Origin of the sequence: Streptomyces sp. NPDC002588 (genome assembly GCF_040295925.1) — a bacterium.
Lineage (GTDB): Bacteria > Actinomycetota > Actinomycetes > Streptomycetales > Streptomycetaceae > Streptomyces.
In genome coordinates this window covers 1-216,270 of sequence record NZ_JBEOWF010000017.1, presented here as the reverse complement: position 1 = coordinate 216,270, position 216,270 = coordinate 1, and the positions used below count along the sequence as shown (strand labels likewise).

Genomic DNA, 216,270 nt, shown 5'->3' with positions numbered 1-216,270 from the left:
AACCGGCAGCCCGAACACCCGGCGGTCCTCCGCGGCCACCGGGCACACAGTCATGTCCACACCCACCCTGACCTGGTGATATTTACGCGTCAGAGAGAGGAATCATGACCAGCACCCTGCAGCCGGCGACCACGACCGAGGCGGTGAAGCTCCCGGGCCGCTGGCTCGCGCTGTCCGTCCTCGTGCTCGCCGTGCTGCTGGTGGCCGTCGACGCGACCGTCCTCGGCCTCGCGACCCCCTACATCAGCGAGGACCTGAACCCCACCGGCACCCAGCTGCTCTGGATCGGCGACGTCTACTCCTTCGTCATCGCCGGCCTGCTGGTGTCCATGGGCAGCCTCGGCGACCGCATCGGCCGCAAGCGGATCCTGCTCGTCGGCGCCACCGCCTTCGGCCTCCTCTCCGTCCTGAACGCCTACGCGACGACACCGGAGATGATGATCGCGTCCCGCGCCCTGCTCGGCGTCGCCGGCGCGACCCTCATGCCCGCCACGCTCGCCCTGATCCGCAACATCTTCCACGATCCGCGCGAACGCAGCCTGGCCGTCGGCATCTGGGGCGCGACGGCCTCCGCGGGCACCGCGGTGGGCCCCGTCGCGGGCGGCTTCCTCCTCGAACACTTCTGGTGGGGCTCGGTCTTCCTCATCAACCTGCCCGTGATGGTGGTGCTCGTCCTGGTCGGCGCGAGGACCCTGCCGGAGTCGAAGAACCCCAGCCCCGGCCCGCTGGACCTGCCCAGCGTGCTCCTGTCGCTGGTCGGCATGATCGCCCTGGTGTACGGCGTCAAGGAGGCGGCAGGCCACGGCGTCACCCGGGAGCCGCTGACGGCGGGTCTGCTGGGCGCGGCGGCGCTGTACGGCTTCGTACGCCGTCAGCTCACCCTCCCCGCCCCGCTGCTGGACATGCGCCTGTTCCGCAGTCGCGGCTTCAGCGGCGCCGTACTGGCCGATCTGCTGACCGTCCTCGGACTGTCCGGCCTGGTCTTCTTCCTCTCCCAGTACCTGCAACTGGTGCAGGGCCGACGCCCTCTGGAGGCGGGCCTCGCCGAACTGCCCGCGGCGGTGGGCGCGGTGGCGGCCGGCCTGGTCGCGGGCCGGGTGGCCCGCCGCCACTCGGTCCGGGCCGTGGTCTGCGGCGGCCTCGCGGCGATCGGCCTGGCCCTGGCCGCGCTGACGGCGCTGGACGCGACGACCGGCTACCCGCTTCTGGGCGCGGCCCTGCTGGTGGTCGGCATCGGCGCCGGGTTCTCCTTCACGGTGACCTCCGACGTCATCCTGTCCTCGGTCCCCAAGGACCAGGCGGGAGCGGCGTCGGCGGTGTCCGAAACGGCCTACGAACTGGGCGCGGCCCTCGGCATCGCCGTACTCGGCTCGATCGTCACGGGCGTCTACCGCGGTTTCCCCGCTCCGGCGGACACACCGGCCGGGGCGCACGAGTCGCTGGGCGGCGCGGTGGAGGCGGCGGGGCGAATGCCCGCGGCCGAGGCCGACACCATGCTGTCGTCGGCCCGGGAGGCTTTCGTCGACGGCCTCGGCGCGGCATCGGCGGTCGGTGCGGCGGTCCTGCTGGCAGCGGCGGTGGCGACCTGGTACATGCTCAGGGGACAGCGCCTGGAGAACGCCGGGTAAGGGCCGTGGCCCAGGGGAGCGGGGAGCACCCGCCCCCGGCGTACAACCGCTACGCCGCCTTGGCCTTGGTCGCGTACATGTCCACGTACTCCTGACCGGACAACCGCATGACCTCGGCCATCACCGAGTCCGTCACGGCCCGCAGCACATACCGGTCCCGGTCCATCCCGTCGTACCGGGAGAACTCCATCGCCTCACCGAACCGGACGGTCACCCGCCCCGGGCGGGGCATCCCCGCGCCGCCCGGCTGCAACTTGTCCGTCCCGATCATCGCGAAGGGAACGACCGGCGCCCCGGTCATCAGCGTCAGCCGGGCGATCCCGGTACGCCCCCGGTACAGCCGGCCGTCGGGCGACCGTGTCCCCTCGGGGTAGATCCCGAAGACCTTCCCCTCCTCCAGCACCCGCCGCCCGGTCATCAGCGCGGCCACGCCCCCTCGGCCGCCGTCCCGGTCCACCGGGATCATGCCGACACCGGTGAAGAACCAGGCCATCAGCCTGCCCTTGAGGGTCTTGCCGGTGACGTACTCGTCCTTGCCGATGAAGAAGACCTGCCGGTCGCACACGAGCGGCAGGATCATCGAGTCGATGAACGTGAGGTGGTTGCCGGCCAGGATGACGGGACCGTCGCCCGGGATGTGCTCCGCGCCCTCGACCCGAGGGCGGAACATCAGGCGCATGACCGGTCCGAGCACTGCCTTGATGAGCGCGAAGCGGGACAACGTGCCCTCCGATGCCAGGGAAAAACCGTATGAGTCCGTGCAGGTGAGGACGATACTCGCGGCTGTGGGGGTGGCGCACATCGGGTCACCCAGGTCTTACGCACTGTTGACGTACGTTTACCTGTACGGCCGTACCGTTGCCCGCCCGTCATCCGGGGGGAACGATTTGAACAACGACGTGAAACCGGGGGAGCCATGGGTATCGCCGCAGCCTTCGCCGTGCCGGTGGTCGTCCTTGCCGCCGCCGTGACGGTCCTGGTGCGCAGGGACCGCCGCCGCTTCTCGGGGGGCCCGGACTCGGCCCGCGTCGAAGCGGAGGCGACCCGCGGTCTGCGCGAGGCCCGCGGCAGGGTTCGCCTGTCGAACCGCTTTGTCGCACCCGGAACGCTCGGTGCCCTGCGTGACCGTGACGACAGAAGCCGGTACTGACCGACTGCCCCCGACCGCTGCGGTCATTCCGACGTTCCGTCACATCGCCCGGCTCGCCGCGGATGCACCCGTACGGCACACGCCATTCAGTGTCACCCGCGTGTTGGGACCGAGGTCTCCCGACGGTCATGTCCACGCCCCTACGATCGGCCCGCACGAACGAGCCGACGGCCAGGAGGGCCTCATGGGATCGCAGGACGCGCGGACGAACGAGCAGGCGAGTGTGGGCGGTACCGGACGACGGGCGCTGCTCGGTGCCGCGATGCTCGGCGCCACCGGAAGCGTCCTCGGTCTGCCGGGCACGGCGCGGGCCGCCGAGGCCCGCCACCCCGGCGGCGGCGGGCTGGAGAGCCTCCCGGTCCCGACGATCATCGGCCACCGCGGCGCCAGCGGCTACCGCCCCGAGCACACCTTCGGCTCCTACCAGCTCGCCCTCGACCTGGGTGCCGACATCGTCGAGGCGGGCGACCTCGTCCCCACCAAGGACGGCCATCTGGTCTGCCGCCACGAGCCGGAGATCGGCGGGACGACGGACGTCGCCCGGCACCCCGAGTTCGCCGACCGCAGGACGACGAAGGTCGTGGACGGTGTCTCCTACACCGGCTGGTTCGCCGAGGACTTCACCCTCGCCGAGCTGAAGACCCTCCGCGCGGTCGAGCGCATCCCCGACTACCGTCCGCACAACACGCTCTACGACGGCCGCTGGGAGATCCCGACCTTCGAGGAAGTCCTCAAGTGGCAGGACGAGCAGACCCGCAGGCGTGGCAGGCAGGTCTGGATCTACCCCGAGACCAAGCACCCCACCTACTTCCGCAAGCTGGGTCTCGGCCTCGAGGAGCGGGTCGCCAAGCTGCTGCACAGGTACGGCAAGGACAGGAAGAACTCGCCGGTCGTCCTGCAGTCCTTCGAGCCGACCAGCATCCAGCGCCTGAACAAGCTGGTCGACAACCCCCTCGTCGTGCTGCTGTCCACGGCGAGCTCCCGTCCCTGGGACTTCGTCGAGACGGGCGACCCGCGCACCGTCGCCGACCTGATCACCCGGGCAGGGCTGCGCGAGATCGCCGGCTACGCCCAGGGCATCGGCCCGACCCTCGACCTGGTCATCCCGAAGGACGACAACGGCAACCTCACCACCCCGACCACCCTGGTCAAGGACGCCCACGCGGTGGGCCTGATCCTGCACCCGTACACCATGCGCAACGAGAACCCCTTCCTGCCCGCGAACTTCCGCAAGGGCACGGACGCGGACGGGTACGGCGACCCCTTCGGTGCCTTCCGGACCTACTTCGCCACCGGCATCGACGGAGTCTTCACCGACAACGCGGACACCGGCCTCCTCGCCCGCGAGGACTTCGTCAACGGCTGATTCCCCGTTGGAGTGACATACGGCCGCCCGGGCAACCAGCCGCCCGGGCGGCCGCATCGTGTGGCACATGACGCACGACCTGCTCACCGACCTGCACCCCCTCCTCACCGCCGAGGCCCGCGCCGAGGCCCACGCCACCGGAACCGAACCCGGCGACCTCGAACAGGCGGTCTGGCTCCGCCTCCTCGAGCACCTCGCCACCGACGGCCTCCCGCCCGACCCCCACAGCTGGCTGCGCCGGGCCGTGCGCGCCGAGGTCCGCCGCACCCGCCGCACGACCCGCCGCGAGCGGCCGTACGAGACCGACCCGGTCGACGACCGCGACCAGGGGCCCGAGCAGCTCGCGCTCACCACCGCCCAACGCCGCGCCCTGCGCGAGGCGGTGCACCGGCTGCCCGGCCGCTGCTCCCGGCTGCTCCTGGCCCTGCTCTCACCCGGGGACCTCACCTACCGGGAGATCGCGGGGGAGTTGGGTATCTCACAGGGCAGTCTCGGACCGGAACGTTCCAGATGTCTGGGATGTCTTCGACGTTTGCTCGCCCCGGAGGTTGCGACCGGTCGAGGGCGGGGATAGGAGTGAAGGACCAATGGCGATCAGGTGAGCGGGAGGCGTGCGCACATGGGCATGAGCGTGACCATCTCGGTGGCGACCGAGCAGGATGCCGAGCAGATCTTCAGGCTGCAGTACCTGTGCTTCCAGAGCGAAGCCGCGCTGTACGGCAACTACCGGATCGCCCCGCTCGTCCAGAGCCTCGACTCGGTCAAGGAGGAACTCGCCGCCGACTGCGTCTTCGTGGCCCGGCTGGGCGACGAGGTGGTCGGCTCGGTCCGCGGCCACATCACCGACGACGGCGCCGCCTCGATCGGCAAGCTCTGCGTCCACCCCCGCCTCCAGGGCCACGGCATCGGCGCGCGGCTGCTGCGCGCCGCCGAGTCCGCCCTGGCCGAGGAGCGCGGCGCCAAGCGGTTCCGCCTCCACACGGGCCACCGCAGCGAGGGCAGCCTCCGTCTCTACCGCCGCGTCGGCTACGAGACGGTGGGCACCTCCCAGGGCACGGACGGCGTACCGATGATCGTCCTGGAGAAGGCGGCGGGGGAGTACGCGGCTACGGCTTAGCCGTACGCGACTTCCGCAGCCAGTACAGGGCCGACAGCGGCAGCAGCACGGGGATGAACACGTACCCCATGCCGTAGTCCGACCACACCGTCGCATCCGGGAACGCGCCCCGGTCGACCAGGGTCCAGGTACCGACGATCAGCACACCCGCGAGCTCGGCGGCGCAGCACACCTGTGCCGCCCTGCGCGCCGTCTCCCCGCCGCGCACCAGCGAGTAGGTGATGAACCCGTACACGACCCCCGCCACCGCCGACAGCGAATAGGCCAGCGGCGCCCGGTCGAACTCCGTCGCGATCTGGTACGCCGAGCGCGACACCGCGCCGACCACCATCACACCGTAGAACCACACCAGCACCAGGCCCGGCCCGCTGATCAGCCGGGCCGGCCTGTCCTGAACGGCCGCCATCTCAGCCTCCCCAGATGTCGTAGAGCCGTACCTCGAGGACGGCGAGGACGACCGCGCCGGCGGCGACCGTCACCGAACCCCAGCGTGTCCGCTCGGCCAGTGACATGAACGCCGCCGCCGGGACGCACGCGAACGCGCCCAGCAGATACGCCACGAAGATCGTCGTGCCCTGCTCCGGCTTCTCGCCCCGCGCCAGCTGCACGATCCCGACCACCAGCTGGACCACGGCCAGCAGCGAGACCACGGCCATCCCGATGAAGTGCCAGTCCTTCGTCGGCTGGTCACGGTAGGCCGCCCAGCCGCACCAGGCGGCGAGCAGCAACGCGGCGACGCCGCACGCCAGCGTCAGGGCATCAAGCATGCAGTGACCTTATTACGGCGGAATCGGCCCCCCGCTGCCGCCCCCGGGCGCCGACGTAGGGTCGGGGCCATGACCACGATGCACGCCCAGGCCCTCCTCTTCGACAACGACGGCACCCTCGTCTCCACTCTCGCCTCCGTGGAGCGCTGCTGGATCAGGTGGGCCGGGGAGTATGGCATCACCGCCGAGGACTTCGCCCGGACCGAGCTGCACGGCCGCACCGCCGTGGAGATAGTCGCCGATCTGGTGCCGGCCCACCTGGTCCCGGAGGCCGTGGCGCGGGTGGAGCAGCTGGAGGTCGAGGACGTGCCGAACGGCGGTGTCGAGCTCCTCCCCGGCACCAGGGACCTCCTCGACTCGCTCCCCGCCGACCGCTGGGCCGTCGCCACCTCCGCCACCCGGCGGCTGGCCGAGGCCCGGCTCGCCGCCGTCGGGATCAGCCCGAAGGTCCTGGTCACCGCGGACGACGTCACCCGCGGCAAGCCGGACCCCGAGCCCTATCTGCTGGCCGCCCGCGAACTGGGTGTCGACCCCGCCCGCTGTGTCGTCCTCGAGGACGCGCCGGCCGGTCTGCGCGCGGCCCGCGCCGCCGGGATGGCCACCGTGGCATTGACCACAACCCACCAGGCCCACGAGCTCGACGCCGACCTGGTGGTGCGGGACCTCTCCGCCCTGTCGGCACTGGTCACCGGCGGGGGCGTGGAGATCTCCGTCCGCGGCTGAGCGCTGCCCACCGTCTGTCCGCCACTGTCCACCGCTGTCCGGCATACGGACAGCGGGTTCTCGGTCGATTCAATACGTCTGATTTACTGATCGCATGACCACGACGAGCCACCGCACCCTTGCGACCGAGGCGACCATGACGCCCGGTGCTCGTTGTCTGTGTCGAATGCGCGCCTTCTAGAGGGCCCCCGCACCACCCCGAGCCTCGCGCCCCGAAGCGAGCCGCCGTGGCACGTCCGTATGCCCTGCCCGTACGTGACCGAGTCCCCCGCGCATGACTTTTCCCCTGTACCAGGGCACACCCACGCCCGCGTACTCGACAGTGACGGAACACCCCTGTGATCACGACAACAGGCCTCACCAAGGTCTACCGCTCGCGCGGCGGCCGTGAGGTCACCGCCCTGGACGGCGTCGACCTGCACGTCCGCGAAGGCGAGGTCTACGGCGTCATCGGCCAGTCCGGCGCCGGAAAGTCCTCCCTGATCCGCTGCGTCAACCTCCTGGAGCGCCCCACCGCCGGCACGGTCAGAGTCGCCGGCCGGGACCTCACCGCCCTCGCCGGGCGCGGACCCCGGGCCGGCAAGGAGCTGCGGGAGGCGCGCAGCCGCATCGGCATGGTCTTCCAGCACTTCAACCTGCTGTCCTCGCGGACTGTGCAGGACAACGTCGAACTGCCGCTGGAGATCCTCGGCCACTCCGGGAAGGAACGTTCCCGCAAGGCCCTGGAACTGCTCGACCTGGTCGGGCTCAGCGACAAGGCGAAATCCTACCCGGCCCAGCTCTCCGGCGGCCAGAAGCAGCGCGTCGGCATCGCCCGCGCCCTGGCCGGCGACCCCAAGGTGCTCCTCTCCGACGAGGCGACCAGCGCCCTCGACCCCGAGACCACCCGCTCAATCCTCCGGCTGCTGCGCGACCTGAACCGGCAACTGGGCCTGACGGTCCTGCTCATCACCCACGAGATGGACGTGGTCAAGTCGATCTGCGACTCCGCCGCGCTCATGGAGCGGGGCCGGATCGTGGAGTCCGGCACGGTCAGCGAACTGCTCGCGACCCCGGGCTCGGAGCTGGCCGCCGCGCTGTTCCCGGTCGGCGGCGAGGCCACCGGCGACGACCGCACCGTCCTCGACGTCACCTTCCACGGTGAGGCCGCGACCCAGCCGGTCATCTCCCGGCTGTCGCGCACCTACAACATCGACATCTCCATCCTCGGCGCCGCCATCGACACCGTCGGCGGTCTCCAGGTCGGCCGGATGCGCATCGAACTCCCCGGCCGCTACGAGGACAACGTCGTACCCGTCGGCTTCCTGCGCGAACAGGGCCTGCAGATCGACGTACTGGTCGAGGAGGGGGCCGAGTGACCTGGCCGGAAATGCAGCCCCTGCTCTCGCAGGCCTGTTGGGACACCCTCTACATGGTCGGCTGGTCCACCCTCGCCGCCGTCGTCGGCGGTCTCCCGCTCGGCGTCCTGCTGGTCCTCACCGACCGGGGCGGCCTGCTGCAGAACACCGTCGCCAACAAGGTGATCGGGCAGGTCGTGAACGTGGCCCGTTCGATGCCGTTCATCATCCTGATCGTGGCGCTGATGGGCTTCACCCGGACGATCACGGGCACGACCATCGGCCGGGAGGCCGCCATCGTGCCACTGGCCGTCGGCGCGATCCCGTTCTTCGCGCGCCTCGTCGAGACGGCTGTCCGCGAAGTGGACGGCGGGCTCGTCGAGGCCGTACAGGCGATGGGCGGCAACACCTGGACCGTCGTCCGCAAGGTCCTCGTCCCCGAGGCCCTGCCCTCCCTCATCGCCGGCACCACCACCACGGTCGTCGCCCTCATCGGCTACTCCGCCATGGCCGGCACGGTCGGCGCCGGCGGCCTCGGCGACATCGCGATCCGCTACGGCTACCAGCGCTTCGAGACCGAACTGATGTGGATCACCGTCGCGATCCTGGCCGTCGTCATCTCGCTCATCCAGTTCGCCGGCGACTTCGCGGCCCGGTCCCTGCACCGCCGCGGCGGCCGCTCGGGACAGGCGCCGAAACTTCGGCTGCTCAAGGCCTCCACGGCCACCGGCAAGACCGTCTGAGCACACCCCGATCTCCCCGCACCACCCACCGCGGGGCCGCAACACCCGTAAGGAAAGGCACTTTTCGTGCGCAACACCGCCAAGATCACCACCACCGTCCTCGCCGCCGGAGCCCTCACCCTCGGACTCACCGCCTGCGGCTCGGACAAGGACTCCGGCAGCACCGACGCGAACGCCGCGCTGACGGTCGCCGCCACACCCACCCCGCAGGGCGAGATCCTCACCTACATCAAGGACAACCTCGCGGCGAAGGCCGGCCTCGAGCTCGAGGTCAAGGAGTTCACCGACTACGTGACCCCCAACACGGCGGTCCAGCAGGGCGAGGTCGGCGCCAACTACTTCCAGCACCAGCCGTACCTGGACGACTTCAACAAGAAGAACGGCACCGACATCGTCGCCGTGCCGAACGCCACGGTGCACCTGGAGCCGCTCGGCCTGTACTCGCAGAGCGTCAAGAAGCTCGACGACCTGAAGAAGGGCGCCACCCTCGCCCTGCCGAACGACACCACCAACGAGGCCCGGGCGCTGAAGCTCCTGGAGGCCAATGGTCTCATCGGCCTCAAGTCCGGGGCCGGCTACTCGGCGACCCCCAAGGACGTCACCTCCAACCCCAAGGGCCTGAAATTCAAGGAGCTGGAGGCGGCCCAGCTGCCGCGCTCCCTCTCCGACGTCGACGCCGCGGTGATCAACGGCAACTACGCCCTGGAGGCCGGCCTCAGCCCGGCGAAGGACGCCCTCGCCGCCGAGTCCGCGAAGGACAACCCGTACGCCAACTTCCTCGCCGTCAAGAAGGGCGACGAGGACGACCCGCGTGTGACGAAGCTCGCCAGGCTGCTCACCTCGCCCGAGGTGAAGAAGTTCATCGAGGACAAGTACGACGGCGCCGTCGTCGCCGCGTTCTGACCCCACCCGCGGGGTCCGCTCCCTCATCAGGGCGGACCCCGTGGTGCGGTTCGGTGCTTTCATGCTGCATGCTGGGCAGTTCAGCGGGTCCTGACGGTCCGGTAGGCACAGGCCAGGTCGGGCACCGAGGTTTCGAAGGCTATGGAGCGGCTTCATGACGAGCACCTTCCCCACCATCTCCATCAGCACGGAGCGGTTGGTGCTGCGTCCCCTCGACGAGGACGACGTGCCCGCCCTGGCCCAGATGATGGACGACGAGCAGATCGTGGCCTGGACCGCCGTGCCCCACCCGTTCACCGAGGACGCCGCCCGGCACTGGATCACCGAGTACGCCCCCTCCGAACGCACCGCCGGACGCGGCCTCGACCTCGCCGTCACCGAGTTCCTCACCCAGCGGCTGGTCGGCGTCATCCAGCTCGGCAAGACCAACTGGCACGTCCGTTCCACCGAACTGTCGTACATCGTCGCCTCCTGGGCGCGCGGCGAGGGATACGCCTCCGAGGCCGCCCTCGCCGTCGCCCAATGGCTGTTCACCGACCAGAAGTTCGAGCGCATCGAGCTGCGCACGGCCGCCGACAACACCGCCTCCCAGCAGGTCGCGCAGAAGATCGGCTGTATCAGCGAGGGCGTCCTGCGCGGCGCCTGCATGGCGCGCGCCCGCGCCGAGGACGGCACCTGGGCCGAGACGCGCACCGACTACATAGTCTGGAGCCTGCTCCCCGAGGACATCGAGGGCGCCGGCGAGCAACTCGCCGAGAGCGGCGGTTTCACGTCGTACACCGACTGGAACTGACCGGGAGCGGCCGTCGCACGGTCCCGCCGACCGGGTACCCTCACGGAGCCCGCTACCTGCGTAAACCTCCGGGAGACTGACGACGATGGCCGACCGCGTCACGGTGATCGGCTGGGACGGCTCACCGCTGACCGCCGCGGCCCGCTCCGCCCTGGGCGCCGCCACACTGGTGGCCGGTGCCGCCCACCATCTGGCGCTGCCCGAGGTGCCGCCCCCCGCCGAGCGCATCCGCCTGGGCAGCGTCGCCCTCGCCGCCCGCCGCATCGCCGGTCACCGCGGCACCGCGGTCGTCCTCGCCGACGGCGACCCGGGCTTCTTCGGCGTCGTACGCACCCTGCGCGCACCCGAGTTCGGCCTCGAGGTCGAGGTCGTCCCGGCCGTCTCCGCCGTCGCCGCCGCCTTCGCCCGCGCCGGGATGCCCTGGGACGACGCCCAGGTCGTCGTCGCCCACCGGCGCACCCTGCGCCGCGCGGTCAACGTGTGCCGCGCCCACACCAAGGTCGCCGTCCTCACCTCGCCCGGCGCCGGCCCCGCCGAGCTGGGCCTGCTCATGGAGGGCGTGCACCGCACGTTCGTCGTCTGCGAGGAACTCGGCACCGACCGCGAGCGGGTGAGCGTGCTCACCTCGGACAAGGCCGTCGACCACACCTGGCGCGACCCCAACGTCGTGATCGTCATCGGCGGATCGGTGAGCGCGCCCTCCGACGACAGCGGCTGGATCTCCGGGCGCGACCCGGGCACCGGACCGCGCGGCTGGGCACTGCCCGCCGAGGCGTACGGCGGCGGACTCGGCGAAGGGGAGTCCGAGCTGCTGCGTGCCGCCCAACTCGCCCGCCTCGGGCCGCGGGTCGGCGACCTCGTCTGGGACATCGGCTGCGGCAGCGGCGCCTTTTCCACCGAGGCCGCACGGGCGGGGGCGGCGGTCCTCGCCGTCGACCGCGACCTGGACGCCTGCGCCCGCACCGACGCCGCCGCCCGCCAACGCGGCGTCCAGCTCCAGATCGTCCGCGGCACCGCCCCGCACGTCCTGGAGAACCTGCCCGAACCGGACGTCGTCCGGGTCGGCGGCGGGGGAGTGGCCGTGGTCTCCGCGGTCGCCGACCGCCGCCCCCAGCGCATCGTCACCCACGCGGCGACCCGCGACACCGCCGAACTCGTCGGCCGCGACCTCACCGAGCACGGCTACCACGTCGAATGCGCCCTCGTGCAGTCCGTGCAACTCGACACACGGGCCTGGACGGAGACCGAACGGAGTGTCGCGTTCCTGCTCAGCGGGGTTCTTCCGGACCGTCGGCCCTGACCCGGTCCACCCGACCCGTGATCCTGTTGTCGTACCGCGCGCGGTAGGCTGGCCGATCGTCGTACCGCTTCCGTTCGCCCGGCACTTCGTCGGTCAATGTCCGGAAAACACATCCCTTTTGGGCTGCGTCGTGGTACGGCAGAACCGGAGAACGCGCAACGTGGCGCAGTCCACAGCGGAGCCGCGCGGATCAAGCTGTCGCGAGGCGGCGAGGGCCGGGACAATGCCATTGAATGGCTTTGTCGCTTTTTCGGGCGGGTGGCTCGTGCCGCTGGGCACGGACGCTCGTTCTTCACTACGGGGCGGTCGGTGCGCCGCTCCGAGTGAGCTGGTCGTAGGGAGCACTAACCGATGGGCGAGGGGTACGCATGACCGACACCGGCCAGGTCCCGGGCGAGGGGCTGCCGGAGAACGCAAGGCTGGTGGAGCAGCCGGGCGCCCCCGCGCACGGCGCGTACACCTTCCTCTCCGAGACCACCGCCGAGGACGAAGACCTCTTGCTGTTGCCGGGCGCCCAGAGCGCCTGGGGCAATGAGGTGGCGCCTCCCGCTCCCGAGCCGGTCGTCGAGACGGTCGTCGAGACGGTGCACGAGCCAGGACCGCACGAGATCTCCGGCCGCGACAGCGGCTCGGTCGACCTCACCGGCGTCCGCCTGCCCGGCCCGGCCACGCCGCCCCAGCCGGCCCCGCGCCGCCCACTCCACCTGGGCCCGCCGATCCCCGACGCCTCCGCCAGCCCCGTCCGGTCCCTCGCCGACCGGGGCCCCGCGGGCGTACCGGTACGCCACCCGGGGCCGGCCGCCTCCGGCCCCGAGTACCTCGACGTCCCGCCCGCGCGCGACATGCCCCCGCAGGGCGCGGCGCCCTGGGGAGCACCGGCCACCGCGCAGGCCGCGGCCCCGGTCGCCGCCCAGCCCGCTGCTCCGGTCCAGGGCCCGGTGGCTTCGGAGGTGGCGGCAGCGGAAACCACCGTTGCCGTTCCGGCGGCGGCGCCGACGGCCGTCGCGGACACTCCGGAGCGTGCCGAGCCGGTGAGCGCCGCCCAGGCCGTCGTGGCCCGTGTGGCGACCGAGGCGATCGCGGCGACCACGCCCCAGGCACAGGACGTGGCCGGGACGGCGTACGCCGTCCCCGGCGGCGGGGTGCCTCCGGCACCGGTGGCGCAGACTCCCGGAACGGTGACCGGCGAGGCCGTCCCGTTCCCGGCCACGTCGGGCGTCGTCGACCCGGGCCAACTGCTCGGCGCGGCGCTGATCGCCGAGGGCGAGCAGGACATCGCGGACGAGGTCCCGGGGGCCGGGACCATGGCCGAGGTGGGGGCGGGCATCGGTGCGGGTGCTCCGGTGAGCGTGACTTCCGGTGAGGAGCCGACCGCTGCCGTACCGGAGGCGGCCCCCGCTGCCGAGGTGCCGGTCGTCGAGGCGGCACCGATCGTCGAGGCGGCACCGGTCGTCGAGCCGGTTCAGGTCCCCGAGGCGGCGGTTGCCGAAACGCCGGTTGCCGAGGCCGCGCAGGAGGCGCCGACTCCGGCCCCGGACGCTGCCCCGGCCCCGATCCCGGCGCAGGCGGCTGACGTTCCCCCCGCCCCCGAGACGGTCGACCAGATCCCCGAGCCCGAGGCGACCGCGATCCCCGAGGTGACCGTGGTGCCGGGGACACCGGAACCGGCGGAACCGGCGGATCCGGCGGATCTGGCGGAAGCTGTGCAGGAGGCGCCCGCAAGCGCACCGGAGGCTGCTGCCCCCGCGCCCGAGGCTTCCGCCGAGGAACCGCAGGTGCCGGCCGCCGCCATTCCGGACGCCGCTCAGCCGCTCGAACCCGCGGCACCTCCAGCCGAGGCCGAGGTAGAGGTAGATGCCGAGGTGGAGGGGGAGGCAGGGACGGAGGCTGCCGAGACTCTCGCCGAGCCCGTCGCGGCTTCCGCCGAGGCCGTCGCCGTAGAGCCGGTCGAGCCGGTAGAGCCGGTAGAGCCGGTTGCCTCACAGGCAATGGTGGAGGTGTCGGAGGCGCCTGAGCCCGCCCCGCAGACCCCCGTCGTACCGGAGCAGACGGCCCAGCCGGTCCCGGACACGCAGCCGCAACCGGTCCCGGAGGCGGACGAACAGCCCGAACCTCAGGCCGTCGCCCCGACTGTCGCCCATCAGGCGGACTCCACTTCTCACACCCCGGACATCCCCGTCCCCGTGGCGGCGCAGCAGCCGGAGCCCCGGCCCGAGTCCCTCGCCACCGGAACCCCGGCCGAGACGGACGCGGACGTCGCGGACGTCGCGGAGGTCGTCGCCGAAGCGCCCGAGCCGTCCGCGGCCGACGACGCCGCGCTCGCGGTCGCCACCCCGCAGCCTGACCACGTCGTGGACCAGCCAGAGGACGAGTCCGTCCTTGCGCCCGTCTCCGAGTCCGTCTCCGAGCCCGTCGCCGAACACGTCGACGAAGCCCAGGGCGACCCCGTGGGTGCCCCTGCGGGCGAGTTCGTGCCGGTCGAAGGCACGGTGCCCACCACCCCGCACCTTGCCCCGACCCCACCGCACCCCCTGGTCCTCCCCACCCCGGACCGGCAGCCCACCGAGGCCCCGGCCGAGCAGCCGGCCCCGCAGGCCCCGGCCGCCGCCGTCACCGTGCCCGCCCCCCGCGCGGCCGACCCCGCTCCCGCCCCGGCCACCCCGGACCCGGAGCCGCCCGCTGTCTCCGACCCCGATCCCGAGGTCGCGCAGAGCCCGGAGGACCTGGACACCAGGGCCGCCGACCAGGAAGAGAGCACGGCCGTGGAAGAACTCCGAGAGTCCACCGGCCCGGCCGCGCCCGCGTACGACGACGCCGAGCGTGAGGCCGTCCTGAAGGTCATGCGGGAGCGTCGCGACATCCGCAACGGCTTCCGCGGCGACCCCATCCCGCACGAGGTGCTGCTGCGCGTCCTGGAGGCCGCCCACACCGCGCCCTCCGTGGGCGCGTCCCAGCCCTGGGACTTCGTCGTCATCCGTTCCGCCGAGACCCGGCGCGCGATGCACGAACTGGCGATGCGTCAGCGCGACGCGTACGCGAAGTCGCTGCCCAAGGGCCGGGCGAAGCAGTTCAAGGAACTGAAGATCGAGGCCATCCTCGAGACCCCGGTGAACATCGTGGTCACCGCCGACCCGACGCGTGGCGGCCGGCACACCCTGGGCCGGCACACCCAGCCGCAGATGGCGCCCTACTCCTCCGCGCTCGCGGTCGAGAACCTCTGGCTCGCCGCTCGCGCCGAGGGTCTCGGCGTCGGCTGGGTCAGCTTCTTCGACGAGCGTGAGATGGTCCGCGCACTGGGCCTGCCCGACCACCTCGAGGTGGTGGCCTATCTCTGCGTCGGCTACGTCGACGAGTTCCCGGACGAGCCCGAGCTGATGCAGGCCGGCTGGGCCAAGCGCCGCCCGCTGTCGTGGGTGGTGCACGAGGAGACGTACGGCCGTCGCGCGCTGCCCGGAGAGGACCCGCACGACCTGCTCGCCGAGACGGTCGCCGGGATCCGCCCGCTGGACGCCAAGGCGCTCGGCGAGGCCTGGGAGCGGCAGAAGCGCATGACGAAGCCGCCCGGCGCGCTCGGCATGCTGGAGATCATCTCCGCGCAGCTGTCCGGCCTGTCCCGGCAGTGCCCGCCGCCGATCCCGGAGCCCGCGGCCGTCGCGATCTTCGCCGGCGACCACGGCGTGTACGCGCAGGGCGTCACCCCCTGGCCGCAGGAGGTGACGGCGCAGATGGTCGCCAACTTCCTCGGCGGCGGCGCGGTCTGCAACGCCTTCGCGGCACAGGTGGGCGCCGAGGTCTGCGTGGTGGACGTGGGTGTGGCCGCCGAGCTCCCGGCGACCCCCGGCCTGCTGCCCCGCAAGATCCGGGCGGGCACCTCCGACATGACCACCGGCCCCGCGATGACCCGCGAGGAGGCCAAGCAGGCCATCGAGGTCGGTATCGAGACCGCCCGCGACCTGGTGGCAGCCGGCAACAAGGCGCTGCTGACGGGCGAGATGGGCATCGCCAACACGACCGCCTCGGCGGCTCTGATCTCGGTCTTCACGGGCGCCGACCCGTCCGAGGTCACCGGCCGTGGCACCGGCATCAACGACGAGACCCTCGCCCGCAAGACCGAGGTCGTCCGCCGCGCCCTGGAGTTCCACCAGCCGGACCCGGCCGACCCGATCGGCGTCCTGGCCGCGATCGGCGGCTTCGAACACGCGGCGATGGTCGGTCTGCTCCTGGGCGGCGCGTCCCTGCGCACGCCGGTGATCCTGGACGGTGTCAGCGCCGGCGCCGCCGCCCTGGTCGCCCGCGCCATCGCTCCCGAGGTCCTCGCGGCCTGCATCGCGGGACACCGCAGCGCGGAACCCGGACACGTCGCAGCCCTGAACAAGCTGGGCCTGCGCCCCCTGGTCGACCTCGACCTCCGCCTCGGCGAGGGCACCGGAGCCCTGCTCGCCCTCCCGCTGGTCCAGAGCACGGCCAGGGCCATGCACGAGGTGGCGACCTTCGACTCGGCGGGCGTGACCGAGAAGTAGGACCGCCCCGGGGTCGGCGGGCGTGCGCTCCTGCACGCCCCCCGACCCCGCCGTACGCTGACCCCACCTTTAAAATGCGCACGTCAGGGCCGCTCCAGAGCCGCAGCGCCCACCCTCTGCCTGTTCGAGGAGCCGCACCTCATGGCCGAACATCCGCCCTACCCCGTAGGCCTCCGCCTCACCGGCCGCAGGGTCGTCGTCCTCGGTGGCGGTCAGGTCGCCCAGCGCCGCCTTCCCTCCCTGATCGCGGCCGGCGCCGACATCCACCTCGTCTCACCGGAGGCGACCCCCTCCGTCGAGGCGATGGCGGACGCGGCCGAGATCACCTGGCACCGGCGCCCCTACGCCGAAGGCGACCTCGCGGACGCCTGGTACGCGCTGATCGCCACCAGCGACCCCGAGGCGAACACACGGGCCTCCGCCGAAGCGGAGGCGCACCGCGTCTGGTGCGTCCGCTCCGACGACGCCGACCGGGCGACCGCGTGGACCCCGGCCACCGGCACCAGCGAGGGCGTCACCGTCGCCGTACTCACCACGGACGCCAAGGGCCGCGACCCCCGCCACACCGCCGCCATCCGTGACGCGGTGGTCGAAGGCCTCCGCGACGGCACCCTGGTGGCCCCCCACCACCGCACCCGCACCCCCGGCGTCGCCCTGGTCGGCGGCGGCCCCGGTGACCCCGACCTGATCACGGTCCGCGGCCGCCGTCTCCTCGCCGAGGCGGACGTCGTCATCGCCGACCGGCTCGGCCCGCGCGACCTCCTCGCCGAACTCCCGCCGCACGTCGAGGTGATCGACGCGGCGAAGATCCCGTACGGCCGCTACATGGCCCAGGAGGCCATCAACAACGCGCTGATCGAACACGCGAAGCAGGGCAAGTCGGTGGTCCGTCTCAAGGGCGGCGACCCGTACGTCTTCGGCCGCGGCATGGAGGAGCTCAACGCCCTCGCCGAGGCGGGCATCGCCTGCACGGTCGTCCCCGGCATCTCCAGCTCCATCTCGGTCCCCGGCGCGGCCGGCATCCCGGTCACCCACCGCGGCGTCGCCCATGAGTTCACGGTGGTCAGCGGCCACGTCGCGCCCGACGACGAGCGCTCCCTCGTCGACTGGGAGTCCCTCGCGAAGCTCACCGGAACCCTGGTGATCCTGATGGGGGTCGACAAGATCGGGAAGATCGCCGAGACGCTGGTCGCGCACGGCAAGCCCGCCGGCACACCCGTCGCGCTCGTCCAGGAGGGCACGACGGCCGCTCAGCGCCGCGTCGACGCCACCCTGGCGACGGTCGCGGAGACCGTCCGCGCGCAGGAGGTCAAACCCCCGGCGGTCATCGTCATCGGTGCGGTAGTGAACGCCGGACCGAACCCCTCCGCGTAACCGCGGGTAACACAACCCGTGCCAAGCCGTTGGCACCGCACCCAGGACAAGGCAGTATCACCCTGTGGCCGATCTCATCACCGTTGAGGACCCCGACGATCCGCGCCTGCGCGACTACACCGGCCTGACCGACGTCGAGTTGCGGCGCAGGCGTGAGCCCGCCGAGGGCCTGTTCATCGCCGAGGGTGAGAAGGTCATCCGACGGGCCAAGGGCGCCGGGTACGAGATGCGTTCGATGCTGCTCTCCGCCAAGTGGATCGATGTCATGCGCGACGTCATCGACGAACTCCCCGCCCCGGTCTATGCCGTCAGCCCCGACCTCGCCGAGCGCGTCACGGGCTACCACGTGCACCGGGGGGCCCTCGCCTCGATGCAGCGCAAGCCGCTCCCGGCGGCCGCCGACCTCCTGCAGACCGCCCGCCGCGGCGTGATCATGGAATCCGTGGACGACCACACCGACATCGGCGCGGTGTCGCCTTCCGGTCCGCAAAGGGGTGCGGGGCAACGCGTTGCCATCTTCGAGGACATAGTCGATCACGCGAATCTGGGGGCTGCCTTCCGTAACGCGGCCGCTCTGGGCGTGGACGCCGTCTTCCTCACGCCACGCTGCGCCGACCCCCTCTACCGGCGGGCCGTGAAGGTGTCGATGGGCGCTGTCTTCCACGTCCCCTGGACCCGGCTGACCTCTTGGCCGAAGGACGTCGAGATCTTTCGCGAGCACGGCTTCGTGGCGGCTGCCCTGTGCCTCAACGAGAAGTCGATCACGATTGACGAACTGGCCGCCCGCCGGTACGAGAAGCTGGTGCTCATGCTCGGTACCGAAGGCGACGGGCTGTCGGTCGACGCCCTGCGCGCGGCCGATGAATGGGTCCGGATCCCGATGTCCGCAGGCGTGGACTCCCTCAACGTCGCCGCCGCCTCCGCCGTGGCCTTCTACGCGACGAGGCCGCAGTAGCCCCGTCGACGGCCGCCTCCGTCACCGGGCGTCCCGCACGACGGCATCCGCCGCGCACGGACCGACGCGAACAGGCACGGCGGAGCGGCGGGGACCGGCATGGCCCGGTGCCCTGGCGCCGCCGGTCCGCCGGCCGCGCCAGGAACCCGTCCGCTCACGGCACGGTCAGCGCCTCTGTCGGGGAGAGCCGCGATGCCTGGACCGCCGGATAGAGCCCGGCGACCGCGCCGATCAGGAGGGTGGCGCCGAGGCCGCCGGCCATCGCCCAGGCCGGGACCATGGTCGGCCAGGACTGGGCGGCGGCGTATCCAGCGGTCACTCCGATGCCGAGCAGCAGGCCGCCCAGCCCGCCCAGTGTGGACAGCAGCAGCGACTCGGTGAGGAACTGCAGCCGGATCTGGCCGCGGCTCGCGCCGAGCGAGCGGCGCAGGCCGATCTCCGGGCGGCGTTCCAGCACGGAGATGACCATGGTGTTCGCCACCCCGATGCCGCCGACGAGCAGGGCGACGGCGCCGAGCCCGAGGAGCAGGGCGCCCAGCGTCCGGTCGGTGGCACGCTGGGCGGCGAGCGCGTCCGAGGGCCGGGAGACACGCACCTCGTTGGGCGCCTCGGGGTTGGTGGTGGCGGCGAGCACGGAGCGTACGGCCTCCACGTCCGGCTCGGCGGACCGGACGTAGACGAAGGTCGGATGCCCGTCGAACCCCAGATAGCGCTGAGCGGCCGGCCAGCCGACCAGCGCCGCCGTGTCCAACTCCTTGGCCAGCGGTACGGGGTCGAGGATCCCGGCGACGCCGAACCACGTGTCACCCAGCCAGATCCGTACCCCCGGCGTGCGCACGTCCAGCCGCCGTGCGGCCTTCGCCCCGAGGACGACCGCCGGGTACCGGGCGGTCGCGCCGTTCAGCCAGGACCCGGTGGTGACCTTGCCGCCGAGGGTGCGAAGGAGGTCGGAGCGCGTCGCCAAGACCTCGATGCTGCCGGTCTGGCCACTCGGGACGTGGTCGTTGCGGTAGGCGTGCGCGTCGATCCGGCCGACCTCGGAGACGGAACGGACCGGGGCGATCCGGTCGAGCATCAGGACCGATGTCTTGGGCAGTTGGGCGTCGGTGCCGTACATGGTGTTGCCAGGGCTGACGGTGAGCAGATTGGTGCCCAGCCGGTCCAGGGCGCGGTCGAGGTCGGCACGGCTGGAGGCGGAGATGCCGACGACCGCGAGCATGGCCGCGATCCCGATCGCGATGCCGACGGCCGAGAGGAAGACCCGCAGCGGTCGGGCGCGCAGACCGGCGGCGCCGACCCGGGCGACGTCGGCGGGGCCCAGCCGGGCGTGGGAGGGGAGCGTGAGCGCTTGTCGCCATTGGGGTCTGCGAGGTGTGTTCGTCATGATTCGCCGCCTTCCGTGCCGGGTGCGAGTGCCTTCGCACTGTCCGTCAGCAGGCCGTCGCGTACATGCACCTGACGGGGCAGAGCCGCGGCGATCTCCCGGTCGTGGGTGATGATGACGACCGTCGTACCGCCCGCTCGCAGGTCTCGCAGCACCTCCATCAACCCGGCGCCGGACGTGGAGTCCAGGTTGCCGGTGGGCTCGTCGGCCAGCAGCAGGGCGGGTTCGCCGACGACCGCGCGGGCGATCGCCACCCGCTGCCGCTCGCCGCCGGACAACTGGTGCGGCAGATGACCGAGCCGGTGGCCGAGGCCCACCCTGGTCAGCGCGGCCTCGGCGGACGCGCGGCGTTCGCGCATCCTCACACCGGCGTAGAGCAGCCCGTCCGCGACGTTGTCCAGCACCGACACCCCCACCGCGAGGTGGAACTGCTGGAAGACGAAGCCGATCCGCTCGGCCCGCAACGCCGATAGCTGACGGTCCGTCAGGCGGGACACGTCGTAACCGTCGATACGCACCGTGCCGGACGAGGGCTGGTCGAGAGTACCGATGATGTGCAGCATCGTGGACTTGCCGGAACCGGACGGGCCGACGATGCCGAGCAGTTCGCCGTAACCGATGTCGAGGTCGACGCCGCGCAGCGCGGTGACCCCGCCGGGGTAGGTCTTGGACACGCCGCGCAGTTCGGCCACGTTCGCCACGGTGTCGGTCCCGGGGCTCGTCCCGGTGCTCATTCCGGCATCCCCACGGTCGCACCAGCGCTGATCCCCGGACCGCTCACCTCGACCAGGCCCTCGGCGAAGAGCCCGGTCCTGACGGGCACGATGCGGGTACGGGGTCCGGTGCCGGCCCGGGAGTTCTCGACGACCTCAAGGCCGTAGCCGCCCTCCGCGAGCGCGAGCAGTGCCACTACCGGGACGGCCAGGACGTTCTCGCGCCGTTCGGCCGTATAGCGGATGTCGACCGTTCCCGGGTCCGTCCCGCGCAGCGCCTTCTGCCTGGTGACGGCGATGGTGACCTTGACGGTGTCGTTCTGGGATCCGGACCCGCTCCCGGACCCCGACTCGCCGTCCGAGCCCTGCCCGCCCGACGTCCCGCCCGAAGACTCCCCCGAATCCCCCGATCCCCCCGTCTCCCCGGCACCCACCGCCGCCACCGTCCCCGCGACCGACGCGCCGCTCGCCAGCTTGACCTGCACCTTCGTACCCTTGACTGCCCAGCCGGCTTCGGCGGTCTGGACATCGGCCGTCACGACCTTGGTGGTGCTGGTGCAGTTGAGCACCTGGGCGTCCGCCGACGCGCCGAGGCGGACGGAGTGCTGCGCGACACGGACCCGGCCGGGCCCGTAGACCACCTGGTCCACGCCGACCGAACCGGTCCTGGGGAGTCCCAGGTTGTGCTGCCAGCGCTTCACCGCGGCGGTGGTGAACTTGGTGAACTTCTCGTCCACGGTGAAACCGGTATAGCCGAGCGCCCACAGATTGCGTTCGAACTGGAGCACGTCCGCGCCCTTGGCGCCCTTGGCGAGCGCGCGGTACATCGGCAGCGTTCCGTAGAGCAGCAGCACGGGTCTGTCGTCGGCGCGCAGCAGCGCACCCCCGCGCCCGACGAGGCTTCCGACCGGCGGCAGCCAGGTCACCGTGCCCGTCGCCCGTGAGACGACGGGGGCGGCGGCGCCGTAGTCCAGCCGACCGGACAGGCTCGTCGCGTCGGTGAGGGTGCGGCGTACGACATGGGCGGTGGCGGCGGGCATGTCGCGGGGCGGAGTGGCACCGGACTCCCCGCCGCCGAAACCGAGGGCCGCCGTCATGGCCGCCACGACGACGGCCGCCACCACCGTCCCGCCGACCAGGACTCGCGTACGAGGGTGGCGCAGTACGACCGCGGTCATCCGCCGTTCACCGACCCACGGCCGGTCCGCGGCAGGAGGTTGCGGCAGGCTTCGAGCGCCTTGTGCGCCTGACGGTCGGTCTTGATCCGCCTGGCGAGGGCATCGCTCAGCTCCGACTCGCCGGTCTGCGGGTTCGGGTCCGGGTAGGCCGACAGGCCGTGTTGGCGGACACAGGCCGCGTACCGGCCGCGCTTCTCGATGTCGTCGGGCGACAGCAGGGGCGGCGCGGAGGCGGCGGGCTGCAGCGCGCGGCACTTCTCGGTCGCCGACATGATCTTCTCGACCGAGGTCTTCTCCTTGTCGACCTCGGCCGTGCCCTCGGACGTCTCCTTCATCACCACGCCCTGGTCGCGCATGCACGCCGCGTACTTCTGGGCCTGGTCGTCGTCGCCCTGCGAGCGGCCGGCGGTGGCCGACTTCTCGGCCGTGGCCACCCCGGGCCCGTCGTCGGACCCGCTGCAGCCGACGACCCCGAAGAAGAGGACGAGCAGCGGTGTGGCGGTGAGCAGTCCAGCGTGGCGCACGCGGTTCATGCGATGTCCGGTCATATCAGATCTCCCCCCGTGTTTTCGGTACTTGGACAGAGAGGACATCCGACGGCCTGTAAATCCACTGTCAGGACTGGTGCTTATGGGCGTCTTATGTATGCTCGGCCAATATTGCCCGGGACTGAGGGGGAGGTGGGTCGCCGTGCGCGTACTCGTCGTCGAGGACGAGGAGTTGCTCGCCGAGGCGATTGCGGAAGGGCTGCGGCGCGAATCGCTGGCGGTGGACGTCGCCTACGACGGCGCCGCGGCCCTGGAGCGGCTGGGCGTCAACGACTACGACGTTCTCGTGCTGGACCGGGACCTGCCTCGGGTGCACGGCGACGAGGTCTGCCGCACGGTGGTGGAGAAGGGCTACGACACCCGGATCCTGATGCTGACCGTCGCCGGCGAGGTCGCCGACCGGATCGCCGGGCTCTCCCTCGGCGCCGACGACTACCTGCCGAAGCCGTTCGCCTTCGGCGAGTTGGTCGCCCGTGTCCGGGCACTGGGGCGGCGGGCCCGCCCCGCCACCCCGCCGGTGCTCGCGCGCGCAGGAGTCTCGCTGCACCCGGGGCCCCGGGAGGTCTACCGGGACGGGCGGTACGTGGGGCTGTCCCGCAAGGAGTTCGCCGTACTGGAGGAACTGCTGCGCGGGGAAGGCAGCGCGGTCAGCACCGAGCAGCTGCTGGAGAAGGCCTGGGACGAGAACATCGACCCCTTCACGAATGTCGTACGCGTCACCGTGATGACTCTGCGCCGCAAGCTCGGCCCGCCACAGGTCGTGCAGACCGTTCCTGGTTTTGGATACCGGATCCCGTGAGCGGCTCCGGCCGGCGCAGGCATCAGGGTGTGGCCCAGGGAGTGGTGGATCCGCCGAAGCGGACCATCCGCGTCCGGCTGACCCTGCTGTACGGCGGGCTGGTGATGCTCTCCGGCGTCACGCTGTTACTGGTCACGTACGTCATGTTGGATCGGATCATCGCCACCCAGCCGATCGACATCTCGTCCGTGTACCCGCCCCCCGGGGCATCCGCGACCGCTCCCGCCAAGGTGCCGGACGTGCCGGACGTCGCCCCGTCCTCACGTACCGGCCTGGGCTCCGCACTCGGACCCGTGCCGAGCGGCGCTCCGCCGGAGAGCGCGGGGAACGAGGACCTGACCGCGTACAAAGAGCAGGCGCGCGCGGCCGCACAGCAGCTCCGCGCCGACTTCCGGAAGCGGACGCTCAAGCCCCTCCTCGTCGGCGGCTCGGTGGCCCTCGGCCTGTTCGCGGCCGGCGGACTGTTGATCGGCTGGCTGGTCTCCGGCCGCACCCTGCGCCCGATCAGCCGGATCACGGCCACCGCCCGACGGGTCGCGGACCGCAGCCTGCACGAGCGGATCGGGCTGACCGGTCCGCACGACGAACTGCGCGAACTCGCCGACACGTTCGACGACATGCTGCGCCGGCTGGACGCCGCCTTCGAAGGGCAGCAGCGCTTCGTCGCGAACGCCTCCCACGAACTGAAGACCCCGCTGGCGATCAACCGAACGCTGCTGGAGGTGGCGATGGGCCGACCCGACGCCCCGCCGCAAGTCGCCCAGCTCGGAGAGAACCTGCTGGCGGTGAATGCCCGCCACGAGCGGCTGATCGACGGGCTGCTCACCCTGGCCCGGTCCCAGCACGCGGTGGCCGATCCCGTGCCGGTCGATCTGACCGCGGTGGTGCGCCGGGTGGCGGACCTGGCCCAGCCGGATGCCCGGCGAGCCGGGGTGACGCTGACTCTGGAGGCGGTCCCGGCGCAGGTGGAGGGGGATCCGGTACTGCTGGAGCGCCTGGCGCAGAACCTGGTGCAGAACGCCATCCGCTACAACACCGACGGCGGCTGGGTGCGTGTGGTCTGCGGCGGCCACGGCGACGACACCGTCCGCCTCACGGTGGACAACAGCGGGCCCGAGGTGGCGCCGTACGAGGTACCCGCCCTCTTCGAACCGTTCCGAAGGCTCGACGACCGGGTCGGATCAGCGCAGGGCACGGGCCTGGGACTGTCCATCGTGCGCTCGGTGGCCCGCGGGCACGGCGGCGAGGCGAACGCCGTGGCGCGTACCGGAGGAGGGCTCACGGTCCGGGTCGCGCTGCCCGCACAGCCTCTCGATGGTGACGAAAAATAGAACTGAAACAATGGATTTCGTAGATCTATTACACTTTTCTGGCGCGTCCTTTATTCCTGCCTGTAACCTGAACTGGGGTCCCTTCTTCGGTGTTGCGGGGGCCCGGTGGCTTTGGGTGCAGCCCCGCCTCGGTGTGGACCCCAAGGAACCGAAGAACCGGGGGAATAATGAACGTTTCTCACGGGTGCCAGAGCTGCGCACTCGTTCGGATGCATTGCGCCAAGTGGCAGGCCGGCGAAGTGTCCGTGCTCGAAAGAGTCGAGTTGCTGAGCGCACGCGAGTGGGATGTGTTCCGGATGTTGTCCACGGGGTCGTCCAATCGTGACGTGTCCCGCGCTCTCTGCATCACCGAGCGTACAGTCAAGGCCCATATTGCCAGCATCGTGGCAAAGCTTGAGGTCGCCGGGCGATTTCAGGCCGGACTGGTGTCCTACGTCTACCACGTGCAGAACTGTCCCAACGGCCAATAGCTGGCCAGTGCACGATCTGGTGCCATAGCTATAACTGGCTGTCCTGGACGGGACGGAGTAACGCCAGCAAGGCTCGAATCCTGGAGGAACAATCGTGCGAACCAACATCATGCGGCAGCTCCGCCGTGCCGCCGCGACCGGCGCGGCGATCGCCGCGCTCGGCGGAATCGGCATGGCGAGTGCGGGATCGGCATCCGCCGCCACCCACAAGAACGGCGTCGTCGAGGTCGGCGAGCTGGGGCTCTACTACCTCAGCAACTACGGGACGCCGGTCTTCGACCTGTACGTCTCGGACTCCGACTTCAGCAACGACTACTTCCCCGGCACCACGATCCGGGCGGACAACAACACCGAGTCGGACTGGAACCGCGACACCTACACCTGGTGGGTGTGCACCGGCTACAACTACGGCGGCTCCTGCGGATTCATTTCGCCGGGAGGCTACGGCAACCTGAGCACGACCTACAAGAACACGGTGTCCTCGGCGTACTTCAGCTGACGCTGATCCCGCCGCCGAACTGAGGCGACACCACCGCACAGCGGGAAACACCGCACCAGGTCGGGTGTCCTGCCCATTGCAGCTGGGCAGGACACCCGATTGTTTGAACTCAACCGAGATTCGCGGAGTTCATGATGCTTCTCCACCTTCGCAAACCACTCGTAAGATCGGTGTTAAGACGGTTCGGGCCGGCAGTGTGCACCGTCCTTCTCGCGCTCACCGCGATCACTTCCTGCTCTCCCGGCCCAAAGAACGAAAACAATTCCGAACCGGCGGTCCGGGACATTCCCCGGATCGTCGCCGCCGCGGATCTCCGGCTCCCGCTCCAGAACTATCTGCTCACCGACCGTCAACTGCGGGATCTGGACCGGGCCCGGGTCGTCCTGATCGACCGGTGCATGCGGAAGTTCGGATTCGGCTATACGGTCAAGCAGCCCGCCGCCAACTACGGGCCGCGCAGCGCCACTGAACGGCGGTACGGGATCACCGACGCGTCGGACGCCCTCGAATACGGCTACGGGCTGGGAAACCGCGACCCCGCCCTGCAGAAACCCCCCGCACAGCCAAGTCTCGGCGTCGACGCGCAGACCGTTCTGTTCGGCAAGGGAAGATCCAGCATCAAGGGGCGCAAGGTCCCCGACGGTGGCTGCGTGTCCCAGGCCGACCAGTCCCTGGGCACCGCCGCGCCCGCGGGAACGGACCCGAGCCTGGCCCAGCAGCTGTCGTTCCAGTCCTTCGACCGGTCGAAGTCCGATTCCCGGGTGCGAAAAGTGACCCGGGCGTGGTCCGACTGCATGGCCGACAGCGGTTACGACTACACCGACCCGCTCGCCCCGCTGGCCGATCCGGGTCTCTCCGGCAGCAGGAGCGCCCGGACGATCGACACCGCCAAGACCGACATCCGGTGCAAGAAGAACACCAACCTGGTGGGCGTCTGGTTCGCGGTCGAGTCCGCCTACCAGAAGCAGCTGATCGACCAGAACTCCGCGCAGTTGACGGCCATCAAGCGGGCGAACGCTGCCCGCCTCCGGGCCGCCGACGGGCTGACGGCCCGCGGCTGAGGGCCGTAGCGCGTACGCCGCCTGGCTACGCGACCGGGGCACACCACCGGCGGTGGCCGGATGCGAGACGGAGCCGGCACTCGCCTTCCACGCCGTGGTGACGGGCCGCCCCCGGCACCGGGGCCGGTCCGGACGCCCGTACTACGCGCCGCCGACCGGCAGCCGCCCCTGTGACTGCTGCAGTTGCTGATGCCGTACGACACCGGGGTCGCCGCCGAGTCCACGGGCGTGCCCCTGGCAGCCCTGGACGATGCCGATGCCCAGCGCGACGAGCAGTGTCACGACGACGAAGACGAACAGCCGCTGCCGCAGCAGCCGCGGGTTGGCGGGGCGTCGCCCGGTGCCGGTGGGCCTGGGCCCCGGACGTCCCGCCCCACTGCGCGGCGCGGGCCGGCTGCCGCTGCCGCCCGGCCTGCTGCCGCGCCCGGCGGGCGTCGGCCGCGATCCGGACCTGGGCGAGGGCGCGCCGTTCCCACGGGGGGCACCGCCCCCACGCGACGGAGCCCCGCCCCGAGAGGGAGCCGATCCGCGGGAGGACGGCACCCCGCCCCGGGGCGGGGGAGTCCCCGTCCCCATGCCCGGTCCGCCCGACTGCCGCAGCGTGCGCTCCGGGTAGCTGGGGCCGGCGAGACGTCCGGTGGGCCGGTCCGCCTCCGCGGCCCGCGGCACGGGTGGCCGTGGGTCGCCCACCCCCTGCGCCTCGCGGGCGGCGATCTCCTTCAGCCGCAGCGAGAGATCGAGGGTGCTGGGCCGTTCCTCCGGGTCCTTCGCCAGACAGGCCCGGATCAGCGGGGCCAGGGCGTCGGGCACACCGTGCAGATGCGGCTCCTCGTGCACCACGCGGTACAGCATCACCTCGGAACTTCCGTGCCCGAAGGGCGAGTCGGAGGTCGAGGCGTACGCGAGCGTGGCACCGAGCGAGAACACGTCCGTGGCCGGCGTGACCACCGCGCCCCGTACCTGTTCGGGCGCGAGGAAGCCGGGCGAGCCGACCGCCGTCCCCACATGCGTGAGCGTGGAGGCCCCGGTCGCCCAGGCGATGCCGAAGTCGATGATCCGCGGCCCCTTCGGGGACAGCAGGATGTTGGACGGCTTGAGGTCCCGGTGCACGACCCCGGCCTCGTGGACGGCGACGAGCCCCTCCGACAGCGCGGCCCCGATCGAGGCGAGCTCGGCGGCACCGAGCGGCCCTTCGTCGTTGACCTTGTCATGGAGGGAGGGCCCGGGAACGTACTGTGTGGCGAACCACGGCCGGTCCGCGTCCAGATCCGCCGCGACCAGCCGCGCCGTGCATCCGCCCCGGATCCGCCGGGCCGCCGACACCTCGCGCGCGAACCGCGACCGGAACTCCTGGTCCTCCGCCAGATCGGGCCGGATCACCTTCAGCGCGACCCGCTGCCCCTTCTTGTCGGAACCCAGATAGACGACGCCCATCCCGCCCGCGCCGAGCCGTCGGTGAAGCCTGAACGAGCCGACGACGCGCGGGTCCTCGCGCCTCAGGCGCATCATCGCCATGTTCATCCCCGCTGCCCGGTCCGTGTGACGTGGCACAGCTTACGTTTCCACGGCCGTTCGCGCGCAGAGGCCGCGCCCTCTCGCCCCGATCGATTGTCGGTGGCGGACGGGAGACATGAAGGGCGGTCAGAGGGCCCGGGATCAATCGGGCTTTGGCGGCAGTGTGACCTCAACCACCGGTAGGAGAAAGGAGATTGGATGAGGGGCGAGGTGGTGGCCGGCGGAGCGGGCCGCAGGGCGGGGGCGGCGGTCCGCCGGGGGGTGGCGGAAGTGAGCGAAGTCACGCGGGGGCGGCCCCACGCTCTTGAGACGGAGGGCGGGAGGCATGGCCGTCCGGACAGCCCGGAGAAAACCTCCCGCACCGGACACCCACTCCGGGAAGACCCCGAGACCTAGGACTCCGTCTCCACCCAGGGGAGTACTCCGCAGGTCATGGCTCATCCTCCGGGAGGCCCGGCAATCGGTACGAGGGCATGACGCCCGGCGGGCGCCGCACGCCTAGATTTGAGGTCAAGCGGCGGGTGCAGCACTCGTCCCCCGAGGTCAGACGCCCGCCGCTGCCAACCACAACGGAAAACGGTCAGGAGAGGGACCATGGCCCACACGGCACCGCGGACACACTTCCGCACCCGACCCCGCCGCACGGGCCGCCGCCACCCCCTGGTGGCGACACTCATGGCCCTTCCTCTGGCGGCCCTGCTCCTCGTCGTCTTCGACGGCTGGGAGACAGTGGCCACACAAGCGTCGTCCGTGGGAGTGATGCTGGGGCGCTGAGCGGCGACCCCAGGCCCGGAAGAGCGGTCCGGGCGGGGACATCCACCCATGAAACCCCGTGGGGACGGGGGTGCGGCGGACGGCAAAAATGCCGGCGCAGCTGGGGAGCTGCGCCGGCATTGCTCTGCCCGGGACCAACTCCCCCGTGGCCGCGGCGGCCGCGCACACCACACCACCGGGCCCTCGCCTGCGTACCCTCGCTCCCAGACAGCCCCGCACCCTTCCGTCAGGGAGCCCCGTGACCACCGCCACCCCCTTGCTCTCCGACCTCACCGCCCGAGCCAAGGCCAAGGCCCACTCGCGACCGCTTCCTCCCGGCCCCTGCGTCGCTGGCACCCTCGCCGACCGTCCCGACGCCACCGTCGTACGTCACGCCGACACCGTCGCGAAGGCCCACGCCCCGGACACCACCCCCGCCGGTCTCACCCCCCGCCTCGCCACGGCCGCCCGCCTCCCCGACCTGCTCCTCCCTCCGCTCGCCGCCACGCCCGCACACCTCCACGGCCGCCTCGTCACGTTCTGGCCGTACGGCACCCCGGTGGACCCGCAGGACCCGGACGCGGCCCCCTGGGAGGCCGCCGCCACCCTCCTCGCCCGCCTCCACCGCACCCCCGCCCCGATCACTCCCCTCCCTCCGATGCGAGGCCCGGTCAGGGCCGCCCAGGCCGTGGCCAAGCTGCGCGCCGCCGCCGCACACCCCACCGTCACCGCCCCCGTCCTCCGCGCCTGGGCGACGCTCCCCGCCTGGGCCCGCGCCGAGGCTCCCCAGCCCGACACCACCACCCTCTGCCACGGCGACCTCCACCTCGGCCAGCTCGTCCGCCACCCGGCCCCCGACGGCGCCTGGCGCCTGATCGACGTGGACGATCTCGGCACCGGTGTCCCCGCCTGGGACCTCGCCCGCCCCGCCGCCTGGTACGCCTGCGGCCTGCTCCAGCCCGACGAGTGGACCCGCTTCCTGGACGCCTACCGCGCCGCCGGCGGACCCGCCGTTCCCGCCGAGGGCGACCCCTGGCCCGTCCTCGACGTCCCCGCCCGCGCCCTCACCGTCCAGAGCGCCGCCCGCGCCGTGACCAGGGCGGCAGCCGAGGGCCGCCCCCTGGACGAGGTCGAGCGGGCCCTCGTCGACGCCTGTGCCCGAATGGGTTCCGTCCCTCCGCGGTTCGCGTCAGGTTCCACGAAGTAGGGTGCAACCGACCGCAGCCGGACAGTGTCTGTCCTGGCGGTACGCGAAACAGGACCGACGCGCGAGGAGTTGAGCCGAATCATGCAGTGCCCGAAGTGTCACGCCCAGATGCACACGTACAACCGCAACGGCGTCCAGATCGAACAGTGCAGCAACTGCCGGGGGATCTTCCTCGACTACGGCGAGCTGGAGGCGCTGACCCGCGTGGAGTCCCAGTGGTCGCAGCCGGGACCGCCGCCGCCCGCCCCGCAGGCGTACCCGGCCGCTCCCGCCGCCCCGGCCTGGGGTGCCCCGCACGGAGGGCACGGCGGTGGCCATCACGGTGGCGGGCACTACGGCGGTCACCAGCGTCACAAGAGTTTCGGCCACATGCTGTTCTCCAGCTGAAACAAGCCCCATGCAGAAGCCCCCGGCCGTGCGAGACGGCCGGGGGCTTCGGTGCGTGTGGACGATACTGGGATTGAACCAGTGACCTCTTCCGTGTCAGGGAAGCGCTCTCCCGCTGAGCTAATCGTCCTCGGGACTGCGGTACCGCGTGGTGCTGCGTGCGCGATACTGGGATTGAACCAGTGACCTCTTCCGTGTCAGGGAAGCGCTCTCCCGCTGAGCTAATCGCGCGGGTTCGGATCTTTCCGTGGGTGCCGGAAGATCCAGTGGACGATACTGGGATTGAACCAGTGACCTCTTCCGTGTCAGGGAAGCGCTCTCCCGCTGAGCTAATCGTCCTTGGAGGTGGAGACGGGATTTGAACCCGTGTAGACGGCTTTGCAGGCCGTTGCCTCGCCTCTCGGCCACTCCACCAGGAGTGTAGGGGATCGGGAAGAACCCCTCTTCCTTCGAGCGGACGACGAGGCTCGAACTCGCGACCTCAACCTTGGCAAGGTTGCGCTCTACCAACTGAGCTACGTCCGCTTGTCGTTTCGGTCGGCTCTCGCGTCCCGGCGACGAGTTGAACTCTAGCGGATTCCCGGGCCAGTACAAAAACGCGTTTGTGCAGCGTGCTGCCCTGCACCCCGGCCCGGACCTGCGACGGACGCGCGCCCGACCGGCCGCGGCCATGTTAGTGGAGCCGCGGGGAAGTGCTGCGGACCTGCTCAGGGGACATCCCCGGGCCACCCCCGCGACACCGGACCTAGACTCGACAGCGTGCCCGACCTTCCGCCCCTCGCCCGTTTCGGCGCCCGCGTCGCCACCGGCCTGCTCGACGTGACCAGCGACCCCGCCGCCCTCGACTCCACCGGTTTCTGGGCGGTCACGGCGGACTTCGAAGGCGGTCCGGTCTGCGCCCGCTTCGCCGAGGTACGCGAGGAGCCGGTCCCGGCGCCCGTGCCGGGGGAGTGGCGGGGGCCCGCCGTCGGCGACTGGACGTCGTCGCTCGACCGCGCCGCGTACACCGCGGGTGTCCGCCGGATACGGGAGCACATCGCCGCCGGCGAGGTCTACCAGGCGAACCTGTGCCGCGTCCTGACCGCGCCCGTCGCGCCCGACGCCGACGTGGACGCGCTGACCGCCCTGCTGGCCCGCGGCAACCCGGCGCCCTACGCAGGAACGATTCGCCTCCCCGGGTACGGCGTCGAGCTCGCCACCGCGTCCCCCGAACTCTTCCTCCGCCGCGAGGGACGGACCGTCGAGTCGGGACCGATCAAGGGCACCGGCCGCACCGAGGCGGACCTGCTCGACAAGGATCACGCCGAGAACGTGATGATCGTCGACCTGGTCCGCAACGACATCGGACGGGTCTGTGCCACCGGCACCGTGACCGTTCCCGACCTGTGCACCGTGGAGAAGCACCCGGGGCTCGTCCACCTCGTCTCGACGGTCCGCGGCGAACTCCGCGAGGACGCCGGCTGGCCCGAGCTGCTCGACGCCGCCTTCCCGCCCGGCTCGGTCACCGGCGCCCCCAAGTCCAGCGCCCTGCGGATCATCGACGCGCTGGAGACGGCACCCCGCGGCCCCTACTGCGGCGGCATCGGCTGGGTCGACGCCGACCGGGGCACCGGCGAGCTTGCCGTCGGCATCCGCACCTTCTGGATCGACCGTGCCGAAGGAGTGCTGCGCTTCGGCACCGGCGCCGGCATCACCTGGGGCTCCGACCCCGAGGCGGAATGGCGGGAGACCGAGCTGAAGGCGGCGCGACTGCTCGCGGTAGCGTCGGGAACGTACGAGGTGAGTGGAGGGACCCTGACGTGAAGATCTGGCTCGACGGAGGGCTGCAGGACACCGAGTCCGCCCGTGTCTCCGTCTTCGACCACGGCCTGACCGTGGGTGACGGCATCTTCGAGACGGTGAAGGCGACGAACGGCAGGACGTTCGCACTCACCCGCCACCTGGACCGGCTGACCCGGTCCGCGCGCGGCCTCGGCCTGCCCGACCCCGACCACGACGAGGTCCGCCGCGCCTGCGCCGCCGTCCTCGAGGCCAACCCCGTGGCCCTCGGCCGCCTCCGCATCACCTACACCGGCGGCCACGGCCCCCTCGGCTCCGACCGCGGCGACCGCGGCCCCACCCTCGTCGTCGCCCTCGGCGAGACCAGCCGCCGTCCCGACTCCACCGCCGTGATCACGGTCCCCTGGACCCGCAACGAGCGCGGTGCGCTGACCGGCCTCAAGACGACCTCGTACGCCGAGAACGTCGTCGCCCTCGCCCGCGCCCACCAGGACGGCGCCTCCGAAGCCCTCTTCCCGAACACCGTCGGACAACTCTGCGAGGGCACCGGCTCCAACGTCTTCGTCGTCCTGGACGGTGAGATCCACACCCCTCCGCTCGCCTCCGGCTGCCTCGCGGGCATCACCCGGCAGCTGACCGCCGAGTGGACCGGCGCCAAGGAGACCGATCTGCCGCTCGACGTGCTCGAGCGGGCCGACGAGGTCTTCCTCACCTCCACCCTGCGCGACGTCCAGGCCGTCCACCGCGTGGACAGCCGCGAACTGCCGGGCGCCCCGGGCCCGGTGACCGCGAAGGCGATGCGCGTCTTCGACGAGCGCGCCGGGAACGACCTGGACCCGTAGACGTCAGGGGAGTCCCCGGGAAAACAGGCTGACTTCAGTGCGTACGACGGGTAGAAAGCCCTGATGACCACGACCCTGCGGCCCACCGAGCCGCTCCAGCGCGCCGCCGACGGAGCACTGTCCCGCCACTACCGGGTGTGCGTGAACAGCCGCCCCGTCGGAGCGGTCCGCCTCTTCACCGATCCCGTCCTCGGGCTCGCCGTCGCCCACATCGACGAGCTGTACATCGAGGAGCCGGACCGCGGCCGGGGCCGTGGCACGGTGGCCGCGCTCGCCGCCGAGGAGGTGGCCCGGGGCTGGGGCTGCGGGCAGATCGAGATCAGGGTGCCGGGCGAGGCCGACCGCGCCCTGCGGCTCGCCACGGCCCTCGGCTACGTCCAGCGCAACCGCGGGATGGAGAAGCGGCTCGGCGGCGTCGCGCCCGGACTGCCGGCCGGCAGCCGGGCCCGGCCCATGACGGAGGCCGAGTACGGCTCCTGGGCCGAGCGCGGGATCGTGGAGTACGCGCAGGAGTGGATCGACCGCGGAGTGCCCGGGGACTCGGCCCGGGCCAAGTCCCGGCAGGACTACGCGCGGTTGCTGCCGGAGGGCCTGGCGACGCGGAACGCGCGGATCAGCGTCCTGGAACACGAGGGCGTCCCGGTCGGCGACCTGTGGCTCGCGTTCGTGGCCGGCAGCGCCTTCGTCTACAACGTCGAGACGTACGAGGAACATCGCGGCCGGGGACACGGCCGTTCCCTGATGCTGCTGGCGGAGGCCCAGACGGTGGCCGCCGGGGGAGAGGTGCTGGGTCTGAACGTCTTCGCGGGCAACACACCCGCCGAGCGGCTCTACGAGTCCCTGGGATACGTGACGGTGGGCTACTCGATGTACAAGCCCCTGCTGTGAGGCCGCCGCCCGTCCGCCCTGCCCCTACTGCTGCTCGGCCAGCAGCCGGTCGGCGATCTCCTCGACGCGCTCGCGCAGGCCTTCCTGGCTCTTGCCGCCGTCCAGGCGCTCGCCGCCGATGACGTACGTCGGAGTGCCCGTCACGCCGATCGCCTTGCCCTCGGCCTGGTCGGCGTCCACGATCAGGATGTGCCGGCCGTCGATCAGCGCCGTGTCGAACTCCTCGGCGTCCAGCCCGATTTCACCGGCCACGGCGACCAGGAAGGGTTCTCCCCCACGGTCCAGTTCCTCGACCCGCCCCAGCACCGCTTCCACATAGGGCCAGCCCTTGCCCTGCTCCAGGGCCTCCTCGGCGGCCTGCGCGGCGGCGAAGGCGTGCTTGTGCTTCTCCAGCGGGAAGTGCCGCAGCCGCAGCTCCAGCCGGTCGCCGTAGCGCTCGCGCAGCGCCCGCAGATCATCGAGGGCGGCGCGGCAGTCCGGGCACTGCAACTCGCACCAGACGTCGAGGACGACGGCGGGACGGGAGGACGCCGGGACGGAGGCGGCGGAGACAGCGGCGGCGGAGGGGGACGCGGCGGAGGAGTCACTCATGCCCCCAGTCTCCCAGTCCCCGGCGGCGGCCCACGCTGCACCTCCCGAAGGACCCTCGGGACGGCTGGGTCGGCACCTCCGGAGGAGGCGACCCGGAGATGTCCCTGATGTCCGGACCGGAGCATGGCCCGGGAGCGGCCCGGAGGTGCAGGATGGAAGGGACGAAGCGCCTGTCCGTACCGGGTGCGAAGTCCAGACGTCCCTGTCCGAGTGAGCCAGCCTGGAGGACCGGATGATTGCCGAGACCGTCTGTTCCGCCGTCGCCGCGGCCGGCCTGGGCATCGCGGTGGTCACGGCCTACCGCAAGCGCTACCTGTCGGCCGCCCGCATCGCGGCCTACTCCCTCGTGCCCCTCGGACTCGTGATGACCGGCGTCGTCGAGTGGGTCGCCGACACCGCCTTCAGCCCGACCGCCTGGGCCGGCTTCGGAGTGCTCGGCGTGGCCTGGGCGCTGTTCGCCACCACCCGCGCGGTGGAGCGCCGCAGGGGCGGCACCAGAAAGGAGCGCAAGGCGGCGGCCCGCGCCGCGCGGTCCGACGCCCTGGCCCCGACCGCCGGGGCACCCTCCCTGGGCCCGGCGGCCTCCCGTCCGGCCGCCCGCCCCGCCGCCCCGCGCGCGACGGGCGGCACCGACGACTTCAGCGACATCGAGGCCATCCTCAAGAAACACGGCATATGAGGCCACGCCGCGCCCGCACAGGTCCCGCGTGCGGCCCCGCATATGACGGTGGCGCTCACGATTGAAACGACACAGTCGGCCCAACCGCGCACGGAAACGATCACGGCCTGAAACCGACGTCACGGAATTCGGCGAACACCCGCTCAATCCGGGCGTGTTGATCGCGCGGTACGCTTCGCCTGCGTCATCATCGCCCGCGAGATGCTGGACACGGAACAAGGCGACACCGCGCCGCCGCAGGACGAGCCGCGCGGATGCCTCTTCGCCCTTTCCCAGCCACCGCTGATGATCTTTCTTGCGGTGATCGGGTGTCTGCTGCTCATGGCTGCGCTGCACGATCTGCTGCTGCTCTGAGCCGTACCCGCGGTCCCCGGCGCCACCCGCCGGGGCCGCGTCGGCACCGGCACTCACCCACCACGGCGACAGCCTCCGGCCCGAGGGCGCGGTCGGCCGATCACAGTCAGCAACCCCTCAGCCGTTACCGCAAGCCCTCAGCCGTTACCGCCCGGCCACTCGCGGCCGACGGCGACCGGCCCACGAGCCCCACCCGCCACTCCTCACACCCGCACACCCCGCGACCACCCTGATGCTCACCTTCCCCCTGACTTTCCCCCTCACCCGACAGCGGTCAGCCCGCCGCCTCCTTGCGTCGCGCGCGGTAGGCCGCGACATGCAGGCGGTTGCCGCAGGTCCGGCTGTCGCAGTAGCGGCGGGACCGGTTCCGGGAGAGGTCGACGAAGGCGCGCCGGCAGTCCGGAGCCTCGCAGCGCCGCAGCCGCTCCTGCTCACCGGCCACCACGAAGAAGGCCAGCGCCATCCCGCAGTCGGCCGCCAGATGGTCCGCGACCGAGGCGCCGGGCGCGAAGTAGTGCACATGCCAGTCGTAGCCGTCGTGATCCGTGAGCCGCGGGGTGGTACCCGCCGCGGCGACCAGTTCGTTGATCAGCCCGGCGGCGGACCGCGCGTCCCGCGCCGCGAAGATCCCGGCGAACCGTCCCCGGACCTTGCGCACCGCGGACAGATCGAACTCGGAGAGCACACCGACATCGCTGATCTCGTGCTTTCGTACGAAATCCTCCAGCGCGGCGACATCCGTCAGCGCGTCCGGGGCCGTCTCGCCCTCCGGCGCGGTGTTCAACAGATCGACCACGGCATCGAGCGCACATCGGGTGTCGTGGGTGATCAGCACGTTTCGCTCCCTGGCCTGGGCGACGGGCGGGCGCCCGCCGATGCTGGCCGATGGTAGCCGCCCCGGGCGGGTAAGCCACGAGCCCGCACACCCCGACTGCTCCGACGCCGCCTGACGCCGCTCCCCACGACGGCAGAACGGCCGTGAACGCACCGACGCCGCGCCACGGCGGACCGTGGCGCGGCGTCGACGCGTTCCCTGTGCGGTTGTCGTGGCCCGAGCCGTCTCCCCGAGTGGACGGCGCCGGGCGGCTCGGAGTGAGCCCCGCCCTAGCTTTCCGCCAGGATGTGCGAGAGCTCTTGGTCGAGATCGAAGTGCCGGTGCTCCGTGCCGGGAGGCACGGCCGCGTCAGTCCGCTTCAGGAAGGACTCCAGGGCTCGCGCCGGGGCCTCGAGCAGGGCCTCGCCCTCGGGCGAGCTCAGGGCGATGCACACGACGCCCTGACCGTGACTGCGCGACGGCCAGACGCGGACGTCGCCGGTGCCCGTGGGCCGGTGCAGGCCCTCGGCGAGGAGGTCGCGGGCGAACACCCACTCGACGGTCTCCTCGGCTCCGGTGTGGAAGGTGGCGTGCACGGCGTAGGGGTCGGCCGTGTCGTACCGCAGGCCTGCGGGGACAGGCAGGGATGACTCGCTCGACACAACGAGGCGCAGGTGCAGCTCGCAGCTGACCGTGGTGTTCATAAGCGCCAGGGCCTTTCGCTCAGTGTGCGCTCGGGGATTCGCACGTCGGCGAAATCGACATGCCACCTACGGTGCCGTTGTAAACCCCTCTGAGTGTTTTGCGTGCCTTTACGTAACTCTTCCGGCCGAGAGCCTGTTCGTGAAGTACCACCATTCCGGTGACTGGAATCTCTCGGGTAGGGTCTTGCTGTATGAATACGGGGAGTAACGAGCCTGGCGAGGTAGCCATGGCGGCCGACGGGACGAAGGCGGACGGGGCGCCGGAAGAACCACAGGACCAGGGGCTCGGCTCCCGGGCGCCCGCATTCGTCAAGTCACGCCGCGTGCTCCACCTGAGCTGGCAGGTCGGCGTCTTCGTGATCGGCCTGGCCGTGGTGGGCGCCGGCATCGTCATGCTGCCGCTGCCCGGGCCCGGCTGGGTGGTGATCTTCGGGGGCATGGCGATCTGGGCCACCGAGTTCGTCTGGGCCCAGCTGGTGCTGCGCTGGACCAAACGCAAGGTCACCGAGGCGGCCGCGCGTGCCCTCGACCCCAAGGTGCGCCGTCGCAACATCGTCCTGACCTCGATCGGCCTCGTGATCATCGGGGCGGTGCTGGGTGTCTACCTGTGGAAATTCGGCATGGAGATGCCCTGGAACATCAAGGACCAGTGATCGGCGGCAGAGGTGCGGAGGGCCGGTCGGTCTTGGTCACGGGCATCCGCTGACATGGGGTAATGTTCTTCCTGCGTCCGGGCGATTAGCTCAGTGGGAGAGCGCTTCGTTCACACCGAAGAGGTCACTGGTTCGAACCCAGTATCGCCCACGTCCGGCACGGTGGCCCGTCTGCGAGACAGCAGGCGGGCCACCGTCGTTCTGTCGTCCCACCGGGACGGGTCGTCGTCGTTCGGGCGCTGTCGCCTTCGGTGAGCCGGTCGCCTTATCCCTGCCCCTCCCGGCGAATTCCCTTCGCCGCGGGCGCCGGACGAAAACTGATTCTCCGTTCGACAAGCCGAACCCGCGTCCCTCACCAGCGACTTCGCCACGCTCTCCGCGCCGGTTCGCCGCGGTGGACCCGACCCGTCGCAAGGGTGCCGCGCAAGAAATTCCTGTCCGAATCATTGACGCTCCCTCGGCCCCCTCGTACCTTGTGCCAGCAAGCGCTTTCTTGAAACGATTCATGCAAGCGGCAATGGCGCTGCGGGAGGGGGCCCAACCATGGGAACCAGCAGGAATGTTGAGAGGCGTACGATCCTGAAGGTGGCTGGAGCCTCCGCGGCCGGCTTAGGGCTGGGCGCGACGACGGCGTGCGGTGGTGGCAGCGGTTCCGGAGACGGGACGGTGACCCTTCGTTACGCGTGGTGGGGTGGCGAGCCGCGCACCATCGCCATCAAGAAGACGATCGCGCTCTTCGAGAAGAAGTACCCGAAGATCAAGATCAAGCCTGAATTCACCGACTACGAGGCGTTCTGGGAGAAGTTCCAGACCCAGGCCTCCGGCGGGAATCCGCCGGACGTTTTCCAGAATGCGGTCGGCTTTCTGCGCAAGTACGACAAGCGCGGCGTTCTGATGGATCTCAAGACGCAGGCGGACGCGGGGAACCTGAGCCTGGAGAACTTCCGCAACGGCGTTCTGGCGAACGGTCAGGTCGACGGCAAGCAGATCGGCGTACCCGTCGGCGCCAACACCATGGCGCTCGTCATCGACGTCAAGGCCTTCAAGAAAGCGGGCGTGGAGGCGAAGTTCGGCTGGACCTGGGACGAGTACTTCGACGCGCTGCAGACGATCCAGGACAAGCTGAAGATCGCCGGTGACACCGGCTACTTCAGCATCATGTACCTCTACGACCTGTATCTGCGTCAGAACGGCAAGGCCTTTTTCACCGACTCCGAACTCGGCTTCACCGAGGACGATCTGACGCAGTGGTGGGAGGACGGCTACAAGCGCGTCAAGTCCGGGCTGGTCGCCGACCCGAAGAAGATCGAGCAGGTCAAGCCGAAGTCCGGCCTTTCGGCGGGCCTGGCGGCGTCCGAGTTCACCTGGGACAACTTCTCCATCCGCTACGAGGGCGAGGGCGAGTCCGACTACGGGATCGCGCCGATCCCCACCACGGACGGCAAGGACACCGGCCAGTACCTCGGTTCGCTGATGCTGAGCGCCTTCTCCGGGACCGGGCATCCCAAGGAAGCGGCCCAGTTCATCGACTTCATGGTCCACGACCCCGAGGTCGGCAAGATCATGGGCTACGACCGCGGCATCCTCGCCACCACGGAGCAGTACGACGCCTTCACGCCGGCCGACGCCAACAACAAGGGCGTCGCGGCCTACGAGGACGAGGTCGCCAAGGCGGGCGTCCTCGGGAAGATCACCCCGCACCCGTCCGGCGCGGACGTCGTCGAGGCGGCGTTCCTGCGCATCGGCGGCGAGGTCGCCCAGGGCAAGACCAAGCCGGCCGACGCCGCGAAGGCGCTGTTCGGCGAGGCCAAGGCCGCGTTCGCGGGCTGAGGGGACGTACCACCATGACGCTCGTCAAGGAAGCGCCCGCGCGCCCGGCGAAGAAGCGGTCCGCCGCTCCTGCCGCCGGGCGGCGCGGGCGGCGCCGCGAGAACCTCGCCGGCTATCTCTTCATGTCGCCGTGGATCGCGGGGTTCCTGCTGCTCACCGCGGGGCCGATGATCGCGTCGCTGTACTACGCGTTCACCAGCTACAACCTGTTCACGCCGCCCCGGTGGGTGGGGCTGGACAACTTCACGACGATGTTCCAGGACCCGCGCTGGCAGAAGTCGGTGCAGGTCACGCTGAAGTACGTCGTCGTGGCCACACCGCTGAAGCTGCTCCTCGCGCTCGGAGTGGCGCTGCTGCTCGCGCAGAAGCGGCGCGGGCAGGCCCTGTACCGGGCGGCGTTCTACCTGCCGTCGCTCATCGGCGCCAGTGTCTCCGTGGGCTTCGTGTGGCGGGCGCTGTTCTCCGACGACGCCATCGTGGACCGTACGCAGCAGGTCTTCGGTCTCGATGTCGGCGGCTGGATCGGCAATCCGGACTATGTCCTGTACTCCCTGGTGGCCCTGAGCATCTGGCAGTTCGGCGCACCGATGGTCATCTTCCTGGCGGGGCTCAAGCAGGTGCCGCGGGAACTGTACGAGGCCGCCGAGATGGACGGCGCCGGCCCCTTCCGGCGGTTCTGGAACATCACGCTGCCGATGATCTCCCCGGTGCTCTTCTTCAACGTGCTGCTGGAGTCCATCCACGCGTTCCAGGTGTTCGGCTCCGCGTACGTCGTCTCCGACACCCGGTGCGGGCCCGCCGACGCCACGCTCGTCTACACCTGTTACCTCTACCAGAAGGGCTTCAAGGAGGCCCAGATGGGCTTCGCCTCCGCGATGGCCTGGACGCTGGTGGTGGCGGTGGCGCTCGTCACGGCGGTCCTGTTCTGGACGCAGAAGAAGTGGGTGCACTACGAGGAGGCCGCCAAGTGACCAGTGCCACCAGCCCTGCCCTGCGCACCGCGAAGGAGCGGCGGCGCGTCGGATCCCTCGTCTGGCACCTGGGCGCGCTCCTCGTGCTGGCGGTCGTCCTCTACCCGGTGATCTGGGTGCTCGGCGCCTCGTTCAAGCCGAGCAAGGACATCATCGCCAGCCTCGACCTGCTGCCCGCCAAGCCGGTCTGGGCGAACTTCTCCGGGCTCGCCGACGGTATCTCCGGCATCTCCATCGGCAGCTTCTTCCTGAACTCGCTGACGTACGCGCTCCTCGCCGTCGTCGGTGTCGTGCTGTCGAGCTCGCTGACCGCGTACGCCTTCGCCAAGATCCGGTTCGCCGGGCGGAACCTGCTCTTCACGCTGATGATCGGCACGCTGCTGTTGCCGTACCACGTGCTGCTCATCCCGCAGTACGTGCTGTTCCGCAACCTCGGCTACATCGACACGCTGGTGCCGCTCGTCGCGGGCAAGTTCCTGGCCACGGAGGCGTTCTTCGTCTTCCTGATGGTGCAGTTCATGCGCGGCCTGCCGCGCGAGCTGGACGAGGCCGCCAAGCTCGACGGCTGCGGGCATCTGAGGACCTACTGGTCGATCGTGCTGCCGCTGAGCCGGCCCGCGATCATCACCAGTGCGATCTTCACCTTCATCAACGCGTGGAACGACTTCATGGGGCCGCTGATCTACCTCAACACCCCCTCCAAGTACACCGTTTCGCTCGGCCTGATGATGTTCCGCGACCAGGAGGGCATCTCCAACTACGGGAGCATGATCGCGATGTCGCTGGTGTCGCTGGTGCCGGTCATCGCCTTCTTCATGGCCTTCCAGCGTTACCTCATCGACGGGATGGCGACCTCCGGACTGAAGGGCTGAGGCGGTCACCGTGGCGCAAGCACGTGTGAAGGCACCCAGGGGGTCCGTGTTCGGCGAACGCTTCGCGGTCTTCGCCGAGTGTCTGCTCACCGGGGTGTGGATCGCGGTGGCCTCGCTCGGCGTGGTCACCTACCCGGCCGCCTTCGCCGCCGGCGCGCGGCATCTGCGCCGTCGTACTGCCCATGAGGGAGGGGGATGGCGGGAGTTCGTCACCGACTTCCGCTCCGCCGTGCGCGGCGGGTGGCTCGCCGGGCTCGCCGGGTGGGCGGCGGTGGCCGCGGTCTGGGTGGACGTCCAGGCCGCGCGGGCCGGCCTCCCCGGCGGGCCGCTCGTGGGGGCCGTAGGACTGTTCGCGCTGATCGGGCTCGCGGTCGCCGGGCTGCGTGCGGCGGCGGTCTGGACGCCGGGGGAGTCCTGGCGCTCCCTGCTGGCGCGGGCGGGGCGTCGTACCGTGCTCGACCCGGCCGGATCGTTCCTGCTCACCGCCGGGCTGGCCGTGGTGGCCGTCTCCGGCTGGGTGATCGCGCCGCTGGCCGTCCCGGTGCTCGGGGCGGTCGTGGCGGCGGCCGTGGCCGTGGAGGAGCGTTACCGCAGGCGCTGAGCCACTCCGCCCCGCATCGAGGCCGGCGCCCCGGTGCCGAAGGTTCATCTGTCATGCCCCTGATCAGTATTCCTCAGGAAAGGAATGGCCATGTCTCCCATCCCCCGCAGGTCTCTCCTCAAGGCGGCGGCCGTCGCCGGAGCCGCCGCCCAGTTCTCCTGGGCGCTGGGGGCGCAGGACGCCGTGGCCGCGCCCGCGGCCGAGGCGGCGGACGCGGACCCGGTGGTCCTGGACTGGCTGGAGGACGGCGGCCTCGGCGCCGCCCCCGGTTCCACCCTCGGCGTGCCCTGGCCGATGGGCGCCTTCCAGGAGGACCAGACCTTCGCGCTGACGGACGCCGAGGGCAAGGACGTGCCCGTGCAGTCCTGGCCGATCGCGTACTGGCCGGACGGCTCCCTCAAGTGGACGGCCCACGCGGTCGGCGCGGGAACGGGGAAGCTGACCCTCGCCGCGGGCACCCCCGCCGCCCCCGACCGGAAGGTCACCGTCGACAAGCGCGGCGGCACGGTCGACGTCTCCACCGGCGTCATCACGGTGAAGATCGGCAAGGACGGCGCCTCCCTGATCAAGTCCGTCAGACGCGGCTCGACCGAGATCGCCAAGAACGGCCGGCTGGTCCTGATCCGCCAGCCCGAGATCGAGGACGAGGACCAGGGGACGGTCAGGACGGAACGATTCGAGGGCGCCATCGGGGACGTGACCGTCGAGCAGGAGGGCCCGGTCCGCGCGGTCGTCCGCATCGACGGCAGACACCGCAAGGGCGGCCGCAGCTGGCTGCCGTTCTCCATCCGCCTCTACTTCTACGCGGGCGCCGACTCCTTCCGCATGGTCCACACGATCACCTACGACGGCACGCAGGAGCCCGGCAAGGCGAGCGGTGACTTCATCCGCGGCCTGGGCGTGCGCTTCACGGTCCCGATGCGCGACGAGGCCTACGACCGGCACATCCGCATCGGCGGCGAAGGGACCGGTCTGCTGCGCGAGGCCGTCAAGGGCATCACCGGGCTGCGCCGCGATCCGGGCGCCGCCGTCCAGGCCGCCCAGTACGCGGGCGACAAGCTGCCCGACCCCGCCACCTGGGACCAGCGGGTGACCACGAGGCTGCAGTACATCCCCGAGTGGGGCGACTACACCCTCTCCCAGCTCTCCGCCGACGGCTTCACGCTGCGCAAGCGCACCAAGAAGGGCTACGGCTGGATCGGTGCCGGCGGCGGCAGGCGGGCCTCCGGCTTCGGGTACGTCGGCGGCGCGAGCGGCGGATTCTCCTTCGGCCTCAGGGACTTCTGGGAGCGCCACCCGAGCCAGCTCGACATCCGGGACGCCCACACCGACGCGGCCGAGGTCACCCTCTGGCTCTGGTCGCCCGAGGCGCAGCCCATGGACCTGCGCTTCTACCACGACGGCATGGGCCAGGACACCTACGCCGAACAGCTCGAGGGTCTCAACATCACCTACGAGGACCACGAGCCCGGCTTCGGCACCCCCTACGGGATCGCCCGTACCTCCGAACTCCTCTTCTGGGCCAACGAGTCGACGCCGGCCCCCGACAGGCTCGCCGAACAGGTCGAGGCCGTCCGGGTGCTGCCGCAGCTCGCCGCCCCGCCCGGGCAGCTCATCAAGGCGAAGGTCTTCGGCCCGGGCCTCTACGCCGAGCCGGACCGCTCCACCCCCGCCAAGGCGAAGATCGAGGACCACCTCGACTTCCTCTTCACCTACTACAAGGACCAGGTGGAGCAGCGCCGCTGGTACGGCTTCTGGGACCACGGCGACATCATGCACACCTACGACACCGTCCGGCACCAGTGGCGCTACGACATCGGCGGCTACGCCTGGGACAACTCCGAGCTGTCGCCCGACCTCTGGCTCTGGTTCGCCTACCTGCGCTCGGGCCGTGCCGACATCTTCCGCTTCGCCGAGGCGATGACCCGGCACACCGGCGAGGTCGACGTCTACCACATCGGCCAGTGGGCGGGCCTGGGCACCCGGCACGGCGTCCAGCACTACGCCGACAGCGCCAAGCAGCAGCGCATCGCCAACACCACCTACCGCCGCTACTACTACTTCCTCACCGCCGACGAACGCGTCGGCGACCTCATGCACGCCAACGTCGACTCCGACGAGACGTTCCTCGCCCTGGACCCGCTGCGCAAGGTCCGCACCGACCCGTACACACCCGACCGGCACGCCCTGTCGGTCGGCTTCGGCACCGACTGGAGCGGTCTGGTGTCGGCGTGGCTGACGGAGTGGGAGCGCAAGGGCCCGAAGTGGGAGAAGGCCAAGGCGCGCGTCCTGTCGACGATGGAGACCATCGCCGCCCAGCCCAACGGCTTCGTGCAGGGCAGCGGCCTGTACGACCTCGACACCGGGAAGTTCGCGGTCGCCACGACGCCGGTGGTCGGCGTCTCGCACCTGTCGGCGGTCTTCGGGCTCAACGAGCTGTGCGCCGAGCTGATCTATCTGGTCGACATGCCGGAGTTCAACGACGCGTACTTCGACTACTGCCGGTACTTCAACGCCACGAAGGCCGAACAGAAGGCGCGTTACGGGTCCGACTTCGGAAGTCTGCTGCTTTTCCAGGGGCATTCGCGGCTTGACGCGTATGCCGCGGTGCAGACCGGTGACGCGGTGCTGGCCGCGCGGGCCTGGACGAAGTTCTACAGCTCGGACGGGTACATGGAGTCCTCGCCGTGGAGGACTCAGGAGGTGAGTGGGCCGATGGCGCTGGTCGCGGGCAGTGAGGCGAGTTGGGTGTCGACGAACGACACCGCGTTGTACGGCCTCGCCGCCATAGAGAACCTGGCGCTGCTCGGCGACAAGATGCCCTCGTAGACGGGGCGCCAGTGTGCTGCGCCTGAAATCCGTAGGTAGACCTGCCTCGCCTCGGTGGTCGGATTCCCACCGCCGACCAGGCGCGTTGACCGTCCGCGGCTCAGCCGGAACTGCCTAGGAACTTCAGGCGCAGGACACGTGTGCTCTGACCGGGAGGGTTTGCCGGTTGGGCGGGTCATTCCTTTTCACCAGGAACCCAAGCGTCGCCGAGAGGTCAACGTTCGGCAGGCCCGTCAGGTGGACCCGGGCGGAATCGAGGTGGCCACGGGCCCGGTTCCAGTTGGACTGAAGTGCCTCGCGATCAACGGTCATGGCGTCAGTGTCGCCGGTGCTGTTGGCGTCCCTCTGGCCCGGGGTGAGCTTGTGGGTGCGGGTGGCGGTGTAGCCGGTGTGAGGTCGCACCGCGCCCGGCATCCCGACGTGCTGACCGCCCAACGGCGTGAGCCCGCCCGCGTCCGTAGTGAGAAGGGCATCCGCTGGGGCGGGCGACTGACGAAAGCCGCCTGACCAGGGTCCGCCATCAGGACCGAACTGCCTTCAGATGGCGCCTGAACAGCCCTGGCCCACCTGCGCGCCGCCGACCTCGGCTTCCGCGGTCCGACTCGATCGTCTGGAGCGCCGTGGCCGTGGCCGTCCTCCCGGACCACCTCCGCCGGGAGTAATGACCAGGAGGGGCCGGAGCGATTAGGCCCCGGCCCCTCCGACAGGGCCGGAAACCCGGGCGCGGCGGGTTGCCCTGCCATGTGATGATCCAGCCGGTGCGCCGGGGCTGCCGGCGTATCAGTTGCGTCACCACACCCTTGGGGGGTAGCAAATGAAACTGTTCTCTGCCGGACGCCCGTTACGTCTCAGATCCGGCGCCGCCGTGGCGGTGACGGCCGGCCTGTTGACTGCCGGCCTCGCCGCGCCCGCGTTCGCTGACGACGACCCGCCGCAGACCGACCAGTTGTGGATCAACGAGCCGTACGAGCAGACGCTGCCGCTCGGCACCGACGGCGGTCAGCCGCAGTCCCGCACCCTCGGCGTCGGCATCTACCACGACAACGAGAACTTCACGGTGACCGACGGCAGGCTCACCGTCGACGTCTCCGACCTCACCGGGGTCGCCGAGGTGACCTGGCCTGACAACTGCACGCCGAGCGGCACGAGTGCGGTGTGCGACGTTCCCCTGGTACCCGCGATCGGGGGTGACTACGAGGACCAGGTCTTCCTGACGGTGCGCGCGGCCGACGGCGCCGAAGTCGGCGCACAGGGCAGGATCACCTACGAGGCGACGGCCACCGGCCCCGAGGGCACGCTCACCGCGCCGAATGAGAGCTTCGACACCACGCTCACCGTCGGCACCGGGCCAGACCTCGCCATCGCCCCCCTCGCCGACATCGAGGACGGTCAGCCCGGCGACGAGCGGACGATCCCGTTGAAGATCACCAACAACGGCAACGAGAGCGCGAACGGGTTCACCGTCAAGCTGTACGCCTCGTACGGCCTGGCGGATCTGACCCGGTACGACGCCTGCACCTACACCACGACGGACGACAACGACTACGCACCGTCGAGCCAGGCAATCTGCACGTTCGACCAGGTGCTGGCGCCGGGCGACTCCTTCGAACTGCCCGAGCCGCTGACGGTGCGACTCGCCCCGCACGCGCTGAACGAGCGGCTCGACATCGACATCGAGCCGGGCGACGGAGCCCAGGACATCGACTCCCAGAACGACTACGCGGTCCTCCAGATCGGCGCGGAAAACACCGCGGACTTCTCCGTGACCGGTGACGCCATCTCCGGCACGGCGGGCGAGACGGCCACCGCCGAGCTCACGTTCAAGAACAATGGCCCGGCCTGGTTCGGCAACCTCGGTTCCGGCGACCCGGTCGCCGAGGTCCGGCTGGTCGTGCCCGAGGGCACCAAGGTCACCGGCGTGCCGTCCGGCTGCTACCCGCACACCCTCGACGGCGGCTACTACCCGAAGCAGACGGGCGCCCCGCGCTACGACTGCGACCTGCGGTACTGGGTGCTGGAAGACACCCAGCGCACGTTCGCGTTCTCCGTGCGTGTCGACACCGTGGTGCCCGGCGCGACCGGTGCCGTGAGCATCCACCCCACGTTCGGCGAGTTCGGCGAGTACCCCTTCGACTTCGACCCGGACCTCACGAACAACACGGCGGTCCTGGCCGTCAACTGACCGGTCCGGGGGTTCGGAGCAGCCGTTCGAGCCGCTGCTCCGAAACCGCGCCTCACAGGGCGGATGCTGCCAAACCTTTCGGGTGGACGAAGACCGCGGACGAGATCCTCGAACGCCTCGCCGGACATCTGAACCGAATTCCCGACTCAGGACGCTAGTTCATCCTCCCCAGGACCTCCCGCGCCTTCCGGACGTCGCGCAGGCGCTGCTCGTACGTCGTGCCGAGCGCGAGCAGCAGCAGTCCGGCGAGTGCGGGAGGTGCCCAGCGGGGGAGCCAGCCCGCGATCTGGACGAGATACGGGGCGAGCTCGTGCAGCGCGTCCAGGACCAGCACCGAACCGCCCAGCACCAGAGGAGCCCGGAGGCGGTGCCGGGCGCCCAGCAGGGTGAGCAGCAGCGCGGCCGCGCCCAGCAGCAGGGGGCGGGTGAACCCGGCGTCGGCCCAGGCCGCGGCGAGGCTGGGCAACAGGGTGGCGGCGAGCCCGGGGCCGTACGTCGTCCAGGACGACGCCCGCGGGTCGCGGTGCCGGCGCAGGACTCCCACGAGCAGCGCGGGAACCGTGACCGGCAGGGTGTACGCCTCCGGGATGCCGACCTGCCAGGCCGCCAGCCGTACCCAGGAGGCCAGCACGAACAGGACGACGGCCGCGTGGCCGACGGCACGCCGGTCCCGTCGTACGGCCGTTCCCGCGGCGATCACCCCGCACAGCGCCAGCACCAGGGCCAGCAGGGGCGGGTCGAAGGCGGCCAGGCCGATCGCGACGAGGCCCGCGACAGCGCCCGTCGCCTCCACCGAGAGGGTGGTGGCGGCGTCGGCGGCCCGTGGCGCGAGCAGGGCCGCCGCCGCGGGGACGAGTAGGACCAGCAGCGCCACGACCTCCGGCCGCCAGCCGGCCGAGGCGCCCACCGCGCAGGCCAGCGCGGTGGCGTACCCGAGGCAGGCCGCGGACGACACCGGGGCGAGCCGCCCGCGCCGGGCGGTCACCGCGAACACGGCGGTCAGCGAGGCGAGCACGGTGACGGTCGCGGGCTCGGCGGCCAGGGAGACGAGAGCGAGACTGAGGGAGGTCACCAGGGCGAGCCCGACCGCGGGCCGGGTGCCGAGCCCGAGGAGTGCCACCACGGTGAGTCCGAGCAGCAACAGGCCGACGGCATACGGTAGTTCGAGAGCGGCGGGTGTCACGATCACCGCCGCCCACGCGGGTACGAGAGCGTGCGGGCGCCACTGTGCGCCACGGAGCGCGAGGAGCGCGGCCACCACGAGCAGGACCAGGGGAGCGGTGGCCGAGTGCGGCGGCCAGAACGCGTCGGCCGTCGCCGCCGCACGAGCGTCCCGCGGTGCTCCCGCCCACACCCGGGCCGCCCACGCCGTCGGCCCCAGCAGCGTGACACCGACCGCGGGCAGCGCCCACAGCACCGCGCCCACCTGCACGGTGTCACAGGCCAGGGCGAGCCCCCGGCGTACCGGCTCCGTGCCCCGCGCACCGGCCGACAGCGCGACACCGCAGGCCAGACAGGCGGGCACGACCCACTCACCGGGCACCGACACCCGCAGGAACCCGCCGACGCCCGCGACCGCGCACAGGGCGCCCGCGAGCGCCGTCCCCGTCGCGAGGCCGGGCCGCGGGGTGAACCTCGCGGCGGTCACGGCGACGGCGGCCGCGAGGAGGAGAAGCGCGGCCGCGCGGACGGCGGCACCCGGACCGGCCGCGTCCAGACAGAGCAGGCCGGCCGCCAGGACGCCGTAACCGCCCGTGCCGAACGCGCACACCACCGCGACCAGCCGTACGGGCCGCACTGCCGCCGCGCGCAGGGCGACCATCGCGTCGAACGCCGCCGTGAGCAACACCGCGGCCGTGACCGCGTGCGGCCCGCCCCCGGCGGCGATCACCCAGAGGGGAAGCGGGAGCCGGGCGACCAGGAGAGCGGCCGGGCGGGGCAGCCGCAGCGCGGTGAGGGCCGTGCCGTACGCTGCCCAGAGCGCCGCCAGACCCGTCGCGGTGGCCGCCGTGTACGTCACGCCGTCCGCCGCCGTGAACGCCACCTCGTGCAGGGCGTACGCGTCCAGCGCGGTGAGTGCGAGACCGAGACCCGCGAGCGACTCGGCGGTGGAGCGCAGGCCACGGCGCAGCAGCACCACGGGGGCGCCGAGCACTCCGAGGGTGACCGAGCCCAGCACCAGGGACCGTCCGGTGATGTCCAGGTGACCCCAGCTGACCAGCGTGAACACCATCGCGGCCACGGTGAGCAGGACGCCGCCGAGCAGCAGCAGAACGTTCTGCACGCTCGGCGCGGTGGCCTCCGGACCGGGCCGGACGGGCGGTGCCGGGGCCAGTGGCCGTACCGGCTGGAGCGAGGTGACCAGCCAGGCGCGGCGGGCCAGCAACTGGGCCCGACGGGCGTCCAGACGGTGCAGCTCCGCGTCGAGGAGCCGCAACTCCTCGGCCGGGGGCGGAATGTGCGTCATGCCGCCGAGTGTGGTCCCCGTCACTTCGTACGGCATGAGTGCACCTACTCAGGACGTACTCAAATGCCGTTCGCAGGGCCCCTGCCCGGGCACACTCGGCCCATGGACTGGACCCACTACCGCTTCCTCAGCCGCTGGGCACTGCCCGGGCCGCCCGGCGCCGTCTACGCGGTCCTCGAGCGCGCCGAGGACTATCCGCGATGGTGGCGTCAGGTGCGCGAGGTCGACCGCATCGACGACATCACCGGCGTGGTCCGCATCCGCTCGCTCCTGCCGTACGACCTCACGTTCACCGCGCGTGAGGTGCGGCGCGATCCGGCGGCCGGGATCCTGGAGATCGCGATGGCCGGGGACATCGAGGGCTGGGCGCGCTGGACGGTCACCGCCGCCGGCTCCGGCACCCTGGCCCGCTACGAGCAGGTGGTCGATGTGGACAAGCCACTGCTCAGGCGGTTCGCCGTACCGGGGCGCCCGCTGTTCCGCGCCAACCACCGGCTGATGATGCGGGCCGGGCGGCGCGGCCTGGCCGCGTACCTGCAAGCGGTTTGAAGGAAGCGTGCGGGGACCTGTATTGTTCACTGCGTTCCCGGGCGATTAGCTCAGTGGGAGAGCGCTTCGTTCACACCGAAGAGGTCACTGGTTCGAACCCAGTATCGCCCACCGGGAAAGAGCCGGTCCGCAGTCCACGCGGACCGGCTTTTCCGTGTCCACGCCCTATGCCGCCGCCGGCAGTTCCGGGCGGACCGGCCACGACGTGTCCACCGTCTCCGGATTGCCGCTGCGCGCGAACCACGCCTGGAGTCCCCTCGCCTGAGCCGCGTGCCACCCCGTCTGCAGGGTGTGCAGCTCGGCGGGCGACAGCCGCTCCAGTCGGGCCGCGAACCGCCTGCCCACCGCGCGGACGACCTCCAGCGCGGCCAGCGCGTCCGCCGCCGCGTCATGCGCGTCGGACAGCGTCACGCCGTAGTGGGCGCACAGGTCGGTCAGCGTGCGGCGCCCCTTGCGGTAGCGGTCCAGATGCTTGTCCAGGACCCGGGGGTCCAGCACCCGCAGCGGTGCCGGCTCCAGCCAGTGGCCCAGCGACGAGGCGCGGTGCCTGCGCAGCTCACGGTCGAGCAGCGTCAGGTCGAACGGCGCGTTCATCACCACCAACGGCCGTCCCGCGGCCGCCTGTTCGGCGAGCAGCTCGGCTATCTCGAACATCACCGGCGACGGCCAGCGGCCGTTGCGCTGCAGATGCTCGTCCGTCAGTCCGTGCACCGCCGTCGCCTCGGCGGGCACCGGCACGCCCGGGTTCACCAGCCAGCGGCTCATCCGCGGCCGTACTCCCGGAGCGTCCTGGACGACGAGGGCGGCCGACACTATCCGGTCGGCCTCCACGTCGACGCCCGTCGTCTCCGTGTCGAAAGCGGCCAGCGGGCCCTCGTACCAGTTGGTCATACCTACACAACCCCTCGTTCACCCACGGCAGCTGACGCACCGTCTTCTGCCTGTTTGGTGATACCCGGGCTGTTTGCGCACTACGCCGGAAGGACACAACAGGAGTGCGGGTCTTTGCAGTTCAGCGGCCCGAGGCGGGATTCACCCGGTTGTCGACAGGCCCGGTCTCGGGCATCTCACTTTGCTTGGAAGGCTGTTGGTCATGGCGATAGCGCAGCCCGAACGGGGCGGGCTGCTGCCCGAACACACGGGCCCCCTGCGCGGCACACTCGCCACCACCGCCTGCATGGAGACACTGCAGGTGGGCTACTTGCACGCGGTCGCGGCGGCGGCCGGCTGCTCGCTCTCCCAGCCGTTCCCGGACAACGGAATCGACTGGCACGTCAGTCACAGCGCGCCCGGGCACACGGTGGACGACGAGGTCACCATCAAGGTGCAGCTCAAGGCCACCTACCAGATACCGCCCAACCCACCGGGCCGGCACTTCTCCTTCACGCTCGACAACGACCACCTGCGCAAACTCGCCCGGTCCCCGGTGTCGGTGCACAAGATCCTGGTCGTGATGCTCGTACCGCGAACCCAGGACGACTGGCTGCGCGCCGCCCACGACCGCCTCGACCTGCGGCACTGCTGCTACTGGGTCAATCTCGCCGGCCACCCGATCACCGGGCGGACCCGGACCACCGTACGGATACCTACCTCACGCATCTTCGACGACCGGGCGCTGTGCGAGATCATGACGCGGGTCGGGACGGGAGGCAGACCATGACCCACCGCTCCCTCGACGAGCCCCTCAGGGCCGTACGGCCACACCCCGACCCCTGCTGGGACCGGGCCCCCGACCCCGGCGAGGTCGACCCCGCCGTCCTCGGCGCCCTGCTGCGCCGGCACGGCTGGCAGCGGCGCGGCGGCGCCGTCGGACGCTACGGCCGCTGGACCCCACCCGGGCCCGGCGGCCACGGCACGAGCCTCCTCGTGCCCGAGAGCCGGGCCTTCCCCGACAGCGACGACCTGCTCGGCGAGGCGCTCCAGGCCCTGGCCCGCAGCGGCACACCCTCCGCGCGGGAGGTCCTGCTCGGCCTCGCCGTGCCCAGCGACGAGATCCACTGGTGGCGGGACACCCCAGACGGACCGGCCGGGGCCTCGCCGTGGACGGTCGAGGAGCAGCTGCGCGGCGCCGCCCGTCAGATGCTCCTGGCCGGAGCCCTCGCCACCCGTGCGCGTGCCGGCTACTACGGCGCCCGCCACCGCCGCGCCGCCGCCGCGCTGCTCGACCAGGTCCTCGTCGGCGCCGCCGCCGACGGCCGCCGGCTCACCGCCTTCGTGCCGGCCGACCCGGGCCGCCCGCTCGCCGTCCGCCTCCACCAGGCCCTCTACGCCGTCCGTGAGGCCATCGACTACCAGCGGGCCACCGGCGGCATGGACGCCTTCGACGGCGCCGTGGAGGCCGGCGCCAGCCGCGAGCTCACCGACGCGCTGATCACCCTGGTCCGCGGCACCGAGGGCGCCCGGATCGCCGTGGAATGGGCGCCCGCGGCCGGCGTGCCCGAGGACTGCGCCGCCGTGGCCGAGCCCGTCGAGTTCTCGCCGGGCGACCTGCCCGTGCTGCGCGAGGCCGGCGCCCGCTACCTGCGGGAGGAACCCGCCGTCCCCGTGCGGATCACCGGCACCGTGGTCCGGCTGCGCAGGTCGGGACCGCGCGGCGAGGGCAGCGTACGGCTGCGGGTGCTGGCCGGCGCCGAGATCCAGCAGGTCCGGCTCACCCTCGACGAGGAGGACTACCGCATCGCCGGACAGGCCCACCTGGTCGGGCTGCCGGTGCGGGTGCAGGGCCGGCTGGAGAGCAGGGGCGGCTTCCGCCGGCTCACCGGCGCCTTCGGCGTCGTACCCGTGCAGGTCGACGACGCCGAGCGGGACCGGCTGATGAAGTCGCTGCAGGAGAACCTCGACTTCTTCGAGGAGGCCTGCGGCGGGGAGGACGAAGGGGACTGACACGGGCCGAGGCTGTCGCGGGGGTGCGACGGGTACTGATTTCGCGGTCGGCGGGTGCGGGTCGGTACGATCCCCTATTGCGCGCGCTCCCGGTATGGCGCCGCACCCACCTGCAGTCAGGAGAGACCGGTGTCAGACGTCCGTGTGATCATCCAACGCGATTCCGAGCGGGAAGAGCGCACGGTGACGACGGGCACCACGGCCGCCGACCTCTTCGCGGGCGAGCGCTCGATCATCGCCGCGCGCGTGGGCGGCGAGCTTCGGGACCTGTCGTACGTGCTCTCGGACGGCCAGGAGGTCCAGGGCGTCGAGATCTCCTCCGAGGACGGCCTGAACATCCTGCGCCACTCCACCGCGCACGTGATGGCCCAGGCCGTGCAGGAGATCTTCCCCGAGGCCAAGCTGGGCATCGGCCCGCCGGTCAAGGACGGCTTCTACTACGACTTCGACGTCGAGAAGCCGTTCACGCCCGAGGATCTCAAGGCCATCGAGAAGAAGATGCAGGAGATCCAGAAGCGCGGTCAGCGCTTCGCCCGCCGTGTCGTCACCGACGAGGCCGCCCGCGCCGAGCTCGCCGACGAGCCGTACAAGCTGGAGCTGATCGGCCTCAAGGGCTCGGCCTCCAGCGACGACGGCGCGGACGTCGAGGTCGGGGCCGGCGAGCTGACGATCTACGACAACCTGGACGCCAGGACCGGCGAGCTGTGCTGGAAGGACCTCTGCCGCGGTCCCCACCTGCCCTCCACCCGCCTCATCCCGGCGTTCAAGCTGATGCGCAACGCGGCCGCCTACTGGCGCGGCAGCGAGAAGAACCCCATGCTGCAGCGCATCTACGGCACCGCCTGGCCGTCCAAGGACGAGCTGAAGGGCTACCTCGACTTCCTCGCCGAGGCGGAGAAGCGCGACCACCGCAAGCTGGGCGCCGAGCTCGACCTGTTCTCCATCCCCGAGCAGATCGGCTCCGGTCTCGCCGTCTTCCACCCCAAGGGCGGCATCGTCCGCCGCGTGATGGAGGACTACTCGCGCCGCCGCCACGAGGAGGAGGGCTACGAGTTCGTCTACACCCCGCACGCGACGAAGGGGAAGCTCTTCGAGACCTCGGGCCACCTCGACTGGTACGCCGACGGCATGTACCCGCCCATGCAGCTCGACGAGGGCGTGGACTACTACCTCAAGCCCATGAACTGCCCGATGCACAACCTGATCTTCGACGCGCGCGGCCGCTCCTACCGCGAACTGCCGCTGCGGCTCTTCGAGTTCGGGACCGTGTACCGGTACGAGAAGTCGGGTGTCGTGCACGGCCTCACGCGTGCGCGCGGCTTCACACAGGACGACGCGCACATCTACTGCACCCGTGAGCAGATGTCGGAGGAGCTCGACAAGACGCTCACCTTCGTCCTCGGCCTGCTGCGCGACTACGGTCTCGAGGACTTCTACCTCGAGCTGTCCACCAAGGACCCGGAGAAGTTCGTCGGCTCCGACGAGGTCTGGGAGGAGGCGACCGAGACGCTCCGCCAGGTCGCCGAGAAGCAGGGTCTCCCGCTCGTGCCCGACCCGGGCGGCGCCGCCTTCTACGGGCCGAAGATCTCCGTCCAGACCAAGGACGCCATCGGCCGCACCTGGCAGATGTCGACCATCCAGCTCGACTTCAACCTGCCCGAGCGCTTCGACCTCGAGTACACCGGCCCGGACGGGGCCAAGCAGCGCCCGGTGATGATCCACCGTGCCCTCTTCGGCTCGATCGAGCGGTTCTTCGCGGTGCTCCTGGAGCACTACGCGGGCGCCTTCCCGGCGTGGCTGGCGCCGGTCCAGGCGATCGGCATCCCGATCGGCGACGGACACGTGGAGTACCTGGAGAAGTTCGCCGCGGCCGCGAAGAAGCAGGGGCTGCGGGTCGAGGTGGACTCGTCCTCCGACCGTATGCAGAAGAAGATCCGCAACGCCCAGAAGCAGAAGGTGCCCTTCATGGTCATCGCGGGCGACGAGGACATGTCGAACGGCTCGGTGTCCTTCCGCTACCGCGACGGCTCGCAGGAGAACGGCATCCCGTTCGACGAGGCCATCGCGAAGATCGCGAAGGTCGTCGAGGAACGCGCGCAGATCTGATCCACCGGTTCCGCGTCGGGCCCTCGGGAAGCTCAGCCTCCCGAGGGCCTTTCGTCGTCCTCCCGTGAGAACACCTGGACCAGCCACGACGAGAACGACCCCGTGACCGCGCCGAGCAGCGCCAGCCCGCACCCCATGAGACCGACCGCGATCACCCGGCCCCCGGTCGTGACCGGGACGACGTCGCCGTAGCCGACCGTGGTGAGCGTCGAGGCTGCCCACCACAGCGCGTCTCCGAAGGTGTGCATGTCGGTGCCCGGCGCCCCGCGTTCCCGGTCGTAGACGGCCAGTGCGCACGCGAAGCCGAGGAGCACGGTCGTCATCCCCGCGTACGTGATCACGCGCGCGTACAGCGACAGCCGGGGCTGTCCGCGCCGGCGCTGTACGGCCTCGTACACCTTGACGACCCGCAGCGGGCGCAGCAGCGGCAGCAGCACGACCACGCTGTCCAGCTTGTGCGTGCGGACGAAGCGCAGCCGCTGTCCGCTGAGCCGCCAGCGCACCCCGTAGTCGGCGGCGAACAGCACCCACGCCGCCGCCAGCATCGCCGTGCACAGGTCCCGCCAGACGGTCGGCAGGTCCTGGGCGAGGACCAGGACGGCGTACATGGCGAGGAACACCAGCGAGGCGAACGCGAGGGGGAGCTCGGTGCGCCGCTCCCAGCGGAGCTGACGGCTGACTTCGTCCATCGGCCCAGCTTGGCCCGAGGGGGTTTTGCCGGAACCCCGGCGACACGCCGCGAACGGGCGAAGCCATATGCTGCCTTGCATGACGAGTGAGCCGGAGCAGCAGATCGGAGTGGGGACGCAGGACGCGTTCCAGCGCCTGTGGACCCCCCACCGGATGGCCTACATCCAGGGTGAGAACAAGCCGACCGGCCCCGGGGCCGACGACGGCTGCCCGTTCTGCTCGATTCCGGCGAAGTCCGACGAGGACGGGCTGATCGTCAGGCGCGGCGAGCACGTGTACGCGGTGCTCAACCTCTACCCGTACAACGGCGGCCACCTGATGACCGTGCCCTACCGGCATGTCGCCGACTACACCGATCTGACCGGCCCGGAGACCGTCGAGCTGGCCGAGCTGACCAAGCAGGCGATGACGGCCCTGCGCAGCGCGTCGGGCGCGCACGGCTTCAACATCGGCATGAACCAGGGCGGCGTGGCGGGCGCGGGTATCGCCGCCCACCTCCACCAGCACATCGTGCCCCGCTGGGGCGGGGACACGAACTTCATGCCCGTGGTCGGCCACACGCGCGTGCTGCCCCAGCTGCTGGCCGACACGAGGAAGATGCTGGCCGAGGCCTGGCCGACGGCCTAGCGTCTTTCAGCCCCCCGCCCGCCCGCACCACCCGGCCCGTCCGGCGTTTGAGGACGAGGCCTGTTCGGGGCCGAGGCGGGGGCCCGGGGGCGGCAGCCCCCAGGGACGGCAACCCGCACGAACAGCGGCCCAACCGCCGGAGGCCTACGCGTCGTACGTGTCGGCCTTCTTCGGGGAGACCTCCTGCACCGCCCCGCTGAGCGCCGACGCACGGCTGCTGAACTTCTCGGTGTCCACGTCGTGCTCCTTGAGGACCCTGAGAGTGGCCCGGTGCACGGCGCGCAGCACCGGCGTGGCCGCGCGCAGGGCGTCGTCGGCCATGAAGCGGTGCTTCCAGGGCTGGTCGGCCCACGCGTGCCGCAGGCCGAAGGGCTCGGGGAGGCCTATGGAGCCGCCGAGCCACTTCAGCACCGGCGGGTACCAGCTGATCGTGGCCCGCGCGGCGAGCCGGACCACCTCGTCGGCGGTGACCAGCGGCAGTTTGACCGTCCGGGTCTCCCAGAACCGGACGGTCTTGGCGACCTCCTTGGTGGGGGCCGCGGGCTTGCCGCTGAACAGGCCGTTGACCGGGCCCAGGGCGTGCCCGGTGACCTCGATGCGCAGGGTCTCCTTCAGCACCGTCACGGTGATCATCAGGGTCAGGATCAGATTGCCGTTCCACAGGTGCGGCCACTGCACGCCCAGGTAGTGGCGGTCGCCGCTGTCGAACTGCTGGTTGTTGCAGATGTCCTCGACGGCCCTCGGCTTGACCTGGTAGGCCTCGACGTCGGTTCCCTCGGGCCTGGACACTTCCTTGGCGCCCTCGCCCACATGCGTGACGATCCAGTGCCGCACCTGGGGCTCAGGGAAGCCTCCGGTCTTCAGGCTCTGCCGGTGCAGCACGCTCAGCTCGTCGTGGATCGCGCGGACCACGGTCCAGCTGCGGAACTCGTGGACGCCTTTGACGGGGTCGACCGGGGACAGCTCCTCCGCCAGGTGCCAGGAGGCAAAGCGGGTGCCCATGCCGAGTATGCCCTTGGGGCCGGCGTAGAAGACGGAGTTGGACTGCTGCTCGGCGCTGAGCCGGGCCAGGGACTGGCGCAGCTGCTCGGCCGCGGCCTGGTCGGGGCTGGTCGGCACCGCCTCGGGGACCTTGGCGCCGATGCTGCCGCCGGACAGCAGACCGTCCCAGACGGCGCGCAGGTCGTTCGCGGTGCGCTCGCAGACCCGTTTGGCCAGGAACCAGCCGGCCACGGGCGCCACGATGCACCCGCGCGCGTACCACCCGGCGACACCGCTGAACGGCATCCTGACCAGGAAGATCACGGCGAGGGCGGCGACGGCGACCAGCAGACCGGTGCCGAGCCCGGAGATCCGCTTGTTGTCCGTCCTGCCCATGGTGGCCCGGAGTTGGAAGACGAGCAGCCAGACCAGCAGGCCGGGCAGGAAGAGCACCCCGCACAGCAGCATGATGCCGGTCAGCTTCGTGTCGCGCTCCCGGCGCATGCGGTTGGCCGCCAGGCAGTGCTCGACGACCACCTGCGGTTCGCTGCCGAAGGACTGGATGAGCGGCGCGCGGCCGACGCCCAGCATGCGGTCGATCACCGCCTGCGAGTACGCCTCACCGAAGTTGGGGCGGAAGATCTTCGCCCATTTCCGGCCGTCCTTGACCGCCGACTGGTGCCATTCGTTGTCGGCCTTCTTGATCTCCTCCATCGGGGTGTCCCGGTAGGCGGCCGAAGCCAGCGCGAACGTCGGGGCACCCCCCGAGCCGCCCGCCCGCGGCACCTGTGGCCCGAAGAAGTCCTCCATGGTCATTCCCGCCCCCACTCGCCGCCGGTCTCGCTCCTGCGGCCTTCCCGACTTCCGTGCCCCGCACACCTGTTGATCAGGTCATCAGCGTATCTCCAGCCACCGACATCCGGTGGCGGACGGCCGAAGCCGCCCGCCGAACCGGATGATCGCCTTCCCCATCCGTCACTTGAGTACGCTTCAGTGCGCTGGGGCCTCAACCCCTATCCGGCCGCGGCCTGTTGACGGACCCGCTCGGCCACCTGCGGCGGCATCGGTTCGTGCCGGGCGTACCCGCGGTGGAAGCGCGCCGTGCCGTGCGAGAGCGACCGCAGGTCGCCCGCGTACCGGCCGATCTCGATCTCGGGCACCTCGGCCCGTACGAGCGTGCGCCCGCCGCTGGTCTGCTCGGTGCCCAGCACCCGGCCGCGCCGCCCCGACAGATCGCTCATCACGGAGCCCACGTAGTCGTCGCCGACCAGCACGCTCACCTCGGCCACCGGCTCCAGGAGATGGATCCGCGCGTCGGCCGCGGCCTCCCGCAGCGCGAGCGCGCCCGCCGTCTGGAACGCGGCGTCCGAGGAGTCCACCGAGTGCGCCTTGCCGTCGAGCAGCGTGATCCGCACGTCGACCAGCGGGTAGCCGGTCGCGACCCCCTTGGCGGCCTGCGCCCGTACGCCCTTCTCGACGGACGGGATGAACTGCCGCGGCACCGCCCCGCCGACCACCTTGTCCACGAACTCGATGCCCGAGCCGCCCGGCAACGGCTCCACCTCGATCTCGCAGATGGCGTACTGCCCGTGCCCCCCGGACTGCTTCACATGCCGCCCGCGCCCGGCCGATTTGTCGGCGAACGTCTCCCGCAGGGAGACCTTGTGCGGTACCACGTCGACCTGGACGCCGTAGCGGGCACGCAGCCGCTCCAGGGCCACGTCCGCGTGGGCCTCGCCCAGGCACCACAGAACCACCTGGTGGGTGTGCTGGTTCTGCTCCAGGCGCATCGTCGGGTCCTCGGCGACCAGCCGGGCGAGGCCCTGCGAGAGCTTGTCCTCGTCGGGCTTGCTGTGCGCCTCGATGGCCAGCGGCAGCAGCGGGTCGGGCATCTGCCAGGGCTCCATGAGGAGCGGGTCGTCCTTGGCCGAGAGCGTGTCGCCGGTCTCCGCGCGGCCGAGTTTCGCCACGCACGCGAGGTCGCCGGCGATGGCGTGCGTCAGCCCCCGCTGCTGCTTGCCGAAGGGTGCGGAAAGGGCGCCGACGCGTTCGTCGGCTTCGTGGAGGGCGCGGCCCTCGTGACCGCCGTCGGCCAGGCCGTGCCCCGAGACATGGACGGTCTCGTCGGGGCGCAGGGTGCCGGAGAAGACGCGGACCAGCGAGACACGGCCCACATAGGGGTCGGAGGAGGTCTTCACGACCTCCGCCACCAGCGGGCCGTCGGGGTCGCACGGCTTCAGCTCGCGCGGCCTGCCGTCGACCGTGGTCACCAGTGGCGCCTCGCGTTCCAGGGGCGTCGGGAAGCCCCGGGTGATCAGCTCCAGCACCTCGACCGTGCCGATGCCCTGCCGGGCGCCTTCGGCCGCGGGGGCGGCCGCCAGGACGGGGAAGAAGGTGCCGCGCGCGACGGCCCGCTCCAGGTCCTCGATCAGCGTCTTGACGTCGACCTGCTCGCCGCCGAGGTAGCGGTCCATGAGGGTCTCGTCCTCGCTCTCGGCGATGATCCCCTCGATCAGCCGGTTGCGGGACTCCTCGAGTCCCGGCAGCAGGTCCTCGCCCGGCTCGGACTCCAGCCGTTCGCCGGAGGAGTAGTCGAACAGCTTCCGGGACAGCAGCCCGGTCAGCCCGGTCACGGGCGCGTGCCCGTCCGGCGCCTGCGGGCCGTGCAGCGGCAGATACAGCGGGAGGACGGCGTCGGGGTCGTCGCCGCCGAAGGCCTGGGCGCACACCCGGGTCATCTCCTCGAAGTCCGCGCGGGCGGCCTCCAGGTGCGTGACGACGATCGCGCGCGGCATGCCCACAGCCGCGCACTCCTCCCACACCATGCGGGTCGAGCCGTCCACGCCGTCCGAGGCCGAGACGACGAAGAGGGCCGCGTCCGCCGCTCGCAGACCGGCCCTCAGCTCCCCGACGAAGTCGGCGTATCCGGGGGTGTCCAGAAGATTGACCTTGATGCCGTCCCATTCGACCGGCACCAGGGAGAGCTGTACGGAACGCTGCTGCCGGTGCTCGATCTCGTCGTAGTCGGAGACGGTGCCGCCGTCCTCCACGCGGCCCGCCCGGTTCACCGCTCCCGCCGTCAGCGCGAGAGCCTCCACCAATGTCGTCTTGCCCGAACCGGAGTGGCCGACCAGCACCACATTCCGTACGGACGTGGGATGGTCGGCCGCCATAGCCCTGCCGGCGGCTCCGAGGTGTGTGTTCGCCTTGTCGCCCATTTTCCTTGCCTCCCGTGCACGGTGAGGTCATTGGGGGCGCGGGCACGACGGCCCCGCGTGCGATGGCGGCTCCGGCGACGCCCGCGGTCCTTCGAGCTTTCCACTCCCGTCACCGCCCGTCCATACGAAGGACGCGAAGCCGGTGCCGGAGGGCCGCGATCGGGCCGTGACCGGTATGCCGTCGTGCTGTGACACGGGCTGCGGGTGCCCGTCCGTCGCACACACGCGCGCGTGGCTACGATGGGCCAGCCGGTGGCCAGCAGGGGCCGCGCGGCCACACCGACCCTCGGGAAGGCCATGCTGAACAAGTACGCGCGTGCATTCTTCACGCGTGTCCTCACGCCGTTCGCCGCGTTTCTCATCCGGCGGGGGGTCAGCCCGGACACGGTCACGTTGATCGGGACCGCCGGTGTGGTCGCGGGCGCGCTGGTCTTCTACCCCCGGGGCGAGTTCTTCTGGGGCACGGTCGTCATCACGCTGTTCGTGTTCTCCGACCTCGTCGACGGCAACATGGCCCGCCAGCTGGGCCGCTCCAGCCGCTGGGGCGCCTTCCTGGACTCCACGCTCGACCGGGTGGCCGACAGCGCGGTCTTCGGCGGCTTCGCCCTCTGGTACGCGGGCAGCGGCAACGACAACGTCCTGTGCGCCGTCTCGATCTTCTGCCTGGCCAGCGGCCAGGTGGTGTCGTACACCAAGGCCCGCGGTGAGTCGATCGGCCTGCCGGTCGCCGTCAACGGGCTCGTCGAGCGCGCCGAGCGGCTGGTGATCTCGCTGGTCGCGGCCGGCCTCGCCGGTCTGCACAAGTTCGGTGTGCCGGGCATCCAGTACCTGCTGCCCGTCGCCCTGTGGGTCGTCGCCGTCGGCAGCCTGGTCACCCTGATCCAGCGGGTGGTCACGGTCCGCCGGGAGTCCGCCGAGGCGGAGGAGGCCGCGGCCCAGCAGGAGCAGGGGAGCGAGGCGGCGAAGTGAGCCCCCAGGAGCGCCTGACCGACGCGCTGTACGGCCTCGGCTGGAGCACCGTGAAGAAGCTCCCGGAGCCCGCCGCCGTCAGGCTGGGGCAGACCGTCGCCGACCTCGCCTGGAAGCGGCGCGGCAAGGGCGTCCTGCGGCTGGAGGGCAACTACGCGCGCGTGGTGCCCGACGCCGGACCCGGGCGGCTCGCCGAGCTCTCACGGCTGGGGATGCGGTCGTACCTGAGGTACTGGATGGAGTCGTTCCGGCTGCCCGCCTGGAGCGAGGAGCGCATCAGGACCGGCTTCGACCCCAAGGGCCTCCACCACCTGACCGACGGCATCGCCTCCGGCCGGGGCGTCGTCCTCGCGCTGCCCCACATGGCCAACTGGGACCTCGCGGGAGCCTGGGTCACCACCGAACTGCGCACCCCGTTCACCACGGTCGCCGAACGCCTCAAGCCCGAGACGCTGTACGACCGCTTCGTCGCCTACCGCGAGGGCCTCGGCATGGAGGTGCTGCCGCACAGCGGGGGCACCGCCTTCGGCACCCTGGCCCGGCGGCTGCGCGACGGAGGCCTGGTCTGCCTGGTCGCCGAGCGCGACCTGTCCGCCTCGGGCGTCCCCGTGACGTTCTTCGGCGACACCGCGACGATGCCCGCCGGCCCGGCCCTGCTCGCCCAGCAGACCGGTGCCCTCCTGCTCCCCGTCACGCTCTGGTACGACGACTCACCCGTCATGCAGGGCCGTGTCCATCCCCCGATCGAGGTACCCGAGTCAGGTACCCGGGCCGAAACGACGTCACTCATGACACAGGCCCTGGCAGATGCCTTCGCCTCGGGCATCGCCGACCATCCGGAGGACTGGCACATGCTGCAGCGGTTGTGGCGCGCGGACCTGGATCCCGCGCGCTCCGGTCACGGGGGGACCGCGTGAGGATCGGCATCGTCTGCCCCTACTCCTGGGACGTGCCGGGCGGCGTCCAGTTCCACATCCGCGACCTCGCCGAGTACTTCATCCGGCTCGGCCACGAGGTGTCCGTCCTCGCCCCGGCGGACGACGACACCCCGCTGCCGCCGTACGTCGTCTCGGCCGGCCGCGCGGTCCCGGTGCCGTACAACGGCTCGGTGGCCCGGCTGAACTTCGGTTTCCTGAGCGCCGCGCGCGTGCGCCGCTGGCTGCACGACGGCGAGTTCGACGTCGTGCACATCCACGAGCCGACCTCGCCCTCGCTGGGCCTGCTGACGTGCTGGGCGGCGCAGGGGCCGATCGTGGCCACCTTCCACACCTCCAACCCCCGCTCGCGCGCCATGATCGCCGCGTACTCGATCCTCCAGGCCGCCCTGGAGAAGATCAGCGCGCGGATCGCGGTCAGCGAGTACGCCCGCCGTACCCTCGTCGAACACCTCGGCGGGGACGCGGTCGTCATCCCCAACGGCGTCGACGTCGACTTCTTCGCACGGGCCGAGCCCAGACCGGAGTGGCAGGGCGGGACGCTCGGCTTCGTCGGCCGGATCGACGAACCCCGCAAGGGCCTGCCCGTCCTGATGAAGGCGCTGCCCAGGATCTTCGCCGAGCGCCCGGACGCCCGGCTGCTGGTGGCGGGGCGCGGAGACGCGGAGGAGGCCGTGGAGGACCTTCCCGCCGAGCTGCGCACCCGAGTGGAGTTCCTCGGCATGGTCAGCGACGAGGACAAGGCCCGCTTCCTGCGCAGCGTCGACCTGTACGTGGCGCCCAACACCGGAGGCGAGAGCTTCGGCATCATCCTCGTCGAGGCCATGTCGGCGGGCGCCCCGGTCCTCGCCTCCGACCTGGACGCCTTCGCCCAGGTACTCGATCAGGGCGCGGCGGGCGAACTCTTCGCCAACGAGGACGCGGACGCGCTGGCCGAGGCCGCGGTACGGCTGCTGGCCGACCCCGCGCGCCGGGCCGAGCTGCGCGAGCGGGGCAGCGCCCACGTGCGGCGCTTCGACTGGTCGACCGTCGGCGCGGACATCCTGTCGGTGTACGAGACGGTGACGGCCGGCGCGGCGGCGGTGGCCGCGGCCGACGACGACCGGGGGTCGCCGGGCCTGCGCGCGCGGTTCGGGCTCGCGAGGGACTGACCGGCCGCCTCGTGCGGTAGGAGGTCCCGCTAGCCTTGCTGCCCGTGACCGCAACCCTCATCTGGGCCCTCGTCGTCCTCGTCGCGATCGGCCTGTACCTGAGCTGGACGGCGGGACGCCTCGACCGGCTGCACGCCCGGATCGACGCCGCCCGCGCCGCGCTGGACGCCCAGCTGCTGCGCCGGGCGTCCGTGGCCCAGGAGCTCGCCACCTCCAAGGTGCTGGATCCGGCCGCCTCGATCGTGCTGTACGAGGCCGCGCACGCCGCCCGGCAGGCGGAGGAGGAGCAGCGGGAGGTCGCCGAGAGCGATCTGAGCCAGGCGCTGCGGGCCGTCTTCGCGGACGCCCAGCAGGTGGAGGTCGTACGCGAGGCGCCCGGCGGAGAGGCCGCGGCGCACGAGCTGTCGGAGGCCGTCCGGCGCGTCCCGATGGCCCGGCGCTTCCACAACGACGCCGTCGGCGCGGCCCGCCGGCTGCGCCAGCACCGCAAGGTCCGCTGGTTCCGTCTCGCGGGCCACGCACCGTTCCCGATGGCCTTCGAGATGGACGACGAGCCCCCGGCCGCGCTGGTGGACCGGGCGTCCTGAGGGCTCCCCGACGGGCCCCGGAACGGAAAATGATCCACCGGCTTCTCATTGGCCCTTGCTGTGGACTGGTCCCCTCGCGTTTCCTCTGTGGTTGCAGAAACCCTCTTCCACTCCAGTGAGGTCACCCGTGTCCATCATCGAGAACCAGGCTCCCGAGACCGGCACCGCGCGCGTGAAGCGCGGTATGGCCGAGCAGCTCAAGGGCGGCGTGATCATGGACGTCGTCACGCCGGAGCAGGCGAAGATCGCCGAGGACGCGGGCGCCGTCGCCGTCATGGCCCTCGAGCGCGTCCCCGCCGACATCCGCAAGGACGGCGGCGTGGCCCGGATGTCCGACCCCGACATGATCGAGGGCATCATCGAGGCCGTCTCGATCCCGGTCATGGCCAAGTCCCGCATCGGCCACTTCGTCGAGGCCCAGGTCCTCCAGTCGCTCGGCGTCGACTACATCGACGAGTCCGAGGTGCTCACCCCGGCCGACGAGGTCAACCACTCCGACAAGTGGGCCTTCACCACCCCCTTCGTCTGTGGCGCCACCAACCTGGGCGAGGCCCTTCGCCGGATCGCCGAGGGCGCCGCGATGATCCGCTCCAAGGGCGAGGCCGGCACCGGCAACGTCGTCGAGGCCGTCCGCCACCTGCGCCAGATCAAGAACGAGATCGCCCGTCTGCGCGGCTACGACAACCACGAGCTGTACGCCGCGGCCAAGGAGCTGCGCGCCCCGTATGAGCTGGTCAAGGAGGTCGCCGAGCTGGGCAAGCTGCCGGTCGTGCTGTTCTCCGCCGGTGGCGTCGCCACCCCGGCCGACGCCGCGCTGATGCGCCAGCTCGGCGCCGAGGGCGTCTTCGTCGGCTCCGGCATCTTCAAGTCCGGCGACCCGGCCAAGCGCGCCGCCGCCATCGTCAAGGCCACCACCTTCTACGACGACCCGAAGATCATCGCGGACGCGTCCCGCAACCTCGGCGAGGCCATGGTCGGCATCAACTGCGACACCCTCCCCGAGACCGAGCGCTACGCCAACCGCGGCTGGTAGTCACTCATGAGCACTCCTGTCATAGGCGTCCTGGCCCTCCAGGGCGACGTACGGGAGCACCTTGTCGCCCTGGCCGCGGCCGACGCCGTGGCCAGGCCGGTGCGGCGCCCCGAGGAACTCGCCGAGGTGGACGGTCTCGTCATCCCCGGCGGAGAGTCCACCACCATCTCCAAGCTGGCCATCCTGTTCGACGTGATGGAGCCCCTCCGCGCGCGCGTGCGCGGCGGCATGCCGGTATACGGCACCTGCGCCGGTCTGATCATGCTCGCCGACAAGATCCTGGACCCGCGCTCGGGCCAGGAGACCGTCGGCGGCATCGACATGATCGTGCGCCGCAACGCCTTCGGACGGCAGAACGAGTCCTTCGAGGCGGCGGTGGACGTCAAGGGCGTCGAGGGCGATCCTGTGGAGGGCGTGTTCATCCGCGCCCCCTGGGTGGAGTCCGTCGGTGCCCGGACCGAGGTGCTCGCCGAACACGAGGGCCACATCGTCGCGGTCCGCCAGGGCAACGCCCTCGCCACGTCGTTCCACCCCGAACTGACCGGTGACCACCGGGTGCACGCCCTGTTCGTCGACATGGTGCGCGCCAACCGGGCGGCGGAGTCCTTGTAGGATCTGGGGGTCCCTCGAGACCTCAAAGTCCGGGGGCGTTCGGACGAGACGGGTTACGCGAAGGAGACAGGCAGATGTCCGGCCACTCTAAATGGGCTACGACGAAGCACAAGAAGGCCGTGATCGACGCCAAGCGCGGCAAGCTCTTCGCGAAGCTGATCAAGAACATCGAGGTCGCGGCGCGGATGGGCGGCGTCGATCTCGAGGGCAACCCGACGCTCTACGACGCCGTCCAGAAGGCCAAGAAGCAGTCGGTGCCGAACAAGAACATCGACTCCGCGATCAAGCGCGGCGGTGGTCTCGAGGCCGGCGGCGCCGACTACGAGACGATCATGTACGAGGGCTACGGCCCGAACGGCGTCGCGGTGCTGATCGAGTGCCTCACCGACAACCGCAACCGCGCCGCCTCCGACGTCCGCGTCGCCATGACCCGCAACGGCGGCTCCATGGCCGACCCGGGCTCGGTGTCGTACCTGTTCAACCGCAAGGGCGTCGTGATCGTCCCCAAGGGCGAGCTGACCGAGGACGACGTCCTGGGCGCCGTCCTGGACGCGGGTGCCGAGGAGGTCAACGACCTGGGCGAGTCCTTCGAGGTGCTCAGCGAGGCCACCGACCTGGTCGCGGTCCGCAGCGCACTGCAGGACTCCGGCATCGACTACGACTCCGCCGAGGCCAACTTCGTCCCGACCATGCAGGTCGAGCTGGACGAGGAGGGCGCGAAGAAGATCTTCAAGCTGATCGACGCACTCGAGGACAGCGACGACGTGCAGAACGTCTTCGCCAACTTCGACGTGAGCGACGAGGTCATGGAGAAGGTCGACGCGTAACGCCGCCGCGGGCTGAGCGGAGTCGGCGGGCCGGTGGGACACGTCCCACCGGCCCGCCGCCGTTGTCGGTGGCAGCGGTTAGCCTGGCGTCGTCCTCGGATCACCATCCACGGACGACAACCATCGATTGAGGAACCACGACGGCGCTGAGCCACCTCCGCGAGAGCGGCGGCGCTTTGGCCGCAAAGGGGGGCGCGTGCGGGTACTCGGGGTGGACCCCGGACTGACGCGATGCGGCGTCGGCGTGGTCGAGGGCGTCGCGGGCCGGCCGCTCACCATGATCGGCGTCGGGGTCGTCCGCACGCCCGTGGACGCGGAGCCGGCCCTGCGCCTCGTCGCGATCGAACAGGGCATCGAGCGCTGGCTCGACGAACACCGGCCCGAATACGTCGCCGTGGAGCGGGTGTTCAGCCAGCACAACGTCCGGACCGTCATGGGCACCGCCCAGGCCAGCGCCGTCGCCATGCTCTGCGCCGCCCGCCGCGGCATCCCCGTCGCACTGCACACCCCCAGCGAGGTCAAGGCCGCCGTCACGGGCAGCGGCCGCGCGGACAAGGCCCAGGTCGGCGCGATGGTCACCCGGCTCCTGCGACTGGACGCACCCCCCAAGCCGGCCGACGCCGCCGACGCCCTCGCCCTCGCCATCTGCCACATCTGGCGGGCCCCCGCGCAGAACCGACTCCAGCAGGCCGTCGCCCTGCACACAGCCAAAGCACCGAAAGGCCGTACGGCATGATCGCCTTCGTCAGCGGACCGGTTGCCGCTCTCGCCCCCGACTCCGCGGTGGTCGAGGTGGGCGGCATCGGCATCGCCGTCCAGTGCACGCCGAACACCCTCTCGGGACTGCGGATGGGCCAGCAGACCAAGCTGGCGACCTCCCTGGTCGTCCGCGAGGACTCCCTCACCCTCTACGGCTTCGTCGACGACGACGAGCGGCAGGTCTTCGAGCTGCTCCAGACCGCGAGCGGGGTCGGCCCGCGCCTCGCACAGGCGATGCTCGCCGTGCACGCGCCCGACGCACTGCGCCGGGCCGTGTCGACCGGTGACGAGAAAGCGCTGATCGCCGTGCCCGGCATCGGCCGGAAGGGCGCCCAGAAGCTGCTGCTGGAACTGAAGGACCGGCTCGGCGAGCCCATCGGCGCCCCCGCGATCGGCGCCCCGGTCACCCAGGGCTGGCGCGACCAGCTGCACGGCGCTCTGATCGGCCTCGGGTACGCCACCCGCGAGGCCGACGAGGCCGTGGCCGCGGTGACCCCCCAGGCGGAGGCCGCGGAGGGCACCCCGCAGGTCGGGCAGCTCCTCAAGGCCGCCCTCCAGACCCTGAACCGCGCCCGCTGACCCACCCACCACCTTTGAGGCACACCACATGAACTGGGACGACACGACCGGCACCGACGCCGCCTCCGAGCGGCTGGTGGGCTCTGTCGCCGACCGTGAGGACCAGGCCGTCGAGGCCGCCCTGCGCCCCAAGGACCTCGGCGAGTTCATCGGTCAGGAGAAGGTCCGTGAGCAGCTCGACCTCGTGCTGCGGGCCGCTCGCGCGCGCGGGGCGACCGCCGACCACGTGCTGCTCTCCGGCGCCCCCGGCCTCGGCAAGACCACCCTCTCGATGATCATCGCGGCCGAGATGGGCGCCCCCATCCGGATCACCTCCGGCCCCGCGATCCAGCACGCCGGCGACCTCGCCGCGATCCTCTCCTCCCTCCAGGAGGGCGAGGTCCTCTTCCTCGACGAGATCCACCGCATGTCGCGGCCCGCCGAGGAGATGCTCTACATGGCGATGGAGGACTACCGGGTCGACGTGATCGTCGGCAAGGGCCCCGGCGCCACCGCGATCCCCCTGGAGCTGCCGCCCTTCACCCTGGTCGGCGCCACCACGCGCGCGGGCCTGCTGCCGCCCCCGCTGCGCGACCGCTTCGGCTTCACCGCCCACATGGAGTTCTACGAGCCCCCGGAGCTCCAGCGCGTCGTCCACCGCTCCGCGCACCTCCTCGACGTCGAGATCGACACCGACGGCGCCGCCGAGATCGCCGGCCGCTCCCGCGGCACCCCCCGTATCGCCAACCGTCTGCTGCGCCGCGTCCGCGACTACGCGCAGGTCAAGGCCGACGGGATCGTCACCCGCGAGATCGCCGCGGCCGCGCTGAAGGTGTACGAGGTGGACGCCCGTGGCCTCGACCGCCTCGACCGGGCGGTCCTCCAGGCACTGCTGAAGCTGTTCGGCGGCGGCCCGGTCGGCCTGTCCACGCTCGCCGTCGCGGTGGGGGAGGAGCGTGAGACCGTGGAGGAGGTCGCCGAACCGTTCCTGGTGCGGGAGGGACTCCTCGCCCGCACCCCGCGCGGCCGGGTCGCCACCCCGGCCGCCTGGGCGCACCTCGGTCTCACCCCGCCGCGCACCGCTTCTGCCGGAAACGGACAACAGGACCTGTTCGGCACCTGAGAGCCCCATCGGCGGGGGCAATGGCGGGGCCAGGAACCCAGGTGCCATGCTGAGCGTTGTTCCCTGCGCGGAGACTCGCTTAGACTCCGCCGATGCCGCCCTTGTCGGCAGCACACAACAACCCCCATCCATCAGGCCGCTCAGCCATCGCGGTCGCTTGAAGGAAGTTCCGACCCGTGAGTCCTTTGACCCTCCTGCCGCTCATCGTGCTCATCGGGGCCATGTTCCTGATGACCAGGTCGGCCAAGAAGAAGCAGCAGCAGGCCACCGACATGCGGAGCCAGATGCAGCCCGGCAGTGGCGTCCGCACCATCGGGGGCATGTACGCGACGGTCAAGGAGGTCAGTGAAGACACGGTCCTCCTCGACGCCGGGCCGGGCGTGGAACTGCTCTTCGCGAAGAACGCGATCGGTGCCGTCCTGACCGACGACGAGTACAACCGCATCGTCCACGGCATCGAGCACGACCTGAAGTCCGACTCCGACGTCGTCCCGGACGACGCCTCCTCCCTCACCGACTCCGCCGACGCCGACGAGACCGCCGACGAAGCTGCCGCCGCCTCCGACGAGAAGTCCGTCGACCTCGGCAAGAAGGACGAACCCGCTCAGGCAGGGGAGAAGGCCGCCGAGCCCGAGGCCCAGCAGGCCGAGGCCGACGAGGAGCCGGAGAAGACCGACGGCGATTCCGACGCGAAGAAGTAGTCACGCCCCCGGGGCACATGGGTCACACCCGTGCGCTCCGGGGCGTACGCATCTCGCAGGGGATCCCGACCAATGTCATGGCCGCCCCCGCGCTGACCCGGCGCGAGGCGGCCCGAGAGGGAGTACAAGAAGGTGGCAGCACCTAAGAAGGGCCGGAGCGCGAATGCCCAGAGCAAGCCAGGGCGCTCGCTGGCCCTGATCCTGATCGCCATCGTGGGGCTCACCGGAGGCATGTTCGCCGCCGGTCACACCACCCCGCGTCTCGGCATCGACCTGGCCGGCGGCACCAGCATCACGCTGGAGGCGAAGGCCGACCAAGGGTCCGCGATCAACAAGGCCAACATGGACACCGCGGTCGACATCATGAACCGCCGTGTCAACGGGCTGGGCGTCTCCGAGGCGGAGGTGCAGACCCAGGGCGACCGCAACATCATCGTGAACATCCCCAAGGGCACCAACTCCAAGGAAGCCCGGGACCAGGTCGGCACCACCGCCAAGCTGTACTTCCGTCCGGTCCTGGCCCAGGAGGCCAGCGGCTCGGCCGCCGCCACCACCTCGCCGAGCGCGACCACGAGCGGCTCCTCCAGCGCCTCGCCGAGCCCCACGGCCACCGCCTCCGGCACCGGTGAGAAGGCTTCCTCCTCGTCGTCCCCGTCGGCCACCGCCACCTCGCAGGGCCGTCCCGTCACCGACGCGCTGAAGGCGGACTCCACCTCGTCGCCCTCGTCGTCGCCGTCGTCGTCCTCGAGCAGCAGCGCCCAGGCCTCCGCCAGCCCGTCGGCCACCGCGAGCACCGACCCCGCCACCGCGGCCCTCCAGGCCAAGTACACCGCCCTGGACTGCTCCAAGAAGGCCCAGCGCGCCACCGCCGGCGAGGGCGTCAAGCCCACCGACCCGACCGTCGCCTGCGGCGAGATCGACGGCGTCTGGTACAAGTACGTGCTCGGCCCGGCCGCCGTCGACGGCACCGAGGTCGACAAGGCCCAGGCCGTCTACGACACGCAGACCGCCGCCGGCTGGCAGGTCACCATGACCTTCACCAACAAGGGCGCCAAGAAGTTCGCCGACATCACGGCCCAGCTCGCGCAGAACTCCCAGCCGCAGAACGAGTTCGGCATCGTCCTCGACGGCGAGGTCGTCTCCAGCCCGTACGTGAGCTCCTCCATCACCGGCGGCAACGCGCAGATCTCCGGCAGCTTCACCCAGGAGGAGGCCCAGAACCTCGCCAACATGCTGTCGTACGGCGCGCTCCCGCTCTCCTTCAAGGAGCAGAGCGTGACCACCGTGACCGCCGCGCTCGGCGGTGACCAGCTGCACGCGGGTCTGCTGGCCGGCGCCATCGGCCTCGCCCTGGTCGTGATCTACCTGGTGGCCTACTACCGCGGCCTGTCGATGATCGCGATCGCCTCGCTGCTGGTCTCCGCGGCCCTCACCTACGTGATCATGTCGCTGCTCGGTCCGGCCATCGGCTTCGCGCTGAACCTGCCCGCCGTCTGCGGCGCCATCGTCGCCATCGGTATCACGGCGGACTCGTTCATCGTGTTCTTCGAACGCATCCGGGACGAGATCCGCGAGGGCCGCACCCTGCGTCCCGCCGTCGAGCGGGCCTGGCCGCGCGCCCGGCGTACCATCCTGGTCTCCGACTTCGTGTCGTTCCTCGCCGCCGCGGTGCTGTTCATCGTCACGGTCGGCAAGGTCCAGGGCTTCGCGTTCACGCTGGGTCTGACCACGGTCCTCGACGTCGTCGTGGTCTTCTTCTTCACCAAGCCGCTGATGACGCTGCTGGCCCGGCGCAAGTTCTTCGCGAACGGCCACAAGTGGTCCGGACTCGACCCCAAGAGCCTGGGCGCCCAGCCGCCGCTCAGGCGCACCCGTCGTCCCTCCAACATTGCCGCCGGCCCTGTCGACCCGAAGGAGGCGTGAGATGTCGAAACTCGGTAACCTCGGCGCCCGACTGCACCGTGGCGAGATCAGCTACGACTTCATCGGTCACCGCAAGATCTGGTACGGCATCTCGATCCTGATCACCATCACCGCCATCGTCGGCCTGGCGGTGCGCGGCCTGAACATGGGCATCGACTTCCAGGGCGGCGCGGTCTTCACCACCGAGAAGACGAGTGTCTCCGTCTCCCAGGCCGAGGACTACGCGGAGAGCGCCTCCGGCCACCAGGCGGTGGTGCAGAAGCTCGGCAACGACACGCTGCGCATCCAGATCGCCGGCATGGACACCGAGCAGTCCGACGAGATCAAGACCGAGCTCGCCAAGGACTTCAAGGTCGACCCGGAGACGATCGCCGCCGACCTGGTCGGTCCCAGCTGGGGCGACCAGATCGCCAACAAGGCCTGGCAGGGCCTGGCGATCTTCATGGTGCTGGTCGTGATCTACCTGGCGATCGCGTTCGAGTGGCGCATGGCCATCGCGGCACTGGTCGCCCTGATCCACGACATCACCATCACGGTCGGCATCTACGCCCTCGTCGGCTTCGAGGTCACGCCCGGTACGGTGATCGGTCTGCTGACCATCCTCGGTTACTCGCTGTACGACACGGTCGTCGTCTTCGACTCCCTGAAGGAGCAGACGAAGGACCTCACCAAGCAGACCCGCTTCACCTACAGCGAGATCGCCAACCGCTCGATCAACGGCACCCTGGTGCGGTCGATCAACACCACGGTCGTCGCCCTGCTGCCGGTGGCGGGCCTGCTGTTCATCGGCGGCGGCGTGCTCGGCGCGGGCACACTCAACGACATCTCGCTGTCGCTGTTCGTCGGCCTCGCCGCCGGTGCCTACTCCTCGATCTTCATCGCCACGCCGCTCGTCGCCGACCTCAAGGAGCGCGAGCCGCAGGTCAAGGCCCTGAAGAAGCGCGTCCTGGCCAAGCGGGCGCAGGCCGCCGCCGAGGAGGAACTCGCCGAGGTCCGTTCGCACCCCGGTGACCCCGGTGACCCCGAGGACGCCGCCGCGGCCGTCGTCGGACCGCGCAGCACCCGTCGCCGTCCCTCCGGGAAGCGTCGATGACCGACGTCAAGGAGCTCCTGCTCAGCCGCATCCGCGAGGTCGCCGACTACCCGGAGCCGGGCGTGATGTTCAAGGACATCACCCCGCTCCTGGCGGACCCCGCGGCGTTCACCGCACTCACCGACGCGTTCGCCGAGATCGCCGGGCGCACCGGCGCCACCAAGCTCGTCGGCCTGGAGGCCCGGGGCTTCATCCTGGGCGCTCCGGTCGCCGTCCGGGCCGGCCTGGGCTTCATCCCGGTCCGCAAGGCGGGCAAGCTCCCCGGAGCCACCCTCGCCCAGGCCTACGACCTGGAGTACGGCTCGGCGGAGATCGAGGTGCACGCCGAGGACCTCAGCGCGGAGGACCGGATCCTGATCGTCGACGACGTGCTCGCCACCGGCGGCACCGCCGAGGCGGCGATCCGGCTGATCCACCGCGCGGGCGCCGAGGTCGCGGGAGTCGCCGTCCTGATGGAGCTCGCGTTCCTCGACGGCCGCCCCCGCCTGGAGGCGGCGCTCGGCGGGGCCCCGCTGGAGGCGCTGCTGACCGTCTGAGCGGACGGTCCGAAAACCGTCGTACGCCAAGAGGGCGGGCCCGGAGGAATCCGGCGCCCGCCCCTTGTGTTTCTCCGGTAGACAGCCCTCACATCGGCCTGAAGGCGATCCCCGAGCCCGGGATCGCTACGATGGGTGCTCCGGAGCCTGACCGGGGGACCCGGATCGCGCACGAGGAGCCCTCTTGCCAGACGAGGCCCAGCACCTGACCGCCGCCAAGCCCGAGTCCGCATCGGCGCCCGCGGCCACGTCCGCGCATGCCGACGCCCGCGGGCCGGTCGAGCACGACCGCTCCGCGCCCGGCGACAAGCCGGCCGAGCAGGCCCGCCCCAAGCCGGCCCCGCCCGAGCGCCCGGCCGGGGCGGCCCAGCAGCCCGCCCGCTCCGGCTCCTCCAACCGTGTCCGTGCCCGCCTCGCCCGCCTCGGTGTCCAGCGCGCGAACCCCTACAACCCGGTCCTGGAGCCGCTGCTGCGGATAGTGCGCAGCAACGACCCCAAGACCGAGACGGCGACGCTGCGCCAGATCGAGAAGGCCTACCAGGTCGCCGAGCGCTGGCACCGCGGCCAGAAGCGCAAGAGCGGCGACCCGTACATCACCCACCCGCTCGCGGTGACCACGATCCTCGCCGAACTCGGCATGGATCCGGCCACCCTCATGGCGGGTCTGCTCCACGACACCGTCGAGGACACCGAGTACGGCCTCGACGACCTGCGCCGCGACTTCGGCGACGTGGTCGCCCTGCTCGTCGACGGCGTCACCAAGCTGGACAAGGTCAAGTTCGGCGAGGCCGCGCAGGCCGAGACCGTGCGCAAGATGGTCGTCGCCATGGCCAAGGACCCGCGCGTCCTGGTCATCAAGCTCGCCGACCGCCTGCACAACATGCGCACCATGCGTTACCTCAAGCGCGAGAAGCAGGAGAAGAAGGCCCGCGAGACCCTCGAGATCTACGCGCCGCTCGCTCACCGCCTCGGCATGAACACCATCAAGTGGGAACTGGAGGACCTCGCCTTCGCGATCCTCTACCCCAAGATGTACGACGAGATCGTACGGCTGGTGGCCGAAAGGGCACCGAAGCGTGACGAGTACCTGGCCATAGTGACCGACGAGGTCCAGTCCGACCTGCGGGCCGCCCGCATCAAGGCGACCGTCACCGGCCGCCCGAAGCACTACTACAGCGTCTACCAGAAGATGATCGTCCGCGGCCGGGACTTCGCGGAGATCTACGACCTGGTGGGCATCCGCGTCCTGGTGGACACCGTCCGCGACTGCTACGCGGCCCTGGGCACCGTCCACGCCCGCTGGAACCCGGTTCCGGGGCGGTTCAAGGACTACATCGCGATGCCCAAGTTCAACATGTACCAGTCGCTGCACACCACGGTCATCGGCCCCAACGGCAAGCCGGTCGAACTCCAGATCCGAACGTTCGACATGCACCGCCGCGCCGAGTACGGCATCGCCGCGCACTGGAAGTACAAGCAGGAGGCAGTCGCCGGCGCCTCCAAGGTCCGTACCGACGTGCCCAAGGCGGGCAAGGGCAAGGACGACCACCTCAACGACATGGCGTGGCTGCGCCAGCTGCTCGACTGGCAGAAGGAGACCGAGGACCCCAGCGAGTTCCTGGAGTCCCTGCGCTTCGACCTGTCGCGCAACGAGGTCTTCGTCTTCACCCCGAAGGGTGATGTCATCGCGCTTCCCGCCGGTGCCACGCCCGTGGACTTCGCGTACGCCGTCCACACCGAGGTCGGCCACCGCACCATAGGAGCCCGGGTCAACGGCAGGCTCGTACCGCTGGAATCCACCCTGGACAACGGCGACCTGGTGGAGGTCTTCACCTCCAAGGCGGCCGGCGCCGGTCCGTCCCGCGACTGGCTGGGCTTCGTCAAGTCGCCGCGGGCCCGCAACAAGATCCGGGCGTGGTTCTCCAAGGAGCGCCGCGACGAGGCGATCGAGCAGGGCAAGGACGCCATCGCGCGCGCGATGCGCAAGCAGAACCTGCCCATCCAGCGCATCCTGACCGGCGACTCGCTGGTCACGCTCGCCCACGAGATGCGCTACCCGGACATCTCCTCGCTGTACGCGGCGATCGGCGAGGGCCATGTGGCCGCGCAGAACGTCGTGCAGAAGCTGGTGCAGGCGCTCGGCGGCGAGGAGGCGGCCACCGAGGAGATGGACGAGGCGGTCCCGCCGTCGCACGGCCGCAGCCGCAAGCGGCGCAGCAACCAGGACCCCGGTGTCGTGGTCAAGGGCGTCGACGACGTGTGGGTGAAGCTGGCCCGCTGCTGCACGCCCGTCCCCGGCGACCCGATCATCGGTTTCGTCACGCGCGGTAGTGGCGTATCGGTTCACCGCAGCGACTGCGTCAACGTGGAGTCACTGTCCCGCGAGCCGGAGCGCATCCTCGAGGTCGAGTGGGCGCCCACCCAGTCCTCGGTCTTCCTGGTCGCCATCCAGGTCGAGGCGCTGGACCGGTCCCGGCTGCTGTCCGACGTCACCCGCGTCCTGTCCGACCAGCACGTCAACATCCTCTCCGCGGCCGTCCAGACCTCCCGCGACCGGGTGGCCACCTCCCGCTTCACCTTCGAGATGGGCGACCCGAAACACCTGGGGCACGTCCTGAAGGCCGTACGGGGCGTGGAGGGCGTGTACGACGTCTATCGCGTGACGTCGGCCCGCCGGCCCTGACAGCGCACGAGAGAGGGCCCGTACGGCACGTACGGGCCCTCTCTCGTGTCCGAGGCGTCAGCCGCCGAACTCCTGCAGACCCTTCAGAGCCTGGTCCAGCAGGGCCTGGCGGCCCTCCAGTTCGCGCTCCAGCTTGTCGGCACGGGCGGTGTTGCCCTGGGCGCGGGCCTGCTCGATCTGCGCCCTCAGCTTGTCCACCGCGGCCTGCAGCTGCCCGGTCAGACCCTCGGCACGCGCGCGTGCCTCCGGGTTCGTCCGGCGCCACTCGGCCTCCTCGGCCTCCTGGAGCGCCCGCTCCACGGTGTGCATCCGGCCCTCGACCTTCGGCCGGGCGTCCCGCGGGACGTGGCCGATGGCCTCCCAGCGCTCGTTGATCGAGCGGAACGCGGCACGCGCCGACTTCAGGTCACCGATCGGGAGGAGCTTCTCGGCCTCCTCGGCCAGCTCCTCCTTCAGCTTGAGGTTCTCGGACTGCTCGGCGTCGCGCTCGGCGAAGACCGAGCTGCGGGCCGCGAAGAAGACGTCCTGGGCGCCGCGGAAGCGGTTCCACAGGTCGTCCTCGTGCTCGCGCTGGGCGCGGCCCGCGGCCTTCCAGTCGGCCATCAGCTCGCGGTAGCGAGCGGCCGTCGGACCCCAGTCCGTCGAGCCCGACAGTGACTCCGCCTCGGCGACCAGCCGCTCCTTCGTCCGGCGGGCCTCCTCGCGCTGCGCGTCCAGCTGCGCGAAATGGGCCTTGCGGCGCTTGGAGAACGCCGAGCGGGCGTGCGAGAAGCGGTGCCACAGCTCGTCGTCCGACTTGCGGTCGAGACGCGGCAGACCCTTCCAGGTGTCCACCAGGGCCCGCAGCCGCTCTCCGGCCGCCCGCCACTGGTCCGACTGCGCCAGCTGCTCCGCCTCGGTGACCAGGTCCTCCTTGGCCTTGCGGGCCTCGTCGGACTGGCGGGCCCGCTGCTGCTTGCGCTCCTCGCGGCGTGAATCGACCGTCTGCACCAGCTTGTCCAGCCGGGTGCGCAGCGCGTCCAGGTCACCGACCGCGTGGTGTGCGTCGACCTGCTCGCGGATGTGGTCGATCGCCACCTGGGCGTCCTTCGCCGACAGATCGGTCGTCTGCACGCGCTTCTCGAGGAGGCCGATCTCGACAACCAGGCCCTCGTACTTGCGCTCGAAGTAGGCCAGTGCCTCATCGGGGGAGCCTGCCTGCCACGAACCGACGACCTGCTCGCCGTCGGCCGTACGCACGTACACGGTCCCCGTCTCGTCGACGCGGCCCCACGGGTCGCTGCTCACAGCGCCTCCTCCACATGATGCCTCCGAGGGGCTTCGGCGCCCCTGGGCATCGTCCACAGTTTCGTCACGGCCAACATAGGCGACCGGCGGGGCGCCTGTCCGCATCCAGCGCGACCGAAATTACGCGGCCCGCCACCCGCTCGTCAGGACTTCGTGACCGTCGCTTTGTTGATCACGACCGTCGCGTTGGGGGCGCCGTCACCTGCACCGGTGTTCTCGCCCGCGGCGGCGATCTTCTTCAGGACCTTCATGCCCGCGGCCGACAACGTACCGAACGGGGTGTAGCTCGGCGGGAGCTGGCTGTCCTGGTAGACGAGGAAGAACTGACTGCCGCCGGTGTGCGCCTGGCCGGTGTTGGCCATCGCGACCGTGCCCGCCGGGTAGACGTTGTCCTTGAGGCTCTTGTCCTTCAGGTTCTCGTCCGGGATGGTGTAGCCCGGCCCGCCGCTGCCCGTTCCGGTCGGGTCGCCGCACTGCAGCACGTAGATGCCGTTGGTGGTGAGCCGGTGGCACTTCGTGTGGTCGAAGAAGCCCTTGTTCGCGAGGAAGTCGAACGAGTTGACCGTGTGCGGGGCCGCGGCCGTCTTCAGCGCTATGCCGATGTCACCGCACGTCGTCGCCAGCGTCATCGTGTAGTCCGCGGACTTGTCGATGGTGACCGACGGCTCCTTCTTCCAGCTCAGCTTCTTGACCGAGCCGGCGGCGGCCTTCTCGCACGGGTCCTTCGCGGCGCTGGGCGAGGCGGACGGGGAGGCCTCCGCGCTGGTGTTCGTCTTGTCGTCCTTGTCGTCCTTCAGGACGCCCGTCGTGTAGAGCGTGAGGCTGCCCACCAGGATCACGCCGAGCACCGACGCGATCACCGAGTTGCGCACGCGAGCCTTGCGCCGCGCCGCAGTGCGGCGCTGCTGCTGCCGCAAGAACTTCTCCCGGGCGAGCTGACGCTTGCGCTGTTCCTGGGTGACCACCGGGTTCTCTCCTCATGCGTCTCGTACGTCGACCGCTTGCGTGTGCCCCGTACCGTATATGGGTTCGCTGAGGAATCGGCAGCGCCGGTAGGCTCTGACAGCGGTGGTTGCCGCTTTTGAACCTCCCGTATCGACACAACGAAGGACGATCGTGCTCATTGCCGGGTTCCCCGCCGGGGCCTGGGGGACGAACTGTTATCTCGTCGCCCCCGCCGCCGGTGAGGAGTGCGTGATCATCGACCCGGGCCACCAGGCGGCCCCCGGAGTCGAGGAAGCACTGAAGAAGCATCGGCTCAAGCCCGTCGCCGTCGTCCTCACCCACGGCCACATCGACCATGTGGCCTCGGTCGTCCCGGTGTGCGGCGCGCACGACGTGCCCGCCTGGATCCACCCCGAGGACCGCTTCATGATGGCCGACCCCGAGAAGGCGCTCGGCCGTTCCATCGGGATGCCGCTGATGGGCGAGCTGACCGTGGGGGAGCCGGACGACGTCCGGGAACTGACCGACGGCGCCAGGCTGGAGCTGGCGGGTCTGGAGCTCTCCGTGGCGCACGCGCCGGGCCATACCAAGGGGTCGGTGACCTTCCGGATGCCCGAGACCGCCGAGATCCCCTCGGTGTTCTTCTCCGGGGATCTGCTGTTCGCCGGCTCCATCGGACGCACCGACCTGCCCGGCGGTGACATGGCCGAGATGCTCGACTCGCTGGCCCGCGTGTGCCTGCCGCTCGACGACTCGACCGTGGTGCTGTCCGGTCACGGCCCCCAGACGACCATCGGCCAGGAGCGCGCCACCAATCCGTATCTGCGGCAGGTGGCGGCCCCCGGCCAGGGAGCGGGCCCCGCGGCCCCTCCCCGACGAGGAATGTGACGAGAGACTTCCGTGAGCACCTTCAAGGCCCCCAAGGGCACGTACGACCTTCTGCCGCCCGACTCCGCCAGGTACCTCGCCGTCCGTGAAGCGATCGCCGCGCCGCTGCGCACCTCCGGCTACGGCTACGTCGAGACGCCCGGCTTCGAGAGCGTCGAGCTGTTCGCACGCGGTGTCGGCGAGTCCACCGACATCGTGACCAAGGAGATGTACGCCTTCGAGACCAAGGGCGGCGACAGGCTCGCCCTGCGCCCCGAGGGCACGGCTTCCGTCCTGCGCGCGGCCCTCGAGGCCAATCTCCACAAGCTGGGCAACCTCCCGGTCAAGCTCTGGTACTCCGGCTCGTACTACCGCTACGAGCGCCCCCAGAAGGGCCGCTACCGCCACTTCTCGCAGGTCGGCGCCGAGGCGATCGGAGCGGAGGACCCGGCTCTGGACGCCGAGCTGATCATCCTGGCCGACCAGGCGTACCGCTCGCTGGGCCTGAGGAACTTCCGCATCCTGCTGAACAGCCTGGGCGACAAGGAGTGCCGGCCCGTCTACCGGGCCGCCCTCCAGGACTTCCTGCGCGGACTCGACCTGGACGAGGACACCCTCCGGCGCGCCGAGATCAACCCGCTGCGCGTCCTGGACGACAAGCGGGAGTCGGTCCAGAAGCAGCTCGGGGACGCCCCGCTGCTGCGCGACTACCTCTGCGACGCCTGCAAGGCGTACCACGAGGAGGTCCGTGAGCTGATCACGGCGGCGGGCGTCGCCTTCGAGGACGACCCGAAGCTGGTCCGCGGTCTCGACTACTACACGCGGACGACCTTCGAGTTCGTCCACGACGGTCTGGGCTCCCAGTCCGCGGTGGGCGGCGGCGGCCGCTACGACGGACTGTCCGAGATGATCGGCGGCCCCGCGCTGCCGTCCGTGGGCTGGGCCCTGGGCGTCGACCGCACGGTCCTCGCCCTGGAGGCGGAGGGCGTCGAGCTCGATCTCCCGTCCGCGACGTCCGTCTTCGCGGTCCCGCTCAGCGAGGACGCCCGCAGGCTGCTGTTCGCCAAGGTCACGGAGCTGCGCAAGCTCGGGGTCGCGGCGGACTTCTCCTACGGTGCCAAGGGCCTCAAGAGCGCCATGAAGAACGCCAACCGCAGCGGGGCCCGCTACGCGCTCATCGCCGGCGAACGCGACCTCGCCGAAGGAGTCGTCCAGCTCAAGGACATGGAGTCCGGGGAGCAGGTGGCGATCGGCGTGAACGAGATCGTGGCGGAACTGGAGTCGAGGCTGGGCTGAGCCCGGCGGAGTGAGGGGGCCCGGAGCCCCCTCACTCCAGCAACCCGAACCGCATCGCGCTCGTCACCGCCGCCGTCCGGTCGTCCACGCCCAGCTTGGCGAAGACGCGCAGGAGGTACGTCTTCACCGTCGACTCGCCGATGAAGAGGTGGCGTCCGATCTCGGCGTTGGTGCAGCCCTCCGCCACCAGCCGCAGTACCGCGGTCTCGCGCTCCGACAGGCGGGGGCGTTCCGGTCTGGCGCGGAGCCGGTCCACCAGCCGCGCCGCCACCGACGGGGCGAGCACCGTCTCGCCGCGCGCCGCCGCCCGTACCGCCTCCGCCAGTTGCCCCCGGGGCAGGTCCTTCAGCAGGTAGCCCGCCGCGCCCGCCTCCACGGCCCGCAGGATGTCCCGGTCCGTCTCGTAGGTCGTCAGGACGATCACCCGGCAGGGCAGACCCGCCTCCGTCATCCGCACGATCGACTCCACACCCCCGCCGCCCGGCATCCGCAGGTCCATCAGCACGATGTCGGGCCGCAGTTCGGCCGCCAGCGCCTCCGCCCGCGGTCCGCTCTCCGCGTCGGCGACGACCTCCAGATCCGGCTCGGCGCTCAGCATCGCCCGAAGCCCCTCCCGCACCACTGGATGATCGTCGGCCAGGATGATCCGGATCACGGAACCCTCTCCTCACACCGGTCCAGGTCCACCGGGACCGGCAGCCGGACCGTCACCGTCGTACCCTCGCCGGGCGCACTGTGCACCCGGGCCGTCCCGCCGACCTCCGCGGCCCGCGCCCGCAGCCCCGCCAGACCGTATCCGTCCGGGGCGTCGGACGGTTCGAAGCCGCAGCCGTCGTCCCGGACCGACAGGGTGAGCCCCTCGTCGTCGTACGTCAGCGAGATCACCGCCCGCGCCGAACTCCCCGCGTGGCGCCGGGCGTTGGTCAGTGCCTCCTGGCAGGAGCGCAGCGCCACCACCTCGGGTCCGGCGGGCAGCGCGCGCACCGGGCCGGAGACCTCGAGCGCCGCCCCCTGCCGTTCGGCCAGCCGGCCCAGCGCGTCCGGCAGGGACGTCCCGGCCAGGTCGGCCGGGGCGCCGCCCGCGACCAGGGCACGGGCCTCGGCCAGGTTCTGCCGGGCCGTCTCATCCATCAGCCGCAGATGGACGCGGGCCCGGTCCGTGTCCGTCTCCAGTTCCGCGTCCACCGCCTGGGTCAGCATCAGCAGGCTGGTGAAGCCCTGCGCGAGCGTGTCGTGGATCTCGCGCGCCATGCGCTCGCGCTCCGCGAGGGCGCCGTGGGCCGCCGACAGCCGTGCCACCTCGGAACGGCTGGCGGCCAACTCCGCGATCAGGTCAGCCCGTTCGATGCTCTGCTCGATGATCCGGATGATCCAGCTGCCGACCGCCGCCGAGAAGACGAAGGAGACCAGGGCGAAGAGGCCGCCCAGGAACACGTCCCGGCCGTCGGGCCGCCACAGCAGGGCCCAGCCCGCCACCGGCGCGATGTTGATGACGGCCACCGAGGCCAGCGCCGGGCGGAGCGTCATGGTCATGAAGCACTGGGGGACCAGCGCGAACGCCATCAGCTGCGTCTCACCGACCAGAACCCCCGACGGCAGGAACAGCGCCATCCCGCCCACGAGATACCGCAGCGCCCTGGGGTCGTCCGGCACCGGATCGCCCACCAGCAGGGGACGGCCCACCACCGCGTACCAGGGCGCCAGCAGGAACAGCAGCGCCGCGGCGACCGTGCGGACGGGCCACCCCGGACGGTCCGTGCCGAGCACGGTCACCAGGGTGGCGGCCCAGACCAGCGCGAAGTACACGTCCCAGATACGGAAGGAACCGTCCCAGATGTGCGTGCCGGCCTCGGACCGGCCGCTCATCCGTCGCGCCGGTTCTTCCAGCGGAAGGTCAGCAGACACAGCACCAATCCTCCGACGCACCACGCCCCGAGGACCAGGGCCACGCGTCCGAACTCCCAGCCCCCCGCCTGCTCCAGGACCCGCGCCGACTCCGGCAGGAACACCCCGCGCAGCCCCTGGCACATCCACTTCAGCGGGAAGAGCGCCCCCACGGACAGCATCCAGTCCGGGATCGTGTCGATCGCGATGTACACCCCGGAGATGAACTGCAGCACCAGGAAGGGGAGTACGACCACGGACGTCGCGCTCTTGGCCGACCGGGGGACCGAACTGACCGCGATGCCCAGCAGCGCGCACGCCGTCAGGCCGAGGACGAAGATCCAGGCGAAGTCGGACCAACGCGCCGCCGACGACGGCAGGTCGACGTCGTACAGCGTCGTGCCGACGAGCAGCAGTACGGCCGTCTCCAGCGCTCCCGTGACGAGAACCAGCCAGATCTTGCCGAGGAAGTAGGCGGCCGGCGGCATCGGCGTGCCGCGCAGCCGGCGCAGCACCTTCTCGTCCCGTTCGACGGCGATCGAGATGCCCAGGGACTGGAAACTCGTCGACATGATGCCGGCGGCCGTCATCGCCGGGACGTACAGCTGCGAGGCCGTGATGCCCGCGCCGCTGACGTCGTCCTTGAAGATCGACGCGAAGAGGAACAGGAAGACGACCGGGAAGGCGAAGGTGAAGACCACCTGCTCGCGCTGGCGGAAGAACTGCTTCAGTTCGAGTACGCCCCGGTGCAGGCCGAGCGTCCAGGCCGTCGGCAGGCGGCCGGACGTGGCCGCGGTCGTGGTCCGGGGGTGTGCGGCGGTCGTCATCGCGGGTCCTCCTGGCCGGTCAGCCGGAGGTAGACGTCCTCCAGTGTGGGGCGGGTGACCGTCAGCCCCGGGATCTCGCCGTCGAAGCGCCGCGTGAGCTCGGCGACCGTCCGGGTCGGGGTGTCGGTGTGCGTGCTGCGCGCGGTGCCGTCGGCCTCCGTCCAGGCGACCGTGGCGCCCGTGCCGTGCCGCTCCCGCAGGACGGCCGGTTCGCCCGCGGCGACCACCCGGCCCTCGGCGACGACCGCGAGCCGGTCGGCGAGCGCCTCCGCCTCCTCCAGGTAGTGCGTGGTCAGCAGGATCGTCGTGCCCTCGGCCGCGAGGGTGCGGACGAGGTCCCAGAACTGCCGGCGGGCGGCCGGGTCGAATCCGGTCGTCGGCTCGTCGAGGAGCAGCAGGTCCGGGTCGCCGATCACGCCGAGCGCCACGTCGAGCCGCCGCCGCTGGCCGCCCGAGAGCGACTTCGTGCGGCTGTCCGCCTTCGCCTCGAGACCGACCAGACCGATCACCTGTTCCGGGTCGCGCGGCCTCGGGTAGTAGCGCGCGAAATGCCGTACGGTCTCGCGGACCGTCAACTCCGCGGGCGCCGATTCGTCCTGCCAGACGATTCCGACACGTGCACGCCACGCGCGCGTACCCGTCGCGGGATCCGCGCCCAGCACCCTGACGTCGCCGGCGTCCCGGCCGCGGTGCCCCTGGAGGATCTCCACCGTGGTGCTCTTGCCCGCGCCGTTCGGTCCGAGCAGGCCGAACACCTCGCCCGTGCGGATCTCCAGGTCGACGCCGTCCACCGCGGTCACGTCCCCGTACCGCTTGCGCAGCCCCCGGACGTCCACCGCGAGTTCCTTCGCGTGTGTTGTCATGGTTCGAGGCTCGACCGGAACCGAACATCCGGGGACGACCGTGCGTACTTCCTTATGTCCACCGAACGGTGGACACCGGGCCCGGTGCGGCACAATGGCCCGTGCCCGAAGATGGTCCAACTCCCAAGTGACGGATCGGCGTGATGAGCAAGACGACAGTCAAAGACGTCTCCACGGAGTCCGAGCCCGAGCGCGTCGCCGCGTCCGAGCCCCGGACGGTGGGCGGCAGCCGTGCCTTCGCGATCCTGCTGCTGATCACCGGTGCGGCCGGACTGCTCGCCGCGTGGGTCATCACGATCGACAAGTTCAAACTGCTCGAGGCCAAGGTCGCAGGCACGACCTTCACCCCCGGCTGCAGCCTGAACCCCGTGGTGTCCTGCGGCAGCGTGATGGAGTCCAAGCAGGCCGCCGCCTTCGGCTTCCCCAACCCGATGCTCGGCCTGGTCTGCTACGGCATCGTCATCTGCGTCGGCATGAGCCTGCTGGCCCGTGCCCGCTTCCCGCGCTGGTACTGGCTCACCTTCAACTTCGGCACGCTCTTCGGCGTCGCCTTCTGCACCTGGCTGCAGTTCCAGTCCCTGTACCGGATCAACGCCCTGTGCCTGTGGTGCTCGCTGGCCTGGGTCGCCACGATCACCATGTTCTGGTACGTGACCTCCTTCAACATCCGCAACAGCCTCCTGCCCGCGCCCGGCTGGCTGAAGAGCTTCTTCGGCGAGTTCACCTGGGTCGTGCCCGTGCTGCACATCGGCATCATCGGCATGCTGATCCTGACCCGCTGGTGGGAGTTCTGGACCAGCTGACGGTCCCCGCCGCGTTGTCGGTGGCGTGATTTAGGGTTTGGAGCGTGGAGCCCGACCTGTTCACCGCCGCCGCAGAAGAACGCCAGGAGAAGGACCCCGCGGGGAGCCCCCTGGCGGTGCGGATGCGCCCGCGCACCCTCGACGAGGTCGTGGGCCAGCAGCACCTGCTGAAGCCGGGGTCACCCCTGCGCCGCCTGGTCGGCGAGGGCGCGGGGGGCCCGGCCGGACCGTCCTCGGTGATCCTCTGGGGCCCGCCCGGCACCGGCAAGACCACCCTGGCCTACGTCGTGTCGAAGGCGACGAACAAGCGGTTCGTGGAGCTCTCCGCGATCACCGCCGGCGTCAAGGAGGTCCGCGCGGTCATCGACGGCGCCCGCCGCGCCACCGGCGGCTACGGCAAGGAGACCGTCCTCTTCCTCGACGAGATCCACCGCTTCAGCAAGGCCCAGCAGGACTCCCTCCTGCCGGCCGTCGAGAACCGCTGGGTGACCCTGATCGCGGCGACCACCGAGAACCCGTACTTCTCCGTGATCTCCCCGCTCCTGTCCCGCTCCCTGCTGCTCACCCTCGAACCCCTCACGGACGACGACCTGCGCGGGCTCATCAGGCGTGCTCTGGCCGACGACCGAGGCCTCAAGGCGTCCTGCACCCTCCCCGAGGACACCGAGGCCCACCTCCTGCGCATCGCCGGCGGCGACGCCCGCCGCGCCCTGACCGCCCTGGAGGCCGCCGCCGGGGCCGCCCTCGACCAGGGCGAGAGCGAGATCAGCCTCCAGACCCTGGAGCAGACGGTCGACCGGGCGGCGGTGAAGTACGACCGTGACGGCGACCAGCACTACGACGTCGCCAGCGCCCTCATCAAGTCCATTCGCGGCTCCGACGTCGACGCCGCCCTGCACTACCTGGCCCGCATGATCGAGGCCGGCGAGGACCCCCGCTTCATCGCCCGCCGTCTGATGATCTCCGCCAGCGAGGACATCGGCCTCGCCGATCCGAACGCGCTGCCGACCGCCGTCGCCGCCGCCCAGGCCGTCGCCATGATCGGCTTCCCCGAGGCCGCGCTCACCCTCAGCCACGCCACCATCGCCCTGGCCCTGGCCCCCAAGTCCAACGCCGCGACCACCGCGATCGGCGCCGCCCTGGACGACGTCCGCAAGGGACTGGCCGGCCCGGTCCCGCCGCATCTGCGCGACGGGCACTACAAGGGCGCCGCCAAGCTCGGCCACGCCCAGGGGTACGTGTACCCGCACGACCTGCCGGAGGGCATCGCCGCCCAGCAGTACGCCCCGGACGCGATCAAGGACCGGGAGTACTACACCCCCACCCGGCACGGCTCGGAGGCGCGGTACGCGGACGCGGTGGAATGGACCAGGAAGCACCTCGGTCGCAAGCGGGACTGAGCACCCTGTAAACTCGTCCGCAGCGCCGCGTCCCGCGCAGTCAGAGCGGGACAGTCGGCCGGAGTCCCGGTCCCCCGTGGACCGGCTCCAGGAGCGTCGCGCACCGTCGATTCGGTGTCGCGGGCAGCCCACCACCACCCGGGGTTCCGGGCCGGTCGGTGGGCCACTCGCGTGCTGCACGTATGTGCCCAGACCAGGGGAGCGGCTACCCACCAGGTCCCTCGCGGACCCGGCGGGATTCCCCGGCTGCGGATGCGACCTCCCATAACCCTGACAAGCCGAGTACTAGGAAATGAGAGATCGTGGCGAACCAGTCCCGCCCCAAGGTCAAGAAGTCGCGTGCCCTCGGCATCGCGCTGACCCCGAAGGCCGTCAAGTACTTCGAGGCCCGTCCCTACCCGCCGGGTGAGCACGGCCGTGGCCGCAAGCAGAACTCGGACTACAAGGTCCGTCTGCTCGAGAAGCAGCGTCTGCGCGCGCAGTACGACGTGTCCGAGCGCCAGCTCGTCCGCGCCTACGAGCGTGCCTCCAAGGTCCAGGGCAAGACCGGTGAGGCCCTGATCATCGAGCTCGAGCGCCGTCTCGACGCCCTGGTCCTGCGTTCGGGCATCGCCCGCACCATCTACCAGGCCCGTCAGATGGTCGTGCACGGCCACATCGAGGTCAACGGCCAGAAGGTCGACAAGCCGTCCTTCCGCGTCAAGCCCGACGACGTCGTGATGGTCCGCGAGCGCAGCCGCGAGAAGACCCTCTTCTCCATCGCCCGTGAGGGCGGCTTCGCCCCCGACGGCGAGACCCCGCGCTACCTCCAGGTGAACCTCCGCGCCCTGGCCTTCCGCCTGGACCGTGAGCCGAACCGCAAGGAGATCCCGGTGATCTGCGACGAGCAGCTCGTCGTCGAGTACTACGCCCGCTGATCCACCGGCGGCCGTAGGACTCCTGCGCCCAGGCCCGTCGTCCCCTCCGCCCTTCGGGCGGGCGGAGCGACGGGCCTTCGCGCACCCCTAATCCGGTACGGACCGGCAGCGTCGGCGCGATAGGCTCGCCCCCAGAGATACGTGTTCACACAACAGGGAGCGGGTGCGCGGTGTCCGGTGGCGAGGTGGCCGGGATCCTGGTGGCCGTCTTCTGGGCGATCCTGGTCTCCTTCCTCGCCGTCGCGCTGGCGAGGCTGGCCCAGACGCTCAGGGCGACCACCAAGCTGGTCGCGGACGTGACCGACCAGGCCGTCCCGCTGCTGGCCGACGCCTCCGCCGCCGTCCGCTCCGCGCAGACCCAGATCGACCGGGTCGACGCGATCGCCTCCGACGTCCAGGAGGTCACGTCGAACGCCTCCGCGCTCTCGACGACCGTCGCCTCCACCTTCGGCGGCCCCCTGGTGAAGGTCGCCGCCTTCGGGTACGGCGTACGCCGCGCCCTCGGCGGCCGAGGGGACGAGGCGCCCGCCGGCAAGCCCCGGCGCACCGTGATCGTGGGCCGGACGGTCTCCCGGCGCCAGAAGCGAAGCGCCCGTGGAAAGAGGGACTGAGGACCAGCCATGTTCCGCCGTACGTTCTGGTTCGGCACCGGCGTCGCCGCCGGTGTCTGGGCCACCACCAAGGTCAACCGGAAGCTGAAGCAGCTGACCCCCGAGAGCCTCGCCGCCTCCGCGGCGAACAAGGCACTCGAGACGGGAACGCGCATCAAGGACCGGGCGGTGGGATTCGCGCTCGACGTCCGCGACAACATGGCCCGGCGGGAGGCCGAGCTGGCGGACGCCCTCGGTATCCAGGAGGACCCCGGACTCCCGGCGCCCCGGCGGTTCGCCGCCATCGAGAACAACCGCAGCACCCCCAAGTACCCCAAGTCCCCCGAGCACATCGAGAACACGACGTACTCGTACAACCGGAATGAGGACCACTGATGGAGTCGGCCGAGATTCGCCGCCGCTGGCTGAGCTTCTTCGAGGAGCGCGGGCACACCGTCGTCCCTTCGGCGTCGCTCATCGCGGACGACCCGACTCTGCTCCTCGTCCCGGCCGGCATGGTTCCCTTCAAGCCCTACTTCCTGGGTGAGGTCAAGCCGCCGTGGTCGCGCGCCACCAGTGTGCAGAAGTGCGTGCGCACGCCCGACATCGAAGAGGTCGGCAAGACCACCCGGCACGGCACGTTCTTCCAGATGTGCGGCAACTTCTCCTTCGGCGACTACTTCAAGGAAGGCGCCATCAAGTACGCCTGGGAGCTGCTCACCAGCCCCCAGGACAAGGGCGGTTACGGCCTGGAGCCGGAGAAGCTCTGGATCACCGTGTACAAGGACGACGACGAGGCCGAGCGCATCTGGCACGAGGTCGTCGGCGTGCCGAAGGAGCGCATCCAGCGCCTCGGCATGAAGGACAACTACTGGTCCATGGGCGTTCCCGGCCCCTGCGGCCCCTGCTCCGAGATCAACTACGACCGCGGCCCCGAGTTCGGCGTCGAGGGCGGCCCCGCCGTCAACGACGAGCGGTACGTGGAGATCTGGAACCTCGTCTTCATGCAGTACGAGCGGGGCGAGGGCATCGGCAAGGACAACTTCGAGATCCTCGGCGAGCTGCCGAGCAAGAACATCGACACGGGCCTCGGCATGGAGCGCCTCGCCATGATTCTGCAGGGTGTGCAGAACATGTACGAGATCGACACCTCCATGGCCGTCATCAAGAAGGCCACCGAGCTGACCGGTGTCGAGTACGGCGACGCCCACGACTCCGACGTCTCCCTGCGCGTGGTCACCGACCACATGCGCACGTCGGTGATGCTCATCGGTGACGGCGTCACCCCCGGCAACGAGGGCCGCGGCTACGTCCTGCGCCGCATCATGCGCCGCGCCATCCGCAACATGCGCCTCCTCGGCGCCACCGGCCCGGTCGTCAAGGACCTCATCGACACCGTCATCGCGATGATGGGCCAGCAGTACCCGGAGCTGGTCACCGACCGCGAGCGCATCGAGAACGTCGCCCTTGCCGAGGAGGCCCGCTTCCTCAAGACCCTCAACGCCGGTACGAACGTCCTGGACGGCGCCGTCACCGAGACCAAGGCCGCCGGTTCCACCGTCCTGGCCGGTGACAAGGCCTTCCTGCTCCACGACACCTGGGGCTTCCCGATCGACCTCACCCTCGAGATGGCCGCCGAGCAGGGCCTCTCCGTGGACGAGGACGGCTTCCGCCGCCTGATGAAGGAGCAGCGGGAACGCGCCAAGGCCGACGCCCAGGCCAAGAAGACCGGCCACGCCGGTGCCGGTGCCTACCGTGAGATCGCCGACAAGGCCGGCGAGACCGAGTTCATCGGCTACGGGGACACCGAGGGCGAGTCCACCATCGTCGGCATCCTGGTCGACGGCGTCTCCTCCCCGGCCGCCACCGAGGGCGACGAGGTCGAGATCGTCCTCGACCGCACCCCGTTCTACGCCGAGGGCGGCGGCCAGATCGGCGACACCGGCCGCATCAAGGTGGGGTCCGGTGCCGTGGTCGAGATCCGCGACACCCAGAAGCCGGTCCCCGGCGTCTATGTTCACAAGGGTGTCGTCCAGGTCGGCGAGGTGACCGTCGGCGATCTCGTGCACGCCACGATCGACTCCCGTCGCCGCACGGCCATCGCCCGCGCCCACTCGGCCACCCACCTCACCCACCAGGCCCTGCGGGACGCCCTCGGCCCGACGGCCGCCCAGGCCGGTTCCGAGAACCAGCCCGGCCGCTTCCGCTTCGACTTCGGTTCCCCGTCCGCCGTTCCGACGGCCGTGATGACCGATGTCGAGCAGAAGATCAACGAGGTGCTCGCCCGTGACCTCGACGTGCGCGCCGACATCATGGGCATCGACGAGGCCAGGAAGCAGGGCGCCATCGCCGAGTTCGGCGAGAAGTACGGCGAGCGCGTGCGCGTCGTGACCATCGGCGACTTCTCCAAGGAACTGTGCGGTGGCACGCACGTCCACAACACCTCCCAGCTGGGCCTGGTGAAGCTGCTCGGCGAGTCGTCGATCGGCTCGGGTGTGCGCCGGATCGAGGCCCTCGTCGGCGTCGACGCCTACAACTTCCTCGCCCGTGAGCACACGGTCGTCGCCCAGCTCCAAGAGCTGATCAAGGGCCGTCCGGAGGAGCTCCCGGAGAAGGTCTCCGCCATGCTCGGCAAGCTGAAGGACGCCGAGAAGGAGATCGAGAAGTTCCGCGCCGAGAAGGTGCTGCAGGCCGCCGGCGGCCTGGTGGACTCCGCCAGGGACATTCACGGGGTCGCCGTGGTCACCGGCCGGGTCCCGGACGGCACGACCTCCGACGACCTGCGCAAACTGGTGCTCGACGTGCGTGGCCGGATCCAGGGCGGCCGGGCCGCCGTGGTCGCGCTGTTCACGGTCAACAACGGCAAGCCGCTGACGGTCATCGCCACCAACGAGGCCGCCCGCGAGCGCGGCCTGAAGGCCGGTGACCTGGTCCGTACGGCCGCCAAGACCCTCGGCGGCGGAGGTGGCGGCAAGCCGGACGTCGCGCAGGGCGGTGGCCAGAACCCGGCCGCGGTCGGCGAGGCCGTCGACGCCGTGGAGCGGCTCGTGGCGGAAACGGCCAAGTGAGCCGTCCGATGCGGAAGGGCCGTCGACTCGCGATCGACGTCGGGGACGTCCGGATCGGGGTCGCCTCGTGCGACCCCGACGGGATCCTCGCCACCCCGGTGGAGACGGTCCCCGGCCGCGACCTCCCCGCGGCTCACCGCCGGTTGCGGCAACTGGTCGAGGAGTACGAGCCGATCGAGGTCGTCGTCGGTCTCCCTCGCTCCCTCAAGGGGGGCGAGGGCCCGGCCGCGGTAAAGGTTCGGGGCTTCGCCCAGGAGCTGGCCAAGGGCATCGCGCCCGTCTCCGTACGCCTGGTCGACGAGCGGATGACGACCGTGACGGCCAGTCAGGGACTGCGCGCCTCGGGCGTGAAGACCAAGAAGGGCCGGTCGGTGATCGACCAGGCAGCCGCTGTGATCATCCTCCAGCAGGCCCTGGAATCCGAACGGGCGTCAGGTAAAGCACCGGGCGAGGGCGTCGAAGTGGTCATCTGATCGCGATACGGTAACGTTCCGCGTCGATGCGGCGGTTTTCGAACAGCCACCGCACAGAGAGAGGCGGAACGGTGACGGGCCCGCGCAGGCCGCGTGATCGCCGCCTCGCGGCTCTAGGGGATCGATGACTGAGTATGGCCGGGGCCCAGGCTCCGAACCGTGGCATCCGGAGGACCCGTTGTACGGGGACGGCGGATGGGACGGGCAGCAGGCCCACCCGGGTCATCAGCCTGCCTACGGCGGCCAGCCGCAGCACCACCACTACCCGCAGCAGCCGCAGCAGCCGGAGTACGGCGACTGGGCGAACGGACAGGCGCAGCAGTACGACCAGCATCAAGACCCGTACGGTCAGCAGCAGTACCAGCAGGCCTACGACCCCCAGCAGTACCAGCAGCCGCACGACCAGCACTTCCAACAGCCCCACGACCAGCAGCAGTACGGCCAGGGACAGGGCCAGGGGCAGCAGGGCTACCACGACGGTTACCAGGAAGGCGGCTGGGACGGCAGCGGCACGCACGCGCAGATGCCGTACGCCGCCGATCCCGGTGACCCGTACGGGCAGCAGGCCGCCGCGTACGGCGCCGAGCAGCCGGACTACTACGGCACTCCCGACGCGTATCCGCCGCCGGAGCCGCCGTCCCGCCGACGTGCCGAACCGGAACCGGGCCCTGAGCCGGATCCGGAACCGGCGGCCGAGGAGAAGACCGACTGGGATCCCGGGCCCGACCAGGGGGAGCACGCCTTCTTCGCGGGCGACGGAGACGACGATGACGACGACGAGCCGGACGGTCGCGGGGGCCGCCGGGGTCGCGGCGGCAAAGGCGACAAGGGTGACAAGGGCGGCAAGACCGCCAAGGGCAAGAAGAAGAGCCGCAACGGCTGCGCGTGCCTGATCGTCGTGCTGGTGTTCGCCGGCGGTATCGGCGGCGTCGGTTACTTCGGCTACCACTTCTACCAGAATCGTTACGGCGCGGCCCCGGACTACGCGGGCAACGGCACGGCCCAGACCGTGACCGTCCAGGTCCCCGAAGGGGCCGGCGGTGCGGCGATCGGCCGTCTGCTGAAGGACGCCGGCGTAGTCAAGAGCGTCGACGCGTTCGTCTCCGCCGCCACCAACAACCCCGACGGGGACAAGATCCAGGCGGGCGCGTACATCCTGAAGAAGGAGATGTCCGCGAAGAGCGCCGTCGCGATGATGCTCGACGGGGACAGCCAGGCCAATGTGCTGGTCAAGCCCGGCGAGCGCAATGTGAAGATCTACGAGTTCATCGACGAGAAACTCGGGCTTTCCGGCGGCACCACGAAGAAGGTCGCCGAAAAGGACTACAAGAGCCTCGGACTGCCCGACTGGGCGAATGACAACAAGAACATCAAGGACCCGCTGGAGGGCTTCCTCTTCCCGGGCACCTATCCCGCGGCCAAGGGCATGAAGCCGGAGGCCGTGCTGAAGACGATGGTCGCCCGCGCGGACGACATGTACGAGAAGTACGACCTCGAGGCGAAGGCCAAGGCGCTCAAGCTGGACAGCCCGCTCCAGGTCGTCACCGTCGCCAGCCTCGTCCAGGCCGAGGGCAAGACCGAGGACGACTACCGCAAGATGGCGGAGGTGGTCTACAACCGCCTCGACCGGACGAATCCCCAGACGTACGGCTTCCTCCAGTTCGACTCGACCTACAACTACCTGAAGGGAGAGAGCAACATCAACATCAGCGAGTCGGAGATCACCAGCAACAAGGACCCGTACAACACGTACACCAACAAGGGTCTGCCGCCCGGTCCCATCGGAAACCCGGGCGAGATCGCGCTCAAGGCGACGCTGAATCCGACCGACGACGGCTGGTACTACTTCGTGGCGACGGACGGTGTGAGCAAGACCGAATTCGCCAAGACGCACGAGGACTTCCAGAAACTCAGGGACAAGTTCAATGAGAGCTCGGGCAACTGAGATCCACCGGGCCGCCGTGCTCGGCAGCCCCATCGCCCACTCCCTCTCCCCGGTGCTGCACCGCGCCGCCTACGAGGCGCTGGGGCTCACCGGGTGGACGTACGACCGCTTCGAGGTCGACGAGGCGGCCCTGCCCGCCTTCGTCGGGGGACTGGGCCCGGAGTGGGCCGGGCTGTCGCTGACCATGCCGCTCAAGCGGGCCGTCATCCCGCTGCTCGACGAGATCAGCGAGACGGCGGCCGCCGTGGACGCGGTCAACACCCTGGTGTTCACCGAGGACGGGCGCCGGGCCGGCGACAACACCGACATCCCCGGCATGGTCGCGGCCCTGCGTGAACACGGTGTCGAGCAGGTCGACTCGGCGGCGATCCTCGGCGCGGGTGCCACCGCGTCCTCGGCGCTCGCCGCGCTGGCCCGGGTGTGCACGGGCGAGATCGTGGCCTATGTCCGCAGCGAGGCCCGCGCCGCCGAGATGCGGCAGTGGGGCGAGCGGCTCGGCGTCGCGATGCGCGTCGCCGACTGGTCCGAGGCGGCCGACGCCCTGCGCTTCCCGCTGGTCGTCGCGACCACCCCGGCCCGGGTGACGGACGCCCTGGCCGCCGCGGTGCCGGAGCGGCCCGCAACCCTCTTCGACGTGCTCTACGAGCCCTGGCCGACCGAGCTGGCCGCCCGCTGGTCCATGTTCGGCGGCGCCGTCGTCAGCGGCCTCGACCTGCTCGTCCACCAGGCGGTGCTCCAGGTGGAACAGATGACCGGGCGGTCCCCGGCGCCGCTGGAGGCCATGCGCAAGGCCGGCGAACACGCGCTCGCCGCCCGGTAGGCGCGCCCGGATGTGACGAGGTCACGTCCGGCTGGTGGACCGGCGGCCGGTTCCGGCGCGCGGACGTGGGAGGATCGAAGAAGGCTGGCCGGAGCCGCGCACCCGGTCCGCCGACGACGTACGCGAGGACGCGCGTAGGCAGTACCGGGGCGCGAGCACTGAGGAGCATCGTTGAGCAGGCTGCGTTGGCTGACCGCGGGGGAGTCCCACGGTCCCGCACTTGTCGCGACGCTGGAGGGCCTTCCCGCCGGCGTGCCGATCACCACGGAGATGGTGGCCGACCATCTCGCGCGGCGGCGGCTCGGCTACGGTCGCGGCGCGCGGATGAAGTTCGAGCGCGACGAGGTCACCTTCCTCGGCGGCGTCCGGCACGGCCTCACGCTCGGTTCCCCGGTGGCGGTCATGGTGGGCAACACCGAGTGGCCCAAGTGGGAGCAGGTCATGGCGGCCGACCCGGTCGACCCGGAGATCCTCGCGGGCCTGGCCCGCAACGCCCCGCTGACCCGCCCGCGTCCCGGCCACGCCGACCTCGCGGGCATGCAGAAGTACGGCTTCGACGAGGCCCGCCCGATCCTGGAGCGCGCCTCGGCGCGGGAGACGGCGGCGCGGGTGGCGCTGGGCGCGGTGGCCCGGTCGTACCTGAAGGAGACGGCCGGGATCGAGATCGTCAGCCACGTCGTCGAGCTGGCCGCCGCCAAGGCGCCCTACGGCGTGTACCCGACCCCCGCCGACGTGGAGAAGCTGGACGCCGACCCGGTGCGCTGCCTGGACGCGGACGCGTCGAAGGCGATGGTCGCGGAGATCGACCAGGCCCACAAGGACGGCGACACCCTCGGCGGGGTCGTCGAGGTGCTGGCCTACGACGTGCCCGTGGGCCTCGGCTCGCACGTGCACTGGGACCGCCGGCTGGACGCCCGGCTCGCGGCCGCCCTGATGGGCATCCAGGCGATCAAGGGCGTCGAGGTCGGCGACGGCTTCGGCCTCGCGCGCGTGCCCGGCTCCAAGGCGCACGACGAGATCGTCACCACCCCCGAGGGCATCCGGCGTTCCTCCGGCCGCTCCGGCGGCACCGAGGGCGGTCTGACCACCGGTGAGCTGCTGCGGGTACGCGCCGCGATGAAGCCGATCGCGACGGTCCCGCGCGCGCTGCAGACGGTGGACGTCGTCACGGGCGAGGCCACCCAGGCACACCACCAGCGCTCCGACGTGTGCGCGGTGCCGGCGGCCGGCATCGTGGCCGAGGCCATGGTGGCGCTGGTCCTCGCGGACGCGGTGGCGGAGAAGTTCGGCGGCGACAGCGTCACCGAGACCCGCCGCAACGTGCGCTCGTACCTCGACAACCTGCACATCCGATGAGCGGGCCGCTGGTCGTCCTCGTCGGGCCCATGGGCGTCGGCAAGTCCACCGTCGGCCGGTTCCTCGCCGAGCGGCTGGGCGTGGGCTACCGGGACACGGACGACGACATCGTCACCGCCCAGGGCCGCAGCATCGCGGAGATCTTCGTCGACGAGGGCGAGGAGACCTTCCGCGCGATCGAGAAGCAGGCCGTGCGCACGGCGCTCGCCGAGCACGACGGCGTCCTGGCGCTGGGCGGCGGCTCGATCCTCGACGCCGACACCCGCGGACTGCTCGCCGACCGGCGCGTGGTCTACCTCTCGATGGACGTCGAGGAGGCCGTCAAGCGCACCGGCCTCAACGCGGCCCGCCCGCTGCTCGCGGTCAACCCGCGCAAGCAGTGGCGCGAGCTGATGGAGGCCCGCCGCAGCCTGTACGAGGGCGTCGCCACCGCCGTGGTGCCGACGGACGGCCGTACGCCCGAAGAGGTCACCCAAGCCGCCCTGGACGCCCTGGAGTTGAAAGAAGCATGAGTAGTGAGTCTGTGACCCGGATCCGGGTCGGCGGCAGCGCGGGCTCCGAGCCGTACGAGGTCCTGATCGGCCGTCAGCTGCTCGGTGAACTCGGCGGCCTCATCGGCGAGAAGGCCAAGCGGGTCGCCGTGATCCACCCCGAGGCCCTCGCCGGCACCGGTGACGCGCTCCGCGCCGACCTGGCCGGGCAGGGCTACGAGGCCGTCGCCATCCAGGTGCCCAACGCGGAGGAGGCCAAGACCGCCGAGGTCGCCGCCTACTGCTGGAAGGCGCTCGGCCAGTCCGGCTTCACCCGCACCGACGTCGTGGTGGGCGTCGGCGGCGGCGCCACCACGGACCTCGCCGGGTTCGTCGCCGCGACCTGGCTGCGCGGGGTGCGCTGGATCGCCGTACCGACGACCGTGCTCGCCATGGTGGACGCGGCCGTCGGCGGCAAGACCGGCATCAACACCGCCGAGGGCAAGAACCTGGTCGGCGCCTTCCACCCGCCGGCCGGCGTCCTGTGCGACCTGGCCGCGCTGGACTCCCTCCCGGTCAACGACTACGTCTCCGGACTCGCGGAGATCATCAAGGCCGGCTTCATCGCCGACCCGGTGATCCTGGACCTGATCGAGTCGGACCCGGAGGCGGCCCGCACCCCGGAGGGACCGCACACCGCGGAGCTCATCGAGCGCTCCATCAAGGTCAAGGCGGACGTGGTGTCCTCGGACCTGAAGGAGGCGGGGCTGCGGGAGGTCCTCAACTACGGCCACACCCTCGCGCACGCCATCGAGAAGAACGAGCGGTACAAGTGGCGGCACGGCGCGGCCGTGTCGGTGGGCATGCACTTTGCCGCCGAACTGGGCCGTCTCGCGGGCCGGCTGGACGACGCGACCGCCGACCGCCACCGCACGGTGCTGGAGTCGGTGGGACTTCCGCTCCACTACCGCCACGACCAGTGGCCCAAGCTCCTGGAGACCATGAAGGTCGACAAGAAGTCGCGGGGCGACCTGCTGCGCTTCATCGTCCTGGACGGGCTGGCCAAGCCGACCGTGCTGGAGGGTCCCGACCCGGCGATCCTGCTCGCCGCGTACGGCGAAGTGGGTCAGTAGGACCACGGGCCGGCCCGGTACGTCCCGCGCGTTCCCTTCCGCCCGATTCACCCTCCACAGCGGGCACTTCGAACCACCCCCGGCCGTTCACCAAAGGACGGGCGGGGGCGGTACCGTTCAGTAGCGAGCACAGGGGATCACTCCCCGACCACCAGCGCCCATCGCCAGTACGAGACGGAGTGGCACCGGATGCAGCACGCAGTGGGTTCTCCGCTGCCACCGCCCCATCAGCCGGGGCACGGTCCGGCCGTCGGCGGGTCACCGGGTGCGGGACACCCCGGCCCGCACCAACCGGGGTACCTCGGGGCTCCCTCGGGACCTGCCGCACCCAGCCCGCAGCCCGCCGTGCCCCCCATGCCGCCGCCCCCGGCCCCGCAGCACGCCCCCGCCCAGCCCGGCACGGCCCCGCCCGGCACCGATGTCTCCGGCCATGTGCGGCTGCCACCCGGCGGCCCCGTGGCCATGCCCAGCGTGCCCCCGGCCCCCACCGCGCCCGACCCGGCGAGCACCACCCTCGCCGTGCTGCTGATCGGCCCCGCGGGCGCCGGAAAGACCAGCGTCGCCAAGTACTGGGCCGACCACCGCAGGGTGCCCACCGCCCATGTCAGCCTCGACGACGTACGCGAATGGGTCCGCTCGGGTTTCGCCGATCCCCAGGCCGGGTGGAACGACCACTCGGAGGCCCAGTACCGCCTGGCCCGCCGCACCTGCGGCTTCGCCGCGCGCAATTTCCTCGCCAACGGCATCTCGTGCATCCTCGACGACGCGATCTTCCCCGACCGCCCGGTCGTGGGCCTCGGCGGCTGGAAACGCCACGTGGGCCCCGGCCTGCTCCCGGTCGTCCTCCTCCCCGGCCTGGAGGTCGTCCTGGAACGCAACGCGGAACGCACGGGCAACCGCCGCCTCACCGACGAGGAGGTGGCCCGCATCCACGGCCGGATGGCCGGCTGGTACGGATCCGGCCTCCCGATCATCGACAACTCCCAACTGGACGTCCCGACGACGGCGAGGCTCCTGGACGACGTCCTCGCGAGGGCCATCGCCAGCCCCCCGAAGTGGTAGCGGACTTTCCGGGCACCACCCGCACGACGCCCCACTCGGCCCCTCCCAACCGGCACGATCCGGTCACCGCTCCTAGGCTCGACTCATGTCAGAGGTGTACCGGACCCGTCGCGCGCGACTGAGGGAACGCTGCAGTTCCAGCGGAGGCGCAGCCGCACTCGTCTCCAGCCCCGCCAACGTGAGGTATCTCGCAGGCGCGGCCCCGCACGGCGCCGTCCTGCTCCTGGGCAGGCAGGACGATCTCCTCGTCTGCCCGGGCCCGTCGGACGACCGTCCCACCGAGGGCCGGCCGGACGACAGCCTGCGGGTGCACGCCCTGCCGCGGGCCGGCGGCGACCCCGCCGTCGCCGCCGCCGACCTCCTGACGGCCCAGGACGGCGGCCTGCTCGCGGTGGAGGAACACCACCTCACCGTCGCCCGGCACCGGGAGATCCGCTCGGTCGCCCCCCGCCTGCGCCTGACCGACCTGGGCGGCGCGGTGGAACAACTCCGGGTCGTGAAGGACGAGGAGGAGATCTCCTGCCTCCGGATCGGTGCCGAGATCACCGACCAGGCCCTCGGTGAACTGCTGGAGTCCATCCTCGTCGGCCGGACCGAACGCCACCTCGCCCTCGAACTGGAACGGCGGCTGGTCGACCACGGCGCCGACGGCCCGGCCTTCGCCACCTCCGTGGCCACCGGCCCGAACTCCGGCCGGCGCGGCCACCGCCCCACCGACCGGCGGGTCGAGGAGGGCGACTTCCTCTCCGTCTGCCTGGGCGCCGCGTACCGCGGCTACCGCTGCGAGATCGGCCGCACCTTCGTCATCGGCACGTCCCCCGCCGACTGGCAGATCGAGCTGTACGACCTCGTCTTCGCCGCTCAGCGCGCCGGACGCGAGTCCCTGGTGCCCGGCGCCGCCTGCCGGGACGTGGACCGCGCGGCCCGCCAGGTACTGGACTCAGCGGGGTACGCACAGGGCCTCCCGGCACTGACGGGGCACGGGGTCGGACTCGAAATCGACGAGGACCCGCAGTTGGCTCCCGCGGCCATGGGTAAACTGGACGTCTGCGTGCCGGTCACCGTCGAACCGGGGGTCCACCTCCCGGCCCGGGGCGGTGTCCGGATCGATGACACGCTCGTCGTACGCCCCGAGGCGGACGGCGGACCCGAGCTACTCACCATCACGACCAAGGAGCTGCTCGCACTATAGGCAAGGTGCGTGCCCCCGGGGTCGTCCACGTCAGTCCAGGAGATTCCGCAACCGTGGCTTCCACGAACGACCTCAAGAACGGCCTGGTGCTCAAGCTCGAAGGCGGCCAGCTCTGGTCCGTCGTCGAGTTCCAGCACGTCAAGCCCGGCAAGGGCCCGGCCTTCGTGCGCACCAAGCTCAAGAACGTGCTGTCCGGCAAGGTGGTCGACAAGACCTTCAACGCCGGCGTCAAGGTCGAGACGGCCACTGTCGACAAGCGCGACATGCAGTTCTCGTACATGGACGGCGAGTACTTCGTCTTCATGGACATGGAGACCTACGACCAGCTCATGGTCGACCGCAAGGCCGTCGGCGACGCCGCCAACTTCCTGATCGAGGGCTTCACGGCCACCGTCGCGCAGCACGAGGGCGAAGTGCTCTTCGTCGAGCTGCCCGCGGCCGTCGAACTCGTCGTCCAGGAGACCGAGCCGGGCCTGCAGGGCGACCGTTCCACCGGCGGGACCAAGCCCGCCACGCTGGAGACCGGTCACCAGATCCAGGTCCCGCTCTTCATCACCACCGGTGAGAAGATCAAGGTCGACACCCGCACCAGCGACTACCTCGGCCGGGTGAACGGCTAACCGTGGCTGCTCGCAACACGGCCCGCAAGCGCGCCTTCCAGATCCTCTTCGAGGGTGACCAGCGCGGAGCGGACGTCCTGACGGTCCTCGCGGACTGGATCCGGCTCTCCCGGGCCGACACCCGGCAGCCGCCGGTGAGCGAGTACACGATGCAGCTGGTCGAGGGCTACGCCGAACACGCGAAGCGGATCGACGAACTGCTGGCCCAGTACTCCGTCGGCTGGACGCTGGACAGGATGCCCGTCGTCGACCGCAACATCCTGCGGCTCGGCACCCACGAGCTGATCTGGGTCGACGAGACCCCGGACGCCGTCGTCATCGACGAGATGGTGCAGCTGGCGAAGGAGTTCTCCACGGACGACTCCCCGGCGTTCGTCAACGGCCTGCTCGCCCGGCTCAAGGACCTCAAGCCGTCCCTCCGCCGGGACGAGGCCTGAGCGCTACGACACAAACGCCGGAGGGCCCGCAGCGGTGACGCTGCGGGCCCTCCGGCGTCCAGGGCCTGTCCGGCGGACCAAGTCGGAGGAAAGCAGCGGTGACTGATCAATGCAGGTGAGCAGGGCGTCGACGCGGAGCGTGGGCGACTGACGCCAACGCCGCTGGGGGTCCCCCACGCCTTCAAGGCAGTGGGGGAGGGCGTGCCAGGCCCCGCGTCTCCGGCATGATCCGTCGGACGGGCCCTACTGGCCCGTCCCCGCGGGCAGCTCCTCGGCCGGCGCACCGAGCAGGGCCGGCCGGGCCAGCGCAGGCAGGTCGATCGTGTGCAGTCGCGGCGGCAGGTCCGCCCGGCTGCGCAGCAGCTTCAGCTTCCGCAACGAGGCAGCGACGATGACCTCCGCCCGCACGGCGGCGCCGGCCGGTGCCCGCACCACGACGGCGAGGAGGACATCGCCCCTGAGCGGGTGACCGGGGACCTCGCGCAGCAGCCACTCGGGATCGCCGCTGCCCAGGCCGTACGCGGTGATGTACTGCTCCTCCTGCGAGCCGTCCGTCGCGTACTCGACGGAGGGCTCGACGAAGCCGAGCGGCACCGACAGGGCGAACCGCAGGCTGTTCCCGCTCGCGGCGCTCGCCGTGTCCGGGGACAGCGCCAGGGCCACCGGCTGCGGCCCTTCGCCCGGAGCACTGAGCCGGATCCCGATCCGGGCGTCCTTGAACGGCGCGTCGTCGCCGTCCGCACCGGGGCGGAAGGTGCAGACGAACGCCACCACGAAGTAGTCGTCGTCGGGTGACGCGGAGGCCAGCAGGGCCGGATTCACCTTGAGCTCCGACAACTGGTCGAGGGTCAGCCGGGTGACGTAGGGCTCGGTGACGGTCAGCCGGCGGCCGATGCGCTCCTCGGTGGTGTTGCCCTGGAGCGTCGCGGGGACGACCAGGTCGACGTCGTGTCCGGTGAGCGGGGGCACGATGAGGGGCATCAGGCGTTCCTTTCGTCCGAGCGGTTCCAGCCGCCGTGGTAGGTGAAGGTGCCCCAGTCGCGGTACTGGGGGAAACGGCTCCGAGTGACGGTCTGGGCGTGCCGGAAGGCGCGCAGGGTGTCGTCGTGCTCCGCGAGGTGTCGGTGCAGCTCGCCGAAGAAGTGGGTGGCCGCCTCCGTCCGCACCGGCCACAGACAACCCACCACCGCGCGGGCCCCCGCCAGCAGGAACGCGGCCGGCAGGCCCCGGAGATTGTCCGCGAGGTCGAATCTGCCGAGTCCCGACTCGCAGGCGCTGAGAGTCACCAGGTCCACGCCCCGCAGATCGGCGGTGAGCACGTCATGGCCGAACAGCCGCCCGTCCTCGCCCTCCCGCGGCGGATTGAGGTAGAGGCACTGGAACCAGGAGGCCTCCTGGCTGTGCGCCCCGTGCGCCGCCACATGGAGGTAGCGGGCGCCCTCGGCGTGGGCCAGCAGGGCGGCCGGCGTCGCGTCGGCGCCGGTCAGCGACACCCCGCCGGCCAGCGCGGCGACGGTCGTGGCGTGCTCGTCGAGCGCCGGCTCCGGGGACAGGCCCCAGGGGGTGCCGCCCATCGAGGCCCCGAGGGAGACGAGCCCCTCGCCGCTGCGCGGCCGAACCTCCTCGGGGCCGGTGACACAGACCGGACTGGGCACGGTGGTGACCGTCCAGTCGTCGGCCAGGGGACGCCCGTCGAGGTGCAGCAGGGGGAACGGCAGGAAGTGGAGGGGGCCGTTGGCCCAGAAGCACAGATGGCGTTTGCCCTCGGCGTGCAACCGCGTCATGACCTCCGGCAGGCGGCCGAGCAGCCTGGGGGAGTCGAGGTTCTCCTCGGCGTCGCGGGCCACCGCACGGTGCAGGGGATCCGTCCGTACGGCGGTTCGGACCTCCGCCACCTCGAGCGCCAAGGGGTGCATCGACTGGCGGTAGCCGTCCTTGCTCAGCTGGACCACTCCGCCGGGCATACCGCCGTACGGCAGGACGCGCACGTCCTGGATGCCCTCACTGGTGATCGTCATCAGATGCAGGGCGGCGGCGGGCTTCCCGTCGGGTCCGGCGGCCTCCATCCGGCTCGGCTGCTGTCCGATCCACAGGGAGATCAGCACGGTGTCGGAAGGCAGCGCCGCGACGATGTCCTCCAGCTCCGGGTGCCGGGAGGACTCGGCCGTCCCGCCCCGCGCGTACAGCCGGCGGGAGAGCTGGCGGTCGAAGGAGCGCCGGAGGTTGCCGAGCATTTCGTCCTCGGCCGTGCCGGACGTGAGTTCCTGGGGACCGGCGTAGCAGAGCATTTCGAGGTCCTCGCCGATGTCGTCGAGGCGCGGTGCGGCGGCCATGCCCCGTTGCGCCTCCAGTCCGGCGATGCGGTCACGAAGCCGTACGAGGACCTCGACCTGCTCCCGGGGGCCGGGACGCGCCAGGGCGCGGGAGAAGTCGAGTCCCTTGGCGGCCGTGTGGAGCATCAGCAGCGCGGCGGTCGCGGACGGTCCCTCACGGGTCAGCGCCCCGAGTCTCTGCGCGGCCGTGACGAGGGCGAAGGCCGACTCCTCGAACAGCCCGGCGTTCAGCCGTGGGGCCACCGACGCGCGGAGCAGCACGGCCGCGAGCATGCCGTCGGCATCCGTGTCGCTGCCTGCCGCGCAGTCCACCATCAGTTCGAGCTCGCGCAGGGCCAGATCCAGCAGGCCGAGGTTCGCGTAGTGGCCCGCGGCCGTGGAGTGCCGGCCGATCGCCTCCCGGAAGTCGCCGGTCCCGCGGCAGTCGGCGGCGGTGGCCGCGGAGGCGCCGCCCAGCAGCTGCATGACCGCCGCCGCCACCTCCGGTGCCGGGTCCTGCAGAAAGCCCGACACCTGGTCCAGCAGGGTGCACACGGCCCGGGCACGTCCACGCTCGCAGAGATGGGCGGCCAGATGCAGCGCGGGGGCCGTCGCGGGCTCGGACGGGACGATCATCCCGGCCAGCGCCGACTCGAGATCGCCCACGGCGGTGTCCCGGTCGGGGCAGGGGGTGTCGTCGCCGGGCAGCACATGCAGATGGCTCTGCCAGGTCTCCCGGCGCAGCTCCGGCTCCTCCACTTCGGGAAGCTCCGCGTACACGGCGGCGACGAGCGCACGCAGCTGCTCGCGCCGGCCCGTCTCCCGCAGCAGGCACAGCGCCTGGTCCACGACCGCCCCGGTCTCCCGCTCGCCGTACCTCTCCACCATGTCGGTCAGGCTCATGGGCAGAAGCTCGAGGAGTGTCGCCGGAGGCGGCTCGCCGTCGTAGTGGGCGAGCACGCGGCGCAGTCGGATCGCGGTCACGGGATCGCGCTCGGGGTCGATCAGCCCGGCGGCGGCGCGGCTGTTCGCCAGCCAGGCGTCCGTCAGCCAGTCCTTCGCGGCGGGGTCGTTGTCCAGGATGGCCAGGGCCTCGTTCACGGCGCTGAGGCAGCGGGCGCGCAGGTGGCCCTGGCTCAGGCCCACCGACCCGTACAGATAGGGCAGTGCGTCCAGGGCGGCGTCGACCGGGTGCGGGAGGGCGTCGAGCGCGTCGCCGTCGTCGGTGTCGTCACCGGGCTGGGTGGTGTAGAGGCGGTTGCGCAGCAGAGCGCGGACCTGCCGGTCCTGGAGATGGCCCGGGCCTTCCAGCGGCGGCCGCCCGATGTGCGGATGGACGCGGAGGATGCCGGCCGCGAACATGGTTTCGGCCAGTTCGTCGAGATCGCCGGCCCGGCGCAGCGTCTCGATCTGCTCGTCCGCGACGGCGCAGGCCAGGCGCAGGCGGGCGCCGCTCGGGCGCTCGATCAGATCGAGCCGGACCGACTCCACCAGAAGATCGGCCGCGAGCCACCAGGGCGAGGTGGTGCCGCGCCCCCACCGGACGTCGGAGGCCGCCAGTGCCAGCCGCGCCAGGAGATAGCCGGTGGAGGGTATGCCCCTCCGGACGTACTGGAAACTGAGGCCCACCAGCGACCGGGCCTCGTCCTCGGTCAGCGCCCACTCGGGAGACCGCACGTGCTGCTCCGCGGCCTCCTCGCTCAGATGACCGGCGTGAATGTCCCGCACGAGATCGACGACGGCGTCGACCCCCTCGCTCCCCTGGTCACGTACCGCCATGACCGCCCCCCGTTCCGTGAACTTTGCAGCCAGGGGGATCGTGGCACAAGAGGCTGTCCGCGAGGACGGGATCTGCGAGGATGAGAGAACCACAAAGGCCCTTGGCGCGGCACCGGATGGCACCGCCCCAAGGGCTGTGACGTTTCTGCGGGGCGTGCCCCCGGGGCTCAGCTCTCCTCGTGGGAGACCGCGCGGCGCGCGTCCGCGTCCAGCACGCCCCAGCTGATCAGCTGCTCGGTGAGGACCGAGGGCGACTGGTCGTAGATGACGGCGAGCGTGCGCAGGTCGTCCTGGCGGATCGACAGCACCTTGCCGTTGTAGTCACCGCGCTGGGACTGGATCGTCGCCGCGTAGCGCTGCAGGGGGCCGGCCTTCTCGACCGGCACGTGGGCCAGCCGCTCCAGGTCGAGGACCAGCTTCGGCGGGGGCTCGGCCGCCCCGCCCGGCGTGGTGCCCGGCAGCAGTTCCTGCACGGGGACGCCGTAGAAATCCGCCAGCTCGGCAAGGCGCTGTACGGTCACGGCGCGGTCGCCGCGCTCGTACGAACCGACCACGACGGCCTTCCAGCGTCCCTGGGACTTCTCCTCGACACCGTGGAGGGAAAGGCCCTGCTGGGTGCGGATCGCCCGGAGCTTGGCCCCGAGCTGTTTGGCGTATTCGCTGGACATATAGCTCCCCGGCACTGGGTCGACGCGGTCGGCTCTGGTTCCGGACCGCGCGGCTGGTAACTCATTGTGAGGTTACGCAGCGTGATTCTTCTGCGTCAAGCCGAATGGTCCACACCGACTCTTCCGTGGTAGCGATGGCCGATTACGCCAAGGGGGTGATCCGGGACCTCTCGGGCGGCTGCTACGGTGGATGGCGCAAACCCGACGTCCTTTAAGGTCCGTCCCGTGAGGCGGAGAAGGAGGTCCCTTTTTCATGGACTCCCAAGCATCCGATGCGCGGCCCGTTCTCGAAGGCCCCGACATCGCGCGGGTACTGACCCGCATCGCCCACGAGATCGTCGAACGTGCCAAGGGCGCCGACGACGTGGTGCTCCTCGGCATCCCCACCCGCGGCGTATTCCTCGCCCAGCGGCTCGCAGCCAAGCTCGAGCAGGTCACCGACCGCAAGATCCCGGTCGGCTCCCTCGACATCACCATGTACCGAGACGACCTGCGCATGCACCCGCCGCGTGCGCTGGCCCGCACCGAGATCCCCGGTGACGGCCTCGACGGCAAGCTGGTCGTCCTCGTCGACGACGTGCTCTTCTCCGGCCGCACCATCCGTGCCGCCCTCGACGCCCTGAACGACATCGGGCGCCCGCGCGCGGTCCAGCTCGCGGTCCTCGTCGACCGCGGCCACCGCGAACTGCCCATCCGCGCCGACTACGTCGGCAAGAACCTCCCCACGTCGCTGCGGGAGACGGTCAAGGTCCTGCTCGCCGAGGAGGACGGTCGCGACACCGTGCTGCTCGGTGTGAAGCAGCCCCAGTAGCGGACGGAGCGTGCCCGCCGCCCCGGCGCGCCCTCGCCTGCCCGGAATCTCCCTGATACCTGAACTGCCTTACGGAGCCTGACAGATGCAGCGTCATCTCATCTCGGCCGCCGACCTCACCCGCGACGACGCCGTCCTGATCCTCGACACCGCCGAGGAGATGGCCCGGGTCGCCGACCGGCCCATCAAGAAACTGCCGACCCTGCGCGGCCGCACGATCGTCAACCTCTTCTTCGAGGACTCCACGCGCACGCGTATCTCGTTCGAAGCCGCCGAGAAGCGTCTCTCCGCGGACGTCATCAACTTCTCCGCCAAGGGTTCCAGCGTCTCCAAGGGCGAGTCGCTGAAGGACACCGCGCAGACGCTGGAGGCCATGGGCGTCGACGCCGTCGTCATCCGGCACGGCGCCTCCGGAGCCCCCTATCGCCTGGCCAACTCGGGCTGGATCGACGCGGCCGTCGTCAACGCGGGCGACGGCACCCACCAGCACCCCACACAGGCGCTGCTCGACGCCTTCACCATGCGCCGCCGACTGGTCGGCCGGGACGCCGGGATCGGCCGGGACCTGGCCGGCAAGCGGATCACCGTCGTCGGCGACGTCCTGCACAGCCGGGTCGCCCGCTCCAACGTCGACCTGCTGCACACCCTCGGCGCCGAGGTCACCCTCGTCGCCCCGCCCACCCTGATCCCGGTCGGCGTCGAGACCTGGCCCTGCGAGGTGTCGTACGACCTCGACAGCACGCTGCCCAAGTCCGACGCCGTGATGATGCTGCGCGTGCAGCGCGAACGGATGAACGCCGCGTTCTTCCCGACCGAGCGCGAGTACTCGCGGCGCTACGGCCTCGACGGCGACCGCATGGCGCGGATGCCCGAGCACGCCATCGTGATGCACCCCGGCCCGATGGTCCGCGGCATGGAGATCACCGCCGAGGTCGCCGACTCCGACCGCTGCACCGTCGTCGAACAGGTCGCCAACGGCGTGTCGATCCGGATGGCCGTTCTCTATCTGCTCCTCGGGGGCAACGAACCCGCCATCTCCCACACCCGTATCGAGGAGAAGTAGGACACATGAGCAAGATCCTGATCCGTGGTGCGAAGGTGCTCGGCGGGGACCCGCAGGACGTCCTGATCGACGGTTCGGTCATCGAGGCCGTCGGGACCGGGCTCCCGGACGACGGCGCCGAGATCGTCGAGGCCGCCGGCAAGGTGCTGCTGCCCGGGCTCGTCGACCTGCACACCCATCTGCGCGAGCCGGGCCGCGAGGACTCCGAGACGGTCCTGACCGGTACGCGGGCCGCCGCGAGCGGCGGCTACACCGCCGTGTTCGCCATGGCCAACACCTTCCCCGTCGCCGACACCGCCGGGGTCGTCGAGCAGGTCTACCGGCTCGGCCAGGACCACGGCTACTGCGACGTGCAGCCGATCGGCGCCGTCACCGTCGGTCTGGAGGGCAGGAAGCTCGCGGAACTCGGCGCCATGCACGAGTCGGCGGCCGGGGTCACCGTCTTCTCCGACGACGGCAAGTGCGTCGACGACGCGGTGATCATGCGCCGCGCCCTCGAGTACGTGAAGGCCTTCGGCGGGGTCGTCGCCCAGCACGCCCAGGAGCCGCGGCTGACCGAGGGCGCCCAGATGAACGAGGGCGTCGTCTCCGCCGAACTGGGGCTCGGGGGCTGGCCCGCGGTGGCCGAAGAATCGATCATCGCCCGGGATGTCCTGCTCGCCGAGCACGTCGGCTCCCGCGTCCACATCTGCCACCTCTCCACCGCCGGGTCCGTCGAGATCGTCCGCTGGGCCAAGTCCCGCGGCATCGACGTCACCGCCGAGGTCACCCCGCACCACCTGCTCCTCACCGACGAGCTGGTCCGCACGTACGACCCGGTCTACAAGGTGAACCCGCCGCTGCGCACCGAGCGTGACGTGCTCGCTCTGCGCGAGGCGCTCGCCGACGGCACGATCGACATCGTCGCCACGGACCACGCCCCGCACCCGCACGAGGACAAGGACTGCGAGTGGGCCGCCGCCGCCATGGGCATGGTCGGCCTGGAGACCGCGTTGTCGGTGGTCCAGGAGACGATGGTGGAGACGGGCCTGCTCGACTGGACCGGGGTCGCCGACCGCATGTCCTTCAAGCCCGCCGAGATCGGCCGGGCGCAGGGGCACGGGCGTCCCGTCTCGGCTGGTGAGCCCGCCAACCTCACGCTCGTCGACACGGCATACCGTGGGTCCGTGGACCCCGCGGGCTTCGCCTCGCGCAGCCGGAACACCCCGTACGAGGGGCGTGAGCTGCCGGGCCGTGTGACGCACACGTGGCTCAGGGGCAAGGCCACGCTCGTCGACGGGAAACTCACGTGACATCTGCAGCACTACTGCTCGCGGCCGGGAAACAATCGGCCCAAGTGACCGACTGGGCCGCGCGCGTCGGCTGGGTGGCCGGCCTCGGCCTGTTCGTCGCACTCGTCTACTGGCTGATGCGCGAGGGCTGGAAGTGGCGCGGCACGCTCCAGGGAGACATCCCCGAGCTGCCCGCCGCGCCGGACGACCCCGGCCCGGTGAAACTGAGCATGAGCGGCCGCTACCACGGGTCCACCACCGCCGGGCAGTGGCTCGACCGCATCGTGGCGCACGGCCTCGGCACCCGCAGCCGGGTCGAGCTGACGCTCACCGACGCGGGACTGGACGTCGTACGGCCCGGCGCGACCGACTTCTTCGTCCCGGCCGCCGCACTGCGCGAGGCACTGCTCGGCAAGGGCATCGCCGGCAAGGTCCTCACCGAGGGCGGACTGCTCGTGGTGACCTGGGCGCACGGCGACAAGCTGATCGACTCCGGTTTCCGGTCCGACCACGCGGCCGAGCACACCGAGTGGGTCGAGACCATCAATTCCATGATCAAGAACAACACGACGGAAGGCGCCGAACGATGACGACCTCCACTAGGGGAGCCGCCAGGGTTCCCGCGGTACTCGTCCTGGAGGACGGCCGCACGTTCCGCGGCCGGGCCTACGGGGCCGTGGGGGAGACCTTCGGCGAAGCGGTGTTCTCCACCGGGATGACCGGCTACCAGGAGACCCTGACCGACCCGTCGTACGACCGCCAGATCGTCGTCGCGACAGCCCCCCAGATCGGCAACACCGGCTGGAACGACGAGGACGACGAGTCCAGCCGCATCTGGGTCTCCGGCTACGTCGTGCGCGACCCCGCGCGCGTGCCGTCCAACTGGCGAGCCAAGCGCTCCCTGGACGACGCGCTGGTCGAGCAGGAGATCGTCGGGATCTCCGGCATCGACACCCGCGCCCTCACCCGCCACCTGCGCGAGCGCGGCTCCATGCGGGCCGGCATCTTCTCCGGCGAGGCGATCGGCTCGGAGGCCGAACTCGTCGCGCGCGTGCAGTCCCAGCCGCACATGAAGGGCGCGAGCCTCTACGAGGAGGTCGCCACCAAGGAGGCCTACGTCGTCCCCGCGGTCGGCGAGAAGAGGTTCACGGTCGCGGCCGTCGACCTCGGCATCAAGGGCATGACCCCGCACCGCATGGCCGAGCGCGGCATCGAGGTGCACGTCCTCCCGGCCACGGCCACGGAGGAGGACCTCTACGCGGTCGCCCCCGACGGGGTCTTCTTCTCCAACGGCCCCGGCGACCCGGCCACCGCCGACGGCCCGGTCGCCCTCATGACCGCCGTGCTGAAGCGGAGGACGCCGCTGTTCGGCATCTGCTTCGGCAACCAGATCCTCGGCCGCGCCCTCGGCTTCGGCACCTACAAGCTGAAGTACGGCCACCGGGGCATCAACCAGCCGGTCCAGGACCGTACGACCGGCAAGGTCGAGGTCACCGCACACAACCACGGCTTCGCCGTGGACGCGCCGCTCGACCGGGTCAGCGAGACGCCCTTCGGCCGCGCCGAGGTGTCCCACGTCTGTCTGAACGACGACGTCGTGGAGGGGCTGCGGCTGATCGACCAGCCGGCCTTCTCCGTCCAGTACCACCCCGAAGCGGCAGCCGGCCCGCACGACGCCGCCTACCTGTTCGACCGCTTCGTATCCCTGATGGAGGGCCAGCGTGCCTAAGCGCACCGATATCCAGTCCGTCCTGGTCATCGGCTCCGGCCCGATCGTCATCGGCCAGGCCGCCGAGTTCGACTACTCCGGCACACAGGCGTGCCGGATCCTGCGGGCCGAGGGCCTGCGCGTCGTCCTGGTCAACTCCAACCCTGCGACGATCATGACCGACCCGGAGATCGCCGACGCCACCTACGTCGAGCCGATCACCCCCGAGTTCGTCGAGAAGATCATCGCCAAGGAGCGCCCCGACGCGCTGCTGCCCACCCTTGGCGGTCAGACGGCCCTCAACACGGCCATCTCGCTGCACGAGAACGGCGTCCTGGAGAAGTACGGCGTCGAGCTGATCGGCGCCAATGTGGCGGCGATCCACAAGGGCGAGGACCGCGACCAGTTCAAGGCGGTCGTGGAGGAGGTCCGCCGCAAGATCGGGCACGGTGAGTCCGCCCGGTCCGTGATCTGCCACACCATGGACGAGGTCGTCGCCGGCGTGGACACGCTCGGCGGCTACCCGGTCGTCGTCCGCCCGTCCTTCACGATGGGCGGCGCCGGGTCCGGCTTCGCCCACGACGAGGAGGAGCTGCGCCGCATCGCAGGCCAGGGCCTCACCCTCTCGCCGACCACCGAGGTGCTCCTCGAGGAGTCCATCCTCGGCTGGAAGGAGTACGAGCTGGAGCTGATGCGCGACAAGCACGACAACGTCGTGGTCGTCTGCTCCATCGAGAACTTCGACCCCATGGGCGTGCACACCGGCGACTCGATCACGGTCGCGCCCGCGATGACCCTGACCGACCGCGAGTACCAGATCCTGCGCGACATCGGCATCGCCGTCATCCGCGAGGTCGGCGTCGACACCGGCGGCTGCAACATCCAGTTCGCGGTGAACCCCGAGGACGGTCGCGTGATCGTCATCGAGATGAACCCGCGCGTGTCGCGGTCCTCGGCCCTCGCCTCCAAGGCCACCGGCTTCCCGATCGCCAAGATCGCGGCCAAGCTCGCCGTCGGCTACACCCTCGACGAGATCCCGAACGACATCACACAGGAGACCCCGGCCTCCTTCGAGCCGACGCTCGACTACGTGGTCGTGAAGGCCCCGCGGTTCGCCTTCGAGAAGTTCCCGAGCGCCGACTCCACCCTCACCACCACCATGAAGTCGGTGGGTGAGGCCATGGCCATCGGCCGCAACTTCACCGAGGCCTTCCAGAAGACGCTGCGCTCGCTCGAGAAGAAGGGCAGCCAGTTCACCTTCGTCGGCGAGCCGGGCGACAAGGACGAGCTGCTGCGCGAGGCCGTGCGTCCCACCGACGGCCGGATCAACACCGTCATGCAGGCCGTCCGCGCGGGCGCCACGCCCGAGGAGGTCTTCGAGTACACGAAGATCGACCCCTGGTTCGTCGACCAGCTCTTCCTGATCAAGGAGCTCGCGGACGAGCTGGCCGCCGCCGACCGACTGGACGCCGACCTGCTCGCCGAGGCCAAGCGGCACGGCTTCTCCGACCAGCAGATCGGCGAGATCCGCGGCCTGCGCGAGGACGTCGTGCGCGAGGTGCGCCACGCGCTGGGGGTCCGCCCCGTCTTCAAGACGGTCGACACCTGCGCCGCCGAGTTCGCCGCGAGGACGCCGTACTTCTACTCCTCCTACGACGAGGAGAGCGAGGTCGCGCCCCGCGAGAAGCCCGCGGTGATCATCCTGGGCTCGGGCCCGAACCGCATCGGCCAGGGCATCGAGTTCGACTACTCCTGCGTCCACGCGTCCTTCGCGCTGTCCGACGCCGGGTACGAGACGGTGATGGTCAACTGCAACCCGGAGACCGTCTCCACGGACTACGACACCTCCGACCGCCTGTACTTCGAGCCGCTGACGCTCGAGGACGTGCTGGAGATCGTCCACGCGGAGGCGCAGGCCGGCCCGATCGCCGGTGTCGTCGTCCAGCTCGGCGGCCAGACCCCGCTGGGTCTCGCGCAGGCCCTGAAGGACAACGGCGTGCCGATCGTCGGCACCTCTCCCGAGGCCATCCACGCGGCCGAGGACCGGGGCGCCTTCGGGCGGGTCCTCGCCGAGGCGGGCCTGCCCGCCCCGAAGCACGGCACGGCCACCACCTTCGCCGAGGCCAAGGCCATCGCCGACGAGATCGGCTACCCGGTGCTGGTCCGTCCCTCCTACGTTCTCGGCGGCCGGGGCATGGAGATCGTCTACGACGAGACCCGCCTGTCGTCCTACATCGCCGAGTCCACCGAGATCAGCCCCACCCGGCCGGTCCTGGTCGACCGGTTCCTCGACGACGCCATCGAGATCGACGTCGACGCGCTGTACGACGGCGAGGAGCTGTACCTCGGCGGTGTGATGGAGCACATCGAGGAGGCCGGCATCCACTCCGGCGACTCGGCCTGCGCCCTGCCCCCGATCACCCTCGGCGGCTTCGACATCAAGCGCCTGCGCGCCTCCACCGAGGCCATCGCGAAGGGCGTCGGCGTCCGGGGCCTGATCAACATCCAGTTCGCCATGGCCGGGGACATCCTCTACGTCCTGGAGGCCAACCCGCGCGCGTCCCGTACGGTCCCCTTCACCTCGAAGGCGACCGCGGTACCGCTGGCCAAGGCCGCCGCCCGGATCTCGCTGGGCGCGAGCATCGCCGAACTGCGCGCCGAGGGCCTCCTCCCGGCGACCGGGGACGGCGGTGAACTGCCGCTGGACGCGCCGATCTCCGTCAAGGAGGCCGTGATGCCGTGGACCCGCTTCCGGGACACCTCCGGCCGCGGCGTCGACACCGTCCTGGGCCCGGAGATGCGCTCCACCGGCGAGGTCATGGGCATCGACTCGGTCTTCGGCACGGCCTACGCCAAGTCGCAGGCCGGCGCCTACGGCCCGCTGCCCACCAAGGGCCGCGCGTTCATCTCGGTCGCCAACCGCGACAAGCGGTCGATGATCTTCCCGGCGCGCGAACTGGTCGCCCACGGCTTCGAACTGCTCGCCACCTCCGGCACCGCCGAGGTCCTCAAGCGCAACGGCATCAACGCCACCGTCGTGCGCAAGCAGTCCGAGGGCACCGGTCCGAACGGCGAGAAGACCATCGTCCAGCACATCCACGACGGCGAGGTCGACCTCATCGTCAACACCCCGTACGGCACCGGCGGCCGCCTCGACGGCTACGAGATCCGTACGGCGGCCGTGGCGCGGTCCGTGCCGTGCCTGACGACCGTCCAGGCGCTCGCCGCCGCCGTCCAGGGCATCGACGCCCTCAACCACGGCGACGTGGGGGTCCGTTCGCTCCAGGAACACGCACAGCATCTGACCGCGGCCCGCGACTAGCAGCCCGGAGGGGGACACCGGAAACGGTGTCCCCCTCTGCACGAGGGAACCATGTACAAGTTCGTCTTCAGTCTCGTCTTCAAACGGATGGACCCGGAGCAGGCCCACCACCTGGCCTTCCGCTGGATCCGGCTCGCCGTCCGCATCCCCGTGCTGCGCACCTTCGTCGCGGCCGCCCTGGCCCCCCGCCACAAGGAACTGCGCACCGAGGCCCTGGGCCTGCGGATGCACGGCCCCTTCGGGCTCGCCGCCGGCTTCGACAAGAACGCGGTAGCGATCGACGGCATGGCGATGCTGGGCTTCGACCACGTCGAGATCGGCACGGTCACCGGGGAGCCGCAGCCCGGCAACCCCGGGAAGCGGCTCTTCCGGCTCGTGAAGGACCGGGCGCTCATCAACCGCATGGGCTTCAACAACGAGGGCTCGCTGGCCGTCGCCGCGCGCCTGGCCTCCCGTACCCCGGTGTTCCGGACGGTCGTGGGCGTCAACATCGGCAAGACCAAGGCCGTACCGGAGAAGGAGGCGGTCGGCGACTACGTGAAGTCGGCCGAGCGGCTCGCGCCGTACGCCGACTACCTGGTCGTGAACGTGTCCTCGCCGAACACGCCGGGCCTGCGCGACCTGCAGGCCACCGAGGCGCTGCGGCCGCTGCTGAGCGCCGTGCGGGAGGCCGCCGACCGGGCGGTGCCCTCGCGCCGGGTCCCGTTGCTGGTGAAGATCGCCCCGGACCTCGCCGACGAGGACGTGGACGCGGTCGCCGATCTCGCGGTGGAACTCGGCCTGGACGGGATCATCGCCACGAACACCACCATCGCGCGCGAGGGACTCGGTCTGACATCCGAACCCTCCCTCGTGAAGGAGACCGGCGGTCTGTCCGGGGCGCCGCTCAAGGCGCGCTCCCTGGAGGTGCTGCGGCGCCTGTACGCGCGCGTGGGCGACCGGATCACCCTGGTGGGGGTCGGCGGCATCGAGAACGCCGAGGACGCCTGGCAGCGCATCCTGGCCGGCGCCACGCTGGTGCAGGGCTACAGCGCCTTCATCTACGAGGGGCCGTTCTGGGGCCGCGCCATCCACAAGGGGCTCGCCACCCGTCTGCGCACGAGCCCGTACGCCACCCTCGCCGACGCGGTCGGCGCCGACGTCAGGAGGACGGCATGACCCTGGAGCCCTTCGGCGCGCGCCTGCGCCGGGCGATGGACGAGCGCGGCCCCCTGTGCGTCGGGATCGACCCGCACGCCTCCCTGCTTCTCGAGTGGGGCCTGAGCGACGACGTGGCGGGCCTGGAGCGGTTCAGCCGCACGGTCGTCGAGGCGGTGGCCGACCGGGTCGCCGTGCTGAAGCCGCAGAGCGCGTTCTTCGAACGGTTCGGCTCGCGCGGGATCGCCGTCCTGGAGAAGTCCGTCCAGGAGGCGCGGGCCGCCGGCGCCCTGGTCGTCATGGACGCCAAGCGCGGCGACATCGGTTCGACGATGGCCGCCTACGCCGAGTCCTTCCTGCACAAGGACGCTCCCCTGTTCTCGGACGCGCTGACCGTCTCGCCGTACCTCGGCTACGGCTCGCTCGGCCCCGCCGTCGCGCTGGCCCGGGAGAACGGCACCGGTCTCTTCGTGCTGGCGCTGACCTCCAACCCCGAGGGCGGCGAGGTCCAGCACGCCGTGCGGGCGGACGGCCGTGACGTCGGCGCGACGATGCTGGCGCACCTCGCGGCCGAGAACGCGGGGGAGGAGCCGCTCGGTTCCTTCGGGGCCGTCGTCGGGGCCACGCTCGGCGATCTGTCGTCGTACGACCTCGACATCGGCGGTCCGCTCCTCGCGCCCGGAGTCGGCGCCCAGGGGGCCACCGCGGCGGACCTTCCCGGGGTCTTCGGCGACGCGCTGCGCAACGTCGTGCCGAACGTCAGCCGGGGAGTGTTGCGGCACGGTCCCGACGCGGTCGCGCTGCGTGACGCCGCGCGGCGCTTCACGGACGAGATCCGGGCGGCGACGACGGTGGCCTGACGGCCGGCCCGGGCGGATTTCAAACCTCCGATGAGTGCTTCGCAGCCGATTTGAGGCTGGATACATTCTCAAATCCGGGGCACTATGTCTGAAATATACCGTCCTGCCAGAGGCTGACCAGGACTTTTCCTCTGTTCTCGCTGACTCAGGCGGACTTGGCCGCTAGTCTCCGAGCAGGGTGAACGGGCAGCGCGTGTTGCTCGTACCTCCCCAGGTGTGGGGCGACTAGGTTCCTCACCGGTCCGTATCCGACAGTTCGACATCCGAGGTGACGTAGGCGTGGCTCTTCCGCCCCTTACCCCCGAACAGCGCGCAGCCGCGCTCGAAAAGGCCGCCGCGGCTCGCCGGGAGCGGGCCGAGGTCAAGAATCGACTCAAGCACTCCGGCGCCTCCCTGCACGAGGTCATCAAGCAGGGCCAGGAGAACGACGTCATCGGCAAGATGAAGGTCTCCGCGCTGCTCGAGTCCCTGCCGGGCGTGGGCAAGGTCCGCGCAAAGCAGATCATGGAGCGACTCGGCATTTCCGAGAGCCGCCGCGTGCGCGGTCTCGGTTCCAACCAGATCGCCTCCCTGGAGCGTGAGTTCGGCAGCACCGGCTCCTGACCCCGGCACCGCCCGGGAAGGGAGTCCCGGGCACTCCGGGATTGCTGGAATAATCGCTGCATGGCTGTAACACTCCGGGGGACGACCCCCGAACCCCCGGACGCACGTCCGCGGCTGACCGTGCTCTCCGGCCCCTCAGGGGTCGGCAAGAGCACGGTCGTCGCTCATATGCGCAAGGAACACCCCGAGGTCTGGCTCTCGGTGTCGGCGACGACCCGCAAGCCCCGCCCGGGTGAGAAGCACGGGGTCCACTACTTCTTCGTCACCGACGACGAGATGGACAAGCTGATCGCCAACGGCGAGCTGCTGGAGTGGGCCGAGTTCGCGGGCAACCGCTACGGCACGCCGCGCGCCGCCGTGATCGAGCGGCTGGACCGGGGCGAGCCCGTGCTGCTGGAGATCGACCTCCAGGGCGCCCGGCTCGTCCGTGAGTCGATGCCCGAGGCGCAACTGGTCTTCCTGGCCCCGCCGAGCTGGGAGGAACTCGTGCGCCGGCTCACCGGCCGGGGCACCGAATCGAAGGACGTCATCGAGCGCCGTCTCGACGCAGCCAGGATCGAGCTGGCCGCCGAGGCCGAGTTCGACATCACCCTGGTCAACACCTCTGTCGAGGACGTAGCACGTGAGCTGCTAGCCTTGATGCAAGTTGTCTGATCTTTTATCCCACTTCGGAAGGTAGAGCGTGTCCTCTTCCATCTCCGCGCCCGAGGGCATCATCAACCCGCCGATCGACGAGCTCCTCGAGGCCACTGACTCGAAGTACAGCCTCGTGATCTACGCGGCCAAGCGGGCCCGCCAGATCAATGCGTACTACTCGCAGCTCGGCGAGGGCCTCCTCGAGTACGTCGGTCCGCTCGTCGACACCCACGTCCACGAGAAGCCGCTCTCGATCGCCCTCCGCGAGATCAACGCGGGTCTGCTGACGTCCGAGGCTGTCGAAGGCCCCGCGCAGTAGTGTTCACGGTTTGCGGTTGACTCATCCACAGGCCCGGCAGTCGCACTGCCGGGCCTGTGGTGTGTCATGGAGTCGTACGTTTCCGAGGTCCGGGAAGTGACGGTGCGGGGAGTGACGGTGGACAAGCCCAAGGTCGTGCTGGGGGTCAGCGGTGGCATCGCCGCCTACAAGGCCTGTGAGCTGCTGCGCAGACTGACCGAGTCCGGCCACGACGTCCGGGTGGTCCCCACCGCCTCCGCGCTGCACTTCGTCGGCGCCGCCACGTGGTCCGCGCTGTCCGGCAACCCGGTCTCCACCGAGGTCTGGGACGATGTCCACGAGGTCCCGCACGTCCGTATCGGCCAGCACGCCGACCTGGTCGTGGTCGCCCCGGCCACCGCCGACATGCTCGCCAAGGCCGCCCACGGCCTCGCCGACGACCTCCTCACCAACACCCTGCTCACGGCCCGCTGTCCCGTCGTGTTCGCGCCCGCGATGCACACCGAGATGTGGGAACACCCGGCCACCCAGGAGAACGTGGCGACTCTGCGCCGCCGCGGCGCGGTCGTGATCGAGCCCGCCGTCGGCCGCCTCACCGGCGTCGACACCGGCAAGGGCCGGCTGCCCGATCCCGCCGAGATCTTCGAGGTCTGCCGCCGCGTCCTGGCCCGGGGAGTGCGCGAGCCCGACCTCACCGGCAGGCACGTCGTGGTCAGCGCCGGCGGCACCCGCGAGCCGCTCGACCCGGTCCGCTTCCTCGGCAACCGCTCCTCGGGCAAACAGGGCTACGCCCTCGCCCGCACCGCCGCCGCGCGGGGCGCCCGCGTCACCCTGATCACCGCGAACACCGCCCTGCCCGACCCCGCGGGCGTCGACGTCGTCCAGGTCGGTACGGCCGTACAGCTGCGTGAGGCGGTCCTCAAGGCGGCGGCGAGCGCCGACGCGGTCGTGATGGCGGCCGCCGTCGCCGACTTCCGCCCCGGGACCTACGCCACCGGGAAGATCAAGAAGAAGGACGGGCAGGACCCCGAGCCGGTCGTCCTGGTACGGAATCCGGACATCCTCGCGGAGATCTCGGCCGATCGGCCCAGCCCCGGCCAGGTCGTCGTCGGCTTCGCCGCCGAGACCGACGACGTGCTGGCCAACGGCCGGGCCAAGCTGCGCCGCAAGGGGTGCGATCTGCTGGTGGTGAACGAGGTGGGGGAGCGTCGCACGTTCGGCTCAGAGGAGAACGAGGCGCTCGTCCTGGGCGCCGACGGCAGCGAGACCCCGGTGCCGCACGGCCCCAAGGAGGCCTTGGCCGAAATCGTGTGGGACCTGGTGACGACCCGCCTGACCTGACTGTTTGATGCGCAACGCCGTTCTCCCGCGGCTCGCCCGATTCGTGCGTGGCGCCCCTGGCCAAGCGTGCTCGGTATTCGGCAGAATGCCTGTGCCGCAGGTCACAGCGCTCCCGAGAGGCGAGACAGGTGGGCCCGTGGCGGGGCACGACCGATAAACTGTCCCCGGACGACTCCGGGCGCAGCTCCCGGCGCGTCCGCCAATGATCAGCCAGCAGCCGCTGCAACCCCAGGGAGCGTTGTGTCCCGTCGCCTTTTCACCTCGGAGTCCGTGACCGAGGGTCACCCCGACAAGATCGCTGACCAGATCAGCGACACCATCCTCGACGCTCTGCTGCGCGAGGACCCGACGTCCCGCGTCGCCGTGGAGACCCTGATCACGACCGGCCTGGTGCACGTGGCCGGTGAGGTCACCACCAAGGCCTACGCGCCGATCCCCCAGCTGGTCCGCGACAAGATCCTCGAGATCGGCTACGACTCCTCGAAGAAGGGCTTCGACGGCGCCTCCTGCGGCGTGTCGGTGTCCATCGGAGCGCAGTCCCCGGACATCGCGCAGGGCGTCGACACGGCGTACGAGTCCCGGGTCGAGGGTGAGGACGTCGACGAGCTCGACAAGCAGGGCGCCGGCGACCAGGGCCTGATGTTCGGCTACGCCTCCGATGAGACGCCGACCCTGATGCCGCTGCCGATCTTCTTGGCGCACCGCCTGTCGAAGCGCCTGTCGGACGTCCGCAAGAACGGGACCATCCCCTACCTGCGCCCCGACGGCAAGACCCAGGTCACCATCGAGTACGACGGCGACAAGGCCGTCCGCCTCGACACGGTCGTGGTCTCCTCGCAGCACGCCTCCGACATCGACCTGGACTCGCTGCTCGCCCCCGACATCCGCGAGTTCGTCGTGGAGCCGGAGCTGAAGGCGCTCCTGGACGAGGGCATCAAGCTCGACACCGAGAACTACCGCCTGCTGGTCAACCCGACCGGCCGCTTCGAGATCGGCGGCCCGATGGGCGACGCCGGCCTCACCGGCCGCAAGATCATCATCGACACCTACGGCGGTTTCGCCCGCCACGGCGGCGGCGCCTTCTCCGGCAAGGACCCGTCCAAGGTGGACCGCTCGGCCGCGTACGCGATGCGCTGGGTCGCGAAGAACATCGTCGCCGCGGGTCTCGCCTCGCGCTGCGAGGTCCAGGTCGCCTACGCGATCGGCAAGGCCGAGCCGGTCGGTCTGTTCGTCGAGACCTTCGGCACCGCCAAGATCGACACCGAGAAGATCGAGAAGGCCATCGACGAGGTCTTCGACCTGCGCCCGGCCGCGATCATCCGCGACCTCGACCTGCTGCGCCCGATCTACGCCCAGACCGCCGCCTACGGCCACTTCGGCCGTGAGCTGCCCGACTTCACGTGGGAGAACACGGACCGCGTGGAGGCGCTGCGCAAGGCCGCGGGGCTGTAGGGCACAGCACCGCCAGAGCATGTGACGGCGGCTCCCGGGACCACCTCGAAGTGGCGCCGGGAGCCGCCGTCGTCGTGCGTGGTCACGGCGCCGACGTGTTCCGCGGCCGGGGCGTTGTCAGTGGGGTTTGGAAGAATGCAGTCGTGAGCAGCGAGGACGGGCAGGGGGGCGGGGGCGCGGCCGGCGAGGGCACGCCTCCGGAGCAGCTCGCGCTGATCCGGGAGAGCGTGCGCAAGGCCAAGGAGCCCCGGGCCAAACCGCGCACCTGGCGGGGGGCGGCGCTGGCCGGGCACCTGCCGGTCGCGCGGGTCCTCGTCGACAAGGGCGTGCTCCATCTGGACCGGTACTTCGACTACGCGGTCCCGGCCGAGCTGGACGCCGACGCACAGCCGGGAGTGCGGGTGCGGGTGCGCTTCGGGGCCGGGCGGGGCCGGGTGCGCGAGGGGCGGCGCGAGGGCGGGGGCCTCATCGACGGGTTCCTCGTCGAGCGGCTCGCCGCGTCCGACTACTCCGGGCCGCTCGCGGCGCTCGCCCAGGTCGTGTCGCCCGAACCGGTGCTGAGCCCCGAGCTGCTGGGCCTGACGCGGGCCGTCGCCGACCGGTACGCGGGCAGCCTGGCGGACGTGCTCCAGCTCGCCGTACCGCCGCGCAACGCGCGCGCCGAACAGCGGCCCTCGCCCGCGCCGCTGCCCCCGCCTCCACCGCCGGAGCCCGGCTCCTGGGCACGGTACGAGCGGGGGAGCGTGTTCCTGGAGTCCCTGGCGTCCGGCGGCGCCCCGCGCGCCGTGTGGAACGCGCTGCCGGGGCCCGAGTGGAGCGAGGAGCTGGCGCGGGCCGTCGCCGCGACGCTGTCCTCCGGGCGTGGGGCGCTCGTCGTCCTGCCGGACGGGCGGGCGGCCGCGCGGGCCGACGCCGCGCTCACGGCCCTGCTGGGCGAGGGGCGGCACGCGCTGCTCACCGCGGACGCGGGGCCCGAGAAGCGGTACCGGGAGTGGCTCGCGGTGCGCCGGGGCGCGGTGCGGGCGGTCGTGGGGACCCGGGCCGCGATGTTCGCGCCGGTGCGGGACCTCGGTCTGGTCGCCCTGTGGGACGACGGCGACGACAGCCACAGCGAGCAGCACGCACCGCAGCCCCATGCCCGCGAGGTGCTGCTGCTGCGGGCCGCACAGGACGGCTGCGGGTTCCTGATGGGAGGCTGGAGCTGCACGGTGGAGGGCGCGCAGCTCGTCGAGAGCGGCTGGGCGAGGCCGCTGGTCGCCGCTCGGGAGCAGGTGCGGCGGGCCGCTCCGTTGGTGCGGACCGTGGGGGACCACGACCTGGCACGCGACGAGGCCGCGCGGGCCGCCCGGCTGCCCACCCTCGCCTGGCAGACGGTCCGGGACGGGCTGCGGCAGGGGCCGGTGCTCGTCCAGGTGCCGCGGCGGGGGTACGTGCCGCGGCTGGCGTGTGAGCAGTGCCGGGCCGCCGCCCGGTGCCGGCACTGCGCGGGGCCGTTGGAGGCGCAAGGCGACGACGTGCTCCGGTGCGGGTGGTGCGGCCGCGAGGAGGGCGCCTGGCACTGCCCGGAGTGCGGCTCGTTCCGGCTGCGGGCCCAGGTCGTGGGTGCGCGGCGGACCGCCGAGGAGCTCGGGCGGGCCTTTCCCGCCGTACCGGTGCGGACCTCCGGGCGGGAGCATGTGCTGGACACGGTGCCCGGGGCGCCCGCGCTGGTGGTGAGCACACCGGGGGCCGAGCCGGTGGCCGAGGGCGGATACGCGGCGGCGCTGCTGCTGGACGGCTGGGCCATGCTGGGGCGGCCCGATCTGCGGGCCGGGGAGGACGCGCTGCGCCGCTGGATCGCGGCCGGCGCGCTGGTGCGGCCGCAGGAGAAGGGCGGGACCGTGGTCGTCGTCGCCGAGCCGACCCTGCGGCCCGTGCAGGCGCTGGTGCGGTGGGATCCCGTCGGGCATGCGCTGCGGGAGCTCGCGGAGCGGGCCGAGCTGGGGTTCCCGCCAGTGTCCCGGATGGCGGCGGTGTCGGGTACGGCGGAGGCGCTGGCCGCGTTCCTCGGGGCGGTCGAGATGCCCCCGGAGGCGGAGGTGCTGGGACCGGTGCCGGTACCGGCCGCGTCCCCGGGGCGGCCTCGGCGGCCGGGGGCACCGCCGCCCGGGGAGCAGTGGGAGCGGGCGCTGATCCGGGTACCGCCGGGGCGGGGGGCGGCACTGGCCGGGGCGCTGAAGGCGGCACAGGCGGCTCGGATGGCCAGGGGCGGAGAGGAGGCCGTGCGGGTGCGGATCGATCCGGCGGACATCGGGTGAGGACGGGGTGCGGGCGCGGCGGGGCCGCGGGCGGTGCGGTCCCACGAGGGGCGGCGCGTCCTCGGCGGCGGCTCGCCACCGTCCCCGGTCACCGGGAGGGCTGCCCGTCGGCGGAGCGCCGCGGATGTGCGGCCGCCCTCTCGGAAGGGGCCGAGAGGGCACGGTGAGGGGGGTGCGTCAGCCGTTGCGGGGGCCGGGGAAGGCGGTCGGTCTCGCCTCTTCGCGCAGGGACGGGCTGCCCGCCGTCGGCTGCGTCGGCATGGACCGGGCGGCGGGGACGGTCGGGACCGTGGGGACAGCGGGGACCGGGGGGACCGGGGGGACGGCGGGGATGCCCGTGTTCATGCTGACCGTGCGGGTGCCGCCGGTGGGCTCCGGTGCCCGTTCTGCCTCGGCGGGTGCCTGGGCGGCGGCGCGGCGGGCGCCGTAGCGGCGGTGGACCGCCTGCTTGGTGACCCCGAGCGCGGAGCCCACCGCGTCCCACGAGAAGCCGAGCGAACGGTCGAAGTCCACCGCCGCGGTCACCAGCGTCTCGACGCTGTCGCGGAGTTCCTGGGCGAGGCGGACCGTCGGGGCGGGGGCGCGTCCGTAGACGACGAAGCCCGTGGCGGGGCCGGAGCGGCGTGGACGGTAGACATTGCCCAGTTGGGCGGTGAGGGTGCGCAGTGCGTCCACCTGCCGGCGGACCCGCTCGATGTCCCGCACCAGCAAGTGCAGGCTGGCCCGGGCCTGGGCGTCGTGGGTTGCGTGGTCGGCCATGAACAAGCCTCTCGAACCGGCGTTGAAGACAAGGTCAACGAAGAGAAGGTCAACTCTTTCTTGACCAACGCGGGTTCGCTCCGCTGGTCACGGTGTGGGGGCGTATGGGCATATGCGTACGCCCCCGGCGTGCCGGCCTCCCGCCGCCCCATAAACTTGTGCGTTGCCCCACATCCGTTCAGCCGCATCCGCCGTATCCGTTCAGCCGTATCCGTACAGCAGAGAGGTCCGTCCGCTGATGAAGCTCGTCTTCGCCGGTACCCCCGAGGTCGCCGTTCCCGCTCTGGACGCCCTGCTCGCTTCCGGGCGGCATGAGGTGGCCGCCGTGGTGACGCGGCCCGACGCACCGGCCGGGCGGGGGCGGAGGCTGGTGGCTTCTCCGGTCGCGCAGCGGGCCGAGGAAGCCGGCATCGAGGTGCTGAAGCCCGGCCGGCCCCGGGAACCGGAGTTCCTGGAGCGGCTCAGGCAGATCGCGCCCGACTGCTGTCCCGTGGTCGCCTACGGCGCGCTGCTGCCCCGCGTCGCCCTCGACATCCCCGCCCACGGCTGGGTCAACCTGCACTTCTCGCTGCTGCCCGCCTGGCGCGGCGCCGCGCCGGTACAGCATGCCGTCATGGCGGGGGACGAGATCACCGGGGCGTCGACGTTCCTGATCGAGGAGGGGCTCGACTCCGGTCCGGTCTACGGCACCGTCACCGAGGAGGTCCGGCCCACCGACACCAGCGGTGACCTGCTCACCCGGCTCGCCTTCGCCGGCGCCGGGCTGCTCGCGGCGACCATGGACGGTATCGAGGACGGCCGGCTGAAGGCCGTACCGCAGCCCGCCGAGGGGATCACTCTCGCACCCAAGATCACCGTCGAGGACGCGCAGGTCGACTGGGCCACGCCCGCGCTGCGGGTCGACCGCGTCGTGCGCGGATGCACCCCGGCTCCCGGCGCCTGGACCACCTTCCGCGGTGAGCGGCTCAAGCTCATCCAGGTGAAGCCGGCCGCCGAGCGGACCGACCTCGCGCCCGGCGCGCTCGCCGTCGGCAAGAACAGCGTCCACACCGGCACCGGCTCCTACGCCGTGGAACTGGTGTGGGTGCAGGCCCAGGGCAAGAAGCCGATGCGGGCGGCGGACTGGGCGCGCGGGGTGCGCATCGGCGACGGGGAGACCCTCGGCGGCTGAGGGCTCCCCCGTGATCCCCGGCGGGCGCGCGGCGTCAGATGCGGCACCTCGCCGCGTTGTCGGAACTTCCACAAGGCGGCCGACATGGCCCTGCGAAGCCGGCCGCCTTCCCGACGGCCCCGACGACCGAGGGCGCCGGCCGAGGACGACCGGGTGAGCGCCCCGGGCAGGTCCGCGAAGCCGCGCTGTCCGCCCGGAGGACACCCGGGACCCGTCCTGGCGGCGACGGGGGCGACGTACGCTGTCGGTGTCTTCCATCCTGCAATCCGGAGCACATTTTCTCGTGAGCGAGCAGCCCCACCGTCCCCGTAAACCCGGCAAGCCCTACCGTCGGCCCCAGAAGGATCCCGTCCGCATCCTCGCCTTCGAGGCGCTGCGGGCCGTGGACGAGCGGGACGCCTACGCCAACCTCGTGCTGCCGCCGCTGCTGCGCAAGGCCCGCGAGAAGGAGGGGCCCGACAAGTTCGACGCGCGGGACGCGGCGCTGGCGACCGAGCTGGTCTACGGGACGCTGCGGCGGCAGGGGACGTACGACGCCGTCATCGCCGCCTGTGTGGACCGGCCGCTGCGAGAGGTCGACCCGCCGGTGCTGGACGTGCTCAGCCTCGGGGTGCACCAGCTGCTCGGGACCCGGATCCCGACGCACGCCGCGGTGTCCGCCTCCGTCGAACTGGCGCGCGTGGTGCTCGGCGACGGGCGGGCCAAGTTCGTCAACGCCGTGCTGCGCAAGGTCGCGCAGGACGATCTCGACGGCTGGCTGGAGAAGGTCGCGCCGCCCTATGACGAGGATCCCGAGGACCATCTCGCCGTGGTGCACTCGCATCCCCGGTGGATCGTCTCCGCTCTGTGGGACTCGCTCGGCGGCGGGCGCGCCGGCATCGAGGAACTGCTCGAGGCCGACAACGAGCGGCCCGAGGTGACGCTGGTGGCGCGCCCCGGGCGGGCCACGACCGGGGAGCTGCTGCGGGAGGAGGCCGCCGTCGCCGGGCGCTGGTCGCCGTACGCCGTGCGGCTCACCGAGGGCGGGGAGCCGGGGGCCGTGGACGCCGTACGGGAGGGGCGGGCCGGCGTGCAGGACGAGGGCAGTCAGCTGGTCGCGCTGGCTCTCGCGAACGCGCCGGTCGAGGGCGAGGACCGGCGGTGGCTCGACGGGTGCGCCGGGCCCGGGGGCAAGGCGGCGCTGCTCGCCGCCCTCGCCGCCGAGCGCGGGGCCACCCTGCTCGCCTCCGAGAAGCAGCCGCACCGGGCCGGTCTCGTGGCGAAGGCGCTGGACGGCAATCCCGGGCCCTACCAGGTGATCGCCGCCGACGGGACGCGGCCGCCGTGGCGGCCCGGGGTCTTCGACCGCGTGCTGATGGACGTGCCGTGCACGGGGCTCGGCGCGCTGCGGCGCCGGCCCGAGGCCCGGTGGCGGCGCAGGCCGGAGGACCTCGACGGGTTCGCGCCGTTGCAGCGGGGGTTGCTGCGCACCGCGCTGGAGTCGGTGCGCGTCGGGGGTGTCGTCGCGTACGCCACCTGCTCGCCGCATCTCGCCGAGACCCGGGCCGTGGTCGCGGACGTGCTCAAGCAGTTCCCGCAGGCCGAGCTCTTCGACGCGCGTCCGCTGCTGCCGGGCCTGCCGGCGCTCGGCGACGGGCCCGACGTCCAGCTGTGGCCGCATCTGCACGGCACCGACGCCATGTATCTGGCGCTCATCCGCCGGACCGGGTGACCTGCGGTTCCTGCGCGGTGGCCGCGGACCCGTCCTCCCGGGCCAGCCGGTGCGGCCACCACACCTTCGGACCGACGTCCAGGAACAGCGCCGGGACCAGCACGGACCGTACGACGAAGGTGTCCAGGAGGACGCCGAGCGCGACGGCGAAACCGATCTCGGCGAAGGCGACCATGGGGAGCGTGCCGAGGGCGGCGAAGGTGCCCGCGAGCACCAGGCCCGCGGAGGTGATGACCGCGCCGGTCGTGGCCAGACCTGTCATCACGCCCTCTCGTGTGCCCTGGCGGGTCGCCTCCTCGCGGATCCGGGTGGTCAGGAAGATGTTGTAGTCGATGCCGAGGGCCACCAGGAAGACGAAGACGAAGAGCGGGAAGTCCGTCGACTCGCCCGCGTAGTCGAAGATGTGGCGGAACGCCAGCGCGCTGAGGCCCAGTGCCGACGCGAAGGACAGGATCACGGTCCCGACCAGCAGCAGCGGGGCGACCAGGGCGCGCAGCAGGCCGCAGAGGATCAGCAGGACCACGCCCAGGACCAGCGGGATGATCAGCAGGTTGTCGTGGGTGGTCGCCCTGTCCATGTCGAGCAGGGCCGCGGTGCCGCCGCCCACCTGGGCATCGGCGTCGGGCACCGCGTGCACGGCGTCCCGGACCCGCTCCACGGTCTGTTTCGCGGCCTCGCTGTCCGCGGGCGCGGTCATGGTCGCCTCGAACAGCACCTTGCCCTCGTGGAGGGGTTTCGTGCCGGGCGGGAGGCCGAGGGACGTCGGCACGACCCCCTTCGTGGCCGCCACCGTCTGGCCGACCTGGCGGGCCTGGGTCTGGTCGGAGACGATCACCAGCGGGTCGCCGCTGCCCGCCGGGAAGTACTCCTCGGACACCTCCTGGCCGGTGATCGAGTCGGGTTTGCCGGTGAAGGCGTCCGCGTTGCTGATGCCTTCCGCCCGCAGCTGGATCAGGCCGAGCGAGCAGACCGCCAGGACCAGCGCGGTCACGGCCCAGATCATGCGCGGGCGGGCGGCGATGCCGCGGCCCGTGCGAGCCCAGAATCCGCTCTTGCTGGGGTCCGGTGCGCCCACGTGCGGGATCACCGGCCAGAAGATCCAGCGGCCGCAGATCACCAGCAGGGCGGGGAACAGCGTGATCATCGCGACCAGCGCCACCGCCACGCCGATGGCGGCCACCGGGCCGAGGCCGGCCGTGGAGTTCATCTCGGCGGCCATCAGCACGAGCATGCTCAGCACGACCGTGGCGCCCGAGGCCAGCACCGCCGGGCCCGCCCGGTGCAGGGCCAGGGCCATCGCCTCGTGGCGGTCCTCGTGACGGCGCAGTTCCTCCCGGTAGCGGGCCACGAGCAGCAGCGCGTAGTCGGTGCCCGCGCCGAAGACGAGCACGGTGAGGATGCCGGCGCTCTGGCCGTTCACCGTCAGGCCGGCGTTCGTGGCCAGGAAGTAGATCAGCGCCTGGGCCGTGAACAGTGCGACGACGACGCCGAGCAGCGGGGCGAGGATGAGGGTGGGACTGCGGTAGGTGATCAGGAGCATCACGATGACCACGCCCATCGCCGACAGCAGCAGTGTCGAGTCGATGCCCTCGAAGGCCTTGGAGAAGTCGGCCGAGGTGCCGCCGGGCCCGGTGATGTGCACGGCCAGGCCCGCGCCGCCTTTGCCGACCACGTCCCGGATCGAGTCGACGGCCGGGGCGATCCGCTCCCAGCCCTTCTCGTCCATGGTGATCGGGACGTAGATCTGCGCGGCACGGGGGTCGGTCCGGCGGTCGTAGACCGGGCCGCGGGTCTCGGCGCCCCGGATACCGTGGTCGGTGAGCTGCTTGACCTGTGCCGCGTCCGCGGTGATCCGCGCACGGTCCTGGACGGTCAGGCCGTCGGCACGGGCGTAGACGACGACAGCCGGGATCTGCTCGGGCCGGAAGTCCTTCGAGATCTCCAGGACCTGGGTGGACTCCGCCGACCCGGGCAGCCAGGAGGCCGCGTCGTTGTCCTGGGCGTCGGTGAGCTTCGAGGCGAAGGGCGCCATCAGAAACAGCACCACCAGCCACAACGCCAGCACCAGCCACTTGGCCCGCCGTCCGCAGACGAGGTGCGCGATGCCCGGTTTCCCGGTCGTGTTCACGGTCATGACCGCCCCCAGGGCCGTGTGTGCCCCGTCCACCACGATCGACGGAGGAGACCGGTGCCCGCAACCCCCGAGGAGCATGGCAGGCTTGGGGCATGGCCGCGCAGATCAACCCCAGCATCCTGTCCGCCGACTTCGCTCGTCTCGCGGACGAGGCGAAGGCGGTGGAAGGAGCCGACTGGCTCCACGTCGACGTCATGGACAACCATTTCGTCCCGAACCTCACGCTCGGTGTGCCGGTCGTAGAGTCCCTGGCCCGTGCGACGGACACTCCGCTGGACTGCCATCTGATGATCGAGGCCCCCGATCGCTGGGCCCCGCAGTACGTCGAGGCGGGTGCCTCGTCCGTCACCTTCCACGTCGAGGCGGCCGCCGCGCCGGTGCGGCTCGCCCGCGAGATCCGCGCGAAGGGCGCCCGTGCCGCCATGGCGCTCAAGCCCGCGACGCCCATCGAGCCGTACGAGGACCTGCTGCCCGAACTCGACATGCTGCTGATCATGACGGTCGAACCGGGCTTCGGGGGCCAGGCGTTCCTCGACATCATGCTCCCGAAGATCCGCCGCACCCGCGAGTTGATCAGCAAGCACGGCCTTCAGCTGTGGCTCCAGGTCGACGGCGGGGTCTCGGCCTCGACGATCGAGCGGTGCGCGGAGGCCGGCGCGGACGTGTTCGTCGCCGGGTCGGCGGTGTACGGCGCCGAGGACCCGGCGGAGGCGGTCCGCGCCCTGCGCGCCCAGGCCGAGGCGACCACGGCCCGGGCGAGCTGGGCGTGCGCCCACTGAGGAGGACGAGTACCGCCCGGCAGACAGCCCACTGAACACGCAGGCCAGGCGGCTACCGGGCCACAGCTACGTGAACGGCTCCCATCAGGGCTGATCAAGTCCGCCGGATCTGCAAGGATGAACGGCGTATCCAGAGTGTGAACAGCAGTGAGGAGATCGCCGTGTCGGGTATGTCGGCGGGCCGGTCAGCCATGCGGATGGGACCCGCAGAGCTGGTGCAGGCGGCGGCCATGGCCCGCCGCTTCTACCTCGAGGGCAAGTCCAAGATCCAGATCGCGGAGGAGTTCGGCGTCAGCCGCTTCAAGGTGGCCAGGGTCCTGGAGACCGCCCTCGAACGGGATCTCGTACGGATCGAGATCCGCGTGCCGGCCGAGCTGGACGCCGAGCGCTCCGACGCGCTCCGCGCCCGCTACGGCCTCAGGCACGCCGTCGTGGTCGAGTCCCCGGCCGAGGCCGAGGAGAGCACCGACCCCGAGAACCTGGGGGAGGTGGCCGCCGACCTGCTCGGCGAACTGGTGAACGAGGGGGATGTCCTGGGCCTGGCCTGGGGCCGCTCCACCATCCACATGGCGGCGGCCCTCGACCGGCTGCCGCCGTGCACGGTGGTGCAGCTGACGGGCGTGTACGACGCCGGGACCGCCGAACGCGGCTCGGTCGAGGCCGTCCGCCGCGCCGCCCAGGTGTCGGGCGGTGACGCGCACCCCATCTACGCGCCGATGCTGCTCCCGGACGCGGCCACCGCGGCGGCGCTGCGCCACCAGACCGGGATCGCCCGGGCCTTCGAGTACTTCGACAAGGTCACGGTCGCCTGTGTCTCCATCGGCTCCTGGGAGGCCGGCATCTCCACGGTGCACGACATGCTCAGCGACGAGGAGCGGGGTCACTACGCCTCCCTCGGGGTCGCCGCCGAGATGTCCGCGCACCTCTTCGACGCCGAGGGCCGCCGGGTCGGGCGGGACCTGGGCGAGCGGTGCATCACGGTCAAGGCCGACCAGCTCCGCCGGGTGCCCGAGGTCGTGGCGATCGCGGGCGGGCAGCGCAAGGCGGCCGCGATCGACGCGGTGCTGCGGTCCGGGCTCGTCACCAGTCTGGTGACGGACACCTCCGCGGCCGACTATCTGATGACGGCGGGTCCGACGCCGAAGCCGGCCCTCAACCGGGCCGACCCGGACGGGATCTGACGGGCCGTCATGAGGGGGCGGTCGCTGCGGCCGTCCCCTCGCTCGTTCACAACCACGACTTGCCCAGGACGGTGACGGGATGACCGAGCACGTGCTCACGCTGGACCTCGACGGGGTCGCCGAGAAGGCCGAGCTGATGGACCGCTGCGTCCGGGACCTGGAGCTGCCCGACTGGTTCGGCCGCAACTGGGACGCGCTCGCCGACAGCCTCACCGACCTTCCCCAGGGGCCGGAGTCCGGGCCGGTGCTGGTCGTCGTACGCAACTGGCGGCACTACGCGAAGGTCCGGCCGGAGGAGTGGGAGATCGCGCAGGAGGTGTTCTCCTCGGCGGTGAACCAGGTGCCGGCGCTCTCGGTGGTGCTCGCTCTCGGAGGATCCTCCTAAGAGGCCCCTGAGCTGCTTGGACGTTCTGTCCGGGCATGGTGCCGGGGTCGTCATGGGAGAATGAAGTACGTGCTCTTCCCCCTGGCTGACCTGTCAGGGGGTCACCTCTGGACGACTGGGATGTGCAGCACGTGCGTTTCCTCAACGACATCCGGCCCGCCTACGACCTCACCTACGACGACGTCTTCATGGTGCCGAGCCGCAGTGCGGTCGGGTCGCGTCAGGGGGTGGACCTCACCTCGCCGGACGGCACGGGCACCACGATCCCGCTGGTCGTCGCGAACATGACCGCCGTGGCCGGCCGCCGCATGGCCGAGACCGTGGCCCGGCGCGGCGGGCTCGTGGTGATCCCGCAGGACATCCCGATCGACGTCGTCACCGATGTCGTCACCTGGGTCAAGAGCCGGCACCTGGTCCTCGACACCCCGATCGTGCTCGCCCCGCACCAGACGGTCGCGGACGCCCTGGCGCTGCTGCCGAAGCGCGCGCACAACGCGGGCGTGGTCGTCGACGAGGACTTCCGTCCGGTGGGCGTCGTCACCGACGCCGACCTGACCGGCGTGGACCGGTTCACCCAGCTCGAGGTCGTCATGTCCCGCGACCTGCTGCTGCTCGACGCCGGCATCGACCCGCGGGAGGCCTTCAACCGCCTCGACGGGGCGAACCGGCGCTACGCCCCCGCGGTCGACCGGGACGGCAAGCTCGCCGGCATCCTCACCCGCAAGGGCGCCCTGCGCGCCACGCTGTACACCCCGGCGACCGACGCAGGCGGCAGGCTGCGCATCGCCGCCGCCGTCGGCATCAACGGCGATGTCGCGGGGAAGGCCAAGCAACTGCTCGACGCGGGCGTGGACACGCTCGTCATCGACACCGCGCACGGCCACCAGGAGTCGATGATCGGCGCGATCCGTACCGTGCGCTCCCTCGCCCCGGGGGTGCCGATCGCGGCGGGCAACATCGTCTCCGCGGCGGGCGTCAAGGACCTGATCGACGCCGGTGCCGACATCATCAAGGTCGGCGTGGGCCCCGGCGCCATGTGCACCACCCGCATGATGACCGGTGTCGGCCGGCCGCAGTTCTCCGCGGTCCTGGAGTGCGCGGCCGAGGCGAGGAAGTACGGCAGGCACGTGTGGGCCGACGGCGGCGTCCGTCACCCGCGCGACGTCGCGATGGCGCTGGCCGCGGGCGCGTCCAACGTGATGATCGGATCCTGGTTCGCGGGGACGTACGAGTCGCCGGGCGACCTCCAGCAGGACGCGAACGGCCGCCCCTACAAGGAGTCCTTCGGCATGGCCTCCGCGCGCGCCGTCCGCAACCGTACGTCGGAGGAGTCCGCCTACGACCGGGCCCGCAAGGCCCTGTTCGAGGAGGGCATCTCCACCTCCCGCATGTTCCTCGACCCGGCCCGGCCCGGCGTCGAGGACCTGATCGACTCGATCATCGCGGGCGTCCGCTCCTCCTGCACGTACGCCGGCGCGGGCTCGCTCGAGGAGTTCGCCGAGAAGGCCGTCGTGGGCATCCAGAGCGCGGCGGGTTACGCCGAGGGCAAGCCCCTGCACGCCAGCTGGTAGCTCCGCCGGGTGGGCCCTGCACCGGGTGCGGGTCCGTTGTGGCCGGTACCGGTGCGTCCGGGCGGCGGTCGGGCTCGTGTTCTACTTCCTCTACGGCCACCGCCGGTCCCGACTCGCCACACCCGCCCCGCTCGAGAAGTGAACGACCCACCGTGCTGAACGATCTCGACGAACGCATCGTGCACGCCCTCGCCGAGGACGCCCGCCGCTCCTTCGCGGACATCGGGCAGCTGGTCGGCCTGTCCGCGCCCGCGGTGAAACGGCGCGTGGACCGGCTGCGGGCGACCGGGGCCATCACCGGCTTCACCGTACGGGTCGACCCGGCGGCCCTCGGCTGGAAGACCGAGGGGTTCGTCGAGATCTACTGCCGGCGCAACACCTCCCCGGAGACCATCCAGCGGGGTCTGGAGCGCTACCAGGAGGTGGTGGCCGCGTCCACGGTCACCGGTGAGGCGGACGCGGTCGCGCAGGTCTTCGCGGCCGACATGCGCCACTTCGAGCGCGTCCTCGAGCGGATCGCCGGGGAGCCCTTCGTCGAGCGCACCAAGTCGGTCCTGGTGCTGTCCCCGCTGCTCAGGCGGTTCTCCTCGGGCTCGCCGACCTGATCCCGGGTTCTGCGTCCGTCGATCACCCGCATTCTCGCTGGGCAGCGGGGCCCGAGCTGTCTACCATCGAAGCCATGACCTGGCGACATTGATCCACGACCGGCTCCGGCGTCCGTCGACTGACCGCCACGCTGTACGCGTACGCGTTCCTCGACGAGTTCGTGCTGCTCTACCCGGTGTACGCGCTGCTCTTCGCCGACACCGGACTGTCCGTCGGACGGATCTCCTCCCTCTTCGTCCTGTGGTCGCTGACCGGCGTCCTGCTCGAGGTCCCCTCCGGCGCCTGGGCCGACGCCGTCTCCCGGCGGCTGCTGCTGTGGCTGGGCCCGCTGCTGGGCGGCGCGGGTTTCGCCCTGTGGGTGCTGTTCCCGTCGTACTGGGCCTTCGCGGCCGGCTTCGTCCTGTGGGGCGTGCGCGGCGCGCTGGGCTCGGGCGCGCTGGAGGCCCTCGTCTACGAGGAGCTGGAGCTGCTCGGCGCGGCCGACCGGTACGCCCGGGTGATGGGCCGGGCCCATGCGGTGGGCCAGTCGGCCGTGATGGCGGCGACGGCCCTGGCCGGTCCGGTCCTCGCGGCCGGCGGCTATCCGGCGGTCGGCGCGGCGAGCGTGCTGGCCTGCGTCCTGTGCGCCGCGACCGCGACCCGCCTCCCCGAGCACCGGCGGCCGGCGGGCGACGGCGACAGCTGGGCCGCGACCCTGCGGACCGGACTGTCCGAAGTCCGCCGCGACCGCTCCGTACGCGGCGCCCTGCTGCTCGTCCCCGCCGTGACGGCGGTGTGGGGTGCCCTCGACGAGTACACGCCCCTGCTGGTCGGGGCGACCGGTGTCCCGGAGCCGAGCGTCCCCCACCTGCTGGTGCTGATCTGGGCCGGTGTCACCGCCGGAAGCCTGCTGTCCGGGCCGGCCGAGCGCCTGGGCCGCCGGGGGTTCGCCGTGCTGCTCACCCTCTCCGCGCTCGCCCTCGCCGCCGGAGGGCTCAGCGGCACCCCGGCCGGTATCGCCCTCGTCGCCCTCGCCTTCGGCGGTTTCCAGCTGGCGACCGTGCTGGCCGACGTCCGGCTCCAGCGGCGGATCGAGGGCACCGGCCGGGCCACCCTCACGTCGGTCGCCGGCCTCGGCACGGAGGTGGTGACCATCGGGGTGTACGGCGTGTACGGCGCCCTCGGCTCGGCGTTCCCGCACGGCGTCGTCTTCGCCCTGTGCGCCGTGCCGTACCTGGTGACGGCGCTGGCGGTGGCCCGGGGGAGGGGGACGCAATGAATCGCCGCGGACGCGACGACGTACGCAACGAATCGCTTACCGGAGCGCAACGGCTCCCGCTTGTCCGGCCGTCGGGGACGCCCGTACCGTCTGAAGGGCCCCCGAAACGAGGCGGCCACACCCCCTTCCGTCCCGGTGAGGATCCCGCATGCGCACCGCCCTGCTCCAGAGCTCCGGCCGCCCCGGCTCCGTCGTCGAGAACCTCAAGGTCCTCGACGAGGCCGCGGGCCGGGCCGCCGCCGCGGGCGCCGCACTCCTCGTCGCACCCGAGATGTTCCTCACCGGGTACGCGATCGGCGACGGCATCGCCCGCCTCGCCGAGTCCGCCGACGGGGACTCCGCCGACGCGATCGCCGAGCTGGCCGCCCGGCACGGGCTCGCGGTCGCGTACGGCTACCCGGAGCGCGTCGGGGACGCGGTGTACAACTCCGCCCAGCTGATCTCCGCCGACGGCAGCCGCCTCGCGAACTATCGCAAGACCCACCTCTTCGGCTGCTTCGAGCGCGACCACTTCCACTCCGGCGAGCAGCCCGTCGTGCAGGCCGAACTGGACGGCCTCACCGTCGGCCTCATGATCTGCTACGACGTCGAGTTCCCGGAGAACGTCCGGGCCCATGCCCTGGCCGGCACGGACCTGCTGCTCGTCCCGACCGCGCAGATGCACCCCTTCCAGTTCGTCGCCGAGTCGATGATCCCGGTGCGTGCCTTCGAGAACCAGCTGTACGTCGCGTACGTCAACCGGGTCGGCCCGGAGGGCGAGTTCGAGTTCGTCGGGCTCTCCGCGCTGGCCGGTCCCGACGGGATCGCCCGCGCCCGGGCCGGCCGTGGCGAGGAACTGGTGTTCGCGGACGCCGACCCCGTCGCCCTCGCCGCCTCCCGCGAGGCGAACCCGTACCTGACGGACCGCCGCCCCGGCCTGTACGGGTCCCTGGTCTGAAATCCCCACCCCGGTCTTTCTGTTCTTGTGCAAGGAGCCCGTACCCCATGACGTCCACCGTGCCCAACGCCGTCGAGCACGCTGACGAGCAGCAGCCGCCGATCACCATGTTCGGCCCGGACTTCCCGTACGCCTACGACGACTTCCTCGCCCACCCGGCGGGGCTCGGCCAGATCCCCGCGACCGAGCACGGCAGCGAGGTCGCCGTCATCGGCGGCGGTCTCTCGGGCATCGTGGCCGCGTACGAGCTGATGAAGATGGGCCTCAAGCCGGTCGTCTACGAGGCCGACCGGATCGGCGGCCGGCTGCGGACCGTCGGCTTCGAGGGCACCGGTACCGAGGGCCTGACCGCCGAGATGGGCGCGATGCGCTTCCCGCCGTCCTCCACGGCGCTCCAGCACTACATCGACCTGGCGGGCCTGGAGACCCGGCCCTTCCCCAATCCCCTCGCCGAGGTCACCCCTTCGACCGTCGTCGACCTCAAGGGCGAGTCGCACTACGCCGAGACCGCCGACGACCTGCCGCAGGTCTACCGCGATGTCGCCGCGGCCTGGAACAAGTGCCTCGAGGACGGCGCCGACTTCTCCGACATGAACCGCGCCCTGCGCGAGCGGGACGTGCCGCGCATCCGCGAGATCTGGGCCCGGCTCGTCGAGAAGCTCGACAACCAGACCTTCTACGGCTTCCTCTGCGACTCCGACGCCTTCAGGTCCTTCCGGCACCGTGAGATCTTCGGCCAGGTCGGCTTCGGGACCGGCGGCTGGGACACCGACTTCCCCAATTCCATCCTGGAGATCCTGCGCGTCGTCTACACCGAGGCGGACGACCACCACCGCGGGATCGTCGGCGGCAGCCAGCAACTCCCGCTCCGGCTCTGGGAGCGCGAGCCGGAGAAGATCGTCCACTGGGCGTACGGCACCTCGCTGGCGAGCCTGCACGACGACGGCCGGCCCCGCCCCGCCGTGACCCGGCTGCACCGCACCGCGGGCAACCGGATCACCGTGACGGACGCGAACGGCGACATCCGCACCTACCGGGCGGCCGTCTTCACGGCCCAGTCGTGGATGCTGCTGTCCAAGATCGCCTGCGACGACTCGCTCTTCCCGATCGACCACTGGACGGCGATCGAGCGCACCCACTACATGGAGAGCTCGAAGCTGTTCGTGCCGGTGGACCGGCCGTTCTGGCTCGACAAGGACGAGCGGACCGGGCGGGACGTCATGTCGATGACGCTCACCGACCGTATGACGCGCGGGACCTACCTCCTCGACGACGGCCCGGACCGGCCCGCCGTCATCTGCCTCTCCTACACCTGGTGCGACGACAGCCTGAAGTGGCTGCCGCTGTCCGCGAACGAGCGGATGGAGGTCATGCTCAAGTCGCTCGGCGAGATCTACCCGGACGTCGACATCAGGAAGCACGTCATCGGCAACCCGGTGACGGTGTCCTGGGAGAACGAGCCCTACTTCATGGGCGCGTTCAAGGCCAACCTGCCCGGCCACTACCGCTACCAGCGGCGCCTGTTCACCCACTTCATGCAGGACCGGCTGCCCGCCGACAAGCGGGGCATCTTCCTCGCCGGCGACGACATCTCCTGGACGGCCGGCTGGGCGGAGGGCGCGGTCCAGACCGCGCTGAACGCGGTCTGGGGCGTCATGCACCACTTCGGCGGCGCGACCGACCCGGGCAACCCCGGTCCGGGTGACCTCTACGACGAGATCGCGCCGGTCGAGCTGCCGGAGGACTGACGGCGCTCACAGGGGTGTGAGCAGCATGCGCCCCGCGAAGCCGACCGCGGTGTCGAGCCGGTCGGTGAACTCCTGGGCGACGTCCGGGAGTCCGCGCAGCGCCCACAGGGCCCGGGCCGCCGTCCAGGTGGCGTCCCGGGCCCGCTCCAGGCTCCAGGAGCCGAGCAGATGGGTGAGCGGATCGGCGATCTGGAGGAGGTCGGGGCCGGGCATCAGCTCCTCGCGGATGTGTTCCTCCAGCGCGACGAGGACATCGCCCACCCGGTCGTACTCGTCCTCCAGTTCGGCCGGTTCGCAACCGAGGCTGCGACAGGCGTCCACGACGGCGAGCGCCAGATCGTGCCCGATGTGCGCGTTGATGCCCGCGAGGGCGAACTGCAGCGGCCGTACGCCAGGGTGACGGCGCATCTGGAACAGCGGGCGCCAGCAGGCGGGCGGCCGGCGGTCGGCCACCGCCGCGTCCACCGCGGTGAGATAGCGCTCGGCGAACCGTGCGTCCAGCGTGCGCGCGGCCTCCGGGTCCGTGAACCCGCCCGTGTCGATCCACCCGTCGATCTCCTGTGTCACCGCGAGATAGACCCGGTTGAAGACCGCGACGCCGTCGTGGTGCGGCAGGGCCGCGTCCAGGGCGCGCATCCGGGCGAGCACACCGTGCACGGTCGCGTCGAGGGCCGGGGCGGCGGCCGTGTCTACCGGAGGGGTGACGGGAGGGATGAACTGTTCCAATTGCGGCATGGGGGAAGAGTCGCAGCCCTAGGCTGGCCCGCGCGTCGGCGAGCCGGACGCTTCCCCGGAACGGGGGAACGAGCGCGCCGCGCGGGAAGGGGACGGCGCGGTGTCAGGCTCACGGGGGCGGCGGGCGACCCGGCGCGGTGTCATGGTCGCGGCCGTCTCGGCGGTGCTCGTACTGGGCGCCGCGGCGGGGACGGCGACCGTGCTCGGAGCCGGTGAGGGGGACGACGGACCGGAGTCGCAGCGGGCCCGGCCGCGGGGGAGCGCGACGGTCGCATCCGCACCGCCGTCACCGTCGCCCACACCCACACCCACACCCACCCCGGCCCCGGGCAAGCCGCGGGAAGCCCCCGCCCGGTCACCTCGCCTCTACCACCACCCCGACACCCAGGTTCTCGAGTGGGTCCGCGCCCATCCGGGTGACTCGCGGCGCCCCGTCATCGAGTCCCGGATCGCCGGCCGGCCGGCGGCCGTGTGGTTCACCGAGTACTCGCCCGGCACCCTCACCTCACGGGTCCGCGCCGTCACCTCGGCGGCCGCCGCGCGCGACCGGGTGCCCGTCCTCGTGGCCTACGCGATCCCGGACCGCGACTGCGGCGGCGCATCCGAGGGCGGGGTACCAAACCTCGACGCCTACGACGGCTGGATCGACGCCTTCGCCGCAGGTCTCGGCTCCGGGCGGGTCGTGGTCGTCCTGGAGCCCGACTCGATCGCCCAGGCGGACTGTCTGGACCCGGGGCAACGGGCCGACCGGTTCGCCTCGTTGGCCCGCGCGGGACGGGTGCTGAAGGCGGCGGACCCGAGAGCCCGGGTCTACTACGACGCGGGCCACTCCGGCTGGAACCCGCCCGAGAAGCAGGCCGCCCTGCTTCGGCAGGCGGGAGCCGTCTTCGGTGACGGCGTCTTCAGCAACGTCTCCAACTTCCGTGCCACGGCCGACGAGGTCGCCTACGACCGGCGGGTCCTGGCCGCCCTCGGCGGCCCGGCGGGGCTCGGTGCCGTCATCGACACCAGCCGCAACGGCAACGGCGCGCCCGCCCACGGCGAGTGGTGCGACCCGGACGGACGGCGGATCGGGCGCACCCCCACCCTCGACACCGGCGAGGCGCGCATCGACGGCTATCTGTGGGTGAAGCCGCCGGGGGAGGCCGACGGCTGCAAGGGGGCCGCGGGCGAGTTCAGCCCGTCGTACGCCTACGAGTTGGCCTCGCCGTAGGGGAGGCCGCTGCGTCCTCTCTGTACATGAAGTTTGTTCACACTGTTGTCATGTCCACGCGCGGCCCTTACGCTCGCACGGTCCTACTCATGAACTGCGTTCACATTCGTGACCTGATGGTTAGAGGAAACGGAGTGCTCGATGAGAGGAAGATCCCGTGCCGCCGTTCTGCTGGCCGCGGTGCTGATGCTCGGAGCCGCCCTCGTGCCGTCCGCGCACGCGGCGCCCAGGGCCCCGGACACCGCCGTCCTCGACGGTGCCCGGCTCCAGCAGACGAAACTCCGCCTCGACCGGGGCGATCCCCGACTCCGGCGCCCGCTCGAAGCCTTGACGGCCCGCGCCGACACCTGGCTGGACCAGGGCCCCTGGACGGTCGTCGACAAACCGAAGCCCGCGCCCGGCGGGGACGTCCACGACTATCTGAGCCAGGCCCCCTACTGGTGGCCCTCGCAGCCCCCCACCGCCGACAACCCCTGGGGCTGCCCCTATGTCCAGCGCGACGGACAGCGCAACCCCGAGGTCGACTCCGGCACCGACCGCCAGGACGTCGAGAAGGTCTTCGACTCGACCTACGAACTGTCCCTGGCCTGGTACTACACCGGCAAGCGGGTCTACGCCGAGAAGGCCGGCCAGGTCCTGCGCACCTGGTTCCTCGACCCGGACACGCGGATGAACCCGAACCTGAACCACGCGCAGTTCATCCCCTGCAAGTACGACGGCCGGGCCATCGGCATCATCGACTTCTCGCAGTCCTACACCAGCGTCGTCGACGCCCTCGCGCTCCTCGCCACCGGCGCCCCGGGCTGGACCAGGGCCGACCGGACCGGCATGGCCCGGTGGAACTCCGCGTTCCTGGACTGGCTGAAGAACAGCGACTTCGGCCGGGAGGAGGCGGCCGCGGCCAACAACCACGGCACCTTCCACGACATGCAGCTCGCCGCGCTCGCGTACGCGACCGGCGACCGGGGCCTCGCCCGGCGGACGGTGCTCGCCGCGCGTGCGGTGCGCATCGACCCGCAGATCGCGGCCGACGGCAGCCAGCCGCAGGAGCTGACCCGCACCCGCAGCTGGCACTACTCGACCTTCGACCTGGTCGCCTACACCCGGCTCGCGGCGATCGGGCGCCATGTCGGCGTCGATCTGTGGGCGTACCGGGGCCCGGACGGGCAGAGCGTGCGCAAGGCCGTGGACTACCTGCTGCCCGCGGCGACCGGGGCCGCCGCCTGGCCGTATCCGGAGCTGGAGTTCCACCGGTACGCGGCGAGCGACATCGTGCACGCGGCGGCGGACGCGGGGGACCGGGCGGCGCGCAGGGCCGCTGCGCTGCTCGAGGCGCCGCCCGGCGGTGACCTCTGGGAGCTGCGGCCCGCCGCCGAGCAACTGGACTCGATAGCGGGCTGATCAGCCCTTCCCGACCGACGTCACCTATGTCCGCGGGCCGGGCACTGCCGCCGCCGGCGGAGCGACCTTCGCGCCGGTCCGCCGCTCGCCCCCGCGCAGCACCCCGGCGAACGCGACGAGCCCGCAGGCCAGGGCCGTCACCACCCCGAACGACACCACCAGGCTGGTCGCCTGCGCCACCCCGCCGATCAGACCCGGGGCGATCAGCCCGGAGGTGTACGTGATGGTCGCGACGCCCGCGATGGCCTGACTGGGGTTCGGCCCGCTGTGCCCGGCCGCTGCGAAGCACAGCGGTACGACGACGGCGATGCCGAGACCCATCAGCCCGAACCCGGCCATCGCCACCGCCGGATACCCGGCGAGCACGATCAGCACTCCGCCCAGCGCGGCCAGCGCACCGCCCGCCCGGACGGTCCGCACCGCGCCGAAGCGGTTCACCACCGCGTCGCCCGCGATCCGGGCCGCCGCCATGGTGAGCATGAAGCCGGTGGTGCAGGCCGCGGCGAGCCCGGCCGACGCCTCCAGCTGGTCGCGCAGATAGACCGCCGACCAGTCCAGGCTGGCCCCCTCGGCGAACACCGCACAGAACCCGACCGCGCCGATCAGCACCGCCGAGCGCGGCGGCAGCGCGAACCGCGGCGGTGCTTCCTCGTCCTCGGTGGGCCGGACGTCGAGCACCCAGCGGCAGACCAGCAGCCCCAGCACGGTCAGGATGGCCGCCGCCAGCGCGTGGTGCACACGCGCGTCCGAGCCCAGGTGTGCGGCGAGGGTGCCGGCCGCCGAGCCGATCAGCGCCCCCGCGCTCCACATGCCGTGCAGCCCCGACATGATCGACTTGTCGAGCCGGGTCTCCACCTCCACGCCCAGGGCGTTCATCACCACGTCGGCCATGCCCGAGGTCGCGCCGTAGGTGAACATCGCCAGGCACAGCGAGAGCAGGTTCGGGGCCAGGGACGGCAGGGTGAGCGACATCGTCCACAGGGCGAGCAGGCCGGTCAGGGCCCTGCGGCTGCCGAAGCGGTGGGTGATCCAGCCGGCCAGCGGCATCGCGCACGAGGCGCCGAACGCGGTGAACGCCAGGGCGAAGCCCAGCTGGCCCGCGCTCACCCCCGCGTGGTCCTGGATCCACGGCACGCGCGTGGCGAAGGAACCGGTGACCGCGCCGTGCACGGTGAACACGGCCGCCACGGCGTACCGGGCGCGCCGGACCTCCGACGGCGCGTGGACCACTCCGCTCATTCTTCCGCCCCTCCTGACCGCGTGCCGTCCCGACTGTGCGCGTAAACTATCAGGAACCCTGCCTGATAAATAGGGGCCGTTTCGGACCTCCGACCGTCCGGCCATGGGAGGATTCCGCGCATGCCCGCATCCCCGAGCACCGCCCGGGCCATCAACGACCGGCTCGCCCTGCGCCTCCTGCAGGACCAAGGCCCTCTGACGGCAGGGCAGTTGAAGCAGTTCACCGGCCTCTCCCGGCCCACGGTCGCCGACCTGGTCGAACGCCTCACCGCCTCCGGCCTGGTCGAGATCGCGGGCGAGACGGGCGAGCAGCGCCGCGGGCCCAACGCCAGGCTCTACGGCCTGGTCGCCGACCGCGCCCACCTGGCCGCCCTGGACGTGCGCACCGAGGGCGTCACCGTGCTCGTCTCCGACCTGGTGGGCCGGGTGCTCGCCGAGGCGTCGGTGCCGATCGGCGACGAGACGGGCACGGGGCCCGCCGTCGAACAGGCGGTGACGCTGGTCGAGCGGACGGCGAAGGAGGCGGGCGCCGACCCGCTGCACACGGTCGGCATCGGCGCGCCCGGCCTGATCGATCCGGTGAGCGGTGAGCTGCGGAACTCCTCCGGGCTGCCCGAGTGGCACCGCCGTCTGGTGGCCGCACTTCAGGAACGACTCCCGCACGCGCGCGTGAGCGTCGAGAACGAGACCAACCTCGCCGCCCTCGCCGAGCAGCGGGAGGGCGCCGCCAGGGACCGCGACACGTTCGTCCTGCTCTGGCTCGGCCACGGCACGGGCGCGGCCGTCGTCCTGGACGGCGCCCTCCGCCGGGGCGCCTCCGGGGGCACGGGCGAGATCGGCTTCCTCCCGGTACCCGGCACGGGCGCCATCCCCTCGGCCACCGACTGCGAGGGCGGCTTCCACTCCCTGGCGGGCTCGGCGGCGATCACGGCACTCGCGGCGGAACACGGCGTACCGGCTCTCGCCGAGGGTGAGGAGCCGGCCGGGGCGGCGGCGGTGCGGTGGGCGACCCGGACCCGCTCCGCCGCGGCCGAGTCCTTCCTCGACGCCCTCGCCGAGCGCATCGCCATCGGGGTCGCCTCCGTCGTCGCCGTGCTCGACCCCGGGTGCGTGGTGCTGGGCGGCGAGGTCGGGCGGACCGGCGGCGAGGAACTGGCGGACCGCGTCGCGGCGCGGCTGCGGCGGATGGCACCCCTGCCCACCGAGGTCCGGCCCAGCGCCCTCGGCGGCGGCGCGGTCCTGCGCGGCGCCCTGCTCACGGCACGCGAATCCGCCCAGGAGGAACTCTTCGGGACGCCCTGAGGGCTGTCCCGTGGGACAGCCCTCAGCGGTGCCTGCGGCTCCTGGCCGCGAGGTACTCCTCGAACGTCCGCTTCCCCACCGCCCGCTCCGGAGCCAGGTGACCCCCCGCCCGGAAACCCCGGTACGCCGCGCCCCACAGCGGTACGTGCACCACCGCCCGGCGCCTGCCGCTCGCCCTGAGAAAGGCCCGGGCCAGCGACTCGAAGGTGCGGACCTCGGGACCCGCCATGTCCTCGGCCCGTCCCGCCGGAGCGCCCCCGGCCAGCTCCGCGAGCCGGTCCGCGACCTCGGCCACCTCCACCGGCTGGTCGCGCACCCCGGCCGGCAGGACCATCACCGGCACCTTGGCCAGCCCCTCGAACAGCCGGAGCAGCAGATCGTGGAACTGGGTCGCGCGCAGCACGGTCCAGCCCAGCCCCGATTCCTCCACCAGGTTCTCCACGGCGAGCTTCGTCCTGTAGTAGCCGAACGGAACCCGGTCCACCCCGACGATCGAGATGAAGACCAGATGCCGCACCTCCGCTCCGCGCGCGGCCGCGATCAGGTTCTCCGCCGCCCGCTCGTCACCCCCGCGCGGAGTGCTGGCACAGTGCACGACCGTGTCCGTGCCGGCCATGGCCGCGTCCAGTGCCGGCCCGCCCTCCCGCAGGTCGACGCCGTACGGCCGGCTGTGCCGGCTCAGCACCCGTACCTCGTGCCCGTCCGCCCGCAGCCGCTCGGCCACGAGCCGTCCGAGGGTTCCGGTCCCGCCGGTCACCAGGATGGTGGTCATACCGCTTCGCCCCTTCGGACACCGGGCGCTCACGGGTGGAACACCCTTCCCAAGGTGAGACCGGACGGTCTCGCGGAATCCCGCGGACCCCGGCGCTCACACCGGCTGACGTCGAACGGAGTCAAGCTTGTCCGGGTTCGCCACGGCCCGCACGCCGGCGAGAAGACGGGCCCGGCGACGGGCAAGGGCCGTCCATCACCGCCGCCGGACCGCCCCCGCGACCCTAAGAGGACTAGACCAGCACGTCAACAAGTACGGACCAATCGTCAAACGGGGAACCCGAACGCGGAGTTGGGGCCTGCGCGCCTCGCCCGAAAGGTCCAGCGAGAGGCTCTGTGAGCCACCCCACATCCATCGCCCGTATGGACGACGATCCGCCGTGGCACACTGGCCGTGTACCTAAAGCAGCGCACTCCGGGGTCGGTGAAAGTCCGAACCGGCGGTTACAGTCCGCGACCCGGTCACTTCCAGTGGCCGGTTGACCAGGTGAAATTCCTGGACCGACGGTTAAAGTCCGGATGGGAGGCAGTGCGCGGCGGGCGGGCATTCGTGCGCGCCGCCGTATGTGTACTCGTCCAGGCGGACGAGTCTGTCGGCGTCGCCCCCAATGTCCTCGCCCGTGTCTGCTGTCGTCATCGACAGGCCCCGGAGTCCGTGCCCCAATGAGGCAGGAGGACCCGGGAAGTGTTCACCGGAATCGTCGAAGAGCTGGGTGAGGTCACCGCCGTCGAGGACCTCGGCGACGCCTCCCGCTTCCGTCTGCGCGGCCCCGTCGTCACCGACGGCGCGAAGCACGGCGACTCCATCGCCGTGAACGGGGTCTGTCTCACCGTCGTCGAGCACGAGGGCGACGAGTTCACCGCCGATGTCATGGCGGAGACCCTCGTCCGCTCCAGCCTCCGCACCCTGACCGTCGGCTCCCGCGTCAACCTCGAACGCCCCACCGCCGTCGGCGACCGCCTCGGCGGGCACATCGTGCAGGGCCATGTCGACGGCACCGGCCAGGTCCTGGAGCGCAAGCCCTCCGAGAACTGGGAGATCGTCAAGGTCTCCCTCCCCGCCGAACTCGCCCGGTACGTGGTCGAGAAGGGCTCCGTCACCGTCGACGGCATCAGCCTCACGGTCGTCGAGGCCGGCCCCGACTACTTCACCGTCAGCCTCATCCCCACCACCCTCGCCCTGACCACGCTCGGCCTCAAGCAGCCCGGCGACCCGGTCAACCTCGAGGTGGACATCGTCGCCAAGTACGTCGAGCGGCTGCTGGCGACGACGACAGGTCGGGGAGCGGACAAGTGAACGGGCTCAACTCCGAGGCGTTCACCCTCCTCGACCAGCACATCATCTGGTCGGACATGATCGGCAACATCCTCGGTCTGATCACCCTCGCCCTCGGCTGGCGCCGCTCCCTGCTGACCTGGCCGGTGCAGTTCCTCTCCGGCCTGGTCCTCTTCACCGCCTTCTACGGCCACCTGGCGGGCAGCGCCGGCAAGCAGGTCGTCGTCATGGCGGTGGCGCTGTACGGCTGGTGGCAGTGGAACCGGAACAAGGGCCAGTCGGGCGACGGCCACATCGTCCCCCGCTTCGCCACCTGGACCGAGCGCGCGTCGATGCTCGGTGCCGCCGCGGTCGGCACGGTCGCGGTGGCCCTCCTCTTCAAGGCCCATCCGTCCCTGTCCTGGGACCCCTGGCCGGACGCCTACATCTTCGTCGGCACCGTCGTCGCCATGTACGCCCAGGCGCGCGGCATGGTCGAGTTCTGGATCGCCTGGCTCCTCGTCGACCTCGTCGGTGTCCCCCTCAACTTCGCCAACGGCTACGCCTTCTCCGGCTTCGTCTACGTCATCTACGGCGCGCTCGTCCTGTGGGGCATGCGCGACTGGTGGCTGCGCTCCCGCAAGGCGGCGCGGCCCGCTCTGGAAGGAGCGCCGGCATGAGCACGGCACCGATCCTGTACCGCACCGAGGACCTGGAAGACCTCACCCTCGACCCCGTCGAGCAGGCCATCGCCGACATCGCGGCCGGCCGTCCCATCGTGGTCGTCGACGACGAGGACCGCGAGAACGAGGGCGATCTCGTCGTCGCCGCCGAGAAGGCGACCCCCGAGATCGTCGCCTTCATGATGAGCGAGTGCCGCGGCCTGATCTGCGCCCCCATGGAGGGCGACGAGCTCGACCGGCTGAAGCTCCCGCAGATGGTGGAGGACAACACCGAGTCGATGAGGACCGCCTTCACGGTCTCCGTCGACGCCTCCGCCGCCCACGGCGTCACCACCGGCATCTCCGCCGCCGACCGCGCCACCACCCTTCAGCTGCTGGCGAGCGGCGACGCGGAGCCGACGGACCTCGTCCGCCCCGGCCACGTCTTCCCCCTGCGGGCCAGGCCGGGCGGTGTCCTCACCCGCAACGGCCACACCGAGGCCGCCGTCGACCTCGCCCGCCTCGCCGGACTGCGCCCGGCCGGCGCGATCGTCGAGATCGCGGGCGAGGACGGCCGGATGCTCCGCCTGCCCGAACTGATCCCGTTCGCCCGCAAGCACGGCCTGACGATCATCTCCATCGAGGACCTGATCGCCTACCGCCGCGACGCCGAGCCGACGGTCCGCCGCGAGGCCGAGACCCGGCTGCCCACCGCCCACGGCACCTTCACCGCCTACGGCTACCGCTCCACCACCGACGGCGTCGAGCACGTCGCCCTGGTCCACGGCGACCTCGGCGACGGCAAGGACGTCCTGGTCCGCGTCCACTCCGAATGCCTGACCGGCGACATCTTCGCCTCCCAGCGCTGCGACTGCGGCCCCCAGCTCGACGCGTCCCTGGAACGCATCCAGAGCGAGGGCCGGGGCGTCGTCGTCTACCTGCGCGGACACGAGGGCCGGGGCATCGGCCTGCTGTCGAAGCTGCGGGCCTACGAACTCCAGGAGCAGGGCCACGACACCCTCGACGCCAACCTGGAACTGGGCCTGCCCGCCGACGCCCGCGACTACGGCGCCGGCGCGCAGATCCTCACCGACCTCGGCGTGCGCAGCGTCCGGCTGATGACCAACAACCCCGAGAAGACCGAGGCGCTCGGCCGGCACGGCATCGAGGTCACCGAGCGCGAGCCGATGCCCGTCCAGGCGGGCGAGCACAACATCCGCTACCTGCGCACCAAGCGGGACCGGATGGGACACGACCTGCCCTGGCTGGACACGGCCCCCGTGTCCCCCTGCGGCAACCAGTAAGACCCCCGTAAGACCCGTAAGGCCCGTAGGACCCTTAAGAACAGCACTGAGGAGAGACGTGAGCGGCAAGGGCGCACCGGAGCTGTCCGTACGCAATGTGGGTGACCTCAGGGTCGCCGTCATCGCGGCGCAGTGGCACGAGAAGGTGATGGACGGTCTGGTCGACGGCGCCCTGCGCGCCCTGCACGACCTGGGCATCGACGAGCCGACCCTGCTCCGGGTGCCCGGCAGCTGGGAGCTCCCGGTCGTCGCCAAGGTCCTCGCGGGCCGCGGCTACGACGCGATCGTCGCCCTCGGCGTCGTCATCCGCGGCGGCACCCCGCACTTCGAGTACGTGTGCCAGGGCGTCACCCAGGGCCTCACCCAGGTCTCCGTGGAGACCGGCGTCCCCGTCGGCTTCGGCGTACTCACCTGCGACACCGAGGAGCAGGCCCTGGACCGGGCCGGTATCGAGGGCTCCCACGAGGACAAGGGACACGAGGCGGTGACGGCGGCGGTGGCGACCGCGGCCATCCTCCGCTCAGTATCCGAACCCTGGAGGTAGGCCACCCGGCACAACGGCTAGGGTGGGCAGCACCATGTCCAAGAAGACGTTCGAGGAGCTCTTCTCCGAGCTCCAGCAGAAGGCCGCCACCGGCGACCCCGCCACTTCCCGCACCGCCGAACTGGTCGGCAAGGGCGTCCATGCCATCGGCAAGAAGGTCGTCGAAGAGGCCGCCGAGGTCTGGATGGCCGCCGAGTACGAGGGCAAGGAGGCGGCCGCCGAGGAGATCTCGCAGCTCCTCTACCACGTCCAGGTGATGATGGTCGCCCGCGGAATCTCGCTGGACGACGTCTACGCCCACCTGTGAACCCATTTCCGACACACCGCACTCTCCACGCAAAGGAAGCCGACCTCATGCTGCGCATCGCCGTCCCCAACAAGGGTTCCCTGTCAGGCCCTGCGGCGGACATGCTGCATGAGGCCGGCTACCAGCAGCGCCGCGAGTCCAAGGAACTGCGGATCGTCGACCCGGTCAACGAGGTGGAGTTCTTCTACCTCCGCCCCCGCGACATCGCGATCTACGTCTCCTCCGGCCGCCTCGACATCGGCATCACCGGCCGTGACCTGCTGATCGACTCGGGGGCCAACGCCGAGGAGATCCTCCCGCTCGGCTTCGCCCGCTCCACCTTCCGCTTCGCCTCCAAGCCGGGCCAGGCCGGCGGCGTCGAGGACCTCAAGGGCAAGACGGTCGCCACCTCCTACGAGGGCATCGTCGCCAAGCACCTCGCGGACCACGGCGTCGACGCCTCCGTCGTCCACCTCGACGGAGCCGTCGAGACCGCCATAGAGCTGGGCGTCGCCGAGGTCATCGCCGACGTCGTCGAGACCGGGACCTCGCTGCGCAACGCGGGCCTGGAGGTCTTCGGCGAGCCCATCATGAAGTCCGAGGCCATCGTGATCCGCCGCACCGGCGCGGACACCGAGGAGGCCGCCGAGCCGAAGGTCCAGCAGTTCCTGCGCCGCCTCCAGGGCGTCCTGGTCGCCCGGACCTACGTGATGATGGACTACGACTGCCGCGTCGAGCAGCTCGAGAAGGCCGTCGCGCTGACCCCTGGCCTGGAGTCACCGACCGTCTCCCCGCTGCACAACGAGGGCTGGGTCGCCGTCCGCGCCATGGTCCCCGCCAAGGAGGCCCAGCGGATCATGGACGACCTGTACGACATCGGCGCCCGCGCCATCCTGACCACGGCCATCCACGCCTGCCGCCTCTGACCTCGACCGGGAACATGTCCGACCTCCCTGGCAGCGATCTGCCCACCCTGCCCGTCACCTTCCGGCCGGGCCGCACCCGCGCGGTGCTGCTCACGGCCGGGGTGGCGATCCTCCTCGTCATCTCCGCCATCGCCATGCTGCTGGAGAAACTCGGCCCGGGGGAGCGGCTCAGCTTCGTCCTGACCGGCGCCCTCATCTTCGGGGTGCTGGCCCGGCTCGCCCGGGTTCGGGTGGTCGCCGACGACTCCGGGGTCACCGTCCTGAACATCGCGAGCAGCCGCCGTCTGGACTGGGCCGAGATCATCCAGGTGAACCTCCGTCCGGGCGACCCCTGGGTGTTCCTCAACCTCACCGACGGCACCAGCCTGCCCGCGCTCGGCATCCAGCCCGGCATCGACAAGCAGCAGGCCATCGCCGACGCGCGGGCGCTGCGCGCGCTCGTCGAGAGCCGCTCCGTCCTGGACCCCGAAGCGTCCACAGAGCAAGATCAGGGCTGACTCGGGGACATCCACCCTGCCGCACAGGCCCCTGTCTTGATTAATCTGGTGACGGAGGCGTTCCCCTTTGCCCTCCGCCCCTGTCGTGCCCTGCCCGGCGCACAGGGGTTCCTGCTACCCGAGGAGTGACCCTCTCCGGCGATGGACGGTTCGTCCTGTAGTACCTGCGCCGCCCCCATCCGACATGGTTCGGAGGCGGCGGCATCATGACCATCCCCCTGCTGCTCCTGGCAGCCGCCTTCCTGCTCATCCTCGCCAACGGCTTCTTCGTGGCCGCCGAGTTCGGCCTCGTCACGGTCGAGCGCCCGGACGCGGAGAAGGCCGCCGCCGAGGGGGACAAGCGAGCCCGTACGGTCGTGGAGTCCCTCAAGGAGCTGTCCTTCCAGCTCTCCGGCACCCAGCTCGGCATCACCATCACCTCCCTCGTCGTCGGCATGCTCGCCGAACCGGCGCTCGCGGAGCTGCTGCGCATCCCGTTCACCGCGATCGGCATCCCCGAGGGCGCCGTCTCCGGTGTCGCCGTGGTCGTCGGCATGCTGCTGGCCTCCGCCGTCCAGATGGTGATCGGCGAACTCGTGCCCAAGAACTGGGCGGTGTCCAAGCCCCTGCAGGTCGCGCGGTTCGTCGCGGGCCCGCAGCACACCTTCTCCCGCGTCTTCCGGCCGGTGATCGCGGCCCTCAACACCGTCGCCAACCGGCTGGTGCGCGCCCTCGGCGTGGAGCCCACCGAGGAGCTGGCCTCCGCCCGCACACCCGGTGAACTGGTCTCCCTGGCCCGCCACTCGGCCCAGGCCGGAGCACTCGAACAGGACACGGCCGACCTCTTCGTGCGGACCCTGTCCCTGGCCGAGCTGACCGCGCAGCACGTCATGACCCCGCGCGTGAAGGTCAGCGCCCTGCAGTCCTCCGCGACCGCCGAGGACGTGGTCAACCTGACCCGCGCCACCGGCCTGTCCCGCTTCCCCGTCTACCGCGAGAAGATCGACGAGATCGTCGGCATGGCCCACCTCAAGGACGCCCTCGCCGTCCCCGTCCACGACCGGCTGCGCACCCCGGTCGTCCGGATCGCCCGCCCGGCGCTGCTGGTCCCCGAGACCCTGCCCGTCCAGCCGCTGCTGGCCCGGCTGCGCAGCGAGCAGCCCATCGCCGTCGTCGTCGACGAGTACGGCGGCACGGCCGGAGTGGTCACCCTCGAGGACATCGTCGAGGAGATCGTCGGCGAGGTCCGCGACGAGCACGACGGACAGGACTCCCCCGAACTCGCCGCCGCCCCGCCCGAGGACGGCAGGCCCGCCTGGGACGTCGACGGCAGCTGCCGGGTCGACACCCTCCAGCGCATAGGCCTGGAAGTGCCCGAGGGGCCGTACGAGACGGTCGCCGGACTCGTCGCCGACCTGCTCGGCCGGATCCCCGCCGTCGGCGACCGGGCCGAACTGCCCGGCTGGCGCCTCTCGGTGCGCCGGATCGGCCACTACCGGGCCGAGCGGGTCCGGCTGGTCCGTACCGGTCAGGTCGTGGAGGTAGCCCGATGAGTGTCGTCCAACTCGCCTTCGCCGCCCTGCTCGTGCTGACCAACGGGTTCTTCGTCGGCGCCGAGTTCGCCCTCGTCTCCGTCCGCCGCAGCCAGATCGAGCCCCTGGGCACCGCCCGGGCCCGCCAGGTCCTCTACGGCCTGGAGCGGCTGCCGCAGATGATGGCCGCCGCCCAGTTCGGCATCACCGTCTGCTCCCTCACCCTGGGCGCCGTCGCCGAACCGACGGTCGCCGAACTGCTGGAGCCGCTCTTCGAGTGGATCCGCCTTCCGCACGGCATGATCCACCCGCTGGGCTACGTCATAGCCCTGGCCGCGGTGGTCTTCTTCCACCTCGTCATCGGCGAGATGGTCCCGAAGAACCTCGCCATGGCCGCACCGGAGAAGGCCGCGCTGTGGCTCAGCCCCGGCCTGGTCGCCTTCGCCAGGGTGTGCCGGCCGATCACCGTGGCCCTCGGCGCCTGCGCCCAGGGCATCCTCAAACTGTTCCACGTCGAGCCCAAGGACGAGGTCGAGGCCGTCGTCACCAGTGAGCAGCTCAACCGGCTGCTGGAGGACTCCGGTCAGGCCGGGCTGCTCGACCCCGAGGAGCGGGAGCGCCTGGAGGACGCGCTGGAGCTGGGCTCCCGCCCGGTGACCGACGTCCTGCTGGGCCGCGAGTCCCTGGTCACGGTCAGCCCCTCGGTCACCCCCGGGGAGATCGTCGAACTGACCGCCCGCACCGGCTACTCCCGCTTCCCCGTCGCCGCGGAGAACGGCGCCTTCATGGGCTACCTCCATGTGAAGGACGTCCTCGACGCGGAGGACTCCGAGCGGGCGGTTCCGCAGCAGGTCTGGCGCCCCATGACGACCCTGCGCTCGGAACTCCCCCTGGACGACGCCCTGACGGTGATGCGCCGCGCGGCCACCCACCTCGCCCAGGTCGCGGACGCCTCCGGCAAGGTGCTCGGCCTGGTCGCCCTGGAGGACGTGCTCGAACTGCTGGTGGGCGAGGTCAGGGACCCCGCACACCGCGAGGTGCCCGACGTCCGGCTGACCGAGCCGAGGGTGAGCGACGAGCCCGAGGAGGCCATGGCGACCCGGCGGTGAAGCCGAGCGTCCCCGCCGGATACCCTCACCGGGTGAACACCTACTGGCACGTCGTTCTGCCGCCGCTCGGCGCCTGACCGGGCGCCGACGACGGTTTGATCCCCGGCCCCGACCGGCCCGCAGGGCGGTCGGGGGCCGTGGCCGTGCGCCCGTTTCGGATCGAGTCCCAGACGCATTCGACGACGGAAGACCACGACTGTGCCGAACCGCACCTCCCCCCTTGCTCCCGGGCGCCCGGAAGCCGCCGGACCGCGGCCGTCCCGCGCCGGATTCCTCGGCGGTCCCGCGCCCATCCTCACCTCGGCCGTGCTGTGGGGTACGACCGGGACCGCTGCTTCCCTGGCCCCCGCAGGCGCACCGGCCGCGGCCATCGGCTGCGCGGGCCTCGTCCTCGGCGGCCTCCTGCTGTTCCTCACCTCCCGAGGCGCCCGCTCGCTGCCCGCCGCCTGCACACGTGCCGAGCGCCCGCTGCTCGTCCTGGGCGCACTGGCCGTGGCCGGATATCCCGTCACCTTCTACCCGGCCGTGGCCCGGACCGGGGTGGCCGTGGCCACCGTGATCGCGCTGGGCAGCGCACCGGTCTTCGCCGGCCTGCTGTCCTGGCTCGCCGGACAGGGCCGCCCGACGGCACGCTGGACCGCCGCCACCGCGGCCGCCGTCCTCGGCTGCACCCTGCTCGTCCTGGGTCCCGGGCTCACCGCCGCCACTCCGATGGACCTGACGGGTGTGGCGCTCGCCGCGTGCGCAGGACTGTCGTACGCCGCGTACTCGCTGATCGGCGGCACGCTCATCACGCGCGGACACTCCTCCGACGCGGTGATGGGCATGCTGTTCGGCGCCGCCGCGCTGCTCGCCGCGCCGCTCGTGCTGTCCGTCGACACGCACTGGCTGACCACCGGCCGGGGCACGGCCGTGGCCGGCTATCTCGCCCTGTTCACGGTCTGCCTCGCCTACCGGTTCTTCGGGTACGGACTGCGCCGCACCCCCGCGTCGTCGGCCACCTCGCTGACCCTGGCCGAGCCCGCCGTCGCGGCGGTCCTGGGCGTCACCGTCCTCGGTGAACGCCTCCCGGCCGTGTCCTGGTGCGGCCTGGCCGTCCTCGCCCTGGGACTGGTCCTGCTGACCTTCCCGGTGGGAGCGGGACGCGGGGAGCGGTAGCGGGGACGAGGGCGGGGCCCGGGGCGGGCGGCGCTGACAGGGACCGGTGGCCGGGTCCGCCGGCTGGGACCGGCGGCTCACATGGCCGACGGATCCTGCGGCCCCCGGCCCGACAGCACCTCTCCGTACGCCTGCATCAGGTCCGGCAGGCGCAGGGTGGACAGGTCGTCCCGGGTCAGCCCGCCGGGATATGTCGACAGCCGCAGATCCCGGTACGCGCAGCTCTTCTCGTACAGCGTCCGCAGGAACCGCCCGTTGCCCAGCTCGTCGATCCACCCCTGGTCGACGACGTGTCCGGCGATCGAGCGCAACTCGTCCAGCGCCTCCTCGTCCCACACGTCGCCGTTCTCCGCGGCCAGCACCTCGCCGATGGAGGTGAGTTCGAGGGGACGGTAGGAGGGGAAGTCGACGCGGGTCGTGAAGCGCGACGACAGCCCGGGGTTCGCGGCGAGCAGCCGGTCCATGCCCTCCGGATAGCCGGCCAGGATCACCACCAGGTGGTCCCGGTTGTCCTCGGCCCGCTTCAGCAGCACCTGCAGCGCCTCGTCGCCGTACGCGTCGCCCTTGCCGTAACCCGAGTTGGACAGCGAGTACGCCTCGTCCACGAAGAGGACGCCGCCGAGGGCGGAGTCGATCAGCTCGTTGGCCTTGACCGCGGTCTGGCCCAGGTACTCGCCGACCAGATCGGCCCGCTGGGCCTCCACGAGATGGTCGCCGCCGAGCAGACCGAGGGCGTAGAAGACCCGGCCGAGGATCCGGGCGACCGTGGTCTTGCCGGTGCCGGACGGCCCGGAGAAGACGAAGTGCCGTTTCGGCGGCTGGACCGGAAGGCCCTGCCCGGCCCGCAGCCGGGCCATGTTGAGCTGCGCGGACAGGGCCTTGACCTGGCGTTTCACCGGTTCGAGACCCACCATGCGCTCCAGTTCGGCGAGCGCCTCCTCGAGTAGCACCGGATCGGTGGGGCCGGCGGGCAGCGGCGACGGCACAACGGTCTTCGCGCGCACCACCGGGTCCGTGACCGACGGCAGCGGGCCGACGGGCGGCAGGTCGGACGGCTCCGGGAGCCTCAGGTCCCGGCCCTCCGTGCCGAACAGCGGGTCGAGGGAGTCCGGCCCGTCCCCGACGTCCTGTCCGACGCCGGTGAGCGTGATCGCCGCGAGGTCCGCCGGATCGTCGTAGCCGTCGCCCTCGGCGATCGCGGCGAGCCGGGCGGAGGTGTCCATGAAGGCCGGATCGACGCGGTGGACCGCCCGGTACAGGGGGAGCGCGGCGGCCGAGCGGCCGGTGCCCTCGTGGGCCCGGGCCAGCCAGTAGCGCAGCTCCTTGCGCTGCGGCTGCTCGCTGCGGCAGCGCATCAGCGCGGCGGACAGGAGCGGTTCGGCCTGCCCGTACATCTCCAGCCGGACCCGGGCCATCCCGCCGAACAACCCGGCCTCGATGCCGAGCAGCGGATCGTCCAGGAGCGGGTCGGTGTGCCGGACGAGCTGGTCCCAGTCCTTGACCAGATAGGCCCGGCAGGCGTGCAGGAAACGCACCTGGTGGTCGGTGTCGATGGGAGGCAGCCCGGCGAGCGCCCGGTCCAGCTCGGGGACGTGCCGGCCGTCCAGCCAGTGCGAGGCGTGCGCGAGCAGCAGGTCACGCGGGCTCTCCAGGACCGGCTGTACCCACCAGCCCAGCCAGTACCAGGAGTTGAGCGTACGGCGGTGCCGGGTGCGCTGTTCGCCGAAGCGGTCGCGGTGCCGGAACATCCTGAGCAGCGCGGTCGTCGTGTCGACGCGCAGCGCGTGGAGTCCGAGCCAGCCGTCGGCCATCCCGGGATCGATCCGCACCGCGGTGCGGAACTCCTCCTCCGCCTGCGGATAGGCGCCCATGGTGTAGGCGTCCACGCCTCTCAGCCAGGCGAGGTCGGCCGGAGCCTCGAGGCCCCGTGTGCCGAAGTCCATCACGTCCCCCACAAACCGTGCCCCCGTCGGTCTGCCACCGGGCTCCCGCCCGGTGGCTGCCTTGGTCGAACCGCTGTGCCGCGGACCGGAGTTGCAAGGTGCGCGCAGCAAGTCGACAGGTCGCACCGAGGGCATGGTACCTGCGGGAGCGGTGCCCATCGAAGGGTGCCGTACCGGCCGTTTGGCGAGGTGGGAGCAGATGGGGCGCACTCGGACGCGGTGACCCTCGGTGAGCGAACGGCGCCTCGGCGCGTCCGGAAAACGGGGCTGAGGGCGGGCTGAGGGCAGAACGAAGCCCCCGATCACGGGGGAACAACCGGGGGCTTCGCGACTTGGGGTGGCAGCCATGGCCACACATTGAGAACGTAAGTCCTGTACGGGCCGCCGGTCAAGCGCAGTTGAGGCAGTTGGCGAAGTTCCGACGCAGGCCCCTTCACCTGTTCACCACTTCGCGGGTGGTCCGTCACGATGGGTGACATCCGGGTGGGGGAGGGGGTCCGTCGCGGGCCCCGGCAGTACCTCGTACCCCTCGTCCAACTGCCGTACCAGCAGGTCGGAATGGGGGCGCGAAGGGTCGCGCGCGAAGTGCCTGGCCTCCGCCCGGACCCAGCCGTCCCAGAACTCCCGCTGTTCCTCCCCGTCCCGCGCCCGCCCTCGTGCCCAGGACTCCTCGCGCGGCAGATCCAGCCACAGCAGGCAGGCCAGGTGCGGCCGCACGGCACGGCGGCCAGCGCCGACGCCCTCGATCAGGACGACGGGGGCCGCCGGCAGCGGCCGGGGCGGTCCGAAGCGGCGGGCGTGCCAGTCGTAGGCGGCGTAGTGCGCGGTCTCGCCGCGGCGGTAGGGCTCGATCACCTGCGTGGCGAGCCGCCCGGTCCACCCGAACAGCGCGTCGTGGCTGGCGATGTCGTCGAGGTGCAGCACCGGTGCCCCGCCGAGCGCCTCGGCCAGCCGGCCGGCGAAGGTGGACTTCCCTGAGCCGGCGTGTCCGTCCACCGCGACCAGGCGGACCGGGCCGCAGGACGGGGGGAGCCGGCGGAGCCGGGAGGCTAGCTGGTGGATGGCGGGTCCTGGGGCGTGGCGGAAAGTGCGGGGGTGCGGCCGGTGAGTCTAGTGCTCCGGCAGGCGACGTTCGCGCGACGGGGCGAACGTCGTCTGCCGGAGCACCGATGCGGGCGAATGGCGGAAAAGTGAGGGCGGGCCGGGCGGAGCGGCGGGTGCGACACGGCGGAGGCGACGGTGCTGGTCGGTGGGGCCGCCTGCGTCCATAGTGGGCGCACAGCCGTGCACCGGACAGCCTGGGGGTCCTCCCGCCCATGAGCAGCACCGACAAGTTCTCCCGAGGGGCCGATCAGGAGGCCGGACGGGCCGCACGGTCGGCCGAGCGGCCGTCCCGCCGGTCCGTCCTCGCCGCCGCGGTCGCCGCCGCCGTGGCGGGGAGCGCCGGCCCCGCGGCCACCGCCGTCGCCGCCGACACCGACCCGGCCGTCGCCGCGGACGCCGAATCCGCCCCGGCCCGTCCCGTCGAGCACCACTCCTGGCTCACGTACGCCGACTGGAGCACCGGCACGGCGGGCGGCACCCGGGCCGTCGCGGCCGCCCGTCCGGGCCTGGTCATCGGCGCACCCCTCGGCACCGTCGACTACTCCGACCCGCACACCGGGGCCACCGCCCCCTGGGAGTACGCGACCTGGACCTCCCCCGTCCACCGCCTCGCCGTTCCCGCCACCGAGGCGATCCCCTCCTGGAACGCGAGCACCCCGGCGGGCACCTGGCTCCAGGTCGAGCTGACGGCCACGTACTCCGACGGGACCGACACCCCCTGGTACGTGATGGGCCGCTGGGCCTCCGGCGACCAGGACATCAAGCGGACCTCCGTCGACGGCCAGACCGACGGCAGAAGCACCGTCTGGACCGACACCCTGGCGATCGACGACGCCTCGACGGGCCTGCGCCTCGCCGCGTACCGGGTCCGGCTGACCCTGTACCGCCGCCCCGGCACGACCCCCACCCCGACCGTGTGGCGGCTGGGCGTCATGGGCTCCGACGTCCCGGACCGCTTCACCGTCCCGGCCACCGCGGCGGGCCTCGCGCGCGAACTGGCCGTCCCGCGCTACTCCCAGGAGATCCACAAGGGCCAGTACCCGGAGTACGACAACGGCGGCGAGGCCTGGTGCAGCCCCACCTCCTCGCAGATGATCATCGAGTACTGGGGCGGCCGGCTGGCCCCCGCCCAGCTGAAGTGGGTCGACCCCGCCTACGCCGACCCGCAGGTGTGCCACGCGGCCCGGCACACCTACGACCACCAGTACGCCGGCTGCGGCAACTGGCCGTTCAACGCCGCCTACGCGGCCACCTTCACGGACCTCCAGGGAGTGGTGACCCGGCTCGCCTCCCTCACCGACCTGGAAACCCTGATCGAGGCCGGTATCCCCGCCATGACGTCCCAGTCCTTCCTGAAGGAGGAGCTCACGGGAGCCGGGTACGGCACCGCCGGACATCTGATGACAGTGATCGGCTTCACCGCCGACGGCGATGTGATCGCGAACGACCCGTACTCCGCGGACGACGCGGCGGTGCGGCGGGTCTACCGGCGGCGGGAGTTCGAGAACATCTGGCTGCGGACCAGACGCCACAACGCGGAGGGCAAGGTCGTCTCCGGCACGGGTGGGGTCTGCTACCTCTACTTCCCGGTCCGGCCGAGCGCCCGCCGGCGCGCGGCGCTGGAGGCGGTCGGCGTGCGCGTGTGAGCAAGCTCTCGGCCGCAAAAGCCCTGATCGGTGGCAAGGTGGACAGAACGGAACCTGTCGCCCCCACCCCAGCGAGAGATCATGACCGCACACGCCGCCACGACCGCCCGCACCCGGACCGCCCGCACCCGGACCGCCCGCACCCGGACCGGCGGCCCCCGGGGTGACGACCCGAAGATCGTCGAGCACCTGATGGGCTGGGTCCTCGTCGTGGTCGTCGCGATGCTCGTGACGCAGCTGGGACTGCTCTGACCGCCCGTTTCGGGCGGGACCGATGTGACCTGACCCACGGTTTCGACCTGACATACTGACGTCGTCCCGCCGACCGTTGGAGACCAGGGTCGAAATTGAATATCAGCCAACAGCGTGATGCCGCCCGGCCCCGGGCGCGGGGAACCGAGCGCTCACTGGCGCGCCGCGCCGAACTCATCACCATCGGGCGCAAGTTGTTCGCCGACACGTCCTACGACGCGCTCTCGATGGACGACATCGCCCGGCAGGCGCACGTCGCCAAGGGGCTGATCTACTACTACTTCCAGTCCAAGCGCGGTTACTACCTGGCGATCGTCCAGGACTCCGTCGCCGACCTGGTCTCCTTCGCCGCGAGCGGCCTCGAACTGCCCCAGATGGACCGCGTCCAGCGCACCATCGACGGCTATCTGCGCTACGCGGAGCACAACCAGGCCGCCTACCGGACGATCGTCAGCGGGGGCGTCGGCTTCGACACCGAGGTGCAGGCCATCCGGGACGGGGTGCGCGCGGCGATCGTCGCCACCATCGCCGAGGGCGCCTACGGCAGCAGCGACGTCCCGCCGCTGCCCCGGATGGCCCTGCTGTCCTGGGTGTGCAGCGTGGAGGGCGCCACCCTCGAATGGATCGACCGGCCGGAGCTCTCCCGCGAGGTCATGTGCGACCTGCTGGTGAAGACCATGGGCGGCGCCCTGCGCGCGATCGAGGAGATCGACCCCGCCTTCCCGGCGCCCAAGCAGGTCCGCCGGGACTGAGCACGCCGGGGGGCGGAGAACCGTGGTCCTCCGCCCCCCGGAACCTGCCCTGGTTCCGTCCTGCCGAGGTCAGTTGATCGCTCGGATCAGCTCACCGTTCGCGGTGTCCCCGCTCAGCTCCCAGAAGAACGTGCCGCCCAGGCGCTGGGCGTCCTTGTACTTCATCTTCCCCTTGATGGTCTGCGGGGTGTCGTAACTCCACCAGTCGCTGCCGCACTTGGCGTAGGCGGTGCCGCCGACCGTGCCGGTCGCGGGGCAGGTGGTCTTGAGGACCTTGTAGTCCTCGCTGCCGGCCTCGTACGTTCCGGCCGCCGGCCCGGTCGCCGTGCCGCCCGGCTTCGCCTGGGTGACGCCGGTCCAGCCGCGCCCGTAGAAGCCGATGCCGAGGAGCAGCTTCTGCGAGGGAATGCCCAGGCTCTTGAGCTTGGCGATCGTGCTTGCGGTGTCGAAGCCCTGCTGCGGGATGCCGGGGTAGGAGTGCAGCGGCGAGTGCGGGGCCGTGGGGCCGGTGGCGGACCAGGCGCCGAAGTAGTCGTACGTCATCGGGTTGTACCAGTCGACGTACCGTGCCGCGCCCGCGTAGTCCGTCGCGTCGATCTTGCCGCCGCTGGTGGCGTCGGCCGTGATGGCCGCCGTGATCAGCTCGTGCTTGCCGAACCTGTCCCGCAGCGCCTTCATGACGTCCCGGTATGCCTCCCGGCCGCTGGTGTCGCAGGTGAGGCCGCAGGCGTTCGGGTACTCCCAGTCGATGTCGATGCCGTCGAAGACGTCCGCCCACTTGGAGTTCTCGACCAGGTCGTAGCAGGACTTCGCGAAGGCCGCCGGGTCCTTGGCCGCCTCACCGAAGCCGCCCGACCAGCTCCAGCCGCCGAAGGACCAGATGACCTTGAGGTTCGGGTGCAGCTTCTTCAGCTTGCGCAGCTGGTTGAAGTTGCCGCTGAGCGGCTGGTCCGCGGTGTCGGCGACGCCGTCCACCGACTCCTCGGCGGTGAACGGCCGGTCGGTGTCCGCCCAGGAGTCGCCGAGGGCGCACTTGCCGTCGGTGACGTTGCCGAAGGCGTAGTTGATGTGGGTCAGCTTGTCCGCGGAGCCCGAGGTCTCGATGTTCTTGACGTAGTACTGGCGGCCGTAGATGCCCCAGTCGGTGAAGTAGCCGACGACCTTGGAGCCGGCCGCCTGTGCCGACTCGTCGGGGTGGGCCGTGGCGGTGCTCGCGCCGGCCAGCAGGGCGGCGCCGAGGGCCGCGCAGCCGGCGGTGGCCATGAGCGCCCGGAGCCGGGAGTGGGAACGGGAGTGGTGCGGGGTGTGCATCGGGTGTCTCCTCGCAAGGGACAGGGAGGGGATCGCACGCCGATTGGCATGAACGCGGGGAGGCGTTGGAGTGAAGGTAAGAGGACTAGACCACTCGGGTCAATGGTTTGGACCAATCGAGTAAGTGCCGGCGGTACGGCGGGGGCGGTCCGCGGGCATACTCCCTGCGTCCGGCCACGGGTCGGCCAGGGAGGAGGGCGGCACCATGACCGATCGTGCGCAGGCACCGGTGGACCGCCTCCTGCCCACGGACGAGGCCCGGGACCTCGTCGCGCTCGCCCGGGACATCGCCAGGCGCGAGATCGCCCCGGTGGCCGCCGAGGAGGAGGACGCGGGACGCTTCCCGCGCGAACTGTTCACCCTTCTGTCCGCATCGGGGCTGCTCGGCCTGCCTTACGACTCCGCGTACGGCGGCGGCGACCAGCCCTACGAGGTCTACCTACAGGTCCTGGAGGAACTGGCCGCGGCCCGGCTCACCGTCGGGCTCGGGATCGGCGTCCACACGCTGGCGGCCTACGCTCTCGCCGCCCACGGCACCGAGGAGCAGCGGGCCGCGCACCTGCCCGCGGTGCTGGGCGGCGGGCTGCTCGGCGCCTACTGCCTGTCCGAGCCGTCCTCCGGCTCGGACGCCGCCGCGCTGCGGACCAGGGCGGTGCGCGAGGACGGGGACAACTGGGTGATCACCGGCACCAAGGCCTGGATCACCCACGGTGGTATCGCCGACTTCTGCACGGTCTTCGCGCGCACCGGCGGCGAGGGGCCGCGCGGAATCACCGCGTTCCTGGTGCCCGGTGACGCCGAGGGCCTGACCGCCGGTCCGCCCGAACGCAAGATGGGGCTGAAGGGCTCACCCACCGCCCAGGTCCACTTCGACGGGGTGCGGGTCCCGGACGCGCGCCGCCTCGGGGAGGAGGGCGAGGGGTTCGCCATCGCGCTGGCTGCGCTGGACTCCGGCCGGCTCGGCATCGCCGCCTGCGCGGTCGGCCTCGCTCAGGCCGCCCTGGACGAGGCGGTCGGATACGCGCGCGGGCGACGGCAGTTCGGGCGGTCGATCGCCGACTTCCAGGGTCTGCGCTTCCTGCTCGCCGACATGGCGACCCGGGTCGAGTCGGGCCGCGCCCTGTACCTGGCGGCGGCCCGGCTGCGGGACGCCGGCCGGCCGTTCGCCCGCCAGGCCGCCATGGCGAAACTCCACTGCACCGACGCCGCGATGCGGGTCACCGTCGACGCCGTCCAGGTGCTCGGCGGGTACGGCTACACCGTCGACTTCCCCGTCGAGCGGTATCTGCGCGAGGCCAAGGCCCTGCAGATCGTCGAGGGCACCAACCAGATCCAGCGGATGGTCATCGCCCGTCATCTGCTGGGGCAGGCCCTGGAGCCAGAGGCTCGCTGAACCGGCCCGGGCGTAGCTGCGCTGCCGCGAGCCGCGCCCACTCCGGATCGTGTCGCCCCGGCACGGCCCCGGTCGGCCCAGGCGCGCACCAGCTCGCGGTGGACAGGCGGATCCTGGACAGGCGGCGGAGGCAGCGGAACCGATTCTGCGCGGACGGACTCCGGCCGCACCGGAACGAGAGCTGTCTATGGCACCCGAGTGCGGCCGTACGGGTGGGGGTCATATCAGGGCAACGCGAGCACGGAGTAACGGTTCACGGCCCGAGCCGTCGAGCGTGAGTGCGAATGTGCCCCCGGTCCGGGTTCGGCCGGTCCCGCATCTGGTCGACTCGAGCGGAGCTGACGTACCGTCAAATCTCTTGTCCTCAGGGAGGTGTGCCCGTGGTCGACGACCGGCCCGTGCCGCTCGACGAATACCCCGTCCACCAGGTGCCCCTGTCGATGAAGCACGTCGCGACCGGGGACCGCAACGCCTACGACCGCTGCATCTTCCAGGTCCTCGACCACCGGGGCCGGGCCCTGCTGATCGCCGGTCTCGGGGTCTACCCCAACCTGGGTGTGATCGACGCCTACGCCACCCTCCGGCTCGGGGACCGCCTGTACGCCGTACGCGCCTCCGACGCCCTCGGCGAGGACCGGACGCGCCTCGAGGTCGGCCCGCTGCGCATCGGTGTCGAACGGCCGCTGCGGGACTTCGTGCTGAGCTGTGCCGCGGACCCGGACGACCCCGAAGGACTGTCGTACGAGATCCACTGGTCGGCGGACTTCCCGGCCCTTTGGGAGCCGCACCACCAGCAGCGGCGCGGCGGCCGGCTCACGCTGGAGGGGAAGCGGTTCGTCCAGGCGGGGCGGTGCGTGGGGTGGCTGCGGGCGGGCGGCGAGAAGACCCGGCTGACTGCGGGAGCCTGGACCGGGACCCGGGACCGGAGTTGGGGCGTGCGCCCCGTGCCCGGCGAGGAGGGCGGGCGGCTGGCGCAGGACCATCCGACCGAGGGCTTCCACTGGATCTGGTGCCCGGTCCGCTTCGACGACCGCTTCCTGATGGTCATCGTCCAGGAGGACGCGGACGGCCACCGCTCGCTGAACGAGGCCGTCCAGGTCCGCCCCGGCCGCCGCGACCGCCAACTCGGCTGGCCCCAGGCCGAGATCACCTACCGCCCCGGTACCCGCCACCCCGAGCGTGCCCTCATCCACCTCGGGGACATCCGCAAGCCCCTGGAACTGGAGGCGGAGATCCTCACCTCCTCCCCGCTCGCGGTCGGTGCCGGCTATCCGCCGGCCGACGACTGGCAGCACGGCACCTGGCGCGGTCCTGGCTGGACCGACCGCCGTACCTACGACCTGACGGCCCCTCACCCGTCGGCCGCCTACGGCGTAACAGACCACGCTGCCCGTTTCCGTCTCGACGGCCGGACCGGATACGGCGTCTTCGAGCACGGCTCGTTCGGCCGCCACGACCCGAGCGGCTTCACCGGGTTCGACTCGGTTGCCCAGGAGGGGAGTTGACGCCATGCCCGCCGGACCGCGGCCCCGCACCACCACCCGCGACCCGCAGGAGATGTCCCGTCGCCTGACCGACTGGCTCCGCACCAGACTGCCCGGCGCCCGGGTGTCCGCCGTGACCGCTCCCGCCTCCAACGGCCTCTCCAGCGAGACCCTGCTCTTCGACCTCGAGCACCCCGAACCACCCCTGCGTGCCTGCGCGTTGAGGCTCGCCGCGGATCCGGCGGCGTACACGGTCTTTCCGGTGTACGACATGGCCCGCCAGTACCGCACGATGCGCCTGGTGGCCGAGCACACGGACGTGCCCGTGCCACGGGTGCTCTGGCTGGAGGAGGACCCGGAGCCGCTGGGCGCGCCGTTCTTCGTGATGGAACGGGTCGCCGGACGCGTACCGCCGGACGTCATGCCCTACACCTACGAGGGCAACTGGCTGCACGCGGCGAGCGACGCCGAGCGGGAACACCTGGAGGCGGCGACAATCGGGCTGTTGGCCCGGCTGCACGACCAACTCCCCGGAGAGAAAGCCGAGTTCCTCGACGCCCCGGGCGCGGGTGACGCGTTGCGCCGCCATGTGACGGCCCAACGCGCCTACTACCACTGGGTGGTCGACGGACTGCCCCGCTCACCGCTCATCGAGGCCGGCTTCGCCCGCCTGGCCGAGCGCTGGCCGCGCGACCCCGGCCCGCCCGTACTGACCTGGGGCGACGCCCGCATCGGGAACGTGATCTACGACGGCTTCGAGCCGGTCGCCGTCCTCGACTGGGAGATGGCGGCCACGGCCCCGCGAGAGGTCGACCTCGGCTGGACCGTCTACCTGCACCGCTTCTTCCAGGACCTCACCACCGCCTCCGGACAGCCCGGCCTGCCGGACTTCCTGCGCCGCGACCGCGTCGAGGAACGCTACGCGCGGCTCACCGGACACACCCCGCGCGACATGGACTTCTACATCCTGTACGCGGCCCTGCGGCAGGCGATCGTCATGCTGCGCGTCGCCTACCGGCAGGTCCACTTCGGCGAAGTGGGCATCCCGGCGGATCCGGACACACTGATCCTGCACCACGACAGCCTGCGGGCCATGGTGCAGGGCAGGTACCGGGGGTGAGGGGACCGGCTCAGGCGGCGTCGCGGCGCATCACCGGCACGCGCATCGGGCGAGAGCCCGGGCCGCCGACGTGCGAGAAGGGCTGCATACGCCAGTCGAGCCCCTGAGGAAGCGTCAACAGGAGCGCGGTGTCCTGCTCCTGGGGCGTGAAGGACGAGTCGGCGGGCCGGGCCTCGGCCGCCGTACGCCCCGTACCGGCGCAGACCGTGAGCCCGAACGGGTTCCACGGCGAGGCGCACAGCGCGTGCTCCGGCAGGGCCTCCTCGTCCGCCAGCAGCGCGATGGGCTGCGCGCAGTCCGGGCAGATCACCCGGTACATCTCGAAGGTGTCGTAGGCGTCGAACACGTCGGAGGCGTCCGCGCCGGCGGAGAACTCGGGGTCGTCGGGTTCGACGCCCTCCGGCTCGGGCTCGACGACCGACTGGAGCCGCTTGGGCGCGGTGCGACCAGGGCGCTTAAGACTCTGCATGGGATTCTCCCCCTCGGGCTGGGCCGTAAGGCGCTGCGGCCTCGACCACAGCAAGCACTTCCCAGACCGCCCGGTTGGTAATCACGAGGCCATCACGAAGCGTTGACAGGGGCTGTGGCGTTCGTCACATGCCATCCGTACGTGCCTCGTGCAGCGGCCGCGCCGCTCAGACCGCTCACAGCGTACGTCCCGTCGGCGTCCCACCACATCACGAACCGGGTATGACCTGGGCTGCATCGGTATACGCGGAGATCACACACACTGTAGGTTCTTGCGCCATGGAGGAGCTGGACCGGCAAATCGTGCAGCTGCTCGTCAAGGACGGGCGGATGAGTTACACCGATCTGGGCAAGGCCACGGGCCTGTCCACGTCGGCCGTGCATCAGCGGGTGCGCCGGCTGGAACAGCGAGGCGTCATCCGGGGCTACGCGGCCGTCGTCGACCCGGAGGCCGTCGGGCTGCCCCTCACCGCCTTCATCTCGGTGAAACCGTTCGATCCCAGCGCCCCCGACGACATCGCCGAGCGGCTGGCCGACGTGCCCGAGATCGAGGCCTGCCACAGCGTCGCCGGCGACGAGAACTACATCCTCAAGGTGCGCGTGGCGACACCGCACGAACTGGAGGAACTGCTCAGCCGGCTCCGCGCGCTCGCGGGCGTGTCGACCCGGACGACGGTCGTGCTCTCCACCCCCTACGAGGCCCGGCCGCCCCGGATCTGAGGGGGTCCGTGTGCCGGGCGGTCCCGGCGAGGCGCGAGACTGTTCCCCATGAGTGAGCGCGCCCCCGAGCCGAAGACCGTCCTGCTCCGCCGCGGAGAGGTCCACAGCCCCGCCGACCCGTTCGCGACCGCGATGGTCGTCGAGCGCGGCCAGGTCGCCTGGGTCGGCTCCGAAGGCGCGGCCGACGCCTTCGCGGACGGCGTCGACGAGGTGGTCGACCTGGACGGCGCCCTCGTCACCCCGGCGTTCACCGACGCCCACGTCCACACCACGTCCACGGGCCTCGCCCTGACCGGCCTCGACCTGTCGGCCGCGTCCACCCTCGAGGCGGCCCTCGGTCTCGTACGCGACTTCGCGGCCGCCCGCCCCCAGGACAAGGTGCTGCTCGGGCACGGCTGGGACGCCTCGCGCTGGCCCGGCGGCCGCCCCCCGGCCCGCGCCGAACTCGACGCGGCCACCGGTGGCCGCCCCCTGTACCTGTCCCGCATCGACGTGCACTCGGCGGTCGTCACCACGGCCCTGCTGGAGCTGACCCCCGGGCTCGGTGCGCCCGACGGCCCGCTCACCGCCGACGCCCACCACGCCGTCCGCGCCGCGGCGTTCGCAGCCGTGACGCCCGCGCAGCGCGCCGAGGCCCAGCGGGCCGCCCTCGCGCACGCCGCGTCCCTCGGGATCGGCACCGTCCACGAGTGCGCCGGGCCCGAGATCTCCTCCGAGGACGACTTCACGCATCTGCTGCGGCTCGCCGCCGAGGAGAGCGGTCCGCGGGTCGTCGGCTACTGGGCCGAGCGTGATGCCGACAAGGCGCGTGCACTGGGCGCGCTCGGCGCCGCAGGGGACCTGTTCGTCGACGGGGCCCTCGGCTCCCACACGGCATGTCTGCACGCCCCGTACACCGACGCGGCACACACCGGCACCGCGTACCTGACCGCGGCCGACGTCGCCGCGCACGTCGCCGCCTGCACCGAGGCGGGCCTCCAGGCGGGGTTCCACGCCATCGGCGACGCCGCGGTGACCGCCGTCGTGGAGGGCGTCCGCGCGGCCGCCGAGAAGGTCGGCCTGCCCAGGGTCCGCGCCGCCCGCCACCGTGTCGAGCACGCCGAGATGCTCACGCCCGAGACCGTGGCCGCCCTCGCCGAACTCGGCCTGACCGCCTCCGTGCAGCCCGCTTTCGACGCCCTGTGGGGCGGCGAGGACGGCATGTACGCCCAGCGCCTCGGCGCCGAGCGGGCCCGCACCCTCAACCCCTTCGCCGCCCTGCTGCGCGCCGGTGTCCCGCTCGCCTTCGGCTCCGACAGCCCGGTCACCCCCCTCGATCCCTGGGGCACGGTCCGCGCCGCCGCCTTCCACCGCACGCCCGAGCACCGCGTCTCCGTTCGCGCCGCCTTCACCGCCCACACCCGCGGCGGCTGGCGGGCGATCGGCCGTGACGACGCCGGCGTCCTCGTGCCGGGCGCCCCCGCGGACTACGCGGTCTGGCGCACCGACGAGCTGATCGTCCAGGCCCCCGACGACCGGGTCGCCCGCTGGTCGACCGACCCCCGCTCGGGCACCCCCGGCCTGCCCGACCTGACGCCCGGCACCGACCTCCCCGTGTGCCTGCGCACGGTGGTCGGCGGACGGACCGTGTTCGTACGGCCGGGCGAGTGATCCGCGGGGCCGGTGCGAAGAAGATCACCCGTCCGCGCGCTGCGGTGCGATCTGTGTCACGTCCCCGCTGACCAGCGCATTGATGGAAAATCCGCAGGTCAAACGGCTGTTGACAGCCGATGGCGGGAGGCGGGTAGGTTCGGCCGGGTCCACCACCGGACGCCCCGCCGCAGAACGTCCGCGCACTCGCGGCGGCGCCGCTGGGTCAGGGACGGTGTGCCCGCAGCGGCGCACCGCCACTGGCAGCCAGGCTCAGCGCCCGCGCCGCACCGAGGGAACGTTCCGTCCGGCCGGGGAGGTGTGACCCGGGTGGGGCCCGGGCGCTCAGTAGACAACGGCTTTAGGTCGACCCGCAGCCAGCGGGCCCCAGGTCGGCCCGAAGGGCGCCGGGCCCCCATCCGCAGCAGGCTTCGCGCTGCCCGCCCAGGGGTAAGCAGGTACATACCGAGCGCGTGTACCGAGTGCGAAAAGGTCATTCTTACCCCGCTCATGTGGAACCGACACCACGATTCGAACGTCCTGTCACGTCATCGCAGGCGGTGGCCACTATGGTGGTCCCGTGCGTACGGACACGAAGGGGCAGCAGTGAACGACGGCGACGGGACCCTCGCGGCCCAGCACCGGGGGAGGCGGTTCGGCCCCCTCGGCACAGCCTTGGTGATCATCCCGACCTACAACGAGGCGGAGAACATCAAGTCCATCGTCGGCCGGGTGCGCAAGGCCGTCCCCGAGGCGCACGTCCTCGTGGCCGACGACAACAGCCCCGACGGCACCGGCAAGCTCGCCGACGAGCTGGCCGCCGAGGACGACCAGGTGCAGGTCCTGCACCGCAAGGGCAAGGAGGGCCTGGGCGCGGCCTATCTCGCCGGCTTCCGCTGGGGCCTGGACAACGGCTTCGGCGTCCTGATCGAGATGGACGCCGACGGCTCCCACCAGCCCGAGGAACTGCCCCGGCTGCTCACCGCCCTCAAGAGCGCGGACCTGGTTCTCGGCTCGCGCTGGGTGCCCGGCGGCCGGGTGGTGAACTGGCCCAAGTCCCGCGAGGTCATCTCCCGCGGCGGCAGCCTCTACTCCCGCCTCGCGCTCGACCTTCCCATCCGCGACATCACCGGCGGCTACCGCGCCTTCCGGCGCGAGACCCTCGAAGGCCTCGGCCTCGACGCGGTCGCCTCCCAGGGCTACTGCTTCCAGGTCGACCTCGCCCGCCGCGCCGTCAAGGCCGGCTTCCAGGTCGTCGAGGTGCCCATCACCTTCGTCGAGCGCGAACTCGGCGACTCCAAGATGAGCCGCGACATCCTTGTCGAGGCCCTGTGGCGGGTCACGGCCTGGGGTGTGGGGGAGCGGGTCGGCAAGATCACGGGCCGCGGCACCGCACAGCCCGCGCGCCCCGAGCCCTCGCGGACGCCCGCGCCCGCCGAACAGGCTCAGCAGGCTGAACGGCCCGAGCAGGCGCAGACGCCCACGAAGCCGCACAGCGAAGGCTGATCGTCCCCTTATGCCGCTCTGAGCCGGGTCCGGGCACACTGGGAGCATGACGACTGGCGCACCGATCCCGACGTACCCCGCCTCCGGCTCACCCTCCGCCGCGGGCCGGCCCCGGCGCTCCCGGCTGCGGACGTTCCTGCCGCTGGGGCTCGCGGCGTGGCTGGTACTGGAGATCTGGCTGCTGACCCTCGTCGCCGGCGCGACCAACGGGTTCGTGGTCTTCCTGCTCCTCGTCGCCGGGTTCGTGCTCGGCTCGGTGGTGATCAAGCGGGCGGGCCGCCGCGCGTTCCGGGCTCTGAACGAGGCGCTCCAGCGCGGCACGGCCCCGAGCAGCGGCGGGGGCAACGGCCTGATGATGCTGGGCGGCCTGCTCCTGATGATCCCCGGCCTCCTCTCGGACGCGGCCGGCCTCCTCCTGCTCCTGCCGCCCGTCCAGAAGGCGATCAGCGCCTACGCGGAACGCAAACTGCTCGGCGGGGCCTCCGCCCCGGGCTCCCTGGGCGACGCCTACCAGCAGGCCCGCATACACCGCCCGGACGGCAAAGTGGTGCAGGGCGAGGTCATCAGGGACGAGCGGTAACTTTCCAGGCAGCACAACGACCGCGGGCGCCGTACGCATCTCTCACGTACGGCGCCCGCGGTCATTGGCGTGCGCTTGTCGCCGGTTTCCCGCTTACGCGGACTTGCGGCTGTCCCGGGGATGTACCGCGAGGTTCATCGCCCCGGACCGCAGAACGGCCAGCCGCTCCTCGAGAACCTCTTCGAGTTCCTCTCGGGTCCGCCGCTCCATCAGCATGTCCCAATGCGTACGCGCGGGCTTGGCCTTCTTCTCCTCAGGGCCGTCGCCGTCCACGAGGAGTGCAGGGGCTCCGCAGACCTTGCACTCCCACTCCGGCGGGATCTCCGCCTCCACCGAGAAGGGCATCTCGAAGCGGTGCCCCTTCTCGCATGCGTACTCCACGGCCTGGCGCGGGGCCAGGTCGATACCGCGGTCCGTCTCGTAGCTGGTCACCACGAGGCGCGTGCCGCGAAGAGCTCGCTCACTCATGAATCGTGCCTCCCGGGCTTGTCGCCCACAGGACAGGTGTCGCTGTCGTCGTCATCCGGTCAACGTCCGGTCGGCGGTAAAGATTCCCGTTCCGAGTCCCGTTCCGGGTCAGGCGTCGCCGTCGTAGCCGCAGCCTTGTCAACCAGTGCAGTACCCACCGGCGCCCGGTTTGTCACATCTGAAAGGAGATGTCACCCAGCGTTTCGGCATCTTTGACGCGCAGTAACGGTACGCCTGGCAGGCCAAACGCGTACACTACCGCCCTTTCGCCCTGAGCGCTAAATCTTCTCAGGCACCGGATTCCCGGCGTGGCCGATCGCCCGCCGCACGGGGACCCGCGCGAGCAGCACGAACCCGATGACGAAGAAGGCCACCAGCGAGATGATCGCGTCCCGGTAACTGCCCGTGAGCTGGTAGGTGATCCCGAACAGCAGCGGACCGAGCCAGCTCATCCCCCGGTCGCTCATCTCGTACGCGGAGAAGTACTCGGCCTCCTTGCCGGGCGGGACGAGATGCGAGAACAGCGACCTGGACAGCGCCTGGCTGCCGCCCAGGACCAGTCCGATCGCCGCCGCCAGCAGGAAGAAGCCGGCCGGAGCCCCGGCCGGCAGGAAGTACCCGCCGCCCAGGGTGAGCGTCCAGGCCACCAGCGAGCCGAGGATCGTGCGCTTCGCGCCGTACGTCCGGGCCAGCCGCCCCATCCCCAGGGCACCCGCGACGGCCAGCACCTGCACCAGCAGGACGGCGACGATCAGCGTGGACTGGCTGAGACCGAGCTCCTCCGAGCCGTAGACCGAGGCCTGGGAGATCACGGTCTGGATGCCGTCGTTGTAGATGAGGTACGCGAGAAGGAAGGCGAGGGTGAGCGGGTGGCGGCGCATGTCGCGGACCGTCGCCGCCAGTTGTCGCAGCCCCGGAGCCGTCGCCTCCGCGGGAGCGGCCGGTTCGTCGCGGCCCCGGTCACGCAGCCTCAGCAACGGGACGACCGTGAAACCGCCCCACCACAGCCCCGCCGAGGCCAGGCAGATCCGCACGGCCATGGACTCCGAGACCCCGAAGGAGTCGTGGGCGAGATACAGGACCAGGTTCACGACCAGTACCAGCGACCCCGCCGCGTACCCGAAGGCCCAGCCGCGCGAGGAGACCGCGTCGCGTTCCTCGGGCGGGGCGATCTGGGGCAGATAGGAGTTGTAGAGCATCATCGCGACCGACTGGGCCGCGTTCGCCACGATCAGCAGCACCCCGCCCAGCAGATAGCGGTCGCCGCCGAGAAGGAACATGCCGGTCGTGGCCGCGGCCCCGGTGTACGCGGCGGCCGCCAGCAGCGGCTTCCGGCGGCCGGTGCGGTCCGCGGCCGCGCCGACCAGGGGCATCACCAGGACCGCCACGATGACCGACAGGGACACCGAGTACGCGAAGAAGGAGCCCGCGCGCACCGGCACGCCCAGGGGGTGGACGTATCCGCCTGCGTCCGCCGCCTCCTTGGCGACGGACGTCAGGTAGGGACCCAGGAACACGGTCAGCACGCTCGTCGAGTAGACGGAGCACGCCCAGTCGTAGAAGTACCAGCCGCGCTGCTGGCGCTTCAGGTCCGCGGCGTTCGCCACCAGGGTGTCGGTGCTCACCCGTGCCCTCGCTTCCGTGCCGGAGGTACCGGGCGGGCGAGGGGCCCGAGGATCAGACCCAGACGCCCCGGTCCTCCATGACCTTGCGCAACGTGTCGATGTGATCGGTCATGATGCCATCGACTCCCAGGTCCAGGAGCCGGTGCATCCGGTCCGCGTCGTTGATCGTCCACACGTGCACCTGCAGCCCGCGCGCGTGGGCGGTGCGCACGAACCGCCGGTCCACCACCTGGATGCCCGACTGGGACTCCGGCACCTGCGCCGCCACCGCCGACCCGCGCAGCGCGGCGGGCACCCCCCAGGACCGAAGCCGCAGATTGAGCACTCCCCGGGTGCCGTACGACGTCGCGAGGCGCGGCCCGGCCAGCCGCTGCGCGCGCACCACCCGGGCCTCGGAGAACGACCCGACGCAGATCCGGTCCCAGGCGTCCGCGCGTCCGATGAGGTCGAGCAGGGGGTGCAGCGCGGGCTCGGCCTTGACGTCCACGTTCCAGCGCACGTCGGGGAAGGTCTCCAGGAGTTCCTCGAAGAGCGGCACCGGTTCCCTGCCGCCCACGCGCGCGTGCTCCACGTCCGTCCACGGCAGATCGGCGATACGGCCCGCGCCGTCCGTCACCCGGTCCAGCGTCGAGTCGTGGAAGGCGACGAGCCTGCCGTCCCGCGTGGCGTGCACATCGGTCTCGATGTAGCGGTAGCCCGTGTCCACCGCGCGCCGGAACTGCGCCACGGTGTTCTCCAGGCCGTCCGCGGCCCCACCGCGATGCGCGAACGGGATGGGCCCCGGATGGTCGAGGTAGGGGTGGCGTATGAGGGTGCTCACCGACGCAGTATCACCCCACCGGGTGTCCCGGTGGCAACGACCGTGCTGCTGCCGGATGCCGTGGGAACGTCGAACGCCCGCAGGAAGAACTGCGCGAGCGGACCGATCGACACCGCGTACAGGAGCGTGCCGACGCCGACGGTGCCGCCGAGGGAGAAACCGGTCACCACGACCGCCACCTCGATCGCGGTCCGCAGAAGGCGGACCGAGCGGCCGGTGCGCCGGTGCAGCCCGGTCATCAGCCCGTCGCGCGGCCCGGGACCGAAGCGGGCGGCGATGTACAGCCCGGTGGCCGCGCCGTTCAGCACGATGCCGGCCAGCATCAGGGGAACGCCCACGGCCAGGGAGTGCACCTCGGGCACCAGAGCGAGGCAGGCGTCCATCGCGACACCGATGACGAAGACGTTGGACACCGTGCCGAGGCCGGGGCGCTGGCGCAGCGGGATCCAAAGAAGCAGCACCGCCGCGCCCACGAGGATCAGCACGGTGCCGATCGACAGGCCGGTGCGCTCGGCCAGGCCCTGGTGGAGCACGTTCCAGGGCTCAAGGCCCAGGCCCGCTCTGACGAGGAGGGCCGAGCTGGCGCCGTAGAGGGTGAGGCCGCCGTACAGCTGGACCAGCCGTCGTACGAGATGTCTGCCGGTCTGCAAGGGGTCCCCCAGTGGTGGTAGTGGCCTGACCCATGACACTCTGTGGCTTGTCAGGAATCGTCATCCATGGCCAATTCGCGGAAGGTGGACTGGTAACCATGGCGCAGTGGACCTCAGCGGTGGGGGCCGCGCAGCTCGCCCGGCTGCTCCGGTCCCAGCAGGACCGTCCGGCGGGACCGGGCACGCGCCGCCCGCCCGCCTACCGGGCGCTCGCCGACGGCATCCGGCTGCTGGTGCTCGAGGGCCGGGTCCCGGTGGCCGCCCGGCTGCCCGCCGAGCGCGAACTGGCCCTCGCCCTCTCCGTGAGCCGTACGACCGTCGCCGCCGCCTACGAGGCGCTGCGCGCGGAGGGCTTCCTCGAGTCCCGGCGCGGAGCCGGCAGCTGGACGGCCGTCCCGGCCGGCAACCCGCTTCCCGCGCGCGGCCTGGAACCGCTGCCGCCCGAGGCGCTCGGCTCGATCATCGACCTGGGCTGCGCGGCCCTCCCGGCGCCGGAACCGTGGCTCACCCGCGCCGTCCAGGGCGCGCTGGAGGAACTGCCGCCGTATGCCCACACGCACGGCGACTACCCTGCGGGGCTGCCGGCGCTGCGCGCCATGATCGCCGACCGGTACACCGCGCGCGGGATCCCGACCATGCCCGAGCAGATCATGGTGACGACCGGTGCGATGGGCGCCATCGACGCGATCTGCCATCTGTTCGGCGGACGCGGCGAGCGCATCGCCGTCGAGTCGCCCTCCTACGCCAACATCCTCCAGCTCATGCGGGAGGCGGGCGCCCGGCTGGTGCCCGTCGCCATGGCCGAGGGGCTCTCCGGATGGGACCTGGACCGCTGGCGTCAGGTGCTGCGCGAGGCGGCGCCGCGGATCGCGTACGTCGTCGCCGACTTCCACAACCCGACCGGCGCCCTCGCCGACGAGGACCAGCGGCGGCGGCTGGTGGAGGCCGCGCGCTCGGCGGGGACCGTGCTGGTCGCCGACGAGACGATGAGCGAGCTGTGGCTCGACGACGACGCCGGGGGAGCGGCGATGCCGCGGCCCGTGTGCGGGTTCGACCCCGCCGGGTCGACGGTGATCACGGTCGGTTCCGCGAGCAAGGCCTTCTGGGCCGGCATGCGCATCGGCTGGGTACGAGCCGCCCCGGACGTGATCCGCAGCCTGGTCGCGGCCCGGGCGTACGCCGACCTCGGCACGCCCGTCCTCGAGCAGCTCGCCGTGAACTGGCTGTTCAGCACCGGCGGTTGGGAGCAGGCGGTCGAGCTGCGGCGGGCGCAGGCCCGGGACAACCGGGACGCGCTGGTGGCGGCGGTGCGGCGGGAGCTGCCCGACTGGGAGTTCGCCGTTCCGAAGGGCGGGCTGACGCTGTGGGTGCGGGCCGGGGGCCTGTCCGGGTCGCGGCTCGCCGAGGCGGGGGAGCGGGTCGGGGTGCGGGTGCCCTCGGGGCCGCGGTTCGGGGTCGACGGCGCCTTCGAGGGGTATGTGCGGCTGCCGTTCACGGTGGGCGGCGCGGTGGCGGAGGAGGCCGCGGCGCGGCTGGCCGCGGCGGCGCGGATCGTGGAGAGCGGCGGGACGGCGGGCGGCGAGGCGCCGCGCACGTTCGTCGCCTGAGGGCTGTCCCGTAATCCCCGGCGGACGGGTGCGGCACGGAAAGTGCGGACGGCGGGCGGGCGGACCGGAAAGTCCGCCCGTCCCGCCGCCTTCGGCGCCGCTACTCCGCGACCGCCGCCTCCATCGGCACCGGCAGGGACGCCGTCTCCGCGTCGGCCTCGGTCGTCCGCGGCGGCAGGAGGTCCAGTACCGCCTGCCGGTCGGTGTCGCTCGTGGCGTCGTCGTAAGGATCGGGGGTCGCGGGCACCTGGAGCCGGTGCACCGGGCCCGAGCCCAGCCGGGCGTATCCGCGCCCCGGCGGGACCTGGTCGACGGGTGTGGTGTGCGGCGGGGCACCGAGGACGCTCGCCACCCGGCCCGCCGAGGCGGGCCCCAGCACGACACGCGCGCGTGTGTGCTGCAGTACGGCGTCGCTGAGGACGTCCAGGCAGTCGAACTGTTCCGCCACGACCACCGTCACCGAGGCCGCGCGGCCGTGCCGCAGGGGGACCTGGAGCAGGGACTGCGGGTCCTGGCGGCCGTCCGTCTGCGCCAGGTGGGTGAAGGCGCTGGGGCGGTCGAGGAGGATCCACAGCGGGCGCCTGGTGTCGTCGGGCGGCGTCCGGCCCGCCTGACGCGCGTGGTTCGCCGCGATCAGCCGGCGCTCCGTCTCGTGCGCCGCCCACTCCAGGCTGGCCAGCGCCCCGGCCAGGCCGGCCTCGACGCCCAGGACGCCGTCCCGGCCGGTGAGGCAGGCGTATTCGCCGGTGCCGCCGCCCTCGACGATCAGGATGTCGCCGTGCCGGAGGGCCTGGAGGGCGAGGGAGCGCAGGAGGGTCGAGGTTCCGGTGCCGGGCTGGCCGACCACCAGCAGGTGCGGCTCGGTGGAGCGGACGCCGGTGCGCCAGACGACCGGCGGGACGTCGCGCTGTTCCTCACCGTAGGTGAGGGGGAGGGTGCGCTGGACCCGGCTGGGGTCGGTGAAACCCAGGACCGTCTCGCCGGGGGCGGTGACGAAGTGCTGGGCCGCGATGTCGGTGGGGAGCGGGGCGAGGACGCGGACCGTCAGTTCGTTGCCCTCCTCGTCCCAGGCGAAGAGGTACTCGCGGCCGCGACCCGACTTCGCGGTCAGCAGTTGCTCGATCCGCGCGCGGGGTTCGGCCTCGCCGTCCGGGAAGTAGGCCGGGTACCGGATCACCAGATGGGTGATCCGGCCCGAGTCGTCGAACTCGTACGCCGGGAAGGCCTTGTCCCACTCGCCGCCGTGGACGTAGAGGGGAGCCGGGTCCTCGGCCGTCGAGAAGTACGGGACCAGAGCCTCGTACAGCGACTGGAGCCGCTGGGTCTGCGACTCGTCGGGGCCTTCGGGATCCGGTGGGGTGCGGTCCCGGCCCTGCCAGGCCGCCGCCGCCATCAGCGCGATGACGGCGAGCAGCGGACCGTACGGCACGAGTGCCACGACCAGGATCACCGAGGCCGCCAGGAACAGCAGCGGCCCGCGCCGGTCCTTGGGGGTCTCGGCCCACTTGCGCCGCCCGGCCGAGGCCAGCCGGCGCAGTCCGCGGGTGATCGTGATCAGCGGATGGAGGACGTCGGTGGCGCTGTCGGCCGCCGTCCGGGCCAGCTCCCGGCTCCGGGCGATCTGCGCGCTGCCTGTGCTCAGGATGCGGGGAAGGGGGCGCCGGGCCACTGCAGTCTCCTGGAAGTGCGTACGGAAGGGGCGGGCGGCGAGGCGGGCGGCGTCAGAACTTGATGCCGCCGAGCAGACCGGCCAGGCTCTCGCCGCCCGCCTTGATGCTCGGGGCGATGGCCGTGCTCGCCAGGTAGAAGCCGAACAGGGCCGAGACGCAGGCGTGCGACGCCTTGAGCCCGTCCTTGCGGAAGAACAGGAAGACGATGATGCCGAGCAGGACGACACCTGAGATGGACAGGATCATGGGGGATCTCCTGGTTCGTGGGGACAGTCACCATGAGTACTTCCAGGATCACAGGATGTATCCATACGATTAAAGGTGCAAATGGGCGAAATTATGGTGATTTCACCCGTACGGTTGTGGGTCTGCCAGGTCGCCTGAGCAGGAGAATTGCGTCGAACGGGTCTCTTCGTGATCTTTGCCTCGGACAGGACCACCCATGTGCGCGACGAGCCAGTACGCTGACGATTCACCTGAACGGTTGTAGTGAGGCGTGAGCGAGAGGCGGTCAAGGCCGATGACTGAAGCCCCCGACCCCGAGGTCGTGGAGCTGGCGACCAAGATCTTCGATCTGGCCCGCCAGGGGCGGACGGACGAGCTCGTGGCGTACGTCGACGCGGGCGTGCCGGCCAACCTCACCAACGACCGCGGCGACAGTCTGGTGATGCTCGCCGCCTACCACGGCCACGCCGACGCGGTCCGGGCCCTGCTCGCCCGCGGCGCCGAGGCCGGCCGGATCAACGACCGCGGCCAGACCCCGCTCGCCGGGGCCGCCTTCAAGGGTGAGACGGACGTGATCAGAGTCCTTCTGGAGGCGGGCGCCGACCCGGCCGCGGGCACCCCCTCGGCCGTCGACACGGCCCGGATGTTCGCGAGGGCGGAGCTCCTGGAGCTGTTCGGCGTGCATTGAGCCGACGGCTCCTGAGCAGGTGATACGAAGTTCCTGACCAGGTAAATCAACGACCACGGGGGAGGCGGTACAAGGCCGCCGGAAATTTCGGTCGCGGCAGGTAGAACAGCCGGGTCATCATGACGACGTGATTCACGGACGCGATGGCTGGGCAGGTGTTGCCGCACCGCGCGGGCCGTGACGCGGTCCGCATGGGCCACCGACGAGAGGCAGAGGAAGATGGTCTACAGCAAGCAGGAAACGGCGGGCGCCCCGACGTGTTGTCACGCGGCCAGGTAATGCACGTCCCCGGTTGCGTCGACGCTTGATGTGAGGCTGTTTCCCATGTTCGATCCGGTCATAGCGCCCAGCGGTACGCTGCTCGGCCTCCTGCAGAGGGGGCGCGGCGACGGCACGCTGCACGCGCTCACCGCCCCGCGCGCCGAAGCGCTCGCGGCGCTGAACCACTGTGTGCTGCGCGATCCCCGCCACGACTGGCAGGTGGAGAACCGCTCCCTCTACTACGCCCGGCTCTTCCTCGACCTCGACGGCGAGCTGGACGAGATCGAGGCACACCTCTTCGACGTCGAGGACGCCCTCGACACCGAGGAGTCCCGCACGGGCCTCGCCCTGGCCGTCCTGGGTCATCTGGCGTCCTACGGCAGGCGGGACGCCCTCGAACTGCTGCGCAGGTACGCCGCCTCAGGTGCCAACTGGGCCTGGGCGCTGGACGAGCTCGCACTGCGCGACGACGACGCCGGGCTGCGCGCGCTCGCCACCCCGGTGCTCGCGCGGTTCGCCACCGATGCCGAGGGCGAGGCCGAACTCGCCGTGGCCGTGAGGGACGCTTTCGAGCCACGTCCCTGGCGGCTGTGGGCCGACGATCCCCGCGAATACGTCGCCACACGCGTGCGTACCGCTCAGGAAGCCGGCTGCTTCGACCGATGGCAGCGGCAGATGAGTCCCACCGGGCCACGCCCCGGCTGGAGCGTGCGGGCCGTGTTCGAGTGGGCCCAGCAAGGACTGGAACGCGGCGCGGCCCTCCACGTCCCCGCCGCCCGCTGTCTCGTCGCCGTGGCGGGCCCCGAGGACCGTCCGGAGATCGTGCAGGCCGCCAAGGACGGCACCGACGGTGCCCGGTGCACCGCCCTGCGCTATCTCGCCGACTGCAACGATCCCGATGCCCTGCTCCTGATCGAGCAGGCCGTGGTCGCCGGCTCCACGGCCGTCGTGGAGGCCGCCGTCGACGCCTTCGAACGCATGCGCAGCATCGCCGCCGTCGACCGCGCCCGCGGCTGGGCCCACCGGCCCGACGCCCTGGGCGCCGCCGCGGGCCGCATGCTCGCCTGCCGGGGCGGCACCAAGGACAGCGACCTCGTCCTCGGCGCCCTGCGCGAGGCCGTGCGCGGCGAAGGCTGCGACGCGCCGACCCTGTGGACCCTCGTCGACGGCGCCGGACGCCTGGGCATCGTCTGCGCGGCCCCCGTGCTGCGCCACATCTACCGCGAGACGGCCTCATCGCATCTGCGCGGGCGCTGCGCCCGCGCCCTCGCCGCCACCGACCCCTCCTTCGCCGCGGGCTTCGCCGTCGAATGCCTGTGGGACTGCGAGGAGGCCACCCGCGAGATCGCCGCCCGGCACGCCGAGACCGGAGACGCGCGGGTCGTGGAACGGCTGCGCAGGCTCGCCGCCGATCCGGCCGAGGAGGCGGAGGTCCAGACGGCCGTACGGAGCCGGATCGGGCCGGACGCGGCGTCCGCGATGTAGTCAGGCCGGGAACCGGTTGTAGCCGTTGGGGAGCCGGCTGCACTCGGAGAGGGCGACGCGTGCCCGCTGGGTGAACACGGGATGACCGGCGGGTCGGACGCGCCTGGACGGCGTCCGACCTGCGGGTGTGTGCTGTTGTCGGCCTGGCGGGCGGACGGCGTCGCCTCGGCGCGTGACCCGGTGTGCGGTCGGTGGCCGACGCCCGGGGCGTGCGCCGGCGTACGCAGCGCAACGCTCACGGGACGTTTGTCGTTCGGAAAGATCCACGTTGACGCGGCCACGTCCAAGGCGGCGACAACACCGGTATGCGTGTCGTCATCGTGACCGAATCCTTTCCCCCCGACGTGAACGGCGTGGCCCACTGCGCGTTCCAGACCGCCCGGCACCTCGTAGATCGCGGTCACCTTCCGCTCGTCGTCGCGCCGGCCACCGCGGCCGGTACCGGACCCGACGCCTCGGCGCCGTGCCCCGTCGTCCGTGTCCCCTCCCTCCCGCTCCCGGGCTACCCCCAGGTCCGCGTCGCCCTCCCCAGCCGACGCGTCGCCGCGGCCATCGTCGAACACCAGGCCGACATGGTCCATCTGGCCAGCCCCTTCATCCTCGGCGTGCGCGGCATGGCCGCCGCGGCCCGGCTCGGCATCCCCGCCGTCGCCGTCTACCAGACCGACCTGGCCGGATACGCCCGCACCTATGTGCACGCGGGCGAGGCGGCCGCCTGGCGGCGCATCCGCTCCGTGCACGCCGCCGCCGACCTCACCCTCGCCCCCTCCACCGCCGCCCGGCACGACCTGGAGACCCACGGAGTCCCCCGGGTCAAGCTGTGGGCGCGGGGCGTCGACACCGCCCGCTTCCGCCCCGAACTCCGTGACGAGGCGCTGCGCCGTGAACTCGCCCCGAACGGCGAGGTGATCGTCGGCTACGTGGGCCGCCTCGCCCCGGAGAAGCAGGTCGAACTGCTCGCCGGGGCCTGCGGCCTGCCCGGTGTGCGGGTCGTGGTGGTCGGCGACGGGCCCAGCCGCCCGCACCTGGACGAGGCCCTGCCCGGCGCGGTCTTCCTCGGCCGGCGCACCGGGGACGAACTCGCCCGGATCTTCGCCTCCCTGGACGTCTTCGCGCACACCGGCCCGTTCGAGACGTTCTGCCAGACCGTGCAGGAGGCCATGGCCAGCGGCGTGCCGGTCGTCGCCCCCGCCGCGGGCGGCCCCCTGGACCTCGTCGCCCACGGACGCACCGGCCTGCTCGTCCCGCCGCGCGACGCGGCCGCCGTACGGGACGCGGTGGGCACTCTGGCCGCCGATCCCGCCCTGCGCCGGGTCCACGGCGCCGCCGGGCGCGCCATGGTCGAGGGCCGCACCTGGGCCGCCGTCGGCGACCAGCTCATCGGACACTACGAGGACGTGCTGGCCGCACGTCAGCTGGTGGTGGCGGCATGAGCGGGCAGTCGGGCCGGCAGTCGCTGCGGATCGTCAGGCTGGCCAACTTCGTCGCCCCCGCCTCCGGCGGACTGCGCACCGCACTGCGCGAACTGGGCAAGGGCTACCGGGCGGCCGGCCACGAGTCCGTGCTGATCGTGCCCGGCGAGCGCACGAGCGTCCGTGAGACGGAACAGGGCCGGGTGATCACCCTGCCCGGTCCGCTGCTGCCCGGCACCGGCGGCTACCGCGTCCTCACCGACAAGCGGCGCGTCGCCCGCCTCCTCGAGGACCTCGCGCCCGACCGCCTGGAGGTCTCCGACCGTACGACGCTGCGGTGGACCGGCAAGTGGGCGCGGCGCGCCCGGGTCCCCGCCGTGATGGTCTCGCACGAGACCGCCGACGGCGTGCTGCGCACCTGGGGCCTGCCTGAGGGCGCCGCCCGGCGGACCGCCGACGCGCTCAACATCCGTACGGCGCACACGTACGCGCGCGTGGTGTGCACCACCGAGTTCGCCGAGCGGGAGTTCGTCCGGATCGGCGCGCGGAACGTGGTGCGGGCGCCGCTCGGCGTCGACCTCGTCGAGCGGCATCCGGCGCTGTACGACGCCGGGCTGCGCGCCCGGTACGCGCGCGCGGACCAGGTGCTGCTGGTGACGTGCACCCGGATGTCCGTGGAGAAGCGGCCCGGTACGGCCCTGGACGCCCTGGAGGCGTTGGTCGGGCGCGGGGTACCGGCGGTGCTCGTCGTCGCCGGGGACGGCCCACTGCGGCCCAGGCTGGAGCAGCGGGCCCGGGAGCGGGGACTGCCCGTGACCTTCCTGGGGCACGTCGCCGACCGGGAAGCCCTGGGCGCGCTGCAGGCCTCCGCCGACGTGTGCCTGGCGCCGGGGCCCGCGGAGACGTTCGGACTGGCCGCGCTCGAGGCGATGGCCTGCGGGACGCCGGTGGTCGTGAGCGCCTCGTCGGCGCTGCCCGAGGTCATCGGGGCGGCGGGAGCGGTCGCGGCCGACCGCGGGGCGGCGTTCGCGGACGCGGTCGAGCATCTTCTGACGCGTTCCCGGGCGGAGCGGCGGGGAGAGGCACGCGCGCGTGCGGAGTGTTTCGGGTGGGAGGCGTCGGTGGAGGCGTTTCTCGCGGCGCACGACGCGCACGATGCGTATGACATCCGTGACACCTGTGACGCCCATGACGTCCGGGATGCCCACGAGGCGACGGGACGGGAACGTCGTGACGCGCGCGTGGCGACGGGGGCGGAGCGTTCCGACGATGACGTCACGACGGTACCGGTTCGTCCTTTCGTGCCCGGAGGCCTGGGATGAGACGCGTCCGTTTCGTCGCCCTGGGGGATTCGCTCACCGAGGGGGTGGGCGACCCGGCGGGAGACGGGTGGCGCGGCTGGGCCGCGCTGCTCGCCGACGGGCTCACCCAGCCGTCGGTCCCGAAGCCCGTGGAATTCACCAACCTCGCGGTCAGCGGGGCGCAGACCCGGGACGTGCTGGAACGGCAGCTCCCGGCCGGGCTGGAGCTGCGGCCCGACATCGTCTCCGTCGTGGTGGGTGTGAACGACACCCTGCGCTGCACCTTCGACATCCACGCCGTCGCCGCCCGGCTCGACTCGGTGTACGCCGCGTTCGCCGAGCAGGGCGCGGTGCTGCTGACCGCGTGCCTGCCCGACCCGGGCGCCATGCTCGGGCTGCCGGGAGCCCTGGCCCGTCCGCTGGCCCGGCGGCAGCGCGCGGTCAACGCCGTCGTCCACGCACTGTCCGAGCGGTACGGGGCCGTCCACCTGCACGCGGCCGAGGGCGCCTGGCTGACGGACCGGGCGATGTGGAGCGCCGACCGGCTCCACCCCGGCGAGCGGGGACACCGGCAGCTGGCGGTGCGTTTCCACGCGCTGCTGACGGAGGCGGGCCTCGCCACCGGTCCCGCGCCCTCGCCGGAACCGGAGTTCCCGGTACCGACGGCCTCGGCGAGCCTGTGGTGGCTGGCGACGGCGGGCACCGGCTGGGTGGCCCGGCGCTGCACCGACCTGCTGCCGCAGCTGCTCACGCTGGCCGCCGACGAGATGCGGCACCGCGCGCGCGGGACGAGCTCCCGGCTCGACCTGCGGGCGTCCGCGGCGGTGTCGGCGGCACTGGCCGCCCTGTCGGCGCCGGAACCACGGCCGGAGGTCGCCTGATCACCGCCGGATGCCGGCGGGTCACGCACGGCGGCTTGCTCGCCGCGGGGTCAGCGTCGGCGTACGACGAACCGGACCGGCGTTCCCGGTACGGCCTGGGCCGCGGCCGGGAGGTCGGCCGCGCGGACGACCCCGATCACCGGGTAGCCCCCGGTGGTCGGATGGTCCGCGAGGAAGACGAGCGGCCGGCCGTCGGGCGGCACCTGTACGGCGCCCAGGACCATGCCCTCGCTGGCCAGCTCGTCGGTCAGGAGCCGCTCCAGGACGGGCCCTTCGGTGCGCAGGCCGATGCGGTTGCTCGCGGACGACACCCGGTACGCGTGCGTGGCGAAGACGTCGACGGCGGCCGGGGTGAACCAGTCGTCGCGCGGGCCGAGGGTGACCCGCAGGACGAGTTCGGCCGGAGGAGCGGCCTGCGGGGCGAGGTCCACGTAGGTGTGCACGGCGGGTTCGGGGCCCAGGGGCAGCACCGCGCCGACCGCGAGGGGAACGGGCCCGAGGCCCGAGAGCAGGTCCGTGGAGCGGCTCCCGAGGACGGGTTCGACGGCGATGCCGCCGGACACCGCCACGTAACTGCGCAGCCCGCTCACGGCGGGACCGACGTCCAGCACCGACCCGGCGGGCACCCGCACGGGCCCGCCCCAGGCGGCCGGACGTCCGTCCACCGCGACGGGGCAGGGCGCGCCGCCGACCGCCACGGTGACCGCGGAACGGGGCCGCACGGCACAGCCGGTGACGGTGGTCTCCAGAACGGCCGCCCCGGGCGGATTGCCGACGAGCCGGTTGACGAGGGCCGCCGCGGGGGCGTCCAGCGCGCCGGAGCGGGGGATACCGAGGTGGGCGTGGCCCGGACGCCCCCGGTCCTGCACCGTGGTGAGCGCCCCGGCGCGGACGACGGAGAGAGCACGGTCCGTCACGAGGCACCCGCCGGTTCCGCCGGTGGCTTCGGTGGTTCTGCCGCAGGTTCCGCCGGGCTCGCCGGTCCCACCGCGACGAAGCGCACGCGCGTGCCCGGGGACAGCAGCGCGGCCGGTACGCGCGCGTGGTCCCACAGAACGGCATCCGTGCTGCCGATCAGCTGCCAGCCGCCCGGCGACGAACGCGGGTACACGCCCGTGTACGGTCCGGCCAGCGCCACCGAGCCTGCCGGGACCCGGGTGCGCGGGGTGGCCCGGCGGGGGACGTCGTAGCGCGGGGGCAGGCCGGTGAGGTAGCCGAAGCCGGGGGCGAAGCCGCAGAACGCGACCCGGAACTCGGTGCCCGCGTGGATACGGGCCGCCTCCTCCTCGGTGACGCCCCAGTGGGCGGCGACGTCGGCGAGGTCGGGGCCGTCGTAGCGCACCCGTAGTTCGATCACCTCGCCCGACCTCGCGGGAGCGGACGGGATGTCGGCCGCGGCCAGTTCGGACATCAGACGGGCCGGGTCGTCGACCCCGTCAAGGAGCACCGTCCGGGCCGCCGGAACGATCTCGCGGACCCTGAGCAGTCCGGCGGCGCGGCGGCGCAGCAGCTCCGCGTGGAGGGCCTCGGCCTCGCTGCCCGAGGCCACCTCGACGAGGAGGGCGTCCTCGCCGAAGGGCATCACCCGCATGCTCATGCGAATGCCTCCACCCGTACGCCCGACTCCTCCAGCCTCCGCCGGACCCGGCGGGCCAGCTCCACCGCGCCGGGCGTGTCGCCGTGCAGGCACAGGGAACGCGCGCGTACCTCGATGTTCGCGCCGGTGAGGGAGGTGACCGTGCCGGAGAGGGCCAGCCCCACCGACCGCTCGACGACGGCGTCCGGATCGGTGAGCACGGCCCCGGTCCGGCCGCGCGGCACGAGCGTGCCCTGCTCGGTGTACGCACGGTCCGCGAACGCCTCCGTGACGGCCGGCAGACCCGCCTCGGCGGCCAGGTCCAGCAGACGCGAGCCGGGCAGCCCCAGCACGGGCAGCGAGGCGCCGGCGAGGCGTACCCCGTCGACCACCGCGCCCGCCTGCTCCTCGTCGTGCACGACCCGGTTGTAGAGCGCGCCGTGCGGTTTGACGTACGCCACGCGCGCGCCCGCCGCACGGGCGAAGACCTCCAGGGCGCCGATCTGGTAGGCCACCTCGGCGGCCAGCTCGGCGGGCGGCACGTCCATGGCGCGCCGCCCGAACCCCGCCAGGTCCCGGTAGGAGACCTGGGCGCCGATCGTCACGCCCCGCTCGGCCGCCAGCGCGCACACCCGTCGCATGGTGGCCGCGTCCCCGGCGTGGAAGCCGCAGGCCACATTGGCGCTGCTGACGACGGACAGCAGCTGCTCGTCGTCGGTGAGCAGCCATCGGCCGAAGCCCTCGCCGAGGTCGGCGTTCAGATCGATCGCGGTCATGGTTGCCTTCCTGTTCCTTCCCGGTGATTCCAGTGTCTCCCGCTCAGGCCACGCGGTACTGCTCGTCGCGGGCGTCGGTGATCAGCATCTGCCCAGGGGCGTGGGTGAGGGCGAACGGCGGGCGTGAGGCCATCACCGCGGCCTGCGGGGTCACCCCGCAGGCCCAGAAGACCGGGATGTCGTCCGGTCCGGCGTCCACCGGGTCGCCGAAGTCGGGCCGGCCGAGGTCGTCGATGCCCAGTCCCGACGGATCGCCGCAGTGTACGGGGCTGCCGTGCACCGCCGGGAGCAGACTGCTCTCCCGGATGGCGGCCGACAGGTGCTCCGGCGGCACCGGACGCATCGACACCACCATCGGCCCGTGCAGCCGCCCCGCGGGACGGCACTGACGGTTCGTCACGTACATCGGGACGTTGCGCCCCTGCTCGAGGTGGCGGATCGGGACGCCCGCCCCGGCGAGTGCCCACTCGAAGGTGAAGCTGCAGCCGATGAGGAACGACACCAGGTCCTCGCGCCAGTACGCGCGCGCGTCCGTCGGCTCGTCCACGAGCTGCCCGTCCCGCCACACCCGGTACCGCGGCAGATCGGTCCGCAGGTCGGCCCCCTCGGCCAGCACGGTCGTCCACGAACCGGCGTCCGTGACGTCGAGCACCGGACACGGCTTCGGGTTGCGCTGGCAGAACAGCAGCATGTCGTACGCCCAGTCCGCGGGCACCGAGATCAGGTTGACCTGGGTGTGGCCGGCCGCGACCCCGGCCGTGGGACCCGCGAGGCCCTCCCGGAAACGGGCCCGGGCGGTTTCGGGGCTCCACGCGTGCGCGTGCTCGTCGACGAGGGCCACGGGGCGGTCCTCGGTGAGGGGACGGTTCACTCCAGTTCCTTCCCGCGCGTCTCCGGCAGCCCCAGCAGCGCCAGGGCGGCGATTCCGTAGCCGATCGCGCCGAACACCAGCGCGCCGCCCACACCCCAGCTGTCGGCCAGATAGCCGACCGTCGTGGGGAAGACGGCGCCCACGGCGCGGCCGGTGTTGTACGTGAAGCCCTGCCCGGTACCGCGGACGGCCGTCGGGTACAGCTCGCTGAGGAAGGACCCGAAGCCGCTGAAGATCGCCGACATGCAGAACCCGAGCGGGAAACCGAGGACCAGGAGCAGGGTGTTGGCGCCGTCGGGGATGTTCGCGTACGCCAGGATGCAGACCGCCGACAGCAGGGCGAACAGCCAGATGTTGCGGCGCCGGCCCAGCCGGTCGGTGAGATAGCCGCCGGTGAGGTAGCCCAGGAAGGCGCCCGAGATCAGGAACGTCAGGTAGCCGCCCGTGCCGACCACCGACAGGCCCCGCTCCGACTTCAGGTACGTCGGCACCCAGGTCGCCAGGGTGTAGTAGCCGCCCTGCACGCCGGTCGACAACAGCCCGGCGAAGAGCGTCGTGCGCAGCAGCGGGCCCTTGAAGATGGCCGGGAACGATCCCTTGCCGGTGTGCCGCTCGCGCGCTGCGGCGGCCTCCGGCGCGTCCTTCACCCGGCGTCGCATCCACACCACGAGCAGCGCGGGCAGGGCACCGGTCCAGAACATCACGCGCCAGGCCATGTCGTCGCCGAAGAACGAGAAGACCAGCGTGTACGCGAGAGCCGCGAGGCCCCAGCCGACGGCCCACGAGCTCTGGATCGCGCCGAGAGTACGGCCCCGGTGCCTCGCGCTCGCGTACTCGGCGACCAGGATGGCGCCGACGGCCCACTCGCCGCCGAAGCCGAGGCCCTGCAGGGCGCGGAAGACGAGCAGTGTCTCGTAGTTCGGCGCGAAGCCGCAGGCGACGGTGAACACGGCGTACGTGATCACTGTGATCATCAGGGCCCTGACCCGGCCGAACCGGTCGGCGACCACGCCCGCGACGGCGCCGCCGACCGCGGACACGACCAGCGTGACGGTGGTGAAGAGACCGGTCTGGCCGCTGTCCAGGCCGAAGTACGACGCCAGCGCGACCATGCTCAGCGGCAGCGTGAAGTAGTCGTAGGAGTCGAGGGCGTAGCCGCCGAACGCGCCGGCGAACGCCTGCCTGCCGCGCGGGCCGAGGGCGCGCAGCCAGGCGAACGCCCCGTCGTCGGTGACGTGTCCGGCGCCGGCCGGGCGCGCGGGGGTGGCAGGGGCCTGGGGTGGTGGGGTCGTGCTCATGGGGCACCTCACAGAGGGATGACGGAGGGCTGGGAGTGAGCAGTGCCGTGCGGTGGCGGGCGTCACCCGGTGTGGGGGACGGGGCGCCGCCATGAAAGGAAGGTAGAGGATCGTTGAACGATCCTTCAATACCCGTGTTGTTTCGTTCTCGTGTTCTGCGGTTGAATTCGGGCATGGCAGAGCAACTGGCGGGACTGGCCGACGATCGCGCCCTCCTGGGGCGCACCAGTACGGCCGAGCGGGTTTCGGACATCCTCAGGGGCCGTATCGCCGACGGGTTCTTCCCCCCGGGGACGCGTCTGTCCGAGGACAGCATCGGCGGGGCGCTCGGTGTCTCGCGCAACACGCTCCGCGAGGCGTTCCGGCTGCTCACGCATGAGCGTCTGCTCGTCCACGAGCTGAACCGGGGCGTGTTCGTGCGGGTTCTGACCGTCGAGGACGTCGAGGACATCTACCGCACGCGCGCGCTCGTCGAGTGCGCCGTCGTCCGGGGACTGGGGGAGCCGCCGTACCGCCTGCAGGCCCTCCGCGGGGCCGTCACGGAGGGGCAGGTGGCGGCGGTCGAGGATGACTGGAAAGCGGTGGGTACCGCCAACATCCACTTCCACCACGAACTCGTCGCCCTGGCCGGCAGCGCCCGTACCGACGAACTGATGCGCAGCGTCTTCGCCGAGCTGCGCCTCGCCTTCCACGTCGTCGACGACCCGCGGCGGCTGCACGAGCCGTACCTCATGCGCAACCGCCAGATCCTCCAGGCCCTGGAGGCGGGCGACAGGGGTGAAGCGGAGAAGCTGCTCGAGGTGTACCTCCGGGACTCGCTGGAGCGCGTCGTCGAGGTGTACCGGCGGCGGGTGGGAGAGGAGACCGCGGGCAGGGGCGACGACTGAGGCCGCCGCGCGGCCTCACGACGGGCGGCATCCCGTGGCTTTCCCGCAGGTGGCGTACGCCGTCAGCCGGCCTCGGGGCGGCGGACGCATCTGCGGTCGTTTGGGTCGATGTCAGACCGAGGACCTACTCTGTGCACCGTGACTTCGCCTGCATCGACGGACCGTGTTCCGCCCCAGATCGGCGCGGGTCCGCGCCCCGCGCCGGGCCCGGCCGCCGACGAGGGGCTGGCGCGGCGCCTGCGCGCGCTGGCCTGCACCGCGCCCATCCACGACCTCGACGCGCGCAAGGCCAACCTCGCCGGTGAGTACTCGGTGTACGGCATGGCGGAGATCGCCCTCGCCGCGATCGACCTCGTCACCCTGAACATGGACTTCGACACCGGCGCCGACCACGACCAGATCGTGGCCCGCCTCATCCCGCGCATCGCCGCCCAGGCACCCCGGCGGCCGGTCGCCGAGCACGAGCGTGTGGCCCGCTGGGTCCTGGAGAACCTGATCAACGTCGGCAGCGTCGACCGCGGCTTCCGCGCCGTGTACGGCACCTTCGCGTCCGACGGCACCTATGTGCGCCGCGACTACGACTTCAAACTGGTCGAGGAAGTCCCCGGTCACGGCGGCACGGTCTTCCTGAGGACCACGGACGAGGCGGTCAACGTCCTCGTCGGAGCCCTCGACACCGACGTCACCAGCGCGCAGATCGCCGCCGAGGTCAAGCTGGAGGTCCTCATCCGCCGCGGCCGCCTGGCCGACGCCCAACTCGCCGCCGAGCAGGCCCGCTACCGCACCGTGCAGTACTCGGAGACCCTCCGCAGGGCCCTGGACGCGACCCGGCGCAACGTCCGCGCGGTGGACTGGCTGAGCGCCGTCCCCGACATGATCGCCGAGGCCCTCGACCACGTCGCCGACCGCTACCGCCACGAGAACGCGATCCTCACCAACATCCGCAGAGCGCGTGACGAGATCGAGGACGCCGAGAACAAGCGGCGCGCCGCCGAACTCGTCGACATCGTCAAGGACTGCATCCGCCGCCACACACAGCTGCAGTCCCGGCTGCTGGAGGCCGGCCCGCTGTTCCGCGCGGAACAGGACCGGCAGGCCTTCGCCACCCCCATGACGTCCTCGGGGACAGACCTCTACGGCCATCTCGTGGCGCCCCTGCTCCCGTTGCCGCTCGAGCGGGCGGTCCGGGTCACCGACGCCTTCTTCGCACGCGGGACCGGACTGCGCACCCCCGCGGCCGTTCGCGTCGGCGACCTGGTCGACCTGCTGCTGACACCACCGGTGGAGCGCGAGCACCTGGGGGCGGAGATGCCCGAGCCCGACCTCGTCGCGACCCCCGACGACAGCCGGTTCAGCGAGGAACAACTCGCGGCCGCCAAGGAGTTGCTCGATCTGCCGGCGGACGCACCCCGACGGCTGTCGGGGCTGCTGGCTCAGGCGCGGCGCACCGGTGACCTCGAACTGCCGTATCTGGTGGCCTTGCTGGCGGTCCATGCCGCGAGCCCGGCCGTCGGGACGGCCTACCGCCAGGGCGAGGAGAAGCTGCTGTTCGCCGTGGACGACGGGACAGAGCTGGACGACCCCGAGTTCGGCGGAGCCGATCTGATAGTCGGCACCGCGCTGCTGGACGCCGCGGGGATGGCGGCGGACCGCACGGAGGCGGCATGAGCCGGACCGGTCACCGAAAGCACACGAACACCAAGGAGCCGAAGCCGTGACCGAGCACGTCGAGTGGAGCGACACGGAGGCCCCCGCCCCGGCGGCGAACACCGCCGTCACCCCCGCCGACGCCGCCGACGCGGCGCGGCTCGTCGCCTTCGGACTCCAGCCCAAGCTGCAGCCCGCGCGCGACCAGGAGTACGCCGAGCTGCTGCGCCGCCACCGCGAGGACCCGGCGTTCGCCCGGCTCGCCGACGCCGTCGCCGCCGGGCTCGGGCTGATCGTGCTGGAGGTCTCCCCGCGCGCCGGAATGGCCGTGACCGCCGCCGAGGACTCGGTGTTCGCCGTCCGGATGGGGGACTACGCGCGTCGTACCTCCGCCGACGGCGGCGACCGCTTCCTGCACGGCCTCGCCCATCTCGCGGTCGCCGCGATGGCGTTCCCGCGGCCCGAGGACCTGGCCGACGACGGGTACATCGGACGCGTCAGCGTCAACGGCGTCGACGCCTTCGTCCGCCAGGCCTGCCGCCGGCTGGAGGAGCGGGCGGCGGAACAGGGCGAGAACACCGACCCGGCCACCGACGCGCCAGGCCTGGAGACCGCCTGGCGCGTCTGGGCCAGACGCAGCGCCGCCGGCGCCACCAAGGACGCCCGCCGGCTCGCCGGCTCGACCACCGGCATCGTCGGCAAGGCCGTCGCCTTCCTCACCGACTCCGGCTTCCTCCAGCGCACCGGCGACGACAACGGAGGGACGTACCGGACGACGGCCCGCTACCAGCTCCAGGTGCGCGACATGGCCGGCAGCGCCGCCCTGGCCGAACTACTGGAACTGGGCGTCGTCCCGGTCACCGACGGCACGCCGACGCTTCTGCCCCCCGAGGAGGCCGACGACCTGGAACTGGTGGCCGATGCCGGGCTGCCGTTCCACTCCTGACGCCTCCAGCGCCCCTCACCCCCTGATCTGCCGAAGACTTACGAGAGTCCGCCATGTACGAGCTGTCCCGGGTCCGCCTCTACTCCATCGGGCCCGCCGGTGCGCGCTACGCCGACACCGTGCTTGACCTGAGGGGCGTCGGCGACGTCGTGCCCGACCCCGCCCCCACGCAGGCGGAGTTCTTCGAGGAGGAGCCCGTCGGCCCGCCGCGCCGGCCCGCCCCCGCCGGCGTCCTCTTCCTGGAGAACGGCGGCGGCAAGTCCGTCCTGCTCAAACTGATCTTCTCGGTGATGCTGCCGGGCCACCGCAACACCCTCGGCGGTGCCAGCTCCGGTGTGCTGCGCAAGTTCCTGCTCGCCGACGACTGCGGCCACGTGGCCCTGGAGTGGCAGCACGTACTGACCGGCGAGTGCGTCGTGGTGGGCAAGGCGAGCGAGTGGCGCGGCCGTCAGGTCTCCAACGACCCGCGGAAATTCGCGGAGGCCTGGTACTCCTTCCGGCCGGGCCCCGGGCTCAGCCTCGACAACCTGCCCGTCGCCGAGTCCACCGCCGTACGGCCGCCCGTCGAGGGAGCCTCCGGGGCGCACGGGCGACGGCGCACCATGAAGGGGTTCCGGGACGCCCTCACCGAGGCGGGGAAGGCCTATCCGCACCTGGAGGTGCACTGGGAGGAGATCCACGACCGCTGGGTCGAGCACCTCACCGAACTCGGCCTCGACCCCGAACTCTTCCGCTACCAGCGGGAGATGAACGCCGACGAGGGCGAGGCCGCCGGCCTCTTCGCGGTCAAGAAGGACTCCGACTTCACCGACCTGCTGCTGCGCGCGGTCACGGACACCCGGGACACCGACGGACTCGCCGACCTCGTCAGCGGATTCGGCAACAAGCTCGGCCGGCGCGCCGAGCTGATCGCCGAGCGGGACTTCACCGCCGGCTCGGTGGACCTGCTCGGACGGATCGTCGAGGCCGCGGAGGCACGCGCGCGTGCGCGTGACATCCACACCGCGGCCGAGCGGCGAACCCGCACCCTGGCACGCAGGCTGTCCGCGCGGGGCGTCCAGGAGCGGTTGCGGGCCGCCGACCTCGCCCAGCGGGTCACGGCCGCCGCCCACACCGTCACCCAGTCCGAGGGCGCACGCGAGCGCAGCGCGCTGATCGCCGCCGAACTCGCCTTCCGGCACGCCTCCCTGGCGCTCGCCGCCGCCGAGAAGTCCGCCGCCGCGCAGAAACGCGAACTCGCCGACGCCCGCACCCTGCACTCCGCCTGGCAGGCCGCCGAGGCCGTCCTGCGCCACCGCGCCGCCTCCGACCGCGTCGCGCGGGTGTCCGCCGCGATCCAGGAGGCCGAGCGGGACGCCGCTCCGGCCCTCGCCGCCCGCGCCAAGGCCGCCGTCGGCCTCGTACGGGCACTGCACGCGGCCGCCGAGAGCGCCGAGTCCCTCGCCAACGAGGAGGAGGAACGCTCGGCGGCCCTTCAGGAGGCCGGCGAGAGCGCGCACCGGGACTCCACCTCCGCCGCCACCGAGGCACAGCGCGCCCGCAGCGAGATCGGGCACCTGCGCCAGCGCCTCACCGAGGTCGAACAGGAGACCGCCGAGGCGGTCCGCGCGGGCTGGCTGGACGACAGCGCGCCCGACGCCGACCCCGCGCGCGCGGCCCTCGCCGCCAGCGACGCCGAGAAGACGGCCGTGGCCGCCTGGGACACCGCCCGCGAGGCGTCCCGCAGGGCCGCCGACCTCGCCCGCGAAGCGGCCTCCGCCGAGTCCCGCGCCGAGCTGACCGCGGCTCGCGCGGCGGACGCGGCGACGGCCGCCAGGCGGTCCTACGAGGCGGAGCGCCGGCTCGCCGAAGCACTGGCGGGCGAGGAGCGGCTGGCGGAGCTGCTCGGCGTGACCGGCGGACCCTCCCGCGGGCCCATTCCGCAGCCCCGCCACGACGGCGAGTCCGGCGACATCCCCCTCACCCCAGAGGACCTCGACCGCTGCGCCGACGACCTGCGCGCACTCCTCGACGACGCCGTCTCCTCCGCGGAACGGCAGCTCTTCGAGCTGCGCACCGCCGCCGCCGACGACTCCCGCATCCTCGGCGCACTCGGTGACGGCGGGCTGCTGCCGCCCGGCCCGGACGTGCTGGCCACCGTCGAGTTCCTCGGCGAACACGGCATCCCCGCCCTGCCCGGCTGGCGCTATCTCGCCCAGGCCGTCGACCCCGCCGACCACGCGCGCGTGCTGGCCGCCCGCCCCGAGCTGGTCGACGGCGTGATCATCACCGACCCGGCCTCGCACGCACGCGCGCGTGAGGCCCTCGACGACGCCGCGCTGCTGCCGCGCTCGGCCGTCGCGGTCGGTACGGCCGCCGCCCTGCTCGCGCCGACCCCGGCCGCCGGCGCGCAGCCCGGAGACGTGTTCCTCGTACCGCCGAACCCGGCCATGCACGACGAGCACGCCGCCGACGAGGAACGGCAGGCGCTGCGCGCGCGGGCCACCGAACGGGACGAGGACATCCGCCGGCTCGCGGCACGGCTCGGCAAGGACCGGGAGCTGTCCGCCCGGCTCGCCTCCTGGCGCACCGGCTGTCCCGCCGGGCGGCTCACCGAACTGGCGCGGGCAGCCGACGAGGCGCGCGCGTTCGCCGAGGAGGCGGAGGCCGAACTGGCCGAGGCGCGTACCGCGCGGGCGGAGACGGAGGAGGCCGCCACCGAGGCCGCCCGGGTGCGCGACGAGAGGCAGGAGACCGCGCAGAAGGCCCGGCGCGCCGCCGACGCCCTGGCGGGGCTCGCCTTCCGGCTGCGTGAACGGGCGGGCTGGCAGGTCAAACTGCGGGAACTCGCCGACGAGGCCACCGAGTCGGAGGCCCGGGCCCAGGTCTGCCTGGAGCGCGCCCGCGCCGCGGACGAGGACCGCCGCGCCGCCCAGCGTGCCGCCGACGACGCCCGCCGCACCGCGCGTGCGCTGCGCGCCGAGCGCTCGGAGATCGCCGGCGCCCCCGACGACGTACCGGACGACGACACGGACGCGCCCAAGTCGTCCCTGCCCGCCCTCCGCGAGGCCTACCGGGCCGCCTCCCAGCTCTACGAGAAGGTCGGTGTCGGTGCCGACCTCCGGGCCGAGCAGGCACGCGCGGAGAGCGACGAGAGCGCGGCCCGGGCCGAGCTGGACCGGCTCAGCAACAAGGTGCGTACGCGCGCCGAGCAGCTGCTCCGGTCGCCCGACGGATCCGACGGGCCGTCCCGGCAGGCGGCCGCCGCCCGCGCTGAGGAACTGGTGCAACTCCTGGAGACCCGGGTGTCCACGGCCAGTGAGCAACTCGGGCGGCTGCGCGGCGAGGCCGAGCGGCACGCGCCCGAGGACGGCGAGGCCCACACCGAGCTGACCGAGGAGCTCCAGCCGCGCGACGCCGAGCACGCCCAGGCGCTGCTGCGCACGGCCGCCGCCGAACTCGCCTCCCGCACCGAGGCCTTGGCGCAGGCCCGCGAGGCACACACCGAACTGCTCGACGCGCACCGCGCAGCCGAGGACGCGGCCGGCGGCTTCGACGAGGTCGCCGCGATGCTCCGCGACCTGCTGCGCGAGCACGTCACCGAGGAGGAACAGGAAGCCCCGGAGCCCTACCCCGGCAGCCTGGAAGAGGCCCGGCAGTCGGCCGCCGAGGCCCGCCGCTCGCTGCGCGGCTGCGCCGCCGACCTCTCCGCCGCCGAGTCCGCAGTACGCGAAGCGAGCGATGTGCTCGTCCGGCACGCCAACTCCACCCGCTACGAGCAGGTCCGCACGCCCGCTCGCCAGCAGATCCGCGAGCTGCCCGCCTCCGCCCTGCCGGAGCACGCCCAGAAGTGGGCGGACGCCTTCGCGCCCCGACTGCGGGTGCTGACGGACGAGTTGGAGCAGCTGGAGCGCAACCGGGACTCGATCGTGGACCGGCTGCGCGGGCTCGTCGAGTCCGCCCTCGCGACCCTGCGCTCGGCCCAGCGGCTCTCCCGCCTGCCCGAGGGGCTCGGCGAGTGGTCCGGCCAGGAGTTCCTGCGCATCCGCTTCGAGGAACCCGACCAGGCCACCCTCACCGAGCGCCTCGGCGAGGTCATCGACGAGGCGACCCGCGCGGCCGTGAAGAAGAACTCCGACCTGCGGCGTGACGGCATGTCACTGCTGCTGCGGGGGGTGGGCGCCGCCCTCCAGCCCAAGGGGGTCGCCGTCGAGATCCTGAAGCCGGACGCCGTGCTGCGCGCCGAGCGGGTGCCCGTCGGGCAGATGGGCGACGTGTTCTCCGGCGGTCAGCTGCTGACCGCGGCCATCGCCCTGTACTGCACGATGGCGGCCCTGCGCTCCAACGACCGGGGCCGGGACAAGCACCGGCACGCCGGCACCCTGTTCCTCGACAACCCCATCGGCCGCGCCAACGCCACCTACCTGCTGGAGCTCCAGCGGGCCGTGTCGGACGCGCTCGGGGTGCAACTGCTGTACACCACCGGCCTGTTCGACACGACGGCGCTGGCGGAGTTCCCGCTGGTCATCCGGCTGCGCAACGACGCCGACCTCCGGGCGGGCCTGAAGTACATCAGCGTGGAGGAGCATCTGCGTCCGGGACTGCCCCAGCAGCCCCGGACGGGAGAGGCCGTGCACAGCGAGATCACGGCCACCCGGATGTTCAAACGGCCGGCTCCCAACGCCCCTTGAGGGCGCCGGGAGCGAGGCGCCTCAGGGGTGGGACAGCTGTCCGGTGCCGCCCTGCCGGCGTATCCGCTCCTGCGCCCGCTCGGTGGCCCGGACCTGCCGTCGCGCGCGGCGGCGCTCACGGCGCAGCGCCCGCGCGGTGCTGCTGGGCGCCGACACCACGCCGTAACGCTGGTTCCACACCTGCCGGGTCACCCAGACGTCCAGCGCGGCCCAGGTGGCCACCACGGTGCTGACCACACTGCTGATCACCATCGGGAAGGCCAGCCAGGAACCGGCGAGGGTGCAAAGGAACGCCACCATCGCCTGAAGCAGTGTCACCGCGATGACGAGGACCGCGCGCACCGCCGCCTTACGCACCGGGTCGGGCAGCCGGCGTCGGCGCGCGGGCTCGTCGACCCACAACGGCCGGTAGACGGCCCGCTCTTGTGCGGTGCCGGTCGCACTCCCGGTGCCGTCGCGCCGGTCCTCCCCCCGTCCGCTCTCCGCAATGTCACGATCCGGTATCCCGGGGCCCCGCAGCGCTGTACCGCGCGCCGTCGCACTCTCTTCGGGCGCCCCGCGCCGCTCCGCCGTGCCCATCACCGTGTCACTCCCCACCGCCGGCCGACCGCTCACTACCGGGCCGAAGGCCCGCTCCCCTGTGGCTGCCCGGCTTGCTCTGATTTACGCCGCCGAGGTGCGGGCTGCGGCTCCTGTGGCCGATTCCGCCCCCAATTCCCAATGGTTAGGACGGACGAGACGGCGCGAAGATTCCCAAGTTGCGAAAAATTCTGGCCAAGTCGTCCACGAGGCCGATCGGATCCGGTCTTGTTGCGTAGCCCGGATTCTGGGCGGTTATCTCCAGTAATGCCCGGACAACTCCGCATGTCTCGACTCCGGAGCGGAAGTTCGGCTTCCGGACAGCTCTTCGAGTTAACTGTGTGTCGGTAGTAGGCTCGCGCCGTTTGTTGACGCACATGCGTACCCCCTGCCGGTGGGGGGTCGAGCTGGGGGAGTCCATGCGCTTTCGCGGGAAGTCGGTCCGCCGGAAGATCGTGGCGCTGCTTCTCGTGCCGCTGGTGTCCCTCACCGCCATCTGGGGCTTCGCCACGGTACTGACGGGCCGTGAGGCGAACCGCCTGTTCACCGTGTCCTCCGTCATGGAGAAGGTCGGCTACCCGATCGAGGACACGGTCCGCGTCGTCCAGCAGGAACGCCGCCAGACCCTCGTGCACCTCGCCGACCCGCGCGCCTCCGAGGCGCTCGCCGCGCTGCGCCGTACCCGGACCGCCACGGACGAGGCGCTCGCCGAGCTCCGCCACAACGCGCGCGACGCCGACGTCCGCGACGTCCTGGACCAGGACGACGGCAACGGACTGACCGCGGTGCTCGACGCCTTCGACGGACTGGACTCCCTGCGCCGCAGCGTCGAGGAGGGCACCGTCACCCGGTCCCAGGCCCTGGACCTCTACAACCAGCTGATCGACCCCTGCTACACCCTGCTCGCCAAGCTGGACGTGGTCGACAGCGTGGAGATGGACAAGCAGTACCGGGCCCTCGTCAGCGTCGCCCGCGCGCGCGAACTGCTCTCCCGGGAGGACGCCCTCCTCGGCTCCGCCCTGGTCGTCGGCCGGCTCAGCCGCGAGGAGATCCGCGACGTCTCCGACCTGGAGGCGCAGCGCGAGGTGGTCTACGACATCAGCCTCGCCCAGCTGCCCGATGCCGAAGCCGAACGCTACGAGAGCTTCTGGAAGAACGCCACCACCGCCCCGCTGCGCACCGTCGAACAGGCCGTCGGCGCCGCGACGCCCGGCGATCTGCCCCGCGGCGTCACCGCCAGGAACTGGGACACGGCGGCCGGAAACGTCCTCAAGGAACTCGGCACTCTGGACGAACAGGCCAACGACCGCTATCAGGACCGCGTCCACCCGGTGGCCGTCGAGGTCATCTCCAAGGCCGTCGTCGCCGGAGTGCTCGGACTCGTCGCCCTGATCCTCTCCCTCGTCCTGTCCGTGCGCATCGGCCGCGGCCTCATCCGCGACCTGCGCCAGCTGCGACTGGAGGCCCACGAGGCGTCCGGCGTGCGGCTGCCCAGCGTGATGCGCCGCCTCTCCGCCGGCGAGCAGGTCGACGTGGAGACCGAGGTACCGCGGCTGGAGTACGACAGGAACGAGATGGGCGAGGTCGGCCTGGCCCTCAACACCCTGCAGCGCGCCGCCGTCGAGGCCGCCGTCAAGCAGGCCGAGCTGCGCGCCGGAGTCTCCGAGGTCTTCGTCAACCTCGCCCGCCGCAGCCAGGTCCTGCTGCACAAGCAGCTCACCCTGCTCGACACCATGGAACGCCGCACCGAGGACACCGAGGAACTCGCCGACCTCTTCCGCCTCGACCACCTCACCACCCGTATGCGCCGGCACGCCGAGGGCCTGGTGATCCTCTCCGGCGCCGCCCCCTCCCGGCAGTGGCGCAAGCCCGTCCAGCTGATGGACATCGTGCGGGCCGCCGTCGCCGAGGTCGAGGACTACGAGCGCATCGAGGTCCGCCGCCTGCCCCGGCTCGCCGTCACCGGCCCCGCCGTCGCCGACCTCACCCACCTGGTGGCCGAACTCCTGGAGAACGCCACGGTGTTCTCCCCGCCGCACACCGCCGTCCACGTCCTGGGCGAGCGGGTCGCCAACGGGTTCACCCTGGAGATCCACGACCGCGGCCTCGGCATGGCGCCCGAGGCTCTCCTCGAGGCCAATCTCCGGCTCGCGGAGACCCCGGAGTTCGAACTCTCCGACACCGACCGCCTCGGACTGTTCGTGGTCAGCCGGCTCGCCCAGCGCCAGAACGTCCGGGTCTCCCTGCAGCCCTCGCCCTACGGCGGCACGACGGCCGTCGTCTTCATCCCCGACGCCCTCCTGACCGACGACGTCCCCGACACCAACGGCATCGGCTTCCGCCTCGACCGCCCCCGGGCCCCCAAGGCGACCGAGGCCGGCGCGAGCAGGCCCGCCCTCACCTCGTCGGTACAGCTCCCCGGAATGCCCGGCTCCGTACTGGACGGGCCGGTCGAGCTGGAGGCCCCCGTCGGCCTGGACGCCCTCGGCGGTTTCCCGGACGCGCTGGACGAGGAGGACGACGAGCACGGCGGCCTGTTCCGCCCGCGCCGTTCCCACATGCGCCCCGAGGACGGACCGGCCGCCGTCGTCGACCAGTACCGCGGGCTCCCCGACCCGCACGGCGAGCCGGACGCGACGGCCGGCGACCCGGCCGCTCCCGTGCCGCTGCCCAGCCGCCGCACACCCAAGCTGGTCAGTTCGCACGGCCGCCCCGTCACCGATCAGCGCTCCCGGCGCGCGGAGACCGACGACGAGTCCGCCACGCGCCCCGGACCCCGCCGTGTGGAGACCGACGGGCCGGCACCCCTGCCGTCGCGGCGTCGCGGCAGCGGGGCGCAGATCCCGCACAACAGCGGCGCCACCGAGCCCTCCGCGCTGCCCGGACGTCCCGGCCGCGGCACTGACGAGCCGTCCCGGCCTCCGGCCCTTCCTCAGCGGACCCGGCCGGCCGCGGCCGGACCAGGCGGCCAGGCCGATGGGGCCGCCTACCCGGGCGCGGTGCCCGAGCGGCGCGGCACGGGCTCGGACGGTCCCGAGGACCGTCCTGTCCTCGGCGGGGGACCTCGTGGCACCGGCGGATCCGCGCCGGGAGCGCTGCCCCGGCGCGTACGGCAGGCGAACCTCGCTCCGCAACTGCGGCAGGGCCCCGCCCCGCGCGCGGTGAACCGCCCCGACCCCGAGGACCGCGACGCCGACGAGGTACGCAGCCGGATGGCCTCGCTCCAGCGCGGCTGGCAGCGCGGCCGCGCAGAGAACGCCGCGGGCGACGACGTCCACAGCGGCACAGCACCACAAGGAACGACAAAGGGGGACGGTCGATGACCGCACCGAAGGCGATCGGCCACACCACGCCCGGCAACGGCGAGCTGAACTGGCTCCTCGACGAACTCGTCGACCGGGTCGCCAGCATCCGCAAGGCCGTCGTGCTCTCGGGCGACGGCCTGCCGACCGGGGTCTCCAAGGACCTGACCAGAGAGGACAGCGAGCACCTGGCCGCCGTCGCCTCCGGGTTCCACAGCCTCGCCAAGGGCGTGGGCCGGCACTTCGAGGCCGGGAGCGTCCGCCAGACCGTCGTCGAGCTCGACGACGCGTTCCTCTTCGTCACGGCCGCCGGCGACGGCAGCTGCCTCGCCGTCCTCGCGGACGCCGACTCGGACGTCGGGCAGGTCGCCTACGAGATGACCCTCCTCGTCAAGCGGGTCGGCGTACATCTGGCCTCCGCGCCGCGCACCGATCTGCCCTCGGGCGGGTAGTGGGATGGCATGAGCACAGACGGTCAGGGAAGAAGCCACTGGTTCGACGACGAGGCCGGACCGGTCGTCCGTCCGTACGCCATGACGCGCGGCCGCACCACCAGTGCGGTCCAGCACCGTCTCGATCTGATCGCGCTGGTCGTCGCCGAGCCCCACTCGGACGATCCCGAGGTGGACGACTCGCTGTCCCCGGAGCACGTGGACATCGTCGACCTGTGCCGGGAGGCGCCCCAGTCGGTCGCGGAGCTCTCCGCCGAACTCGACCTGCCCATCGGTGTGGTGAGGGTACTCGTCGGAGACCTCGTGGACGCGGAGTTCGTCCACGTGAACCGGCCGGTGCCCCCTGCCGAACTGCCGGACGAGAGTATTCTGCGCGACGTCATCAACGGTCTCCGGGCACTGTGAGCAGCGCGGAAGCGAGGTGAGGACGTGACCGGGCGGCAGCACCGGGAGGACCCGGACGGCACCTTCACCGGCATGGTCGCGCGCCGCCCCGACGGCCGTCCGCCGCATCAGGACGAGGGCCGCCACCAGCGCCCCGCCGCCCGCGCGGGCAGCGGGGCACGGGACAACCACGGACGGCACGGTCCGCCCCATCCGCTCGGCACCCCTATCACGCCACCAAGCAGGAGAGTTGAACGATGATCTTCGGGCGCTCTGAGCGCGGCAAGCCCCCGGTCGAGCCCGTCACGCTCAAGATCCTTGTGGCCGGCGGTTTCGGGGTGGGCAAGACCACCCTCGTCGGCGCCGTCAGCGAGATCAAGCCGCTGCGCACCGAGGAGTACCTCACCGAGGCCGGCCGCCCGGTCGACGATCTGACCGGCGTCGAACGCAAGCACACCACCACCGTCGCCATGGATTTCGGACGCATCACCCTGCGCGAGGACCTGGTGCTGTACCTGTTCGGCACGCCCGGCCAGGAGCGGTTCTGGTTCATGTGGGACGAGCTGTCCGAGGGCGCGCTCGGCGCCGTAGTCCTCGCCGACACCCGCCGGCTGGACGACTGCTTCGCCGCCGTCGACTACTTCGAGCGCCGGGCCATACCCTTCCTCATCGCCGTCAACTGCTTCGAGGGCGCGGCCCGTTACCCGGAGGACGACGTGCGCCGGGCGCTCGACCTCGACGACGACGTACCGGTGATCCTCTGCGACGCCCGCGACCGGCGCTCGGTCCGGGACGTCCTGGTCGGCGTCGTCCAGCACGCGATGGACTACGGAACCGACCGCCGACAGCCTGTCACCACCTGAGCGGCGCACTGCCCGTACCCACGGTCACCCCGGGTGCGGGCCGCGGCTCGCGACACTAACCCTCGCCGTCCTCCACCCAGCCGAAGCTCTTCTCCACGGCCTTGCGCCAGTTGCCGTACTCGCGGTCGCGCACCGACGCCTCCATCGCCGGAGCCCACTCCGCGTCCTTCCGCCAGTGCGCCTTGAGTTCGTCGAGGTCGTTCCACACCCCGGTGGCCAGCCCCGCCGCGTACGCCGCGCCCAGGCAGGTCGTCTCGGAGACCCTGGGCCGGATCACCGGCACACCGAGCACATCCGCCTGATGCTGCATCAGCAGGTTGTTCTTCGTCATGCCGCCGTCCACCTTCAGGGTCGTGATCCGCACCCCGGAGTCCTGGAACATGGCGTCCACGACCTCCCGCGTCTGCCAGCTCGTCGCCTCCAGCACCGCGCGCGCGAGATGGGCCTTGGTGACGTAGCGGGTGAGGCCGGTGACCACACCACGGGCGTCCGAGCGCCAGTACGGCGCGAACAGCCCCGAGAACGCGGGCACGATGTAGGCGCCGCCGTTGTCCTCGACGCTCGCCGCCAGCGTCTCGATCTCGTCAGCCGTACGGATGATGCCGAGCTGGTCCCGGAACCACTGCACCAGCGCACCCGTTATGGCGATCGACCCCTCCAGACAGTAGACCGGTGCCTCCCCGCCGATCTTGTAGCCCATCGTCGTCAGCAGCCCGCTCTTCGACGGCACCGGCCGGTCCCCGGTGTTGAGCAGCAGGAAACTGCCCGTCCCGTACGTGTTCTTCGCGGTGCCCACGTCGTAGCAGGCCTGGCCGAACACCGCCGCCTGCTGGTCGCCCAGCGCCGAGGCGACCGGCACCCCGCCGAGCTGTCCCACGGCCGTGCCGTACACCTCGGCGGAGGACCTGATCTCCGGCAGCACCGCCTCGGGCACGTTCATGGCCGACAGAATCGAGGAATCCCACTGCAGGGTCTCGAGATTCATCAGCATGGTCCGCCCGGCGTTGGTCACATCGGTCACATGCCGGCCGCCGTCGACACCACCCGTGAGATTCCAGATCAGCCAGGAGTCGATCGTGCCGAAGGCGATCTCGCCCCGCTCGGCCCGGTCCCTGAGCCCGGGCACATGGTCCAGCAGCCAGGCCGCCTTCGGCCCCGAGAAGTAGCTCGCCAGCGGCAGCCCCGTCTGCTCACGGAAGCGGTCCTGCCCGTCGGAGCCACCGAGTTCGTTGCACAGGCCCGCGGTCCGGGTGTCCTGCCAGACGATGGCGTTGTGCACGGGCTTGCCCGTGGACCGGTCCCAGAGCACCGTCGTCTCACGCTGGTTGGTGATGCCGAGCGCGCTGATCTGGTCGGCCCGCAGCCCGGCCTTCGCGATCGCCCCGGCGACCACGGCCTGCACCTTGGACCAGATCTCCGTGGCGTCGTGCTCCACCCAGCCGGGCTTCGGAAAGATCTGGCGGTGCTCGCGCTGGTCGACGGCGACGATCGCGCCGCCGTGGTCGAAGACGATGCAGCGGCTGGAGGTGGTGCCCTGGTCGATTGCGGCGACGTACTTCTCGGCGTTGTCCGTCATGGCTACCCCTTGGGCTGGGTTCGAAGGGCTGGGCGGCCGTCAGAAGGCCGCGTGGTAGATGAGGCCGGCGAGCGCTCCGCCGATCAGCGGGCCGACCACCGGGATCCATGCGTAACCCCAGTCGGAGGTGCCCTTGTTCGGGATCGGCAGGAAGGTGTGCACGATGCGCGGGCCGAGGTCGCGAGCCGGGTTGATGGCATAGCCGGTGGGCCCGCCCAGGGACAGTCCGATGCCGACGACGAGCAGGGACACGATCAGCACGAGCGTGCCCGACTCGCCGAGCCCCTTCGTCAGCCCGAAGGCGAGGAGCGGCAGGACGAGCGCGATCGTCGCGATGATCTCCGTGATCAGGTTGGCGACCGGGTTCCGGATCTCGGGGATGGTGGAGAAGATCCCCAGGGTCGGCGTCGGCTCGTCCGCCGTGCCCTCCGTGGTGCCCGTCTGCCGCACGTTCGCCTGGAACTGCGCGAGATACACCAGATACGCGAGGACGGCGCCCAGCATCGCACCGACCATCTGTCCCAGCAGATAGACCCAGACCTTGCCCCACTTGCCCGTGTCGACCGCGATCCCGAGGGTGACGGCCGGGTTGAGCTGCCCGCCCGACAGCGGCGCGGCCGTGTACGCCCCCGCCAGCACGCCGAACCCCCAGCCGAAGGCGATCACCACCCACCCCGAGGCCCGGGCCTTGGAGTATCTGAGGGTGACCGCGGCGCAGACCCCCGCTCCGAACAGGATGAGGATGGCGGTGCCGATGACCTCGCCGACGAATATGTCCGAGTTGCTCATGGCGGCTCCTGGGCCCGGCCCGGGGCGATCGGCCCCGGTGCTCTGTGCGGGGGCGGTGCGCGTGGCTGCTTCGGCCATGGCAGGGAGGTTCCGCGCCCCGCCCGGCGTCCGTGACGAGCGTGCCGTCGTGGCCGAATCGCCCATGGGGGAGTGGGCCGCGGCGAGGAGCGCCGCGTGGCGTGTGCCTGGTTACGCCGAGAATGTACGGCGATGTCGGCCGACACCGGGAAGTGTTCACCGGCACCCAGGGAGCGTCAAGGAGGTGGACGCCAACGGTTGACGGCAGAGCGGGCGCAGCCGTGCCCTCACCCGAGCGCGGCTCAGCCCACCCCGGGCTCCGGTCCGGGGTCGCTTTCCGGGGCGGCCACGGACCGTGTGCTCATCTCACCGCGATCACCGCTGATCCGTGCCCGAACAGCCCCTGGTTCGCGGTGATGCCGACGCGCGCGTGGGCGATCTGACGGTTGCCGGCCTGACCGCGCAGCTGCCAGGTCACCTCGCAGACCTGGGCGATCGCCTGGGCCGGCACCGCCTCCCCGAACGAGGCGAGTCCGCCGCTGGTGTTCACCGGTATACGACCGCCGGGCGCCGTCGCACCCTCCCGCAGCAGCTTGGCGCCCTCGCCCTCGCCGCACAGCCCCAGATCCTCGTACCACTGCAACTCCAGGGCGGTGGACAGGTCGTAGACCTCGGCCAGCGAGAGTTCCTCGGGCCCGATGCCCGCCTCCTCGTACGCGGCGCGGGCGATGGACGCGCGAAACGGCTCACCGCTCGGCTCCACCGCGACCGCCGAGTCGGTGGCGATGTCCGGCAGGTCCAGCACGGTGTTGGGGTAACGGGGCGTCACGGTGGACACCGCCCGGATCCGCACCGGATCGGCCGCGCCGTGCCGGCGGGCGAACTCCATGCTGGACAGGACCAGGGCCGCCCCGCCGTCCGAGGTCGCGCAGATGTCCAGCAGCCGCAGCGGGTCGGCGACCACCGCGGAGGCGGCCACCTCCTCGGCCGAGACCCGCTTGCGGTAGCGCGCGTTCGGGTTCAGCGCCCCCATGGCGGCGTTCTTCACCTTGACCTGGGCGAAGTCCTCCGGGGTGTCCCCGTGCACCGCCATGCGCCTGCGCGCGTACAGCCCGAAGTACGCCGGGTTGGTGGCGCCGAGCACCCGGAACCGCAGCCAGTCCGGGTCGTCGGGACGGTCCCCGCCCGCCGGACGGAAGAAGCCCTTCGGTGCCGCGTCGGCCCCCACCACCAGCACCACGTCCGCGAGGCCGGCGAGGATCTGCGCCCGCGCCGCGCCTATCGCCTGCGCGCCCGACGCGCACGCCGCGTACACGCTCGAGACCCGGGCGCCCTGCCAGCCCAGGGCCTTCGCGAACGTCGCCCCGGCCACATACCCCGGGTAGCCGCCACGCACCGTGTCCGCGCCGACGATCGAGCCGACGTCCCGCCAGTCGAGCCCGGCGTCGGCCAGGGCCGCGCGCGCCGCCGTCACGCCGTACTCGACGAAGCCGCGCCCCCACTTGCCCCAGGGGTGCAGCCCCACGCCGAGCACCGCCACCTCTGCCGTCATCCCGCCACCCCCGTCGGCCGCCAATGCCAGGTCGTCCAGGTGGTTTCCGCGTCCTCGTGCAGCACACCGGGGACGATCTCCACCTCCATTCCCACCGTCAGATCGGCGACGGTGACCCCGGGAACCGCCTGTCCCAGCACCACGATCCGCTCGGACTCCAGCTCCACAGCGATCAACGCGTACGGCTCCCACGGAAGTTCCGGATTCGTCACATAGGGTGACGGAGGCCGGTACTGGCTGTCCGTGTACGACCAGACCCGCCCGCGCCGCGACAGCGGGATCTCCTCCAGATCGCCGCCCTGGCAACCCGGGTTGCGGCAGTGCGTGTCCTCGCGCGGGAAGAACACCGACCGGCACGCCGAGCAGCGCGTCCCGAGCAGCCGGAAGCCGTCCCCGTCCCCGGTGAACCACCCGGAGACCACAGGCGTGCGTGTACGCGACAACGTTCCTCCTCCGCAAGCAATCTGACGAGCAATCAGAATTTTGGCATGCGTACCCGGACTTGGGCAGGGTGAGGACATGACACGCCCCTTCAGCGCAGTCCGCGGCCTCGTCGCCGCACTCGTCGCCTTACTGACCGTGACCGCCGCGCCCGCCACCGCGCGTGCGTCCACCGACGACCGGGCACCCGCGGACTTCGTGGCCCTGAGCACCGTGGACCCGACGATCCTGCAGGAGATGCGCTACTTCACCCCGCACAACTTCGTCGGAGTACCCATCGACGGCTACCAGCAGCCGATCTGCATCCTCACCCGCCCGGCGGCCGAAGCCCTCCATCGCGCACAGAGCCGGCTGCTCCGCCAGGGCTACTCGCTCAAGGTGTACGACTGCTACCGGCCCCAGCGCGCCGTCGACCACTTCGTCCGCTGGGCCGAGGACCTCGACGACCAGACGATGAAGGGGGAGTTCTACCCGGACGTCGACAAGACCCGCCTCTTCGAGGACGGTTACATCGCGGAGAAGTCCGGCCACAGTCGCGGCTCGACCATGGACCTCACCCTCGTGAAACTCCCCGCCCGCCACACCAGGCCGTACGTCCCCGGCGAACCCCTGGTCCCCTGTTACGCATCCCAGGCCGAGCGCTTCCCGGACAACTCGGTCGACATGGGCACCGGATACGACTGCTTCGACACCCTCAGCCATACTCTCGACCCGCGCATCCAGGGCGAGCAGCTCGCCAACCGGCTGCTACTGAAGGACACCCTGGAAGACCTCGGCTTCGTGAACCTCGCCGAGGAGTGGTGGCACTACACGTTCAAGCCCGAGTCCTACCCGGACACCTACTTCGACTTCCCGGTCTCCACCGAATCCCTCACCGCCGCGCACTGAGACACCCGTACGACGCCCTCCCCAAGATCGGATACGCTCCGCCGCGTGTCCGAAACTCTGCACTCCGATTCGAACTCCGCGCGCGACTCCCACTGTTCGAGTTGCGGAGCGCCCTACGGGGAGGGCGTCACCGGCTGGCCCCGCACCTGTCCGGCCTGCGCCGCCGTCGCCTACCGCAACCCGCTTCCGGTGGCCGTGGCGCTCCAGCCCGTCTACGACACGAAGGGCACCGCCCTGGTCGTCATCACCCGGACCATCGCCCCCGCGCGCGGAGGCATCGCCCTGCCCGGCGGCTTCATCGACGACCGGGAGGACTGGCGGCACGCCGTCGTCCGCGAACTCAGGGAGGAGACCGGCATCGAGGCCGCGAGCCGCGACGTACGGCTGGCCGACGCCATGAGCTCCCCCGACGGCCACCTGCTGCTGTTCGGGCTCCTCCCGGAGCGCCCCGCGGACCGCCTTCCGCAGTCGGCCGCCACCGACGAGACGGAGGGCTGGCACCTCCTGCACAGGCCGCTGGAGCTCGCCTTCCCCCTGCACACGCACGCCGTACGGGCGTTCTTCGAGGGCCGCTACATCTGAGCTCACCGCTCGCCGACGCCGCCGCGCACGCGCACGGGGTGGGACGGTTCGTACAGACCGTCCTCCCCCTCCCGCTCGACGACGACCTGCCGGCCCTCCCAGCGGGCGACGTACCGTTCCACCTCGGGCTCGTCCCAGCCGTCGCCCGTGTCCCACACCACCAGTCCGCCACCGGTCCGCCCCCGGGGCGGCGTCCACACCTCCAGCTCCAGCCCGCCGTCCTCCCCGCGCACCGGTATGACGGCACCCGCGCGCGCGAACACGGGGATGCGCGACAGCGGCGCGTCCACGAGCACCTGCCCCGGCCCTCGGTGCCTGCGTCCCGTGGCCGTGTCGTACCAGAGCCCCCGCGGCAGCTGCACGGCCCGCCGGTCGGCCCCCGAGGCGAGCACCGGCGCCACCAGAAGATGGTCACCCAGCAGGAAGGTGTCCTCACAGTCCCGCAACGCCCGGTCATCGGGCGCTCCCCACCACAACGGCCGCACATAGGGAGCCCCGGTACGCCGCGCCAGGTGGGCCAGCGTCATGAAGTACGGCAGCAGCCGCCGGCGTTCCACGAGTGCCACGCGCGCGTGCTCCAGCACCTCGGGACCGAACTCCCACGGTTCGCGGCGCCCCGCCCGCAGACTCGCGTGCGTACGGAACAACGGCAGGTACGCGCCCAGCTGGAACCACCGCAGATACAGCTCGGGCGACGGGCTGCCGTCGAAACCGCCCACGTCCGGCCCCGAGTACGGCACCCCGCACAGCCCGAGCCCCAACACCAGCGACAGCGACGCCCGCAGCCCGGGCCAACCCGTCGCGACATCCCCCGACCATGTCCCGCCGTAGCGCTGCAGACCTGCCCAGCCGGAGCGGGAGAACACGAACGGCCGCTCCCCCGGGACCAGTTCCCGCAGCCCCTCATAGGCCGCCCGGGCCATGCACAACGCGTACACGTTGTGCGCCTCGCGGTGATCGCCGCCGTACCCCTCCAGGTCGTGCCGGGCCGACCGGGGCAGTGTCGACTCGCCGAAGGCGGTGAACGACGTCGGCTCGTTCAGGTCGTGCCAGAAACCGGAGAATCCCTGTGCGATCCGCTCCGCGTACAGACCGCCCCACCACCGCCGCACGCCCGCGTGCGTGAAGTCGGGGAAGACGACCTCGCCCGGCCACGCCACGCCCCTCACCCGCCGCCCCGAGGCGTCCTTGACGAACGCGTCCGCGGCGAGACCGCTGTCGTAGACGGAGTCGCCCGGCTCGGCCTTGACCGCGGGATCGACGATCGACACCAGGCGTACACCGTCCCGCCGCAGCTCCTCGGCGAGCACCGGCAGCTTGGGGAAGCGGTCCTGGTCGACGGTGAACACGCGGTGGCCGTCGTAGTGGTCGATGTCCAGATGGACGGCGTCGAGCGGCAGACCGTGCTCGTGGTAGCCCGCGACGATCCGGCGAACCTCCTGCTCGCTGCCGAAGCCCCAGCGCGCGTGCTGATGCCCCAGCGCCCACGCGGGAGGCAGCGTGGGCGCCCCGGTGAGCGAGGCCCAGGCGAGAAGCACGCGCGCGGGAGTGCCCACCATCACCCAGCAGCGCAACGGGCCGCCGTCCATCCGAAGCTCGCACGACCCGGCCCGGTCGTGCCCCGACCCGGCCCCCTCCTCGCCCTCCCGCAGCGTCACCGTGCCGTCCCAGGACGTGTCGTGGAACACCAGATGCGTGCCCGCGTCGGCCACCACCAGCTGAACCGGCATCGTCAGATACAGCGGATCGTCCCCCCGGTCGAACGCGTGTCCGGGATCCGTGTTCCACAGCCGGTACGCCCCTTCGCGCAGCCGCGGTCCGGACGCCCGCCCGCCCAGCCCGAAGAACCGCGCGTCCGCCGCCACCTCCGAACGCTGCATCCAGCGCGCCGGACCACCGTCCCGCGGCTCCCACCAACGCGGCGGGAGGTCACGGCGCAGCGTGACCCCGCCCGGCGTGCACACCTCGATCGCCCCGTGCCGCGAGACCACGACCGTGACCCGCTCGGCCACGACCCGCCAGCCGCCGTCCTTGTCCGGCTCCAGCACCGCCCGGGGGTCCGGCTCCGGGCAGCGGCCGGCCAGCGCGTACGACGGCTCGGGCTCCGCGCCGTCCCAGCTCCAGAAGACCGCCCCGTTCGCAGCCACCAGGATCCTCAGCTCCGAGCGGCCGAACCGGAGCGTGCCGCCACCGGCCGCCGGCTCCACCTCCTGCACCGGACCCGGCACCCGCGCCCGCTCGACGCCCCGCGCGGGCAGCCCGGTCGCGTCGGCCCGCCTCCGGCGCCACGCGGACCGTACGGTGCGCAGACCCTGGCCCACCCCCGCCGAACCGACCGCTTTCATCGAACGCACCAGGTCACGACCGTCCATGCTGTTCACCCTGCCACTCACCACTCCACACACGCGTGTCGTTCAACTGCCGTTCACCCGCGCCGGAACCACTTCTTCACAATCACGGACGGCGCGGGGCGCACCCTGGTGCAGAAGTCGATCACATGGCATCGTCCCTGTCAGCCGCGTCCCGCGCCCGACCCAGCAGGTGCGCGGGAGACGCACACGACGCGCCACCCTCCGGGAGCCGCCACCATGCCGACCGTGAACCCCGAGCCGCTCTGGCGGCCCGATCCGCAGCGCATCCAGCAGGCCCAGGTCACCAGGTTCCAGGCCTGGGCGGCCGAGCACCACCAAGCCCCCGCCGAAGGCGGGTATCCGGCCCTGCACCGCTGGTCCGTCGACGAGCTGGAGACGTTCTGGAAAGCCGTCGCGGAATGGTTCGACGTGCGGTTCTCGACGCCCTACGCGCGCGTGCTGGGCGACCGCGCCATGCCCGGGGCCCAGTGGTTCCCCGGAGCCACGCTGAACTACGCCGAGCACGCGCTGCGCGCGGCCGCCACCCGCCCGGACGAACCGGCCCTGCTGTATGTCGACGAGTCCCACGCCCCGCGCCCCACGACCTGGTCCGAGCTGCGCGGCCAGGTCGGCTCGCTGGCCGCGCGGCTGCGTGCCCTCGGTGTCCGCCCCGGCGACCGCGTAAGCGGCTACCTCCCGAACATCCCGCAGGCCGTCGTCGCCCTCCTGGCCACCGCCGCCGTGGGCGGTGTGTGGACCTCCTGCGCCCCCGACTTCGGCGCCCGCAGCGTCCTCGACCGCTTCCAGCAGGTCGAACCGGTCGTCCTGTTCACCGTCGACGGCTACCGCTACGGCGGCAAGGAGCACGACCGCCGGGACATCGTCGCCGAACTGCGCCGCGAACTGCCCACCCTGCGCGCCGTCGTGCACATCCCGCTCCTCGGCACCGAGGCCCCGGAGGGAGCCCTGGAGTGGTCGGCCCTCACGGCCGGCGACGAGGAACCCGTCTTCGAACAGGTGCCCTTCGCCCACCCCCTGTGGGTGCTCTACTCCTCCGGTACGACCGGCCTGCCCAAGGCCATCGTCCAGTCCCAGGGAGGCATCCTGGTCGAGCACCTCAAGCAGCTCGGCCTGCACTGCGACCTGGGCCCCGAGGACCGTTTCTTCTGGTACACCTCGACCGGCTGGATGATGTGGAACTTCCTCGTCTCCGGCCTCCTGACGGGCACCACGATCGTCCTGTACGACGGCAGCCCCGGTCACCCCGACACCGGCGCCCAGTGGCGCGTCGCCGAACGCACGGGAGCCACCCTCTACGGCACCTCGGCGGCGTACGTCATGGCCTGCCGCAAGGCGGAGGTCCACCCCGCGCGCGACTTCGACCTCTCGAAGATCCGGTGCGTCGCCACCACGGGCTCGCCCCTTCCGCCCGACGGTTTCCGCTGGCTGCACGACGAGGTCCGCGACGACCTCTGGATCGCCTCGGTCAGCGGCGGCACCGACGTGTGCTCCTGCTTCGCCGGAGCCGTCCCGACCCTTCCCGTGTACACCGGCGAGCTGCAGGCGCCGAGCCTCGGCACGGACCTGCAGTCGTGGGATCCGAACGGTCACCCCCTCGTCGACGAGGTGGGCGAACTCGTCGTCACCAACCCCATGCCGTCCATGCCGGTCCACTTCTGGAACGACCCCGACGGCAGCCGCTACCACGACAGCTACTTCGACACCTATCCCGGCGTGTGGCGCCACGGCGACTGGATCACCCTCACCTCACGCGGCTCGGTCGTCATCCATGGCCGCTCCGACTCGACGCTCAACCGCCAGGGCGTGCGCATGGGCTCCGCCGACATCTACGAGGTCGTCGAGCGGCTCCCCGAGATCAAGGAGTCCCTGGTCATCGGCATCGAACAGCCCGACGGCGGCTATTGGATGCCCCTCTTCGTGCACCTCGCCCCAGGGGCCGTCCTCGACGAGACCCTCCTCGGCCGGATCAAACAGGCCATTCGCGAGCAGCTCTCGCCGCGTCATGTCCCCGACGAGGTCATCGAGGTGCAGGGGGTCCCGCACACCCTCACCGGGAAACGCATCGAAGTCCCCGTCAAGCGCATCCTTCAGGGCACCCCGCTGGACAAGGCGGTCAACCCGGGCTCCATCGACAACCTGAACCTCCTCCACTTCTACGAGGACCTCGCTCGCAAGCGTGCCTGACGCCCGCAGAGGTCCCCTCAGCCGCCGTAGGTGGCCTCGGACTCGCCCAGCACCACGGCGAAGTCCGAGGCCAGCCGCACCGCGTCGAGGGTCTCCAGCTCGGCCACGGAGATCCGCACGCCCGGCCCGGCCGCCAGCCTGAAGCGCGCCCCCGCCGCGACCCACCAGCCGTACGACCGCAGTCCGTTCACCACGGCCGACTCGTCCCGCACCGGCACCCACAGGTTCAGCCCGCTCACCCCGTGCGCCGGGACGCCACGGGCCGCCAGTTCCCGCACGAGCGTCTCCCTGCGCAGCGCGTACGTCTCACGCGCGCGTGACGCCAACGCGCGTGTGGAGTCGTCCGTCAGCAGCCCGTGCACCGTCTCCTGAAGGAGATGACTGACCCAGCCGGAGGTCAACAGCAGCCGTCCGTCGTGCCGGGCCAGGGTGGTCGCGTCGCAGGCCGCGGCCGCCCACCGCAGATCGGTGCCGAGGAACTTGCTCACGGTGCGCACATGCACCCAGCGCGGCAGCCCGCCCGAGGTCAGCGTCCGCAGCGGAGCGCCCGCCACCGCCGAGGCGTGGTCGTTCTCGACGACCAGCAGATCGGGCTCGTCCCGCAGGACCTCGACGAGCTCGTCCCTGCGCTCTGCCGAGAACCGGCCACCCCAGGGGTTCTGCGCCCGCGGACTGCACACCAGCGCGCGAACGCCCGCGCGCACGGCCGTCCGCAGCTCGTCGGGGCGCACGCCCTGGTCGTCCACGGCCACCGGGACGATACGCAGCCCCAAGGCCGAGACCAGGTCCAGCAGATGGTGATAGCCGGGATCCTCCATCGCCACGGCGTCCCCGGGCCGCAGCTCCACGGACAACAGCCGCCCGATCAGGTCCAGCGCTCCGTGCGCGAACGTCACGTGCTCCACCGGGACGCCGTCCGGCCGCAGCCAGTCCCGCACGGTTTCCTCCAGCCGCTCCAGCCTGGGCGTCGAACGGTGCGAGCGGGCCCCGGGGGACAGGCGTGAGGGCGGCACCAGACCGGGCAGCAACGCCGGATCCGGATGCCCCCCGGCCAGGTCCCGCAACCCCTCCGGCACCCTCGGCGGTCTGCGCGACGCCACGGAGGGCACCGGCGCCACCACCGTGCCGCCCCGCCCGCGCGTGACGACGATGCCGCGACCGCGCAGCTCCTTGTAGGCCGTCGCGACCGTGCCGGGACTCACGCCGAGTTCGTCCGCGAGCCGCCGTACCGGAGGCAACGCGGCCCCCGGGCCCAACGCCCCGTCGGCCACACCCCGTTCGACCGAAGCGGCAATCCCCTTGGCCGTCGTACCACTGATCCCATATTGTGTTGCCACATTGCAGATTATGTATCAGTACATAACTTCGCGCAAGGGGGAGCCAGTGCCGACGATCCGTCGCGCAGCCAAAACGCCGAGCCGTCTGCCGGGAGGCCGCGACGGCCGAAGAATGCTGACCATCGCCTTCGTCGACCGCATCGGAAGCGGCCTGTGGGCCTCCGTCAGCGTCCTGTACTTCACCTTCGTGTCAGGCCTCTCCATCACCCAGGTCGGCACCCTCGCCGCGACGGCCGGAGCCCTGGGCATCGCCGGCGCCCCCATCGGCGGCCGCCTCGCGGACCGCTTCCCGCTCACCCGCGTACTCGTCACCGTCCAACTCCTGCGTGCCCTCGCCTCCTTCGCCCTGCTCACCACCGACCGCTACGCCCTCCTGCTGCTCTTCACCGCCGTCGGCGGCTGCGGCGACCGCGCCGCCAATGTCCTGACCAGGCTCTACGCCACCCGCATCGCCGGCCCCGACCGCGTCCGGTACCAGGCGGTCCAGCGCACCGTCGCCAACGCCGGCTGGGCCCTCGGCGGCCTCACCGCGGCGGCGGCCCTCGCCCTCGGCAGCACCGCCGCATACCGATGGCTCCTCGCGGGAGACGCCCTCTCCTTCGTCGCCTCAGCGCTCCTCACCCTCCGCTGCGGAGAACCCCGCTCCCACTCCCGCACCGTGACCACCTCGAAGAAGGCCAGGCCCACCACCACACCCACCGGCCCCTGGCGCGACCGCACCTACCTCGCCTACGTCGCCACCGACACCGTCCTCTTCCTCGACGACGCCGTCTTCAAGGTCGGCCTGCCCCTGTGGATCGCCCACACCGGCACCGCACCGCACGGCCTCGCGCCCCTACTGCTCGTCCTCAACAACGTGATGGTCGTGGCGCTCCAGGTCCCCCTGGCCCGCTTCGGCGCGACCACGCCCGCCGCCCGCGCCCTCCTGATCCCGCTCTCGGCGACCTTCGCCCTGGCGGGCCTCGCCATGGCCGCGTCGACGACCGGCGGAACCACCGCCACCACCCTCTCCCTCACGGCCGCGGCCGTACTCTTCACCCTCGCCGAGATGCTCCACGCCACCATCGCCTGGGAACTCTCCGTCGCCCTCGCCTCCGACACCGCCCAGGGCGCCTACCTCGGTGTCCACGGACTGGCCCAGGCCGCCCAACGCAGCATCGGACCACTCGCCGTCACCACCGCGATAGCCACCGGACCCCTCGGCTGGCTCACCTTCGGCACCGCCATCGCCGTGACCTGCACGATTCAGCACCGCCTGGTCCGAGACCGCCTCACTCAAAAGGCATTGTCAGTGCCGTCGATTACTGTGAGTGAGCATTGATCGACCGTGCTCACAGGGGGAAACATGGCACACACCGACACCCAGACGATGCGCCGCGTCCTGCGCCGTGAAATCGCCGGCACCATCGGCCTGCTCACCGACGAACACGACTTCCGTGCCATGCGGCGCTACCGCAGCTTCACCTTCGACGACCACGCCACCTACCTCCGCCAGGTCGAGGACCTCCTCAAGACCCGCGCCCTGCAGGGCACCCACACCACCGTGGCCCTCTTCGACCCGCAGGAGTACGCCGAGTACTGCACCGCCAGGAACCTCGACCCCGACCTCCCCGCCAACCGCACCCGCTTCACGGCCCAGCTCGCGACAACCGGCCCCACCATCCCCTACGAGGGCCAACCCCTCACCGACCTCGTCCCCGCCCTGGTCGACGAAGCCGTACGCCAGGCCACCTGGGAGTACGCCGCCACCCTCCTGTCCCGCCTCGGCGCCTGCGCGACCTGCGGCGAGGACATCGGCCGCGCGGCCTTCACCCGGGCCTCCGACCTCGTGGCCCGCATCCTCGACACCGCACCACCCGGCAACAGGCACCTCGTCTGCAGCGTCACCGGCACCCCCGAGACCCTCCTCGCCGTCCTCTACGCGGACGACGAGAGCGACGGCACCACCCAGTTCGACGAGGCCGAAGCCATGGAGTTCACCACCGTCCTCGCCCTCGGCCTCGCCACCCGGGGCCCCGGCGGCCTCGTCATGCGCACCACGGCCCCCGGCACGCCCGACCGGATCTACGGCTGGCGGATGCGCGGCGACGGCCTCGAACCCCTGACCGCCGGCGAGGTCTTCGACGCCTACTGCACCGACGCCGAATCCGGAGACCTCATCTCACCCGAGTCCGGCGTGGACTACGGCGTCCCCCCGGACCTCGGCCTGGAAGGACCGCTGCCGGACCACCACCACTGAGCGCCCCGGCACCGGAACGAGCAGGGCGCCCCACCCGAAGGCGGAGCGCCCTGCTCACCGACCGGAGCCGCGGCCGTCCGGCTACTCGCCGGACAGCACGGCCTGCACCGCGTCGCGCGCCTCCTCGGCACTGTCCGTCGCACGTGCCGCCGCCGCGGCACGCTCGCACTGCGCCAGCGTGTACTTCGCCAGCGTCGCCCGCACATAGGGAATCGACGCCGAACCCATGGAAAGAGAGGTGACACCCAGACCGGTCAGCACACACGCGAGCAGCGGATCGGACGCGGCCTCACCGCACACGCCACAGCTCCTGCCCTCGGCCCTGGCCGCCTCGGCGGCCAGCGCGACCAGGTCGAGCAGCGCGGGCTGCCACGGATCCTGCAGCCGAGACACCGCACCCACCTGCCGGTCGGCGGCGAACGTGTACTGGGCGAGGTCGTTCGTCCCCAGCGACAGGAACTCGACCTCCTGAAGAATCGAACGAGCCCGCAGGGCGGCCGACGGAATCTCCACCATCGCGCCGAACTTCGCCCGCAGCCCCGCCTCGCGGCACGCGTCCGCGAACGCCTTGGCGTCGGCACGGTCCGCCACCATCGGAGCCATCACCTCGAGGTGGACCGGCAGCCCCTCGGCCGCCTTCGCCAGCGCCGTCAGCTGGGTGCGCAGTACCTCCGGATGATCCAGCAGCGTGCGCAGACCGCGCACACCCAGCGCCGGATTCGGCTCGTCCGCCGGAGTCAGGAAGTCCAGCGGCTTGTCGGCACCCGCGTCCAGCACCCGCACGACCACCCGCCCTTCGGGGAACGCCTCGAGCACCTGCCGGTACGCCTCGACCTGCTTCTCCTCGGACGGCGCGTTCTTGCTGTCGTCCAGGAAGAGGAACTCGGTACGGAAGAGCCCGACGCCCTCCGCGCCCGCCTCCACGGCGGCCGGTATGTCCGCCGGTCCGCCGACGTTCGCCAGCAGCGGCACCTTGTGACCGTCGGCCGTGGCACCCGGCCCGGTCGAGGCGGCCAGCGCCGCCTTGCGCGCCGCGGCCGCAGCCTCGAGCTCCGCCTTCTTCGCGTCGCTCGGGTTCACGAAGATCTCACCGGTGCTGCCGTCGACGGCGATCATCGTGCCCTCGGCCAGCTCACCGGCGCCCGGCAGCGCCACGACGGCCGGCACCCCGAGCGCGCGGGCCAGGATCGCGCTGTGACTCGTCGGCCCGCCCTCCTCGGTCACGAAACCGAGCACCAGCGTCGGGTCCAGCAGCGCGGTGTCGGCCGGCGCCAGGTCCCGGGCCACCAGCACGTAGGGCTCGTCGCTGTCCGGAACACCCGGCATCGGGACGCCCAGCAGACGCGCGACGATACGATTCCGCACATCGTCCAGGTCGGCCACACGACCGGCGAGGTACTCCCCGGCTCCGGCCAGCAATTCGCGGTAGGCGGCGAACGCGTCGTACACGGCACGCTCGGCCGTGCTGCCGACTGCGATGCGTCGCTCGACGTCCGCCATCAGTTCGGGGTCCTGGGCCATCATGGCCTGCGCCTCGAGCACGGCCTGGGCCTCACCCCCCGCCAGGTTGCCGCGCGCCATCAGGTCGGCCGCAACGGCCTCCACGGCCTGACGGGCGCGCCCCGGCTCACGTTCCGCGTCCTCCGCCGGTATCTGCTTGGCCGGCGGCTCGAGCACCGCCGTTCCCATGTGCCGAACCTCGCCGATCGCCACACCGTGACTCACGCCGACGCCTCGCAGCGTTGTCTCCATCTCACCCGTCTCCGATAGTGCGGCGGGTCCCGCCGCCGCGGTGGTAGTCCTTCGTGCAGGTGTGCCGTCCGTCCACGACGGCACCGGCATCACTGCCAGGAAAAGAGAACGTCGCCGGCCTTCACGTCGCCGTCCTCGCGGAGTTCACCGAGGGCGTCGGCCGTGGCCTCCAGAGCCACGACGGGGCACACGGGGGACTTGCCGGCCTCTTCGACGGCCGCCGGGTTCCAGCGCACGATGCTCTGACCGCGGGTCACCGTGTCGCCCTTGCTCACGAGGAGTTCGAAGCCCTCACCGTTGAGCTGCACGGTGTCGATTCCGAGATGGGTGAGCACCCCGTGTCCCTCGGTGTCGACGACCACGAAAGCGTGCGGGTGGAGGGAGATGATCACCCCGTCCACGGGTGCGACCGCCTCGGAAGGCTCACGCACGGGGTCGATCGCCGTGCCCGGGCCGACCATGGCCCCGGAGAAGACCGGATCCGGCACCGCTGCCAGTCCGATGGCGCGTCCTGCAAGGGGGGACGTCACGGTGGTCATAAGGGGCCTCCCGGGGGTGGAGATGTACATGGGCCGTTACTGCAGGTCCAGGACGGGCGCACTGTGCAGCAGGGTATGTCATATGAAGTACCGGTTCCGCACGAGGCCCGACCGTGGTCTAGACCACTAGCGTAGTGGATTTGCGCCCTCTCTGCGGCCCCCTGTACAGTCGGACTCCTGCTTGAGGGTGAGCGACGCGATCAAGCGCGCCCACCAAGCAGCATCCAACTCGGTCAGAGTCAGATCCCATCTTCGGATCATCTTCCGCATGCCTGCGGAACGGTGGTCAGAGAGACGGAAAAACCCTGATAGAGTTGAAAACGCAAGACCGAAGGGAAGCCCGGAGGAAAGCCTGAGAGAGTCTCTCGGGTGAGTACAAAGGAAGCTTTCGTTCCTTGAGAACTCAACAGCGTGCCAAAAATCAACGCCAGATATGTTGATACCCCGTCCCCGGCAGTGATAGCCGAGGATGAGGTTCCTTTGAAATAAACACAGCGAGGACGCTGTGAACGGTCGGGCTTATTCCGCCTGACTGTTCCGCTCTCGTGATGTGTGCACCGCCGGTAGTAATTTACCGGCCGAGTAAACATTCACGGAGAGTTTGATCCTGGCTCAGGACGAACGCTGGCGGCGTGCTTAACACATGCAAGTCGAACGATGAA

194 protein-coding genes, 7 tRNA genes, 1 rRNA gene and 1 riboswitch are annotated in these 216,270 nt (G+C 71.7%); of the genes, 143 read left to right on the top strand and 59 right to left on the bottom strand.

Annotated elements, in window-relative coordinates; genetic code table 11:
* The first annotated feature begins 104 nt into the window (after positions 1–104).
* Entirely contained in the window at positions 105–1,628 is a 1,524-nt protein-coding gene (locus tag ABT057_RS21580; RefSeq protein WP_352344754.1) for an MFS transporter, read from the top strand.
* Positions 1,629–1,677: 49 nt separating this feature from the next.
* Here ABT057_RS21580 and ABT057_RS21575 read toward each other — a convergent pair whose 3' ends face one another.
* On the bottom strand, positions 1,678–2,349 hold the full coding sequence (locus ABT057_RS21575; RefSeq protein ID WP_352344752.1) for a lysophospholipid acyltransferase family protein: 672 nt from the start codon (positions 2,347–2,349) through the stop codon (positions 1,678–1,680).
* Positions 2,350–2,544: 195 nt separating this feature from the next.
* Here ABT057_RS21575 and ABT057_RS21570 point away from each other — a divergent pair, with 195 nt between their 5' ends.
* The 4 genes from ABT057_RS21570 to ABT057_RS21555 all read left to right on the top strand — a co-directional run bounded on the left by ABT057_RS21570 (position 2,545) and on the right by ABT057_RS21555 (position 5,261).
* Positions 2,545–2,778 carry a hypothetical protein gene (locus tag ABT057_RS21570; RefSeq protein ID WP_352344750.1) on the top strand — a complete coding sequence of 78 codons (234 nt, stop codon included), beginning with the start codon at positions 2,545–2,547 and terminating at the stop codon, positions 2,776–2,778.
* A 184-nt stretch (positions 2,779–2,962) separates the two neighbouring features.
* Positions 2,963–4,144, top strand: a complete 1,182-nt coding sequence (locus ABT057_RS21565) for a glycerophosphodiester phosphodiesterase (protein WP_352344748.1) — start codon at positions 2,963–2,965, stop codon at positions 4,142–4,144.
* Positions 4,145–4,211: 67 nt separating this feature from the next.
* Complete coding sequence (locus ABT057_RS21560; protein WP_352344746.1) at positions 4,212–4,718, top strand: sigma-70 family RNA polymerase sigma factor; 507 nt, start codon at positions 4,212–4,214, stop codon at positions 4,716–4,718.
* A 45-nt stretch (positions 4,719–4,763) separates the two neighbouring features.
* The gene (locus ABT057_RS21555) at positions 4,764–5,261 is read left to right on the top strand and encodes a GNAT family N-acetyltransferase (protein WP_352344744.1); all 498 of its coding nucleotides are present in this window, start codon (positions 4,764–4,766) and stop codon (positions 5,259–5,261) included.
* On the opposite strand, the gene ABT057_RS21550 is transcribed toward ABT057_RS21555, so the two are convergent.
* Positions 5,251–5,667, bottom strand: a complete 417-nt coding sequence (locus tag ABT057_RS21550) for a hypothetical protein (protein ID WP_352344742.1) — start codon at positions 5,665–5,667, stop codon at positions 5,251–5,253. The genes ABT057_RS21555 and ABT057_RS21550 overlap by 11 nt on opposite strands.
* 1 nt (position 5,668) lies before the next feature.
* Positions 5,669–6,028, bottom strand: coding sequence for a hypothetical protein (locus ABT057_RS21545; RefSeq protein ID WP_352344740.1), 360 nt, complete (start codon positions 6,026–6,028; stop codon positions 5,669–5,671).
* A 69-nt stretch (positions 6,029–6,097) separates the two neighbouring features.
* On the opposite strand from ABT057_RS21545, the gene ABT057_RS21540 reads away from it, so the two are divergent.
* The 9 genes from ABT057_RS21540 (at position 6,098) to ABT057_RS21500 (ending at position 18,676) form a co-directional block, all read left to right on the top strand.
* Complete coding sequence (locus ABT057_RS21540) at positions 6,098–6,751, top strand: HAD-IA family hydrolase (protein WP_352344738.1); 654 nt, start codon at positions 6,098–6,100, stop codon at positions 6,749–6,751.
* A gap of 338 nt (positions 6,752–7,089) precedes the next feature.
* A complete protein-coding gene (locus tag ABT057_RS21535) occupies positions 7,090–8,109 on the top strand; it encodes a methionine ABC transporter ATP-binding protein (protein ID WP_352344736.1) in 1,020 nt (339 codons plus the stop codon).
* On the top strand, positions 8,106–8,831 hold the full coding sequence (locus tag ABT057_RS21530; protein WP_352344734.1) for a methionine ABC transporter permease: 726 nt from the start codon (positions 8,106–8,108) through the stop codon (positions 8,829–8,831). The genes ABT057_RS21535 and ABT057_RS21530 overlap by 4 nt, the downstream gene beginning before the upstream one ends.
* Positions 8,832–8,897: 66 nt before the next feature.
* Complete coding sequence (locus ABT057_RS21525) at positions 8,898–9,734, top strand: MetQ/NlpA family ABC transporter substrate-binding protein (protein WP_352344732.1); 837 nt, start codon at positions 8,898–8,900, stop codon at positions 9,732–9,734.
* 154 nt (positions 9,735–9,888) lie between these two features.
* The gene (locus ABT057_RS21520) at positions 9,889–10,527 is read left to right on the top strand and encodes a GNAT family N-acetyltransferase (protein ID WP_352344730.1); all 639 of its coding nucleotides are present in this window, start codon (positions 9,889–9,891) and stop codon (positions 10,525–10,527) included.
* Positions 10,528–10,612: 85 nt separating this feature from the next.
* Entirely contained in the window at positions 10,613–11,827 is a 1,215-nt protein-coding gene (gene cbiE, locus ABT057_RS21515) for a precorrin-6y C5,15-methyltransferase (decarboxylating) subunit CbiE (RefSeq protein WP_352344728.1), read from the top strand.
* Between the two features lie 368 nt (positions 11,828–12,195).
* A complete protein-coding gene (gene cobT / locus ABT057_RS21510; RefSeq protein WP_352344726.1) occupies positions 12,196–16,347 on the top strand; it encodes a nicotinate-nucleotide--dimethylbenzimidazole phosphoribosyltransferase in 4,152 nt (1,383 codons plus the stop codon).
* 141 nt (positions 16,348–16,488) lie between these two features.
* Positions 16,489–17,721 (top strand): uroporphyrinogen-III C-methyltransferase, encoded by a 1,233-nt coding sequence (cobA, locus tag ABT057_RS21505; RefSeq protein WP_352344724.1) that lies wholly within the window; start codon positions 16,489–16,491, stop codon positions 17,719–17,721.
* Between the two features lie 64 nt (positions 17,722–17,785).
* Positions 17,786–18,676, top strand: coding sequence for a TrmH family RNA methyltransferase (locus tag ABT057_RS21500; protein WP_352344722.1), 891 nt, complete (start codon positions 17,786–17,788; stop codon positions 18,674–18,676).
* A 154-nt stretch (positions 18,677–18,830) separates the two neighbouring features.
* On the opposite strand, the gene ABT057_RS21495 is transcribed toward ABT057_RS21500, so the two are convergent.
* Genes ABT057_RS21495 through ABT057_RS21480 form a run of 4 tightly spaced genes read right to left on the bottom strand, consistent with a single transcriptional unit; the run spans position 18,831 to position 22,499 of the window.
* Positions 18,831–20,060, bottom strand: a complete 1,230-nt coding sequence (locus ABT057_RS21495) for an ABC transporter permease (RefSeq protein ID WP_352344720.1) — start codon at positions 20,058–20,060, stop codon at positions 18,831–18,833.
* On the bottom strand, positions 20,057–20,794 hold the full coding sequence (locus ABT057_RS21490; RefSeq protein WP_352344718.1) for an ABC transporter ATP-binding protein: 738 nt from the start codon (positions 20,792–20,794) through the stop codon (positions 20,057–20,059). The genes ABT057_RS21495 and ABT057_RS21490 overlap by 4 nt, the downstream gene beginning before the upstream one ends.
* Positions 20,791–21,951 carry a peptidoglycan-binding protein gene (locus tag ABT057_RS21485; RefSeq protein ID WP_352344716.1) on the bottom strand — a complete coding sequence of 387 codons (1,161 nt, stop codon included), beginning with the start codon at positions 21,949–21,951 and terminating at the stop codon, positions 20,791–20,793. Before ABT057_RS21485 ends, ABT057_RS21490 begins: the two co-directional genes overlap by 4 nt.
* A complete protein-coding gene (locus ABT057_RS21480; RefSeq protein WP_352344714.1) occupies positions 21,948–22,499 on the bottom strand; it encodes a hypothetical protein in 552 nt (183 codons plus the stop codon). Before ABT057_RS21480 ends, ABT057_RS21485 begins: the two co-directional genes overlap by 4 nt.
* 142 nt (positions 22,500–22,641) lie before the next feature.
* Between ABT057_RS21480 and ABT057_RS21475 the strand changes: the two genes are divergently transcribed.
* The 5 genes from ABT057_RS21475 (at position 22,642) to ABT057_RS21455 (ending at position 26,659) form a co-directional block, all read left to right on the top strand.
* Complete coding sequence (locus ABT057_RS21475; protein WP_352344712.1) at positions 22,642–23,298, top strand: response regulator transcription factor; 657 nt, start codon at positions 22,642–22,644, stop codon at positions 23,296–23,298.
* Entirely contained in the window at positions 23,295–24,629 is a 1,335-nt protein-coding gene (locus ABT057_RS21470) for a sensor histidine kinase (protein WP_352344710.1), read from the top strand. The genes ABT057_RS21475 and ABT057_RS21470 overlap by 4 nt, the downstream gene beginning before the upstream one ends.
* A 167-nt stretch (positions 24,630–24,796) precedes the next feature.
* The gene (locus ABT057_RS21465) at positions 24,797–25,099 is read left to right on the top strand and encodes a response regulator transcription factor (RefSeq protein WP_352344708.1); all 303 of its coding nucleotides are present in this window, start codon (positions 24,797–24,799) and stop codon (positions 25,097–25,099) included.
* A gap of 94 nt (positions 25,100–25,193) precedes the next feature.
* Positions 25,194–25,598 carry a hypothetical protein gene (locus ABT057_RS21460; RefSeq protein WP_352344706.1) on the top strand — a complete coding sequence of 135 codons (405 nt, stop codon included), beginning with the start codon at positions 25,194–25,196 and terminating at the stop codon, positions 25,596–25,598.
* 194 nt (positions 25,599–25,792) lie between these two features.
* A complete protein-coding gene (locus ABT057_RS21455; RefSeq protein ID WP_352344704.1) occupies positions 25,793–26,659 on the top strand; it encodes a hypothetical protein in 867 nt (288 codons plus the stop codon).
* A gap of 141 nt (positions 26,660–26,800) precedes the next feature.
* Here ABT057_RS21455 and ABT057_RS21450 read toward each other — a convergent pair whose 3' ends face one another.
* The gene (locus ABT057_RS21450; RefSeq protein WP_352344772.1) at positions 26,801–28,180 is read right to left on the bottom strand and encodes a serine/threonine-protein kinase; all 1,380 of its coding nucleotides are present in this window, start codon (positions 28,178–28,180) and stop codon (positions 26,801–26,803) included.
* Between the two features lie 192 nt (positions 28,181–28,372).
* On the opposite strand from ABT057_RS21450, the gene ABT057_RS21445 reads away from it, so the two are divergent.
* The 4 genes from ABT057_RS21445 to ABT057_RS21430 all read left to right on the top strand — a co-directional run bounded on the left by ABT057_RS21445 (position 28,373) and on the right by ABT057_RS21430 (position 30,521).
* On the top strand, positions 28,373–28,570 hold the full coding sequence (locus tag ABT057_RS21445; RefSeq protein ID WP_352344702.1) for a hypothetical protein: 198 nt from the start codon (positions 28,373–28,375) through the stop codon (positions 28,568–28,570).
* Positions 28,571–28,768: 198 nt separating this feature from the next.
* Positions 28,769–28,948 carry a hypothetical protein gene (locus tag ABT057_RS21440; protein ID WP_352344700.1) on the top strand — a complete coding sequence of 60 codons (180 nt, stop codon included), beginning with the start codon at positions 28,769–28,771 and terminating at the stop codon, positions 28,946–28,948.
* Between the two features lie 238 nt (positions 28,949–29,186).
* Positions 29,187–30,134: a phosphotransferase family protein gene (locus tag ABT057_RS21435; protein ID WP_352344698.1), complete on the top strand. Its 948-nt coding sequence runs from the start codon at positions 29,187–29,189 to the stop codon at positions 30,132–30,134.
* Positions 30,135–30,215: 81 nt separating this feature from the next.
* The gene (locus ABT057_RS21430) at positions 30,216–30,521 is read left to right on the top strand and encodes a TFIIB-type zinc ribbon-containing protein (RefSeq protein ID WP_352344696.1); all 306 of its coding nucleotides are present in this window, start codon (positions 30,216–30,218) and stop codon (positions 30,519–30,521) included.
* A gap of 58 nt (positions 30,522–30,579) precedes the next feature.
* Here the strand turns inward: ABT057_RS21430 and ABT057_RS21425 are convergent.
* The 5 genes from ABT057_RS21425 to ABT057_RS21405 form a co-directional block, all read right to left on the bottom strand.
* A tRNA-Val gene (locus tag ABT057_RS21425) sits at positions 30,580–30,651 on the bottom strand.
* Positions 30,652–30,680: 29 nt separating this feature from the next.
* Positions 30,681–30,752: transfer RNA gene (locus tag ABT057_RS21420), tRNA-Val, on the bottom strand.
* A gap of 36 nt (positions 30,753–30,788) precedes the next feature.
* Positions 30,789–30,860 (bottom strand) — tRNA-Val (locus ABT057_RS21415).
* A gap of 1 nt (position 30,861) precedes the next feature.
* Positions 30,862–30,935 (bottom strand) — tRNA-Cys (locus ABT057_RS21410).
* A 38-nt stretch (positions 30,936–30,973) separates the two neighbouring features.
* Positions 30,974–31,046: transfer RNA gene (locus tag ABT057_RS21405), tRNA-Gly, on the bottom strand.
* Positions 31,047–31,280: 234 nt separating this feature from the next.
* Here ABT057_RS21405 and ABT057_RS21400 point away from each other — a divergent pair.
* From ABT057_RS21400 to ABT057_RS21390, 3 genes are all read left to right on the top strand, one after another.
* Positions 31,281–32,324, top strand: coding sequence for a chorismate-binding protein (locus tag ABT057_RS21400; RefSeq protein WP_352344694.1), 1,044 nt, complete (start codon positions 31,281–31,283; stop codon positions 32,322–32,324).
* The gene (locus ABT057_RS21395; RefSeq protein ID WP_352344692.1) at positions 32,321–33,142 is read left to right on the top strand and encodes an aminotransferase class IV; all 822 of its coding nucleotides are present in this window, start codon (positions 32,321–32,323) and stop codon (positions 33,140–33,142) included. The genes ABT057_RS21400 and ABT057_RS21395 overlap by 4 nt, the downstream gene beginning before the upstream one ends.
* Before the next feature lie 63 nt (positions 33,143–33,205).
* Positions 33,206–34,030, top strand: a complete 825-nt coding sequence (locus tag ABT057_RS21390; protein WP_352344690.1) for a GNAT family N-acetyltransferase — start codon at positions 33,206–33,208, stop codon at positions 34,028–34,030.
* Positions 34,031–34,054: 24 nt separating this feature from the next.
* Here the strand turns inward: ABT057_RS21390 and ABT057_RS21385 are convergent, their stop codons facing one another.
* Entirely contained in the window at positions 34,055–34,621 is a 567-nt protein-coding gene (locus tag ABT057_RS21385) for a DsbA family protein (protein ID WP_352344688.1), read from the bottom strand.
* A 232-nt stretch (positions 34,622–34,853) separates the two neighbouring features.
* On the opposite strand from ABT057_RS21385, the gene ABT057_RS21380 reads away from it, so the two are divergent.
* Both ABT057_RS21380 and ABT057_RS21375 read left to right on the top strand, forming a co-directional pair.
* Positions 34,854–35,300 carry a hypothetical protein gene (locus tag ABT057_RS21380; protein WP_352344686.1) on the top strand — a complete coding sequence of 149 codons (447 nt, stop codon included), beginning with the start codon at positions 34,854–34,856 and terminating at the stop codon, positions 35,298–35,300.
* Between the two features lie 201 nt (positions 35,301–35,501).
* Positions 35,502–35,654, top strand: a complete 153-nt coding sequence (locus ABT057_RS21375) for a hypothetical protein (protein ID WP_352344684.1) — start codon at positions 35,502–35,504, stop codon at positions 35,652–35,654.
* A gap of 274 nt (positions 35,655–35,928) precedes the next feature.
* Here ABT057_RS21375 and ABT057_RS21370 read toward each other — a convergent pair whose 3' ends face one another.
* Together ABT057_RS21370 and ABT057_RS21365 are read right to left on the bottom strand one after the other, a co-directional pair.
* Entirely contained in the window at positions 35,929–36,489 is a 561-nt protein-coding gene (locus ABT057_RS21370) for a CGNR zinc finger domain-containing protein (protein ID WP_352344682.1), read from the bottom strand.
* A 269-nt stretch (positions 36,490–36,758) separates the two neighbouring features.
* Positions 36,759–37,172, bottom strand: coding sequence for an SsgA family sporulation/cell division regulator (locus tag ABT057_RS21365; RefSeq protein WP_004002642.1), 414 nt, complete (start codon positions 37,170–37,172; stop codon positions 36,759–36,761).
* A 191-nt stretch (positions 37,173–37,363) separates the two neighbouring features.
* Between ABT057_RS21365 and ABT057_RS21360 the strand changes: the two genes are divergently transcribed.
* The 8 genes from ABT057_RS21360 (at position 37,364) to ABT057_RS21320 (ending at position 47,110) form a co-directional block, all read left to right on the top strand.
* A complete protein-coding gene (locus ABT057_RS21360; protein WP_352344680.1) occupies positions 37,364–37,825 on the top strand; it encodes a TIGR02611 family protein in 462 nt (153 codons plus the stop codon).
* A gap of 79 nt (positions 37,826–37,904) precedes the next feature.
* A tRNA-Val gene (locus ABT057_RS21355) sits at positions 37,905–37,976 on the top strand.
* A 392-nt stretch (positions 37,977–38,368) separates the two neighbouring features.
* Positions 38,369–39,655: an ABC transporter substrate-binding protein gene (locus ABT057_RS21350; protein ID WP_352344678.1), complete on the top strand. Its 1,287-nt coding sequence runs from the start codon at positions 38,369–38,371 to the stop codon at positions 39,653–39,655.
* A gap of 14 nt (positions 39,656–39,669) precedes the next feature.
* Entirely contained in the window at positions 39,670–40,626 is a 957-nt protein-coding gene (locus tag ABT057_RS21345) for a carbohydrate ABC transporter permease (RefSeq protein WP_352344676.1), read from the top strand.
* The gene (locus ABT057_RS21340; RefSeq protein WP_352344674.1) at positions 40,623–41,498 is read left to right on the top strand and encodes a carbohydrate ABC transporter permease; all 876 of its coding nucleotides are present in this window, start codon (positions 40,623–40,625) and stop codon (positions 41,496–41,498) included. The genes ABT057_RS21345 and ABT057_RS21340 overlap by 4 nt, the downstream gene beginning before the upstream one ends.
* A 10-nt stretch (positions 41,499–41,508) precedes the next feature.
* Entirely contained in the window at positions 41,509–42,099 is a 591-nt protein-coding gene (locus ABT057_RS21335; protein WP_352344672.1) for a hypothetical protein, read from the top strand.
* A 90-nt stretch (positions 42,100–42,189) separates the two neighbouring features.
* A complete protein-coding gene (locus ABT057_RS21330; RefSeq protein ID WP_352344670.1) occupies positions 42,190–44,928 on the top strand; it encodes an exo-rhamnogalacturonan lyase family protein in 2,739 nt (912 codons plus the stop codon).
* An 814-nt stretch (positions 44,929–45,742) separates the two neighbouring features.
* Positions 45,743–47,110, top strand: a complete 1,368-nt coding sequence (locus ABT057_RS21320) for a COG1361 family protein (protein ID WP_352344668.1) — start codon at positions 45,743–45,745, stop codon at positions 47,108–47,110.
* A gap of 154 nt (positions 47,111–47,264) precedes the next feature.
* On the opposite strand, the gene ABT057_RS21315 is transcribed toward ABT057_RS21320, so the two are convergent.
* Positions 47,265–49,613, bottom strand: a complete 2,349-nt coding sequence (locus ABT057_RS21315; RefSeq protein ID WP_352344666.1) for an SCO7613 C-terminal domain-containing membrane protein — start codon at positions 49,611–49,613, stop codon at positions 47,265–47,267.
* Positions 49,614–49,679: 66 nt separating this feature from the next.
* Between ABT057_RS21315 and ABT057_RS21310 the strand changes: the two genes are divergently transcribed.
* On the top strand, positions 49,680–50,126 hold the full coding sequence (locus ABT057_RS21310) for an SRPBCC family protein (RefSeq protein ID WP_352344664.1): 447 nt from the start codon (positions 49,680–49,682) through the stop codon (positions 50,124–50,126).
* Positions 50,127–50,165: 39 nt separating this feature from the next.
* Positions 50,166–50,237: transfer RNA gene (locus tag ABT057_RS21305), tRNA-Val, on the top strand.
* A gap of 54 nt (positions 50,238–50,291) precedes the next feature.
* On the opposite strand, the gene ABT057_RS21300 is transcribed toward ABT057_RS21305, so the two are convergent.
* Entirely contained in the window at positions 50,292–51,017 is a 726-nt protein-coding gene (locus ABT057_RS21300; protein WP_352344662.1) for a 3'-5' exonuclease, read from the bottom strand.
* A gap of 202 nt (positions 51,018–51,219) precedes the next feature.
* Here ABT057_RS21300 and ABT057_RS21295 point away from each other — a divergent pair, with 202 nt between their 5' ends.
* The 3 genes from ABT057_RS21295 to thrS all read left to right on the top strand — a co-directional run bounded on the left by ABT057_RS21295 (position 51,220) and on the right by thrS (position 55,115).
* Positions 51,220–51,786: a DUF4365 domain-containing protein gene (locus ABT057_RS21295; protein WP_352344660.1), complete on the top strand. Its 567-nt coding sequence runs from the start codon at positions 51,220–51,222 to the stop codon at positions 51,784–51,786.
* Positions 51,783–53,009 carry a hypothetical protein gene (locus ABT057_RS21290; protein ID WP_352344658.1) on the top strand — a complete coding sequence of 409 codons (1,227 nt, stop codon included), beginning with the start codon at positions 51,783–51,785 and terminating at the stop codon, positions 53,007–53,009. Before ABT057_RS21295 ends, ABT057_RS21290 begins: the two co-directional genes overlap by 4 nt.
* A 129-nt stretch (positions 53,010–53,138) precedes the next feature.
* Entirely contained in the window at positions 53,139–55,115 is a 1,977-nt protein-coding gene (gene thrS, locus ABT057_RS21285) for a threonine--tRNA ligase (RefSeq protein WP_352344656.1), read from the top strand.
* A gap of 32 nt (positions 55,116–55,147) precedes the next feature.
* Here the strand turns inward: thrS and ABT057_RS21280 are convergent, their stop codons facing one another.
* Positions 55,148–55,804, bottom strand: a complete 657-nt coding sequence (locus tag ABT057_RS21280) for a potassium channel family protein (protein ID WP_352344654.1) — start codon at positions 55,802–55,804, stop codon at positions 55,148–55,150.
* A gap of 67 nt (positions 55,805–55,871) precedes the next feature.
* On the opposite strand from ABT057_RS21280, the gene ABT057_RS21275 reads away from it, so the two are divergent.
* Positions 55,872–56,432 carry an HIT family protein gene (locus ABT057_RS21275; protein WP_352344652.1) on the top strand — a complete coding sequence of 187 codons (561 nt, stop codon included), beginning with the start codon at positions 55,872–55,874 and terminating at the stop codon, positions 56,430–56,432.
* 144 nt (positions 56,433–56,576) lie between these two features.
* Here the strand turns inward: ABT057_RS21275 and ABT057_RS21270 are convergent, their stop codons facing one another.
* Positions 56,577–58,229, bottom strand: coding sequence for an AbeC-like domain-containing protein (locus tag ABT057_RS21270; protein ID WP_352344650.1), 1,653 nt, complete (start codon positions 58,227–58,229; stop codon positions 56,577–56,579).
* Between the two features lie 197 nt (positions 58,230–58,426).
* Positions 58,427–60,631, bottom strand: coding sequence for an elongation factor G-like protein EF-G2 (locus ABT057_RS21265; RefSeq protein ID WP_352344648.1), 2,205 nt, complete (start codon positions 60,629–60,631; stop codon positions 58,427–58,429).
* 240 nt (positions 60,632–60,871) lie between these two features.
* On the opposite strand from ABT057_RS21265, the gene pgsA reads away from it, so the two are divergent.
* The 15 genes from pgsA (at position 60,872) to ABT057_RS21190 (ending at position 76,121) form a co-directional block, all read left to right on the top strand.
* The gene (gene pgsA / locus ABT057_RS21260) at positions 60,872–61,600 is read left to right on the top strand and encodes a phosphatidylinositol phosphate synthase (protein ID WP_352344770.1); all 729 of its coding nucleotides are present in this window, start codon (positions 60,872–60,874) and stop codon (positions 61,598–61,600) included.
* Positions 61,597–62,517 (top strand): phosphatidylinositol mannoside acyltransferase, encoded by a 921-nt coding sequence (locus ABT057_RS21255; RefSeq protein WP_352344646.1) that lies wholly within the window; start codon positions 61,597–61,599, stop codon positions 62,515–62,517. Before pgsA ends, ABT057_RS21255 begins: the two co-directional genes overlap by 4 nt.
* Positions 62,514–63,686, top strand: a complete 1,173-nt coding sequence (locus ABT057_RS21250; protein WP_352344644.1) for a glycosyltransferase family 4 protein — start codon at positions 62,514–62,516, stop codon at positions 63,684–63,686. The genes ABT057_RS21255 and ABT057_RS21250 overlap by 4 nt, the downstream gene beginning before the upstream one ends.
* Positions 63,687–63,730: 44 nt before the next feature.
* The gene (locus ABT057_RS21245; protein WP_352344642.1) at positions 63,731–64,273 is read left to right on the top strand and encodes a LemA family protein; all 543 of its coding nucleotides are present in this window, start codon (positions 63,731–63,733) and stop codon (positions 64,271–64,273) included.
* A gap of 127 nt (positions 64,274–64,400) precedes the next feature.
* Positions 64,401–65,306 carry a pyridoxal 5'-phosphate synthase lyase subunit PdxS gene (pdxS, locus tag ABT057_RS21240; RefSeq protein ID WP_352344641.1) on the top strand — a complete coding sequence of 302 codons (906 nt, stop codon included), beginning with the start codon at positions 64,401–64,403 and terminating at the stop codon, positions 65,304–65,306.
* A 6-nt stretch (positions 65,307–65,312) separates the two neighbouring features.
* A complete protein-coding gene (gene pdxT / locus ABT057_RS21235; RefSeq protein WP_352344639.1) occupies positions 65,313–65,918 on the top strand; it encodes a pyridoxal 5'-phosphate synthase glutaminase subunit PdxT in 606 nt (201 codons plus the stop codon).
* Between the two features lie 74 nt (positions 65,919–65,992).
* Positions 65,993–66,745 carry a YebC/PmpR family DNA-binding transcriptional regulator gene (locus ABT057_RS21230; RefSeq protein WP_352344637.1) on the top strand — a complete coding sequence of 251 codons (753 nt, stop codon included), beginning with the start codon at positions 65,993–65,995 and terminating at the stop codon, positions 66,743–66,745.
* Positions 66,746–66,941: 196 nt separating this feature from the next.
* Positions 66,942–67,481, top strand: coding sequence for a crossover junction endodeoxyribonuclease RuvC (gene ruvC, locus ABT057_RS21225; RefSeq protein ID WP_352344635.1), 540 nt, complete (start codon positions 66,942–66,944; stop codon positions 67,479–67,481).
* Positions 67,478–68,083, top strand: coding sequence for a Holliday junction branch migration protein RuvA (gene ruvA, locus ABT057_RS21220; RefSeq protein ID WP_352344633.1), 606 nt, complete (start codon positions 67,478–67,480; stop codon positions 68,081–68,083). Before ruvC ends, ruvA begins: the two co-directional genes overlap by 4 nt.
* Before the next feature lie 28 nt (positions 68,084–68,111).
* Positions 68,112–69,185, top strand: coding sequence for a Holliday junction branch migration DNA helicase RuvB (gene ruvB / locus ABT057_RS21215; RefSeq protein ID WP_352344631.1), 1,074 nt, complete (start codon positions 68,112–68,114; stop codon positions 69,183–69,185).
* Positions 69,186–69,361: 176 nt separating this feature from the next.
* Positions 69,362–69,886 (top strand): preprotein translocase subunit YajC, encoded by a 525-nt coding sequence (gene yajC / locus ABT057_RS21210; protein WP_352344629.1) that lies wholly within the window; start codon positions 69,362–69,364, stop codon positions 69,884–69,886.
* A 132-nt stretch (positions 69,887–70,018) separates the two neighbouring features.
* Positions 70,019–71,809: a protein translocase subunit SecD gene (gene secD / locus ABT057_RS21205; protein WP_352344628.1), complete on the top strand. Its 1,791-nt coding sequence runs from the start codon at positions 70,019–70,021 to the stop codon at positions 71,807–71,809.
* Between the two features lies 1 nt (position 71,810).
* Entirely contained in the window at positions 71,811–72,902 is a 1,092-nt protein-coding gene (gene secF / locus ABT057_RS21200) for a protein translocase subunit SecF (RefSeq protein WP_352344627.1), read from the top strand.
* Positions 72,899–73,438: an adenine phosphoribosyltransferase gene (locus ABT057_RS21195; protein WP_352344626.1), complete on the top strand. Its 540-nt coding sequence runs from the start codon at positions 72,899–72,901 to the stop codon at positions 73,436–73,438. Before secF ends, ABT057_RS21195 begins: the two co-directional genes overlap by 4 nt.
* A gap of 184 nt (positions 73,439–73,622) precedes the next feature.
* Positions 73,623–76,121: a RelA/SpoT family protein gene (locus ABT057_RS21190; RefSeq protein WP_352344625.1), complete on the top strand. Its 2,499-nt coding sequence runs from the start codon at positions 73,623–73,625 to the stop codon at positions 76,119–76,121.
* A 57-nt stretch (positions 76,122–76,178) separates the two neighbouring features.
* Here the strand turns inward: ABT057_RS21190 and ABT057_RS21185 are convergent, their stop codons facing one another.
* Together ABT057_RS21185 and ABT057_RS21180 are read right to left on the bottom strand one after the other, a co-directional pair.
* Positions 76,179–77,408, bottom strand: a complete 1,230-nt coding sequence (locus ABT057_RS21185) for a DUF349 domain-containing protein (RefSeq protein WP_352344624.1) — start codon at positions 77,406–77,408, stop codon at positions 76,179–76,181.
* A 143-nt stretch (positions 77,409–77,551) separates the two neighbouring features.
* Positions 77,552–78,373, bottom strand: a complete 822-nt coding sequence (locus tag ABT057_RS21180) for a peptidylprolyl isomerase (RefSeq protein ID WP_352344623.1) — start codon at positions 78,371–78,373, stop codon at positions 77,552–77,554.
* A 151-nt stretch (positions 78,374–78,524) separates the two neighbouring features.
* On the opposite strand from ABT057_RS21180, the gene ABT057_RS21175 reads away from it, so the two are divergent.
* Positions 78,525–79,241 (top strand): MBL fold metallo-hydrolase, encoded by a 717-nt coding sequence (locus tag ABT057_RS21175; protein WP_352344622.1) that lies wholly within the window; start codon positions 78,525–78,527, stop codon positions 79,239–79,241.
* A 12-nt stretch (positions 79,242–79,253) separates the two neighbouring features.
* On the top strand, positions 79,254–80,516 hold the full coding sequence (hisS, locus tag ABT057_RS21170; protein ID WP_352344621.1) for a histidine--tRNA ligase: 1,263 nt from the start codon (positions 79,254–79,256) through the stop codon (positions 80,514–80,516).
* Positions 80,517–80,547: 31 nt separating this feature from the next.
* Here hisS and ABT057_RS21165 read toward each other — a convergent pair whose 3' ends face one another.
* The 4 genes from ABT057_RS21165 to ABT057_RS21150 are packed head-to-tail and all read right to left on the bottom strand — an operon-like array spanning position 80,548 to position 84,090.
* Entirely contained in the window at positions 80,548–81,171 is a 624-nt protein-coding gene (locus ABT057_RS21165) for a response regulator (protein WP_352344620.1), read from the bottom strand.
* Positions 81,168–82,382 (bottom strand): sensor histidine kinase, encoded by a 1,215-nt coding sequence (locus ABT057_RS21160; RefSeq protein WP_352344619.1) that lies wholly within the window; start codon positions 82,380–82,382, stop codon positions 81,168–81,170. The genes ABT057_RS21165 and ABT057_RS21160 overlap by 4 nt, the downstream gene beginning before the upstream one ends.
* Complete coding sequence (locus tag ABT057_RS21155) at positions 82,379–83,227, bottom strand: ABC transporter permease (RefSeq protein ID WP_352344618.1); 849 nt, start codon at positions 83,225–83,227, stop codon at positions 82,379–82,381. The genes ABT057_RS21160 and ABT057_RS21155 overlap by 4 nt, the downstream gene beginning before the upstream one ends.
* Entirely contained in the window at positions 83,224–84,090 is an 867-nt protein-coding gene (locus tag ABT057_RS21150) for an ABC transporter ATP-binding protein (RefSeq protein ID WP_352344617.1), read from the bottom strand. Before ABT057_RS21150 ends, ABT057_RS21155 begins: the two co-directional genes overlap by 4 nt.
* A gap of 143 nt (positions 84,091–84,233) precedes the next feature.
* Here ABT057_RS21150 and ABT057_RS21145 point away from each other — a divergent pair, with 143 nt between their 5' ends.
* From ABT057_RS21145 to nusB, 16 genes are all read left to right on the top strand, one after another.
* The gene (locus ABT057_RS21145) at positions 84,234–84,893 is read left to right on the top strand and encodes a vitamin K epoxide reductase family protein (RefSeq protein ID WP_352344616.1); all 660 of its coding nucleotides are present in this window, start codon (positions 84,234–84,236) and stop codon (positions 84,891–84,893) included.
* Positions 84,894–84,937: 44 nt separating this feature from the next.
* The gene (locus tag ABT057_RS21140) at positions 84,938–86,293 is read left to right on the top strand and encodes a replication-associated recombination protein A (RefSeq protein ID WP_352344615.1); all 1,356 of its coding nucleotides are present in this window, start codon (positions 84,938–84,940) and stop codon (positions 86,291–86,293) included.
* Positions 86,294–86,595: 302 nt separating this feature from the next.
* Positions 86,596–87,210, top strand: coding sequence for a 30S ribosomal protein S4 (gene rpsD, locus ABT057_RS21135; RefSeq protein ID WP_095754424.1), 615 nt, complete (start codon positions 86,596–86,598; stop codon positions 87,208–87,210).
* A 170-nt stretch (positions 87,211–87,380) separates the two neighbouring features.
* Positions 87,381–87,821: a DUF948 domain-containing protein gene (locus tag ABT057_RS21130; RefSeq protein WP_352344614.1), complete on the top strand. Its 441-nt coding sequence runs from the start codon at positions 87,381–87,383 to the stop codon at positions 87,819–87,821.
* A 9-nt stretch (positions 87,822–87,830) separates the two neighbouring features.
* Positions 87,831–88,196: a hypothetical protein gene (locus ABT057_RS21125; RefSeq protein ID WP_352344613.1), complete on the top strand. Its 366-nt coding sequence runs from the start codon at positions 87,831–87,833 to the stop codon at positions 88,194–88,196.
* Positions 88,196–90,868 carry an alanine--tRNA ligase gene (alaS, locus tag ABT057_RS21120; protein ID WP_352344612.1) on the top strand — a complete coding sequence of 891 codons (2,673 nt, stop codon included), beginning with the start codon at positions 88,196–88,198 and terminating at the stop codon, positions 90,866–90,868. Before ABT057_RS21125 ends, alaS begins: the two co-directional genes overlap by 1 nt.
* An 8-nt stretch (positions 90,869–90,876) precedes the next feature.
* Positions 90,877–91,341 carry a Holliday junction resolvase RuvX gene (ruvX, locus tag ABT057_RS21115; protein WP_352344611.1) on the top strand — a complete coding sequence of 155 codons (465 nt, stop codon included), beginning with the start codon at positions 90,877–90,879 and terminating at the stop codon, positions 91,339–91,341.
* Between the two features lie 124 nt (positions 91,342–91,465).
* Complete coding sequence (gene mltG, locus ABT057_RS21110) at positions 91,466–93,286, top strand: endolytic transglycosylase MltG (protein WP_352344610.1); 1,821 nt, start codon at positions 91,466–91,468, stop codon at positions 93,284–93,286.
* Positions 93,267–94,106 carry a shikimate dehydrogenase gene (locus ABT057_RS21105; protein WP_352344609.1) on the top strand — a complete coding sequence of 280 codons (840 nt, stop codon included), beginning with the start codon at positions 93,267–93,269 and terminating at the stop codon, positions 94,104–94,106. Before mltG ends, ABT057_RS21105 begins: the two co-directional genes overlap by 20 nt.
* Before the next feature lie 171 nt (positions 94,107–94,277).
* Positions 94,278–95,462 carry a chorismate synthase gene (gene aroC, locus ABT057_RS21100; protein WP_352344608.1) on the top strand — a complete coding sequence of 395 codons (1,185 nt, stop codon included), beginning with the start codon at positions 94,278–94,280 and terminating at the stop codon, positions 95,460–95,462.
* Positions 95,459–95,974, top strand: coding sequence for a shikimate kinase (locus ABT057_RS21095; RefSeq protein WP_352344607.1), 516 nt, complete (start codon positions 95,459–95,461; stop codon positions 95,972–95,974). Before aroC ends, ABT057_RS21095 begins: the two co-directional genes overlap by 4 nt.
* The gene (gene aroB, locus ABT057_RS21090; RefSeq protein WP_352344606.1) at positions 95,971–97,065 is read left to right on the top strand and encodes a 3-dehydroquinate synthase; all 1,095 of its coding nucleotides are present in this window, start codon (positions 95,971–95,973) and stop codon (positions 97,063–97,065) included. Before ABT057_RS21095 ends, aroB begins: the two co-directional genes overlap by 4 nt.
* Before the next feature lie 189 nt (positions 97,066–97,254).
* Complete coding sequence (locus tag ABT057_RS21085; RefSeq protein ID WP_352344605.1) at positions 97,255–98,127, top strand: Pro-rich N-terminal domain-containing protein; 873 nt, start codon at positions 97,255–97,257, stop codon at positions 98,125–98,127.
* An 85-nt stretch (positions 98,128–98,212) separates the two neighbouring features.
* Entirely contained in the window at positions 98,213–99,319 is a 1,107-nt protein-coding gene (locus ABT057_RS21080) for an aminopeptidase P family protein (RefSeq protein ID WP_352344604.1), read from the top strand.
* Positions 99,320–99,372: 53 nt separating this feature from the next.
* Positions 99,373–99,939 (top strand): elongation factor P, encoded by a 567-nt coding sequence (gene efp / locus ABT057_RS21075; RefSeq protein WP_352344603.1) that lies wholly within the window; start codon positions 99,373–99,375, stop codon positions 99,937–99,939.
* Between the two features lie 2 nt (positions 99,940–99,941).
* The gene (gene nusB, locus ABT057_RS21070) at positions 99,942–100,376 is read left to right on the top strand and encodes a transcription antitermination factor NusB (RefSeq protein WP_352344602.1); all 435 of its coding nucleotides are present in this window, start codon (positions 99,942–99,944) and stop codon (positions 100,374–100,376) included.
* Positions 100,377–100,619: 243 nt separating this feature from the next.
* Here the strand turns inward: nusB and ABT057_RS21065 are convergent, their stop codons facing one another.
* The 3 genes from ABT057_RS21065 to bldD all read right to left on the bottom strand — a co-directional run bounded on the left by ABT057_RS21065 (position 100,620) and on the right by bldD (position 105,135).
* Positions 100,620–101,357, bottom strand: coding sequence for a hypothetical protein (locus tag ABT057_RS21065; RefSeq protein ID WP_352344601.1), 738 nt, complete (start codon positions 101,355–101,357; stop codon positions 100,620–100,622).
* A complete protein-coding gene (locus ABT057_RS21060) occupies positions 101,357–104,467 on the bottom strand; it encodes a CHAT domain-containing protein (RefSeq protein ID WP_352344600.1) in 3,111 nt (1,036 codons plus the stop codon). Before ABT057_RS21060 ends, ABT057_RS21065 begins: the two co-directional genes overlap by 1 nt.
* A 167-nt stretch (positions 104,468–104,634) precedes the next feature.
* Positions 104,635–105,135 carry a transcriptional regulator BldD gene (gene bldD, locus ABT057_RS21055; protein ID WP_009313753.1) on the bottom strand — a complete coding sequence of 167 codons (501 nt, stop codon included), beginning with the start codon at positions 105,133–105,135 and terminating at the stop codon, positions 104,635–104,637.
* A 253-nt stretch (positions 105,136–105,388) separates the two neighbouring features.
* Here bldD and pyrR point away from each other — a divergent pair, with 253 nt between their 5' ends.
* From pyrR to ABT057_RS20985, 14 genes are all read left to right on the top strand, one after another.
* Positions 105,389–105,946 (top strand): bifunctional pyr operon transcriptional regulator/uracil phosphoribosyltransferase PyrR, encoded by a 558-nt coding sequence (pyrR, locus tag ABT057_RS21050; RefSeq protein ID WP_352344599.1) that lies wholly within the window; start codon positions 105,389–105,391, stop codon positions 105,944–105,946.
* Between the two features lie 85 nt (positions 105,947–106,031).
* Positions 106,032–107,009 carry an aspartate carbamoyltransferase catalytic subunit gene (locus ABT057_RS21045; RefSeq protein ID WP_352344598.1) on the top strand — a complete coding sequence of 326 codons (978 nt, stop codon included), beginning with the start codon at positions 106,032–106,034 and terminating at the stop codon, positions 107,007–107,009.
* Between the two features lie 5 nt (positions 107,010–107,014).
* Positions 107,015–108,301: a dihydroorotase gene (locus tag ABT057_RS21040; protein ID WP_352344597.1), complete on the top strand. Its 1,287-nt coding sequence runs from the start codon at positions 107,015–107,017 to the stop codon at positions 108,299–108,301.
* On the top strand, positions 108,298–108,870 hold the full coding sequence (locus tag ABT057_RS21035; RefSeq protein ID WP_352344596.1) for a PH-like domain-containing protein: 573 nt from the start codon (positions 108,298–108,300) through the stop codon (positions 108,868–108,870). Before ABT057_RS21040 ends, ABT057_RS21035 begins: the two co-directional genes overlap by 4 nt.
* Entirely contained in the window at positions 108,867–110,009 is a 1,143-nt protein-coding gene (carA, locus tag ABT057_RS21030) for a glutamine-hydrolyzing carbamoyl-phosphate synthase small subunit (protein ID WP_352344595.1), read from the top strand. The genes ABT057_RS21035 and carA overlap by 4 nt, the downstream gene beginning before the upstream one ends.
* Positions 110,002–113,310, top strand: coding sequence for a carbamoyl-phosphate synthase large subunit (gene carB / locus ABT057_RS21025; protein WP_352344594.1), 3,309 nt, complete (start codon positions 110,002–110,004; stop codon positions 113,308–113,310). Before carA ends, carB begins: the two co-directional genes overlap by 8 nt.
* A gap of 51 nt (positions 113,311–113,361) precedes the next feature.
* Positions 113,362–114,468 (top strand): quinone-dependent dihydroorotate dehydrogenase, encoded by a 1,107-nt coding sequence (locus ABT057_RS21020; protein ID WP_352344593.1) that lies wholly within the window; start codon positions 113,362–113,364, stop codon positions 114,466–114,468.
* Positions 114,465–115,307: an orotidine-5'-phosphate decarboxylase gene (pyrF, locus tag ABT057_RS21015; RefSeq protein WP_352344592.1), complete on the top strand. Its 843-nt coding sequence runs from the start codon at positions 114,465–114,467 to the stop codon at positions 115,305–115,307. Before ABT057_RS21020 ends, pyrF begins: the two co-directional genes overlap by 4 nt.
* Before the next feature lie 279 nt (positions 115,308–115,586).
* Positions 115,587–115,910: an integration host factor gene (locus tag ABT057_RS21010; RefSeq protein ID WP_003977346.1), complete on the top strand. Its 324-nt coding sequence runs from the start codon at positions 115,587–115,589 to the stop codon at positions 115,908–115,910.
* 60 nt (positions 115,911–115,970) lie between these two features.
* On the top strand, positions 115,971–116,564 hold the full coding sequence (gene gmk / locus ABT057_RS21005; RefSeq protein WP_352344591.1) for a guanylate kinase: 594 nt from the start codon (positions 115,971–115,973) through the stop codon (positions 116,562–116,564).
* Positions 116,565–116,592: 28 nt separating this feature from the next.
* The gene (rpoZ, locus tag ABT057_RS21000) at positions 116,593–116,865 is read left to right on the top strand and encodes a DNA-directed RNA polymerase subunit omega (protein ID WP_003988945.1); all 273 of its coding nucleotides are present in this window, start codon (positions 116,593–116,595) and stop codon (positions 116,863–116,865) included.
* A 117-nt stretch (positions 116,866–116,982) separates the two neighbouring features.
* A complete protein-coding gene (gene coaBC, locus ABT057_RS20995; RefSeq protein ID WP_352344768.1) occupies positions 116,983–118,185 on the top strand; it encodes a bifunctional phosphopantothenoylcysteine decarboxylase/phosphopantothenate--cysteine ligase CoaBC in 1,203 nt (400 codons plus the stop codon).
* A 240-nt stretch (positions 118,186–118,425) separates the two neighbouring features.
* A complete protein-coding gene (gene metK / locus ABT057_RS20990) occupies positions 118,426–119,637 on the top strand; it encodes a methionine adenosyltransferase (protein ID WP_352344590.1) in 1,212 nt (403 codons plus the stop codon).
* A gap of 143 nt (positions 119,638–119,780) precedes the next feature.
* Positions 119,781–121,934, top strand: a complete 2,154-nt coding sequence (locus tag ABT057_RS20985) for a primosomal protein N' (protein WP_352344589.1) — start codon at positions 119,781–119,783, stop codon at positions 121,932–121,934.
* A gap of 177 nt (positions 121,935–122,111) precedes the next feature.
* Here ABT057_RS20985 and ABT057_RS20980 read toward each other — a convergent pair whose 3' ends face one another.
* Complete coding sequence (locus ABT057_RS20980; protein ID WP_352344588.1) at positions 122,112–122,693, bottom strand: hypothetical protein; 582 nt, start codon at positions 122,691–122,693, stop codon at positions 122,112–122,114.
* Positions 122,694–122,931: 238 nt separating this feature from the next.
* On the opposite strand from ABT057_RS20980, the gene fmt reads away from it, so the two are divergent.
* Together fmt and ABT057_RS20970 are read left to right on the top strand one after the other, a co-directional pair.
* The gene (fmt, locus tag ABT057_RS20975) at positions 122,932–123,864 is read left to right on the top strand and encodes a methionyl-tRNA formyltransferase (protein ID WP_352344587.1); all 933 of its coding nucleotides are present in this window, start codon (positions 122,932–122,934) and stop codon (positions 123,862–123,864) included.
* 283 nt (positions 123,865–124,147) lie between these two features.
* Complete coding sequence (locus tag ABT057_RS20970; protein WP_352344586.1) at positions 124,148–125,575, top strand: RsmB/NOP family class I SAM-dependent RNA methyltransferase; 1,428 nt, start codon at positions 124,148–124,150, stop codon at positions 125,573–125,575.
* Here ABT057_RS20970 and ABT057_RS20965 read toward each other — a convergent pair.
* Entirely contained in the window at positions 125,556–127,709 is a 2,154-nt protein-coding gene (locus ABT057_RS20965; protein ID WP_352344585.1) for an MMPL family transporter, read from the bottom strand. The genes ABT057_RS20970 and ABT057_RS20965 overlap by 20 nt on opposite strands.
* Positions 127,710–127,801: 92 nt before the next feature.
* Here ABT057_RS20965 and rpe point away from each other — a divergent pair, with 92 nt between their 5' ends.
* The 8 genes from rpe to ABT057_RS20925 all read left to right on the top strand — a co-directional run bounded on the left by rpe (position 127,802) and on the right by ABT057_RS20925 (position 136,174).
* Complete coding sequence (gene rpe, locus ABT057_RS20960; protein WP_352344584.1) at positions 127,802–128,488, top strand: ribulose-phosphate 3-epimerase; 687 nt, start codon at positions 127,802–127,804, stop codon at positions 128,486–128,488.
* 137 nt (positions 128,489–128,625) lie between these two features.
* Positions 128,626–129,669 carry a sugar-binding transcriptional regulator gene (locus ABT057_RS20955; protein WP_352344583.1) on the top strand — a complete coding sequence of 348 codons (1,044 nt, stop codon included), beginning with the start codon at positions 128,626–128,628 and terminating at the stop codon, positions 129,667–129,669.
* A 79-nt stretch (positions 129,670–129,748) separates the two neighbouring features.
* Positions 129,749–130,054, top strand: a complete 306-nt coding sequence (locus ABT057_RS20950; protein ID WP_352344582.1) for a barstar family protein — start codon at positions 129,749–129,751, stop codon at positions 130,052–130,054.
* A gap of 131 nt (positions 130,055–130,185) precedes the next feature.
* Positions 130,186–131,625, top strand: coding sequence for a GuaB1 family IMP dehydrogenase-related protein (locus ABT057_RS20945; protein WP_352344766.1), 1,440 nt, complete (start codon positions 130,186–130,188; stop codon positions 131,623–131,625).
* A 152-nt stretch (positions 131,626–131,777) separates the two neighbouring features.
* On the top strand, positions 131,778–132,230 hold the full coding sequence (locus ABT057_RS20940; RefSeq protein WP_352344581.1) for an Lrp/AsnC family transcriptional regulator: 453 nt from the start codon (positions 131,778–131,780) through the stop codon (positions 132,228–132,230).
* Positions 132,231–132,391: 161 nt separating this feature from the next.
* On the top strand, positions 132,392–133,489 hold the full coding sequence (locus tag ABT057_RS20935; protein WP_352344580.1) for an MFS transporter: 1,098 nt from the start codon (positions 132,392–132,394) through the stop codon (positions 133,487–133,489).
* 148 nt (positions 133,490–133,637) lie between these two features.
* Entirely contained in the window at positions 133,638–134,426 is a 789-nt protein-coding gene (locus tag ABT057_RS20930; protein ID WP_352344579.1) for a carbon-nitrogen hydrolase family protein, read from the top strand.
* A 47-nt stretch (positions 134,427–134,473) separates the two neighbouring features.
* The gene (locus ABT057_RS20925) at positions 134,474–136,174 is read left to right on the top strand and encodes a flavin monoamine oxidase family protein (RefSeq protein ID WP_352344578.1); all 1,701 of its coding nucleotides are present in this window, start codon (positions 134,474–134,476) and stop codon (positions 136,172–136,174) included.
* A 6-nt stretch (positions 136,175–136,180) separates the two neighbouring features.
* Here ABT057_RS20925 and ABT057_RS20920 read toward each other — a convergent pair whose 3' ends face one another.
* Positions 136,181–136,909 (bottom strand): DUF5995 family protein, encoded by a 729-nt coding sequence (locus ABT057_RS20920; protein ID WP_352344577.1) that lies wholly within the window; start codon positions 136,907–136,909, stop codon positions 136,181–136,183.
* A gap of 142 nt (positions 136,910–137,051) precedes the next feature.
* Here ABT057_RS20920 and ABT057_RS20915 point away from each other — a divergent pair, with 142 nt between their 5' ends.
* Both ABT057_RS20915 and ABT057_RS20910 read left to right on the top strand, forming a co-directional pair.
* Positions 137,052–138,122 (top strand): glycoside hydrolase family 6 protein, encoded by a 1,071-nt coding sequence (locus ABT057_RS20915; RefSeq protein ID WP_352344764.1) that lies wholly within the window; start codon positions 137,052–137,054, stop codon positions 138,120–138,122.
* 141 nt (positions 138,123–138,263) lie between these two features.
* Positions 138,264–139,523: an alginate lyase family protein gene (locus tag ABT057_RS20910; protein WP_352344576.1), complete on the top strand. Its 1,260-nt coding sequence runs from the start codon at positions 138,264–138,266 to the stop codon at positions 139,521–139,523.
* A 24-nt stretch (positions 139,524–139,547) separates the two neighbouring features.
* Here the strand turns inward: ABT057_RS20910 and ABT057_RS20905 are convergent, their stop codons facing one another.
* Positions 139,548–140,762 carry an MFS transporter gene (locus ABT057_RS20905; protein WP_352344575.1) on the bottom strand — a complete coding sequence of 405 codons (1,215 nt, stop codon included), beginning with the start codon at positions 140,760–140,762 and terminating at the stop codon, positions 139,548–139,550.
* A 120-nt stretch (positions 140,763–140,882) separates the two neighbouring features.
* Here ABT057_RS20905 and ABT057_RS20900 point away from each other — a divergent pair, with 120 nt between their 5' ends.
* Positions 140,883–142,064: an ROK family transcriptional regulator gene (locus ABT057_RS20900; protein ID WP_352344574.1), complete on the top strand. Its 1,182-nt coding sequence runs from the start codon at positions 140,883–140,885 to the stop codon at positions 142,062–142,064.
* Between the two features lie 22 nt (positions 142,065–142,086).
* Here ABT057_RS20900 and ABT057_RS20895 read toward each other — a convergent pair whose 3' ends face one another.
* Complete coding sequence (locus ABT057_RS20895; RefSeq protein ID WP_352344573.1) at positions 142,087–142,836, bottom strand: SDR family oxidoreductase; 750 nt, start codon at positions 142,834–142,836, stop codon at positions 142,087–142,089.
* A 405-nt stretch (positions 142,837–143,241) separates the two neighbouring features.
* A riboswitch (FMN riboswitch) is annotated at positions 143,242–143,372 on the top strand.
* Between the two features lie 148 nt (positions 143,373–143,520).
* Between ABT057_RS20895 and ABT057_RS20890 the strand changes: the two genes are divergently transcribed.
* The 10 genes from ABT057_RS20890 (at position 143,521) to ABT057_RS20845 (ending at position 152,087) form a co-directional block, all read left to right on the top strand.
* The gene (locus tag ABT057_RS20890) at positions 143,521–144,132 is read left to right on the top strand and encodes a riboflavin synthase (RefSeq protein WP_352344572.1); all 612 of its coding nucleotides are present in this window, start codon (positions 143,521–143,523) and stop codon (positions 144,130–144,132) included.
* A complete protein-coding gene (gene pnuC, locus ABT057_RS20885) occupies positions 144,129–144,770 on the top strand; it encodes a nicotinamide riboside transporter PnuC (protein ID WP_352344571.1) in 642 nt (213 codons plus the stop codon). The genes ABT057_RS20890 and pnuC overlap by 4 nt, the downstream gene beginning before the upstream one ends.
* On the top strand, positions 144,767–146,056 hold the full coding sequence (locus tag ABT057_RS20880; RefSeq protein ID WP_352344570.1) for a bifunctional 3,4-dihydroxy-2-butanone-4-phosphate synthase/GTP cyclohydrolase II: 1,290 nt from the start codon (positions 144,767–144,769) through the stop codon (positions 146,054–146,056). Before pnuC ends, ABT057_RS20880 begins: the two co-directional genes overlap by 4 nt.
* 58 nt (positions 146,057–146,114) lie before the next feature.
* A complete protein-coding gene (gene ribH / locus ABT057_RS20875; protein ID WP_352344569.1) occupies positions 146,115–146,600 on the top strand; it encodes a 6,7-dimethyl-8-ribityllumazine synthase in 486 nt (161 codons plus the stop codon).
* 34 nt (positions 146,601–146,634) lie between these two features.
* Positions 146,635–146,907 carry a phosphoribosyl-ATP diphosphatase gene (locus ABT057_RS20870; protein ID WP_133916329.1) on the top strand — a complete coding sequence of 91 codons (273 nt, stop codon included), beginning with the start codon at positions 146,635–146,637 and terminating at the stop codon, positions 146,905–146,907.
* 47 nt (positions 146,908–146,954) lie between these two features.
* On the top strand, positions 146,955–147,812 hold the full coding sequence (gene hisG / locus ABT057_RS20865) for an ATP phosphoribosyltransferase (protein WP_352344568.1): 858 nt from the start codon (positions 146,955–146,957) through the stop codon (positions 147,810–147,812).
* Positions 147,813–147,826: 14 nt separating this feature from the next.
* Positions 147,827–148,309, top strand: coding sequence for a PH domain-containing protein (locus ABT057_RS20860; protein WP_352344567.1), 483 nt, complete (start codon positions 147,827–147,829; stop codon positions 148,307–148,309).
* A gap of 206 nt (positions 148,310–148,515) precedes the next feature.
* Entirely contained in the window at positions 148,516–149,841 is a 1,326-nt protein-coding gene (locus ABT057_RS20855; protein WP_352344566.1) for a hemolysin family protein, read from the top strand.
* On the top strand, positions 149,838–150,929 hold the full coding sequence (locus ABT057_RS20850; protein ID WP_352344565.1) for a hemolysin family protein: 1,092 nt from the start codon (positions 149,838–149,840) through the stop codon (positions 150,927–150,929). The genes ABT057_RS20855 and ABT057_RS20850 overlap by 4 nt, the downstream gene beginning before the upstream one ends.
* A gap of 198 nt (positions 150,930–151,127) precedes the next feature.
* A complete protein-coding gene (locus ABT057_RS20845) occupies positions 151,128–152,087 on the top strand; it encodes a DMT family transporter (RefSeq protein ID WP_352344564.1) in 960 nt (319 codons plus the stop codon).
* A 77-nt stretch (positions 152,088–152,164) separates the two neighbouring features.
* Here the strand turns inward: ABT057_RS20845 and ABT057_RS20840 are convergent, their stop codons facing one another.
* Together ABT057_RS20840 and ABT057_RS20835 are read right to left on the bottom strand one after the other, a co-directional pair.
* On the bottom strand, positions 152,165–154,030 hold the full coding sequence (locus ABT057_RS20840) for an AAA family ATPase (protein WP_352344563.1): 1,866 nt from the start codon (positions 154,028–154,030) through the stop codon (positions 152,165–152,167).
* A gap of 441 nt (positions 154,031–154,471) precedes the next feature.
* Positions 154,472–155,092 carry a uridine kinase family protein gene (locus ABT057_RS20835; RefSeq protein ID WP_352344762.1) on the bottom strand — a complete coding sequence of 207 codons (621 nt, stop codon included), beginning with the start codon at positions 155,090–155,092 and terminating at the stop codon, positions 154,472–154,474.
* A 254-nt stretch (positions 155,093–155,346) separates the two neighbouring features.
* On the opposite strand from ABT057_RS20835, the gene ABT057_RS20830 reads away from it, so the two are divergent.
* The 3 genes from ABT057_RS20830 (at position 155,347) to ABT057_RS20820 (ending at position 157,784) form a co-directional block, all read left to right on the top strand.
* Positions 155,347–156,780, top strand: a complete 1,434-nt coding sequence (locus ABT057_RS20830) for a C39 family peptidase (RefSeq protein WP_352344562.1) — start codon at positions 155,347–155,349, stop codon at positions 156,778–156,780.
* Between the two features lie 81 nt (positions 156,781–156,861).
* On the top strand, positions 156,862–157,032 hold the full coding sequence (locus ABT057_RS20825) for an SCO1431 family membrane protein (RefSeq protein ID WP_352344561.1): 171 nt from the start codon (positions 156,862–156,864) through the stop codon (positions 157,030–157,032).
* Positions 157,033–157,127: 95 nt separating this feature from the next.
* A complete protein-coding gene (locus ABT057_RS20820; RefSeq protein WP_352344560.1) occupies positions 157,128–157,784 on the top strand; it encodes a TetR/AcrR family transcriptional regulator in 657 nt (218 codons plus the stop codon).
* Positions 157,785–157,853: 69 nt separating this feature from the next.
* Here ABT057_RS20820 and ABT057_RS20815 read toward each other — a convergent pair whose 3' ends face one another.
* Positions 157,854–159,095: a glycoside hydrolase family 18 protein gene (locus ABT057_RS20815; RefSeq protein ID WP_352344559.1), complete on the bottom strand. Its 1,242-nt coding sequence runs from the start codon at positions 159,093–159,095 to the stop codon at positions 157,854–157,856.
* A 205-nt stretch (positions 159,096–159,300) separates the two neighbouring features.
* Between ABT057_RS20815 and ABT057_RS20810 the strand changes: the two genes are divergently transcribed.
* The 3 genes from ABT057_RS20810 to ABT057_RS20795 all read left to right on the top strand — a co-directional run bounded on the left by ABT057_RS20810 (position 159,301) and on the right by ABT057_RS20795 (position 163,092).
* The gene (locus ABT057_RS20810; protein ID WP_352344558.1) at positions 159,301–160,488 is read left to right on the top strand and encodes an acyl-CoA dehydrogenase family protein; all 1,188 of its coding nucleotides are present in this window, start codon (positions 159,301–159,303) and stop codon (positions 160,486–160,488) included.
* Positions 160,489–160,868: 380 nt separating this feature from the next.
* Positions 160,869–161,993, top strand: coding sequence for an Rv3169 family protein (locus ABT057_RS20800; protein WP_352344557.1), 1,125 nt, complete (start codon positions 160,869–160,871; stop codon positions 161,991–161,993).
* 4 nt (positions 161,994–161,997) lie between these two features.
* Complete coding sequence (locus ABT057_RS20795; RefSeq protein WP_352344556.1) at positions 161,998–163,092, top strand: phosphotransferase family protein; 1,095 nt, start codon at positions 161,998–162,000, stop codon at positions 163,090–163,092.
* A 10-nt stretch (positions 163,093–163,102) separates the two neighbouring features.
* On the opposite strand, the gene ABT057_RS20790 is transcribed toward ABT057_RS20795, so the two are convergent.
* Positions 163,103–163,561 carry a hypothetical protein gene (locus ABT057_RS20790; protein WP_352344555.1) on the bottom strand — a complete coding sequence of 153 codons (459 nt, stop codon included), beginning with the start codon at positions 163,559–163,561 and terminating at the stop codon, positions 163,103–163,105.
* 278 nt (positions 163,562–163,839) lie between these two features.
* Here ABT057_RS20790 and ABT057_RS20785 point away from each other — a divergent pair, with 278 nt between their 5' ends.
* The 4 genes from ABT057_RS20785 to fxsA all read left to right on the top strand — a co-directional run bounded on the left by ABT057_RS20785 (position 163,840) and on the right by fxsA (position 167,995).
* Positions 163,840–164,280 (top strand): Lrp/AsnC family transcriptional regulator, encoded by a 441-nt coding sequence (locus tag ABT057_RS20785; RefSeq protein WP_352344554.1) that lies wholly within the window; start codon positions 163,840–163,842, stop codon positions 164,278–164,280.
* A 48-nt stretch (positions 164,281–164,328) separates the two neighbouring features.
* Entirely contained in the window at positions 164,329–165,930 is a 1,602-nt protein-coding gene (locus tag ABT057_RS20780) for an amidohydrolase (protein WP_352344553.1), read from the top strand.
* Positions 165,931–166,515: 585 nt separating this feature from the next.
* Positions 166,516–167,415: a polyprenol monophosphomannose synthase gene (locus ABT057_RS20775; protein WP_352344552.1), complete on the top strand. Its 900-nt coding sequence runs from the start codon at positions 166,516–166,518 to the stop codon at positions 167,413–167,415.
* Between the two features lie 46 nt (positions 167,416–167,461).
* On the top strand, positions 167,462–167,995 hold the full coding sequence (gene fxsA, locus ABT057_RS20770) for an FxsA family membrane protein (RefSeq protein ID WP_352344551.1): 534 nt from the start codon (positions 167,462–167,464) through the stop codon (positions 167,993–167,995).
* Between the two features lie 93 nt (positions 167,996–168,088).
* On the opposite strand, the gene ABT057_RS20765 is transcribed toward fxsA, so the two are convergent.
* The 4 genes from ABT057_RS20765 to yczE all read right to left on the bottom strand — a co-directional run bounded on the left by ABT057_RS20765 (position 168,089) and on the right by yczE (position 171,558).
* The gene (locus tag ABT057_RS20765; RefSeq protein WP_020128921.1) at positions 168,089–168,463 is read right to left on the bottom strand and encodes an RNA polymerase-binding protein RbpA; all 375 of its coding nucleotides are present in this window, start codon (positions 168,461–168,463) and stop codon (positions 168,089–168,091) included.
* Between the two features lie 278 nt (positions 168,464–168,741).
* Positions 168,742–170,088 carry an MFS transporter gene (locus ABT057_RS20760; protein WP_352344550.1) on the bottom strand — a complete coding sequence of 449 codons (1,347 nt, stop codon included), beginning with the start codon at positions 170,086–170,088 and terminating at the stop codon, positions 168,742–168,744.
* Positions 170,089–170,140: 52 nt separating this feature from the next.
* A complete protein-coding gene (locus tag ABT057_RS20755) occupies positions 170,141–170,908 on the bottom strand; it encodes a glycerophosphodiester phosphodiesterase family protein (protein WP_352344549.1) in 768 nt (255 codons plus the stop codon).
* Positions 170,905–171,558: a membrane protein YczE gene (yczE, locus tag ABT057_RS20750; protein WP_352344548.1), complete on the bottom strand. Its 654-nt coding sequence runs from the start codon at positions 171,556–171,558 to the stop codon at positions 170,905–170,907. The genes ABT057_RS20755 and yczE overlap by 4 nt, the downstream gene beginning before the upstream one ends.
* 98 nt (positions 171,559–171,656) lie before the next feature.
* Between yczE and ABT057_RS20745 the strand changes: the two genes are divergently transcribed.
* On the top strand, positions 171,657–173,165 hold the full coding sequence (locus ABT057_RS20745; RefSeq protein ID WP_352344547.1) for an SCO1417 family PLP biosynthesis transcription factor: 1,509 nt from the start codon (positions 171,657–171,659) through the stop codon (positions 173,163–173,165).
* A 100-nt stretch (positions 173,166–173,265) separates the two neighbouring features.
* Here the strand turns inward: ABT057_RS20745 and ABT057_RS20740 are convergent, their stop codons facing one another.
* The gene (locus ABT057_RS20740; RefSeq protein WP_352344546.1) at positions 173,266–174,834 is read right to left on the bottom strand and encodes a P-loop NTPase family protein; all 1,569 of its coding nucleotides are present in this window, start codon (positions 174,832–174,834) and stop codon (positions 173,266–173,268) included.
* A 52-nt stretch (positions 174,835–174,886) separates the two neighbouring features.
* A complete protein-coding gene (locus ABT057_RS20735; RefSeq protein ID WP_133916307.1) occupies positions 174,887–175,081 on the bottom strand; it encodes a hypothetical protein in 195 nt (64 codons plus the stop codon).
* Between the two features lie 274 nt (positions 175,082–175,355).
* Between ABT057_RS20735 and ABT057_RS20730 the strand changes: the two genes are divergently transcribed.
* The 5 genes from ABT057_RS20730 to ABT057_RS20710 all read left to right on the top strand — a co-directional run bounded on the left by ABT057_RS20730 (position 175,356) and on the right by ABT057_RS20710 (position 181,088).
* Positions 175,356–175,748, top strand: coding sequence for an ankyrin repeat domain-containing protein (locus tag ABT057_RS20730; protein ID WP_352344545.1), 393 nt, complete (start codon positions 175,356–175,358; stop codon positions 175,746–175,748).
* A 324-nt stretch (positions 175,749–176,072) separates the two neighbouring features.
* A complete protein-coding gene (locus tag ABT057_RS20725; protein WP_352344544.1) occupies positions 176,073–177,494 on the top strand; it encodes a HEAT repeat domain-containing protein in 1,422 nt (473 codons plus the stop codon).
* Between the two features lie 305 nt (positions 177,495–177,799).
* Positions 177,800–178,927: a glycosyltransferase family 4 protein gene (locus ABT057_RS20720; RefSeq protein WP_352344543.1), complete on the top strand. Its 1,128-nt coding sequence runs from the start codon at positions 177,800–177,802 to the stop codon at positions 178,925–178,927.
* Positions 178,924–180,228, top strand: coding sequence for a glycosyltransferase (locus ABT057_RS20715; RefSeq protein ID WP_352344542.1), 1,305 nt, complete (start codon positions 178,924–178,926; stop codon positions 180,226–180,228). The genes ABT057_RS20720 and ABT057_RS20715 overlap by 4 nt, the downstream gene beginning before the upstream one ends.
* Complete coding sequence (locus ABT057_RS20710) at positions 180,225–181,088, top strand: SGNH/GDSL hydrolase family protein (RefSeq protein WP_352344541.1); 864 nt, start codon at positions 180,225–180,227, stop codon at positions 181,086–181,088. Before ABT057_RS20715 ends, ABT057_RS20710 begins: the two co-directional genes overlap by 4 nt.
* A gap of 50 nt (positions 181,089–181,138) precedes the next feature.
* Here the strand turns inward: ABT057_RS20710 and ABT057_RS20705 are convergent, their stop codons facing one another.
* From ABT057_RS20705 to ABT057_RS20685, 5 genes are read right to left on the bottom strand one after another with little or no spacing between them, the layout of a single operon-like run.
* Positions 181,139–182,005: a 5-oxoprolinase subunit C family protein gene (locus tag ABT057_RS20705; protein ID WP_352344540.1), complete on the bottom strand. Its 867-nt coding sequence runs from the start codon at positions 182,003–182,005 to the stop codon at positions 181,139–181,141.
* Entirely contained in the window at positions 182,002–182,679 is a 678-nt protein-coding gene (locus ABT057_RS20700) for a 5-oxoprolinase subunit B family protein (RefSeq protein ID WP_352344760.1), read from the bottom strand. The genes ABT057_RS20705 and ABT057_RS20700 overlap by 4 nt, the downstream gene beginning before the upstream one ends.
* 2 nt (positions 182,680–182,681) lie before the next feature.
* The gene (locus tag ABT057_RS20695; RefSeq protein WP_352344539.1) at positions 182,682–183,440 is read right to left on the bottom strand and encodes a LamB/YcsF family protein; all 759 of its coding nucleotides are present in this window, start codon (positions 183,438–183,440) and stop codon (positions 182,682–182,684) included.
* A gap of 43 nt (positions 183,441–183,483) precedes the next feature.
* Positions 183,484–184,311 carry a putative hydro-lyase gene (locus tag ABT057_RS20690; protein ID WP_352344538.1) on the bottom strand — a complete coding sequence of 276 codons (828 nt, stop codon included), beginning with the start codon at positions 184,309–184,311 and terminating at the stop codon, positions 183,484–183,486.
* Entirely contained in the window at positions 184,308–185,609 is a 1,302-nt protein-coding gene (locus ABT057_RS20685) for an MFS transporter (RefSeq protein WP_352344537.1), read from the bottom strand. Before ABT057_RS20685 ends, ABT057_RS20690 begins: the two co-directional genes overlap by 4 nt.
* Positions 185,610–185,782: 173 nt before the next feature.
* On the opposite strand from ABT057_RS20685, the gene ABT057_RS20680 reads away from it, so the two are divergent.
* From ABT057_RS20680 to ABT057_RS20665, 4 genes are all read left to right on the top strand, one after another.
* Positions 185,783–186,496 (top strand): GntR family transcriptional regulator, encoded by a 714-nt coding sequence (locus tag ABT057_RS20680; RefSeq protein WP_352344536.1) that lies wholly within the window; start codon positions 185,783–185,785, stop codon positions 186,494–186,496.
* 138 nt (positions 186,497–186,634) lie between these two features.
* A complete protein-coding gene (locus ABT057_RS20675) occupies positions 186,635–188,164 on the top strand; it encodes a hypothetical protein (protein ID WP_352344535.1) in 1,530 nt (509 codons plus the stop codon).
* Positions 188,165–188,210: 46 nt separating this feature from the next.
* Positions 188,211–189,089 carry a hypothetical protein gene (locus tag ABT057_RS20670; RefSeq protein WP_352344534.1) on the top strand — a complete coding sequence of 293 codons (879 nt, stop codon included), beginning with the start codon at positions 188,211–188,213 and terminating at the stop codon, positions 189,087–189,089.
* A 53-nt stretch (positions 189,090–189,142) separates the two neighbouring features.
* Positions 189,143–193,759: a hypothetical protein gene (locus tag ABT057_RS20665; protein WP_352344533.1), complete on the top strand. Its 4,617-nt coding sequence runs from the start codon at positions 189,143–189,145 to the stop codon at positions 193,757–193,759.
* Between the two features lie 21 nt (positions 193,760–193,780).
* Here ABT057_RS20665 and ABT057_RS20660 read toward each other — a convergent pair whose 3' ends face one another.
* Positions 193,781–194,338, bottom strand: coding sequence for a hypothetical protein (locus tag ABT057_RS20660; RefSeq protein ID WP_352344532.1), 558 nt, complete (start codon positions 194,336–194,338; stop codon positions 193,781–193,783).
* Positions 194,339–194,757: 419 nt separating this feature from the next.
* Between ABT057_RS20660 and ABT057_RS20655 the strand changes: the two genes are divergently transcribed.
* The 5 genes from ABT057_RS20655 to ABT057_RS20635 are packed head-to-tail and all read left to right on the top strand — an operon-like array spanning position 194,758 to position 199,339.
* Positions 194,758–197,661: a nitrate- and nitrite sensing domain-containing protein gene (locus ABT057_RS20655; RefSeq protein WP_352344758.1), complete on the top strand. Its 2,904-nt coding sequence runs from the start codon at positions 194,758–194,760 to the stop codon at positions 197,659–197,661.
* Positions 197,658–198,092, top strand: a complete 435-nt coding sequence (locus tag ABT057_RS20650) for a roadblock/LC7 domain-containing protein (protein WP_352344531.1) — start codon at positions 197,658–197,660, stop codon at positions 198,090–198,092. Before ABT057_RS20655 ends, ABT057_RS20650 begins: the two co-directional genes overlap by 4 nt.
* 9 nt (positions 198,093–198,101) lie before the next feature.
* Complete coding sequence (locus ABT057_RS20645) at positions 198,102–198,497, top strand: DUF742 domain-containing protein (RefSeq protein WP_352344530.1); 396 nt, start codon at positions 198,102–198,104, stop codon at positions 198,495–198,497.
* Between the two features lie 24 nt (positions 198,498–198,521).
* Complete coding sequence (locus ABT057_RS20640) at positions 198,522–198,737, top strand: hypothetical protein (RefSeq protein WP_352344529.1); 216 nt, start codon at positions 198,522–198,524, stop codon at positions 198,735–198,737.
* On the top strand, positions 198,734–199,339 hold the full coding sequence (locus ABT057_RS20635) for a GTP-binding protein (RefSeq protein ID WP_352344528.1): 606 nt from the start codon (positions 198,734–198,736) through the stop codon (positions 199,337–199,339). Before ABT057_RS20640 ends, ABT057_RS20635 begins: the two co-directional genes overlap by 4 nt.
* Before the next feature lie 55 nt (positions 199,340–199,394).
* Here the strand turns inward: ABT057_RS20635 and glpK are convergent, their stop codons facing one another.
* From glpK to ABT057_RS20615, 4 genes are all read right to left on the bottom strand, one after another.
* Positions 199,395–200,915, bottom strand: coding sequence for a glycerol kinase GlpK (gene glpK / locus ABT057_RS20630; RefSeq protein WP_352344527.1), 1,521 nt, complete (start codon positions 200,913–200,915; stop codon positions 199,395–199,397).
* 39 nt (positions 200,916–200,954) lie between these two features.
* Positions 200,955–201,704, bottom strand: a complete 750-nt coding sequence (locus tag ABT057_RS20625) for an MIP/aquaporin family protein (protein WP_352344526.1) — start codon at positions 201,702–201,704, stop codon at positions 200,955–200,957.
* A 379-nt stretch (positions 201,705–202,083) separates the two neighbouring features.
* Complete coding sequence (locus ABT057_RS20620) at positions 202,084–203,274, bottom strand: lipid-transfer protein (protein WP_352344525.1); 1,191 nt, start codon at positions 203,272–203,274, stop codon at positions 202,084–202,086.
* Positions 203,271–203,696 (bottom strand): Zn-ribbon domain-containing OB-fold protein, encoded by a 426-nt coding sequence (locus ABT057_RS20615; protein ID WP_352344756.1) that lies wholly within the window; start codon positions 203,694–203,696, stop codon positions 203,271–203,273. Before ABT057_RS20615 ends, ABT057_RS20620 begins: the two co-directional genes overlap by 4 nt.
* A 97-nt stretch (positions 203,697–203,793) precedes the next feature.
* On the opposite strand from ABT057_RS20615, the gene ABT057_RS20610 reads away from it, so the two are divergent.
* Both ABT057_RS20610 and ABT057_RS20605 read left to right on the top strand, forming a co-directional pair.
* Positions 203,794–204,603: a M15 family metallopeptidase gene (locus ABT057_RS20610; RefSeq protein ID WP_352344524.1), complete on the top strand. Its 810-nt coding sequence runs from the start codon at positions 203,794–203,796 to the stop codon at positions 204,601–204,603.
* Positions 204,604–204,648: 45 nt separating this feature from the next.
* Positions 204,649–205,185, top strand: a complete 537-nt coding sequence (locus tag ABT057_RS20605; RefSeq protein ID WP_352344523.1) for an NUDIX domain-containing protein — start codon at positions 204,649–204,651, stop codon at positions 205,183–205,185.
* A gap of 2 nt (positions 205,186–205,187) precedes the next feature.
* Here ABT057_RS20605 and ABT057_RS20600 read toward each other — a convergent pair whose 3' ends face one another.
* Positions 205,188–207,557, bottom strand: a complete 2,370-nt coding sequence (locus ABT057_RS20600) for a glycoside hydrolase family 31 protein (protein WP_352344522.1) — start codon at positions 207,555–207,557, stop codon at positions 205,188–205,190.
* Positions 207,558–207,773: 216 nt separating this feature from the next.
* Between ABT057_RS20600 and ABT057_RS20595 the strand changes: the two genes are divergently transcribed.
* The gene (locus ABT057_RS20595) at positions 207,774–209,741 is read left to right on the top strand and encodes an acetoacetate--CoA ligase (protein ID WP_352344521.1); all 1,968 of its coding nucleotides are present in this window, start codon (positions 207,774–207,776) and stop codon (positions 209,739–209,741) included.
* 17 nt (positions 209,742–209,758) lie between these two features.
* On the opposite strand, the gene ABT057_RS20590 is transcribed toward ABT057_RS20595, so the two are convergent.
* The gene (locus tag ABT057_RS20590) at positions 209,759–211,078 is read right to left on the bottom strand and encodes an aminotransferase class I/II-fold pyridoxal phosphate-dependent enzyme (protein WP_352344520.1); all 1,320 of its coding nucleotides are present in this window, start codon (positions 211,076–211,078) and stop codon (positions 209,759–209,761) included.
* Between the two features lie 112 nt (positions 211,079–211,190).
* Here ABT057_RS20590 and ABT057_RS20585 point away from each other — a divergent pair, with 112 nt between their 5' ends.
* A complete protein-coding gene (locus ABT057_RS20585) occupies positions 211,191–212,399 on the top strand; it encodes an MFS transporter (protein ID WP_352344519.1) in 1,209 nt (402 codons plus the stop codon).
* A 24-nt stretch (positions 212,400–212,423) separates the two neighbouring features.
* A complete protein-coding gene (locus tag ABT057_RS20580) occupies positions 212,424–213,317 on the top strand; it encodes a DUF8829 domain-containing protein (protein WP_352344518.1) in 894 nt (297 codons plus the stop codon).
* A gap of 81 nt (positions 213,318–213,398) precedes the next feature.
* Here the strand turns inward: ABT057_RS20580 and ptsP are convergent, their stop codons facing one another.
* Positions 213,399–215,069, bottom strand: coding sequence for a phosphoenolpyruvate--protein phosphotransferase (ptsP, locus tag ABT057_RS20575; protein WP_352344517.1), 1,671 nt, complete (start codon positions 215,067–215,069; stop codon positions 213,399–213,401).
* Between the two features lie 89 nt (positions 215,070–215,158).
* Positions 215,159–215,608, bottom strand: a complete 450-nt coding sequence (locus ABT057_RS20570) for a PTS sugar transporter subunit IIA (RefSeq protein WP_352344516.1) — start codon at positions 215,606–215,608, stop codon at positions 215,159–215,161.
* A 589-nt stretch (positions 215,609–216,197) separates the two neighbouring features.
* Here ABT057_RS20570 and ABT057_RS20565 point away from each other — a divergent pair.
* A 16S ribosomal RNA gene (locus tag ABT057_RS20565) occupies positions 216,198–216,270 on the top strand; the annotation flags it as partial.

Coding starts and splice junctions, on each gene's coding strand:
- ABT057_RS21480 (WP_352344714.1), bottom strand. CDS start 22,499: ATGACCGGACATCGCATGAACCGCGTGCGCCACGCTGGACTGCTCACC.
- ABT057_RS21490 (WP_352344718.1), bottom strand. CDS start 20,794: ATGAGCACCGGGACGAGCCCCGGGACCGACACCGTGGCGAACGTGGCC.
- ABT057_RS21300 (WP_352344662.1), bottom strand. CDS start 51,017: ATGACCAACTGGTACGAGGGCCCGCTGGCCGCTTTCGACACGGAGACG.
- ABT057_RS21450 (WP_352344772.1), bottom strand. CDS start 28,180: ATGAACATGGCGATGATGCGCCTGAGGCGCGAGGACCCGCGCGTCGTC.
- alaS (WP_352344612.1), top strand. CDS start 88,196: ATGGAGTCGGCCGAGATTCGCCGCCGCTGGCTGAGCTTCTTCGAGGAG.
- ABT057_RS21295 (WP_352344660.1), top strand. CDS start 51,220: ATGGCGATAGCGCAGCCCGAACGGGGCGGGCTGCTGCCCGAACACACG.
- ABT057_RS21155 (WP_352344618.1), bottom strand. CDS start 83,227: ATGACGACCGCCGCACACCCCCGGACCACGACCGCGGCCACGTCCGGC.
- ABT057_RS21020 (WP_352344593.1), top strand. CDS start 113,362: ATGTACAAGTTCGTCTTCAGTCTCGTCTTCAAACGGATGGACCCGGAG.
- ABT057_RS21095 (WP_352344607.1), top strand. CDS start 95,459: ATGAGCGGGCCGCTGGTCGTCCTCGTCGGGCCCATGGGCGTCGGCAAG.
- ABT057_RS20825 (WP_352344561.1), top strand. CDS start 156,862: ATGACCGCACACGCCGCCACGACCGCCCGCACCCGGACCGCCCGCACC.
- ABT057_RS21580 (WP_352344754.1), top strand. CDS start 105: ATGACCAGCACCCTGCAGCCGGCGACCACGACCGAGGCGGTGAAGCTC.
- ABT057_RS21105 (WP_352344609.1), top strand. CDS start 93,267: ATGAGAGCTCGGGCAACTGAGATCCACCGGGCCGCCGTGCTCGGCAGC.
- ABT057_RS21280 (WP_352344654.1), bottom strand. CDS start 55,804: ATGGACGAAGTCAGCCGTCAGCTCCGCTGGGAGCGGCGCACCGAGCTC.
- ABT057_RS21065 (WP_352344601.1), bottom strand. CDS start 101,357: ATGCCCCTCATCGTGCCCCCGCTCACCGGACACGACGTCGACCTGGTC.
- ABT057_RS21160 (WP_352344619.1), bottom strand. CDS start 82,382: ATGAGCGGCCGGTCCGAGGCCGGCACGCACATCTGGGACGGTTCCTTC.
- ABT057_RS21365 (WP_004002642.1), bottom strand. CDS start 37,172: ATGAACACCACGGTCAGCTGCGAGCTGCACCTGCGCCTCGTTGTGTCG.
- ABT057_RS20850 (WP_352344565.1), top strand. CDS start 149,838: ATGAGTGTCGTCCAACTCGCCTTCGCCGCCCTGCTCGTGCTGACCAAC.
- ABT057_RS20685 (WP_352344537.1), bottom strand. CDS start 185,609: ATGAGCACGACCCCACCACCCCAGGCCCCTGCCACCCCCGCGCGCCCG.
- pyrR (WP_352344599.1), top strand. CDS start 105,389: ATGGACTCCCAAGCATCCGATGCGCGGCCCGTTCTCGAAGGCCCCGAC.
- bldD (WP_009313753.1), bottom strand. CDS start 105,135: ATGTCCAGCGAATACGCCAAACAGCTCGGGGCCAAGCTCCGGGCGATC.
- secF (WP_352344627.1), top strand. CDS start 71,811: ATGTCGAAACTCGGTAACCTCGGCGCCCGACTGCACCGTGGCGAGATC.
- ABT057_RS20905 (WP_352344575.1), bottom strand. CDS start 140,762: ATGAGCGGAGTGGTCCACGCGCCGTCGGAGGTCCGGCGCGCCCGGTAC.
- rpe (WP_352344584.1), top strand. CDS start 127,802: ATGGCCGCGCAGATCAACCCCAGCATCCTGTCCGCCGACTTCGCTCGT.
- ABT057_RS21080 (WP_352344604.1), top strand. CDS start 98,213: ATGTCAGAGGTGTACCGGACCCGTCGCGCGCGACTGAGGGAACGCTGC.
- ABT057_RS20915 (WP_352344764.1), top strand. CDS start 137,052: ATGGTCGCGGCCGTCTCGGCGGTGCTCGTACTGGGCGCCGCGGCGGGG.
- ptsP (WP_352344517.1), bottom strand. CDS start 215,069: ATGGAGACAACGCTGCGAGGCGTCGGCGTGAGTCACGGTGTGGCGATC.
- mltG (WP_352344610.1), top strand. CDS start 91,466: ATGACTGAGTATGGCCGGGGCCCAGGCTCCGAACCGTGGCATCCGGAG.
- cbiE (WP_352344728.1), top strand. CDS start 10,613: ATGGCCGACCGCGTCACGGTGATCGGCTGGGACGGCTCACCGCTGACC.
- ABT057_RS21315 (WP_352344666.1), bottom strand. CDS start 49,613: ATGCCGTACGAAGTGACGGGGACCACACTCGGCGGCATGACGCACATT.
- ABT057_RS21125 (WP_352344613.1), top strand. CDS start 87,831: ATGTTCCGCCGTACGTTCTGGTTCGGCACCGGCGTCGCCGCCGGTGTC.
- ABT057_RS21565 (WP_352344748.1), top strand. CDS start 2,963: ATGGGATCGCAGGACGCGCGGACGAACGAGCAGGCGAGTGTGGGCGGT.
- ABT057_RS20695 (WP_352344539.1), bottom strand. CDS start 183,440: ATGACCGCGATCGATCTGAACGCCGACCTCGGCGAGGGCTTCGGCCGA.
- ABT057_RS20620 (WP_352344525.1), bottom strand. CDS start 203,274: ATGACGGCAGAGGTGGCGGTGCTCGGCGTGGGGCTGCACCCCTGGGGC.
- ABT057_RS20745 (WP_352344547.1), top strand. CDS start 171,657: ATGGCGCAGTGGACCTCAGCGGTGGGGGCCGCGCAGCTCGCCCGGCTG.
- ABT057_RS20840 (WP_352344563.1), bottom strand. CDS start 154,030: ATGGACTTCGGCACACGGGGCCTCGAGGCTCCGGCCGACCTCGCCTGG.
- ABT057_RS21520 (WP_352344730.1), top strand. CDS start 9,889: ATGACGAGCACCTTCCCCACCATCTCCATCAGCACGGAGCGGTTGGTG.
- pgsA (WP_352344770.1), top strand. CDS start 60,872: ATGGGCCAGCCGGTGGCCAGCAGGGGCCGCGCGGCCACACCGACCCTC.
- ABT057_RS20585 (WP_352344519.1), top strand. CDS start 211,191: ATGCTGACCATCGCCTTCGTCGACCGCATCGGAAGCGGCCTGTGGGCC.
- ABT057_RS21390 (WP_352344690.1), top strand. CDS start 33,206: ATGACCACGACCCTGCGGCCCACCGAGCCGCTCCAGCGCGCCGCCGAC.
- ABT057_RS20610 (WP_352344524.1), top strand. CDS start 203,794: ATGACACGCCCCTTCAGCGCAGTCCGCGGCCTCGTCGCCGCACTCGTC.
- ABT057_RS20855 (WP_352344566.1), top strand. CDS start 148,516: ATGACCATCCCCCTGCTGCTCCTGGCAGCCGCCTTCCTGCTCATCCTC.
- ABT057_RS20830 (WP_352344562.1), top strand. CDS start 155,347: ATGAGCAGCACCGACAAGTTCTCCCGAGGGGCCGATCAGGAGGCCGGA.
- ABT057_RS21045 (WP_352344598.1), top strand. CDS start 106,032: ATGCAGCGTCATCTCATCTCGGCCGCCGACCTCACCCGCGACGACGCC.
- cobT (WP_352344726.1), top strand. CDS start 12,196: ATGACCGACACCGGCCAGGTCCCGGGCGAGGGGCTGCCGGAGAACGCA.
- ABT057_RS21540 (WP_352344738.1), top strand. CDS start 6,098: ATGACCACGATGCACGCCCAGGCCCTCCTCTTCGACAACGACGGCACC.
- ABT057_RS21360 (WP_352344680.1), top strand. CDS start 37,364: ATGAATACGGGGAGTAACGAGCCTGGCGAGGTAGCCATGGCGGCCGAC.
- ABT057_RS20570 (WP_352344516.1), bottom strand. CDS start 215,608: ATGACCACCGTGACGTCCCCCCTTGCAGGACGCGCCATCGGACTGGCA.
- ABT057_RS20715 (WP_352344542.1), top strand. CDS start 178,924: ATGAGCGGGCAGTCGGGCCGGCAGTCGCTGCGGATCGTCAGGCTGGCC.
- pyrF (WP_352344592.1), top strand. CDS start 114,465: ATGACCCTGGAGCCCTTCGGCGCGCGCCTGCGCCGGGCGATGGACGAG.
- ABT057_RS21380 (WP_352344686.1), top strand. CDS start 34,854: ATGATTGCCGAGACCGTCTGTTCCGCCGTCGCCGCGGCCGGCCTGGGC.
- ABT057_RS20785 (WP_352344554.1), top strand. CDS start 163,840: ATGGAGGAGCTGGACCGGCAAATCGTGCAGCTGCTCGTCAAGGACGGG.
- ABT057_RS21345 (WP_352344676.1), top strand. CDS start 39,670: ATGACGCTCGTCAAGGAAGCGCCCGCGCGCCCGGCGAAGAAGCGGTCC.
- ABT057_RS20910 (WP_352344576.1), top strand. CDS start 138,264: ATGAGAGGAAGATCCCGTGCCGCCGTTCTGCTGGCCGCGGTGCTGATG.
- aroB (WP_352344606.1), top strand. CDS start 95,971: ATGAGTAGTGAGTCTGTGACCCGGATCCGGGTCGGCGGCAGCGCGGGC.
- ABT057_RS21270 (WP_352344650.1), bottom strand. CDS start 58,229: ATGACCATGGAGGACTTCTTCGGGCCACAGGTGCCGCGGGCGGGCGGC.
- ABT057_RS20635 (WP_352344528.1), top strand. CDS start 198,734: ATGATCTTCGGGCGCTCTGAGCGCGGCAAGCCCCCGGTCGAGCCCGTC.
- ABT057_RS20730 (WP_352344545.1), top strand. CDS start 175,356: ATGACTGAAGCCCCCGACCCCGAGGTCGTGGAGCTGGCGACCAAGATC.
- ABT057_RS20795 (WP_352344556.1), top strand. CDS start 161,998: ATGCCCGCCGGACCGCGGCCCCGCACCACCACCCGCGACCCGCAGGAG.
- ABT057_RS21230 (WP_352344637.1), top strand. CDS start 65,993: ATGTCCGGCCACTCTAAATGGGCTACGACGAAGCACAAGAAGGCCGTG.
- ruvX (WP_352344611.1), top strand. CDS start 90,877: ATGCGGAAGGGCCGTCGACTCGCGATCGACGTCGGGGACGTCCGGATC.
- ABT057_RS21385 (WP_352344688.1), bottom strand. CDS start 34,621: ATGAGTGACTCCTCCGCCGCGTCCCCCTCCGCCGCCGCTGTCTCCGCC.
- ABT057_RS21440 (WP_352344700.1), top strand. CDS start 28,769: ATGGCCCACACGGCACCGCGGACACACTTCCGCACCCGACCCCGCCGC.
- glpK (WP_352344527.1), bottom strand. CDS start 200,915: ATGACGGACAACGCCGAGAAGTACGTCGCCGCAATCGACCAGGGCACC.
- ABT057_RS20735 (WP_133916307.1), bottom strand. CDS start 175,081: ATGATCCTGTCCATCTCAGGTGTCGTCCTGCTCGGCATCATCGTCTTC.
- carA (WP_352344595.1), top strand. CDS start 108,867: ATGACGACCTCCACTAGGGGAGCCGCCAGGGTTCCCGCGGTACTCGTC.
- ABT057_RS20925 (WP_352344578.1), top strand. CDS start 134,474: ATGACGTCCACCGTGCCCAACGCCGTCGAGCACGCTGACGAGCAGCAG.
- ABT057_RS20895 (WP_352344573.1), bottom strand. CDS start 142,836: ATGACCACCATCCTGGTGACCGGCGGGACCGGAACCCTCGGACGGCTC.
- ABT057_RS20950 (WP_352344582.1), top strand. CDS start 129,749: ATGACCGAGCACGTGCTCACGCTGGACCTCGACGGGGTCGCCGAGAAG.
- ABT057_RS20860 (WP_352344567.1), top strand. CDS start 147,827: ATGTCCGACCTCCCTGGCAGCGATCTGCCCACCCTGCCCGTCACCTTC.
- fmt (WP_352344587.1), top strand. CDS start 122,932: ATGAAGCTCGTCTTCGCCGGTACCCCCGAGGTCGCCGTTCCCGCTCTG.
- ABT057_RS21275 (WP_352344652.1), top strand. CDS start 55,872: ATGCTGCCTTGCATGACGAGTGAGCCGGAGCAGCAGATCGGAGTGGGG.
- ABT057_RS20880 (WP_352344570.1), top strand. CDS start 144,767: ATGAGCACGGCACCGATCCTGTACCGCACCGAGGACCTGGAAGACCTC.
- ABT057_RS21265 (WP_352344648.1), bottom strand. CDS start 60,631: ATGGGCGACAAGGCGAACACACACCTCGGAGCCGCCGGCAGGGCTATG.
- ABT057_RS20815 (WP_352344559.1), bottom strand. CDS start 159,095: ATGCACACCCCGCACCACTCCCGTTCCCACTCCCGGCTCCGGGCGCTC.
- ABT057_RS21570 (WP_352344750.1), top strand. CDS start 2,545: ATGGGTATCGCCGCAGCCTTCGCCGTGCCGGTGGTCGTCCTTGCCGCC.
- ABT057_RS20765 (WP_020128921.1), bottom strand. CDS start 168,463: ATGAGTGAGCGAGCTCTTCGCGGCACGCGCCTCGTGGTGACCAGCTAC.
- ABT057_RS21350 (WP_352344678.1), top strand. CDS start 38,369: ATGGGAACCAGCAGGAATGTTGAGAGGCGTACGATCCTGAAGGTGGCT.
- ABT057_RS20680 (WP_352344536.1), top strand. CDS start 185,783: ATGGCAGAGCAACTGGCGGGACTGGCCGACGATCGCGCCCTCCTGGGG.
- ABT057_RS21550 (WP_352344742.1), bottom strand. CDS start 5,667: ATGGCGGCCGTTCAGGACAGGCCGGCCCGGCTGATCAGCGGGCCGGGC.
- ABT057_RS21485 (WP_352344716.1), bottom strand. CDS start 21,951: ATGACCGCGGTCGTACTGCGCCACCCTCGTACGCGAGTCCTGGTCGGC.
- ABT057_RS20580 (WP_352344518.1), top strand. CDS start 212,424: ATGGCACACACCGACACCCAGACGATGCGCCGCGTCCTGCGCCGTGAA.
- fxsA (WP_352344551.1), top strand. CDS start 167,462: ATGACGACTGGCGCACCGATCCCGACGTACCCCGCCTCCGGCTCACCC.
- ABT057_RS20655 (WP_352344758.1), top strand. CDS start 194,758: ATGCGCTTTCGCGGGAAGTCGGTCCGCCGGAAGATCGTGGCGCTGCTT.
- ABT057_RS20710 (WP_352344541.1), top strand. CDS start 180,225: ATGAGACGCGTCCGTTTCGTCGCCCTGGGGGATTCGCTCACCGAGGGG.
- ABT057_RS21320 (WP_352344668.1), top strand. CDS start 45,743: ATGAAACTGTTCTCTGCCGGACGCCCGTTACGTCTCAGATCCGGCGCC.
- ABT057_RS20625 (WP_352344526.1), bottom strand. CDS start 201,704: ATGAGCAACTCGGACATATTCGTCGGCGAGGTCATCGGCACCGCCATC.
- ruvA (WP_352344633.1), top strand. CDS start 67,478: ATGATCGCCTTCGTCAGCGGACCGGTTGCCGCTCTCGCCCCCGACTCC.
- ABT057_RS21060 (WP_352344600.1), bottom strand. CDS start 104,467: ATGGCGGTACGTGACCAGGGGAGCGAGGGGGTCGACGCCGTCGTCGAT.
- ABT057_RS21040 (WP_352344597.1), top strand. CDS start 107,015: ATGAGCAAGATCCTGATCCGTGGTGCGAAGGTGCTCGGCGGGGACCCG.
- ABT057_RS20595 (WP_352344521.1), top strand. CDS start 207,774: ATGCCGACCGTGAACCCCGAGCCGCTCTGGCGGCCCGATCCGCAGCGC.
- ABT057_RS20645 (WP_352344530.1), top strand. CDS start 198,102: ATGAGCACAGACGGTCAGGGAAGAAGCCACTGGTTCGACGACGAGGCC.
- ABT057_RS21310 (WP_352344664.1), top strand. CDS start 49,680: ATGGACTGGACCCACTACCGCTTCCTCAGCCGCTGGGCACTGCCCGGG.
- ABT057_RS20965 (WP_352344585.1), bottom strand. CDS start 127,709: ATGACCGTGAACACGACCGGGAAACCGGGCATCGCGCACCTCGTCTGC.
- pdxT (WP_352344639.1), top strand. CDS start 65,313: ATGAGCACTCCTGTCATAGGCGTCCTGGCCCTCCAGGGCGACGTACGG.
- ABT057_RS20900 (WP_352344574.1), top strand. CDS start 140,883: ATGCCCGCATCCCCGAGCACCGCCCGGGCCATCAACGACCGGCTCGCC.
- ABT057_RS20660 (WP_352344532.1), bottom strand. CDS start 194,338: ATGGGCACGGCGGAGCGGCGCGGGGCGCCCGAAGAGAGTGCGACGGCG.
- cobA (WP_352344724.1), top strand. CDS start 16,489: ATGGCCGAACATCCGCCCTACCCCGTAGGCCTCCGCCTCACCGGCCGC.
- hisG (WP_352344568.1), top strand. CDS start 146,955: ATGCTGCGCATCGCCGTCCCCAACAAGGGTTCCCTGTCAGGCCCTGCG.
- ABT057_RS21290 (WP_352344658.1), top strand. CDS start 51,783: ATGACCCACCGCTCCCTCGACGAGCCCCTCAGGGCCGTACGGCCACAC.
- ABT057_RS20700 (WP_352344760.1), bottom strand. CDS start 182,679: ATGCGGGTGATGCCCTTCGGCGAGGACGCCCTCCTCGTCGAGGTGGCC.
- ABT057_RS21195 (WP_352344626.1), top strand. CDS start 72,899: ATGACCGACGTCAAGGAGCTCCTGCTCAGCCGCATCCGCGAGGTCGCC.
- ABT057_RS20725 (WP_352344544.1), top strand. CDS start 176,073: ATGTTCGATCCGGTCATAGCGCCCAGCGGTACGCTGCTCGGCCTCCTG.
- ABT057_RS20665 (WP_352344533.1), top strand. CDS start 189,143: ATGTACGAGCTGTCCCGGGTCCGCCTCTACTCCATCGGGCCCGCCGGT.
- ABT057_RS21375 (WP_352344684.1), top strand. CDS start 35,502: ATGCTGGACACGGAACAAGGCGACACCGCGCCGCCGCAGGACGAGCCG.
- ABT057_RS21465 (WP_352344708.1), top strand. CDS start 24,797: ATGAACGTTTCTCACGGGTGCCAGAGCTGCGCACTCGTTCGGATGCAT.
- ABT057_RS20920 (WP_352344577.1), bottom strand. CDS start 136,909: ATGCCGCAATTGGAACAGTTCATCCCTCCCGTCACCCCTCCGGTAGAC.
- ABT057_RS21445 (WP_352344702.1), top strand. CDS start 28,373: ATGAGGGGCGAGGTGGTGGCCGGCGGAGCGGGCCGCAGGGCGGGGGCG.
- ABT057_RS20870 (WP_133916329.1), top strand. CDS start 146,635: ATGTCCAAGAAGACGTTCGAGGAGCTCTTCTCCGAGCTCCAGCAGAAG.
- ABT057_RS20600 (WP_352344522.1), bottom strand. CDS start 207,557: ATGGACGGTCGTGACCTGGTGCGTTCGATGAAAGCGGTCGGTTCGGCG.
- ABT057_RS21430 (WP_352344696.1), top strand. CDS start 30,216: ATGCAGTGCCCGAAGTGTCACGCCCAGATGCACACGTACAACCGCAAC.
- ABT057_RS21150 (WP_352344617.1), bottom strand. CDS start 84,090: ATGACAACACACGCGAAGGAACTCGCGGTGGACGTCCGGGGGCTGCGC.
- ABT057_RS21555 (WP_352344744.1), top strand. CDS start 4,764: ATGGGCATGAGCGTGACCATCTCGGTGGCGACCGAGCAGGATGCCGAG.
- ABT057_RS21560 (WP_352344746.1), top strand. CDS start 4,212: ATGACGCACGACCTGCTCACCGACCTGCACCCCCTCCTCACCGCCGAG.
- ABT057_RS20930 (WP_352344579.1), top strand. CDS start 133,638: ATGCGCACCGCCCTGCTCCAGAGCTCCGGCCGCCCCGGCTCCGTCGTC.
- ruvB (WP_352344631.1), top strand. CDS start 68,112: ATGAACTGGGACGACACGACCGGCACCGACGCCGCCTCCGAGCGGCTG.
- ABT057_RS20810 (WP_352344558.1), top strand. CDS start 159,301: ATGACCGATCGTGCGCAGGCACCGGTGGACCGCCTCCTGCCCACGGAC.
- ABT057_RS20780 (WP_352344553.1), top strand. CDS start 164,329: ATGAGTGAGCGCGCCCCCGAGCCGAAGACCGTCCTGCTCCGCCGCGGA.
- ABT057_RS20980 (WP_352344588.1), bottom strand. CDS start 122,693: ATGGCCGACCACGCAACCCACGACGCCCAGGCCCGGGCCAGCCTGCAC.
- ABT057_RS21495 (WP_352344720.1), bottom strand. CDS start 20,060: ATGACGAACACACCTCGCAGACCCCAATGGCGACAAGCGCTCACGCTC.
- ABT057_RS20720 (WP_352344543.1), top strand. CDS start 177,800: ATGCGTGTCGTCATCGTGACCGAATCCTTTCCCCCCGACGTGAACGGC.
- ABT057_RS21145 (WP_352344616.1), top strand. CDS start 84,234: ATGAGCAAGACGACAGTCAAAGACGTCTCCACGGAGTCCGAGCCCGAG.
- ABT057_RS20650 (WP_352344531.1), top strand. CDS start 197,658: ATGACCGCACCGAAGGCGATCGGCCACACCACGCCCGGCAACGGCGAG.
- gmk (WP_352344591.1), top strand. CDS start 115,971: ATGGCTGTAACACTCCGGGGGACGACCCCCGAACCCCCGGACGCACGT.
- ABT057_RS20790 (WP_352344555.1), bottom strand. CDS start 163,561: ATGCAGAGTCTTAAGCGCCCTGGTCGCACCGCGCCCAAGCGGCTCCAG.
- ABT057_RS21545 (WP_352344740.1), bottom strand. CDS start 6,028: ATGCTTGATGCCCTGACGCTGGCGTGCGGCGTCGCCGCGTTGCTGCTC.
- ABT057_RS21330 (WP_352344670.1), top strand. CDS start 42,190: ATGTCTCCCATCCCCCGCAGGTCTCTCCTCAAGGCGGCGGCCGTCGCC.
- ABT057_RS21085 (WP_352344605.1), top strand. CDS start 97,255: ATGCAGCACGCAGTGGGTTCTCCGCTGCCACCGCCCCATCAGCCGGGG.